213 protein-coding genes and 2 tRNA genes (1 of these 215 cut by a window edge) are annotated in these 230,686 nt (G+C 44.8%); 80 read left to right on the top strand and 135 right to left on the bottom strand.

What is annotated here, in order from left to right; translation table 11 throughout:
• The first annotated feature begins 239 nt into the window (after positions 1 to 239).
• A complete protein-coding gene (mutS, locus tag ACFOEK_RS05330; RefSeq protein WP_386717239.1) occupies positions 240 to 2,879 on the top strand; it encodes a DNA mismatch repair protein MutS in 2,640 nt (879 codons plus the stop codon).
• 254 nt (positions 2,880 to 3,133) lie between these two features.
• On the top strand, positions 3,134 to 3,457 hold the full coding sequence (fdxA, locus tag ACFOEK_RS05335; RefSeq protein WP_386717241.1) for a ferredoxin FdxA: 324 nt from the start codon (positions 3,134 to 3,136) through the stop codon (positions 3,455 to 3,457).
• 114 nt (positions 3,458 to 3,571) lie between these two features.
• Here the strand turns inward: fdxA and rpoS are convergent, their stop codons facing one another.
• The 30 genes from rpoS to rpsB form a co-directional block, all read right to left on the bottom strand.
• Positions 3,572 to 4,540, bottom strand: a complete 969-nt coding sequence (rpoS, locus tag ACFOEK_RS05340) for an RNA polymerase sigma factor RpoS (protein ID WP_386717244.1) — start codon at positions 4,538 to 4,540, stop codon at positions 3,572 to 3,574.
• A 103-nt stretch (positions 4,541 to 4,643) separates the two neighbouring features.
• Positions 4,644 to 5,441, bottom strand: a complete 798-nt coding sequence (locus tag ACFOEK_RS05345; RefSeq protein WP_386717247.1) for a peptidoglycan DD-metalloendopeptidase family protein — start codon at positions 5,439 to 5,441, stop codon at positions 4,644 to 4,646.
• A 135-nt stretch (positions 5,442 to 5,576) separates the two neighbouring features.
• Positions 5,577 to 6,518: a DUF368 domain-containing protein gene (locus ACFOEK_RS05350; RefSeq protein WP_386717249.1), complete on the bottom strand. Its 942-nt coding sequence runs from the start codon at positions 6,516 to 6,518 to the stop codon at positions 5,577 to 5,579.
• Between the two features lie 78 nt (positions 6,519 to 6,596).
• A complete protein-coding gene (locus ACFOEK_RS05355; RefSeq protein WP_386718558.1) occupies positions 6,597 to 7,226 on the bottom strand; it encodes a protein-L-isoaspartate(D-aspartate) O-methyltransferase in 630 nt (209 codons plus the stop codon).
• Between the two features lie 39 nt (positions 7,227 to 7,265).
• Positions 7,266 to 8,021: a 5'/3'-nucleotidase SurE gene (gene surE / locus ACFOEK_RS05360; protein ID WP_386718561.1), complete on the bottom strand. Its 756-nt coding sequence runs from the start codon at positions 8,019 to 8,021 to the stop codon at positions 7,266 to 7,268.
• Positions 8,022 to 8,043: 22 nt separating this feature from the next.
• Positions 8,044 to 9,060 (bottom strand): tRNA pseudouridine(13) synthase TruD, encoded by a 1,017-nt coding sequence (truD, locus tag ACFOEK_RS05365; RefSeq protein ID WP_386717252.1) that lies wholly within the window; start codon positions 9,058 to 9,060, stop codon positions 8,044 to 8,046.
• A complete protein-coding gene (gene ispF, locus ACFOEK_RS05370; RefSeq protein WP_386718564.1) occupies positions 9,053 to 9,526 on the bottom strand; it encodes a 2-C-methyl-D-erythritol 2,4-cyclodiphosphate synthase in 474 nt (157 codons plus the stop codon). The genes truD and ispF overlap by 8 nt, the downstream gene beginning before the upstream one ends.
• Positions 9,527 to 9,570: 44 nt before the next feature.
• A complete protein-coding gene (gene ispD / locus ACFOEK_RS05375; protein WP_386717255.1) occupies positions 9,571 to 10,302 on the bottom strand; it encodes a 2-C-methyl-D-erythritol 4-phosphate cytidylyltransferase in 732 nt (243 codons plus the stop codon).
• A gap of 6 nt (positions 10,303 to 10,308) precedes the next feature.
• Positions 10,309 to 10,593, bottom strand: coding sequence for a cell division protein FtsB (gene ftsB, locus ACFOEK_RS05380; RefSeq protein WP_386717257.1), 285 nt, complete (start codon positions 10,591 to 10,593; stop codon positions 10,309 to 10,311).
• A 136-nt stretch (positions 10,594 to 10,729) separates the two neighbouring features.
• Positions 10,730 to 12,025, bottom strand: a complete 1,296-nt coding sequence (gene eno / locus ACFOEK_RS05385) for a phosphopyruvate hydratase (protein ID WP_386717260.1) — start codon at positions 12,023 to 12,025, stop codon at positions 10,730 to 10,732.
• An 81-nt stretch (positions 12,026 to 12,106) separates the two neighbouring features.
• Entirely contained in the window at positions 12,107 to 12,952 is an 846-nt protein-coding gene (kdsA, locus tag ACFOEK_RS05390) for a 3-deoxy-8-phosphooctulonate synthase (protein WP_386717263.1), read from the bottom strand.
• Between the two features lie 15 nt (positions 12,953 to 12,967).
• Entirely contained in the window at positions 12,968 to 14,593 is a 1,626-nt protein-coding gene (locus ACFOEK_RS05395; RefSeq protein WP_386718567.1) for a CTP synthase, read from the bottom strand.
• 193 nt (positions 14,594 to 14,786) lie between these two features.
• Positions 14,787 to 16,136: a tRNA lysidine(34) synthetase TilS gene (gene tilS, locus ACFOEK_RS05400; protein ID WP_386717266.1), complete on the bottom strand. Its 1,350-nt coding sequence runs from the start codon at positions 16,134 to 16,136 to the stop codon at positions 14,787 to 14,789.
• 59 nt (positions 16,137 to 16,195) lie between these two features.
• Positions 16,196 to 17,146: an acetyl-CoA carboxylase carboxyltransferase subunit alpha gene (locus ACFOEK_RS05405; protein WP_386717269.1), complete on the bottom strand. Its 951-nt coding sequence runs from the start codon at positions 17,144 to 17,146 to the stop codon at positions 16,196 to 16,198.
• Between the two features lie 187 nt (positions 17,147 to 17,333).
• Positions 17,334 to 20,840 (bottom strand): DNA polymerase III subunit alpha, encoded by a 3,507-nt coding sequence (gene dnaE, locus ACFOEK_RS05410; RefSeq protein ID WP_386717272.1) that lies wholly within the window; start codon positions 20,838 to 20,840, stop codon positions 17,334 to 17,336.
• A gap of 111 nt (positions 20,841 to 20,951) precedes the next feature.
• Positions 20,952 to 21,578: a ribonuclease HII gene (rnhB, locus tag ACFOEK_RS05415; protein ID WP_386717275.1), complete on the bottom strand. Its 627-nt coding sequence runs from the start codon at positions 21,576 to 21,578 to the stop codon at positions 20,952 to 20,954.
• Between the two features lie 8 nt (positions 21,579 to 21,586).
• Positions 21,587 to 22,735: a lipid-A-disaccharide synthase gene (gene lpxB / locus ACFOEK_RS05420; RefSeq protein ID WP_386717278.1), complete on the bottom strand. Its 1,149-nt coding sequence runs from the start codon at positions 22,733 to 22,735 to the stop codon at positions 21,587 to 21,589.
• 104 nt (positions 22,736 to 22,839) lie between these two features.
• The gene (gene lpxA / locus ACFOEK_RS05425) at positions 22,840 to 23,610 is read right to left on the bottom strand and encodes an acyl-ACP--UDP-N-acetylglucosamine O-acyltransferase (RefSeq protein WP_386717281.1); all 771 of its coding nucleotides are present in this window, start codon (positions 23,608 to 23,610) and stop codon (positions 22,840 to 22,842) included.
• Positions 23,603 to 24,049, bottom strand: coding sequence for a 3-hydroxyacyl-ACP dehydratase FabZ (gene fabZ, locus ACFOEK_RS05430; protein ID WP_386717284.1), 447 nt, complete (start codon positions 24,047 to 24,049; stop codon positions 23,603 to 23,605). Before fabZ ends, lpxA begins: the two co-directional genes overlap by 8 nt.
• A 25-nt stretch (positions 24,050 to 24,074) precedes the next feature.
• On the bottom strand, positions 24,075 to 25,106 hold the full coding sequence (lpxD, locus tag ACFOEK_RS05435) for a UDP-3-O-(3-hydroxymyristoyl)glucosamine N-acyltransferase (RefSeq protein ID WP_386717287.1): 1,032 nt from the start codon (positions 25,104 to 25,106) through the stop codon (positions 24,075 to 24,077).
• Between the two features lie 97 nt (positions 25,107 to 25,203).
• Positions 25,204 to 25,716: an OmpH family outer membrane protein gene (locus ACFOEK_RS05440; RefSeq protein ID WP_386717290.1), complete on the bottom strand. Its 513-nt coding sequence runs from the start codon at positions 25,714 to 25,716 to the stop codon at positions 25,204 to 25,206.
• A gap of 74 nt (positions 25,717 to 25,790) precedes the next feature.
• A complete protein-coding gene (bamA, locus tag ACFOEK_RS05445) occupies positions 25,791 to 28,376 on the bottom strand; it encodes an outer membrane protein assembly factor BamA (protein ID WP_386717293.1) in 2,586 nt (861 codons plus the stop codon).
• 26 nt (positions 28,377 to 28,402) lie between these two features.
• Entirely contained in the window at positions 28,403 to 29,761 is a 1,359-nt protein-coding gene (rseP, locus tag ACFOEK_RS05450) for a sigma E protease regulator RseP (RefSeq protein ID WP_386717296.1), read from the bottom strand.
• A 5-nt stretch (positions 29,762 to 29,766) separates the two neighbouring features.
• Entirely contained in the window at positions 29,767 to 30,951 is a 1,185-nt protein-coding gene (gene ispC, locus ACFOEK_RS05455) for a 1-deoxy-D-xylulose-5-phosphate reductoisomerase (protein ID WP_386717299.1), read from the bottom strand.
• 3 nt (positions 30,952 to 30,954) lie between these two features.
• On the bottom strand, positions 30,955 to 31,761 hold the full coding sequence (locus ACFOEK_RS05460; protein ID WP_386717302.1) for a phosphatidate cytidylyltransferase: 807 nt from the start codon (positions 31,759 to 31,761) through the stop codon (positions 30,955 to 30,957).
• A 24-nt stretch (positions 31,762 to 31,785) separates the two neighbouring features.
• Complete coding sequence (locus tag ACFOEK_RS05465) at positions 31,786 to 32,541, bottom strand: isoprenyl transferase (protein WP_386717305.1); 756 nt, start codon at positions 32,539 to 32,541, stop codon at positions 31,786 to 31,788.
• Positions 32,542 to 32,714: 173 nt separating this feature from the next.
• A complete protein-coding gene (gene frr, locus ACFOEK_RS05470) occupies positions 32,715 to 33,272 on the bottom strand; it encodes a ribosome recycling factor (RefSeq protein ID WP_386717308.1) in 558 nt (185 codons plus the stop codon).
• A gap of 87 nt (positions 33,273 to 33,359) precedes the next feature.
• Complete coding sequence (gene pyrH / locus ACFOEK_RS05475) at positions 33,360 to 34,091, bottom strand: UMP kinase (RefSeq protein WP_386717311.1); 732 nt, start codon at positions 34,089 to 34,091, stop codon at positions 33,360 to 33,362.
• A 94-nt stretch (positions 34,092 to 34,185) separates the two neighbouring features.
• Complete coding sequence (tsf, locus tag ACFOEK_RS05480) at positions 34,186 to 35,046, bottom strand: translation elongation factor Ts (RefSeq protein WP_386717314.1); 861 nt, start codon at positions 35,044 to 35,046, stop codon at positions 34,186 to 34,188.
• A 91-nt stretch (positions 35,047 to 35,137) separates the two neighbouring features.
• Entirely contained in the window at positions 35,138 to 35,869 is a 732-nt protein-coding gene (gene rpsB, locus ACFOEK_RS05485; protein ID WP_386717317.1) for a 30S ribosomal protein S2, read from the bottom strand.
• Positions 35,870 to 36,150: 281 nt separating this feature from the next.
• Between rpsB and map the strand changes: the two genes are divergently transcribed.
• The 8 genes from map to ACFOEK_RS05525 all read left to right on the top strand — a co-directional run bounded on the left by map (position 36,151) and on the right by ACFOEK_RS05525 (position 47,855).
• On the top strand, positions 36,151 to 36,921 hold the full coding sequence (map, locus tag ACFOEK_RS05490; protein WP_386717320.1) for a type I methionyl aminopeptidase: 771 nt from the start codon (positions 36,151 to 36,153) through the stop codon (positions 36,919 to 36,921).
• Positions 36,922 to 36,985: 64 nt separating this feature from the next.
• Positions 36,986 to 39,667 carry a [protein-PII] uridylyltransferase gene (locus ACFOEK_RS05495; RefSeq protein ID WP_386717323.1) on the top strand — a complete coding sequence of 894 codons (2,682 nt, stop codon included), beginning with the start codon at positions 36,986 to 36,988 and terminating at the stop codon, positions 39,665 to 39,667.
• Between the two features lie 106 nt (positions 39,668 to 39,773).
• A complete protein-coding gene (gene dapC, locus ACFOEK_RS05500; RefSeq protein WP_386717326.1) occupies positions 39,774 to 40,979 on the top strand; it encodes a succinyldiaminopimelate transaminase in 1,206 nt (401 codons plus the stop codon).
• A 56-nt stretch (positions 40,980 to 41,035) separates the two neighbouring features.
• Positions 41,036 to 41,386 carry an ArsC family reductase gene (locus tag ACFOEK_RS05505; protein ID WP_386717329.1) on the top strand — a complete coding sequence of 117 codons (351 nt, stop codon included), beginning with the start codon at positions 41,036 to 41,038 and terminating at the stop codon, positions 41,384 to 41,386.
• Positions 41,387 to 41,457: 71 nt separating this feature from the next.
• Positions 41,458 to 42,486, top strand: coding sequence for a 2,3,4,5-tetrahydropyridine-2,6-dicarboxylate N-succinyltransferase (dapD, locus tag ACFOEK_RS05510; RefSeq protein WP_386717332.1), 1,029 nt, complete (start codon positions 41,458 to 41,460; stop codon positions 42,484 to 42,486).
• Positions 42,487 to 42,723: 237 nt separating this feature from the next.
• Complete coding sequence (locus tag ACFOEK_RS05515; protein ID WP_386717335.1) at positions 42,724 to 45,930, top strand: beta strand repeat-containing protein; 3,207 nt, start codon at positions 42,724 to 42,726, stop codon at positions 45,928 to 45,930.
• A 112-nt stretch (positions 45,931 to 46,042) separates the two neighbouring features.
• Positions 46,043 to 47,194, top strand: coding sequence for a succinyl-diaminopimelate desuccinylase (dapE, locus tag ACFOEK_RS05520; RefSeq protein ID WP_386717338.1), 1,152 nt, complete (start codon positions 46,043 to 46,045; stop codon positions 47,192 to 47,194).
• Between the two features lie 283 nt (positions 47,195 to 47,477).
• Positions 47,478 to 47,855, top strand: a complete 378-nt coding sequence (locus tag ACFOEK_RS05525) for a hypothetical protein (RefSeq protein ID WP_386717341.1) — start codon at positions 47,478 to 47,480, stop codon at positions 47,853 to 47,855.
• Positions 47,856 to 47,899: 44 nt separating this feature from the next.
• Here ACFOEK_RS05525 and ACFOEK_RS05530 read toward each other — a convergent pair whose 3' ends face one another.
• From ACFOEK_RS05530 to adk, 4 genes are all read right to left on the bottom strand, one after another.
• Positions 47,900 to 48,772, bottom strand: a complete 873-nt coding sequence (locus ACFOEK_RS05530; RefSeq protein ID WP_386717344.1) for a class I SAM-dependent methyltransferase — start codon at positions 48,770 to 48,772, stop codon at positions 47,900 to 47,902.
• Between the two features lie 31 nt (positions 48,773 to 48,803).
• On the bottom strand, positions 48,804 to 49,619 hold the full coding sequence (locus ACFOEK_RS05535; RefSeq protein WP_386717347.1) for an undecaprenyl-diphosphate phosphatase: 816 nt from the start codon (positions 49,617 to 49,619) through the stop codon (positions 48,804 to 48,806).
• Positions 49,620 to 49,672: 53 nt separating this feature from the next.
• Positions 49,673 to 50,371 carry a tRNA (adenosine(37)-N6)-threonylcarbamoyltransferase complex dimerization subunit type 1 TsaB gene (gene tsaB / locus ACFOEK_RS05540; protein WP_386717349.1) on the bottom strand — a complete coding sequence of 233 codons (699 nt, stop codon included), beginning with the start codon at positions 50,369 to 50,371 and terminating at the stop codon, positions 49,673 to 49,675.
• Positions 50,372 to 50,481: 110 nt separating this feature from the next.
• Positions 50,482 to 51,138 (bottom strand): adenylate kinase, encoded by a 657-nt coding sequence (adk, locus tag ACFOEK_RS05545; RefSeq protein WP_386717352.1) that lies wholly within the window; start codon positions 51,136 to 51,138, stop codon positions 50,482 to 50,484.
• A gap of 331 nt (positions 51,139 to 51,469) precedes the next feature.
• On the opposite strand from adk, the gene ACFOEK_RS05550 reads away from it, so the two are divergent.
• The gene (locus ACFOEK_RS05550; protein WP_386717355.1) at positions 51,470 to 51,817 is read left to right on the top strand and encodes a type 1 pili tip component; all 348 of its coding nucleotides are present in this window, start codon (positions 51,470 to 51,472) and stop codon (positions 51,815 to 51,817) included.
• A 151-nt stretch (positions 51,818 to 51,968) separates the two neighbouring features.
• On the opposite strand, the gene mazG is transcribed toward ACFOEK_RS05550, so the two are convergent.
• The 4 genes from mazG to cysM form a co-directional block, all read right to left on the bottom strand.
• Positions 51,969 to 52,829, bottom strand: coding sequence for a nucleoside triphosphate pyrophosphohydrolase (gene mazG / locus ACFOEK_RS05555; protein WP_386717357.1), 861 nt, complete (start codon positions 52,827 to 52,829; stop codon positions 51,969 to 51,971).
• Positions 52,822 to 55,053, bottom strand: a complete 2,232-nt coding sequence (gene relA / locus ACFOEK_RS05560; RefSeq protein WP_386717360.1) for a GTP diphosphokinase — start codon at positions 55,051 to 55,053, stop codon at positions 52,822 to 52,824. The genes mazG and relA overlap by 8 nt, the downstream gene beginning before the upstream one ends.
• A gap of 195 nt (positions 55,054 to 55,248) precedes the next feature.
• Positions 55,249 to 56,670 carry a 23S rRNA (uracil(1939)-C(5))-methyltransferase RlmD gene (gene rlmD / locus ACFOEK_RS05565; RefSeq protein ID WP_386717363.1) on the bottom strand — a complete coding sequence of 474 codons (1,422 nt, stop codon included), beginning with the start codon at positions 56,668 to 56,670 and terminating at the stop codon, positions 55,249 to 55,251.
• A gap of 160 nt (positions 56,671 to 56,830) precedes the next feature.
• The gene (cysM, locus tag ACFOEK_RS05570) at positions 56,831 to 57,727 is read right to left on the bottom strand and encodes a cysteine synthase CysM (RefSeq protein ID WP_386717365.1); all 897 of its coding nucleotides are present in this window, start codon (positions 57,725 to 57,727) and stop codon (positions 56,831 to 56,833) included.
• A gap of 230 nt (positions 57,728 to 57,957) precedes the next feature.
• On the opposite strand from cysM, the gene ACFOEK_RS05575 reads away from it, so the two are divergent.
• On the top strand, positions 57,958 to 60,846 hold the full coding sequence (locus ACFOEK_RS05575; RefSeq protein WP_386717368.1) for a response regulator: 2,889 nt from the start codon (positions 57,958 to 57,960) through the stop codon (positions 60,844 to 60,846).
• 44 nt (positions 60,847 to 60,890) lie between these two features.
• On the opposite strand, the gene acpS is transcribed toward ACFOEK_RS05575, so the two are convergent.
• The 8 genes from acpS to lepA are packed head-to-tail and all read right to left on the bottom strand — an operon-like array spanning position 60,891 to position 67,612.
• Positions 60,891 to 61,277 (bottom strand): holo-ACP synthase, encoded by a 387-nt coding sequence (acpS, locus tag ACFOEK_RS05580; RefSeq protein ID WP_386717371.1) that lies wholly within the window; start codon positions 61,275 to 61,277, stop codon positions 60,891 to 60,893.
• Positions 61,274 to 62,008: a pyridoxine 5'-phosphate synthase gene (pdxJ, locus tag ACFOEK_RS05585; protein ID WP_386717374.1), complete on the bottom strand. Its 735-nt coding sequence runs from the start codon at positions 62,006 to 62,008 to the stop codon at positions 61,274 to 61,276. Before pdxJ ends, acpS begins: the two co-directional genes overlap by 4 nt.
• Before the next feature lie 56 nt (positions 62,009 to 62,064).
• Positions 62,065 to 62,826, bottom strand: coding sequence for a DNA repair protein RecO (gene recO, locus ACFOEK_RS05590; protein WP_386717377.1), 762 nt, complete (start codon positions 62,824 to 62,826; stop codon positions 62,065 to 62,067).
• Between the two features lie 39 nt (positions 62,827 to 62,865).
• Positions 62,866 to 63,795 (bottom strand): GTPase Era, encoded by a 930-nt coding sequence (gene era, locus ACFOEK_RS05595; protein ID WP_386717380.1) that lies wholly within the window; start codon positions 63,793 to 63,795, stop codon positions 62,866 to 62,868.
• Between the two features lie 11 nt (positions 63,796 to 63,806).
• Positions 63,807 to 64,508: a ribonuclease III gene (gene rnc, locus ACFOEK_RS05600; RefSeq protein WP_386717383.1), complete on the bottom strand. Its 702-nt coding sequence runs from the start codon at positions 64,506 to 64,508 to the stop codon at positions 63,807 to 63,809.
• A gap of 49 nt (positions 64,509 to 64,557) precedes the next feature.
• On the bottom strand, positions 64,558 to 64,929 hold the full coding sequence (locus ACFOEK_RS05605) for a DUF4845 domain-containing protein (protein WP_386717386.1): 372 nt from the start codon (positions 64,927 to 64,929) through the stop codon (positions 64,558 to 64,560).
• A 51-nt stretch (positions 64,930 to 64,980) separates the two neighbouring features.
• A complete protein-coding gene (gene lepB / locus ACFOEK_RS05610) occupies positions 64,981 to 65,805 on the bottom strand; it encodes a signal peptidase I (RefSeq protein WP_386718570.1) in 825 nt (274 codons plus the stop codon).
• A gap of 7 nt (positions 65,806 to 65,812) precedes the next feature.
• Positions 65,813 to 67,612, bottom strand: coding sequence for a translation elongation factor 4 (gene lepA / locus ACFOEK_RS05615; protein ID WP_386717388.1), 1,800 nt, complete (start codon positions 67,610 to 67,612; stop codon positions 65,813 to 65,815).
• A 332-nt stretch (positions 67,613 to 67,944) separates the two neighbouring features.
• Here lepA and ACFOEK_RS05620 point away from each other — a divergent pair, with 332 nt between their 5' ends.
• Together ACFOEK_RS05620 and ACFOEK_RS05625 are read left to right on the top strand one after the other, a co-directional pair.
• Positions 67,945 to 68,514 (top strand): YfiR family protein, encoded by a 570-nt coding sequence (locus ACFOEK_RS05620; protein ID WP_386718573.1) that lies wholly within the window; start codon positions 67,945 to 67,947, stop codon positions 68,512 to 68,514.
• On the top strand, positions 68,511 to 70,133 hold the full coding sequence (locus ACFOEK_RS05625) for an ATP-binding protein (protein WP_386717391.1): 1,623 nt from the start codon (positions 68,511 to 68,513) through the stop codon (positions 70,131 to 70,133). Before ACFOEK_RS05620 ends, ACFOEK_RS05625 begins: the two co-directional genes overlap by 4 nt.
• A gap of 270 nt (positions 70,134 to 70,403) precedes the next feature.
• Here ACFOEK_RS05625 and ACFOEK_RS05630 read toward each other — a convergent pair whose 3' ends face one another.
• Positions 70,404 to 70,784: a DUF4112 domain-containing protein gene (locus tag ACFOEK_RS05630; protein WP_386717394.1), complete on the bottom strand. Its 381-nt coding sequence runs from the start codon at positions 70,782 to 70,784 to the stop codon at positions 70,404 to 70,406.
• 245 nt (positions 70,785 to 71,029) lie between these two features.
• Here ACFOEK_RS05630 and ACFOEK_RS05635 point away from each other — a divergent pair, with 245 nt between their 5' ends.
• Entirely contained in the window at positions 71,030 to 71,596 is a 567-nt protein-coding gene (locus ACFOEK_RS05635) for a hypothetical protein (RefSeq protein ID WP_386717396.1), read from the top strand.
• Positions 71,597 to 71,752: 156 nt separating this feature from the next.
• Here ACFOEK_RS05635 and ACFOEK_RS05640 read toward each other — a convergent pair whose 3' ends face one another.
• Entirely contained in the window at positions 71,753 to 72,217 is a 465-nt protein-coding gene (locus tag ACFOEK_RS05640) for a cold-shock protein (RefSeq protein ID WP_386717399.1), read from the bottom strand.
• A 274-nt stretch (positions 72,218 to 72,491) separates the two neighbouring features.
• Between ACFOEK_RS05640 and ACFOEK_RS05645 the strand changes: the two genes are divergently transcribed.
• Positions 72,492 to 72,692: a SlyX family protein gene (locus tag ACFOEK_RS05645; protein WP_386717402.1), complete on the top strand. Its 201-nt coding sequence runs from the start codon at positions 72,492 to 72,494 to the stop codon at positions 72,690 to 72,692.
• Between the two features lie 139 nt (positions 72,693 to 72,831).
• Here ACFOEK_RS05645 and ACFOEK_RS05650 read toward each other — a convergent pair whose 3' ends face one another.
• Genes ACFOEK_RS05650 through ACFOEK_RS05660 form a run of 3 tightly spaced genes read right to left on the bottom strand, consistent with a single transcriptional unit; the run spans position 72,832 to position 76,422 of the window.
• The gene (locus ACFOEK_RS05650; protein ID WP_386717405.1) at positions 72,832 to 74,760 is read right to left on the bottom strand and encodes a GldG family protein; all 1,929 of its coding nucleotides are present in this window, start codon (positions 74,758 to 74,760) and stop codon (positions 72,832 to 72,834) included.
• A 14-nt stretch (positions 74,761 to 74,774) separates the two neighbouring features.
• Entirely contained in the window at positions 74,775 to 75,503 is a 729-nt protein-coding gene (locus ACFOEK_RS05655; protein WP_386717408.1) for an ABC transporter permease, read from the bottom strand.
• Between the two features lies 1 nt (position 75,504).
• Positions 75,505 to 76,422 (bottom strand): ABC transporter ATP-binding protein, encoded by a 918-nt coding sequence (locus tag ACFOEK_RS05660; protein WP_386717411.1) that lies wholly within the window; start codon positions 76,420 to 76,422, stop codon positions 75,505 to 75,507.
• 377 nt (positions 76,423 to 76,799) lie between these two features.
• Here ACFOEK_RS05660 and plsB point away from each other — a divergent pair, with 377 nt between their 5' ends.
• On the top strand, positions 76,800 to 79,316 hold the full coding sequence (plsB, locus tag ACFOEK_RS05665) for a glycerol-3-phosphate 1-O-acyltransferase PlsB (protein ID WP_386717415.1): 2,517 nt from the start codon (positions 76,800 to 76,802) through the stop codon (positions 79,314 to 79,316).
• A gap of 63 nt (positions 79,317 to 79,379) precedes the next feature.
• Here the strand turns inward: plsB and ACFOEK_RS05670 are convergent, their stop codons facing one another.
• The 3 genes from ACFOEK_RS05670 to ACFOEK_RS05680 are packed head-to-tail and all read right to left on the bottom strand — an operon-like array spanning position 79,380 to position 82,216.
• A complete protein-coding gene (locus ACFOEK_RS05670; RefSeq protein WP_386718576.1) occupies positions 79,380 to 80,006 on the bottom strand; it encodes a nucleoside 2-deoxyribosyltransferase in 627 nt (208 codons plus the stop codon).
• Positions 80,007 to 80,018: 12 nt separating this feature from the next.
• A complete protein-coding gene (locus ACFOEK_RS05675; protein ID WP_386717418.1) occupies positions 80,019 to 81,695 on the bottom strand; it encodes a TIGR03545 family protein in 1,677 nt (558 codons plus the stop codon).
• Between the two features lie 11 nt (positions 81,696 to 81,706).
• Positions 81,707 to 82,216 carry a TIGR03546 family protein gene (locus ACFOEK_RS05680; RefSeq protein ID WP_386717420.1) on the bottom strand — a complete coding sequence of 170 codons (510 nt, stop codon included), beginning with the start codon at positions 82,214 to 82,216 and terminating at the stop codon, positions 81,707 to 81,709.
• 327 nt (positions 82,217 to 82,543) lie between these two features.
• Between ACFOEK_RS05680 and ACFOEK_RS05685 the strand changes: the two genes are divergently transcribed.
• Together ACFOEK_RS05685 and ACFOEK_RS05690 are read left to right on the top strand one after the other, a co-directional pair.
• Positions 82,544 to 83,356, top strand: a complete 813-nt coding sequence (locus ACFOEK_RS05685; protein ID WP_386717423.1) for a crotonase/enoyl-CoA hydratase family protein — start codon at positions 82,544 to 82,546, stop codon at positions 83,354 to 83,356.
• 160 nt (positions 83,357 to 83,516) lie between these two features.
• The gene (locus ACFOEK_RS05690; RefSeq protein WP_386717426.1) at positions 83,517 to 84,332 is read left to right on the top strand and encodes a DUF1338 domain-containing protein; all 816 of its coding nucleotides are present in this window, start codon (positions 83,517 to 83,519) and stop codon (positions 84,330 to 84,332) included.
• 77 nt (positions 84,333 to 84,409) lie between these two features.
• Here the strand turns inward: ACFOEK_RS05690 and ACFOEK_RS05695 are convergent, their stop codons facing one another.
• Positions 84,410 to 85,513, bottom strand: a complete 1,104-nt coding sequence (locus ACFOEK_RS05695; RefSeq protein ID WP_386717429.1) for a phosphoribosylaminoimidazolesuccinocarboxamide synthase — start codon at positions 85,511 to 85,513, stop codon at positions 84,410 to 84,412.
• 147 nt (positions 85,514 to 85,660) lie between these two features.
• On the opposite strand from ACFOEK_RS05695, the gene ACFOEK_RS05700 reads away from it, so the two are divergent.
• The gene (locus tag ACFOEK_RS05700) at positions 85,661 to 86,413 is read left to right on the top strand and encodes a tRNA-uridine aminocarboxypropyltransferase (protein ID WP_386717432.1); all 753 of its coding nucleotides are present in this window, start codon (positions 85,661 to 85,663) and stop codon (positions 86,411 to 86,413) included.
• A 20-nt stretch (positions 86,414 to 86,433) separates the two neighbouring features.
• Here the strand turns inward: ACFOEK_RS05700 and ACFOEK_RS05705 are convergent, their stop codons facing one another.
• Complete coding sequence (locus ACFOEK_RS05705) at positions 86,434 to 86,673, bottom strand: CDGSH iron-sulfur domain-containing protein (protein WP_386717435.1); 240 nt, start codon at positions 86,671 to 86,673, stop codon at positions 86,434 to 86,436.
• A gap of 150 nt (positions 86,674 to 86,823) precedes the next feature.
• Between ACFOEK_RS05705 and ACFOEK_RS05710 the strand changes: the two genes are divergently transcribed.
• Entirely contained in the window at positions 86,824 to 88,311 is a 1,488-nt protein-coding gene (locus tag ACFOEK_RS05710; RefSeq protein WP_386717438.1) for a 3-oxoacyl-ACP reductase, read from the top strand.
• 171 nt (positions 88,312 to 88,482) lie between these two features.
• On the opposite strand, the gene ACFOEK_RS05715 is transcribed toward ACFOEK_RS05710, so the two are convergent.
• A complete protein-coding gene (locus ACFOEK_RS05715) occupies positions 88,483 to 89,394 on the bottom strand; it encodes a hypothetical protein (RefSeq protein WP_386717441.1) in 912 nt (303 codons plus the stop codon).
• Positions 89,395 to 89,680: 286 nt separating this feature from the next.
• Between ACFOEK_RS05715 and ACFOEK_RS05720 the strand changes: the two genes are divergently transcribed.
• Positions 89,681 to 90,283: a YigZ family protein gene (locus ACFOEK_RS05720; protein ID WP_386717444.1), complete on the top strand. Its 603-nt coding sequence runs from the start codon at positions 89,681 to 89,683 to the stop codon at positions 90,281 to 90,283.
• 92 nt (positions 90,284 to 90,375) lie between these two features.
• Entirely contained in the window at positions 90,376 to 92,784 is a 2,409-nt protein-coding gene (locus ACFOEK_RS05725; RefSeq protein ID WP_386717447.1) for a Lon protease family protein, read from the top strand.
• A gap of 65 nt (positions 92,785 to 92,849) precedes the next feature.
• On the opposite strand, the gene ACFOEK_RS05730 is transcribed toward ACFOEK_RS05725, so the two are convergent.
• The 3 genes from ACFOEK_RS05730 to dapA all read right to left on the bottom strand — a co-directional run bounded on the left by ACFOEK_RS05730 (position 92,850) and on the right by dapA (position 95,763).
• Complete coding sequence (locus ACFOEK_RS05730; protein ID WP_386717450.1) at positions 92,850 to 93,620, bottom strand: MBL fold metallo-hydrolase; 771 nt, start codon at positions 93,618 to 93,620, stop codon at positions 92,850 to 92,852.
• Positions 93,621 to 93,719: 99 nt separating this feature from the next.
• The gene (bamC, locus tag ACFOEK_RS05735) at positions 93,720 to 94,835 is read right to left on the bottom strand and encodes an outer membrane protein assembly factor BamC (RefSeq protein WP_386717452.1); all 1,116 of its coding nucleotides are present in this window, start codon (positions 94,833 to 94,835) and stop codon (positions 93,720 to 93,722) included.
• A gap of 49 nt (positions 94,836 to 94,884) precedes the next feature.
• Positions 94,885 to 95,763: a 4-hydroxy-tetrahydrodipicolinate synthase gene (dapA, locus tag ACFOEK_RS05740; RefSeq protein ID WP_386717455.1), complete on the bottom strand. Its 879-nt coding sequence runs from the start codon at positions 95,761 to 95,763 to the stop codon at positions 94,885 to 94,887.
• 222 nt (positions 95,764 to 95,985) lie between these two features.
• Here dapA and ACFOEK_RS05745 point away from each other — a divergent pair, with 222 nt between their 5' ends.
• A complete protein-coding gene (locus ACFOEK_RS05745; RefSeq protein WP_386717458.1) occupies positions 95,986 to 96,516 on the top strand; it encodes a glycine cleavage system protein R in 531 nt (176 codons plus the stop codon).
• 117 nt (positions 96,517 to 96,633) lie between these two features.
• Positions 96,634 to 97,101 (top strand): peroxiredoxin, encoded by a 468-nt coding sequence (locus tag ACFOEK_RS05750; RefSeq protein WP_386717461.1) that lies wholly within the window; start codon positions 96,634 to 96,636, stop codon positions 97,099 to 97,101.
• Between the two features lie 44 nt (positions 97,102 to 97,145).
• Here ACFOEK_RS05750 and ACFOEK_RS05755 read toward each other — a convergent pair whose 3' ends face one another.
• Both ACFOEK_RS05755 and ACFOEK_RS05760 read right to left on the bottom strand, forming a co-directional pair.
• On the bottom strand, positions 97,146 to 98,225 hold the full coding sequence (locus tag ACFOEK_RS05755; protein WP_386717464.1) for an AI-2E family transporter: 1,080 nt from the start codon (positions 98,223 to 98,225) through the stop codon (positions 97,146 to 97,148).
• Positions 98,225 to 98,509, bottom strand: coding sequence for a sulfurtransferase TusA family protein (locus ACFOEK_RS05760; RefSeq protein ID WP_386717467.1), 285 nt, complete (start codon positions 98,507 to 98,509; stop codon positions 98,225 to 98,227). Before ACFOEK_RS05760 ends, ACFOEK_RS05755 begins: the two co-directional genes overlap by 1 nt.
• A 143-nt stretch (positions 98,510 to 98,652) precedes the next feature.
• Here ACFOEK_RS05760 and ACFOEK_RS05765 point away from each other — a divergent pair, with 143 nt between their 5' ends.
• The gene (locus tag ACFOEK_RS05765) at positions 98,653 to 100,098 is read left to right on the top strand and encodes a M48 family metalloprotease (RefSeq protein ID WP_386717470.1); all 1,446 of its coding nucleotides are present in this window, start codon (positions 98,653 to 98,655) and stop codon (positions 100,096 to 100,098) included.
• A 100-nt stretch (positions 100,099 to 100,198) separates the two neighbouring features.
• On the opposite strand, the gene nadA is transcribed toward ACFOEK_RS05765, so the two are convergent.
• The 19 genes from nadA to ACFOEK_RS05860 all read right to left on the bottom strand — a co-directional run bounded on the left by nadA (position 100,199) and on the right by ACFOEK_RS05860 (position 116,754).
• Positions 100,199 to 101,245, bottom strand: coding sequence for a quinolinate synthase NadA (gene nadA, locus ACFOEK_RS05770; RefSeq protein WP_386717474.1), 1,047 nt, complete (start codon positions 101,243 to 101,245; stop codon positions 100,199 to 100,201).
• 150 nt (positions 101,246 to 101,395) lie between these two features.
• Positions 101,396 to 101,471 (bottom strand) — tRNA-Lys (locus tag ACFOEK_RS05775).
• Positions 101,472 to 101,521: 50 nt separating this feature from the next.
• Positions 101,522 to 101,597: transfer RNA gene (locus ACFOEK_RS05780), tRNA-Lys, on the bottom strand.
• 141 nt (positions 101,598 to 101,738) lie between these two features.
• A complete protein-coding gene (gene queC, locus ACFOEK_RS05785; RefSeq protein ID WP_386717477.1) occupies positions 101,739 to 102,410 on the bottom strand; it encodes a 7-cyano-7-deazaguanine synthase QueC in 672 nt (223 codons plus the stop codon).
• Positions 102,411 to 102,470: 60 nt separating this feature from the next.
• Positions 102,471 to 103,154 (bottom strand): 7-carboxy-7-deazaguanine synthase QueE, encoded by a 684-nt coding sequence (gene queE, locus ACFOEK_RS05790; RefSeq protein WP_386717480.1) that lies wholly within the window; start codon positions 103,152 to 103,154, stop codon positions 102,471 to 102,473.
• Positions 103,155 to 103,308: 154 nt separating this feature from the next.
• Positions 103,309 to 104,244, bottom strand: a complete 936-nt coding sequence (locus ACFOEK_RS05795; protein WP_386717483.1) for a tetratricopeptide repeat protein — start codon at positions 104,242 to 104,244, stop codon at positions 103,309 to 103,311.
• A gap of 150 nt (positions 104,245 to 104,394) precedes the next feature.
• On the bottom strand, positions 104,395 to 104,982 hold the full coding sequence (locus tag ACFOEK_RS05800; RefSeq protein WP_386717486.1) for an OmpA family protein: 588 nt from the start codon (positions 104,980 to 104,982) through the stop codon (positions 104,395 to 104,397).
• Between the two features lie 79 nt (positions 104,983 to 105,061).
• Positions 105,062 to 106,396, bottom strand: a complete 1,335-nt coding sequence (gene tolB / locus ACFOEK_RS05805) for a Tol-Pal system beta propeller repeat protein TolB (protein WP_386717489.1) — start codon at positions 106,394 to 106,396, stop codon at positions 105,062 to 105,064.
• A 5-nt stretch (positions 106,397 to 106,401) separates the two neighbouring features.
• A complete protein-coding gene (tolA, locus tag ACFOEK_RS05810) occupies positions 106,402 to 107,361 on the bottom strand; it encodes a cell envelope integrity protein TolA (RefSeq protein WP_386717492.1) in 960 nt (319 codons plus the stop codon).
• 8 nt (positions 107,362 to 107,369) lie between these two features.
• Positions 107,370 to 107,816: a protein TolR gene (gene tolR / locus ACFOEK_RS05815; protein WP_386717495.1), complete on the bottom strand. Its 447-nt coding sequence runs from the start codon at positions 107,814 to 107,816 to the stop codon at positions 107,370 to 107,372.
• A gap of 47 nt (positions 107,817 to 107,863) precedes the next feature.
• Positions 107,864 to 108,547, bottom strand: coding sequence for a protein TolQ (tolQ, locus tag ACFOEK_RS05820; RefSeq protein ID WP_386717498.1), 684 nt, complete (start codon positions 108,545 to 108,547; stop codon positions 107,864 to 107,866).
• Positions 108,548 to 108,758: 211 nt separating this feature from the next.
• Positions 108,759 to 109,772, bottom strand: coding sequence for a Holliday junction branch migration DNA helicase RuvB (gene ruvB, locus ACFOEK_RS05825; protein ID WP_386717500.1), 1,014 nt, complete (start codon positions 109,770 to 109,772; stop codon positions 108,759 to 108,761).
• Between the two features lie 36 nt (positions 109,773 to 109,808).
• Positions 109,809 to 110,423, bottom strand: a complete 615-nt coding sequence (ruvA, locus tag ACFOEK_RS05830) for a Holliday junction branch migration protein RuvA (protein WP_386717503.1) — start codon at positions 110,421 to 110,423, stop codon at positions 109,809 to 109,811.
• A gap of 25 nt (positions 110,424 to 110,448) precedes the next feature.
• A complete protein-coding gene (ruvC, locus tag ACFOEK_RS05835; RefSeq protein ID WP_386717506.1) occupies positions 110,449 to 110,973 on the bottom strand; it encodes a crossover junction endodeoxyribonuclease RuvC in 525 nt (174 codons plus the stop codon).
• Between the two features lie 114 nt (positions 110,974 to 111,087).
• Positions 111,088 to 112,863, bottom strand: a complete 1,776-nt coding sequence (gene aspS, locus ACFOEK_RS05840) for an aspartate--tRNA ligase (protein WP_386717509.1) — start codon at positions 112,861 to 112,863, stop codon at positions 111,088 to 111,090.
• Between the two features lie 223 nt (positions 112,864 to 113,086).
• On the bottom strand, positions 113,087 to 113,491 hold the full coding sequence (locus tag ACFOEK_RS05845; protein ID WP_386717512.1) for a hypothetical protein: 405 nt from the start codon (positions 113,489 to 113,491) through the stop codon (positions 113,087 to 113,089).
• 59 nt (positions 113,492 to 113,550) lie between these two features.
• Positions 113,551 to 114,723 carry a transglycosylase SLT domain-containing protein gene (locus ACFOEK_RS05850; RefSeq protein WP_386717515.1) on the bottom strand — a complete coding sequence of 391 codons (1,173 nt, stop codon included), beginning with the start codon at positions 114,721 to 114,723 and terminating at the stop codon, positions 113,551 to 113,553.
• A gap of 94 nt (positions 114,724 to 114,817) precedes the next feature.
• Entirely contained in the window at positions 114,818 to 115,279 is a 462-nt protein-coding gene (locus tag ACFOEK_RS05855; RefSeq protein ID WP_386717518.1) for an HIT domain-containing protein, read from the bottom strand.
• A gap of 152 nt (positions 115,280 to 115,431) precedes the next feature.
• The gene (locus ACFOEK_RS05860) at positions 115,432 to 116,754 is read right to left on the bottom strand and encodes a DUF1329 domain-containing protein (RefSeq protein ID WP_386717521.1); all 1,323 of its coding nucleotides are present in this window, start codon (positions 116,752 to 116,754) and stop codon (positions 115,432 to 115,434) included.
• Between the two features lie 220 nt (positions 116,755 to 116,974).
• Between ACFOEK_RS05860 and ACFOEK_RS05865 the strand changes: the two genes are divergently transcribed.
• The 6 genes from ACFOEK_RS05865 to ACFOEK_RS05890 all read left to right on the top strand — a co-directional run bounded on the left by ACFOEK_RS05865 (position 116,975) and on the right by ACFOEK_RS05890 (position 122,669).
• Positions 116,975 to 118,705 (top strand): proline--tRNA ligase, encoded by a 1,731-nt coding sequence (locus ACFOEK_RS05865; RefSeq protein WP_386717524.1) that lies wholly within the window; start codon positions 116,975 to 116,977, stop codon positions 118,703 to 118,705.
• A gap of 40 nt (positions 118,706 to 118,745) precedes the next feature.
• Positions 118,746 to 119,420, top strand: a complete 675-nt coding sequence (locus ACFOEK_RS05870) for a lytic transglycosylase domain-containing protein (RefSeq protein ID WP_386717527.1) — start codon at positions 118,746 to 118,748, stop codon at positions 119,418 to 119,420.
• 205 nt (positions 119,421 to 119,625) lie between these two features.
• A complete protein-coding gene (locus tag ACFOEK_RS05875) occupies positions 119,626 to 121,158 on the top strand; it encodes a hypothetical protein (RefSeq protein ID WP_386717530.1) in 1,533 nt (510 codons plus the stop codon).
• Positions 121,159 to 121,237: 79 nt separating this feature from the next.
• A complete protein-coding gene (gene arsC, locus ACFOEK_RS05880; RefSeq protein WP_386717533.1) occupies positions 121,238 to 121,588 on the top strand; it encodes an arsenate reductase (glutaredoxin) in 351 nt (116 codons plus the stop codon).
• The gene (wrbA, locus tag ACFOEK_RS05885) at positions 121,588 to 122,184 is read left to right on the top strand and encodes an NAD(P)H:quinone oxidoreductase (RefSeq protein WP_386717536.1); all 597 of its coding nucleotides are present in this window, start codon (positions 121,588 to 121,590) and stop codon (positions 122,182 to 122,184) included. The genes arsC and wrbA overlap by 1 nt, the downstream gene beginning before the upstream one ends.
• A gap of 119 nt (positions 122,185 to 122,303) precedes the next feature.
• A complete protein-coding gene (locus ACFOEK_RS05890) occupies positions 122,304 to 122,669 on the top strand; it encodes a DUF2069 domain-containing protein (protein WP_386717537.1) in 366 nt (121 codons plus the stop codon).
• 117 nt (positions 122,670 to 122,786) lie between these two features.
• Here the strand turns inward: ACFOEK_RS05890 and fldB are convergent, their stop codons facing one another.
• The gene (fldB, locus tag ACFOEK_RS05895; RefSeq protein ID WP_386717540.1) at positions 122,787 to 123,302 is read right to left on the bottom strand and encodes a flavodoxin FldB; all 516 of its coding nucleotides are present in this window, start codon (positions 123,300 to 123,302) and stop codon (positions 122,787 to 122,789) included.
• Positions 123,303 to 123,492: 190 nt separating this feature from the next.
• Between fldB and ACFOEK_RS05900 the strand changes: the two genes are divergently transcribed.
• Complete coding sequence (locus tag ACFOEK_RS05900; protein ID WP_386717543.1) at positions 123,493 to 124,335, top strand: hypothetical protein; 843 nt, start codon at positions 123,493 to 123,495, stop codon at positions 124,333 to 124,335.
• A 424-nt stretch (positions 124,336 to 124,759) separates the two neighbouring features.
• On the opposite strand, the gene ACFOEK_RS05905 is transcribed toward ACFOEK_RS05900, so the two are convergent.
• Together ACFOEK_RS05905 and ACFOEK_RS05910 are read right to left on the bottom strand one after the other, a co-directional pair.
• On the bottom strand, positions 124,760 to 125,278 hold the full coding sequence (locus tag ACFOEK_RS05905; protein ID WP_386717546.1) for a SixA phosphatase family protein: 519 nt from the start codon (positions 125,276 to 125,278) through the stop codon (positions 124,760 to 124,762).
• 236 nt (positions 125,279 to 125,514) lie between these two features.
• Complete coding sequence (locus ACFOEK_RS05910; protein WP_386717548.1) at positions 125,515 to 126,678, bottom strand: serine hydrolase domain-containing protein; 1,164 nt, start codon at positions 126,676 to 126,678, stop codon at positions 125,515 to 125,517.
• A gap of 340 nt (positions 126,679 to 127,018) precedes the next feature.
• On the opposite strand from ACFOEK_RS05910, the gene ACFOEK_RS05915 reads away from it, so the two are divergent.
• Together ACFOEK_RS05915 and ACFOEK_RS05920 are read left to right on the top strand one after the other, a co-directional pair.
• On the top strand, positions 127,019 to 127,867 hold the full coding sequence (locus ACFOEK_RS05915) for an HDOD domain-containing protein (RefSeq protein WP_386717551.1): 849 nt from the start codon (positions 127,019 to 127,021) through the stop codon (positions 127,865 to 127,867).
• 40 nt (positions 127,868 to 127,907) lie between these two features.
• Positions 127,908 to 128,453 (top strand): adenylyltransferase/cytidyltransferase family protein, encoded by a 546-nt coding sequence (locus ACFOEK_RS05920; protein ID WP_386717554.1) that lies wholly within the window; start codon positions 127,908 to 127,910, stop codon positions 128,451 to 128,453.
• Between the two features lie 59 nt (positions 128,454 to 128,512).
• Here the strand turns inward: ACFOEK_RS05920 and ACFOEK_RS05925 are convergent, their stop codons facing one another.
• Positions 128,513 to 129,736, bottom strand: a complete 1,224-nt coding sequence (locus tag ACFOEK_RS05925) for a saccharopine dehydrogenase family protein (RefSeq protein ID WP_386717557.1) — start codon at positions 129,734 to 129,736, stop codon at positions 128,513 to 128,515.
• Positions 129,737 to 129,863: 127 nt separating this feature from the next.
• Between ACFOEK_RS05925 and bioA the strand changes: the two genes are divergently transcribed.
• Together bioA and ACFOEK_RS05935 are read left to right on the top strand one after the other, a co-directional pair.
• On the top strand, positions 129,864 to 131,231 hold the full coding sequence (gene bioA, locus ACFOEK_RS05930; RefSeq protein ID WP_386717560.1) for an adenosylmethionine--8-amino-7-oxononanoate transaminase: 1,368 nt from the start codon (positions 129,864 to 129,866) through the stop codon (positions 131,229 to 131,231).
• A gap of 269 nt (positions 131,232 to 131,500) precedes the next feature.
• Positions 131,501 to 132,880: a class II fumarate hydratase gene (locus ACFOEK_RS05935; protein WP_386718579.1), complete on the top strand. Its 1,380-nt coding sequence runs from the start codon at positions 131,501 to 131,503 to the stop codon at positions 132,878 to 132,880.
• Between the two features lie 106 nt (positions 132,881 to 132,986).
• Here ACFOEK_RS05935 and ACFOEK_RS05940 read toward each other — a convergent pair whose 3' ends face one another.
• Entirely contained in the window at positions 132,987 to 133,775 is a 789-nt protein-coding gene (locus tag ACFOEK_RS05940; protein WP_386717563.1) for an NAD(P)H-flavin reductase, read from the bottom strand.
• Positions 133,776 to 134,150: 375 nt separating this feature from the next.
• Between ACFOEK_RS05940 and ACFOEK_RS05945 the strand changes: the two genes are divergently transcribed.
• From ACFOEK_RS05945 to ACFOEK_RS05960, 4 genes are all read left to right on the top strand, one after another.
• A complete protein-coding gene (locus tag ACFOEK_RS05945; RefSeq protein ID WP_386717566.1) occupies positions 134,151 to 135,125 on the top strand; it encodes a DUF1852 domain-containing protein in 975 nt (324 codons plus the stop codon).
• Between the two features lie 22 nt (positions 135,126 to 135,147).
• Positions 135,148 to 136,254, top strand: a complete 1,107-nt coding sequence (locus ACFOEK_RS05950) for a methionine synthase (RefSeq protein ID WP_386717569.1) — start codon at positions 135,148 to 135,150, stop codon at positions 136,252 to 136,254.
• Between the two features lie 52 nt (positions 136,255 to 136,306).
• Positions 136,307 to 137,137, top strand: a complete 831-nt coding sequence (locus ACFOEK_RS05955) for a sulfite exporter TauE/SafE family protein (RefSeq protein ID WP_386717572.1) — start codon at positions 136,307 to 136,309, stop codon at positions 137,135 to 137,137.
• 118 nt (positions 137,138 to 137,255) lie between these two features.
• Positions 137,256 to 138,173, top strand: a complete 918-nt coding sequence (locus tag ACFOEK_RS05960; protein WP_386717575.1) for a LysR family transcriptional regulator — start codon at positions 137,256 to 137,258, stop codon at positions 138,171 to 138,173.
• 95 nt (positions 138,174 to 138,268) lie between these two features.
• On the opposite strand, the gene ACFOEK_RS05965 is transcribed toward ACFOEK_RS05960, so the two are convergent.
• From ACFOEK_RS05965 to ACFOEK_RS05995, 7 genes are all read right to left on the bottom strand, one after another.
• Complete coding sequence (locus ACFOEK_RS05965; protein ID WP_386717578.1) at positions 138,269 to 138,445, bottom strand: hypothetical protein; 177 nt, start codon at positions 138,443 to 138,445, stop codon at positions 138,269 to 138,271.
• Between the two features lie 128 nt (positions 138,446 to 138,573).
• Positions 138,574 to 139,245, bottom strand: coding sequence for a 2OG-Fe(II) oxygenase (locus ACFOEK_RS05970; protein ID WP_386717581.1), 672 nt, complete (start codon positions 139,243 to 139,245; stop codon positions 138,574 to 138,576).
• A gap of 342 nt (positions 139,246 to 139,587) precedes the next feature.
• Complete coding sequence (locus ACFOEK_RS05975; RefSeq protein ID WP_386717584.1) at positions 139,588 to 140,757, bottom strand: flavohemoglobin expression-modulating QEGLA motif protein; 1,170 nt, start codon at positions 140,755 to 140,757, stop codon at positions 139,588 to 139,590.
• A 93-nt stretch (positions 140,758 to 140,850) separates the two neighbouring features.
• Positions 140,851 to 141,519: a CDP-alcohol phosphatidyltransferase family protein gene (locus ACFOEK_RS05980; protein ID WP_386717587.1), complete on the bottom strand. Its 669-nt coding sequence runs from the start codon at positions 141,517 to 141,519 to the stop codon at positions 140,851 to 140,853.
• 48 nt (positions 141,520 to 141,567) lie between these two features.
• Positions 141,568 to 142,407, bottom strand: a complete 840-nt coding sequence (locus tag ACFOEK_RS05985) for a class I SAM-dependent methyltransferase (RefSeq protein WP_386717590.1) — start codon at positions 142,405 to 142,407, stop codon at positions 141,568 to 141,570.
• 24 nt (positions 142,408 to 142,431) lie between these two features.
• Complete coding sequence (locus ACFOEK_RS05990) at positions 142,432 to 143,220, bottom strand: phosphocholine cytidylyltransferase family protein (RefSeq protein WP_386717593.1); 789 nt, start codon at positions 143,218 to 143,220, stop codon at positions 142,432 to 142,434.
• 392 nt (positions 143,221 to 143,612) lie between these two features.
• Entirely contained in the window at positions 143,613 to 144,392 is a 780-nt protein-coding gene (locus ACFOEK_RS05995; protein WP_386717596.1) for a substrate-binding periplasmic protein, read from the bottom strand.
• Positions 144,393 to 144,613: 221 nt separating this feature from the next.
• On the opposite strand from ACFOEK_RS05995, the gene ACFOEK_RS06000 reads away from it, so the two are divergent.
• Positions 144,614 to 145,384: a substrate-binding periplasmic protein gene (locus ACFOEK_RS06000; RefSeq protein WP_386717599.1), complete on the top strand. Its 771-nt coding sequence runs from the start codon at positions 144,614 to 144,616 to the stop codon at positions 145,382 to 145,384.
• Positions 145,385 to 145,539: 155 nt separating this feature from the next.
• On the opposite strand, the gene ACFOEK_RS06005 is transcribed toward ACFOEK_RS06000, so the two are convergent.
• The gene (locus ACFOEK_RS06005) at positions 145,540 to 147,441 is read right to left on the bottom strand and encodes a PhoX family protein (protein ID WP_386717602.1); all 1,902 of its coding nucleotides are present in this window, start codon (positions 147,439 to 147,441) and stop codon (positions 145,540 to 145,542) included.
• A gap of 425 nt (positions 147,442 to 147,866) precedes the next feature.
• Here ACFOEK_RS06005 and ACFOEK_RS06010 point away from each other — a divergent pair, with 425 nt between their 5' ends.
• The 8 genes from ACFOEK_RS06010 to ACFOEK_RS06045 all read left to right on the top strand — a co-directional run bounded on the left by ACFOEK_RS06010 (position 147,867) and on the right by ACFOEK_RS06045 (position 159,647).
• Positions 147,867 to 149,075 (top strand): EAL domain-containing response regulator, encoded by a 1,209-nt coding sequence (locus ACFOEK_RS06010; RefSeq protein ID WP_386717605.1) that lies wholly within the window; start codon positions 147,867 to 147,869, stop codon positions 149,073 to 149,075.
• A 182-nt stretch (positions 149,076 to 149,257) separates the two neighbouring features.
• Positions 149,258 to 149,899, top strand: coding sequence for a methylamine utilization protein (locus ACFOEK_RS06015; RefSeq protein WP_386717608.1), 642 nt, complete (start codon positions 149,258 to 149,260; stop codon positions 149,897 to 149,899).
• Positions 149,892 to 152,282: a putative bifunctional diguanylate cyclase/phosphodiesterase gene (locus ACFOEK_RS06020; RefSeq protein WP_386717611.1), complete on the top strand. Its 2,391-nt coding sequence runs from the start codon at positions 149,892 to 149,894 to the stop codon at positions 152,280 to 152,282. The genes ACFOEK_RS06015 and ACFOEK_RS06020 overlap by 8 nt, the downstream gene beginning before the upstream one ends.
• A gap of 48 nt (positions 152,283 to 152,330) precedes the next feature.
• The gene (locus ACFOEK_RS06025) at positions 152,331 to 153,635 is read left to right on the top strand and encodes a hypothetical protein (RefSeq protein WP_386717613.1); all 1,305 of its coding nucleotides are present in this window, start codon (positions 152,331 to 152,333) and stop codon (positions 153,633 to 153,635) included.
• A 316-nt stretch (positions 153,636 to 153,951) separates the two neighbouring features.
• Positions 153,952 to 155,718: an alkaline phosphatase D family protein gene (locus tag ACFOEK_RS06030; RefSeq protein ID WP_386717616.1), complete on the top strand. Its 1,767-nt coding sequence runs from the start codon at positions 153,952 to 153,954 to the stop codon at positions 155,716 to 155,718.
• A 139-nt stretch (positions 155,719 to 155,857) separates the two neighbouring features.
• A complete protein-coding gene (locus ACFOEK_RS06035) occupies positions 155,858 to 156,229 on the top strand; it encodes a DUF2750 domain-containing protein (protein WP_386717618.1) in 372 nt (123 codons plus the stop codon).
• Between the two features lie 159 nt (positions 156,230 to 156,388).
• A complete protein-coding gene (locus tag ACFOEK_RS06040) occupies positions 156,389 to 156,613 on the top strand; it encodes a DUF1272 domain-containing protein (RefSeq protein ID WP_386717621.1) in 225 nt (74 codons plus the stop codon).
• 709 nt (positions 156,614 to 157,322) lie between these two features.
• The gene (locus ACFOEK_RS06045; RefSeq protein WP_386717624.1) at positions 157,323 to 159,647 is read left to right on the top strand and encodes an alkaline phosphatase D family protein; all 2,325 of its coding nucleotides are present in this window, start codon (positions 157,323 to 157,325) and stop codon (positions 159,645 to 159,647) included.
• A 106-nt stretch (positions 159,648 to 159,753) separates the two neighbouring features.
• Here the strand turns inward: ACFOEK_RS06045 and ACFOEK_RS06050 are convergent, their stop codons facing one another.
• The 3 genes from ACFOEK_RS06050 to ACFOEK_RS06060 all read right to left on the bottom strand — a co-directional run bounded on the left by ACFOEK_RS06050 (position 159,754) and on the right by ACFOEK_RS06060 (position 162,407).
• Positions 159,754 to 160,512 (bottom strand): dienelactone hydrolase family protein, encoded by a 759-nt coding sequence (locus tag ACFOEK_RS06050; RefSeq protein WP_386717627.1) that lies wholly within the window; start codon positions 160,510 to 160,512, stop codon positions 159,754 to 159,756.
• A gap of 108 nt (positions 160,513 to 160,620) precedes the next feature.
• Positions 160,621 to 161,157 carry a DUF411 domain-containing protein gene (locus ACFOEK_RS06055; protein ID WP_386717630.1) on the bottom strand — a complete coding sequence of 179 codons (537 nt, stop codon included), beginning with the start codon at positions 161,155 to 161,157 and terminating at the stop codon, positions 160,621 to 160,623.
• A gap of 89 nt (positions 161,158 to 161,246) precedes the next feature.
• The gene (locus ACFOEK_RS06060; protein ID WP_386717634.1) at positions 161,247 to 162,407 is read right to left on the bottom strand and encodes an EAL domain-containing protein; all 1,161 of its coding nucleotides are present in this window, start codon (positions 162,405 to 162,407) and stop codon (positions 161,247 to 161,249) included.
• Positions 162,408 to 162,750: 343 nt separating this feature from the next.
• Between ACFOEK_RS06060 and ACFOEK_RS06065 the strand changes: the two genes are divergently transcribed.
• From ACFOEK_RS06065 to ACFOEK_RS06090, 6 genes are all read left to right on the top strand, one after another.
• The gene (locus ACFOEK_RS06065; protein WP_386717637.1) at positions 162,751 to 163,206 is read left to right on the top strand and encodes an HvfA family oxazolone/thioamide-modified RiPP metallophore; all 456 of its coding nucleotides are present in this window, start codon (positions 162,751 to 162,753) and stop codon (positions 163,204 to 163,206) included.
• 57 nt (positions 163,207 to 163,263) lie between these two features.
• Positions 163,264 to 164,163 carry an HvfB family MNIO-type RiPP peptide maturase gene (locus ACFOEK_RS06070; RefSeq protein WP_386717640.1) on the top strand — a complete coding sequence of 300 codons (900 nt, stop codon included), beginning with the start codon at positions 163,264 to 163,266 and terminating at the stop codon, positions 164,161 to 164,163.
• On the top strand, positions 164,156 to 165,001 hold the full coding sequence (locus tag ACFOEK_RS06075) for an HvfC family RiPP maturation protein (protein WP_386717643.1): 846 nt from the start codon (positions 164,156 to 164,158) through the stop codon (positions 164,999 to 165,001). The genes ACFOEK_RS06070 and ACFOEK_RS06075 overlap by 8 nt, the downstream gene beginning before the upstream one ends.
• Positions 165,002 to 165,085: 84 nt before the next feature.
• The gene (locus tag ACFOEK_RS06080; RefSeq protein WP_386717646.1) at positions 165,086 to 165,727 is read left to right on the top strand and encodes an HvfX family Cu-binding RiPP maturation protein; all 642 of its coding nucleotides are present in this window, start codon (positions 165,086 to 165,088) and stop codon (positions 165,725 to 165,727) included.
• Between the two features lie 93 nt (positions 165,728 to 165,820).
• Positions 165,821 to 167,092 carry an ATP-binding protein gene (locus ACFOEK_RS06085; RefSeq protein WP_386717649.1) on the top strand — a complete coding sequence of 424 codons (1,272 nt, stop codon included), beginning with the start codon at positions 165,821 to 165,823 and terminating at the stop codon, positions 167,090 to 167,092.
• A gap of 40 nt (positions 167,093 to 167,132) precedes the next feature.
• Positions 167,133 to 168,530: a sigma-54-dependent transcriptional regulator gene (locus tag ACFOEK_RS06090; protein ID WP_386717652.1), complete on the top strand. Its 1,398-nt coding sequence runs from the start codon at positions 167,133 to 167,135 to the stop codon at positions 168,528 to 168,530.
• Positions 168,531 to 168,587: 57 nt separating this feature from the next.
• Here ACFOEK_RS06090 and ACFOEK_RS06095 read toward each other — a convergent pair whose 3' ends face one another.
• Positions 168,588 to 169,520 carry a haloalkane dehalogenase gene (locus ACFOEK_RS06095; protein WP_386717655.1) on the bottom strand — a complete coding sequence of 311 codons (933 nt, stop codon included), beginning with the start codon at positions 169,518 to 169,520 and terminating at the stop codon, positions 168,588 to 168,590.
• Between the two features lie 269 nt (positions 169,521 to 169,789).
• Here ACFOEK_RS06095 and ACFOEK_RS06100 point away from each other — a divergent pair, with 269 nt between their 5' ends.
• Positions 169,790 to 171,907, top strand: a complete 2,118-nt coding sequence (locus ACFOEK_RS06100) for a dehydrogenase (RefSeq protein ID WP_386717658.1) — start codon at positions 169,790 to 169,792, stop codon at positions 171,905 to 171,907.
• 467 nt (positions 171,908 to 172,374) lie between these two features.
• On the opposite strand, the gene ACFOEK_RS06105 is transcribed toward ACFOEK_RS06100, so the two are convergent.
• A complete protein-coding gene (locus ACFOEK_RS06105; RefSeq protein WP_386717661.1) occupies positions 172,375 to 173,700 on the bottom strand; it encodes an ATP-binding protein in 1,326 nt (441 codons plus the stop codon).
• Between the two features lie 241 nt (positions 173,701 to 173,941).
• Positions 173,942 to 175,930 carry an acetate--CoA ligase gene (gene acs / locus ACFOEK_RS06110; protein ID WP_386717663.1) on the bottom strand — a complete coding sequence of 663 codons (1,989 nt, stop codon included), beginning with the start codon at positions 175,928 to 175,930 and terminating at the stop codon, positions 173,942 to 173,944.
• 230 nt (positions 175,931 to 176,160) lie between these two features.
• Here acs and rhuM point away from each other — a divergent pair, with 230 nt between their 5' ends.
• Positions 176,161 to 177,141, top strand: a complete 981-nt coding sequence (rhuM, locus tag ACFOEK_RS06115) for a RhuM family protein (protein ID WP_386717666.1) — start codon at positions 176,161 to 176,163, stop codon at positions 177,139 to 177,141.
• A 299-nt stretch (positions 177,142 to 177,440) separates the two neighbouring features.
• The gene (locus tag ACFOEK_RS06120) at positions 177,441 to 178,520 is read left to right on the top strand and encodes a DUF6694 family lipoprotein (RefSeq protein ID WP_386717669.1); all 1,080 of its coding nucleotides are present in this window, start codon (positions 177,441 to 177,443) and stop codon (positions 178,518 to 178,520) included.
• Between the two features lie 63 nt (positions 178,521 to 178,583).
• Here ACFOEK_RS06120 and ACFOEK_RS06125 read toward each other — a convergent pair whose 3' ends face one another.
• Positions 178,584 to 179,042, bottom strand: a complete 459-nt coding sequence (locus ACFOEK_RS06125; protein ID WP_386717672.1) for a WapI family immunity protein — start codon at positions 179,040 to 179,042, stop codon at positions 178,584 to 178,586.
• A 266-nt stretch (positions 179,043 to 179,308) separates the two neighbouring features.
• Here ACFOEK_RS06125 and ACFOEK_RS06130 point away from each other — a divergent pair, with 266 nt between their 5' ends.
• Entirely contained in the window at positions 179,309 to 179,806 is a 498-nt protein-coding gene (locus ACFOEK_RS06130; protein ID WP_386717675.1) for a DUF2938 domain-containing protein, read from the top strand.
• Between the two features lie 91 nt (positions 179,807 to 179,897).
• On the opposite strand, the gene ACFOEK_RS06135 is transcribed toward ACFOEK_RS06130, so the two are convergent.
• From ACFOEK_RS06135 to ACFOEK_RS06195, 13 genes are all read right to left on the bottom strand, one after another.
• Positions 179,898 to 180,323 carry an MAPEG family protein gene (locus tag ACFOEK_RS06135; RefSeq protein WP_386717679.1) on the bottom strand — a complete coding sequence of 142 codons (426 nt, stop codon included), beginning with the start codon at positions 180,321 to 180,323 and terminating at the stop codon, positions 179,898 to 179,900.
• A 320-nt stretch (positions 180,324 to 180,643) separates the two neighbouring features.
• Positions 180,644 to 181,051: a hypothetical protein gene (locus ACFOEK_RS06140; RefSeq protein WP_386717682.1), complete on the bottom strand. Its 408-nt coding sequence runs from the start codon at positions 181,049 to 181,051 to the stop codon at positions 180,644 to 180,646.
• A 281-nt stretch (positions 181,052 to 181,332) separates the two neighbouring features.
• Complete coding sequence (locus ACFOEK_RS06145) at positions 181,333 to 181,842, bottom strand: type VI secretion system amidase effector protein Tae4 (protein ID WP_386717685.1); 510 nt, start codon at positions 181,840 to 181,842, stop codon at positions 181,333 to 181,335.
• Positions 181,843 to 182,033: 191 nt separating this feature from the next.
• Positions 182,034 to 182,903 (bottom strand): hypothetical protein, encoded by an 870-nt coding sequence (locus ACFOEK_RS06150; RefSeq protein WP_386717688.1) that lies wholly within the window; start codon positions 182,901 to 182,903, stop codon positions 182,034 to 182,036.
• Positions 182,900 to 186,085, bottom strand: coding sequence for an efflux RND transporter permease subunit (locus ACFOEK_RS06155; protein WP_386717691.1), 3,186 nt, complete (start codon positions 186,083 to 186,085; stop codon positions 182,900 to 182,902). The genes ACFOEK_RS06150 and ACFOEK_RS06155 overlap by 4 nt, the downstream gene beginning before the upstream one ends.
• A 2-nt stretch (positions 186,086 to 186,087) precedes the next feature.
• Positions 186,088 to 187,341 (bottom strand): efflux RND transporter periplasmic adaptor subunit, encoded by a 1,254-nt coding sequence (locus tag ACFOEK_RS06160; RefSeq protein WP_386717694.1) that lies wholly within the window; start codon positions 187,339 to 187,341, stop codon positions 186,088 to 186,090.
• Positions 187,342 to 187,545: 204 nt separating this feature from the next.
• Complete coding sequence (locus ACFOEK_RS06165; RefSeq protein ID WP_386717697.1) at positions 187,546 to 188,880, bottom strand: sensor histidine kinase; 1,335 nt, start codon at positions 188,878 to 188,880, stop codon at positions 187,546 to 187,548.
• Between the two features lie 7 nt (positions 188,881 to 188,887).
• Complete coding sequence (locus tag ACFOEK_RS06170) at positions 188,888 to 189,553, bottom strand: response regulator transcription factor (protein WP_386717699.1); 666 nt, start codon at positions 189,551 to 189,553, stop codon at positions 188,888 to 188,890.
• Between the two features lie 368 nt (positions 189,554 to 189,921).
• Entirely contained in the window at positions 189,922 to 190,134 is a 213-nt protein-coding gene (locus ACFOEK_RS06175; protein WP_386717702.1) for an addiction module protein, read from the bottom strand.
• 78 nt (positions 190,135 to 190,212) lie between these two features.
• Entirely contained in the window at positions 190,213 to 190,812 is a 600-nt protein-coding gene (locus tag ACFOEK_RS06180; protein ID WP_386717705.1) for an exonuclease domain-containing protein, read from the bottom strand.
• 39 nt (positions 190,813 to 190,851) lie between these two features.
• A complete protein-coding gene (locus ACFOEK_RS06185; RefSeq protein ID WP_386717708.1) occupies positions 190,852 to 192,822 on the bottom strand; it encodes a putative nucleotidyltransferase substrate binding domain-containing protein in 1,971 nt (656 codons plus the stop codon).
• 404 nt (positions 192,823 to 193,226) lie between these two features.
• On the bottom strand, positions 193,227 to 194,918 hold the full coding sequence (locus ACFOEK_RS06190) for a cation acetate symporter (protein WP_386717711.1): 1,692 nt from the start codon (positions 194,916 to 194,918) through the stop codon (positions 193,227 to 193,229).
• The gene (locus tag ACFOEK_RS06195) at positions 194,915 to 195,226 is read right to left on the bottom strand and encodes a DUF485 domain-containing protein (protein ID WP_386717713.1); all 312 of its coding nucleotides are present in this window, start codon (positions 195,224 to 195,226) and stop codon (positions 194,915 to 194,917) included. Before ACFOEK_RS06195 ends, ACFOEK_RS06190 begins: the two co-directional genes overlap by 4 nt.
• A 405-nt stretch (positions 195,227 to 195,631) precedes the next feature.
• Here ACFOEK_RS06195 and ACFOEK_RS06200 point away from each other — a divergent pair, with 405 nt between their 5' ends.
• From ACFOEK_RS06200 to ACFOEK_RS06215, 4 genes are all read left to right on the top strand, one after another.
• The gene (locus tag ACFOEK_RS06200; protein ID WP_386717716.1) at positions 195,632 to 196,207 is read left to right on the top strand and encodes a hypothetical protein; all 576 of its coding nucleotides are present in this window, start codon (positions 195,632 to 195,634) and stop codon (positions 196,205 to 196,207) included.
• 66 nt (positions 196,208 to 196,273) lie between these two features.
• Positions 196,274 to 196,678, top strand: a complete 405-nt coding sequence (locus ACFOEK_RS06205) for a DUF4259 domain-containing protein (RefSeq protein WP_386717718.1) — start codon at positions 196,274 to 196,276, stop codon at positions 196,676 to 196,678.
• 91 nt (positions 196,679 to 196,769) lie between these two features.
• Positions 196,770 to 197,141, top strand: a complete 372-nt coding sequence (locus ACFOEK_RS06210; protein WP_386717721.1) for a hypothetical protein — start codon at positions 196,770 to 196,772, stop codon at positions 197,139 to 197,141.
• A 99-nt stretch (positions 197,142 to 197,240) separates the two neighbouring features.
• Positions 197,241 to 197,708: a hypothetical protein gene (locus ACFOEK_RS06215; RefSeq protein ID WP_386717724.1), complete on the top strand. Its 468-nt coding sequence runs from the start codon at positions 197,241 to 197,243 to the stop codon at positions 197,706 to 197,708.
• Positions 197,709 to 197,790: 82 nt separating this feature from the next.
• On the opposite strand, the gene ACFOEK_RS06220 is transcribed toward ACFOEK_RS06215, so the two are convergent.
• Positions 197,791 to 198,189, bottom strand: coding sequence for a DUF2195 family protein (locus tag ACFOEK_RS06220; RefSeq protein WP_386717727.1), 399 nt, complete (start codon positions 198,187 to 198,189; stop codon positions 197,791 to 197,793).
• Between the two features lie 84 nt (positions 198,190 to 198,273).
• Positions 198,274 to 198,756, bottom strand: coding sequence for a hypothetical protein (locus tag ACFOEK_RS06225; protein WP_386717730.1), 483 nt, complete (start codon positions 198,754 to 198,756; stop codon positions 198,274 to 198,276).
• A gap of 179 nt (positions 198,757 to 198,935) precedes the next feature.
• Between ACFOEK_RS06225 and ACFOEK_RS06230 the strand changes: the two genes are divergently transcribed.
• The 4 genes from ACFOEK_RS06230 to ACFOEK_RS06245 all read left to right on the top strand — a co-directional run bounded on the left by ACFOEK_RS06230 (position 198,936) and on the right by ACFOEK_RS06245 (position 200,742).
• Entirely contained in the window at positions 198,936 to 199,403 is a 468-nt protein-coding gene (locus tag ACFOEK_RS06230; RefSeq protein ID WP_386717733.1) for a GNAT family N-acetyltransferase, read from the top strand.
• A gap of 34 nt (positions 199,404 to 199,437) precedes the next feature.
• Positions 199,438 to 199,848 (top strand): VOC family protein, encoded by a 411-nt coding sequence (locus ACFOEK_RS06235; RefSeq protein ID WP_386717736.1) that lies wholly within the window; start codon positions 199,438 to 199,440, stop codon positions 199,846 to 199,848.
• Positions 199,849 to 199,863: 15 nt separating this feature from the next.
• Positions 199,864 to 200,058 (top strand): hypothetical protein, encoded by a 195-nt coding sequence (locus tag ACFOEK_RS06240; protein ID WP_284377461.1) that lies wholly within the window; start codon positions 199,864 to 199,866, stop codon positions 200,056 to 200,058.
• A gap of 87 nt (positions 200,059 to 200,145) precedes the next feature.
• The gene (locus ACFOEK_RS06245; protein ID WP_386717741.1) at positions 200,146 to 200,742 is read left to right on the top strand and encodes a class I SAM-dependent methyltransferase; all 597 of its coding nucleotides are present in this window, start codon (positions 200,146 to 200,148) and stop codon (positions 200,740 to 200,742) included.
• 93 nt (positions 200,743 to 200,835) lie between these two features.
• Here the strand turns inward: ACFOEK_RS06245 and ACFOEK_RS06250 are convergent, their stop codons facing one another.
• Entirely contained in the window at positions 200,836 to 201,579 is a 744-nt protein-coding gene (locus ACFOEK_RS06250; protein WP_386717744.1) for a pseudouridine synthase, read from the bottom strand.
• A gap of 180 nt (positions 201,580 to 201,759) precedes the next feature.
• Between ACFOEK_RS06250 and ACFOEK_RS06255 the strand changes: the two genes are divergently transcribed.
• The 3 genes from ACFOEK_RS06255 to ACFOEK_RS06265 all read left to right on the top strand — a co-directional run bounded on the left by ACFOEK_RS06255 (position 201,760) and on the right by ACFOEK_RS06265 (position 203,165).
• Entirely contained in the window at positions 201,760 to 202,137 is a 378-nt protein-coding gene (locus ACFOEK_RS06255) for a hypothetical protein (RefSeq protein ID WP_386717747.1), read from the top strand.
• 24 nt (positions 202,138 to 202,161) lie between these two features.
• Positions 202,162 to 202,662, top strand: a complete 501-nt coding sequence (locus ACFOEK_RS06260) for a hypothetical protein (RefSeq protein WP_386717750.1) — start codon at positions 202,162 to 202,164, stop codon at positions 202,660 to 202,662.
• Positions 202,663 to 202,835: 173 nt separating this feature from the next.
• The gene (locus ACFOEK_RS06265; protein WP_386717753.1) at positions 202,836 to 203,165 is read left to right on the top strand and encodes a YceK/YidQ family lipoprotein; all 330 of its coding nucleotides are present in this window, start codon (positions 202,836 to 202,838) and stop codon (positions 203,163 to 203,165) included.
• Between the two features lie 253 nt (positions 203,166 to 203,418).
• Here the strand turns inward: ACFOEK_RS06265 and ACFOEK_RS06270 are convergent, their stop codons facing one another.
• On the bottom strand, positions 203,419 to 204,009 hold the full coding sequence (locus ACFOEK_RS06270; protein WP_386717756.1) for an SMI1/KNR4 family protein: 591 nt from the start codon (positions 204,007 to 204,009) through the stop codon (positions 203,419 to 203,421).
• A 374-nt stretch (positions 204,010 to 204,383) separates the two neighbouring features.
• Positions 204,384 to 205,172: a 3'(2'),5'-bisphosphate nucleotidase CysQ gene (cysQ, locus tag ACFOEK_RS06275; RefSeq protein WP_386717759.1), complete on the bottom strand. Its 789-nt coding sequence runs from the start codon at positions 205,170 to 205,172 to the stop codon at positions 204,384 to 204,386.
• A 293-nt stretch (positions 205,173 to 205,465) separates the two neighbouring features.
• On the opposite strand from cysQ, the gene ACFOEK_RS06280 reads away from it, so the two are divergent.
• Positions 205,466 to 206,230 (top strand): type 1 glutamine amidotransferase domain-containing protein, encoded by a 765-nt coding sequence (locus ACFOEK_RS06280; protein ID WP_386717762.1) that lies wholly within the window; start codon positions 205,466 to 205,468, stop codon positions 206,228 to 206,230.
• A 96-nt stretch (positions 206,231 to 206,326) separates the two neighbouring features.
• On the opposite strand, the gene ACFOEK_RS06285 is transcribed toward ACFOEK_RS06280, so the two are convergent.
• Positions 206,327 to 207,121 carry a hypothetical protein gene (locus tag ACFOEK_RS06285; protein ID WP_386717765.1) on the bottom strand — a complete coding sequence of 265 codons (795 nt, stop codon included), beginning with the start codon at positions 207,119 to 207,121 and terminating at the stop codon, positions 206,327 to 206,329.
• Positions 207,122 to 207,260: 139 nt separating this feature from the next.
• Between ACFOEK_RS06285 and ACFOEK_RS06290 the strand changes: the two genes are divergently transcribed.
• Positions 207,261 to 207,401, top strand: a complete 141-nt coding sequence (locus tag ACFOEK_RS06290; RefSeq protein ID WP_386717768.1) for a DUF2459 domain-containing protein — start codon at positions 207,261 to 207,263, stop codon at positions 207,399 to 207,401.
• A 96-nt stretch (positions 207,402 to 207,497) separates the two neighbouring features.
• On the opposite strand, the gene ACFOEK_RS06295 is transcribed toward ACFOEK_RS06290, so the two are convergent.
• Positions 207,498 to 208,289, bottom strand: coding sequence for a hypothetical protein (locus ACFOEK_RS06295; RefSeq protein WP_386717771.1), 792 nt, complete (start codon positions 208,287 to 208,289; stop codon positions 207,498 to 207,500).
• Positions 208,290 to 208,529: 240 nt separating this feature from the next.
• On the opposite strand from ACFOEK_RS06295, the gene ACFOEK_RS06300 reads away from it, so the two are divergent.
• On the top strand, positions 208,530 to 209,204 hold the full coding sequence (locus ACFOEK_RS06300) for a TIGR02117 family protein (RefSeq protein WP_386717774.1): 675 nt from the start codon (positions 208,530 to 208,532) through the stop codon (positions 209,202 to 209,204).
• 60 nt (positions 209,205 to 209,264) lie between these two features.
• On the opposite strand, the gene ACFOEK_RS06305 is transcribed toward ACFOEK_RS06300, so the two are convergent.
• Complete coding sequence (locus tag ACFOEK_RS06305) at positions 209,265 to 210,014, bottom strand: hypothetical protein (protein ID WP_386717777.1); 750 nt, start codon at positions 210,012 to 210,014, stop codon at positions 209,265 to 209,267.
• Entirely contained in the window at positions 210,007 to 211,074 is a 1,068-nt protein-coding gene (gene dctP / locus ACFOEK_RS06310) for a TRAP transporter substrate-binding protein DctP (protein ID WP_386717780.1), read from the bottom strand. The genes ACFOEK_RS06305 and dctP overlap by 8 nt, the downstream gene beginning before the upstream one ends.
• Positions 211,075 to 211,242: 168 nt before the next feature.
• Between dctP and ACFOEK_RS06315 the strand changes: the two genes are divergently transcribed.
• Positions 211,243 to 211,926 carry a penicillin-insensitive murein endopeptidase gene (locus tag ACFOEK_RS06315; protein WP_386717783.1) on the top strand — a complete coding sequence of 228 codons (684 nt, stop codon included), beginning with the start codon at positions 211,243 to 211,245 and terminating at the stop codon, positions 211,924 to 211,926.
• On the opposite strand, the gene ACFOEK_RS06320 is transcribed toward ACFOEK_RS06315, so the two are convergent.
• Entirely contained in the window at positions 211,923 to 212,273 is a 351-nt protein-coding gene (locus ACFOEK_RS06320; RefSeq protein ID WP_386717785.1) for a winged helix-turn-helix transcriptional regulator, read from the bottom strand. The two genes, ACFOEK_RS06315 and ACFOEK_RS06320, sit on opposite strands and share 4 nt — an antisense overlap.
• Before the next feature lie 113 nt (positions 212,274 to 212,386).
• On the opposite strand from ACFOEK_RS06320, the gene ACFOEK_RS06325 reads away from it, so the two are divergent.
• Both ACFOEK_RS06325 and ACFOEK_RS06330 read left to right on the top strand, forming a co-directional pair.
• On the top strand, positions 212,387 to 212,983 hold the full coding sequence (locus tag ACFOEK_RS06325; protein WP_386717788.1) for an NAD(P)H-dependent oxidoreductase: 597 nt from the start codon (positions 212,387 to 212,389) through the stop codon (positions 212,981 to 212,983).
• Positions 212,984 to 213,144: 161 nt separating this feature from the next.
• Positions 213,145 to 213,468: a low molecular weight protein tyrosine phosphatase family protein gene (locus tag ACFOEK_RS06330; protein ID WP_386717791.1), complete on the top strand. Its 324-nt coding sequence runs from the start codon at positions 213,145 to 213,147 to the stop codon at positions 213,466 to 213,468.
• Between the two features lie 25 nt (positions 213,469 to 213,493).
• Here the strand turns inward: ACFOEK_RS06330 and ACFOEK_RS06335 are convergent, their stop codons facing one another.
• The 4 genes from ACFOEK_RS06335 to ACFOEK_RS06350 all read right to left on the bottom strand — a co-directional run bounded on the left by ACFOEK_RS06335 (position 213,494) and on the right by ACFOEK_RS06350 (position 216,894).
• On the bottom strand, positions 213,494 to 213,952 hold the full coding sequence (locus ACFOEK_RS06335; protein WP_386717794.1) for a hypothetical protein: 459 nt from the start codon (positions 213,950 to 213,952) through the stop codon (positions 213,494 to 213,496).
• A gap of 366 nt (positions 213,953 to 214,318) precedes the next feature.
• Entirely contained in the window at positions 214,319 to 215,170 is an 852-nt protein-coding gene (locus tag ACFOEK_RS06340) for an alpha/beta fold hydrolase (protein WP_386717797.1), read from the bottom strand.
• Between the two features lie 206 nt (positions 215,171 to 215,376).
• A complete protein-coding gene (locus tag ACFOEK_RS06345) occupies positions 215,377 to 216,402 on the bottom strand; it encodes a 2-dehydropantoate 2-reductase (RefSeq protein WP_386717800.1) in 1,026 nt (341 codons plus the stop codon).
• A 15-nt stretch (positions 216,403 to 216,417) separates the two neighbouring features.
• Entirely contained in the window at positions 216,418 to 216,894 is a 477-nt protein-coding gene (locus tag ACFOEK_RS06350; RefSeq protein ID WP_386717803.1) for an Mpo1 family 2-hydroxy fatty acid dioxygenase, read from the bottom strand.
• Positions 216,895 to 217,120: 226 nt separating this feature from the next.
• On the opposite strand from ACFOEK_RS06350, the gene ACFOEK_RS06355 reads away from it, so the two are divergent.
• The gene (locus ACFOEK_RS06355) at positions 217,121 to 218,134 is read left to right on the top strand and encodes an AraC family transcriptional regulator (protein WP_386717806.1); all 1,014 of its coding nucleotides are present in this window, start codon (positions 217,121 to 217,123) and stop codon (positions 218,132 to 218,134) included.
• 15 nt (positions 218,135 to 218,149) lie between these two features.
• Here ACFOEK_RS06355 and ACFOEK_RS06360 read toward each other — a convergent pair whose 3' ends face one another.
• Genes ACFOEK_RS06360 through ACFOEK_RS06370 form a run of 3 tightly spaced genes read right to left on the bottom strand, consistent with a single transcriptional unit; the run spans position 218,150 to position 220,152 of the window.
• Positions 218,150 to 218,566 carry a hypothetical protein gene (locus ACFOEK_RS06360; RefSeq protein ID WP_386717809.1) on the bottom strand — a complete coding sequence of 139 codons (417 nt, stop codon included), beginning with the start codon at positions 218,564 to 218,566 and terminating at the stop codon, positions 218,150 to 218,152.
• Positions 218,567 to 218,603: 37 nt separating this feature from the next.
• The gene (locus tag ACFOEK_RS06365; protein WP_386717812.1) at positions 218,604 to 218,999 is read right to left on the bottom strand and encodes a hypothetical protein; all 396 of its coding nucleotides are present in this window, start codon (positions 218,997 to 218,999) and stop codon (positions 218,604 to 218,606) included.
• A 43-nt stretch (positions 219,000 to 219,042) separates the two neighbouring features.
• Positions 219,043 to 220,152, bottom strand: coding sequence for a DUF3080 family protein (locus ACFOEK_RS06370; protein WP_386717815.1), 1,110 nt, complete (start codon positions 220,150 to 220,152; stop codon positions 219,043 to 219,045).
• A 134-nt stretch (positions 220,153 to 220,286) separates the two neighbouring features.
• Between ACFOEK_RS06370 and ACFOEK_RS06375 the strand changes: the two genes are divergently transcribed.
• Together ACFOEK_RS06375 and ACFOEK_RS06380 are read left to right on the top strand one after the other, a co-directional pair.
• Positions 220,287 to 221,258: a glucosaminidase domain-containing protein gene (locus ACFOEK_RS06375; protein WP_386717818.1), complete on the top strand. Its 972-nt coding sequence runs from the start codon at positions 220,287 to 220,289 to the stop codon at positions 221,256 to 221,258.
• A gap of 234 nt (positions 221,259 to 221,492) precedes the next feature.
• Entirely contained in the window at positions 221,493 to 222,296 is an 804-nt protein-coding gene (locus ACFOEK_RS06380) for a hypothetical protein (protein WP_386717821.1), read from the top strand.
• A 63-nt stretch (positions 222,297 to 222,359) separates the two neighbouring features.
• Here the strand turns inward: ACFOEK_RS06380 and ACFOEK_RS06385 are convergent, their stop codons facing one another.
• From ACFOEK_RS06385 to ACFOEK_RS06400, 4 genes are all read right to left on the bottom strand, one after another.
• On the bottom strand, positions 222,360 to 225,071 hold the full coding sequence (locus ACFOEK_RS06385; protein ID WP_386717824.1) for a LuxR C-terminal-related transcriptional regulator: 2,712 nt from the start codon (positions 225,069 to 225,071) through the stop codon (positions 222,360 to 222,362).
• 220 nt (positions 225,072 to 225,291) lie between these two features.
• Entirely contained in the window at positions 225,292 to 226,665 is a 1,374-nt protein-coding gene (locus ACFOEK_RS06390; protein ID WP_386717827.1) for a DUF1329 domain-containing protein, read from the bottom strand.
• 111 nt (positions 226,666 to 226,776) lie between these two features.
• Positions 226,777 to 228,675 carry a DUF1302 domain-containing protein gene (locus ACFOEK_RS06395; RefSeq protein WP_386717830.1) on the bottom strand — a complete coding sequence of 633 codons (1,899 nt, stop codon included), beginning with the start codon at positions 228,673 to 228,675 and terminating at the stop codon, positions 226,777 to 226,779.
• A gap of 74 nt (positions 228,676 to 228,749) precedes the next feature.
• Positions 228,750 to 230,686, bottom strand: partial view of a hypothetical protein gene (locus tag ACFOEK_RS06400; protein WP_386717833.1) — the 3' portion only. 1,699 nt of this gene lie beyond the right edge of the window; only the last 1,937 of its 3,636 coding nucleotides appear in the window; the start codon falls outside the window, past its right edge; the stop codon is at positions 228,750 to 228,752.

A 230,686-nucleotide genomic window follows, 5' to 3' on the forward strand; every position in this document is an offset into this window, starting at 1 on the left:
AAACATTGCTTGCGTATAAGCAAACACTGACCCACCTGTTGTGACAGTTCACTGACACGCGTTTGCTGTTCTGTAGATAGAGACATATTCCAGCCTACTCTAAATGTTTATTGCCACCATCAAACTCGATAACTCAGTCAGAAACAAGTTTAGAAGCGCTGAAATTCACGGATGATTATCATAGAATGACTCCCCCGGTTTATTCACCCAAGTTTATTTTTAGCACTTCAGGATAATTCATGGCTAAGCAAAGCACGGACAAGTCATCTCAACATACCCCAATGATGCAGCAGTACTTCAAGATCAAACAAGAGCATCCGAACGAGTTGGTTTTCTACCGTATGGGTGACTTCTATGAATTATTCTATGACGATGCAAAGCTGGCTGCAGAGCTGTTGGACATTACTCTAACCGCACGAGGTAAGTCCGGAGGCCAACCAATCCCGATGGCAGGTATTCCCTATCATGCCGCCGAAGGCTATGTGGCTCGTTTAGTAAAGTTCGGCCGCTCGGTAGCAATCTGTGAGCAAGTAGGCGATCCAGCTACTTCAAAAGGCCCCGTTGAACGAAAAGTCGTTCGAGTGGTAACACCAGGAACATTAACTGACGAAGCCTTCCTGGAAGAGCGCCGCGATAACTTGCTTTGTGCTGTATACAGTCAAGATCAGATGTTTGGAATTGCCACGATGGAGCTTTCCAGTGGCAGATTTAACGTTCTTGAGGCTCCAGACCAAGAGAGCCTGCTCGGAGAAATCGAGCGCTTATCACCGGCTGAATTATTAGTATCTGAAGATTCTCTCTTGGTTGATCTATTCTCTGAACGCAGTGGCGTAAGAAAGCTACCGCCTTGGAATTTTGACTCAGAAACATCACAGCGTTTGTTGACCAAGCAGTTTAAAACCCAATCACTGCAGGGCTTTGGCTGTGATGACATGCCCATTGCCATCATTGCCGCAGGCGCACTGCTCAATTACGCCCGTGAAACTCAGCGCTCAGAGTTACCTCACATTACGTCTATTTCACCAGAGATACGTGATGAATCTTTGCTGATGGATGCTGCCACCCGAAAGAACCTTGAGATTGATACCAACCTCATGGGTGGACACCAGTTTACGCTTGCCGCATTGATGGATAAGTGCGGAACCGCCATGGGCAGCCGCCTATTAAGACGCTGGTTAAACCGTCCTATTCGAGATCACGTTCAACTGCAGGCGCGCCAACAAGCCATTGCCACACTTTCCGATAATTACTTATTTGAAGATCTGCTTGCCGTGCTTAAACAAATCGGTGATGTCGAGCGTATTCTTGCCCGTGTTGCCTTAGGCTCTGCACGACCTAGAGATCTAGCTCGTTTAAGAGATACCTTTAATTTGTTACCAGAACTGCAGCAGGCATTATCTGAACAAGACTCAAGCCTACTCGCTAAGCTCAAAGAACAAATCAGTGAATTCCCCGAATTAGCTGATTTATTAGCCCGTGCCATTATTGAAAACCCACCGGTCGTCATTCGTGATGGTGGAGTCATTGCCGAAGGCTATGATGCAGAATTAGATGAGTTACGCGGACTGAGTGAAAATGCAGGTCAGTTCCTCGTCGATCTCGAAACCCGAGAAAAAGAACGCACAGGATTAAGCACACTTAAAGTCGGTTATAACCGAGTACACGGCTATTTCATTGAGCTAAGTAAGCAACAGAGTGATCAAGCACCGACGGAATACATTCGTCGTCAGACACTGAAAAATACCGAACGCTTTATCACCCCTGAATTAAAAGAATTTGAAGATAAAGCACTCAGCAGTAAGAGCCGTGCATTATCGCGTGAAAAAGCCCTTTATGAGGAATTGGTTTCTCGTTTAGGGGATCAGCTCGCTGAACTAAAAGCCAGTGCGAACGCGATCTCTGAACTGGATGTATTAGTAAGTTTTTCAGAACGCGCTGTCACATTGAATTTCACTCAACCTCAGCTATCCGAAGAAACGGGGATTCTTATCAGTGCCGGTCGCCATCCTGTGGTGGAAGATTTACTGGACGACCCTTTCGTTCCAAACAGCGCAGAATTAACCAAGCTGAATACAATGATGATCATTACCGGCCCGAACATGGGCGGTAAATCCACCTACATGCGCCAAATCGCTTTAATATCATTACTTGCTCACATAGGCAGTTTTGTTCCTGCTGAAGCTGTAACCATAGGCCCGCTAGATAGAATCTTCACACGTATGGGTTCGTCCGATGATGTCGCCGGTGGACGCTCTACCTTTATGGTGGAAATGACCGAAACCGCCAATATTCTAAATAACGCCACAGAACAAAGCTTAGTAATCATGGATGAAGTCGGTCGAGGCACCAGCACCTTTGATGGGTTATCCCTCGCTTGGGCCAGTGCCGAGCATCTTGCAAAGCTAGGAAGTTTAACCCTGTTTGCAACACACTACTTTGAGATGACCGAACTGCCTGAACTGCATGCAAACACAAGTAATGTTCATCTCACTGCAACCGAGCATGATGATCACATTATTTTTATGCACTCGGTGCAAAAAGGGCCAGCCAGCAAGAGTTACGGTTTGCAGGTAGGCCAATTAGCTGGTGTTCCACCCTCTGTTATACAAAGTGCTAAACAAAAACTATCCGAGCTGGAAGCTGGGAAAGTAACTCTGAGCTCAACCACATCCAACACAGCATCACCGAAATCTTCAAGTGATCAAGTACCAGAGACTACGCCCCATCAAAACGACAAGGACTCGCCTTTCCAAGCGGATATGTTTATATCCCCAGTAAACGATAAAGTGCTCACATTGTTAGAGAAGCTTTCACCGGATGACTTGACCCCCCGAGAAGCCCTGGAAGCGCTTTATAACCTAAAGGAAGCTTCCGAATAAGGTGAATGATTCTTATTCACTTACCTTTTAGTATCCTTAGAAACTCAGCCCATATCCATTATCGGTAAAACTAGGGCTTTGGGCTGAGTCATTCCCTTGCGCTAACTTCCTCCAAATCTTAGAATACGTGAAATTTTTGGCGTAGCTGTTAATTTGGGGCTAGTGTGTTTGGCCCGATAAGCAGTCTGAAGAGACGGTTTCTCAACACTTCATCACCGACAGTGCGACCAAAATATGATGAGGAGAATAACTAGATGACCTTTGTTGTAACTGAGAACTGTATTAACTGTAAATACACAGACTGTGTTGAAGTTTGTCCTGTAGATTGTTTTTACGAAGGACCAAATTTCTTGGTAATTCACCCAGACGAGTGTATTGACTGTGCGCTGTGTGAACCAGAGTGCCCTGCAGAAGCGATCTTTAGTGAAGATGACCTACCGGCAGGCCAAGAAAAATTTATTGAAATTAACGCTGAGCTAGCGGAAGAATGGCCAAACATCACTGAGATGAAAGGCGCTATGGACGATGCGGCTGAGTGGGACGGTAAAGAAGGTAAAGCAGATCTTCTTCAGCGTTAATCACTGAATCTTTTCTTTCTATATAAATCAGCTTATTGAAAGAAAAGAATTCAGATATAAAAAAGGCCAGTTTTTAACTGGCCTTTTTAGTGTCTCAGATTAATTGCAATCTGCTTAGCTAAATAAGGAACCGCAATTAAGGCCTTGGCTTTCAAGGATACCTCTTAAACGCTTCAAAGCTTCCACTTGAATTTGGCGCACGCGCTCACGGGTAAGACCAATTTCACGACCAACTTCTTCTAAAGTACTCATTTCATAGCCGCGAAGTCCGAAACGACGCGCTAACACTTCACGCTGTTTCTCGCTTAATTGATCCAGCCAATGATCAAGGCTACCTCGAATATCATCGTCTTGTGCTACTTCCGCAGGGTCTGAAACTTTCTGATCGGAGATGGTATCAAGAAGTGATTTATCACTATGAGGACCAATAGGGGTATCAACAGACGTAACACGTTCATTCAAGCCTAACATCTTTTTAACATCGCTAACCGGCTTGTCGAGTAATTCTGCGATTTCTTCCGGAGTCGGCTCATGATCGAGCTTCTGAGTTAATTCACGTGCTGCACGAAGATAAACATTGAGTTCTTTTACTACATGAATCGGCAAACGAATCGTTCGGGTCTGATTCATGATTGCACGTTCTATGGTTTGACGAATCCACCAGGTTGCATAAGTCGAGAATCGAAAACCTCGTTCAGGATCAAACTTCTCAACCGCACGAATTAACCCTAGATTCCCCTCCTCAATCAAATCAAGAAGTGTTAATCCACGATTAATGTAACGTCGTGCAATTTTTACAACCAAACGCAGATTACTCTCAATCATACGTTTACGACCCGCCTCTACACCTTTCTGAGCAAGGCGAGCATAATAAACCTCTTCTTCAGGTGATAATAACGGTGAGAAACCTATTTCATTCAGATAAAGTTGTGTTGCATCAAGATTCTTAGCTTGACTGCCAGCCGCCAGTTTTACAGATTCATCACTCTCTTCAGCTTCATCAATGTTTTCGTCAAAGTCATCTGCAACCGCTACTACGTCATCTTCAAGTTCGATACGATGATTCTCTGCTTGTAGTGCCATGATGGTTATCCTTCTTATAGTTCACCATTGTTAACCTGACCCCTTAATCAGGCCTACATTCGAACAGTACAGTCTGGCTCTGTTCAATCACCTAACGCTAAAATTAGCGTTTCGGTAAATATCGCAGCGGGTCAACCGGCTTTCCGTCTTTCCGAATCTCAAAATGAAGCTTCGGACGATTAGTTCCTGTGGAACCAATTTCGGCGATTTTTTGACCGGCTTTAATCACCTGATTTTCTTTAACTAGTAGCTTGTTGTTATGAGCATAGGCGCTGAGGTATTTGTCATCATGATGAATAATCACCAACTTTCCATAACCCCTTAAACCGCTACCAGCAAAGACCACCCTTCCCTTCGCTGCCGAATAAACAGGCTCACCTAATTTACCCGCTATATCAATACCTTTGTTAAAACGGGCGTTTGAAGAAAAGGTTCCAATGACCTTTCCGCGTGTAGGCCATTGCCAGTTGATCTTTCCTACTGATCTCTGCTGATTTGAATGTCGAACTATTGGCGTTTTTTTAACCTTTGGCTTACTCCTTTCTACAACTTTGTTTTTATTAGATTTCTTGGGCTTACTTACCCCTTTATTCCTTGTGGATTTAAGATTAATTTTTTGCCCTGGATAGATAGTATACGGATGTTTAATGCCATTAATCGACGCTAAGTGCTTGAAGTTTTTGCCATAATTCCAAGCAATGGAATACAGTGTTTCACCACGACTTACCACATGATGACTAGCTGACTTCTCACGAGGGGATAACGTCTTACTTTTCGAATAGTCAATAGATGTAACTGGCGCGTAACCAGATTTTCCCGCACAACCACTAACAAGCAGAACCGATACGGCCATGCACATCAGAATAATTTGGCGGAATAAACTAGGCATACGTGTAGACATTAAAAACGATCTGTTTGCTTTTAATGAAAATGTACTTGTTTTTGAATGAATTAGCCAAAAATCTCTCGAAAAAAACATCAATCGACCTATGACTAAAGAAAGCGCCTCACATGACTTACTGTCTGTTAACAGCAATTATTTAGTATGAAGCTGAGTGTTGTCCGGGGCGTTACGGGCAATAAGAGAAACTAATATAAAGCCAACAACAAATGTAGTGAAGCAAAGCCCTAACTGAGGAGAAAGCCCCGTTAAGTCCGTATAAGCCGCAGGCATCACATTAGTCTGAACCAGCGGCATTTGAGACCCATCAGAACTCAAACGATACACGATGGTCATCTTCCAAGGCCACACTTTGTAGAGAGCACCAATCAAAAAACCCGTTAATATCGCTAGCGTTTGGCTGGTGTATTTATCCAGCATGTGACTTAGGAACTTAGAAAAAGACATCAAACCGACGATACAGCCAGCGGCAAAGATCGTTAGAATCGAAAAGTTAAACTGATGTACAGCTTCCAATATATAAGTGTACATGCCAAGGAGAAGGAGAATAAAACTCCCTGAAACACCAGGAAGAATCATGGCACAAATTGCAATGGCACCAGAGAGAAAAATCATCCACTGGTTCTTATCCAGCTCAACAGGAACAGCCGCTGAAATCAAATAAGCTAACAAAATCCCGAGTAACATTAATAACTTTTCAAGAAAACGCCACTGTTCTACTTCTTTTAACACAAACCAAGAAGAGGCCAGAATCAAACCAGCAAAGAAGGACCATAACGGCTCAGGATAATGAAGCAAAGTCCAAGTAACTACCTTAGCTAAGCTTAAGATACTGATCAGGATACCCGACCCTAGGATCAACAGAAAACCGGCATCTACATGACGCAACAACTCAGAGAACTTAGCTGACTTTAATAATTTTAATGCAGTCAGATCGAATCGATTGATCGCAGCCAGTAAACGACCGTAAATACCTGTAATGAATGCAATCGTACCCCCAGAGACACCAGGTACTACATCAGCAGCCCCCATTGCTAGGCCTTTCAAAAACAATTGAATTTTCTGAGGAGTATCCATCACGATTGCCTAATTATTCCTTTAAAGCTTATGTAAAACGTTCTTTATCAATGCTGGTAGATAAAGGGGTAATTTCTGTTATCGTATTCCAGCCAATAAAGGCACGAAACGAGCGGGTTCAACTCGTTCAATCTCTATACCTGCGGATGTTTTATCCACAATGGTTAAGTACTGCTTATCGTCACCAACGGGAATGACCATTCGACCACCCACTGCAAGTTGATCGACTAAAGCGGTTGGAATCTTATCCGGTGCAGCCGTTACCATAATAGCATCGAAAGGACCTTTCTCCGGCCACCCCATACCACCGTCGGTATGAAGAAACGATACATTAGATAGCTCTAACAATTTCATACGGCTCTTGGCCTTTTCCTGAAGAGGCCCAATACGTTCCACGGTATATACTTTATTAACTAATTGAGCCAGCACCGCAGTCTGATAACCAGAACCCGAGCCGACTTCCAAAACATTTCTTGGTGCGCCCGGTTGTAATAATAATTCCGTCATACGAGCAACGGTATATGGTTGAGATAGCGTTTGGTTAAAACCAATAGGAAGGGCAGTATCTTCGTAAGCTCGATGAGCGAGCGCTTCATCAACGAAAATATGTCGAGGGGTTGTTCGAATGACATTCAATACTATTTCATCGGATACACCCTCTTCTCTTAGACGTTGAACTAACCGTTCACGCGTCCGCAACGAGGTCATACCCACACCAACCAGGTCCACTGCCTTCACTGAAATTTCCTACAAATTGTTATTATCCAACCACTGACTAAGGTTTTCCCTTACACTGTGTTCACACATATCGAAGTGCACCGGTGTAACGGACACATAGCCTTTTTTTATTGCATCAAAATCGGTACCGGGAGAATCATCTGCCACACTGCCAACCGCCGAGACCCAGTATCGAGTCTTACCTCTGGGATCTATGACCTTTTCAGGCTTAGACGAGCGCTGCCGATGCCCTAAACGTGTCACCTGGAAGCCATTGATTTGCTCCCAAGGTAAATCAGGGACATTAACATTCAATACCGTGTAAGGAGGCATCGGAATCTCAGGTAAGCGTTCCGCTAGTATTTGGGCCACTCTTTGAGCCGACTCCAAATAACGTAAATGGCGATCTACATAGGAAATCGCAACTGCGGGTAAGGGCAAGCTTCGACCTTCCAACGCTGCAGCAACAGTGCCGGAATATAATACATCATCCCCAAGATTTGCACCCGAGTTTATTCCCGAAAAAACGCAATCAGGCTCTATTCCTGCAATGCCATTCATACCCAAATACACAGAGTCGGCTGGCGTACCATCCACCGAAAACCAACCCGCGTTAATTTCCGTTGCCATCAGGGGACGCGTTAATGTTAATGAATTACTGGCACCACTGTGATCACGATCTGGCGCACAGACAGCTACGTCAGCCAAGTCTTGTAAGGCGTCATGCAATGCTCGAATACCGGGTGCATTCACACCATCGTCGTTCGAAATCAGTATCTTCATAATGGATTCTCAATCTTAGAACGGCTTAACTTCTATCGTCGCGATTTGGTTCAATCAGTTCGCACACTTCTTTTAAACAACTGGTGGCATAACTGCCTTTTGGCAACTCAAAGGTCAACTCAACAGACTCAGCATCCAATGTTTGCCAGCTGAAATTTCTCGGAATGACTCGTAAGGCGCGTTGTTCAGGAGAAAAGCGTTTCTTTTTGAATTGCTCAAACCAACGCTCACCTTCAAGCTCAGCAAGAGGTTCAGGTAGAACAGATCGATTATCAAACAGGTTAATTGCCGGATGAATCTCGCCCTCGGCGCATCGTGGGTCTTGTTCGTCCTCAACAACGAAACCAGATTTACTCCAATCAAACTGACCTATTTCACCTTGTGTCAGTTGATTCCAGCGTCCTGCTTGAATACGTTCTGACAAGGTAATATTAAAAATATACGAACGCATTGCCGACAAATACATGCCTTCCAGAAAACGCTGTCGAGGTCGTTTGCCGCTGGTCAGCCACTCTTGTGCTTGATCTAAGTTTCCACGATCAAAGCCAAAACGCTGAGAACCAAAATAATTCGGAAAGCCATCCGTTTTAACTCGTTCAAGATTCTTCACCAACGAATCCATATCCGAGACGGATCGCAAAGTAATGATAAAACGATTGCCTTCGTGCACTCCGGTTTTTAATTTCTTGTTATGACGAGTACGAGAAAGAAACTCAACGTTTCTAAAGACAGGCAATGACGGCTCAGACTTTCCTGGTAAATGCACAGAAAACCACTGTCGAGTGACCGCATTTTTATCTTTCAAACCACTGTATGTAACAGCGTGTTTTTCCACATTAAAGTGTCGAGATAAATCCCTGGCTAAATCCTGAGTATTCTTTTCACGTTTCTCAACTTCAAGCCAAAGATGCTCACCTTCACCGCTAGGCTCAAAGCCCATCAATTCAATGACACGAAAATCTTCAGGCGCTTCTTTGAATCCTACGGTGGATAATGTCTCAGTATTTACATTAACGAAAGGAAGGGAAAATAGTTTATTCATTTGCAATCAATACCACCGCATGGGCTTCCACCCCTTCTTTACGCCCTACAAAACCAAGCTTTTCTGTCGTCGTCGCTTTCACATTTACTTCAGATTGAGTAATGGCTAAATCTGACGCTAATAACACTCGCATTTGATCAATATGAGGCGCCAGCTTAGGGGCTTGGGCTACAATCGTACAATCCACATTCACTACCCAATAACCGCGTTGCTTTAACAACTCCATCACATGACGTAATAACTTGCGGCTGTCGATATTCTCAAATTCTGCATCAGTATCTGGAAAATGCTGTCCAATATCACCCAGAGCCGCTGCACCTAACAACGCATCGCACAATGCATGGATCAATACATCTCCATCAGAATGCGCCACAAAACCATGAATGTGTGAAATCTTGACGCCACCCAGAGTAATGAGCTCACCCGGGCCAAAAGCGTGAACGTCATAGCCGTGACCTATACGGATTCCCATGCGCTTTCCTTAATTAGTAAAACAGACTCAAAATGAGTTTAGTTAGATACTTGTTTCGTTAAATACCACTCAGCCAAGCTTAAATCTTGAGGGTGAGTGATCTTAATATTATCTGAAGCACCTTCCACCATAATTGGTTCAAAACCAGCCATCTCCATCGCACTGGCATCATCCGTAATCATACTTTGCTTCTCAATCGACTGTTCGATCGCGTGACGTAACTGTCCCAGACGGAACATTTGCGGTGTATAGGCTAACCAAATCTTAGAGCGATCAACCGTACTGTTAACCCGATGAAGCCCATCTTGTGATTGCCCAGTATTTACTTGTTTAACGGTATCTTTCGCAGGAATGCCCAACAAACCACCATCGGCTTGAGTCGCAGAGCCAATCAAATTCTCAATATCAGACACTCGCACACAAGGTCGAGCCGCATCATGAACCATGATCCATGCTTGGTCTGACGCCAGCGATTGTAATGCTTTTAATCCATTAAGCACGGAATGGAAGCGTTCACCCCCTCCAACCGCCGTATGAATTTTAGGGTGACTGGCAAACTGCGACAGAGACCAATAGTCATCATCTTCCGATAGCACCAACATAATCCCATAAAGGCCAGGCACTGCCAGTAATCGCGTAAGCGTTAAATCCAGTACTGTACGATTATTAATGGTTAAATATTGTTTCGGTCGATCAGACTGCATCCGGCTTCCGATGCCACTGGCCGGCACCAAAGCCCATAACTCTTTATTCGAAGCTACTTCCGACATAGGCTGCTACTTCTTTTTGTCATCGACTAGAAGATAAAAGGTTTCACCTTCTTTGATCATACCAAGTTCGCTGCGTGCTCGTTCTTCAATGGACTCCAGGCCACTTTTGAGATCAATCACTTCGGCTTCTAACACTTGGTTTCGATCTTTTAAGCGATCATTTTCAAAGACTTGCTCATCAATCTGATCCTGCAATTGCCAAATATAAGTAATACTGCCTTCGCCAAACCACAGACGGGCTTGCAGCATTAAAACAATGACGACCAGAACACCACAAATCAGTTGATACATGAAAACTCAATCAGCAAAAGAAAAGACCGCAAGCGCATATTACCTAAACTTACCAATTCTCATAAAAGAAAGGGGAAACTCACAGTTTCCCCTTTCCGAAAGATCCGAGCTTATTGCTCTAAAAACTAATGCAATATTAGCCTTGACCTTTGATCTCTTTCAAGCCGTTGTATGGCGCTTTTGCACCCAACTGCTCTTCAATGCGTAGAAGACGGTTGTACTTAGCAACACGGTCAGAACGACATAGAGAGCCCGTCTTGATTTGACCAGCACACGTACCTACCGCCAAGTCAGCAATAGTAGTGTCTTCAGTTTCGCCAGAACGGTGAGAAATCACAGCCGTGTAACCCGCATCTTTTGCCATCTTGATTGCATCAAGTGTCTCAGAAAGAGAACCGATTTGGTTGAACTTGATCAAGATAGAGTTAGCGATGTTTTTGTCGATACCTTCTTTCAGGATCTTAGTGTTAGTTACGAACAAGTCGTCACCCACTAGCTGAACTTTATCGCCAAGTACTTTTGTTTGGTACGCCCAACCGTCCCAGTCAGATTCGTCCTGACCGTCTTCGATAGACACAATTGGGTACTGCTCACAAAGCTCTGCAAGGTAATCACTGAAGCCTTCAGCAGAGAAGACTTTACCTTCACCGCTTAAGTCATACTTACCATCTTTGTAGAATTCTGAAGATGCACAATCCAACGCAAGGGTAATGTCTTTGGTTAGCTCGTAACCTGCATTTGCAGTCGCTTCTTTGATCACTGCAAGTGCATCAGCGTTAGACGCCAAGTTTGGAGCAAAACCACCTTCATCACCTACAGCAGTATTCAAACCTTTAGCGCTTAGAACTTTCTTAAGTGCGTGGAAGATTTCAGCACCAGCACGTAGCGCTTCGGCAAAGGTAGGGGCAGAAACAGGCTGAACCATGAACTCTTGGATATCAACGTTGTTATCCGCGTGCTCACCACCGTTCAGAATGTTCATCATTGGAACAGGCATGCTGTACTGACCAGAGGTACCGTTGATGTCTGCGATGTGCTCATACAACTCAACGCCTTTTGCTTGAGCAGCTGCTTTTGCTGCAGCCAAAGACACAGCAAGAATAGCGTTTGCACCCAACTTAGCCTTGTTGTCAGTACCGTCCAGTTCAAGCATCTTGTTATCAAGTGCACGCTGATCGGTTACATCCATACCAACAAGAGCAGGTTTGATTTCAGTGTTAACGCCTTCAACTGCTTTAAGAACGCCTTTACCAAGATAACGAGACTTATCACCGTCACGAAGCTCTAACGCTTCACGTGAACCAGTAGACGCACCAGATGGTGCACACGCTGAAGCAACAATGCCGTTCTCAAGAATGACATCCGCTTCTACAGTAGGGTTACCGCGTGAATCCAGGACTTCGCGAGCCTTGATGTCTGCGATCTTAGCCATGCTATTACTCTCCAATGTTTATAAATAAAATAACTAAATTCTTTATCGAAACGTTTCTAACGAACGCTTCCAAATATAGGCTTAGCCCGTAACAACCGGCTCAAACCCTTTAATCAAATCATCTAACTGTTTCAACTGGCTCAAGAAAGGCTCCAGCTTGTCCAATGGCAATGCACACGGACCGTCACATTTTGCTTCATCAGGATTTGGATGCGCTTCCAGGAACAAACCGGCCAACCCTTGTGACAAACCAGCTTTCGCAAGATCCGTCACTTGCGCACGACGACCACCTGCAGAATCAGCACGACCACCCGGCATCTGCAACGCATGAGTTACATCAAAGAAAATTGGGTATTCAAACTGCTTCATAACACCAAAGCCCAACATATCAACCACTAGGTTGTTATACCCAAACGAACTGCCACGCTCACACAAAATCAGATTTTCGTTACCCGCTTCTTCACACTTGCGAAGAATGTGTTTCATTTCCTGAGGCGCAAGGAACTGGGCTTTTTTGATGTTAATCACGGCGTCAGTTTTCGCCATCGCAACCACAAGGTCTGTCTGACGAGATAAGAAGGCTGGTAGCTGAATGATGTCACATACTTCAGCCACCGGCGCCGCTTGGTACGGCTCGTGGACATCAGTAATCACTGGCACATCAAAGGTTTTCTTAACTTCTTCAAAAATTTTCAATCCTTCGTCCATACCCGGGCCACGGAATGAAGTAATTGAAGAACGGTTTGCCTTATCGAATGACGCTTTAAAAACGTAAGGAATCCCTAACTTGTCTGTAACTGTCTTGTATTCTTCAGCAATACGCATTGCTAAGTCACGACTTTCCAAAACATTCATGCCACCGAAAAGCACCATTGGCTTATCGTTAGCAATTTCAATGTCACGGACTTTGATTGTTTTCTGAGTCATCAGAATGTCCCTATCTTATTTTTTCGACTGTTCTAATGCAGCGTTTACAAAACCACTGAACAAGCCATGACCTGCACGAGGGGTCGAGGTAAATTCCGGGTGGAACTGACACGCAACAAACCAAGGATGATCCGGTGCTTCCACAACTTCTACCAGATTCTGATCCACAGAAACACCGGTAATGTTCAGGCCGGCTTCTTTTAAACGATCAACGTAGGTGTTGTTCACTTCGAAACGATGACGATGACGCTCAACCACGTTCGCCTTGCCATACGCTTCACGAACCGTCGAACCTTCTTCCAGATGACATTCCTGTGAACCAAGACGCATAGTGCCGCCCAGGTCAGAAGCATCAGTACGTTGTTCAACATTACCTTCGCCATCCACCCACTCGGTGATCAAAGCAATCACTGGATGTTCGCACGACTGATCAAATTCAGTCGAACTTGCGCCAGCCAAACCAGCAACGTTACGCGCGTATTCAATAACCGCCACCTGCATACCCAAGCAAATGCCAAGGTAAGGAATCTTGTTTTCACGAGCAAATTGAACCGTTTTGATCTTACCTTCTACACCACGAGTTCCGAAACCGCCTGGTACAAGAATTGCGTCTTTTCCTTCCAAGCAAGACGTACCTTCTTGCTCGATTCGCTCGGAATCAATGAAATCAAACTTGATCTTAGTGGACGCCTTAAAACCTGCGTGCTTAACCGCTTCAATCAACGACTTATAGGCATCCAACAACTCCATGTATTTACCCACCATGGCGATGTTTACTACGTGTTCTGGATTCAATTCGGCTTCTGCAACTGCCGCCCACTCAGACAGGTCTGGAGAGTCAGTTTTAAGATTGAATTTATCACAAATGATTTGATCCAAACCTTGCTCATGCAGCATGGCAGGAATCTTATAAATAGAATCCGCATCAGGAAGAGAAACAACCGCACGTTCTTCCACGTTAGTGAACATAGCGATCTTACGACGAGAATCTGATGGGATAGATTGTTCAGAACGGCACACCAAAATATCAGGCTGAATACCGATAGAACGCATTTCTTTTACAGAATGCTGTGTTGGCTTGGTCTTGGTTTCACCCGCTGTTGCAATGTAAGGTACAAGCGTTAGGTGCATAAACAACGCACGGTTGCTGCCTAACTCAACTTTCATTTGACGAACAGCTTCTAGGAAAGGTTGTGATTCAATATCACCTACCGTACCACCGATTTCTACTAATGCTACGTCAGCACCTTCAGCACCGGCAATAACACGACGCTTGATTTCATCAGTGATGTGAGGAATAACCTGAACCGTACCACCAAGGTAATCACCACGACGCTCTTTACGAATCACTTCTTCATAAACACGACCCGAAGTGAAGTTGTTGCGCTTGGTCATTTTGGTGTGGATAAAACGCTCGTAGTGGCCAAGATCCAAATCGGTCTCAGCACCATCTTCCGTGACAAACACTTCCCCGTGTTGATAAGGACTCATAGTACCCGGATCCACGTTAATATATGGATCAAGCTTCATCATAGTAACTTTAAGTCCACGTGCTTCCAGAATTGCAGCAAGGGAGGCGGAGGCAATGCCTTTTCCTAAAGAAGAAACAACGCCACCAGTAACGAAAATATATCGCGTCATACAGAACCCATCTTGGTTAAAAATGCGGTGAGAAACAGGAAGAATGCCCTGATCAAGATGGGGCGCCAGAATACCAGAATCACCGCGCATGAACAAATCAAAATCCATCAAAGAGCGTAATTTTTTAGACCCTTTGGTTCATTTTTGTAAACACCACCGACCGATGGCAAAATTTAATCTCTTATTGAGTATTTTATCGCTGCCAAATGACTTTCCATCCCATTTGCCCGGATTGGCAAAGGAAAGCTTGATCAACAGCCAAATCAGCCACAGCAACCAATTGCTGATTGCAGTATAGCAATGGAATTTGGGAGCGCAGCCAAGGTGCAACACCTTGTGCCTGTAACCATTTTTTCAATTCCCGAGTATGATGATCACCAACCGGTTTAAAGCGCTCCCCGCCTTGACGATAACCTATAAGACATCGGTTCTCAGGAAACACAACCCCTTGATCATCAGGCTCCAAACGTAAACAACTGCCATCAGGCAGTCTTTCTATATGAACCTGCCCAGGCTGCAAAGTAATTTCTTGCGACCAAGCCCCATCAAACTCGGTGTCTGTTATTGAAAGTGCATAAAGTGCTTGCTGATAACGACGAAACTCAAACGCCCCAACACGTAACACGGCCTGAGCATCTTGCTGAGACATCACTACATCATTCAATAGCGAAGTCAGTTGATCATAGGACATTGAATGGCCTGCCCTTTTTCGCACCCAATAAGACAGCAATCCGAGTTGCTCCGTTCTGGGTAACTCACCAAGCGCCGCAAGATTTAATTCCGTCAAACTGCGATTAACAACCAACCACTGATCACGATAAAAGCTCAGACTTTCTGAATCTTGTCGAGCGACAGATAAAGATCGAGCAATGGAGGTGAATGCACTGGGCCAACGACTCAAAAAACTGGGAGCTATCTTATGACGAATGTAATTACGATCGTAATCCAGGCTGTCGTTACTCTCATCTTCTACCCAGGACAGTTCGCGCTCCTGAGCATATTTCAGCAGGCTGGCTCTTGGAACCTCAAGCAAGGGCCGAAGCAATTGCCCCTTGCCCAACGGCCGAGATTTTGGCATTCCAGCCAAACCGGACAGCCCGGCACCACGGACTAAGCGCTGAAAAAAAGTTTCAACCTGATCGTTCAAATGATGCCCCATCAGAAGAACTTCATTTTCACCTAAGAGATCTTCAAATACTTGATAGCGAGCTTGCCGAGCCTTTTCCTCAAATGAACCGGAAGAGTCAACAGCTACACGCTTAGAAATAAACTCAATATCAGCATCGTAAGCCACCACAGTGTCACGACAAAAATTTTCCCAATCATCAGCAAAATCACTTATGCCATGATGAATATGAATAACTCGAACAGGAAGAGAGGTGGATGTAATTAATAGATGAAGCAACACCCGAGAATCAAGCCCGCCACTGAACGCAACGCACCAAGCTTTTATGGTTTGCTGCTTTTGAAGCGGTTCGTTCTGAAACACATTCAACAGGGAGGAAAAATGAGATAAGAGATCGGTATCAGAATAAGAAGACATCCCAACCTCACAAACAAACGTTCAAAGAAAAGAGCAGAAAGCCTTCAAATACAGTCTGACTAATTAACACCATAAGCCATTAAGCGCTCATAGCGACGATCCAACACCTGATCGATGGGCAACTGCTCAAGCTTTTCAAGCTGCTTAATCAACACCTGTTTCAAGTGCCCCGCCATTTGCTCAGGGTCTCGATGAGCTCCGCCTAGAGGTTCGTCCAACACCTGATCTACCAAGCCTAAGCTCAATAAACGATCTGCGGTTACCCCCATAGATTCCGCCGCCTCGGGAGCTTTCTCTGCACTTTTCCATAGGATAGATGCACAGCCTTCTGGTGATATTACAGAATAGATAGAGTATTTGAGCATGATTAGATGGTCGCAGACTCCAATCCCCAGCGCACCACCGGAACCACCTTCACCGATCACACAAGAAATCACAGGAACGTTAAGATGCGACATTACAGCCAAGTTATGTGCAATGGCCTGACTTTGACCTCGCTCTTCAGCGTCGATTCCCGGATAAGCTCCTGGCGTATCAATAAAGGTTAGGATTGGCATCTTAAAGCGTTCAGCCATTTCCATGATGCGACACGCTTTTCGATAACCTTCCGGCTTCGGCATACCAAAATTACGTCGCACTTTTTCTTTAACGTTGCGTCCTTTTTGATGACCGATCACAACAACAGGGCGCCCTTCTAATCGAGCAATACCACAAACAATAGCTGGGTCATCTGAGAAAGTACGGTCGCCATGCAGCTCATCAAACTCATCAAACACGTGTTTAATATAATCTAGAGTGTAAGGACGAAGAGGATGACGAGAAACCTGAGTCACCTGCCACGGTGTCAGTTCTGAAAAGATCGCTTCGGTTAACGCAGTACTTTTGTTTTGAAGTCGTTGAATTTCTTCTTGAATGTTGAGTTCATTATCATTACCAACGAGGCGCAACTCTTCAATCTTATCCTGAAGCTCGGCAATGGGTTGTTCGAAATCAAGAAATTGTGAATTCATTCACTACTCGCCTAAACGGGCCTACCGTTAATTTTGACTCTCCCAGACCATAAGATGACACGTCTGAAGGCTGAGTCCTAACCACAAATTTAAAGACTTAGATAAAACCAAAACACTCACTGAGCGGAAGAATAATGGCCGACTCAAATATAAAGTGAGAATTATTGGTATTCTATCCTAAATTCTGTCATATGTCAGAATTTCGATACAATATGTCGACATGTTCGTAACCAAGTTCAGACCGTAATGCACTTACATTGGTATCATCCGGAGCCAGTTTCCAGTCATCGCCCAATCGAACACGACCCCGTGCATCAGGTCGTTGATAATCAATCAACAAGGGAACTCCATCCTCAGAGAAGCTTAAACTGCCGTCATTCAAGAACTTATTAAACTGTAGAGTATCTTTGTCGTTTAACAGTTTTACACGCACGTATTTCGCGTACTTACTTCTGGCCCGCTCTACGTCGATTAACGACTTCACTCGACAGCGAATCCCGCCTGAATAGTTGTCATAGCTGACTTCTGTTTCAGCCACCACAAGCACATCTGGTTTCAGCCAATCTTTATTGTACGTGTATAGCTCACCAAACAACCCCACTTCAATTCGAGCGGTACGATCGTCAAGGGCTAAAAATGCGATGGTATCGCCTTTTTTGCTTTGCATCGTACGGACATCCATCACCAAACCTGCAATCAAGTAGGTTTTGTTACGATCCGGTTCCAAATCCTTCAGACGACAAGTCACAATCGACTTAACTTCCGTTTCATACTCTTCAATTGGGTGGCCGGTTAAGAACAAGCCTAAGGTGTCTTTCTCTTTCGACAGCTTCTCTTTCGGCGACCACTCTTTGAGTTCTCGATAATCTTCATAGACATCACGCTCGGTGTCTTCAGCCATCAGCTCACCAAACATATCGACCATTCCTGCGTCTTCATTTTTCGCAGACTGATCAGCCGCCTTCACCGCACTCGGAATCGCCGCAATCAATGCCGCACGATTAGGACCGATCTTATCGAATGCACCAGAACATACTAAGGATTCCAACGTACGCTTATTTACTTTCTGAGCACCAACACGCTCACAGAAGTCGAACAAATCTTTAAACGGGCCATCTTTACGAGCAGTCAGAATCGCTTCAGCTGGGCCTTCCCCCACACCTTTTACCGCGCCTAATCCGTAAACCACCTGATCCTGATCATTCACGGTAAATTTGAATTCCGCCTGATTGATATCGGGAAGTACCAGATCAAGTTTCATCTCCCGACATTCTTCAATGGAGATCACCACCTTGTCGGTTTTATCCATATCGGCAGAAAGCACTGCCGCCATGAAGGCCGCAGGGTAATGAGTTTTTAACCAAAGCGTTTGATAGGAAACGATTGCATAAGCAGCCGAGTGAGATTTGTTAAAGCCGTAACCCGCGAATTTCTCTACCAAGTCAAAGATGTTCATCGCCAAATCAGGATCGACATTTTGAGAAATAGCACCTTCACGGAAAGTATCACGCTGTTTGGCCATTTCTTCTGGCTTTTTCTTACCCATCGCACGACGAAGCATGTCCGCACCACCCAGGGTATAACCGGCCAGGGTCTGAGCAATCTGCATTACCTGTTCCTGATAAACAATTACCCCATAAGTCGGTTCAAGAATTTCTTTCAGACTTTCATGCTGAAAGTCCGGGTGAGGATAAGCCACTTCGGCTCGGCCGTGTTTACGGTCAATAAAGTCTTGTACCATGCCTGATTCCAGCGGCCCCGGACGGAATAGGGCTACTAGTGCGATCATGTCTTCAATATTATCCGGCTGAAGACGGCGAATCAGGTCTTTCATACCACGGGATTCCAGCTGGAACACCGCTGTGGTTTCAGCACGCTTCAGCAAATCAAAAGACGGCTGATCGTCTAAAGGAATCAGATCGATATTAACCGGCTCCAAACCTTCTTTCTGGCGCTTAGCATTAATGGTTTGAAGCGCCCAATCCACGATGGTTAACGTTCGAAGTCCCAAGAAATCAAACTTAACCAAACCAGCTTCTTCTACGTCGCCCTTATCGAACTGGGTGACCACACCGGTACCATCCGGATCGCAGTTTACTGGCGAGAAATCGGTTAGCTTGGTTGGGGCGATAACCACGCCCCCGGCGTGCTTACCGGTACCACGGGTAATCCCCTCAAGCTTGAGCGCCATTTCCCAGATTTCCTGAGCATCATCATCCGTTTCAATCAGCTCTTTTAGTTCAGCAACTTCTTCAATGGCGTCCTTCAGTTTCATGCCTGGGGTTGGCGGGATTAACTTGGATAGACGATCCGCCAATCCATAGGATTTGCCTTGTACACGCGCCACATCACGAACTACCGCCTTAGCCGCCATGGTGCCAAAGGTCACGATCTGGGAAACGGCTTCTTTACCATAGTTCTCAGATACGTACTTAATCACCTTATCTCGGTTATCCATACAGAAGTCGATATCGAAGTCAGGCATGGAAACCCGTTCCGGGTTTAGAAATCGTTCGAACAGCAGATCGTATTCCAGCGGATCAAGATCGGTAATTTTTTGTGCGTAAGCCACCAGAGAACCCGCACCTGAACCACGACCCGGCCCTACCGGAATATCATGGTCTTTCGCCCACTGAATGAAGTCCATTACGATCAGGAAGTAACCTGGGAACCCCATTTGCAAGATAATATCGAGTTCGAAATCCAGACGATCAAAATAGGCTTTGCGGCGCTCTTTGTACTCTTCAGAGTCTTTATCCACATCTCGTAAAATAATTTCAAGACGCTCTTCCAGCCCTTCCGCAGAAAACTCACGGAAAAACTGATCCATCGTTTTACCTTCTGGAATCGGATATTCAGGCAGAAAATAAGTACCCAGCTTTACTTCCAGACTGCAGCGTTTGGCAATCTCCAGGGTATTTTGAAGTGCACTTGGAATATCAGAGAACAACTCCGCCATTTCTTCAGGCGTTTTTAGGTATTGCTCTTCTGTGTAATTTTTTGGACGGCGAGGGTCAGCTAGAGTAAAACCCTGATTAATACAGACTCGCGCTTCGTGGGCCTCAAAGTCAGATTGTTTAATGAAGCGAACATCATTGGTAGCCACTACAGGTAAACCCAGCTGCTGAGCCAGTTTCACTGAACCGTGTAGATTCTCTTCATCACCTGCCCGACCACAACGATGCAATTCAAGATAGAAACGCCCCTCAAACAGTGATGACCAATATTCCGTACGCTGTTGAGCAAGGGCTTCCTTACCTTTAATCAAGGCAGAACCAATATCGCCATCCTTACCACCCGACAGCATAATCAAGCCTTCACTTTTTTCTTCAATCCAGGCTTTCTTAGCGATAGGAACTTCATCACGCTGACCAATCAAATAAGCGTCAGAAATAATCTCAGTCAGGTTACGGTAACCTTTTTCATTGATGCTTAACAGACAAATTCTAAACGGTTCATCCGGCTCGTCTTCGTTTTCCAGCCAAACATCCGAGCCCATGATCGGCTTAATACCACTGCCCTGAGCACCTTTGTAAAATTTTACCAGACCAAACATGTTCCCCTGATCGGTCAAGGCCACCGCAGGTACTTTTTGTTCAACAGAAGACGACAGTAAAGGCTTTAATTTTACAATGCCGTCAATCAGCGAATATTCAGAATGAACACGCAAATGAACAAAAGGAGCTGATGACATTTAAGTTCTCCGAAGAAAATAAACAAAGGTCTAATACCGCAATTCAAGAAGAGAAAACGGCAGAAATTGAAATAACGAAAATAGGCGAAGAGGATAGCATAGCCACCCTAATCAGAATAGAGAGAGGTTCTTCTGAACAGGACCGAAACTCTTACGATGAAACTTAGTAACACCGTGCTGCTCAATCGCGTCCATATGAGCTTTGGTTGGGTAACCTTTATGCTTGGCGAAACCATACTCAGGATATTCTGCATCCAAAGCAACCATTTCCCTATCCCGAGTCACTTTAGCCAGAATAGAGGCAGCGGCAATGGCAGGATGACGAGCATCACCCTTCACCACGGCTTCAGCAGAACAAGGTAAATCAGACGGTATTCGATTTCCATCAATCAGGGCATATTCTGCTGCGACCGTAAGGTCATCAATGGCACGTTTCATCGCTAGCATGGAAGCATGGAGAATATTGATGGTATCGATTTCTTCGACAGAGCCACGAGCAATTGCAAACGCTAACGCTTTCTCTTTGATTTCATCAAACAAAGCACCACGCTTTTTCTCAGATAACTTCTTTGAATCATCCAGGCCTGCAATAGGATTGTCAGGATCAAGAATCACAGCCGCCGCGACGACGTCACCCGCTAAAGGCCCACGTCCAGCCTCATCAGCACCCGCTAATAGAATTCCTTGATAAGAAGGAATAAAGGGCTCAAGTTCTTTTTTTGCTCTTGTTTTAGTCATCGTCCAGCTTACTTAACGCCTATCAATTCAAACACTGCCGCTGCGGCTTTCTGATTACCACCCTGTTGCAACAAGGTATGGATCTGATAAAACTCCTTCACCACAGATTCATAACGATCAGGATGATTAAGACGATTCAGGACTTCCTCAGCAATTCGCTCAGGTGTTGCTTCCTCTTGAATCAACTCAGGAACCAGAGGTTTATTAGCCAGCAAATTGGGCAGAGATATGTATTCCACATTGATGATACGCTTGCCAATGGCATAAGTTAGCGGCGCCATTTTATACACTACCACCATAGGCCGTTTATGCAGAGCGGCCTCCAGTGTCGCGGTTCCCGAGGCCAAAGTGATCACATTAGATGCTGCCATTACGGTTCGGCTTTGGCCATCCACAATCTTGATGCTTTTGCCAATGCCGTGCATTTCGCGTAAGGCTTCAAGTTGGGTTTTACGAATATCATTAGCAGCTGGAAGTACTAGCTGAGCATCAGGCAATTGTTGCTGAATCAAGTCAGCTGCCTGCAGCATAGTCGCACCAATATACTTAATTTCACCACCACGGCTGCCTGGAAGAATACCAACGACAGGGCGATTCACATCTAAACCAAGCTTTATACAGGCATCATCACGCGAAGGCTCCATTTCAATATCATCCGCCAATGGATGACCAACAAAGCACTCTTTCATATTATGAGCTTGGTAAAACTGACTTTCGAAAGGCAGCAAGGTAAGCATTAAATCCGTACTTTCTTTGATCTTAAAGATGCGTTTTTTCCGCCACGCCCACACCGATGGGCTTACATAATGAACCGTAGGAACACCGAGTTTTTTTAACTTCCGCTCCATACGAAGTGTAAAATCCGGGGCATCAATACCAATAAACACATCAGGAGGGTTCTGCTTAAAGTACTTATACATCTTCCGATGAATACCAATCAGCTCTCTCAGCCTACCGAGAACTTCCACCAACCCCATGACAGACAGGCGTTCCATTGGAAAATGCGTATGAAAGCCTTGCTCAATCATCAAAGGGCCACCAATGCCTTCAATAACTGCATCCGGGTATCTTTCTCTGATTGCTTTGATTAAGCCTGAACCTAAAATATCGCCGGACGCTTCCCCAGCTATTATGCCTATCCGTAGTGGTTTGCTCATACAATGATCGTTATGAATTGATTTTGAGTGAAATAAATACTAAAAAGCCGCCTAACTAGACGGCTTGAAGCAATGTATTTGAAACAAGAATTGCCGATAGTTAATTATCTAACAATGCCTCGAGTTGACGCCAAGATCGAATCGTAAAACACTTTAACGGCTTCTGAAGCAGCGGCCATCGGCTCAATTTCTTTAAGCGCTTCTTCAAGGCGCAAGCCTTGACGATATACAAGTTTATAACAGTTACGTAACTGCTTAATATCTTCCTTCTCGAAGCCGCGACGCTTTAAACCTTCCATATTGATGGCAGCAGGCTTCATAGGATTACCATTACCAATCACATAGGCTGGTACATCTTGGTTAACAGCAGATCCACCACCAATCATGGCATGCGCACCAATTTTAGAAAACTGATGAACACCGGTACCACCACCTAAAATTGCAAAGTCGCCCACGTGAACATGCCCTGCAACCATTGCATTATTGGCCATAATACAGTTATTACCAATAATCACATCATGAGCGATGTGGGCATTACACATAATCAGGTTACCAGAACCAACGACAGTGATACCTTCATCTTGAACTGTACCACGATGAATGGTCACACCTTCTCGAATGATATTGTTATCACCAATGGTCAGCTTAGTAGGCTCACCCGCATACTTTTTATCCTGACAATCTTCACCCACACTCGAAAACTGGAAAATACGATTGTTCTTACCAATCACAGTAGGGCCTTTAATCACTACGTGAGAACTGATTACCGTTCCCTCACCAATGACTACATCCGGCCCCACTATTGTCCAAGGTCCAATTTCCACGCCATCTGCAATTTCAGCGCTTGGGTCAATTATTGCTCTAGGGTCAATCAAGGGTTACCTGCCTTTCTACACACATAATATCCGCCACACAGGCGACTTTTTCATTCACAATGGTTCGACACTTAAACTTTAGCAGATGATGACGCTCTTCAATGAACTCTGCTTCATGTTCCAATCGATCACCAGGAAAGACTGGTTGTTTGAATCGAACCTTATCGGCACCGGCAAAATAATACAAAAAGCCTTCCGATGCCTTTTTATTTTGTAACTGATACGCCAAAACCCCTGCTACTTGAGCCATCGATTCAAGGATCAACACCCCAGGCATGATGTTATGTCCTGGGAAATGCCCTTCAAAGAAGGGTTCATTCACCGTAACATTTTTATACCCTTTAATAATGTTATTCTGGCGATCAATATCGGTAATACGGTCGACTAACAAAAAAGGGTATCTATGGGGGAGGTATTGTTTAATCTCTTCGATATCCATATCGCTTACCACTCCTTCAACAGCGTTACTCTGAACCTTTTAACTCAGCCAGCTCTCTCTCGAGTGCTTTGATCGAACGAGCCATATCATCCAGTTGACGATAGCGTACAACGCTCTTACGCCACTGCTTCGTTTCTTGATAACCCGTACCAGAAGAATAAACACCTGCTTCTTTGATGTTGCCAGTAATCGCCGCCATACCTGTCATTTGTACACCATCAGCAATCTTTAAATGCCCGGAAATACAAGAGCCACCGCCAATGACACAATACTTGCCAACTTCGGTACTGCCTGCAATACCAGAGCATGCTGCCATTGCAGAGCCATAGCCAATTTTGACGTTATGAGCAATCTGAATCTGGTTATCAAGAATTACGTTATCTTCGATGATGGTGTCATCAATCGCACCTCGATCAATGGTGGTATTGGCACCAATCTCAACTCGGTTGCCAATTTTTACACCACCGATCTGAGCAATTTTATGCCATTCGCCTTTGTCATTAGCAAAACCAAAACCGTCACTACCAATGATGGCACCGGACTGAATCGTCACCTGATTGCCCATTTCTACACCGTGATACACAGTCACACGAGGGAACAAACGGCACTGTTCACCCAATTTACTGTTCGCGCCAACCACCACATGCGCCATAAGCTGCGAATGAGCTCCAATTTCAGCACCCTCATCCACAACCACATAAGGGCCAATATGAACGCCTTCACCTAACTTTGCAGAATCAGCGATTACTGCGGTCGGATGGATGTTTGTATCAAGAACAGGCGCAGGATCAAACAAATGAGAAAGTTTAGAAAACGCTAAGTATGGATTATCTAAAACTAAAACAGCGCCATCAAACTGGTCTGCCAACTTTTCGGGTAAGATAACAGCGGTTGCCTGGCACTCAGCTAATTTTGAAAGGTACTTATTATCCGATAAAAAAGTAATTTCGCCAGCCTGGGCCTTATCCAAAGGAGCCAACCCCCGTACCTCAAGGCTAGCATCACCTCGTAAGTCTGCTCCTAGAAAGTCTGAAATTTGCTGGAGGGTTTTACTCATAATCTTTCTCTATATTAGTAATACAATTTCCACAATCACTAAACGCACAAACGCACCTAGCAAAGCTAAGTGCGTTCATGGACTAAGTTAATGGAGATTACTTAGTTTTATTGGCGTTCAATTTCTCAAGCAATTTTAGAGTGATGTCCATGCTAGGGCTCACCCATAGGGTTGCTTCACGTGTTAAAAGAAGATCAATTTTAAGCTCATCAACCAACTCTTTTAAAGCCGCATCAATCGTACCTTTATTCTGCGCCAAGAATTCTTTTTCACGCTTGGTCTGCATTTTTCTTACTTTCTGAATAATATGCTTTGCATCTGACTGCTTGCTTTGAATTTCTTCAAATAAACGACGCTTATCTTCGTCAGTCATTAACATACCATCTTTCTGACCTTTCTCTTGAAGCGCCTTAATTTCCTGCTCCAATTGGGTCAATTGATCCTGCTCTGCTTTAAACTCATTTTGTAATTCAGCTACCGCCACTTTCGCAGCTTCAGAAGACATCAATGCTCTGTAAATATCTACAACTGCGATCTTTGACTCCGCAGCAACAATTCCAGGAATAGTAGTCAATAAGGTTAAAACAAGAGCCGATACAATTTTTTTCACAATAACATCCTTACTGTATTTATCGTTTTTTGATTCTAATTATCAGGCAGTACATCTTACCTGTGGTTATCTAACTAAAAAGGTCGACCAAGTGCAAATTCAAAAATTTGCGTATCGTCGTCATCTTTCGCATTCAAGGCTTTAGCTAAGCTGAAAGATAATGGCCCAATAGGCGTAATCCATGAAAGTGACACACCAGCAGCCGCTCGAATTTCATCCGCAGCAAACTCATACTCTTCACGATTGGTATCATAGACCTGACCAGCATCGAAGAAGAGAGCCGTTCTAAAGGAGCTTTGATCTTCAACAAACGGTAACGGGAAAATTAACTCTGCAGACCCTTCTACTAATAAGTTACCGCCAAATGGGTCGTCGTCACTTTCCAAAGCAGTTATGTAATTTCCATTTTCATCAATTACGTAGGCTGGGTATTGCTCACAGGAACTAGGGCAGGTAGTGTCCTTAGCTGCAGTAGTCACATACCGTTCTGCAGGAGTCGTTCTTGGACCAAGAGAGTTAGACGCATACCCTCTCACAGAACCAATTCCTCCAGAATAGTAATGTTCCCAAAAAGGCATAGCACTGGCATTGTAGGAATCACCGTACCCAAACTCAGTACGCAATCTAAAGACATAATCTTGGGACTTAGTTAATGGCTTAAACATCTGTCCTTTATAAGTCACTTTATAAAAAGGTACATCACTGATAGGTGTTGAAAGCTCAAGAGATAAGGACTGAGATGAACCATTGGTAGGCATCAGCCCTCTATTTAACGTTGAACGAGTCCAAGAAGTTGTAATCGTAAAGTCATTAAAAGTATCACCTTCTTCATCCACAAAGCCCTGAGCCTCTTCAGACGGTGGCTCTAAATTCCCTAGATCACTACAGCTAGGACTAAACTCATCGAATTCACAGGTTATTGAGTTTTCAATATCTGTAGAAGAGGTATTCGAAGACTCAATATTATATTTATCATTGACGTAATGATTTACACCATCTATCGGATCTGGTGTTCCAGAAATCTCTTGAGCAGGCTCATCACCTAGGGTCAACTTAGTACGGGAAACGCCAAAGTCGATACCGATACGCTCAATATTACTGATCGGGTAACCAAAGTTAATGCCCCCACCAAATCGGTCAGTCTGATAGCTGGAAATGTCAGCTTCACTATAATCGGTTTCTTGATAGAACATACTGAAACCACGACTGATACCATCTACCGTAAAATACGGGTTGGTATAAGAGAAATTCACACTTGAACGGAAATCACTGCGAGATACTCCGAAAGAAACACGATTACCTGTGCCCATCCAATTATTTTGGCTGATAGCAGCACTCAAGATTAGGCCGCTAGTCTGAGAAAAACCAACGCTGGCGGTCAAACTGCCAGAAGACTGTTCCTCTACGGTATAAACCACGTCAATTTGGTCAGTTGTTTCAGGAACAGGAGGCGTTTCCACATTAACAGTCTTGAAATAACCTAAACGCTCTAAACGCGTCTTGGATTGCTCAATTTTATCTGTAGACGCCCAGCCACCTTCAATCTGACGCATTTCCCGACGAATCACTTCATCTTTGGTCTTGTCATTTCCTTTAAAGGAAATTCTACGAACGTAGGCACGTTTCTGGGGATCAACAAAGAAAGTCACATCCACTTTCTTCTCATCACCCACTTTCTGCGGGATACCATTGACGTTTGCAAACGTATAGCCCTCATTACCCAAACGTTTGGTAATAAAATCTGAGCTTAAAGTAACTAACTGACGGGAAAATGTTTGATCTTTCTCTACTAAAATCAAGCGACGAATTTCTTCTTCGGTAACAACAATATCACCGGCTAAGTTAACTTCATTAACCGTATATTCTTCGCCTTCAAAAACATTAATTGTGATGAAAATTTGAGACTTGTCAGGGCTTATTGAAACTTGAGTGGACTCAATACTGAAATCAATGTAACCACGATCCATATACCAGGACTTCAGTTTTTCCAGATCACCAGACAATTGCTCTCGGGAATAATTACCAGACCCAGTTGCCCAAGATAGCCAACCCTTCACAGATAAATCAAACTGATTCAGAAGTTTCTCATCTTCAAACTTCTCATTACCCACAATATTAATGTGAGTAACAGCTGCCATCGTACCTTCATTGATATCAATTTTCAGAGCAACACGGTTTCGAGCTAACTCTTCTACATTGACCTTTACATCCGCATCGTAACGCCCCTGACCAATGTACTGGCGTTCTAGCTCTTGTTCAATGAGTTCAATGGTCATTCTCTTAAACAAGCGCCCTTCAGCTAAGCCCGCTTGCTCTAAACCTTTACTTAATTCTTCATCAGGAATAGAAGAGTTACCATCAAACTCGATACCAGAAATAAAAGGGCGCTCTTTCACTTCAATGATTAAGACAGAGCCTTCTCGACTTAGCTTAATGTCATCAAAGGAACCCGTTTTGTAGAGCAACTTAGTTGCTTTCGATAAACGAACTGAATCGACAGTGTCGCCAACGGATATAGGGAAAGACGCGAACACACTACCAGCGGTGACACGCTGTAGGCCATCTACACGAATATCAGTAACCGTAAAAGAAGATGCAAAAGAAATAACTGGCAGTAATAAAAAGACAAAAGTAAGGCAACGTAAACTATTTTTCAGCACGCAAACAACTTCCCTGATAACTAGGGTTAACTTCCAATAAACCAGCGGCTTATATCATTAAAAACGGCAAAGATCATGAGACTACCGATAAGAGCAACCCCCAATCTCAAACCAAGCTCTTGAACACTTTGAGAAAGCGGCTTACCGCGAGCCAACTCTATTAGGTAATACACTAAATGTCCACCATCAAGTACAGGGATAGGTAATAAATTTAGAACCCCTAAACTCACACTTACATAGGCCAAAAAAGATAAGAAAGGGATCAAGCCATAACTAACGGATTCACCCGCAACTTTAGCAATAGTGATTGGACCGCTAATGTTCTCAACCGAAATCAATCCGCCAATCATTTTCCATATGGATTCTAGCGTTAAGACCGACATATCCCAGGTTTTTTCAGCGCCTTTCAAGATAGAGCCAAAGAACCCATATTCCAATGTCACCAAATATTCGTCAGGCCAAGAAACTGGTTTAGGCATCACCCCCATAAAACCAATTAACTGACCTTGGCCATTCTCTTTAGATCTTGGAGTTAAACTTATTGAAAGACGTTGACCTTGTCGTTCAACCAACAATTCCAGTTCTTTCTCAGGACTCGCTTGAACACGCTCAACCAAATCTCGCCAATCTTCAATGGGTTGCCCATCAATTTCCAGGATAGAATCATCCGTTTTCAAGCCTGCATCAGATGCAGCACTGCCATCTTCAACCCGCTCGATTACTGCAGGTATAGGCAATCTAAGCGGATGAATACCTAACGAGCCAAATGGGTCAGGATCTCGAACACCTTCCTGCCAACGATCGATAACCAAAGAATGATCGGTAGACCACCCCTCACCTGTCTCAGCAGACACCTTAATTTCACCACTCTCTCCAATTCTACGAACTAAAGACAGTTGAACTTGCGTCCAATTTTGAACCTCTTTTCCATCGACCTTAGTGATAATTTGCTGAGGTTGTAATCCTGCCTGCTCAGCAATAGAACCAGATGCAATTTCACCAATCACAGGTTTCACTGACGTAGAGCCCAGACCAAAAACCAAAGAATAAAGAACAACTGCTAAAATGAAGTTAGCTAACGGACCAGCAGCAACCACAGCAATTCTTTGAAGAACAGGCTTTCGATTGAAGGCTTGAGAAAGCTCCTCAGGTGCAACATCGCCCTCTCGCTCATCGAGCATTTTGACATAGCCACCCAAAGGAATCATTGCAACGGCGTATTCAGTACCTTGCTTATCTTTCCATTTAATCAGAGGTTTACCGAAACCGATGGAAAAACGGAGTACCTTTACACCACATTTACGAGCGACCCAAAAGTGCCCGAATTCATGAAAAGTAATTAACAGACCTAAAGTAACTAAGGTCGCTAACAGCATTTGAAACATAATAATTATTTTCCATTCATCCGCTGTATCAAAGACGATGCATAATCTCGCGCTTTTTTATCTGCGTACAAAATATTCTCGAGAGATTCAGAACTATGATTCTCTACTCCGTTGAGAGTTCCCTCAACCACCTGTGAAATACCAAGAAATGAGAGCTTATCCGTTAGAAAAGCAGCTACCGCGATTTCGTTAGCCGCATTAAGAATGGCAGGCGCACAACCACCGTCTTTAAAGGATTGCTTTGCCAAAGCCAAACAAGGAAAGCGAGTCGTATCCGGTTTTTCAAAATTAAGCTGCGCAACTTCGAATAGATCTAAAGGTTTAACGCCTGAAGCCAAACGATCAGGCCACGCCAGACCATAAGCAATCGGAGTTCTCATATCCGGATTTCCCATTTGGGCCAACACAGAGCCGTCCACATAAGACACCATTGAATGAATAACACTTTCCGGGTGTACCACCACTTCAACCTGATCAGCATCACAGTTAAATAGCCAACACGCTTCGATGAACTCCAGCCCTTTATTCATTAACGACGCAGAATCTACCGATATTTTTTGCCCCATCGACCAATTAGGATGTGCCACCGCCTGAGCAGGCGTTACATTATGTAGAGATTCAAGAGAGAAGTTTCTAAAAGGTCCACCTGATGCAGTCAATAGAACTTTATCAACACCAAGCTCAGAAGACATCTGGCCATTTGGCAAACACTGATAAATAGCATTGTGCTCACTGTCTATCGGCAATAACGTTGCACCACTGTCCTCAATCGTGTTCATGAACAGTTGACCGGACATCACAAGCGACTCTTTATTAGCCAACAACACTTTTTTACCGGCTTTAGCTGCCGCAAGATTAGGCAACAGACCCGCAGCACCAACAATAGCTGCCATGACAATATCAACATCCTGATGACTAGCGATCATTTCCAATGCTGAAGAACCGCTTAGAATTTCAGTGTTTAAGCCACCTAAAAGCGCTTTCAATACCTCTTCATGTCGAGGCTCCGAAATGACCACATATTCAGGTTGGAACTCACGACACTGCTGAGCTAATAGCTCAACTTGAGAATGACCGGTTAAAGCAAAGACGTTGTATCGCTCAGGGTGCCTACGAATCACATCCAGCGTATTAACACCGATACTCCCCGTAGAACCAAGAATTGAAACAGATTGGATTCGATCAGACATGGCCTAGAAATTAATACCAAACAGCAATAACAATAATGCAAACACTGGCACAGCAGCAGTTAAACTATCAATACGATCTAATACGCCCCCATGACCAGGAAGCAACTGACTACTATCTTTAATTCCTCGAAAACGTTTAAACATACTTTCCGTCAGATCACCAAGCACTGAAACCGCCACAGTCACAGCACTCACTAACATTAGAAGCGCCAATTGTTCCGCAGGCATGGAAATCCATAGACCAACACCCAGACCAATGATCAAAGCACTTGCCATTCCACCCCAAAAACCAGCCCAAGATTTACCTGGGCTCACTCTCGGTGCCAACTTGCTGACACCCCACTTTCTTCCGGCGAAATAAGCACCAATATCCGCACCCCACACCATCAAACAGATATACAGCAATACGATTTCACTGTTGGGTTGCTGCTTCAAGAACAACAGTCCTTTCCAGCAGGGAATTAAAATCAAGAAGCCAATTGCAAGACGCGCCCACTTAGAAGCCCACAGCTTTGATAAGCCCGGATACGCTAAAACAAGCATCAAAGCCAAAACCCACCAACCTAAACCAATTGACAGAATATTCAGTTCAGGAAGTTGATATAGCCCATACATACAGCCCCCCATCAAAGCCGAATAAACGACTCGCAACCCTTGCTTCTCAAACCCCGCCAAATTAGCCCATTCCCAGGCACCTAACATAACGACCCCGGCCACAAACAAAGCAAAATATTCGAACGGCAAAAAGAAAATCCCGACGATTGCTAAAGGTGCCAACCATAAAGCCGTAATAACACGCTGCTTCAACATAAAATTACCTTGTAGTCCCTACCACTATTCCTCTGAGCTCAGGCCATCCACCTGCTCACATGTCATTCCGTACCGACGTTGACGACGACCAAAATCTGCCATCGCAGCCAACAACGCTTCTTCTTTAAAATCAGGCCAATATAGATCACTAAAATACAATTCAGAGTACGCAGCTTGCCAAAGCATAAAATTACTTACTCGAGTTTCACCACCTGTTCGAATATATAGATCAGGCGCTGGAACACCTGGCAACCCAATATATTGCTCAAAGTAGTCTCTTGAAATCTGGCCGGATTCGATCTTTCCAGACTTTACATCTTCAGCGCATTGCTTAGCGGCATTAACAATATCCCATTCACCGCCATAATTTGCAGCAATCACTAACGTCATTGCTGTATTTTCTTTTGTTTTCTCTTCTGCCTCATGAATATGAGCCTGCAAGGTCTCACTGAAACGCGTCTTGTCACCCATAACTCTAAGACGAATATTATTCTTATGAAGCTTTCGAACTTCATTCTTTAACGCCATCAAAAACAAAGACATCAACCCCTTTACTTCATCCTCAGGTCGATTCCAGTTTTCGCTACTAAACGCGAATAGCGTTAAATAGCTGACGTTTTGATTCAAGCATGTTTCTACAACATTTCGTACTGCGTCAAGCCCCGCCTTATGTCCCGCTAATTTGGGGAGATAGCGCTGTTTGGCCCATCGATTGTTACCATCCATGATGATAGCTATGTGCTTTGGCGTTGGAGCCGAGTTAGCTATGTCTGAAGTCATGGTCTGAAACACACCCTATCTTATTACTACCTATTTAATGCGATGTATCTAAAACCAACCGCACTATGCTGCTAAACAATTTGAACGAGATTTAGATACAAAAGTGCAGGTGAGAACCAGTCAATTAAGAAACCAATCTTCACCTGCAGCTTTCAATCTGGACTCAATGGAAACTAGATTTCCATCAAATCCTTCTCTTTTTTAGCCAAGTCAGCATCCACTTGAGCAATGAATTTATCCGTAATCTTTTGAATATCATCTTCTGCACGACGCGCATCGTCTTCAGTAATTTCTTTTTCTTTTAAAAGATCTTTGATATCAGAGTTTGCATCACGACGGATATTACGTACGGATACTCGTCCCGTTTCCGCTTCACCACGAGCTTGCTTGATATAGTTCTTACGAGTTTCTTCCGTTAAAGGCGGCATAGGCACTCGAATAACTTCTCCTGATGTCGTTGGGTTAAGCCCTAGATCAGCCTTCATAATGGCTTTTTCAATATCCGGAACCATTGGCTTTTCCCAAGGAACAACAGCCAAGGTTCTTGCGTCTTCAACGTTAACGTTAGCAACCTGACGTAACGGAGTATCTGTTCCGTAATACGACACCATTACTGAATCCAAAATACTTGGATGAGCACGACCCGTACGAATTTTTGCAAAAGCATGAGACAAAGCTTCCAGAGACTTAGTCATGCGAGCTTCAGCGTCCTGCTTAATTTCATTAATCATATCAACCTCTTTAATTCAGTCTCATTCAATTCAAACGCCATCAAAAATTTTAATTATCTATCGACTTTTTAGATAACCAATAAGTATTTAAGCCTTTACAATAATGGTGCCTTCGTCACCACCGGTAACCGCATTTAACAAGGCACCAGGCTTGTTCATATCAAGCACTCTAATTGGCATACTGTGCTCATCACACAAACAAATAGCGGTTAAATCCATAACACCCAGTTTGCGCTCTAATACATCGTCAAAAGATAAACGATCAAACTTGGTTGCATCAGGATTTTTCACCGGGTCATCGGTATACACACCGTCTACTTTGGTGGCCTTCACGACAACATCTGCTTCGATTTCAATACCGCGTAAACAGGCAGCAGAGTCCGTTGTAAAGAAAGGATTACCTGTACCAGCTGAGAAGATCACCACATCGCCCATGCTTAAGTAGCGCATAGCTTTACGACGGTCATAGTGCTCAACCACTCCACTCATTGGAATAGCAGACATCACATGCGATGAGATATTTGAACGTTCCAATGCATCGCGCATTGCAAGGCCATTCATAACAGTAGCAAGCATCCCCATGTGATCACCAGTGACTCGATCCAAACCAGCTTCACTCAAGGCTGCACCTCGGTAAATATTACCACCGCCGATCACCAAACCGACCTGAACACCAATTCCAACTAACTGCCCGACAACAAGGGCCATATTATCCAGGACTTTAGGATCGATACCAAAGTCCCCATCCCCCATCAGGGCTTCACCACTCAACTTAAGAAGAATACGCTTGTATTTCGCTTGACTATCTTTGACTGGCATAAACCTAATTCTCGTAGTTTTAAAATCACGCGCAAGTATACACGATTTCAAAAAAAAAGCGCCAAAAGGCGCTTTTTTCAAACAGCTTTAGTAATTACTTACCAGCTAGCTGCTCTGCAACTTCTTGTGCGAAGTCTTTCTTCTCAACTTCGATACCTTCACCCACTTCGAAACGAGTGAAAGACACAACTTCAGCACCCGCCTGTTGAGCCAGTTTACCAACCGTCAACTCAGGGTTTTTAACAAAAGGCTGTTCAACAAGACTGTTCTCTTTCAAGAACTTGTTAATACGACCAACCATCATTTTTTCAACGATTTCAGCTGGCTTGCCTTCCATATCAGGCTGAGCCTTAATGATTTCTTTCTCTTTCTCAACCGCTTCAGCAGACATATCTTCGCCTTTAACAACACGAGGATTTACTGCAGTAACATGCATAGCGATATCTTTAGCCAACTCAGCTTCGCCTGCAGTCAAAGCAACAACAGAAGCAATACGGTTATTAGAGTGTACATAACCATCAACCAAAGCACCTTCAACGATAACCGCACGACGAACCGTCATGTTTTCACCGATTTTCTGAACCAACGCCTGACGAGCTTCTTCTAGCTCACCCGCCATGATCACTTCAATATCAGTTGTCTTTTCAGCAAACGCTTTATCAAGAACACTGTTAGTCAACGCCAAGAACGCTTCATCACGAGCAACGAAGTCAGTCTCACAGTTAACTTCAAGGATAACCGCGTAAGAATTGTCGTCCGCAACTTTAACCGCAACAACACCATCAGCCGCAGTACGATCTGCTTTTTTGGCCGCTTTCAAACCTGAGTTCTTACGAAGATTTTCGATCGCTAGATCGATGTCACCATCTGTTTCTTTGAGTGCTTTTTTACACTCAAGCATACCCAAACCAGTACGCTCACGTAATTCTTTTACCTGTGCAGCTGAAATCGCCATGTCTATCAACCTCAAAAATTTAAACGATAAATCAGAAATAGGGGGCCAAGCCCCCTATTCTGAGAAAAAGATATGAAACTACAGTGACAACTTACTCTGCCGCTGCTGCTTCTTCTTTAACTTCAACAAACTCATCAGCAGATGCTTCCGTTGCTTCAAGAACAGTATCAGCTACTGTTTTTGCATAAAGCTGAATTGCACGGATCGCATCATCGTTACCAGGGATAACGAAATCAACACCGTCTGGATCACTGTTAGTATCAACGATACCTACAACAGGAATACCAAGCTTGTTCGCTTCATTTACAGCAATACGCTCATGATCAACGTCAACAACAAAAAGGATATCTGGAAGACCACCCATATCCTTAATACCGCCGATGCTTAGCTCTAGCTTAGCCATCTCACGCTGACGCAAAAGAGCTTCTTTTTTAGTCAACTGATCAAAAGTACCGTCTTGAGCTTGCTGTTCAAGTTCACGCAAACGACGAATAGACTGACGAATTGTCTTATAGTTAGTCAGCATACCACCTAACCAACGATGGTTAACGTATGGCATACCACTACGCTGAGCTTCTTCTTTAATGATCTTGCCGGCTTGACGCTTAGTACCTACAAAAAGAACCTTGTTCTTATTGCTTGCAGCCTTCTTGATTGCTTCAAGAGCTTCATTAAACGCAGGAACAGTGTGCTCCAAGTTAATGATATGAATCTTGTTACGAGCACCAAAAATGAATTTACCCATTTTTGGATTCCAGAAACGAGTCTGGTGACCGAAGTGTACGCCTGCTTTAAGCAGATCACGCATAGAAACTTGAGACATTTTAAATACCTTAATATTTTGGGTTATACCTCCGCACAACCTTCAAATCCAACCAAAAGGCACCCGGACTTGAACTTTTGATGTGCGTGTGTAATTTACCGCAACTTTGCGGGCGGCACTTTATACCACATCTTAACATTCAATTAAAGCACAAGCTGGTATTCATAATATGTCACCCTGAGGATAATTATGACCTTTCAGATAGTCTGTCATTTAATGCCTTCCTTCGCTAAAATATCCGACCAAACCAAACAGGATTAACCTAGGAATTCCAAAATCTCATGTCAGTTACCATCAAAACACCAGACGAAATTGAAAAAATGCGTGTTGCAGGCCGCCTAGCAGCCGAAGTTCTAGAGATGATCGAAGAGCATGTAAAACCTGGTGTAACGACAGGTCAGCTCGACCAAATCTGTCACGATTACATCGTAAACGTACAAAATGCGATTCCTGCTCCGCTCAACTATAAAGGTTTCCCTAAATCCATTTGTACCTCAGTAAACCACGTAATCTGTCACGGTATTCCTAGCGATAAAAAAGTACTGAAGAGCGGTGATGTTGTTAACATCGACGTTACAGTCATCAAAGATGGCTACCATGGCGACACAAGTAAGATGTTTTTCGTCGGGAAATCTACCGTACAAGCGGAACGCCTGACACGCATTACTCAAGAATGCCTATATATAGGTATCGACATGGTGAAACCTGGCGTGCGGTTAGGTGACATCGGCCATGCAATCCAAAAACACGCCGAGTCCAATTATTACTCAGTTGTTAGAGAGTATTGCGGTCACGGTATCGGCAAAGTCTTCCATGAAGACCCACAAGTCATGCACTATGGCAAGCCGGGTACAGGCATGGAATTACAAGAAGGCATGACCTTTACCATTGAACCCATGATCAACGCAGGCAAGCGCCACACCAAACTACTTCCTGATGGCTGGACTGTAGTCACCAAAGATCACAAATTATCAGCCCAGTGGGAACATACACTTGCGGTCACGTCCGACGGCGTAGAAGTGCTTACTAAGCGCAAAGAAGAAAGCTTTTAGTAGATAACGAAGCTCACCCAAGCGAAGCGAGTTGTAATCAAATAAACATCAAAAGAGAGAAAACATGAGTACCTATACACCGGATCAAAGTCTGTTCAGCAAAGACTTCCTTGATAACTCACTCTCTTTTGGTAATTCCATTATCAATACCTTGAAACAGGTCATTGATGATGGCGACAACAAACTGAACTCCCGTTTTGAATCCAGTGATGATATCCATCACTTGATTTACGACCGAGCCTGGCTCATCGATCAAGTCTTGGTCCAAGCTTGGCAGCACAGCGGGCTCAATGAAGTGGAAAGCTGCGCTCTTATTGCTGTAGGTGGTTATGGCCGAGGTGAGCTTCATCCTAAATCAGACATTGATGTCCTTATTCTGTTCGACGCAGAACAACCTGAAACACATCAACAAGCCATCGAACAGTTCTTAACCTTACTATGGGATCTTAATCTTAATATTGGTCACAGCGTTCGAACCATCACTGAGTGCCAGGAAGAAGCGCAGAAAGACATCACAGTTACCACAAACTTGATGGAAGCCAGAACCATCTCAGGTAACGAGCACATTCTCCATAAGATGGCATCCCTGACTGGCCCTTCCTTCATCTGGGACAGTAAAGCCTTCTTCAAAGCTAAATGGGAAGAACAGCAGCAACGCCATCGCAAGTTCAATAATATTGAATATAACTTAGAACCTAACCTAAAGGCTTCCCCAGGTGGTTTAAGAGACATTCAAACCATCATGTGGATCACTAAGCGTCAATACGGCGCCAACTCCATGGATGAACTGGTTCGACTGAGTGTTCTAAATGACGAAGAACTCGATATGCTACAGCGAGGACAAGAATTCCTGTGGCGTATCCGATATGCACTGCATATGATCGCAGGCCGCCCGGAAGACCGTTTGCTCTTCGACCACCAGCGAAAGATAGCTGAACTCTTCGGCTACCAGGACAACGGTGGGCGCTTAGCTGTAGAACAGCTTATGCAGAAATACTATCGAACGGTTCTGCAACTGGGTGAATTAAACGACGTTATTATCCAGCACTTCAATGAAACAATTCTAATGGCCGACGAGCCTGATGAAATTGTCGACTTAAACGAACGCTTTCATATCAGAAACAGCTTCATTGAAGTTAAACACCCCAAAGTATTTGCAGAACAACCATCCGCCATGCTGGAAATATTCCTCCTCATGGCGCGAACCAATGGCGTAAAAGGCGCACGAGCAACCACCATCCGCGACCTGAGAAACCATCGCCATTTAATCGACGATAACTTCAGAGCCGACCCAATCAATACCAGTATTTTTATGGCTCTGATGCGCACACCCACCCGCTTAGTAACGCAACTTTGGCGTATGCGTAAATGGGGTATCCTGGGTCGCTACCTACCTGAATTCGCTGGCATCACAGGGCAAATGCAACACGACTTATTCCACATTTACACCGTAGATGCACACACCTTACAAGTCGTTCGTAACATGCGTCGCTTCCGGTTTGCAGACAACAAAGATCAATACCCGATGGCAAGTCGTCTGATTCATGAAATACCAAAAGTTGAGCTTTGCTATATCGCCGGACTCTATCACGACATCGCTAAAGGCCGCGGCGGCGATCATTCTGAACTGGGCGCAGTAGATGCCCGCAAATTCTGTGAGCGTCATGAACTAAACAAGTGGGAAACAGACTTGGTCAGCTGGCTCGTTGAAAACCACCTATTAATGTCAATGACCGCTCAACGCAAAGATATCAGTGACCCTGACGTTATTATGGAGTTTGCCCAAAAGGTTCAAGATAAAAACCACTTGGATTATCTTTTCCTTTTAACAGTTGCGGATATTAACGCCACTAATCCAACTTTATGGAATAGCTGGCGCGCCTCACTAATGCGCCAGCTTTATACTGAAACCTGGCGCGCACTTCGTCGAGGTCTTGAGAACCCAATCAATCCCCAAGAATACCTTAAAGATCGTGAGGACTCGGTACTTGAGCTCATGCTCGATATGCCATACACCGAAGCCCAGATAAGAGAATTACTCGGACAACTAGGGCAAGACTATGTATTTAGAAACACTCCCACTGAAATTAGCTGGCATGTTTCTTCTATTCTTGCTCATAAGAATCCAGCTCAACCGCTGATTGAGCTCAGAGAAACGACTGATCGAGAGCATGAAGGCGGAACAGAAATCTTCGTTTACACTCGAGATGAACCACATCTGTTTGCAGTCACCGCCTCCGTTATGGAAAACCTGAACCTTAACATTCAGGACGCCCAGATCATCATTTCCGACAACGGCTTCACTCTTAACAGCTTTATTGTATTAGACGATTCCGGCTCCCCTATCGGTGAACACAGCCTGCGCATCGAAGAAATTAAAGCTAGCCTGATCGTAGCGCTTCAAGACCCAAGCAATTACCTTGAGCTCATCAGTAAACGCACACCTCGTCAATTGAAACAATTTAAAATGCCAACTGAGGTCATCATTCACAATGATGCGATCAAACAAGTTACTGTAGTTGAAGTTACTGCACCAGATCGACCAGGTGTACTTGCAATGATAGGACGAGTCTTTGTTGACTTTGACGTTCGCTTACAGAACGCCAAGATTGCAACGCTAGGTGAAAAAATCGACGATATCTTCTATCTCACCGATGAAGACAACAACCCTATCAGCGACCCGGACATTTGCATTCAATTACAACAAACGCTGTGTACTACGCTGGATGAACATTCGCAAAATTGATCATGAGTATTCACTCTCAAGTACAAACTAAAAAATAACGTATAAACGCTGTTTTCAAGCATACAAAAGCAGTTACACAAGAACAGAAAACAGCCAAGGACTCGACATGAACCCGGATTTAGACAAGCTCCAACCTTACCCTTTTGAAAAACTTGCAAAACTAAAGGAAGGAATTACACCACCTCAAGATAAGAAGCATATTGCCTTATCAATAGGTGAACCCAAACATCCTGCCCCACAGTTTGTGCTTGAAACACTGACCAACGCTCTGCCAGAAATGGAACGCTACCCAAGCACAAAAGGCCTACCGGAGCTTCGCCAAGCTATCTCCGAGTGGTTGATCAATCGTTTTAACCTAACATCGTGCGATGCCGAAAAGCATGTATTGCCAGTAAACGGAACTCGTGAAGCCATTTTTTCCTTCACACAAGCTGCCGTTGATCGCACTCAGGAAAACCCGCTAATTATAAGCCCTAACCCTTTCTATCAAATTTACGAAGGGGCAGCTTATTTGAGTGGTGCAACTCCTCATTTTTTGCCTTGCTTGAGCGAAAACAACTTCATCCCTGATTTTTCTCAGGTCGATAAGCAAACCTGGAAGGACTGCCAAATCTTATTCCTGTGCTCACCAGGCAACCCAACAGGTGCAGTGATTCCAAAGCACACGCTTAAAACGCTGATTGAGCTTTCCGATACCTACAACTTCATCATCGCCTCAGATGAGTGTTATTCGGAAATTTATACAGATGAAACCAACAAACCTGTTGGATTGTTAGAAGTCTGCTCAGAAATTGGCCGGAACGATTACAAAAACTGCGTCGTTTTCCACTCTTTATCTAAGCGCTCTAACCTACCGGGCTTAAGATCTGGTTTTATTGCAGGTGATGCAGACATTCTCAATAAGTTTTTGCTCTACCGAACCTATCACGGCTGCTCAATGGGCATTCACACCCAATTAGCTTCGATTGCAGCCTGGCAAGATGAAGCTCACGTGCTTGAGAATCGCAAACAGTACAAACAAAAATTCGAGCAAGTACTGGAAGTCCTTAAACCCGTTATGGACATTCAACAAACAGACGCCAGCTTCTATTTATGGCCTAAAACACCAATTAATGAAGAAGAGTTCGCTCAACGCCTCTTCGCGGAAGAAAATATAACCGTATTACCTGGCAGCTACTTGTCTAGAACAGTGAACGGAATCAACCCCGGCGAAGGTAGAATTCGCATGGCCTTAGTTGCGGAAGTTGAAGAATGCTTAGAAGCAGCACATCGAATTAGAAGCCTGATCGAGCGACTGCCTGAATTGAGATAATAAGCTCAGCACAGGTCAACAACTACCAATTATAGATTGAACATTCAGAGAGCAAAATGACCACAAGAATCTACGGAATTAAAAACTGCGATACCATGAAGAAAGCGTTCAAATGGCTTGATGCACAAGGTATCAACTACGAATTTCAAGACTATAAAAAAGAAGCACCAAGTGAAGAACAAGCCAATGTCTGGGTAAAACAACTTGGCTGGGAAAATGTCATCAATAAAAGAGGCACCACTTGGCGCAAACTGGATGACGAAATCAAAGAAAGCATGAATGATCAACACGCGGTCAAAGTCATGCTTGAGAACCCATCTATTATTAAACGCCCTTTACTCGAACATAACGGGCAAACGCTTCTGGGTTTCAAAGAAGCAGACTACCAAACTCTGTTTAATAGCTGATACAAATAACAGCTAATACGACACATAGTTATTAACAATCTAAGATTTAGCACTTTTTCAAAGGAGTAATCATGGCTTTTTCATTTGCAATTGGTATCGGTACAAAAAATTCAAACGGTGAGTGGTTAGAAACCTTCTTCCAAGCACCTGTGCTGAATCCGTCTGACGCGATCATCACAGCAGCAAAATCTACCCTTGGCTATTCGGAAGGGAATCAAACGATTGAAGCAACCTCAGAGCAACTATCTGCTTTTGCTGCCGAACTTGAAAATGCTGGTGAAGCTACCCAGGCAACAATCGCAAAAACAGCTGCACAATCAAAAGCTCCAACCGCTATCGTTGTTTTAGAATCTGATGATCAAGCAGCTTCAACACCAGAAGTTTATTTAAAGCTTCACCTACTATCTCATCGCCTTGTAAAACCACACGGCGTTAACTTGGCTGGCATCTTTGGCCTACTTCCAAATGTGGCATGGACAAACATTGGTGCTATCGACTTGTCTGAATTGGCCCAGAAACAACTGGAAGCCCGTGCAAATGGTGAGCTAATTCAAGTTCAATCCGTAGACAAGTTCCCTAAAATGACCGATTACGTTGTTCCTACCGGTGTTCGTATTGCCGATACTTCTCGTGTACGCCTCGGCGCTTATATCGGCGAAGGCACAACCATCATGCACGAAGGCTTTGTGAACTTTAATGCAGGCACAGAAGGTACTTCCATGGTGGAAGGGCGTATCTCTGCAGGCGTTATGGTTGGTGAAGGCAGTGACCTAGGCGGTGGTTGTTCAACCATGGGTACACTTTCTGGCGGCGGTAACATCATTATCGCAGTTGGTAAAAACAGTTTGATTGGTGCAAACGCAGGTATTGGTATCCCGCTAGGCGATCGCTGCACTGTTGAAGCCGGCCTATATATTACTGCAGGCACTAAAGTCATCATGCTAGACGACCAAAACCAAGCAGTTGAAACAGTAAAAGCACGCGACCTGGCAAATAAAAACGACCTATTGTTCCGTCGTAACTCTCAAACAGGTGCTGTAGAGTGTAAAACCAACAAAACAGCGATTGAACTGAACGAAGAACTGCATGCAAACAACTAAGTAAACTCGGTTCACTTCTCGCTAAAAATAAATCCTCGGTAAATGCCGGGGATTTTTTTATCCTGTCAGAAAGACCATTCAGCAGTTCACACTTAACACTTCACTCTATATTTTCATACCAACCGTCTGAATTTTCATGTTTTTTGCATTGCGTCTCAAAAATGAATTAAGTAGCATCTGATAAATTGAACTATCATTATGTGCTAGTCCCATATTAAAGCCTGCGCAGGGAAAACCATGGAGAATAAAAGAATGTTAAGGTGTGGTTACCAAAGTTTATTTTATATATTGTTTGCTTGGATATTAGCAGCCTGCGGCGGTGGCGGCGGAGGTGGAGTCGATGCCAGTGACGGGAATATTAGTACAGGTGAAACATTAGATGTAACACCAATAATTTCAGGTAGTGCACCGTATACTATTGATGCAAATAACTCACTATCAGTATCTGTGCTTGTTACTGACAGTTCAGGTGATCCGGTATCAAATGCCCGAGTATCTTTTTCTGCATCAGTTGGTTTAACAAATGTAGGCTCAACACTAACAGGAGCAGACGGTATTACTGTGACAGACGCTACTATATTTGCTGGAGCGACTGGAACTGTTACAGCCGGAACACTCTCAATCACAGCTATTTCTGGCTCATCCGTTGGAGTCAACTCTGTTAGCTATGAATCGGCAGAAGATGGAGATAACTCTTCAACAACACCAACCCCTTCAGATACAACCTTAGAATTAAGCTTTTTAGATAGCAACGGGACAGAATACCCATCACAACAATCGATCCCATTTGGAGACACAGTCACCATTCGTGCAACATTAACACCCAAACCGGCAACGAATGTATCTATCCAAATATCCGCGACTCAGACTGAAAATGATATTACAACCACTTTTGGAACTCTAAGTAACTCGACACTTACTATTGTACCTAACACTGATCCCGATATAGACAATGGTCTAGGTGAAGTAACATTAGCCACAGGGTCAGGTAGTGGGACTGTCAGCATTTCAGCTACACTATCGGATGATGTTTCAGATACTGAAAATATTTCAATTATCTCCCCATCACTACTTATCGGTTATGCACGCTCTGACAATACAATTCAAACCAATACGATTAAAATCGACAATGACGAAAGTTTAAATTCCATTACCTTGGCAGATAATGGTACGACTTTACTTCAAGCCGAACTCTTCATCGAAAGCGCAACAGGTACTTTCACTAGCAACAGCTCTACATATAATCGATACACTCAATCTGCTAAAATTGACTACACGTCCAACTGTGCTATCACTCAAGATTCTCAGGATACCTCAACAACTAAATCTACAATTAGTTATTCTAATGCAACAACTAACACCATAAATGGTATTACAGTTGCTACATACAAAACGATTAGTTGTACCTCTACCGATACTGTCGCAGCAACTACCACTATCGATGGTAGATTACTTACAGCAACTACCGCTATTGAATTTGAAGACCAAGTTGCAGATACACTTGAGTTTATCGACGTTAAAGATTCCAGTGGTAATGAAATCAGTAATATTGCACTCCAAGGTTCACCTTCTAACATTCCAAAATCTGCTCGAGTAACGTTCAAAGTAACTGATAATGGTAATCCAGTTCAGGGCACTAAAGTTTTCTTTGAACTAACCAATACCATTGGTGGCGTTTCACTTTCAACTGATGATGCAGACACAGTAACCTATCCAGATGGTAGACCGCTATCTACCGATGCTGACGGCGAAGTAACGGTTACAGTTAATTCAGGTAACCTACCAACTGACGTAGCAATCAAAGCAACCATCGAAGATTCATCCGATGCAGCAAACGACACCACTAATACTGAAATTGATTCAGGAAGAATCGTTACAGCCACATCAACAGCACTTACATTAAGTACTGGCTTGCCTCATCAAGGCGCATTCACAATGGGTGCAGATACTCCTGTGCCAAATGCGTTTGACTATCAAGGTGTTCCAGTACAACTGACTGTTCGAGCATCAGATTTAAGCCAACAAGCGGCGCCCGATGGAACATCTATCAATTTCAAAGCTGAAAATGGTGGTGGTCAGTTAGTAAATGAAGATCTTGTTGATACTACGAGCTGTCAGTTATCTAATGGATCGTGCAGCATAACCTGGCGCTCACAGAGCTTTACAAATAAACCCGATGTCAGTAGATCCATTGACAACTTCCTGGATACAACAAACCCAATCAACAATCAAAATATTGAAGATGTTGAGCTACTTCTAGGAACGCTACCTAGTGGCAACACTATCTACCAAACATTGGTTTCATACGCAGATACACAAGTTGCAGATAATAATGACACTGTAACTGTCGCATCAGTAACAGGCGACCTTACTGCACTGGGAATTACAGCAGCAGATATTTTAGCTGCGGCAACTGATAATGAAACATCTGTTGGAAGCGATTTATCTACAACTGTCGATATTACTTCAATTATCGCGGCAACAGATATAGCAGGCGTTATTGATGGTACAAATTTCACTTACGCAGATGCAGGCATATCTACCAGTAACCTTCAAAATGTAAACATTGCCACATTACCGTTCAGTTCATATAACTCGAACCCAAATGATCGTTATGGTCTAATTCAGGTATTAGCTTGGGCCACAGGTGAAGAAACGTTCACGGACAACAACAGTGATGGTTTATTTAATGGCGATATGACTGCGGAAGAAGCTGACGATTTAGCTGAGGCCTTTACTGACAACAACCAAAATAACCAACGAGACAATGAACCAGGTATTAACATTGAAGAATTTGAAGATGTTAATAATAACAACACCTATGACTCTGCAAATGGAATATATAACGGCTTCCGATGTGATGACACAGCTATTGGACTAGGACACTGCCCATCTACAAACAAATTAATTGATGTACGAGATGATATAACAATTATTGCAGCAACTAATTCAGTAGATATTGCAACTATTGCTCCTAACACTGTCACAACCTATGCAGACTTCAGAGATAATTCTTCTACAGCTTTTAGGCCATTGGGAAGCAAGCGAGCACAATACGAAGGGATGCTACGCCCAGTTCTTTTTGGTGTAAGCTACGATACTATTGGCAATGTCACTAATGTAAACATCGATGATGTCGGCGGCGCATACAGCTTTACTGTCATGGTGTACGATGAAAATGGCAACCCTCCTCCTGCTGGAACAACCATTGAAGTCGATGCACCATCAAGTGCAAAACTGGCTAGCCCGCTATCTCAGCTTACAATACCAAATCAAAGCGTTCCCTTTACTTTTACTGTAAGCGTTATCAGGGATGAGGACAGTGATGATAATTCAGGAACATTAGGAATTACTGTAACTACACCAGCAGTTACTATTGGCAATACTTCCTATCCTGAATTGGAAGAGCTCTTCACTGTTGGAATTCAAAACAACAACCCTTAAAAAATATATAGAATGCCCTGAAAATACTTCAGGGCATTCTCTTATGTTTTCCTTATCCCCCCAACTTCCTGTAAAATCTCGCTCCAAATCCTACTAAGTCTGCGAGAAAACCATGTCTTCATCCGATCTTTCCCCTACCCTTGAATTAGCCTTTGATTTAATCAGTCGTGATTCGGTCACTCCTGACGATAAGGGTTGCCAAGACGTTATGATTGAACGTCTCGAAACGTTAGGTTTTAAGATCGAGAAGCTTCGCTTTGGTGAAGTAGACAATTTCTGGGCACGCCGTGGTGAAGGTGAGCCAGTGTTAGCCTTTGCAGGCCATACCGATGTTGTACCTACCGGCCCATTAGAAAAGTGGGATACCGACCCATTCAAGCCAGAAATCAAAGAAGACGGCATGCTCTATGGTCGTGGCGCGGCAGACATGAAAGGGTCGTTGGCAGCCATGATCGTTGCAGTTGAGCGCTTTATTGAACAACACCCTAATCATGTCGGCTCTATTGCTTTTCTGATTACCAGCGATGAAGAAGGCCCGGCGAAAAACGGAACCGTTAAAGTCGTAGAACATCTTCAAGCTCGTGGTGAACACATTGATTGGTGCATTGTTGGCGAACCATCCAGCACCAATCAGGTGGGTGATGTTGTAAAGAATGGTCGTCGTGGTTCTCTGAACGGAATTCTGTCCGTTAAAGGTCAACAAGGTCACGTGGCCTACCCGCACTTGGCAGAGAATCCTATTCACACGCTTTCTAATGCATTGGCAGAATTAACCAATCATGTTTGGGATAACGGTAATGAGTTCTTCCCTGCTACTAGTTTCCAAGTTACCAACATTAACTGCGGCACAGGCGCAACCAATGTTATTCCTGGCGAACTAGAAATGGTTTTTAACTTCCGCTATTGCACGGAAGTGACTGCCGAACAATTAATGGAAATCACCGACGCTATTTTAGAAAAACATGGCGTGACCTATGAAATTAAATGGATGCTGTCTGGCCGTCCATTCCTGACTTCTGGCGGTTCTTTAATTGATGCAGTTAAACACAGTGTGAAAACAGTTACCGGCTATGAGCCAGAACTTTCAACCTCTGGTGGAACATCAGACGGCCGTTTCATCGCTCCAACCGGAACGCACGTCGTTGAGCTAGGCCCATCCAATGCTACTATTCATAAGATTAATGAATGCGTAAATGCAGAAGATCTAAACCTATTGACGGATGTTTACCAACAAATCCTCAGTGATTTGCTGGCTGAAGCATAATTCCAGAGATAATCCAATCCAGATGGCAACACGACAACGGTTACTCAGACTCCTTAGCGCAAGAAACTTACCCGACCAAGTAATTTTTCAGCGCTTTGTTTGTGCAATCTTTGTCTTTGCCTGTGGTGCTCTTCTGATTTTCTATGCAGAGTCAAATATTACACCGTCACTACGGCAAGAGATCGTTGCACTGATCGGCCTGATTCTGGCCTGCTTAGGCGGCTCATACGCCTTTATTCATTACCTAGCCCTGCTATTCTCACGCCTAAAGGGAAAATAAGTCATGTACCCGGACATTGAAGTTTACGTTAAAAACAAATCCGAAGAAGAAATCGTTCAGTGGTTAGAGAAAGCTCTCGGCACAACAGAATATCAAGGCAAGCTGCAAGGCGGCCTCCAGCACTACCAAGTAAACCATCAAGGCAAAGGCCTACCAGTGATGATTATGTCTGCCGTCGTAGGAAAAGCCTGGAACAGCGTGTGGTTTGATACGCCTGATACTCCCTGGGAAGATGACATCAGCTGCGCCAAGCAAATGGCTAAAGAACTGGATACGGAAATTCGTTGTATTCGCAGTGGTTGGGATGAGGATCAAGACCCTGATGAATGGATGAAGGTATTTCCAGACGGAAGCAGTGAAGACATTCTTTGGAAAAAATAGCGTCGTTTTTTAAGTAACCTGACGGCTAAAACAACATCTCTATGTTAGAACGCTTTCTTGGTATAAATATCAAAGCGACCTGATTTGCCTTTCAATTGAAGCGATGGCGTTTTACCCGCCAAGAACGGCGCGGCTTTTGGTCGCTTGACTACTACACGATGTTTGGCCAGTCGATAGGCTGGTTCAAACAAAGCGTCCGCATCTTCATCACCACCTATCAATTGCTTAAATACGCGCATCTCTTTCTTAACCAATGCGGATTTGGAACGATCAGGGAACATCGGGTCCAGATAAACTACATCATAAGACTCGCTTTCCAGTGAATCACCCACGGTAATAAAGTCTTCACCGTTTAAACTCATGCGAGATGTAACGTCTGCAACATCAGATACGAGAGAAGCTCGCTCTAAACCATCTTTAAGTAGCTCACGAACAACTGGGTTTCTCTCATACAGATCTAACTTACAACCGAGAGCTGCGAGAATTAAAGCATCTCGCCCTAAGCCTGCCGTAGCATCTAAAACAGTTAGCTGCCGATCCTGAGGAACCTTACCCAAACCAACAGCCTTAGCAACTTGTTCCCCTTTTCCGCCACCATGTTTGAGTCGGTGAATCATCGCGTTGCCTTCAAAGGCCACTGAGACAGGCCCAGGAGGTTTAGGGCCTACCGCTTGAAGATAGACTTCCTCATCGAACACCAAGGCTATATGAGCGTCTGAATCCAGAGAGGTTAAATCAAGCTTTTGCTTGGGACGAATAACGAAGGACTGAGCATTTGTTTTCTCAGAGCATTGATCACCTAGTTGCTCACAAAAGTGTTCGACAAACGCTTTTGCTTGCGTTTCTCGATGAGGAGCATAGAGCACTATCAGAGCCGCCTGAACCTGTTCTTGCTTTAGTTTAAACGCATTCGACATGACAGACTCAACTCCCCAGGAATCTATAAGCCTACGCTGTAACAGGTATTACATACGCAATCAGAAGAAGTAATACACCTAACGCACAACGATAAATTACAAACGGTAAAACACCAATACGATTAATAAAAGCCAGGAACAACTTGATACAAATATAAGCGCTGATTGCAGCCAATAACGCACCAACACCAGCAACCACTAGAGACGCATCATTCCCCTGTTCAACCAACTCTTTTCCCTTGAATAACCCAGCACCAAGAATCACAGGAATAGAAAGCAAGAAGGAAAATTTCGCTGCACTCTCACGGGTTTGCCCTAAGAACAAGGAAGCCGTCATAGTCACGCCAGAGCGAGAGGTGCCAGGAATTAAAGCAAAGATTTGAGCCAAGCCAACCATCAAAGCCCCTTTTATTCCCAGCAGTTCCATGGGCTGCGTTCTTGTTCCTATCTTATCTGCCCATAGCAAGATCAAGCCGAAAAAAATGGACGCCGCGGCTATCACGACAATTGAACGCAAATACGTTTCAATAAAATCATTTAATGTTGCACCACAAAGTACAACAGGAATGGTAGCAATGATAATCCACCAGCCCATTCTGGCTTCGGTTGTCACCCCTTTACCAGCGAAGCTCCCAAACCACGCCATAGCGATTTTAAAAACTTCCTCACGAAAATAGATCAATACAGCCAATAAGGTACCAACGTGTACCGCTACATCAAAAGTCAACCCTTGATCCTGCCACCCCAACAACTGAGCAGGAAGAATTAAATGCGCCGAACTGGAAATAGGTAAGAACTCAGTTAGCCCCTGAACAACAGCCAGTAAAACAACCTGAAACCACGCCACTTAAACGCTCCCTGTACTAAGTATTTTTATCATAGATTGATTGAATTGGATGATTACTTTTGTTGTTCCGCTTTCTTTTTGGCCACATCATTGCGAACATACAAAGGCTCGACTTGATCTGCTGATTGCCAACTAACCTGCTCCGGATAAGCTTGAATATAACGCAACATATCTTCTGCTCTCGGGCGTTCTTCAGAAAATAACGCAGTCTCTTCAGTGATCCCCAACATCTGATCCTGATAGACTAATCCTGTACCAATAACAGCTTTGGCGTCAGATAAATCGATAGAAGCAGGGCCTGACACTTTAGGAGACTCGAGCATTTGAAGACTCCCCTCAGAACAACGATAGCGAGCCCAATAGGTCTCATTCATCCTTGCATCTACCGTTGCGATCACATCGCCGTCTTTTTGCAGTTGTTCCGTTGAAAGTAGCAGCTTGGCTCGCGCAGCCAGTGCCGTGAGTGTCGAAATAGCTGCCACAGGTTTTTCTACCGCAAATGCAAACCCCTGAACAACGCCAAAGGCAATGCGAAGCCCGGTAAAAGAGCCTGGCCCAGCGCCGACAACCAATCCATCTACATCAACCATTGCGACTGAATTATTTGAGAGAATCGCTTCAACCATGGGCAAAATATTCTGCGTATGCTCTCTTGGTAAAAGTTGATGATCAGAGAAAATTTCACCGTTGTGCAGTAATGCAACAGAGCAAGCGTCAGTGGAAGTATCAATTGCAAGAAGAGTAGATTTCATAGGCGTATCAAAGTCATTAAGCCAAGAAGCTAGAAAAATTAGTTTAATCTCAGGAACAAAAAAGGCCTAAAAGCAACGGCTTTTAGACCTTTTGGTCAGATCATGATCGATTAGCCTTTAAGCGCTGACATAACTCGATCACGGATCTCAGCAACTTCACCCACACCAGTAACTTTGTGGATCTGCGGCGCATTAGCTTCACCAGAAGCAGCCCAATCAGAGTAATAAGTTACTAAAGGTTTGGTTTGGTCGTGATAAATCGCAAGGCGCTTACGTACTGTTGCTTCTTGGTCATCGTCACGTTGCATCAGAGGTTCACCCGTTTCATCATCCTTGCCTTCTTCTTTAGGCGGATTATAAATCGTGTGATAAACACGGCCAGAAGCCTCATGAATACGACGACCGCTCATACGCTTCACAATTTCTTCGTCGTCAACATCAATCTCCAATACGTGATCAATGCTTACGCCTGCTTGCTTCATTGCTTCAGCTTGAGGAATTGTGCGAGGGAAACCATCGAACAAGAAACCGTTTTTACAATCTTCTTGTTGAATACGCTCTTCCACTAGAGCGATGATGATGTCATCAGATACCAGACCACCAGTTTCCATGACTTCTTTTACTTTAAGGCCTAATGGTGTTCCAGCTTTAACCGCTGCACGCAACATATCACCGGTAGAAATCTGAGGAATACCAAACTCTTTAGTAATATTTTGCGCCTGAGTTCCTTTACCCGCGCCTGGTGCGCCTAACAAAATGACTCGCATAGAGTTCCCCTAGTTAGATATAAAATTGGCAGGAATTATAGGTCTTTATAACCCTAGAAGCTAGTCGGCCAACCCCATTAGCTTGTTTTACATGAGCTGACTCAATCTTTGATAATTTAAGGATTCGCCACTTTCGGTAAAGAGGCACCTTCAATTTGCTACTTTTCGCTTACAAATCCCAACGATTGTTACCAATCTATACATTTTAAGCATCAATTTTGATTTCCGGATCCGGACTTTGAACTAAACTTTTTATTGAAGAGCAGCGAATCATAGAGTTCGATCTCTTACATCTCGAAAAGGAAGGAATCACGATAAGGTAGGTGTATTTATGAAAAGACTACAATCTCTGCTACAGGAATGGCAGAACCATGCCTCTCAGCAAATGGACGATAAAGAATACTCAGTAAAATTATCCAGGCAAGACGCTGCTCGTATAAATGCTTTAGCAGATCTTTATCCTAAGCTGGATTCTGAAGACATCATCCGAGAATTATTGCATATTGCACTGGACGAAGTAGAAGCGTCTCTCCCTTACGTAGCAGGTAAGAAAGTGGTGGCGACGGATGAAGAAGGTGACCCCATTTATGAAGACAGCGGCCTGACACCGCGTTACCTACAACTCACCCGAGAACATATTAAACGTCTAAAGCAAGCTGCAAACTGTCCTGGAGCCTAAGCAGCAATTACCAATCGCTTAGACTTAGGATCAAATCTTAATTATGTAGAACCGAATGAAAGAGTTAGACCGATGAGAGCCTTCTAGTATGTGCCAACTGGAAGGTTTCTCTCATCACCTTTTCCTTGCTACTTCCTCACTACTCCAACCACTACTTCTCACGCTCTTGCTGCTTTACATCCTGCCAAAGCAAATCTTTCTCTTGTAAGCCGAGTACAGAAAACTCTTGATTTCTTTCACTGGCTAATCGCTCCATTGAACGAAAGCGCTGCTCGAACTTCAAATTCGCTTTAATTAAAGCAGTTTCTGGGTGAACACCATGATGTCTAGCCAAATTAACGCAGCAAAATAGCAGATCACCAATTTCCTCTTCGATGTGATCAGGATCAGTCGCCTCTTCTACTTCTTTCAGCTCTGAAATTAACTGTGCTTTAACGCCTACTAAATCATCCCAATCAAAGCCAACTTTGGCGGCTTTCTTTTGCAACTTCCAAGCTTTAATCAACCCAGGTAAGCCATCCGTAATATTATCCATGGCGCTTGGTGCTGAGGTTTGATCCTTAGAACCAGTCTCACGTTCTTGGGCTTTGATTGCATCCCATTGTTGATGCAGCACTTCATCCGTTAGCTGGTTGTCTGAGGCCTGCTCTTCTCCGTGATCAGAGTCACCGGAGACAGAATGTAGCTTGCCATTAGGAAACACATGGGGATGGCGACGAAGCATTTTCGTCACAAGCCCATCAATGACATCATGGAAATCAAACCACCCTTTTTCATCAGCGAGCTTGCTGTAAAAAATCGCCTGAAAAATAAAATCCCCAAGCTCTTTCTTTAATTCATCCCAATCTTGATTAGCGATGGCTTCAGCCACTTCATAGGCTTCTTCCAACGTATGAGGCACGATGGTGTCAAAGGTCTGTTTTATATCCCAAGGGCACCCTGTTTCCGGATCCCTTAAGCGGTCCATTAACTGAATTAAATCATCTAAGTTGTAGGCTGGCTTATCAGTCACTGTGTCTGTGCGCCTCAATAATATTTGGTAATTGATCAATCTTGGTAATCACCCGGCTTAAATCAGAGAGATCGCTAATTTCAGCCGTAATAATCATAGTTGCAATGCTGTTAGATTTATCAGATTGGGTATGCATGGCCGTCAGGTTAATGCCTTCATTTGCCAAGATTTGAGTAATATCGCGCAACAATGCCGGGCGATCATAAGCCGAAATCTTAATATCCACCGGATAGGTATCGGTAGGCTCATGCCCCCAATCCACAGAAATCATGCGCTCATCATCGGTCTTCTGAAGATAAAGCACATTTGGACAATCCTGACGGTGAATGCTTACGCCTTTACCGCGAGTAATGTAACCAACAATCGGATCTCCTGGAACAGGCTTACAACACGCCGCTAAAGATGACATCAGGCTACCAACACCCAAGACCTGAACATCTTCATTACCCCGAGCTTTTGGTTGAGTCAGTTCAACGGTTTTCTTCTCTTTCTGCTCAGGTTTGAGGAAGGATTGAGCCGCATGAATCACTTGCCCCAAGCGCAAATCCCCGGCACCGATGCGCGCATACAACTCTTCTTCGGAACTAATATTCAGCTGTTCAGCTAATCGAGTTAGGTCGATTTTCTGCAAAGAGACTTTCTTTAACTCAGGGATCAGCAATTCACGTCCATCAATAATGTTTTGATCTCGCGCCTGCTCTTTAAACCAATGCTGAACCTTGGCCCGAGCACGTCCGGAGTTTAAATAACCAATGTCTGAGTTCAACCAATCTCGACTTGGTTTGGCCTCTTTTGCTGTAAGAATTTCAATCTGCTCGCCGGTTTTAACCTTGTAGTTCAAAGGAACAATCTTTCCGTTGACCTTAGCCCCACGGCAGGCATGGCCTACTTCGGTATGAACTTTATAGGCAAAATCCAACGGCGTAGAACCTGCTGGCAAATCCACCACATGGCCATTGGGAGTAAACACGTAGACACGATCTTGTGTCACCCCAAGATCCAGTTCATCGCCCAAGCCATCCAGCGACCCCATGTCGTCTTGCCACTCAAGCACCTGACGAAGCCACATGATTTTTTCTTCGTAAGAATCCTTTTTGGACTTGGTATCCGTTCCCTTGTACAACCAATGCGCACAAACGCCCAGTTCCGCATCTTCATGCATATCGAAAGTACGAATCTGAATTTCTACCGTTCGGCCGCTTGGACCGATCACAGCGGTATGCAATGACTGATAGCCATTCGGTTTTGGCGATGCTATGTAGTCATCAAATTCTTGCGGAATGTGCTTCCACAACGAATGAACAACCCCGAGAATGGCATAACAATCACGAACGTCTTTCACCAGAATTCGAACGGCCCGAATGTCGTAAACCTGATCAAATGGTATCTTTTTACGCTGCATCTTCCGCCAGATGCTATAGATATGCTTCACCCGACCTGAAATTTCAGCGTCGATGTTCATACGCTCCAACGATTGCTGAAGTACTTCGATAACATCTTCTATGTACTTCTGGCGATCCAAGCGTTTCTCTTCAAGAAGTTTGGCAATTCGCTTATAGGAGAGAGGTTCAAGGTAACGAAAAGATAAGTCTTCCAGTTCCCACTTGATATGACCAATACCAAGCCGATGCGCCAATGGCGCGTAGACGTGAAAAACTTCACGAGCCACTCGCATTTTACGTTCACGCCCTGCATTTTTTACCGCACGAATGGCACAGGTACGTTCAGCTAGTTTGATGAGAGCAACCCGGACGTCATCAATCATGGCCACCAACATCTTACGGATGTTATCCATTTGGCCTTGTTGTTGCCCGAGCACAATATGATTGGTAGGACTGACCAGCGTGCCGATGGCGGCCATCTTAAGCACACCTTCAATAAGATTTGCGACAGTCTCACCTATTTCACGACGCACGCGTTCAATGGAAACCCGCTCTTCACGCACCGCTCGATAAATAAGTGCAGCCACCAAGGTATCTTGATCTAGCTGCAGATCTGCAAGAATTTCAGCCATTTCAAGGCCAACGTTCATGCAACCATAACCTTCCGGCCAGGTATTTTCACCGAACTTCGAATTAAACTGCGCTACTTCCGCCACATGACAGGCATATCGGATTTGAGCTATGTCCTGAATCTCAACTTTGTCTGAAAGTAGCTGGAGCCATTGATCGGCATCCAGATGACCATTTTCGGTTAAGGGTTGATCTTTTCGAACTGTAACCATAATCCTTCACATCCTTATGGCGTGAGCCAAAACTTCCCAGTCGACTTACACCTTTTCCCAACCACTCAAGTGTGTTCATCTCATACAAAGCCAGCTGCTTCATCTAGGATAACCCTGTATTGAGTATCGTGGGCTTTTAAAATTTCGCCAGTCTACCAAACTTTCTCAACATGAATTTGGGACTGGATCAAAACATCAGCATTTAGAAAATATGACCAAGGTTTCTATATGCGATGTTTGTGGGAACATATCCAACAACGTTGCACTCTCTAGTTGATACCCTTGTTCCAAAATCCACTTTGTATCTCGAACTAACGCTTGAGGATTGCATGACACATAGGCAATTTTGGTCGCGTTGGTACGACCAATATTCTGTGCTATGAGTTCCGCACCCGCCCTGGGAGGGTCCAGAATAATTTTATCCGCCCCCTGATCCAACCAGCTTAATGCCTCTTCATTAAACAAATCCTGAACAGACGCCGAAAAGTTATCAATTCCATTTAATCGCGCATTTTCCAGAGACTTTTCCACCATCTCATCGATGCCTTCCACAGCGAGAACATCTTTCGCTAAGTACGCAGCCGGAAGCGAGAAGTTCCCCAAACCACTGAATAAATCTAAAACACGATCGTCTATTGAAATATCCAATTGCTGCAGAACGCTAGCGACCATCGCTTCATTCACTTGAGCATTAACCTGTAAAAAATCCTCTGGTGTATAGGCAATCTTTACGCCATTTTTCAAATCAAGATTCGTCGTTGAAAGATTACCTTGATAACGCTCTAACGGCTTATCAGCAATCCTGAGCCATAGACTCACGCCTTGAGATTGAGCCCAGTTTTCAAGAAGAGTCATAACACCCGTTGGCAGTGGCTTTAGCAAACGAAAGCACACCGATTGACCATCTTGATCTGCAACGCACTCTATATGCGCAAATTCTCGTAATAACTTGGGTTGATCTAACTGCTCATGCAAGTCACCCATCAACTGATAGAGTGCTTGCACCAAAGATTTCAACTGCGGTGTCATCACCTGACACTCGGATACTGCAACGATCTTTTTACTTTTAGCTGCTCGAAAGCCTATATTGAGTTGATTATTCGACGGATCGTAATAGCAGGCTAAGCGAATTTTACGACGATAATCATAGCCCGCATCCGAAGTGATAATAGGGTCAAGCCAGCGTAAATCGTCAACACAGGCATTTCGACAAAGCAACTGTTCAACAATACTCTGTTTATGCTGAATTTGCTGGTTGTGAGAAAGGTGCTGTAAATCGCACCCGCCACATTGCTCATAAACCGAGCACTTTGGTTTGACTCGCTCAGGAGATGGCTCCAACACCTTTATCAGTTTAGCTTCCACCCGCTTGTTATTTGCGGCACTGATCTGAGCCTTCACTTTTTCGCCTGACAAACTGCCTTCCACGAAGCAAGCTCGACCATTCAAACGACCAATCCCTTTACCGTCATAAGATAAGGAATCAATGTCTAATTCGATAATCGGTGTGTGTTCTAAAGAACTGTCAGAGCGTCTCTGCCCCATCGCAAGGTTATTGGAAGGTTTACGATAGCCTGAACGTCGCTTGTTGTTGGATCGGTGATTTGATTTCGCCATGAGATAAATTCGCTGGATAAGAAAAAGCCTGATCACTAAATCAGGCCAAATACTTAAAATTCAAGGGTAACTAAAGTTTAGACAATACAGAGGTCGATTAAGAAGTGAATAAACGTACTTAAACAAGCGCTGTTTGTGGAGTACTTTTTCTAAGGAAAGGTTATGGATTAAACACACCCGTCGACAAATATCGATCGCCACGATCACAGATGATGGCAACAATGGTCGCATTATTCACTCGCTCAGAAAGATCTAAGGCAGCAGCTACAGCGCCACCAGAAGAGACGCCACAAAAAATACCTTCTTTAGTTGCCAAGTCTTTCATTACCTGCTCAGCCTGATCTTGAGACATATCGACTTTTTCATCGACACGAAAGTCTTCATAAATGGTTGGCAGGTATTCTTCAGGCCATCGTCGAATCCCTGGGATCGCAGCCCCTTCCTGCGGCTGAAGGCCGATAATCTGCACCTCAGGGTTCATTTCTTTTAGGTATCTCGATGTCCCCATAATGGTACCTGTTGTACCCATTGAGCTGACAAAGTGAGTGATTCTGCCTTGTGTTTGCTGCCACAGTTCCGGGCCAGTCCCCTCATAGTGAGCCAATGGATTATCGGCATTCCCGAACTGATTTAAGACCAAGCCTTTGCCCTCTTCCTGCATTTTCAATGCAAGATCACGAGCAGCTTCCATCCCCTCTTCCTTTGACACGGTAATCAATTCAGCACCGTAAGCGGACATCGCCAGTTTTCGCTCTTCGCTCATGTTATCCGGCATGATCAATACCATACGATAACCTTTGATCGCAGCTGCCATCGCTAAAGCGATGCCTGTATTGCCACTGGTCGCTTCAATCAAACAATCGCCTGGTTTGATATCACCACGCAGTTCAGCATGCTGAATCATCGACAGCGCTGGACGATCTTTTACCGAGCCGGCAGGGTTATTACCTTCTAATTTAACCAGAACCACATTGCTTGGGTTGGGATTAAGACGCTGTAAACGAACTAATGGCGTATTGCCGACGCACTGCTCAATCGTTGGGTAATCCTGGCTCATTCTTTCAATCCTATCTGCCGAGATGAAGCTTGGTTCTTGCTTTCTGGGTATACATTTCCAGCTAACGCAAAAAGTAAATGCCTAACAACATTCATTAAATGTCATGAGTACGTTAGAGTTATCATAATTTTCTATCGCACATAATACGTTGTTTTGTTACTGACTAATAAGAATATAAAGCACTATTTTTATTCAAGAAGATTATAAATTCTTTAATTATGAGTATTCACATGAAAAATTGGGGTCTACAGTCTCGTATTTTGTTAATCACTTTGTTACCCCTGATTGCCATTTCCTGCGTTCTGGGCGGCTATTTTATTAAAGTCAGATTGGATGATCTCGATACGCTGGTAGAACAACGAGGCCTGGCCACCATTCGCCAATTAGCCCCAGCCTGTGAATACGGTCTCGTCAGTGGTAACAAAGAAGTTCTTCAAAAAGTTGCCAACAGCACACTGAATGAATTGGATGTACGATCAGCAAAGATTTACGATCGCTTCCAAAGTGAACTGGTACATTCCGGCCCAGATATGAAGGCTCTGGATGAACGAGAAGAGCTTCCCAATGAAATTCAAATTCTCCACTTTGAAAACTCCATTCGATTAATTACGCCTATCTTTGCTCAGAACCTCGCAAGTTACGAGCACTTGGGCGTTTCCTCCATTGGGCGAAATCAGGATGAGCTATTTTCCGAAAAAATTGGCTGGGCTGAGCTGGAGTTATCATTAACCAATACCGAATTAAAGAAATATCAGGCACTACTGACCTCATGCTTTTTCCTGTTCAGCGGCATCCTCGTCTGTACCATCATCACCATCCGCTTCAGTCGTGAAATTACTACGCCACTAATTAAGCTAACCCAGGCCGTTGAAAGCATTAAGCAAGGGAACCTGGAAGTGCGCATCAATTCAGAGTCTGGTGGTGAACTGCGCATTCTCGAAAGCGGTATTAACTCCATGGCGTCGTCCTTGAAAACCGCCTATGACGAAATGCAGCAAAGTATTGATCAAGCCACCGAAGACTATCGACAAACCCTTGAACAGATTGAAATCCAAAACGTTGAACTTAACTTAACTCGACGAGAAGCCTTAAAAGCCAGCCAGATTAAGTCAGAATTCTTAGCCAACATGAGCCATGAAATTCGCACTCCGCTCAATGGCATCATTGGCTTCACTAATCTGATCCTGAAAACTCAGTTAACGGCTCGACAACTGGACTATATCAACACCATCAAGAAATCGTCGGAAGGCTTACTCGCGATCATTAATGACGTACTGGATTTCTCAAAAATCGAAGCCGGGAAGCTGGTACTGGATAAAACACCAATGAACCTCCGTGACCTGGTGGAAGATGTCTTAACTATGATGGCCCCTGCCGGTCAAGACAAAGGCTTGGAACTGGTGTCATTGGTCTACAGCGATGTTCCTGCCGACCTGATCGGTGATCCGCTTCGTCTCAAGCAAATCATCACTAACTTAGTAAACAATGCCATTAAGTTCACCAACAAAGGCAGCGTGATTGTACGAACCATGTTGGAAGAACAAAAACAAAACACCGTCACTCTGAAGATCTCTGTTACTGACACAGGGATCGGAATGACCGAAGATCAACAACAGGAATTATTCCGAGCCTTTACTCAAGCGGATACCTCAACCACACGCCAGTACGGCGGTACCGGATTAGGGTTGGTTATCTCCAAGAAATTAGTTGAACACATGGGTGGCGACATTGGTGTCGAAAGCTCGCTTAATCAAGGCTCTACTTTCTGGTTTACCGTTAAAATTCAAAAATCCGATGACACCGATACCATCCATGAAATAAATCGCTTAATGGAGAAAAAAGCACTGATCTTCGATACTCATCCAACCGCTCGCTTAGCCCTCTCCCACTGCATACAGCAATGGGAAATGGAAGCCGATGAAGTAGATGATCTACAAATTCTGGAAGAGCTGGCCTTGCAAGCAGATGAAAGTCATGCACCATTTGATATTGTGATTCTTGGAGTCGGTCAAGAGCAGCTTGAAAGCCAATACATACTGGAAACCATCCGCAAACTTCAGGATCAATTAAGCCTTCCAGTGATCGTATTAATTAATACTACAGACCAACAAGCTGTTCAGCGCTTTCAGCTACTCAATGTGTCCTGTCTGACAAAACCGATTATTTCAGCCAAACTCCATGAAACTCTAATTAATCAATTCTATTACCCGGAAAATATCAACAAACACAACCTTCAACAACAGACCAAACAATTGACCACGATTCCACAACAGGCAATAGAAATACTGGCCGTTGATGATAACGAAGCCAACCTGAAATTACTTCGAACCTTATTGGAAGGATTAGGACACAAGGTAATAGAAGCCAGCAATGGTGCGGAAGCCGTGAAAAAGATTCAACAAACACTTCCCGATCTGGTTTTTATGGACATTCAAATGCCAGTGATGGACGGGGTGGAAGCGACAAAGACCATTCGAAGCCTGGACGAACGTCGATTTTTACAAGTACCAATCATCGCATTGACCGCACATGCACTCTCGGGAGAAAAGGAAGCCTTGATTCAGGCAGGCCTCAACGATTACCTCACCAAACCTGTGTCAGAAGAACAGCTTTCGGCCACCATTGCCAAGTGGGTAGATAAAGGCTCACCTAACTCACCGTCAGAGCGTTTAATCCATTTACCTCAAGAATCTGAGGGCTCAGAAAGAGCAACCTCTGAAACTGAAAACAATGATCACGCAGCCAAAAATTCTGCTCTAGAGGATTCAAATCAGCTTGAAACCGTCTGTATTGACGAGTGTCTCAAGCTTGCTGCCAATAAAGAAGATTTAGCCAAAGACATGCTTTCGATGCTACTTTCCAGCTTTGATCGCGACATCCCTCCCATCACAGAAGCATTGACCTCTGGCGCTCGAAATGATTTGCTGAATAGCGTTCATAAAGTCCATGGTGGTACCCGCTACACGGGCGTACCTAAATTACGCAACATCTGTCACGCCTTTGAAAGCGCCATTAAAGAGGACGCGTCGGATGAGCTCATTGCTGAATTCTATAATGCGTTTACTAAAGAAGTCGATGCGATCAAAGCATGGTCAGAGAGCTCGGATTGGCTCTCGTAAGTAAGTGGTTAGATCTGATAATAAAACGGAAAGAGAGTAATCACTTACACAGCCAGGTTACTTTCCAATACCACAAACGCAACCGCATAGGATTGCTCATCGCTGATTGAAAGGTGCATAGAGGTCACCTGCTTTTCTTCTGCTATGACTAAGGCTTGCCCTGAGAAAGCTAAAATCGGCTGCCCTGAATCCAAATGAGAAATTTCTATGTCTTGCCAACGAATTCCATTGGCAAGCCCAGTGCCTAACGCTTTCAAAGCCGCTTCCTTGGCCGCAAACCGACTGGCCACAAAGGCCGCCGGTCGCTTACGTTGTTTAAACTGTGCTATTTCTTGCTCTGTTAACACACGCTCCACAAAACGATCTTGCCGCTGAATCGTCTTCTCGATGCGAGAAATGTCACAAATGTCAGTGCCAATCCCAACAATCATTGAGCAGCTTCACGCATAAGACGCTTCATCTCTCGAACAGCTTCCGGTAAACCAGTAAACACTGCACGAGCAATAATAGCATGACCTATGTTTAATTCGTTGATACCAGGAATCGCCGCAATTGGCTCAACATTATGATAATGTAGACCGTGCCCCGCATTAACGATCAAACCTTTAGACAACCCAAATTCAACCGCGTGTTTAACACGAGCCAGTTCAGCCAATTCAACCTCATGTGTTTCAGCTTCCGCATAAGCCCCCGTATGTAATTCTACGACTGGCGCTCCACAACGAATTGCTGCTTCCAGTTGCTGAGGTTCTGGATCAATAAACAACGAGACTTCAATTCCTGAAGCAGACAAACGCTTTACCGCCTCTGTAACTTGAGCTTCATTACCCACAACGTCAAGGCCGCCTTCAGTGGTTAGCTCCTCACGCTTTTCAGGCACGAGACAACAATGCGCTGGCTTCACGTCTTCGGCAATGGAAATCATTTCATCAGTAATCGCCATCTCCAGATTCATACGTGTGGAAAGTGTATCTTTTAACACATAAATATCACGATCCTGGATGTGTCTTCTGTCTTCACGTAAATGTACGGTAATGCCATCGGCACCCGCTTCTTCAACCAAAGCCGCCGCATAAACAGGGTCTGGATACTTGGTTCCTCGGGCCTGACGCAAGGTCGCAATATGATCAATATTTATCCCAAGTAGAATCTTTTGTTTCATGATAGTGATAACCCTGTAGTGATGAGTAATGCATTCAGTAATGACGCAACAAAGAGCTATTGTTTCAGTTTATAGCTTTTGAATAAAGATCTGCTTTTAAATGGTTTCCCATCCATCAAGTATAAAATAATGTGCCGCATTAAGCGTTTTACATCAGATAAAGTAGTTGGATCAGACACGTCATTATTATTAAAGGCAATTAAGTGTTTCCCTAAAATCAACACGTCGCCATATCGTTGAGCAGTAGGGTGTTCACCCACTTGAAAAGAATGAAATTCAGATATTCCCAATCCATAATGAGGATGTTTTAACAGACAATAATGAAGTTCCGGCTGAATGGTCTGCCCCGACAGAGCATCCACAGACAAATCACTTAGATGTCCCGTCGTAATGAGCAACTGCCGTTCAAAAATTCGCAACACCGGCTCAATAAAAACACGTTTCGCCAAAGAATCAAGCATCCAAAGGTAATCGTTATAAAGCGCTGGGTTGTCCGCATGTGTCGGTAAGAACTTCATACAAAGTTCGTTGATGTAGAAGGCGGTAAATAGAAACTCCGAACAAAAGGAAGATTTGATTACATCTGGATATGCGGGATCTAACTCGACCTTTTGCAGCCGAGCATTATCATTTTTTGATCGCCATGAGATCAACAGAGGTTTGAAAAGGGGAATAGCACCTGGGTTACTAAGTACACCAGTTACCCATAAAGAGAGTCGGCCATAACGCCGAGTAAAGAAGGTAACTATCGCATCCTGCTCTCCAACGACTCGATGATGAAGCAGGCAAGCGGACTCAAAGTCAACTTGCTCGTGCATGGTCTTCCTCAGTGTACTTTTGAAGCTAAGCGAATGGAGCTATTCCATTTGATCAAAATAACCCAGACTTTGAAGTGCGCGCTCATCATCAGACCATCCGCTCTTGACCTTAACCCAAAGCTTTAGGACGACCTGATTATCAAACAATCGTTCCATATCCTGGCGTGCATCTATGCCTATTTGCTTGATTCGACTACCTTTATTGCCAATCAGAATCAACTTCTGACCTTGTTTTTCAACATAGATCACAGCATCAATATGAATTCGGCCTTTGATAACCTTAAAGCGCTCCACCATTACCGTCATTTGATACGGTACTTCTTCCCCCATAGAACGCATTACTTTTTCGCGAACAATTTCTGCCGCCAAGAAACGAGAGCTACGATCCGTCAGCTGGTCTTCAGGGTAAAAGTGGATATTCTCTGGAAGAAGAGATTCTACTTTTTGTTCCAACACATCGACCTGTCGGCCGGTTTTTGCAGAAAGTGGAATCATTTCAACAAAATCATGTTTTTGACTGATCTCTTGCAAGAAAGGCAGCAAAGATTCTTTATCTTCAAGCCAATCCACTTTATTAATAACCAAGATCGTCGGAATACCTGAGCGCTTAATCTTTTCTAGAACAAAGTCCTCTTCTTCAGTCCAAGCCGTTCGGTCAATGATGAAGACAACGACATCGACACCTTCCAATACAGAAGAAGCCGCTTTATTCATAAAGCGGTTAAGTGCTTTTTCCTTATTCAGATGTAATCCAGGCGTATCAACATACACTGTCTGCACATTATCTTCCGTCTTGACACCCACAATTTGATGGCGAGTTGTCTGAGGCTTACGACAGGTAATACTGATTTTCTGACCCAGAATTTTATTAAGAAGTGTAGACTTACCTACATTTGGACGGCCAACAATTGCAACATAGCCACAACGCTGTTCAGATTCGTTTTCGAAATTTTGATCATCAGATGTCATAGCACCTACTCCTACTTATCTTCTTCTCGGGTATCCACGCCCAAAAGAATAAGTGCCTCGCCTGCAGCTACCTGCTCAGCAATTCTTCGACTGGTGCCTTTTCCGTTGGCAACCTCATTAATACTTTCAACTCGACACTCAACATAAAAAGTTTGCTGATGCGCCTGCCCCTTCACATTAACTACTTCATATTGAGGAAGAGGCTGCTGTCGAGATTGTAAATGTTCTTGCAATCGTGTTTTGGGATCTTTAAGAGTGTCTTTGATCGAGAGTTTTTCCAAACGCGATTGATACCAGCTAAGAATGACTTTCTTGCATACAGCCATGTCGCCATCATTTTCTAAATGAATGGCACCAATAATCGCTTCAACAGCATCAGCCAAAATAGACTCTCTACGATAGCCGCCACTTTTTAATTCACCCGACCCCATTTTCATGTATTCACTGAGGCCAAATTCTCGACCAAGCTCAGCTAATGTCGCGCCTTTAACCATACGTGCACGCAAGCGACTGAGCTGACCTTCTTGAGCATCTGAGAAACGGTGATAAAGATCTTCACCTATGACATAGTTAAGAATTGAGTCACCAAGAAACTCTAACCGCTCATTGTTTTTTCCACCCACACTCCGGTGGCTCAGAGCGAGCTCCAAAAGAGCTTCATTTTCGAATTGGTATCCAAGTTGGTTACAAAGTAATTTGTACTGTTTTGTCATTAAAGAACTTTATTAAATATAATGTAACGAGCCTAAGGCTCTTAATAGATTAGTTACTAGGTAAATTAACGTGATTTTTAAAAGTCACAATAAGATCGATATTTGAAACCATCTTAATTCGTTTCTCATAATCGATACGAACTTGTGTGTAATTATCTTCTTCAACAAACTCTATATCTTCGTCTTTAACCCAACGAACATTATTGATGTTCATTCTTTTTAAAATGACTTCAACAACCTCATCATAAGAAGCATCCGATAGGGAACGATCCTGAGACAAAGGTTTGATGACTGATCGAATAGTGCCATTATCTAAATACAGCGGGACAATTTTTAGCCCTAACCAGGCAATAGAACCAACAATGGCCAAAGAAAACGCCAACGACCACATTGTCCAACCTTGTTGTTTTCGGCTATTCATCCTTTCACCTCATAGTTCATCTATCAATACTCACAAATAACGGAGTCAGAATCATTGAATCCAACGATTTTCACCAAAGCTAGGCGCACTGAAAATACTCTCCCAATGCATCCACACAGCAAACGCCTGACCTACGACTAACTCATCTGGCACAAAGCCCCAAAAGCGACTGTCATTACTGTTATCGCGGTTATCCCCCATAACAAAATAATGTCCTTCAGGCACTACCCAAGTTTTATTTACTCTAGGAGCTGAATTTGCCTTATAAATTTGGTGAGTTACTTCTCCTAATTTTTCAGTATAGCGTCCCATACGATTTTGCAAGCTTGGAGCCTGGGTAAGCTCCGCTTCTACTAACTGATTATTAACATATAGCTGTTTATTCTGATAACGAATTCGGTCACCCGGCACACCAACAACTCGTTTAATGAAATTGATCTTAGGGTTCTTAGGGAACTTAAAGACCATGACATCACCTCGAGCCGGATCTTTGTATGGAATTACTTTGGTTCCCACCACTGGCAATCGGACGCCGTAGGCATACTTATTAACTAAAATAAAATCATCGACCTTCAGAGTCGGTAACATAGAACCGGAAGGGATTTGAAATGGCTCAATCAGAAATGAGCGAACCACTAAAACAACAAAGAAGACAGGAAAAAACGACTTACTTAACTCAATTAGGTATGGCTCTTTTGCTACCTTATCAAGCACGCCTTGCTGTTCATCTGAGACCGCTTGTTCGTTGGTAATTCCCATGTCAGTACGAGCTTGCAACAATTTAGCTTTTCGAGGTTTCTGTAAAACAACTAAATCAATAAGCCATCCTAGCCCACACGCAAACGTTAAAACCACTAACACCAGTGGAAAGTCGATATCCATATCAGTCATCTACCCTTAATACTGCTAAAAATGCTTCCTGTGGCACTTCTACGTTGCCTACCTGTTTCATTCGTTTCTTACCTTCTTTCTGCTTCTGCAAAAGCTTCTTCTTACGACTCACATCACCGCCATAACATTTAGCTGTTACATTCTTACGAAGCGCTTTCACATTGGTTCGAGCAATTACTTGATTACCAATCGCCGCCTGGATAGCAACATCGTACATTTGGCGAGGAATCAACTCTTTCATTTTCTCCACCAATGCACGACCTTTGCTCTGACTAATAGCACGGTGAACAATCACAGCCAATGCATCGACTCGGTCACCGTTAATCATGACATCTAAGCGAACCATATCAGAAGGTTCGAAACGTTCAAAAGTAAAATCTAGCGAAGCAAAACCACGACTCACCGACTTCAAACGATCAAAGAAATCCATCACCACTTCACTCATCGGGATTTCGTAAGTCAATGACACTTGGCCACCAACAAACTGCATGTCTTTTTGCATCCCGCGCTTTTCTACGCATAAAGTGATTACATTCCCCAAATAATCCTGAGGAACCAGAATATTTACGCGAACGATTGGTTCACGCATTTCATCAATAGAACCGGTAGGAGGCAGTTTAGAAGGGTTATCAACTAGAACCGTCTCGCCTTTGGTTGTAACGACTTCATAAACTACCGTTGGCGCAGTAGTAATCAGATCAAGATTGTACTCACGCTCCAAGCGCTCCTGGATAATCTCCATATGAAGCATACCCAAGAAGCCACAACGGAAACCAAAGCCCAAAGCATCTGAAGATTCTGGCTCATAAAACAACGACGCATCATTAAGCGTCAACTTTGCCAATGCTTCTCGGAAGTCTTCATAGTCATCAGAACTTACAGGGAAAAGACCGGCATAAACTTGCGGTTTAACTTTTTGGAAACCAGGCAGACTAGGAACATCCGGTGTTTTACTGAGTGTAATAGTATCACCCACAGGCGCACCATGAATGTCCTTAATGCTGGCACAGATAAAACCTACTTCACCGGCTTTCAGAATTCCTGTGTCGGTACGTTTAGGAGTGAAAATACCAATGCGATCCACCGAGTGAGATTGGCCCGTAGACTTGATGGTAATCTTGTCGCCTTTCTTTAGAGTACCGTTTTTAACTCGAACTAACGAAACAACGCCAAGATAATTATCGAACCAGGAATCAATGATCAATGCCTGTAAGTCACCGTCAACATTGCCTTCTGGAGCAGGGATTTTAGCAACCAAAGTTTCGAGAACTTCTTCTATTCCCATCCCGCTTTTAGCACTGCATGGCACAGCATCGTGCGCTTCAATCCCGATAATATCTTCAATTTCAGATTGAACCCGCTCTGGTTCTGCTTGAGGCAAATCCATTTTATTAAGAACAGGAACCACTTCCAGACCTTGTTCAATCGCGGTATAGCAATTGGCTACCGATTGCGCTTCAACCCCTTGAGCGGCATCTACAACCAACAAAGCCCCTTCACATGCTGCTAATGAACGCGAGACTTCATATGAGAAGTCAACGTGTCCCGGCGTATCAATAAAGTTCAGTTGATAAGTATTCCCGTCTTTACTCTTAAAATTCAGGGTAACACTCTGAGCCTTAATGGTAATACCACGCTCTCGCTCTAGATCCATTGAATCCAAAACCTGCGCGGCCATCTCACGATCACTCAAACCGCCACACATCTGGATAAAACGATCAGCAATCGTAGACTTACCATGATCAATATGAGCAATAATAGAAAAGTTACGAATATGATCCAAAGAACTCACAAAACCCTCGCCGTACTTCGACTTCAAAATAAATAGCGCTGCATTTTAAACTAAAATGCTTATCCTCTCACCAGAAAAGACAAAATAATCAGAAAAAAGGTCAGTTTTATTTTTCTTGCAAGAAGAAACGATTCCCTCTCACACTGACTAAAAATGAAGAGTTAACAGTTCGGGGAAAATGTGCTAGAAATCAGCTATCGCTCAACTATACTTGAGAAATTAAAGCCTCAGAAAAACAACAAATTGCGATGAATGGAGACGTGGTCATAGATTGGGCCAAACTCAGACATTAAGTATTATGATCAAACTCAATCTCTTAACTACACACTATGATGAGCTTGTTTTTCTCTAAATCATCGCCGCTCAAGTTACTTTTTACTTGGATTGCCTGCTTATGGATTTTACATCCAATACCCTCTCACGCTGAGACCATTGATAAAAAGAAGTTATTAAAGATTGAAGCGGCCTACCTGTATAAATTTACAAAATTCATCAAATGGCCCGATAGACTATTCAACCAAAGCAGCAACCTAAACATATGCCTTGTAGGTAGTAATTTAGATGCGCTCAATCGGCTTTTAACCAAAGGTGTCTCAGGTAAACAATCCAACGGACGGACGCTTAGAATCTATTACTACCAAACTGATCACCCATCAACGAACGAGCATAATTGTCACTTAATTTATCTAGATCAACATGCAAGCAACAGCCTAACCACCAATCTGGATTTCCCCTCTACACTGCTAATAAGTGCTCCAAACCATAAACATAAGAAAGACAGCCTGATCTACTTAGAAATACTGAATGGTAAGCTGGTCTTTTTTATCAACCAGAACCACCTAGACACATCGGAATTGGAAATCAATGCAGCATTACTGTCACTTGCGAGGAAAAGACTATGAGCAAGTGGTTTAGTCGACTCACATTCCAACGAAAAGTGCTGTATGTAATTATTGCTGTAAGTATTCTCGCCGTTGTAATCAGCGTCACGCCGCAACAGATCAATACTATCAGCCAACAGAAAGACAACTTAATTACACAATCGCGCCTGCAAGCCAAACTTATCGGTCAAATATCTGCCGCGGGGATCAGCTTCGAACAGAGAGAATCGGTCAATGAACTGCTTGCATCCCTCAAGGTCTCCCCTAACATTATAGCTGCGACCATACTTAAGCGTGATGAGTTCAGCCAAGATCTCAGTGTTTTCGCCACGTTTGGAGAAGCGATTTCAGTAGAGTTCTTCAACAGTATTATTGATCAAAGAGACATCAACTTAGGGCAAGAACAAACCTACATCTTCGAGCCTATTTCACTGGATGGTAGCGTGATTGGGTACACCATACTCACCGTAGACCTGAAGAACCTTCAGAACCAAGTATTCAATAGCATATTCCTAACTCTGATCGCTGTTGTCTCCGCTCTAGCCATCGCGTTCTACATCTCCAATATCGCTCAAAAAGCATTAACAAAACCGGTTGAAATGCTGACTGAAACCACATCAAAAGTCGCAAACAAACAAGACTACAGCCTCCGTGCAGACATATTCAGCGATGATGAACTCGGCACATTAAGCCGCTCATTCAATCGTATGTTAGATGAACTGGAACGTTACGATTTACAGCGAAAAGAACAAGAAGACGAAATCATTCGACTCAACCAAAGCCTAGAAAAAAAAGTAGAAATGCGAACCGATGAATTAAAGAAAGCCAACCTGAAACTAACTGAAAGCCTCTACCAGCTCCAAAACACTCAAAAACAGATGGTTGAACAAGAGAAGATGGCTTCACTGGGGAGTCTAGTGGCAGGGGTAGCACACGAGATCAATACACCTATCGGCATTGGCATTACCGCCATATCCCACCTTGAACACATCATTACTGAACTAGAAGTACCTTTTCAACAAGGGAAACTAAGTAAAACCAACTTCGAAAATGCACTAAGAAACCTTAAAGAGTGTCATACGCTGGTTTTCTCAAACCTTGAACGAGCAGCTCAACTAGTCAAAAGTTTCAAAATGGTCGCAGTAGATCAGTCTAGTGAAGAAAAACGTTTGTTTAACCTTAGAAGTTATCTAAATGACGTCATCACCTCACTTCGTCCAGAGCTTCGTAAAACCAACCTAAAATTAAAATTGGTAATAGATGAAAATCTGTTCCTTAACAGTTTCCCTGGTGCATTTTCCCAAATATTCACCAATTTAATTATGAATTCTATCATCCACGGATTTAACGACAGCGATGAAGGTACAATCGATATCAACGCACAGCTAAAAGAAGAAACTCTCATCATTAATTACCGTGACAACGGCAAAGGAATAGGAAAAGAAATCGCCGCAAAGATCTTTGAACCTTTCTTCACCACCAACAGAGATACAGGCGGTAGCGGCTTAGGAACCCACATTATCTACAACTTAGTCACTCAAGCCCTACATGGAAGCATCGAGTTAGATCAGACATCAGATACCGGCGCCCATTTCGTTATATTGATACCTTGGAACAAGGTAAAAGCAGATAAAGCCTAATCCATTGTTATCAATCATCAAAATACTTTACTATACGCTTTTCCATTCATAGAGCCTTTAGTAGATGTCCGTAAAAGAAAACGTATTCGTCAGCATGTTTTCAGTCGCAACCTTACTTGTCGCTGTTCTCACGATTAAAGCCTTTTATCCCATCGACTCACAGCAAAACTTTATTTGGCTCATCGCTATTGTTCTTGTGCTATCCACACTCTCTCGAAGCCTAGCTAGAAAAGTCTATAAGCGCCTATTCGAGCACCCGGAAAGCTAAAACTACGACCTCTTTTGACCAAAGACCTCTGACTTTTCAAGGTAGCGTAGTATCAATCTAAGATTTCGTCGGTTTGCCCTGTAATACAAATCAAAAATATCTCCCACTATCGGCACAGACCCTATCACCATATCGATAACAACGTTAATCAACATCCTGAAATAAACAGACTTAGGCAGGTTGAACTTTAACGATTCCTTAACCAGCCATAAACTCAAAGCACCAGTCAGAAAGTCACCAATAATAGGTATAAGCCCGACCAAGAAATCCACACCAAACCGAATCTTCGTAAACGGAATACGCCACTTGCCTTCCATAACTTCCGAAAACAATTTTAATCGCTCAATACACCGTTCTTTTTCCAAATCTTTACTGTCGGTCATTTCATTCGCCCCCCATTGAACAAATTTCACACACAAAGACTGAATATCATTCCTTAGTAGGAACATTCTAATTTTTACAATTATATTAATCCCATAGTCAGAGCCTGGAAATCGTTACTTAGGTGTCGAGTAATCGGCAAGCAATGTCTCTTAACGCTTTGCATTCCGCTTGAACGAACACCGTCTATATAAGCTTCATTACCTCTTCCAGGCCACTCTAAGCAAACGATGTGAGTAAAATAGTTATGAGTATACAAAAGACATTGAATAGCCAACTTGAACAAGCAAAAGCTGCACAGTCAAAAATCCAAACCGTACTAAACGAACAGTTTGAAAAAGCAGGCGTTGAGGTACGAAAAATCCTTAAGGATTTAGGCGTCAATGTTGAAGGCGAATCACCGATCACACTAAAGAATGCGTTGAACGGCATTAAACAAAACAACCAATCTTTACGTGAATTGGTAAACAACATCGATATCGCGACCTACGATGTTCGTAATCGCTTTTCTTGGAATGCTCACATGCTAAGTGCTCTTGCAGAACTTAAAGCAGCTAAAGCAGTAGAACAAGCGGTTGAATCTGCAAAACCAAAAGTTGCAGCTTATAAAGAACAAGTAAATGAAACGGTTAATCCATACATCGAGCAAGCCAACGACTACACACAAAAAGTGCTTTCTCAGGTTAACGGTTACCGTAACCAAGTTGAAACGGCTGTTGCGCCTTATCGTGAAAAAGTAAATGCTCAGCTTGAGCAACTAACAGCTCAGGCAAACTCTTTGAAAGAGCAAGTGAATAGTAAGCTAGGTCGTTAATCGATCAGCTTCTCGAATTACCTTCCCTTCTAGTCGGTAATTTCCCTTGTTTTGCTGGCCTATATGGCCAGCTTTTTTATGCCTATGATTTGATACAAACTCAACACAAAGACATAAAAAAAGCCTCATAAGAGGCTTAATTTGTATGCGAGCAAATTATTGTTGCTTCAAGATAGCAACATCATCAGCTTGTAAGCCTTTATCGCCTTTAATCACATCAAACTTCACTTTCTGGCCTTCTTTTAAGAAGCGATGACCACGTCCTCGAATTGAACGAAAGTGAACAAAAATGTCTTCACCTTGATCCCGAGTGATAAAGCCAAAACCTTTAGAAACATTAAACCATTTAACAGTACCTGTTTCTCTCACGTCTTCTTGTTCAGTAACATAACGACTCTTACCACGATCTTCAGAACTAGAAGAGGACAACACTGCATCCATTACAAATTGAACTACTAGAACAGAAAGAACCAAGACACCATAACCAACACCCAGCGTCTCAACTGTCGTTGCTTCAGGAAGCATTCCCAATGCAAAAAGAACAGCACCGCCAACCAAGGGTGCGATAACAGCAGTGACGATCGTCGTTATTATATTTTTAGAAGAATCACTATTACTCATACTAACTACCATCTCATTTCACTAACAAACTAAAGAATCGAACATATCAGAGGACACAAGCACCTCCATGCCCAATTGATTATAATAAGTACTGCCTGGATTATAATTCCGGCGTACATCCCTAATAGAGGTTTAGTAACCACTTAATGCATTGTCGTGTTGAAACCAATATGATCAACCACATTAAGCAGGTTAGGACTATAGCACTATCTGATTGTAAAAAAATCTTTTACAAAACAAAATATTGCAGTTTGCCATTTATAGCAGGTAATTTATGAGTAACAAAGTAGAAGATCTAGAATCTCGCTTAGCTTTTCAAGAAGATACCCTTGAAACTTTAAACAAAGTCATCATCGAACAGCAAAAAGAAATCGAAAAGCTGAATACCTACGTTAGGATTCTAAAAGACAAAATTTCTTCGGTAGAGAATTCCATTACCACTCCGGACAACGAAGCCCCTCCTCCGCATTATTAGTACCCAGAGAACGTCTGAAGAAACCACTTATTACTAATCCTGCTCTCTTCCTCGAACGGTTATCAGCCGGTTCCCAAAAAGCCCTTATTGAAAATCAACAAGGGCTTTAAAGTGAGAGCGATTCTATTATCAATAGTTGTTAGCGACGCGCACGACTTTTCCGTCTCGCCAAAGCAACAAAAAACGCAACTACCGTTAACAGCACCGGTACTAATAGAATATTAATCAACTTTAACTGAGTACCTAACTGCTCAATGTCTTGATCCAAGTTCAACCGAACCTCTCTCAGACGCTTACGAATATCGAGCTTTTCTTGGATAAAGTTTTCAAGAGTCGCTTGTTGTTCCGGCGTAAGTTGAACCTCTTCACCAGCACCTGCAGGTTGCAGTTCACTTAATCTCTGTTCTGTTTCCTGTAACTGAAGTTCCAGTTGCTCTTCTTCTGCACGGAACGTTTCCTCAGCCTCACGCTTCAGAGCATCGACTACTTCGAAAGGACGGGTGTATCGGCCTCGACTACGAATATCAATCAAGTCGACACTTCCGGCCAAATTATCCAAAGCATTAATCACGAAACCCGCATTGTCTGCCCAAGGTGTTGGAATTTTCTGACCAAAGAAGTTTTGAACCTGTACCCACAAACGATCCGATAAGATATCGGTATCACCTACAAGAATGACATTAATCGATTCACTCTCAGTTACCTTAGGCATAACAGTTTCAGTCTTAGGTTCAACATTTTCATCTGTTTCCCCTTCAGATTCACTAGAGCTTACAGTCTCAATCCCTTCTGGAAAGGCCGTAATGGCAGGGCCTGTCACACGTGCCGCTAACACATATTCGGTATTTGTTGGCTCAAAACCACTATACAGGTCAGTAGGATCAGTTAATGTGGCCAATTGATTTGCATCCATTAACATCGCTTGCGCCGAAGACTTCAACAAGGGTGTGAACGTGGTCTGAGCATCCTCCAATGGAGACAAAGCAAGTGCCGATGAGAAGGTCACACTTTCTAAATCAGCGGTTGTAATATCGTCAGGAGCTATCACATCCGATTGTCCGTCATTAACCAAATTTAATAGCGCTAAATGCCTTACAGGCCGCTGTGACTGAGCTAAATTAACCGCCATAGAATATTGGGCATCCGCCACAAATTGACCGCTGCTAGGCTCAACTCCCCAACTCTCAAACAACAATTTGAAGTCAGAACCATCGGCTGAGTCCATTGGTGATAACGGTTGTTCTTGCTCCGCCTTAGGATCAACAAACACCATCAGTTTTCCACCCTTTAGAACGTACTGATCGATGGCTAGCAGAGTCTCATCACTTAACTCTTTAGGATGAACCAAAATAAGAACATCAATATCTTCAGGAATTTCGGCAACCGAATCTTCCAGCTCTTTTAATGAGAAAAGCTGTTTAATTTGCTCGAACAACATCCAAGGTTCTTTCTGCTGACGAGTCATGAAGTCGAAACCGCCATTGACATCCAAAGTAGATAACAAGCCAATAACAGGCAGTTCTGGATTTGCGGCAGTGTAAATCAACTTGCTCATGTCATATTCCAGATACTCTTCCTGATCTAACTGAATAAATGGAATAACCTGAGCATTGTTCAACTCTTTCGTACCGTCCTCAGCACTTGATTGAATGGCAGCAACCAAACCAAAGTACAAATTAGCACCGCCTGCATTCAGCGGAACCCCCTGTAAACCATAGGTAGTTGCTTCGTCTTCATCTTCGGAAAAAGCAATCGGATCGATCACTTCCAGTGAAAGCTTGCCATCTGAAACAGCAACGTACTCTTCCAACAACTCTTGTACCCGCTTGGCATAATCACGCACAGCCGGAAGACCTTCGGTTTCCTTGCGTGAGAAATAAAATTTCAACACCACAGGTTGATCAAGCTTTGACATGATGTTCTGAGTGCCTTCCGAAATGGTGTAAAGGCGATTCTCAGTCAGATCAACACGAGCATTTGAAAATAACCATTGGATACTGATCACCAACAACATGAAAACAGCAGCGAGTACCAGTAATCCTGTACGAGAAAATAACTTACTATTCATACTATTAAACTCCCTTACTCTGCTTTCTTCATATCAATAACGATGGCGGTGGCAATCAACCACACAGAAATCACCAAAGCAAAATAAAGAACATCTCTAAGATCAAGTACACCACGGGAAATAGCATTGAAGTGGGTTAGGAAACTCAGAGAGGATACGGCATCAATCAACCACGCCGGTGCCCAGCTTTGGAATATATCCAATACCATCGGGAAACCACTGACGATAAAGATAAAGCACACCACCACGCTCAGAATGAAGGCAATCACCTGATTATTAGTCGTTGCCGATAAACAACAGCCAATGGCTAAGAAACCGCCAGCCATAAACCAACTACCTAAATAACTTGCCAAAATCACTCCGTTGTCAGGCTGGCCGAGGTAATTTACCGTAATCCAAATCGGGAACGTCAGTACCAGAGCCACGCCAATGAACAACCAAGATGCTAAGAACTTCCCTAAGATCAGATCTCGCATCGGAATCGGTAACGTCATAATCAATTCAATGGTGCCGGTCTTGCGCTCTTCGGACCATAAACGCATCGCCAAAGCAGGCACAAGAAATAGATATAACCAAGGATGGAAACTAAAGAAGGAGAATAAATCCGCCTGACCGCGTTCGTAAAAATTGCCTAAATAGAAGGTAAATACGCCATTCAAGACCAGAAAAATAACCGTGAAAATAAACGCAAGCGGCGTTGCTAAATAGCTGGAAAGCTCACGTTTAATAACTACACCTAACATATTAATTCGCTCCTTCCCTTGTCACTGAACGGAATACATCATCCAGACGACCACGTTCTACAAAAATTTCTTCTGCATGCAGCCCTTTTGCAGTCAAGGCTTCATTGACCTTATCCAGTAGTCCAGATGAGGCTTCTGGAATTAATGTCACCCAATCGCCTTCGTGCAACACCTCTTTCACCCCCTGAATATCAGCCAAAACGTCCTCGGCCACTGTCTGAGCAAAGCGTACTGAAATAGCGTTGTGGTACTTAGACATAGACTGAAGTTCAGCCGGAGTACCGTCAGCAACGATAGAACCATTAGCGATGATCATCGCACGCGAACACACCGCACTGACTTCTTCGAGAATATGCGTGGAAATAATGACGATCTTGTCTTTTGATAGGTTTTGGATCAACTCACGTACGTGTTGCTTTTGATTTGGATCCAAACCATCAGTTGGTTCATCCAGAATAAGAATTTTCGGATCATGCAAGATCGCTTGTGCTAAGCCAACACGACGTTTAAAGCCCTTGGAAAGATTTTCGATCGGTTGATTTCGTACCGATCCGAGCTCTACTTCCGAAATCACTTTTTCGATACGTCCTGCCGCATCGTTACCTGTATAGCCACGTACTTCCGCAATAAAGGATAGAAAAGACTCCACCGTCATTTCACCGTAGCTAGGTGCACCTTCCGGTAAGTAACCGATTAACTTTTGTGCAGCAATGGTATCTTTAGAAATGTCATGACCATCTACTGTTACTGCTCCCGCCGTAGAAGCAAGAAAGCCAGTAATCATCTTCATAGTAGTGGACTTTCCAGCACCATTAGGACCTAGAAAACCTAAAACTTCACCCGGTTGCACTTCAAAAGAAAGATTATTAACCGCGGTGAATGAGCCAAATGTTTTCGTCAACTGTTTGACCGTTATCATTGACCTCTCCGTGACTTCGTTATTATTTCTATCTATGGTTGTTCAGTAATCTGAATTCGCTGAGTAACTCCTACCGGAGTCTGAATATAGCGCCTAAAGTGCGCATTATCATTGGGGTAAACGCTTATTTTTTCAAGGTTATTCCACATAATACGTCTACCTTTAGCCAATAATTCGTTTTCCAGCCACTCTTATACTTTTATTTGCTCGTCATACTGCTGCCAGACAATAGTCAGACTATAAAAAGCAGCGATAGACTATCAGTTATTACTGACCGTTTTATTAAAAGATGGTTTCGAGCATTGGGATTCCCCCACATTCGAGGTAAACTTGGCCGGATTATCGCTTTATCATGGACTGGGGTATAAAACCGAATCATGAAAAATTTCAACTTTGCCGAACTGATTTTCCGCTTTTTTAGAGCCATTCTGGCAAAATGGATGAAGACCACCGTACAAGGTGGAAGCCCAAAGGAATTGGAGTTAGACCCAAATCAACCTGTCATGTATGCCATCCGAGGTCCTTCCCTCAGTGCGCAGTTAATCATTGATCAGGAATGTACGACACGTGGTCTGCCCTCTATTAGGTCTGCCATGCCAGAAGCCTTTGGAGAGAAGCGTAGCTACATCACGCTTAATAAGCGCCAAGGCAGCATTTTCAGTAAACGCTGGGTACCAGTAACCTCAGTACGATTGCTAAACAGCATTGAAACACTGCAGAACAATGCTGATTATGACGTTCAGATTATTCCGGTTACGGTAATTTGGGGCCGAAATCCTGACAAAGAAAAATCGTTATTTAGATCTCTATTCTCAGATAACTGGTCTTCTGCTGGTAAATTACAGCAGTTCTTCACCGTTTTAATTCACGGTCGCGACACCCTGGTTCAGTTCAGCAAGCCTATTTCTCTGCGTTCTGTGATGAAACCAGATGAACCGGCGGAACGTACCGCCAAGAAAATCCAACGCATTTTACGTGTTCACCAACGCCGCTCCCGTGAAGCGATTGTTGGGCCGGATTTGTCTCACCGTCGTACTCTAATGCGTTCTTTGCTACACAGTAATGTGATGCGTCAGGCCATTCAAAAAGAAGCCGAAGAACACAACATTACCATCGAAAAGGCTGAGAAACGCGCATTAAAATACGCCGATGAACTGGCATCAAATATGTCCTATTCCACCATTCGTTTCTTAGAGGTGGTATTGAGTTGGGTTTGGAATAAAATCTATGACGGCATCGAGATTAACCATCTGGAGAATCTTGAAAAGGTCGCACGCGCCAACACCATTGTTTATGTTCCCTGTCACCGTAGCCATACCGACTACCTGTTGCTGTCTTACATTCTTTATCAGAACGGCTATCAGCCACCGCACATTGCCGCCGGAATCAACCTGAACATTCCTATTGTTGGTAGTATTTTACGTCGCGGCGGTGCCTTCTTCATGCGTCGTTCATTCAAAGGCAATCCACTGTATTCAAGCCTATTTAATGAATACATGCACACCATGTTCACTCGTGGCTTCTCAGTTGAATACTTTGTGGAAGGTGGCCGAAGCCGTACCGGTCGCCAACTTACACCGAAGGCTGGTATGTTGGCTATGACGGTTCGCAGCTTCCTTCGCGATTCTAAGAAGCCGATTAAGTTCATGCCAATCTATGTCGGTTACGAGAAAATTTTAGAGGGTAACACCTACCTCGGTGAGCTACGTGGCGCCAATAAAGAAAAAGAATCGGTAGGTGGTTTGTTCAAAGCCTTGAAGCACCTTCGAAACTCCTTTGGTAAAGTGCGCATGAACTTTGGTGACGCCATTGACCTAAAAACAGAGTTAGATAACTTCCGTCCAGGCTGGCGCGATGAAGATTACGGCGATGATTACCGACCAGAATGGCTAAACAGTTTTGTTGATTTGTTATCAACCAAAGTGGCCACCAGCATTAATAGCAGTGTTTCTGTTAACCCAGTCAATATGATTGGTGCGGTATTACTGGCAACGCCAAAACAAGCACTGAGCGAGCACGTTCTAATCGATCAGTTGGATCGTCTGAAAAAGCTATTATCTTTGGCGCCGTACAGTGAGCTAATCACCTTACCGGAAGGTTCTGGTAAAGATTGGGTCAAATATGCGGAAGACATGAAAGCCATCGACCGCAAAGAACACAGCTTGGGCGACATCATCTTAATGGATGAAACTCAAGCAGTATTACTGACCTACTATCGCAACAATATCCTGCATTTGTTAGCGATCCCGTCGTTGATTTGTCTATTGAGTTCTAACAACCGTAGTCTTGAACGTGGTTATGTTGTTCGCTTCAGTAAATGGATTTATCCATACCTACAGAACGAGCTTTTCCTTCACTGGGGCGAGGATGAAATCGAAGACAACATCAACCAATGGATAGACGCACTTGTTGATGAAGGTTTGATCCAAATAGACGGTAATTGCCTGATGAGCCCAGAACCGGGTGGTTCGGACTTCGTCACATTGCAGTTGATGGGCCAACCGATTCTTGCAACGTTGGAGCGCTACTACATTGCCATTGAATTGTTACGCATTCGAGGTCAAGAAGCGCTGACGGCAGAAGAACTAGAGAAACAAGCGACAGCCATGGCAGAACGCTTATCTATTCTTCATGGCCTAAATGCACCTGAATTCTTCGATAAAGCTTTGTTCCGAGACTTAGTATCCATACTTCTTGAACGAGGAGTGGTGACTAAAGCAGATGACGACAAGCTTGTTTTCGATCAGCAAATTGAAACCATCGCAGAAGATGCGCGCTTAATTCTCAACTCACAAGTTCGACACAGTATTCTTCAAATCACCCGCGACCAAGGTGGGGATGAGAAAGACGATAATGCGAATCTAAAAGAAGAAACGGAGACAAAGTCAGACTAACTGACTTCTCCCATCGCAAAAAAGCCCTGTTTGTAACAGGGCTTTTTTGTAGGGTAAGAAATGTTAAACAAGACCTTTTGATTTTTTATCCTGAATAATCTCTTGTAACTGTTCAACACTAAAATGATCGGCCATCCCCAAGCGAACTAAGGTTTGTTGATAGTAGTTAAGCGTTTGATCATCCGTCATGGCAACTAGCGGCTGAATCGCCACCACTTGCTCCAATTTCTCCACCAAAAGATCGGCCATGTGCTGAAAATACTCCGTCAGCCCGCTCGCTTGGTGATACAAAGCCATGGCATTCACGGCCAATGACTCGGTTCTTGGAAAATGTGAGAGCATTAAATTCCAGGCATCTCCTCCCGTTTCCTGATCCCCGGATTTACGAAAATCAGAACGAAACAAAACCGTTGGAATATCAAGCTGCTTGGCCAACATAAATTCCGCCACTGTGCCGGAATCCAGCTCAGTGCCATCGAACTGTGCGATCAGTAAATCACTGCTGATTACAGCCGCATAGTCGGTATTACGAATGTCCTTAGCTCGCTCCGATGGCATTTCCAGCGATTGGGGCAATAAAGCGCGAAAGCGATTCTGGGAAACCTCCGCAATGGCATCCCCCAACATGTGATTACCGGCTAATGCCTTATAACTGAACAAGTCGCCAGCCAAATAGAATTGATAGCGCATCAAGATAACTCTCTATAGATCATCTAACAGACCATCTAAAACACCTTCAGTGCCAGCTATCTCATCTGAAAGGGACAAATAATCCGTTTGCATACCATCGACGTTTTTCATCTCTTTTTGCAGCATATCGTTCAAACGCTCTGTGAGCTCTTCTTTGTAGACGGCAATTTGTCCTTCTAAGGCTTTATTCAACACCTTACTCAGTACCTTATCCAGATTTGACGTTATTGTTACATCTGGTTGATCTAAAGAGCCAGCAAGTTTGGCATCAGCAGTTAAGCTTTTAACGGACGTCAGCGCTTCTTTTGCAGACGGATACGTCTCAAACAACTCCCCAGTGCTGGTTAAGTCAACATCCGACATCGCCATATTGATGTCACCAGAAAGCTGATTATCTTTAACCTGAATCGCAGCCGTGACATCTGCCAACGCTTTTTTAAGATTAAAGTCACCTGACAAGGCTTTATCCGCTACTTGATAACCCTTGATCTGAGAATCAATGCTGATCTTCTGAGCATTACGTGTATCAAGAATTACACCCAGTTTTGCCGAATCCACTTGATCATTTAAAAGATCTAATGCAACCGCCGTTGGTTTGTTCGTTAACACTTGGTCATCAGTAAGGTGAGTCGCTTCACCTTTGAATCTAAAAGGAACTCCCAAGCCATTAAAGTCACCACTGATCTGAGCCAGCTTGAACCATACCAAAGGCAGCTTTTGCTCTTCTGCAAAAGAAACAAAGATCCCCTTGCCTCGTTCTGGTGTAGGGATCTCAGCAACTTTTTCTTTTGCACTATCGTCACTGGCAGTAAATTCTTTCAACTGCTGAAGGTAGCCTTTCAATTCTGGTCCGAATAACACATCGGCTACCTGTTGCGTGCCACCCTCAACCCCCACTTTAGACAACAAATGATCGGCCTCTTGCTGCGGTGATTTCTTCAACTCTTCAACTCGACGTTTAATCTCAGCTACTGACCGTCTGAAGTCTTTTTTGATACGTTTGATTTCTTTCAAATCTTTATCGATGTCTTTCTTCAGTTCTTTCGCTTGGGAAACCGCTTGAAGCTTGCCCATAAAGCCCTTGGCCTTTTTGATTTCCTTAAAGCGAGCTTTGTAGTCCTCAATTTTCTTTTCGTCTTTTAAGGCCTCAATACGCTGTTTGAAAGAGGCCTTATTGGCATCAATGTATTCTCTGAGTGCTTGATATCTCTGATAGGTTAAGGAGTTTTCCTTAGACACCAACTCATCCATATCTGGTAAATCCAGTCCTGGCAAAGACAATGACTTCGACGCTGAAGAGACTTTTTCATCAACGTTTCCTAAGGTCACAATATCGTCTACTGCACCAGACGTCGTTCGAGCGGTATTGAATCGAATACCATTTAACCGAGCCAGATCTGACACCAAATGTCCTGACAGGGCATCCAAGGCATTAATCTGAAGGGCGATCACATCCACTTCCAATTGATTGCGCATCGGCTGGTCTTTATCAGCGATTTCCAGACCTCTCAGTGATAAAGAACTGTCTGACCACCCTACGTTTACAGAATCCAATGTCACCTTAGTTGAAAGCGTTCGGGTTCCTGCCTGCTCAATCACCAGCTTCAACAAAGGCTCTAATAGAAAAAACGCCAGCACAACAAAAACAGCCGCGATACCAATTCCAGACCAACGAATCATTCCTTTCATGTTATCGCTCCTTATTCGCTCGCCAATGATTGATAGACTTTATAGAACTTACTGCCCTTAACCAGCTGAGTAATTTTAAACTTCTCAACATAGGTCTTGATCTTATTCCGATAAGATTTCACCAACCAATAACTCAGCAAATACATCGGAACCCACAGAACCAGAATCGACACCAAAGCGCCCATCACCAAAGAATTATTAAAGGCGGTAAGTTTCCAAAAACTGGATTGAATAAGGCCAGCCCATAGAGAATGCAAACCGTCGGATGTTAGCAAGGCATAACCCAATTGATGGAGCACAGGGTCGAATACATAGGCAACCCCTTCGAACAAACCCCAAATCAGAAAGAATAACGTTAAGTTCGCTTTAAAAATGCAGATAAGAACAATCAGAATCAGCAGGAACGCAGAAAAACCTGGCATCAACCCCATGGCGAGACCAAAACAAACAGCCAATGCCAGATGACCTGGATTTTGATCCGAATTTAATAGTTTCAGTAACTTTGCAAAAATAGTCAGCATATTCACTCCCTCGAAAGCCCAGCTTTTCTTATTCTGGATAATTGTAGGCTATAGATACCTCAATTAGTTCAAACAATTCAGAAACCAGCCCAAAATCTCTAATATATTTATCTTATTGAAATTCTTCAGGAAAACAATTTCGTGATAGAACGAACGTATCAATGAAAGCACAGCATAAATCTTTACACTGGAATTTTTAATGAAATTCTGAAATGATTCGGCAAGCTATTTTCAAACAACCGTTTGATTTGTTTCAGCTTCCTTTCCGGCAGAGTATGCTTCAAGAAGGGTGAAACGGAACCGAACCGAAAAGCAGGAATCATTACGATGGCAAAAGCAGATATGTCACGAGTCAATTTCGACGTCAAAGATAACATTGCCTATGTGTCTTTGAACCGCCCTGAAAAACACAATGGGCTCGACCTCTTAATGTTCAAAGAGCTTATTGATACAGCCAAAAAAATTACTCGCGACAAAAGCATTCGTGCAGTTATTTTAACCGGTGAAGGGGACTCCTTCTGTGCCGGTCTGGACTTCAAAGCCGTCAGTAAAAAACCTAGCATGGTTCCACAACTGTTCCTGAAATTTCCATGGTCAAAGTGGAACGATTTCCAAAAAGTTGCTTTGATCTGGCGTAACATTCCTGTGCCGGTCATTACCGCAATTAAAGGCAATTGCTTCGGTGGCGGTTTGCAGATCGCACTAGGCAGCGATTATCGAATTGCTCGCCCAGACGCCAGCCTATCCGTGATGGAGATTAAGTGGGGACTGATTCCTGACATGAGCGGTACCGTGACATTGACGACACTTACTCGCTATGACATCGCCCAAGAACTGACAATGACAGGCCGTAAATTCTCAGGTAAAGACGCCTATGAATACGGCATTGTTAGTAAACTGAGTGACAACCCAATGGAAGACGCCATTGCATTAGCAACAACCATTGCAGAAAAATCACCGGACGCCATCTCAGCCACCAAGTTTTTATTCCGCAAAACCTGGAAGGCCAACCCGGTCACCGCGCTTCTTTGGGAACGCTGGACACAAATGCGTTTATTGGGTCGTAAGAACCAGCGTATTGCGATGAAAAACGGTCTGTCAGGCAAAAACGAACCTTTCGTCGATCGCTCTTCATTCTAACCTGGATCAAGCCTTAAGCCTTTTCTAAAAGCCGGAATGTCTCTCATTCCGGCTTTTTTACAATTTCACTACACTTTTCTCAAAAGCGTAACGAGCGAATTCCTTAAGACCTACTATACTCTGCTCTTTCACTTTATTGTCCGAGTGGTCAGAGGTAGTTATGTCTTTCGGAAATGCCCCAGAAGTACTCTTCTCAAATCTATGGAATCAATACGTTAATCTCAATCCTGCCGTTGCCAAAATTCATGCTTTATTTTCTGAGCGTGAAACAGAAGTGATCAACGATCATATTGCATTGCGAACTTTCCAACACCCCAAAGTAGGATTAGATAAAGTCGCAAAAGCCTTTGAAGAGGCAGGCTATCAACGTTGTGGTCAGTACACCTTCGTTGAAAAGAAATTAAATGCAATTCATTTGGTACACAAAGACGATCCAAGCCAACCGAAAGTCTTTATCAGTGAGCTAAAACTGAACGAATGTTCCGATGCACTGAATGCCATCGTGGAGCAAGAAATCATTTCAAAAATTGACGATGCGCTTCCAGACAGTGACAGCTTCTATTGCTCTGGCCGCACATGGGGCGACATCAGCTTTGAAACCTATGAAGCTCTTCGACAAGAATCAGAATACGCAGCCTGGATGTACGTTTACGGGTATATGGCGAATCACTTCACAGTGAAGGTCAATGCACTGTCCAGCTTTGATTCCTTAGAAGCTGTGAATGCGTTTCTTGAATCACAAGGCTTCCAGCTCAATGATGTGGGCGGAAAAATCAAAGGGACGCCTGAGCTCTATTTGGAGCAATCCTCAACTTTGGCTGAAAAACAGCCTATTAATTTTGTTGAAGGCACTAAAGAAATCCCAAGCTGCTTCTATGAGTTTGCGCGACGTTACAACTTAGAAGACGGCTCAGAGTTTTCAGGTTTCATTGAAGGAAACGCTGATAAGATTTTCGAAAGTACGAATATGAAATAACGCTACTTCAAAATTTATCTATCAAACGAAAAAGGGAGCTAATTCAAAGCTCCCTTTTTCGTCAAATAATCTAACGATTAATCAATCAAACCATAATCGTCTTTCAACACCTGAATAATTTCCGCTTTCGGGTTATCAGAAACCGTCAATGCTCCACCAATGACTTTTTCAGCAATCCCGACATAAGTTTCAGAGACTTTCATCAAAACCTCTAACGGTAACTCATTATCTTCCGCCAAAGCTTTACGCTCATCCATACGGTCTTTATTAAGCAAGATGTCTGGATCAGGGAAGTGAGTAAGCAATAACTGACGGAAGCTTTCTTTAGAATTTTCAACCACCTTACCATCACGGAACTGAGGACCATCCCAGATACGAGAAGAATCCGGCGTACCTACCTCATCCATGTAGATCAATTTTTCTTGACCTGCAGCATCAGTGACATAACCAAACTCAAACTTGGTATCGACAAAGATTTGATCCAAATCGGCCAACGCCTGACAGATCACACCAAAACCATCTTTCAACAGCTTTTCGTATAGATCAATGTCGGATGCCTTCGTGAAATTGAACGCTTCGAAATTATTAGCAATGTCATCGCGCGTGATGTTCACATCATCGACTTCCGGTACACCAGGAATGCCTTTTAAAATACCCTTAGTCGACGGGGTAATAAGAATCTCATCCAGCTTCTGATCTTTTTTCAAACCATCCGGCAGTTGAATACCACAGAACTCACGTTCCCCTTTTTCATAGGCACGCCACATAGACCCCGTGATGTACTGACGACAAATGGCTTCAATCATCACCGGACGCGCTTTCTGAACAATCCACACCAACGGGTGAGGAATATCGAGAATGTGACTGTCGGCCAGCCCTTGCTCTTTAAACAATCCGAACCAATGATTAGACACCGCATTCAATGCAGCGCCTTTACCAGGAACACCTTTCATGCCGCCTTCGCCTTTCCAAATGCAATCAAACGCCGAAATTCGGTCGCTGATCACCATAATGGCTAACGGTGCATCTTCCGCCACATCGTAACCTTTCTCTTGGATCAGGCGTTTGCTGTCTGCTTCGGTAAGCCAATACACTGAGCGAACTTTGCCACTGTGGACAGGCTTATCAGTGCGAATTGGTAGATCATCGTTGACGGCTAAAACTTTATCAGCAAGGCTCATGTGGGGTTCCTGTTAAAAAATTAAGCTGAAACGGGCTTAGTTTAAACAATAATAGAGTTAGCAAAAGCGGTTCAGAAACGGCTAAACTCTCGCGCTCCAGAAAAACGCGAATCATAGCAGACTTTATTGAACACAACACGAATTCAAATGACTCAAATAACGTCCCAAACCGATACCCCTAATGCGTTTCAAAAGCTCAAGATGCAGCGTTTGGAAGATGGCACCAAGCCGTTCCTCGCACGAGGCGCTTCAGTGATTCGATGCCAACGTTGCCAATTGAGTAATGAAGCCTGTTTATGTACTTGGCGTCGTTCAATGAAAAGCGACATCGATATCGTACTGCTGATGCACGATCAGGAAATTTTAAAACCAACCAATACTGGACGCTTAATTGCCGATTGCTTTCCAGAAAATTGCCATGCCTTTCAATGGTCACGGACAGAACCAGATATCGAACTGATGAGCTTAATAAATGATCCCTCTCGACAGTGCTTTATCTTGTTTCCTGGAGAATTCAGAGCAGAACGGCAAGTCTATCGCGCCCCTTCTTCGGACACCTTAAACACTCTTTGTGATGGAAAAACACCAACCATCCTTTTGCTGGATGGCACATGGAAGCAAGCTCGTAAGATGTACCTAAGTAAGTGGTTACACGCCCTACCAACCCTCTCCCTTGAGCCAGGCAGCCTTGCGCGCTACCAATTACGTCAAGCACCGAAAGAACATCAACTGTCAACCGCCGAAGCAGGCATGATGGTTTTAAACGCGTTTGGACAAACTCGCCAAGCTAATCTGTTGGCTCGGTATTTTGATTTATTCAATCACCACTATCAGGCAGTACGAGATACGAAAACACCGGACATAAACCACCTTCATCAAGCGATGAAATCCATTGAATAGCCAATAGCGATTCCGCAGATTCAAGACTTATTATGGGAGCCATCGCACAACGGCGGATTATTAGTGGATTTGCATCCACAGAAGAAAACTCTCGTTGTTTCATCGGCGATGTATTTAACGGGCGTAAACTCGCTACCTTTATGGGAGCCATCGCAAAAAGGCTGAGTTTGGCTTCGCCCACAGGCACACCAAAAATACCGTTCACCTTCCGTGACGTCTATTCCGTAAGGGACATCTGATGCTCTGACTGGGTCACTCATGACTGCCTCTCGTTAATAAAGCCTGTTATTAACCATAGCTCAGGTACTCATAATTTCGAACCAATGCTAAACTTCCCTGCACTGCACGAGTAATCACCACAACTCGCAATAACTACCACTGAATACCAGAACGATCTAAGGGAACCACCTATGCCGAAGGGACAAGTACAAAAAGCAATACACAACTTTTCTCAATTTCAAAAAAGCGCAACACAAGGCGATGTTTATCAAAATGTTGTTAATCACCCTTGGGCTCAACCCTTAGTCAAAGCCTTAAATCTGCCGGTTCCCGTCAAACTTAGACGTCAACAACAGGCCAGCGAAGAATTCCTTCGAGGCAAAGCATTATTTGGCGCGGCTCCGAACGGGACCAAGACTGAAAGCAATGTATCCAATGCCATCCTGACGGTTCTGTCCAAGAGCTCCGCAAAGCTGTTCTTCTCTAAAGGAAATAAACAACAGCAAGATTTGATGAGTGCCAGTAAGCAATTTCCGCTTAGAGTGCTGTCGGAAACCACACACAAGCATTCAGCCCTTGTTTACGACGCCACCAATATCGAAACACCAGAGCAACTGAGCTCTTTATACAATTTTTATCACAATGCGATTTCCCGTATTGCTGAACATTCACGAGTCATCGTCGTCGGCTTAACGCCTGAAAGTTGCAAATCACCAGCTCAAGCGTCAGTCATGCGTTCGCTAGAAGGTTTTATTCGCAGCTGCGCTAAAGAAATTGGTGGGAAAGCAGCCACAGCCAATTTATTACTGCTAGAACCTGATGCGGAAGCGTTATTAGAAGCACCTCTTCGTTATTTGCTTTCTGCTCGTGGTGCATTTGTGACAGGCCAAACATTGCACATCACCAAAGTCAGCCCAACCAAAGAAGCCATCAACTGGCGCCAACCTCTTCTGGACAAAACTGCACTGATTACCGGTGCCTCCCGCGGGATTGGTAAAGCCATTGCAGAAACTCTGGCTCGGGATGGAGCAAAAGTTATTCTGCTGGACATCGAACCATGTAAGGATGATTTGGAATCACTTGCTCGCCGCCTTGGCGGTCATGCAGTCATTGCTGATGTCAGCGATAAGAAAGCCCTGAACAAACTTATTAAAGACGTTCAAAAAGGTTCTGAGACCATCGATATTCTGGTTAACAATGCGGGAATTACTCGAGATAAAACGTTGGCTCGCATGGATGACAAACGCTGGAACAGCGTCATCGACATCAACCTGGCAGCCATTCAACGTATTACCGAAGCGTTAGTCGATAACAAGGTACTGAACGTCGGTGGGCGCGTAGTGTGCATTTCCTCCATTAACGGCATCGCCGGTTGCTTTGGACAAACCAACTACTCAACCTCCAAAGCCGGAGTGATCGGCTATGTTGAGGCGATGGATAAACCGTTGGCACGTCGCCGAATCACCATTAATGCCATCGCGCCCGGTTTTATCGAAACCCAAATGACGCAAGCAATTCCTTTCCTAAGCCGTGAAATTGGCCGAAGAATTAGCTCACTGTCCCAAGGTGGGCAACCAGAAGACGTAGCAGAAGCAGTAGCGATGTTTGCTAATCCAGCAGCCTCTGGATTACGAGCGAATACTTTACGAGTCTGTGGTCAAAACTTGGTTGGAGCATAATTTGCTCTCTTCCAAGATTTGAACTCTTCCAAAAAGAGTTAGGGGCCGCCTTGGCGACCCCACGTGAGCCTTTGTAAAGGCCCGTTCCAAGCGGCTCAAAGCAAAGAGCCTGGTCTTAATCTTAATGTCCAAACACCATATTTAACGAAGCACCTCCTCTGGGTTATGAGGTTAATGTATCGACTTTCGGTCTAAGTACAGTCCCTCCCAAAACAAGAGAACCGTATCTAACAGATCATCCGCAGCATTCATAAAATGCTCTTCGTTCACGACATGATTAAAATAGAAGTGCTCTAATTTCTTCATGCGTGCCGCTTTGTAGTGGTCATGGTGCTGACCATTCCAGGTAAAGACGGCGACAGGGAAATCTGAAATACCCTTCATGTGCTTATATCGAATAAGCCCTGCGAGAATATGATCCCAGAACCCTTGCTCCATCCAATATTCCATCGCAAACGCAGAGGCGTAAGACACTTCCGGGTCAGGATGGCTGTATAACTTAACTAATTCACGACAGACAAAGTCTGTACTCTCAGTGGCAAGTTCTTTTTGTCCTAAAAGTTCAAATGGCATTCCTAAATGCTCTGCCACTTTAGCAATCAAGCTGTAATGAGGCGTCATATAACGTAACAAGCCCCCTTCCACCTGATGTTGTTTCAACTCAGAGTAGGTAGTATCGCCATTCAAGTTAAGACTTAACTGACCAAATAAGTTGTTATTACCATCGTTAGTAAAGCTGTCTGCGATCATGTCCTGAATCGCCGCTTGTTGCGCAGTATCGATGGACTGCATCTGGCTGAACTGGGCATGCGCAAGGCTTTCAGCAAAAATGGCAAACTGAATCAAAAAGTGCTGAACATCGTAATCCGTTAATTCGGATTCACTGAACCAATTAATAAAGTGGTTCTCAGTAAACACTGGATGTTGAGCTAACTCTTGAGTGATACGGCTTTTAAATCTTAGAAAGCTTTTTAATTCTACTGGAGTAAATTTACCGTCCAAATAGGACATCAAGGTACTGTCACTAAGGCTTTCCAAGCCGTTTAAATCAAATTGTTGTATCGCTAAAATTGGTGACTTCATTCAGACCTCGACTGACTCATGACTGCTTTTGCGAGGTAATAGGCAAGAATGCCGCACTACGAGCAACCGATTGTTTTTGTTAGAGCTTATATCTCCATGTTCCTGTCTTTCAGAGTAGATCTGCTTTGTAACTGCCGCAAATTTGCAAATCTAAAAACAGACAAACGGGTTCACATTTTACGCATAAAGTTTCATATATGTGAGAAATCAACCTAATGGTTTGAAACAAAGTGCCGAAGGGCTAGAATTGGGTTTCTGACCGCCCTAAAAGTAGTACTTTAATCTAATGTCCATTTACCGAACTCCGGCCCAACCCATCGTTCATGAGTATGAAGAAAAGAAGAGCCGATTCGTCGCTTACCTCGCCAGAATTAACAACACACAAGATTTCAAAAACTGGCTGTCGAGCATTCAAGCTGAACACCCTAAAGCCAGCCATCATTGTTGGGCGTATATTCTACGAATGCCCAAGGACGTTCACGGTTGGAACCAAAGTGACGATGGCGAACCTAAAGGTACAGCGGGTAAGCCCATGCTCAATGTCCTGACTCATGCGGATGTAGGCGAATGCGCTGTGGTGATTGCACGCTACTTTGGCGGCATCAAGTTAGGTGCTGGCGGTTTAGTCCGAGCTTACTCTACCGCCACCAAACAAGTACTGGATCATGCGCAGTGGCTACCATTAGAGAACAAAACAAGTGTACAACTCACCACCAACTATCAAGAAATCAACCTCATTCAACGATGGCTGGATAAACACCAAATACAACCCGATTCCCATAATTTTGGAGAGCACGCGGAATTAATGCTCTCCATCAACGAATCCCTATTTGACGAATTCTCTACTTTCGTTGAGGATTTAAGAAATACACATATAAAAAGTACTTAGCCGGACTTACTCCCTGATCAGTTTGACCTAATATCACACTGACACGGTCTACTCAGTATTTTCGCCTTAGGCATTTGAAGTAAGGATGAAACATGGAAAGACACCCAAAACGCCTTAAGCCAGCCGAGTTAAGCGCAGCTACCGCCACCTTAGAAGCGTCCTTTAGCGCCACCAGTGAGGTCGATCCTTTTGACGGTATTCTCGGCCAGGAAAGAGCAGTAAACGCGATCGAATTTGGCGTTGCTATGGATCGCCCCGGCTATAACATTTATCTGATGGGTGAAAACGGCACAGGCCGCTCTTCATACGTTCAGGACTATCTGGCTAACGTTGCCACCGATCAAGAATCACCGAGCGACTGGGTTTACGTTAATCACTTTGAGAACCCAAAAGAACCCATGGCCATTGAGTTGCCTGCGGGCTTAGCGAACAACTTCAAACACGATTTAGAACGCTTTGTTGATAACTTGATGAGCACCTTTCCTTCGGTGTTCGAGCATCCAACCTATCAGCACAACAAAAACCAAATCGACCGCGCTTTTAACCAGTTATACGACAAAGCGCTGGATAACGTCGAGCGAGAAGCATTACGTGCCAATATCGCAGTTTTTAAAGAAGCAGGCACCATTACCTTTACCCCCATTCGTGAAGGTAAAGCACTGGACGAGACCGAATTCGCACAGCTGCCCGACGAAGATCGGGAAGAGATTCATCAAGCAATCAGCTATCTGGAAGACATGCTTAACAATGAGTTAATCAACCTTCCGCAGTGGCGCCGGGAAAGCAACGAACAACTTCGCAACCTCAACCAAGAAACGATTGATGAAGCCATTCAGCCACTCATAAAACCGCTGAAAAAAACCTACGGTAAATACAATGGTGTTAAGCTGTTCCTCGAACGTACTCGTGAGCACCTTCTAAAAACGGTCATCGACCAATTGGTTGAAGAGCGCATTCTAGAGAAAGTCGAAGACTCTCAAAAACGCGCTATTTTGCTGGATCAATACGAACCGAACATCATGGTGTCTCGTTCAAAAAACAGCGGTGCTCCGGTCATTTACGAGAGCCACCCCAGCTATCGGAACCTCTTCGGCCGCATTGAATACACACCCGACCAAGGTACGCTAACCACCAACTATCGTCAGATTGTGCCAGGTGCTTTGCATAAAGCGAACGGTGGTTATCTCGTAATTGAAGCCGACAAAATACTGTCCGAGCCTTTCGTCTGGGATGCTCTGAAACGTGCCATTAAGTCCCGTAAATTAACCATGGAATCCCCGTATTCCGACATGGGGCTGTTAAGTCCGGCAACACTGTCACCAGACAGCTTACCGTTGCACGTAAAAATCATCCTAATCGGCTCGCGTGAGGTTTATTATCTTCTGCAAGATTACGACGAAGAATTCAGGGAACTCTTCCGCGTGCTAGTGGATTTTGATGAACGTCTGCCAAGAACACCGACGGCCCTGACCTTCTTCACGCAACTGCTTAAAAGTCGCGTGGATGAAAAAGGTTATCGCGATCTATCTGCTGAAGGCGTCGCTCGTATGGTCGAATACAGCTCACGACTCGCGGATAATCAACGTCATTTATCGGCACGCATCGGAGATATCTTTGAGCTACTGGGCGAAGCCGAGATGGTACGCAAGCTCTCTCGTGATACCCGGATTGATCGCAAGCACATTGATAGAGCCCTATATGCCAAACAGAATCGCACCGGACGCATCGCCGATCGAATTCTCGAAGAAATGCTTGATGGCACGGTGCTGATTGATACCGAAGGCGAAGCCATTGGTAAGATCAATGGTCTCACCGTCCTAGAGATCGGAGATTCCACATTTGGTACACCTGCTCGTATTACAGCAGCTGTCTATCCTGGCTCACGAGGCATTCTCGACATTGAGCGGGAAGCCAACTTGGGTCAAAACATTCACTCTAAAGGCGTGATGATCATGAGTGGTTACATGGGTGGTCGCTACACAACCGACTTCCCACTTGCCATTTCGGCCAGCCTGGCGATGGAACAAAGCTACGGCTATATCGATGGCGACAGTGCGTCACTGGCAGAGCTTTGCTGTTTGCTATCCGCACTGACCAAGATTCCAATTAAACAATCCATGGCCATGACGGGATCAATGAACCAGCACGGTGAAGTTCAAGCCATTGGTGGTGTGAATGAAAAGATTGAAGGTTTCTTCCGTCTTTGTGAAGCCAGAGGCCTCACTGGAGAACAAGGCGTTATCATTCCGAAATCCAACGTTCGCAATTTGATGCTGGATCGTAAAATCATTCAAGCGGTAGAGGATGGTACTTTCCATGTGTATGCAGTTGGTCATGCCGATGAAGCGCTAGAAATTTTGACAGGTGCTGAACCGGGAACTGAAGACAAAGACGGCGTTTTCCCAGAAAACACCTTCAACCGTAAAGTCGTTGATCGTCTAAAAGAACTGGCGGAAATCGAAGAAGGTGAAGAAGAGGAAGACGAAGAAGAAGCCAGTTAATTAGGGGTTACTTCAACTACCAGAAAGGTCTCGAAAGAGGCCTTTTTATGTTTTGCATTAAGACATCAATTGATAGCCAGCCAAGAAAAACCTTCATCCTGCTTGGCAACTTTAATCCAATCCCGGCCTTTCGCACAGACTTGCACCAACTCATCCAATGCCAGCTCCACCTGATTATTCTGCTCACTGACATGAGAGACTACGAGATGTTGTAAGCGATCCTGATCCACCTGCCGTAAGAAATCTGCCGCTTGTTGATTATTCAAGTGACCGTAGTTACCCGCCACTCGATGCTTCAAAGACGGCGGATAAGGGCCGTTTCGCAGCATGGTGAGATCATGATTGCACTCAAGCAATAAAGCATCACACTGCTTGTAATGATTAACGACGTAAGGCGTGTAGCTGCCTAAATCAGTCAACACGCCCAAACGTTTGTTGTGATACTGAACGACAAACTGAACCGGTTCTTGCGCGTCGTGCGGCACAATCACAGGCTGGATGCTGAGAGCGCCCACCTTAAAAGGTTCATGACTGCAAATCAAAGCAAGCTGCTGATGAGCTTCCAAGGATTTAGCACGCGCTGTTCCATAAGTCATATAGACAGGAATTTTATAGCGACGAGCAAAGGGCGCTGCACCTTTGATGTGATCGCCATGTTCATGGGTCACCAATACAGCAGAAACCTGAGACGCTTCTAGACCTAACGCAGCTAACCGAATCTCCGTCTCTTTTACCGTAAAACCGCAATCAATCATGATGATGGTGTCTTCGGCTTTAACCAGCGTAGCATTGCCTTTACTACCACTGCCTAATGACGCAAATTCAATAATGCTCATAGTCAAATCAAACGTTAGAAAGGATATTTAATAGAAGAGATACACCGCAGTGTAAAGAAGTGCGAACGGTACATACCGTCCGCACTTTATATCTGGAATTTAGAACAGTCGATCTTGAACAAACTCAAGAACTTTAAGCGCTTGAGCAGCGTCCATGTTATTTCCGTCTTTGTCAGTCACTAAGACTTGAACACGATATTCATCCAAAGACACCACATGAATCAGTAATTCCTGATCGCTGTCTGAGATTTCATCCGCTCCGAATAGACGTGCAAAGAAACCTGGCTCTTCTTGTTTAGCCCGATGATTGTAAGTCACAAACATCTTGCCTTCAGAACGATTTCGATCCGTTACTTTCAGTACTAAATCATCCGCAGAGTTTACGACCGATGCCCAAGCGCGATCGAATCTCGCATCCAATTGTAATATCGGATAATCCTCATCATCACGAATCAAAGCAACTCGGGAATCCCCAACAATTCCTTCAGCAAGGAAAGAGGAGCTTTGGCCCGATACGGTTTGTTTCGCCAAGAAGGTAATCAATTCATCAATGACCGCAGCAGAAAGCGCCAAGTTTTCAGATTGCTTCGGCCACGCCTCATTCGGTTCGTATGAACTTGGCGCAGATGCACTTTCATACAAGCCAACTGAACGCTGCACCAGATGTACTTCGGTTAAACCACGACGGATGCCCTGCTCTACCGATACTCGGTATTTATCTAATAGATCATCACCCAGGAACACACGCCCTTTTACTCGAGACATCAGAGATTGGCGTTCATCATTACGTTTGATCCAACGCGTTTCAAGAACACCTTCTCTAGGCTGTTCATATACCACAGCGATACGGTGAAGATCCCAAAACTGACGAACCAAAGGCCAAACCTGGTTAGGTGGCTGGGCGACTACAATCCAACGTTGATCATCCAACTTCCTTAGCTGTACGCCATCTTTATCGTCGGTCAACGACAGAGGTTCGGGACGAGGAACGTCTGCTATCAGCTCGCCCGGTGCTAATGTGTCCTTTTCCGGAATTGGATAAAGATCGATAAACTCTACGTTTTCACCTGCCAACCCTTTGGTAGGAGCCGTTTCCTGAACGTTTTTATATTCCTCGTCCAGATCGGAAAATAGTGAACACGAAGACAAAGAAAATGCAGCAACGATCACCGTTGCTGCATTCCATTTCTTGAACTGATTCAAAAAGATAGCCATACGTCCTTTCTTATTTTTAGCGCCTGTTACGTTATTTAGTACCCGAGGCCTATTTAATAGCACCAGCAGCTTTCAGCGCTTCATGTACCTGTGCATGGTACTTTGAATCCAATACGGTTAATGGCAAACGAATACCTTCACCCATAAGTCCCATGTCCGCCAACGCCCACTTTACCGGAATGGGGTTACTCTCAACGAACATCGCATTGTGTACAGGCATGATTTCATCATTTAGCGCTTTCGCTTCGTCCGCTTTGCCATCTAGAGCTAGCTTACAAAGGCGAGACATTTGTGCCGGCAGCACATTTGCAGTCACAGAAATATTACCGTGACCACCCAAAAGAATAAGATCAAAGGCTGTTGCATCATCACCTGAGTAAACTGCAAAACCTTCTGGTACAGCATCAATCACTTGTTTTGCACGAACCAGATCACCTGTGGCTTCTTTGATACCCACAACGTTTTTAAGTTCAGCAATTCGCGCAACCGTTTCCGGAAGCATGTCACAAGCTGTACGACCAGGCACATTGTATAGAATCTGAGGAATATCTACGGCGTCTGAAATGGCTTTGTGATGCTGAAACAAACCTTCTTGGGTTGGCTTGTTGTAATATGGCGTCACCAGCAAACACGCATCAGCACCGGACTGATGAGCAGTCTCAGTAAGTTCAATCGCTTCCGATGTACTGTTTGCACCAGTACCCGCGATTACAGGAATACGACCCGCCACACGATTAACCACGTGTTTGATTACCAAGCAGTGCTCCTTCACATCCAGAGTCGCCGACTCTCCTGTGGTACCAACCGCAACAATAGAATCAGTGCCATTGTCGATATGAAAATCGATTAAGCGATCAAGAGCTCCCCAATCAACTTTGCCGTTATCAAGCATTGGGGTGACAAGTGCAACAATACTGCCAGTAATCATTAGGCCTCTCCGTTGGAATTCCAAGCCGGTCATTTTAGAGCTCTGATACCAATGACACAAGGGCAATACCCCGCTTTCTGGGAGCTCTGAAGGATTTTTTTACGGATCAGTTTAATAACCCTTAGGCATCGCCTATTATTTGTCTCAACTAACAACCAATAACCTTGTCCTAAAGTTGTCGAGATACAAACGGAATGGGTTATATTGATTAATGGAATTTATATGTCTCAAACAAATTTAGTTATTACTGCACTGGGCTCTGATCGTTCAGGCATCGTTAAAGATCTGTCCAGTTTAATTGCGAACCACGGTGCTAACATTCAAGACAGCCGCATGACCGTTCTTGGTGGCGAATTTGCGATTATCATGATGGTATCCGGCCCTGAAGAAAACATTCAAGAATTAGAGAAAAAACTTCCAAGCGAAGTAGAAGCGCTGAACCTTACGACCATCATCAAACGTACCAGTGGTCGTGAAACCTGTCATGACACCATTGCCTATGTCACTGAAATCATCGCTATTGATAACCCTGGTATCGTATCCGACATTACCGGTTTCTTTTCCAATCGCAGCATTAACATCGATGACTTGACCACAGGCACCTATGCAGCACCGCACACAGGAACTCAGATGTTTAATCTAACCATGCGTGTAAACATCCCAAGCTCTCAGAGCATTGCTCAGCTGAAAGATGACTTCATCCAATTTTGTGATGATCGCAATCTCGACGCTATTATCGAACCTCTTCGATAATTCTCTTTTGCCAGAGCATCCTTCAGATGCTCTGGCAATCCAATGTTTACATTCATTCGTATAAAATCTCGAAATAATATCTAGACTATTCACACTTTGAATCAAAGGAACTTCTCTATGTCAGAACTTGCCGTTGGCCAGCCTGTCCCAGACTTCACTTCGGAAGCAACTAATGACACTACGATTACCCTATCCAACCTAAAAGGCAAAAATGTTGTCATTTACTTTTATCCTAAAGACAGCACCCCGGGTTGCACGACTGAAGGCCAGAACTTCCGAGATCTTTACAGTGAGTTTCAATCGAACAACACAGAAATCTTCGGCGTATCGAAAGATTCAATGAAGCGCCATGATAACTTCAAAGCAAAACAAGAGTTTCCATTCGAGCTTATTTCAGATCCTGAAGAAGCGCTGTGTAAGCACTTTGATGTGATCAAGTTAAAGAAACTCTATGGTAAAGAATATATGGGTATCGAACGCAGCACCTTCCTGATTGATGCCAACGGCGTCCTCCGTAACGAATGGCGCAAAGTCAAAGTGAAAGGTCATGTGGATGAGGTGTTAGAAGCCGTAAAGGCCTTGTAAGATCACACATTAAAAAGGGAGCATGAATTAGCTCCCTTTTATTCTTATTCAGCAGCTTCTACTGCTTCATGATGACTCGCCACCTTAGGCCAAGCCGTCATTATGGCTTTAATCAAAGTTGCCAGCGGAATCGCAAAGAAGATCCCCCAGAATCCCCAAAGCCCACCAAAGAACAGTACAGCCACAATAATAACGACCGGGTGGAGATTAACCGCTTCTGAGAAGAGTAATGGCACCAGAATATTGCCATCCAACGCCTGAATCACCAGATAGACGATCATCAAGGTCGCGAACTCAGAACCAAAGCCCCATTGGATAATCCCTACGGCCGCAACAGGTACCGTAACCACTGTAGCACCCACATAAGGAATCAATACAGACAAACCGACCAACAAAGCCAACAACACAGAATATTGCAGACCTAAGATGGCAAAGCCAATGTAAGTTGCGACGCCCACAATGACGATCTCAATCACTTTACCTCGAATGTAGTTGGCAATTTGTTCATTCATTTCCTCACCAACTTCATCAAGCATACGACGTTTTTTCGGCAACAGAGATTGCAGTACAGATAAGAAATAATCCTTATCTTTCAAAAAGAAAAACACCATCAAAGGCACGACTACAAAGTAAATCAAAATTGTGATCACACCAGGAATACTCGACACACTCAACGACACTAGGAACTGACCTAACTGACCAATCTCACCTTTCGCTAAGGAAAACCATTCATCCAGCTGTTCAGAACTAAGCTGCCCTGGATACCTATGACTAAGTTCAATTAGGTAACTCTGAAACTCAGTGCTGTATCTGGGAACTTCAGTAAAGAATGATGTGAGCTGGGACCATACCAGGGGCAGTAACACCAACATCAGAGCGAGCGACACGCCCATAAAGAAAACCACAGCTAAGGATACCGCGAGCAACTTTGGCGCGCCCCACGATGTTAATATGTTCACAAGCCCTTGCAGCATATAGGCAATAATTATCGCCGCAATCACCGGCGTTAGAATATCACCAAATAACCATAAGCCAGCCGCAGTAAAGAAAAGCAACAGAAGAAACACCACCGGCTCTTCTTCAGAAAAATACTGCCCAGCCCAACGTTTTAAAATATTGATCATTAACGATTTCCTTTCTTTATCCAGTAGCAGTAATGCCCTTGGTCTTGCTCGGCGTGTAAGAGTTCATTAACTGAATTATCAACGAATACCTGAATATCTCGCCATGAGCCCGCATCCGTTGCTATGACCTTCAACACATCACCCACATTCAACTTGTTCAAGGATTGCTTGGTTTTCAACAATGGGAGCGGGCAACTTAAACCACTGGCATCCAGTAAGTCATCAAAAGCTAACTTATCAAACGTTACTTCATCATTTTTTTCTGGAACTGACGGATTACTCATCTTGTCTTTACTATCTTTAAAGATAACTGGCTCGTATAGAGGTTGGGTTTAGTGTCTGATATAGATTACCAGAACATGGCTAATATACATGTTTCAACAGTTGGTATAGTCTAAGTAAAAAACAGCGGGTACTGCTAGCACCAATGAATAAAACCTATCGTTTCTTTGCACTTTTTTGCGCTTTTCTGATCAGCTTTCAGTCAATCGCCTATGCTTCCAACCAATTACCCAGCCTTGGAGACTCCACCTCTGGATTCATATCCCTGGAACAAGAGCACAAACTTGGCCGAGGTTGGTTACGAGCGTTAAGAAATCAAACCAAAATTCTCGAAGATCCTCTTCTTAATGACTACCTCGAATTTACGATTTATCGTTTGGTAGAAAACAGCCAACTTACTGACCGTCGATTGGAAACCATCATTATCGATAACAACACCCTTAATGCCTTTGCTGTGCCCGGAGGAGTTATTGGCGTTAATACCGGTTTGTTTTTGTTTTCTAGCACTGAAGGACAATTTTCTTCGGTACTAAGCCATGAATTAGCCCACATCAGTCAACGCCATTTTGCTCGACGCGTTCAAGACGCCGAGAAGCGTCGACCTCTAACCATGGTTGGCTTACTCGCCTCCGTTCTTCTCGCGGTGACAACAGGCGGAACAGCCGCCATTGCAGCAGGCTCTACGACTTATGCTGCCAGCGCTCAAGCTGAACTCGCCTTTAGTCGAGACATGGAGCAAGAAGCTGACCGTATCGGCATGGATACTTTATACAAATCCGGTTACAACCCGAATGACATGACCAACATGTTCAAGAACATGAATGAAGCCAAACGCTTCTGGGGTACAAACCCTCCTGAATATCTATTAACTCACCCTCTGACAGAATCGCGCATCTCAGACAGTGCAAACCGTGCCAACCAATATTCCAACGTTAAAGGCAGAACCAGCTTTGAGTTTCAGTTAATGAAGCGCAGGGCTGAAATTCATGCCATGACTTCGTCTAAAGAATGCATCAAGAAATATGAGGACAAAGCTGCCAACAGCACTGGCGTTCAACAAAAAAGCGCGTTCTACGCACTTTCTATCTGTCAGATGGAAGATGAACAATACGCTGCGGCCCTTGAAACGCTTACTAAGCTTCAAAAACTTCACCCAATGAGCATCACGTTAAATGTGCTGGAAGCGGAAATTCTTTCCAAGCAAGAGAAGCTGGATGACGCAGAACAAAAACTTAAAAACCTTCTTGCTGATAATCCAGAGAATTATGTGATTACCTTATATCTGGCTAATACCTACAATAAAAATGATAACGCTCGAAAAGCTGCATTTCTTTTGCAAGACCTAAGCTTTCAACGTCCGAATGATCCACATGTGTGGACGAAACTTGCAGAAGCCCAGCGTTTGAACAACAACCAGATTGGCTATTACAAAGCGGCCGCAGAGTATTATCAATTAAACGGTGACTTTACTAACGCCCAACGTCAATTAATGCGCGCAGTTAAGCTAGCCGAGTTTGATTTCCATGAAAAATCGATTATTGAAGAACGTATTAAGTTTATCGAATCCCTGAAAACGGAATTTAATCAGTAATTTTTCTTACCCATAACAAAAAGCAACAAAATTAAAAAAGCCTCTCGATGAGAGGCTTTTTGCTTTTCTTTATGTCTGTCAGACATATCTAACCGAATATTTATTTGGGCGCATTGAAGTCCAACATTCTCTGCAACGGCTTCATTGCCTTTTGACGAATATCTTCATCAACAAAGATTTCTTCGCCACCGTTTCTTAGCACATTCTCAATGCGCTCAAGCGAGTTCATTGCCATCCAAGGACAATTAGCACAACTTCGGCATGTTGCACCTTCACCGGCGGTTGGCGCTGCAATCAACTCTTTATCTGGAGCCGCTTGCTGCATCTTATAAAAGATGCCACGGTCTGTTGCCACGATGCATTGCTTATTAGGTAGTTCGGTAGCCGCCTTAATCAACTGTGACGTTGATCCAACAACATCAGCAAGCTCAACAACCGCTTGTGGTGACTCAGGATGAACCAAAATAGCTGCATCAGGATAAACCTTTTTCAGATCCGCCAATGCCTTACCTTTAAACTCATCATGAACGATACATTCACCGTCCCAAAGAATCATATCGGCACCCGACATACGCTGAACATAACTGCCTAAGTGCTTATCCGGCGCCCAAATGACCTTTTCACCTTTCTCAGCCAAGTGCTCAGCTACTTGTAATGCAATACTCGAAGTCACTACCCAATCGGCCCTGGCCTTCACAGCCGCTGACGTATTGGCATAAACAACAACCGTACGATCAGGGTGCTGATCACAAAACTCGGAAAACTCTTTGATAGGACAACCCAGATCCAAGGAACAGGTCGCATCTAGCGTTGGCATATAGACCGTTTTCTCAGGGCTGAGAATCTTGGCCGTCTCCCCCATGAACTTAACCCCAGCAACCAACAAAGTCTCAGCAGGGTGATTTTTACCAAAGCGAGCCATTTCAAGCGAATCAGCAACACAGCCACCCGTCTCTTCTGCCAAAGCCTGTACATGCTCGTCACAGTAGTAATGGGCAACCAGAGCCGCATTACGCTCTTTTAACAAAGCACCAATGCGATCTTTGTAAGCTTTAACTTCTTCCTCGGAAAGGACTTTTGGAGCCGACTCAAAGTGTTGTTGAACAAACAGCCGATCCAGATCAATTTCAATGCGTGGTTGACTCATAAAGCTTTATCTACTTCTTAACACGGAGGGAATTCTTAGCTGGGATTTTAGCACAAGATGCAAAACGAACGAACCAATGACTGGCATTGGTTATTTTACAAATCATTTATTTCAGGCAAGAAAAAAGGGAGCATAAGCTCCCCTGAATAATGGTGGGTCGTACAGGATTCGAACCTGTGACCAATTGGTTAAAAGCCAACTGCTCTACCAGCTGAGCTAACGACCCATTATCTGGTTTCAAAATCAAAGCTGACGCTGTCAACTTCTTAAAATTCGTGGTGGGTCGTACAGGATTCGAACCTGTGACCAATTGGTTAAAAGCCAACTGCTCTACCAGCTGAGCTAACGACCCGAAGTGGCTGCGTATATTAACGTCAAAAATTTCAAATGCAAGACTTTTTTAAAAAATTCCTAATTAACTTTTGAAAAAAGTTCAGATGGTGAAAAAACACTCAAATAAAGCAACCAAAGTCAGCAACAAATACTAACTAAACTATTGATAAGGCGTCGGATCAGCGAGTTCAGCCTGTTCAAATCCTGCTTGTCTTAAACGGCAAGCATCACAGCGTCCACATGCGCGACCGTCATTATCCGCCTGATAACAAGAAACTGTCAGACCATAATCCACACCTAACTTAGTTCCTTCCGTCACTATGTCCGCTTTCGATAATTTCATTAACGGCGTATTGATATTAATCTGTTGCCCTTCAACCCCCATTTTGGTGGCTAAGTTTGCAGTACGCTCAAAGGCTTCAATGAATTCAGGCCGACAATCAGGATAACCGGAGTAATCCACTGCATTCACACCAATAAAAATATCCTGAGCTTCAAGAACTTCCGCCCAACCCAAAGCAATGGAAAGGAAAACCGTGTTTCGTGCCGGTACATAGGTCACAGGAATGCCATCACTTTCTTCTTCAGGAACGTCGATAGACTCGTCTGTTAGCGCCGAGCCACCAATGTCATCAAGATTAAGAGTAACCACCTTATGTTCTTTCACGCCCATCTGAGTAGCTACACGCTGCGCAGCCTGCAGCTCAGAGGTATGACGCTGACCATAGTTAAAACTTAGCGCATAGCACTCAAACCCTTGAGCCTTTGCCATAGCCAGAACCGTTGCCGAGTCCAATCCTCCTGACACCAACACAATGGCTTTTTTTGTCATTTCCACACCTATCTTATAAATCTAATTCACAAACACTTTAATCTTACGATGGCCAAAAAATTAACGCCCCGGCTCATCATTCCATAGTAGTTTATGGAGTTGTAACTGCATCCTAACCTGAATACCATCCGCAACAATCCAATCTGCCAAATCTGTTGCTGATACCTGATGGAAGCTTGGTGAAAATAGCACGTCATCAACACGATCAAGCAGTGCCAACTGATCTACCTGCATCTTCGACCAGTCATAATCCTGACGACTACAGATCACAAATTTAACCTGATCTTGTTTATTTAAGTACGCGATATTGTCGTAAAGATTTCGATGACACTCTTCTGAATCAGGCGTCTTAAGATCAAGGATCTTAACAACCCGAGGATCAACCTTAGACACATCAAGCGCACCACTGGTTTCCAACGATACGTCATACCCCTGATCACACAAGCGTTCTAATAAAGGTAAACAATTTGGCTGCGCTAATGGCTCACCACCGGAGACGGTAATATGCTTTGCGGAATATTTAGATACTTCCGCCATTATCTCATCCAACGTCTTCCACTCACCACCACTGAACGCATATTCAGTATCACAATACTGACAGCGCAGCGGGCACCCGGTTAATCGAATAAATACCGTAGGAAGGCCAACTGTTCGCGTTTCACCTTGCAAAGAATAAAAAATTTCAGTAATTCGCAGTTTCGAAGATTCCGACGCTACCACGTCAGAAGAGGCAGATTGAGACATAGATTAATATTTCACCAACAAAAACTGAGGCGCGATATTAACCGAAGAGGCGTTCAGATGAAACCGGCGAACACTAAGGATTTACGATATTCCCAGTATTCGTCGGTTTTATCCGATTAAATGAGGCCAAATTAGGAACCTATAAATAAGTTCCTTAAGGATTTAACTTGGATTTAGCTTTAATCGCTTCAGCAGAGTTCGGGTACTCCGCAACCAACTTATTCAGCAGTTGATTGGCTTTAGCATTTTGACCTTGCGAAGCTTTCATGGAAGCGAGTGAATATAGGCTAGACGCCGCCTTGATACTCTTCGGATACTCTTCCAGTACTCGATTGTAATAGCCTTCCGCCTTATCGTTCTCACCGCCACGCTTATAAATCTGTGCCAACCAATAATAAACATTCGGCTTCAGAGGTGTTTCCGGATGTGCTTTCAACAAGCGCAAAAATGCAATCGCAGCTTCAGTATCGCGCCCACCTTCGTCAAGCAGCGCTTTTGCCTTCTGGTATCGTGTTTGATCCGTTTCACCATCAGACGATGAACCAACATCAGAGGTTGCAATAGAGTCTGTCGTTGATGCCTCACTTCCTGAAGAGTCAACAACAGGAGCCTTCTCTATCTCAACCAGCTTTTCAGCCAACTTTTGCAAACGACGATCAAGGTCCTCATACAGAACTTTACTCTTTTGCTTTAACTCAGAGATTTGACGCTCTTGCTCTTCAACCTTGGCTCTCAAGGTCTGTAACTCTTGAACCAATAGCGTTCGGTCATCCGCCAACGGATTTGCTGGCTCAATAGAATCAGTAACAATACCAAAATCTTCAACCTCATCCGCAGTATCTTCAGCAGCAACTGTTTGAGACGCAGAACTCTGACTATAGGTGTTCTGATTACCAACGTTGCCCTGAGCTAAAGACACTGGCTTAGCTTGAGCTGTAGGCTCTGGTGTTGGTTTTGGTGAGGACGAAACACGCTCAGAAGGCGCAACATAGGTTGGCGAAGATTCTGTTACCTGAACAGCCCACGCCGAAGTTAAGTAAGACGCTAACAACACGCCCATGACGGGTCTTAAACTAATGGTAGGTTTCACAATAACGAAGACTTTTGAAAGTTATGGATTTACGAATAAAAAAGGGCTTCGCAAAGCGAGCCCTTTTTAGATTATTCACTAATCTGCTATTCATATTAAGCCAATGCCAGATAGACAAAGCCTAATTGAATAATGTTACTAAATAGGTACTTAGTAACTTAGCTCAACACGACGGTTTTTAGCGTGGTTTGAGAAATCAGCAGGCTTCTCTTCACCGTAACTAATAACTTCGATCTGAGATGAAGCAACACCTTCAGACATCAAAACCTGAGCAATAGCCTTACCACGACGCTCACCCAAAGCTAAGTTGTACTCGCGAGTACCACGCTCATCAGCATGACCGGCAAGGTTTACTTTAGCGCCTGAGTCCACCTTCAAATAAGCAGCGTGCGCTTTCAACGCGTCTAATGCAGGACCTTTCACTTCAGACTTATCGAAGTCAAAGTAGAACACAGTCAACGCAGTCATTGCCGCATCTTTCGCTGCAGATGCTTCAGACATCGCGTTCTCAGCCATAGAGTCAGTAGACTGACCTGTCATAGCCTGACCGTTCACGCCAGAAGACTCACCAGTACCAGCAGTAGTTGCAGAAGAACCAGCGGTTTCAGAAGCCGTTGAAGAACCTGCAGTTGATGCCGAAGACGAAGTCTCTTCTTGAGTTGGGTTTGAGCCACACGCTGTAAGTACAGCAGCAGACAAAGATACTAGTGCAAATTTCTTGAATGGCGTTAAGTCCATAATCTTTCCCATGATCCAGTTAGGTTTATCAGTTTCAATTCAATATTCTTTTCGATCTAAACTGCCAGTGTCTGAAGAGCTACCGTCTTAGATAAGGTGACCACGCAGGTTCACGTACATCTCCTTTACTTGATGGTAAGCGCATACTTACCTCACCATCAATGGATACTACCGACAACACTCCTTGATCTCTATATTTAGTAGCATAGATCACCATTCCACCATTAGGTGCAACACTCGGTGATTCATCGAGATCACTTTCAGTTAAGACTTTAATTCGTCCTGTTTGCAAGTCTTGTCTTGCAATATGGAAAATTCCCTCACTGCGATGCACCATAACTAAATAACGACCATCCCGTGTCATCTGTGCTCGCGCATTATAGTCTCCATGGTATGTTAAGCGCTCAACCTTATTAGTTGCAAGACTCAACCTATAAATCTGTGGGTTTCCAATTCGATTAGAGGTAAAAATAATGCCTTTTCCATCCGGTGTCCAACTTGGCTCTGTATCGATTGCGTAATGTCGAGTTTTTCGAGACAACTTTTTCGTCTGAAGGTCCAGAACATAAATTTCCGGATTACCGTCTCGAGACAACACAAAAGCCAACTTTTGATCATCAGGCGACCAGCTAGGTGCACCATTTAAACCCTCAAAAGAAGAAACCCGCACTCTTTTGCCCGTTTCTTTATATTGAATATAGATCGCTGGGCGTCCTAACTTTTGCCCCTTACGACGTTCAAATGAAACATAGGCCAGTTTTTTACCATCATTCGACCAGCTTGGTGAAATAATCGGCTCATCAGATCTAAGCACATAACGTGCCCGACCACCATCCGCATCAGCAATATTCAACTGAAACATCGGATTACTTTTTACATTCTCAACCGTGACATAAGCAATTTCAGTAGAAAAGGCACCTGGCTTGCCCGTTATCTTTTCATAGACCTTATCACTTATGTAATGAGCTATGTCACGTAGTTGGGTTTCTTTTCCAGGAACAACTTCCGCAAGCACACTTTGCCCCAGGAAAATATCAAACAACTCATAACGAACTTGATATTCACGCTTAACCGCATCAAAGCCAATTTGTCCGATCAATACGAAATCCTGATTGGTTCGCTCCCAATCGGCATAGATAAAATCTTCAGACTTGTGCGGAAGGCTTAACATGTTGCCAACTGGCAACAAATCAAAATAACCGCTTCGATATAAGTCGCTGGAAACTATCCCCGAAACATCTTCTGGCAGAGCATTATTGCCCTGCCAAGCAAAGGGAACAACAGCCACAGGAATAGCACTTTCAACGCCTTTGGTGATTAAAATACTAATTCTTGGACCATCTTCACTTGCAAGAGCACCTGAAGACGCCCCCCAAAGAGCCAATAACACTGTTAGTATCAATTTAGTTCTCATAAATATCACTTACTCGGCGGAACAAAAGTAAACACATAGCCTTTATTTAGCTTCTTAAAGTCATCAGAAGATAAATCTCTGATTTCAGGAATATTCCCCATACTCCATGCTGCCTTCTCAACACTTCGATCTAAAGCAGTATTTCCAGAAGATTTAACCACCTTAACATCCCTTAAATCACCATCCGGTAGAAAATACAGCCACGCTAAAATCACCTGATTCGGCTCTGCTCCTGGCGGAAGAGTCCAATTGGCTATAACAGACTCCTGAACAATAGCTACCACCTGATCTAGAGGTTTGTTATTACTCTTTTGATTCTTGTCCGACTGTTTTTTAGAGTCTTGTTTCTCAAGCTCGGCCAGCTCTTTTTCAAGCGCTTCTAATTCTTTCTGTTCTTGCGCTTTCCGCTTGCGCTCTTCTTCCTGTCTGGCAAGCTCTGCTTCTTGCTTCTCTAATTCTGCTTTTGCGAGTCGCTCAGCTTCTTGTTTCGCTTTAAGCTGTTCTGCTTTTTTCTTTTCTTCCGCTAAACGTTTTTGCTCAGCTTCTTTTTTCTTACGCGCCTCTTCTTTCTTCTTAAGCGCTAACGCTTCTTGCTTTTTCTTCTCTTCCGCAGCTTTTCGTTTGGCAGCTTCTTTGCGCTTCTGTTCCGCTAACTTACGTTTTTTTTCTGCGTCTTTTTGTTTCTTATCCGCAATGCGTTTCTTCTCAGCAGCAACACGCTTACGTTCCAGCTCAGCCTGACGCTTACGCTCAGCTTCCCATTTCTTACGCTTTTCAGCTAAATCTTTTTGTTTCTGCTGTTTGAAAGGGTCTTCACTGACCAGAGAGGCCTTTACATGAGGGACTTCTACGACCTTGGTTTGATCGTGCTCAAAGCCCCAGTCCACCAACAGAAACAGCACAAAAGCAAGATGCACTGCCAGCGAGATCAACAAAGGTTTTTTGAAGCTTTTCAGTTCTTCCATGCGGACACTTAGCTCTCTGCTGGTTCAGTTATTAAACCAACATTTTCAATACCAGCTTGTTGTAGCTGCGCCATCAAAGTAACAACTTTGCCATAAGCCACTTGCTGATCTCCTCGAATCAATACCGCCACATCAGGTGTTTGAGATCGAGCAGCCTTAACCCTAATGATCAGCTTATCAAGAGCAATGGATTTTTTTTCGCTGGCACTGATCGACAAATAAAATTCACCCGACTTATTGATGGAAATCACCAACGGATCAGCCTGTTTGGTTTCATCGATCAATTCAGAATCAACTTTGGGCAACTCAACACTGACACCTTGGGTCAATAAAGGTGCAGTTGCCATAAAGATCACCAACAACACCAACATCACATCAATGTAGGGAACTACATTAATTTCAGACATTGGGCGGTGCTTTTTGTTACTTCCTCGAATGGGTTGAGGAGATGCCATAATTCTTACCTCTTAACCTGAACACGCATAATGATTTATCAGCTCAATCAGTGCTGGGATACGTGAACTTTACGGTGAAGAATGGCCGAAAATTCATCAGCAAAGGTTTCATAACCACCAACAATATCATCAGCTACAGCCGAAAAACGGTTGTAACCAATAACGGCAGGAATGGCAGCAAACAAACCGATTGCGGTCGCGATCAAGGCCTCAGAAATACCAGGAGCAACAACGGCTAACGTAGCCTGTTTCATAGTCGCTAAGCCTCGGAAGGAGTTCATAATCCCCCAAACGGTTCCGAAAAGACCAATATACGGACTGGTTGAACCAACGGTTGCCAGGAATGGAAGCGTTTCTTCAAGCTTTTCAGCTTCTTTTGAACAAGCTACACGCATCGCTCGCTGTGTTCCTTCCATGATGGCATCTGGATCAACACCTGCTTGCTGGCGCAAACGACTAAATTCCTTAAACCCTGCACGAAAAATATTTTGCAGACCGCTGTCAGGATCAGGATTGGTTGATACTTCTCGGTACAATTGTGCGAGATCCATTCCCGACCAAAAGCGCTCTTCAAACTCATTTGCAGAACGCTTAGCCGCCGAAAGAATACGTGTTCTTTGAACGATAATGGCCCAGGAAATAACTGAAGCCAAAACCAGAATTAGCATAACTAATTGAACAAGAAGTGATGCATCACTCACCAGTTGCCAAACTGATAATTGCTCTTGCATTGTTTAATCCTTTTCGACGAAATGATGGCTGTTCTTTTTTGTGACAACTTACTTAAAGTGAAATCTGAGCTCTTCCAGTTAAGAACCTAGATTCATTGATTAGTTCAAAGGTTGGCTCAACAATATACACGATTTGCGTAAAACTTCATCCACAGAGCCTTTAAAAAGAAGGAAAACTTCGCAAGTGGACAGGCTTTACCAAGAAACTCAATTAATCAGAATCAGGAAGATCCAAACCGAAATGGAGGTAAGCGCTATTTGTGACTACACGACCACGAGGCGTGCGCATAATAAAACCTTGCTGGATCAGATAAGGCTCCAATACATCCTCAATGGTGTCTCGTTCTTCACTGATGGCTGCGGCTAAACTGTCCACACCAACCGGGCCACCATCGAACTTTTCAATCATCGCCAATAGTAAACGTCGATCCATGTGATCCAGACCATGCTGATCCACATGCAACATATTAAGTGCTTTATCTGCTGCGTCCTGATCAACCACACCATTGCACTTCACTTCCGCATAATCACGAACACGACGAAGCAAACGGTTAGCAATACGTGGGGTTCCGCGTGAACGACGGGCAACGACCGCTGCCCCCTCTTCATCAATGGTCATGCCTAACTTTTCAGCCGAACGACGAACGATATAGGTGAGATCTTTTACTGAATAGAATTCCAAGCGCTGAACAATACCAAAGCGATCACGCAACGGCGACGTTAACAAACCTGCTCGAGTTGTAGCCCCGACTAACGTGAACGGCGGTAAATCTAACTTAATGGAACGAGCCGCCGGCCCCTCACCGATCATGATATCGAGCTGATAATCTTCCATCGCCGGATAAAGCACTTCTTCAATAGCAGGACTCAGACGATGAATTTCATCAATAAAGAGAACGTCATGCGGTTCAAGGTTCGTCAGCATAGCCGCCAAATCACCCGCCTTTTCTAAAACAGGCCCGGAGGTGGTTTTAATGTCCACCCCCATTTCATTGGCAATAATGTTTGCCAGTGTGGTTTTACCCAAACCAGGTGGACCAAAAATAAGCGTGTGATCTAACGCTTCCTCTCGTTTTCTGGCAGCCTCAATGAAGATCGACATTTGATCCCGGACTTCAGGTTGCCCCACATAATCAGCCAACTGCTTAGGACGTAACGCACGATCCTGATTCGATTCATTGTTGGTTACGGGTTGAGCTGAAATCAAACGATCCGGTTCTAACATCTTCTATATTCCAAACATCGGGTACATAACCCGGAATTATTTTCTCGAAAGGCTTTTTAATGCTAAGCGAATCAATTCTTCACTGGTATTCGCCTGACCTTTAACGGCATTAACCAACTTACTCGCCTCGGTTGGTTTATAGCCCAGTGCAATCAAAGCACTTTCCGCTTCAAGATCAGCATTGGCATTGATTTCAGGTTCCAAGCCTGCAGCAGCTTCTAATGGTAATGCAGTCGACACACCGCTCCAATCTTTTAAACGATCTTTCATTTCAATAATGAGTCGCTCAGCGGTTTTCTTACCGATCCCCGGAAGTTTCACTAACGAAGAGGCATCTTCTGCATGAATGCACCCAACAAACTGATCGGCATCCAAACTCGACAAAATTGCCAACGCCATTTTTGGCCCGACGCCATTCACCTTAATTAATTCTTTAAAGAGAGTACGATCTTCCTTCGAAATAAAGCCGTACAGTAAGTGAGCATCTTCTCTTACGGTTAAATGCGTGTAGAGCAATACAGCCTTGCCCACGTCACCAACTTGATAAATCGTGGTCATCGGCGCTTCGATTTCATAGCCCACACCGTTTACATCCACCAATAATTGAGGGGGATTTTTTTCTTCAAGAGTCCCTTTAATTCGACCTATCACCAGACACTACCTTTATTAAGAATAATTAAACTGTTCGAACCCGGCCGCGACGAACCGCATTCGCGCCACCCATGCGAACCATACTTACTTTGGAATTTGCATGACACAGAGCAATGGCTAAGGCATCGGCAGCATCCGCCTGAGGCATTCCAGGCAATTTAAGCAAGGTCATCACCATGTGCTGGACTTGTGTCTTATCAGCGCTGCCCTTACCAACCACGGATTGCTTTACTCGTCGAGCTGCATACTCATAAACCTCAAGTGACTGAGTGGTCGCAGCCACTATCGCGGCACCACGAGCTTGTCCCAGTTTTAATGCAGAGTCCGCATTCTTGGACATAAAGACTTGTTCAATGGCCATTTCTTGAGGGATATATGTATCGATGACCTGATTCACGCCATCAAAAATGTACTTTAACTTTTCTGGCAAAGATTCCCCTTTAACACGAATACAGCCACTGGCAATGTACTCATGCTTTGCTCCCAATGTATTAATTACGCCGTAACCCGTAATTCTGGAGCCTGGGTCTATTCCTAGAATAATGGCCATTCAAAAACCTGCTTTATAAGCTCACCAAACCATACTGTATTAAAATACAGTTATTATTTCCACCCGGAAATAAAAAAGGCTCCATTTAGGAGCCTTTTCTGACAAATGAACGAATTACTTCTCTTCAGTTGCCGACTTTCTTAGCTTGATGTTCAACTCACGAAGCTGCTTGTTAGAAACTTCTCCAGGAGCATCAGTCATCATACAACTTGCACTCTGAGTTTTCGGGAAGGCAATTACTTCACGGATTGAATCAGAACCTGTCATTAACATCACAAGACGATCCAAGCCGAACGCCAAACCACCGTGCGGTGGAGCACCGAATTTCAATGCATCCAATAGGAAGCCAAACTTCTCCGCTTGTTCTTCTTCAGAGATACCAAGAATTTCGAATACCGCTTGTTGCATTTCTTGGTCATGGATACGAATAGAACCACCACCTAGCTCACAACCATTTAGAACCATGTCATACGCTCGAGACAAAGCGGTAGCAGGATTTGCTTTCAGCTCTTCCGGTGAACAAGAAGGCGCGGTGAATGGGTGGTGAATAGCCGTCAAACCGCCATCCGATGTCTCTTCAAACATTGGGAAGTCCACAACCCAAAGCGGAGACCAAGCACAAGTGTAAAGGTCCATGTCTTCACCCAGCTTACAACGTAATGCACCCAAGGCTTCTGTTACAACTTTCGCTGAATCTGCACCGAAGAAAATGATGTCGCCATTTTCAGCACCAGTACGCTCAAGAACCGCTTTACGTACTTCAATCGGTAGGAACTTAACGATTGGCGCCTGCAAGCCTTCTTCCAAATCGTCTTTGTTGTTCACTTTGATGTAAGCCAGACCTTTCGCACCATAAATACCAACGTACTTGGTGTATTCGTCAATCTGCTTACGAGTCAGTTCAGCACCTTTAGGAAGACGAAGTGCAGTTACACGACCTTTCGGATCGTTTGCCGGGCCACTGAATACTTTGAAGTCCACGTCAGTCATCAGATCAGCAACATCCACCAACTCTAGCGGAATACGCATATCTGGCTTATCACTGCCGTATTTTTCCATCGCTTCAGAGTAAGGCATTCTTGGAAAAGCACCCAAATCCACACCTAAGGTGTTCTTGAACAAGTCACGGATCATGTTCTCAGTGATCGACATAATGTCTTCTTCAGAAACGAAAGACGCCTCGATATCGATCTGTGTAAATTCTGGCTGACGATCTGCACGCAAATCTTCGTCACGGAAACATTTAGCAATCTGGTAGTAACGATCCATACCAGAGACCATCAACAACTGTTTGAACAGCTGAGGGGACTGAGGTAACGCAAAGAAGTTACCTTCATGTGTACGACTTGGTACCAAGTAGTCACGTGCACCTTCAGGCGTAGCACGAGTCAAAATTGGCGTTTCAATATCAAGGAAACCTTCACCATCCAAGTGGTTACGGATCGCCGTAGTAATTTTTGAACGAAGACGTAACTTGTTCAACATCTCAGGACGACGTAGATCGACATAACGATATTTCAGACGAATATCTTCGCCCACACTCTGATGCTCGTCCAACTGGAACGGAGGCGTATCTGCTTTATTCAGGATCGTTAATGAGTGACCTAAAACTTCAATTTCACCCGTAGGCATTTCAGCATTTACAGTCCCTTCCGGGCGATCACGTACAATACCTGTTAATTGAATTACATACTCACTGCGAACCCGATCCGCAGTAGCAAAACTTTCTTCACGATCAGGGTCGAAAACTACCTGGGTAATACCATCGCGGTCTCGTACGTCCAGGAAGATAACACCGCCGTGATCACGACGACGATGAACCCAACCGCACAGAGTAATCTCTTGTCCTACATGTTCTTTTCTTAAAGCACCGCAATAGTGGCTGCGCATAATCTTGTCCTAGTAAATTCTTTCTTATAAGTGACTTTCAAACATTCTTTCGATTCAGACCAATCCCCTGACCTGAACCGCAGGCAGAAATCGGAAAAAAGAGGCTATTATAGGGAACAAAAAAAAGTCCGGCTAGGCCTTGAAGGCTTCTAAGCCAGACTTTTCAGATATATCTCAGGTTTCTGATCCCTGACACGGGAACGTGCCTAAAATCTGCTAAAAATTAATTCACAGGCACAACCAAAACAAACACTTCTCGTGTTACCGGATTCACCCACTTCTCGACGACTTTTGCTTTCACCGTTTTCGTTGAAACTTCTTCCGTTCCAACTCGTTTAACTTTGGTGTTGGCTGTTTCATTGGTCACGGTTTCTGAAGACATCTGTACATACTCAACATCAACGCCTTGGCGAGCAGCTAACTGCTGACGAGCACGAGAAATAGCTAACTGCTCCTGAAAGTGACGGCCTTTCACATGCGTCACCGAAGAGCCCACCACACCATTTCCAGGATTATGGATCCAGACTGGTGTTTGAGGAGTGGTAGGTTGCTGAGCCACTGGTTGCGTTTGACAGCCAGTCAAAATAACAAACAGACATGCACTTAAGATTAATGCGATGTTTTTCATATAGTTCCTTAAGCCCAAAGGGCGTATCTCTCAATCCAATACAGTTTTGGTTATTATGATTAATTAATATACAACTGGTACCGACCAACTACCTTTTTCAAGTAATCTCGGGTTTCTCTGTAAGGCAAACGGGTTGCCAAAATATCGTATACCTCACTCGGCTCTAACTGATTAATACGAGCGTAGGCTTTTTGCATGCTCTTTTGATCTATAAAGGCAGAAGCAACATTCGCAGTTCCGGTATTGTAAGCCGCAATCATACAGTACAAACGACTTTCAGGATTATGAATGCCCTTCAAATAACGATAATTTAGAACATGTAAATATGCCGCCCCCACACGAATATTATTATTCGGATCAAATAGGTACTTGGCTTTAAGGGTTTTACTCTTGCCATAGATAGCTCGTGCCGCATCTCGGCCAGCCGTTCGAGGAACAATCTGCATCAGACCATAAGCAGGAATGCGAGATCGAGCAAGCGGGTTAAAACTGCTTTCCGTATGGATAATCGCCATCACCAATGCTGGCTCCAGCTTCCACTCTTTGGCGTACTTCGCAGTGGATTTCCAATAACGATCCGCTTTATGCATGCCGTATTCTTCCGGCAAACTAATCACCACGGTCAAACGACGCGACACAGGCAAATAGCTAACGCTCGCTTTTTCACCACTGACCAGCTCCTCAGCGATTGCCATGGAATTCGTATTTTTACTGGCCACTGAGGTCGGCAACATGGCTTCTTCTGCGGTCTCAGCTTCAACTTCAACAGTCATCCCCGAGGCTTCTGAAGCGGCTGTCAGCACAGGATCATGATGTAAGGCAGTTTGAATGTTGGTTTGAAAGGTGTCGCCCAACTGAACAGAAACGTCTTGATATGAAATTTCTCGGGCATCGACATCAATGTACTCAATCACTACCGAGTCGTTTTGGTAATCGACAATGGTGCGCTGTTTAAGATCTGTGCTGTACTCTACCCACTGATGAGCACTGGTGAATTGAGTGTCACCCCAGACTTCTTGAATTTCACCAATGTAGGACTGATAAGCCTCATTCAATGCGTCCTCAAACGCCTGAAACTCAGCTTCGGTGGCATCCTGATATTGCTGAAACTCTGTCATTACCTCCAGATATTCGTCCTGCGCTGACACCTTAAACGACATATTTAAAGATGCTGCGACACAGACACACTGAAGGACACTCAGCGTACGTTTCGAAAGACTCAACGTCTTCATGCTTTTTCTCTTTATCCAACCGATTAGTGCTTTTATTGCTGATTGACTCGGATCGAGCCATCAGCTTTTAGTTATATTCGTACTAATAAAAAACTTATTTTGCCAAAATATCGCTTAAGAATTGCGTTGGTGTGAATAATTCACCCTTTAACAAGCTCAACCGAGACAAGCGCTCTTTCAATACCTCATCGGTATAAGGCACCGCTTCACCAAAGCCCCAAACAGGCCCTGGCCAGGCTTCGTCATTACGGTAACGCACCACGTGATGGATATGTAATTGAGGTACAACATTCCCCAATGTAGCGACATTCAGTTTGTGACCAGAGTAGGCATCCATGATTTTTTGAGACAAGAACGACGTCTCTTGAATATAGTGGACACGATCTTCAGCCGTTAAATGATACAGCTCCGTTAACTGCCCCTTGGTTGGCACCAGAATAAACCAAGGGAAACGCTGATCATTCATTAACAGCACTCGACAGAGTGGAAAATCACCAATATGGAAGGTATCTGCTTCGAGTCGTTCATGCAGTTCAAAATTAACCGGGCCGTCCATTCTCGCTCCTTAAATAAAATTCAGCGAAGTATCTTCTAAGTTATTAGCAGTCATTGTCCATTTCGCCAGTAGATAAGCAAGAGGCATTGAAGACAAGGCGTGTCCAAAATCCAAGGTTAAAAAAAGACGCCTCAGCGCCTTTTCTCTGTAGTCTATCGTCGACCTTCACGTCGCATTGCAGACGCACTGTAGTCTCGTTTGCGCAGCTTCTTGTTAAAGACGTGAGCAGAATCCTCATTCGTAATTAACCACTCCGCATAATAACCACCATCTTTTACATCATAGGTGATATTTCCGGCAGTCCATACCAGAGGGACATCATAAAAGTTTACTGAATGTGCTTCACTGAAACGCCACACATCGCCTTCGACTTCAGCGTACTCTTCAGCTAATGCGATCTGCCATGAGTCTTCATCGATATAGAAGACGCGTTTCGTGTATTGATGCTGAATACCGGCACGCAACGTCGCTTCGATATGCCACACGCGATGTAACTCATAACGAGTGAAATTCTGATTCAAAGTTTTTTCACCCAGCAATGCGTCTGAAGACACATCTTCACCCATCATGCGATACGAGTTGTATGGAATGTATTTCTTGGTTTTACCAACCACTTTCCACTCATATAAATCAGGCGCGCCATTGAACAGATCCACCTGATCTACCGTTTTGTAGCCATCACTATTGAACAATTCATCAGCGTACTCCAAATCCGGAGTACGACGAACACGGCGTTGACCCGGCGCGTAATACCAGGCTTTACGAGGTGCTAGGACCTGATCCAAGGTCTCATGAACCAAGGTAATCTGACCCGCAATTGAAGGGGGATAAAGGTTATTTGTCTTTCTCAGAAAAATCTTGTTTTTACGCTTTTTGGCCGGAATTTCAGGGTTAAAATAGACCCCGTACACAGAAATTTCTTTGCGCATAACTTTTTTAGCGCCAGTGTCATACACCACAGCATCGGATAAGGTTGCCACAGACGTTTCACCACGATAACGAAGAATGTGGTTCCAGATCATCTCTTCGGCGGTTTCAGCGTTCGGAAACGGGCTGGTAAGGTCGGATTGCTTCACCCCGGTTCCACGAGGCAGTAGCTCAGCTGTTTTATCGTTTGCCGCTAACGCATCGTAAACTTCTTGTGGGTAGGCCGTTGTTCGACGAGAGGTATAGACAGGAATTTTATACGACGGATATTTTCTGAACATGGCTTTCTGGCCTTCACTCAAAAACTCCGAGTAATCGTTTACGTTGGTGCGATCAATGGTAAATAGTGCAATATCATCTTTAAATGGATCGATGTAATCACCGTCAAATCCTTCCGGTGGTTGCGTCAAACCGCCATCCCAGCGCGGAATATCTTTTCCATCACCTTCCACCGGGCTACCCATTGGCGTCTTCTGAGCCCACGCCACAGAAGCTAATAAACCTAAGGAAACAGCAGCAAACCATTTACGAGAAATCACAGTCATCATTTATTACACCTAATTTTTATTGCCGACCAGTTGCTCATCCATAACCAAGCGTCTGGATTCTATCGGGTTTTAATCGCCCTTATGTTTAATTTTTGTAACAAGGCTTGGAAATTCCCACTCCTTTTTAGACTTTAGGGCTATACCAATAGCCTGAGTCTTTTTACAATAGCTGATTGTCTATCGTTGAACCTTTAAATTTGTTAATTTCTCAGGAAAACCAATGCGTACAAGCCAATATCTGATTCCTACTGTTAAAGAAACGCCATCCGATGCTGTGGTAGTTAGCCATCAATTAATGCTACGTGCCGGGATGATCAGAAAAATTGCAGCCGGTTTGTACACCTGGTTACCCTTGGGTTTAAAGACTCTTCAAAAAGTTGAAACCATTGTTCGTCAAGAAATGAACAAAGCCGGCGCTCTGGAAGTGCTGATGCCTGCTGCTCAACCTGCTGAACTTTGGCAAGAAAGTGGTCGTTGGGAACAGTACGGTCCGGAACTGCTTCGTTTTAAAGACCGTCACCAACGTGACTTCTGCGTAGGCCCGACGCACGAAGAAGTAATTACCGACTTAGCTCGTAATGAATTAACCAGCTATAAACAGCTGCCAATGAACATGTATCAAATTCAAACCAAATTCCGTGACGAAATTCGTCCGCGCTTTGGTTTGATGCGTGGTCGTGAGTTCTTAATGAAAGATGCCTACTCATTCCATGTCACTCAGGAGTGTTTACAATCCACTTACGACAAAATGCATGAAACCTACTGCAACATCTTCAACCGTTTAGGTTTGGACTTCCGCCCTGTAGAAGCGGACAGCGGCAGCATTGGGGGTTCAAGCTCTCATGAATTCCACGTTTTGGCGGATTCCGGTGAAGACGACATCGTCTTCAGTACAGACAGTAGCTACGCAGCTAACATTGAGAAAGCTGAAGCCGTTGCACCAGCGACGGAGCGCCAAGCACCGACTCAAGACAAGGCAGAAGTAGCAACACCGGATCAAAAAACCATTGAAGAAGTGACGGCCTTCTTGAACATTAACGCCAATCAAGTGGTAAAAACATTGATCGTTGAAGGCGCAGTAGCTGAAGATCACCAAGGCCCAGCACCATTAGTTGCTCTAGTTGTTCGTGGTGATCATGAGCTAAATGAGATTAAGGCCGAGCATATTGCAGCCGTTGCGGAACCACTGACGTTTGCAAGTGACGAGCGCATCAAAGACGCCTTGGGCTGCTCTGCCGGTTCTATTGGCCCAGCAGGTCTGGATATCCCTGTATACGTGGACCGCTCGGCTGCGGTTATGTCCGACTTCGTTTCTGGCGCCAACAAAGACGGCTTCCACCTAACGGGTGTCAACTGGGATCGTGATGCTCAAATCACAGAAGTTGCTGACCTTCGTAATGTAGTAGAAGGCGATCAAGCGCCTGATGGCAACGGCACCTTGACCATCAAACGCGGCATCGAAGTGGGTCACATCTTCCAACTAGGTACAAAATACAGCGAAGCGCTCGGCGCAAAAGTACTGGACCAAAACGGTAAAGCGCAAACCATGATCATGGGCTGTTATGGCATTGGTGTTTCCCGTGTGGTTGCTGCAACCATCGAACAAAACAATGATGACCGTGGCATGATTTGGCCTGATGCGATTGCTCCGTTCCAGATTGGAATGGTGCCTATGGGTAAATCTGACGAAGTAAAAGAGCTGACAGAAAGCATTTATAACCAGTTAACCGCAATGGGTTATGACGTTCTTCTGGATGATCGCGATAAGAAAACCAGCCCTGGCGTGAAGTTCGCTGATATGGATTTGATTGGTATCCCTCATCGCATCGTGATCAGTGATCGTGGTCTGAACAACGGGACTATTGAATACAAAAATCGACGTGAAGCCGATGCTCAAGACATTGCAAAAGATGACATCGTTAGCTTCTTGACGAATACAGTAAAGCATTAAACACTTACGATAATGCTGTCGTAATCTTCTCATTACCATTATGAAAGAAGCCGTTTACTGCATCCGATCTGCTGCCCTGAGCCACCAAGGGCAGCAATCCATCCAACCTTTTACCGCAGCTTATTTACCTGCGGTGAAAGTTGTTGCAACGGTGATAGCCACAATACTGGCCTTCCTCTGTACAGTTTTCTTACCCTCCCAGTCATTTGCCAGCCAACAACCCGATCCGGAATTAAAACAACGTCTGTTATCTGCCGTGAACACCCATCATGGTTTCAAAGACAGATTCGATGCTGATGTCTGGTTAACCGACATGTCAGGCCGCTTAAAGCGTTACATCAAAGACGATGAAACCCGGATGAAACTTCTCATCAACATCCATAAAGAAGCCAGCATTGCAGATCTAAACCCTCAACTGGTGATTGCCGTTATTCATGTGGAAAGTGGTTTTGATCGCTTCGCCTTATCCCGAGTCGGGGCTCAAGGCTACATGCAGGTGATGCCTTTCTGGAAAAAAGAGCTGGGCCGGACGAACGACAATCTAATGAATGAAGCTACCAATCTTCGGTATGGCTGCACCATTCTCAAATACTACATCGATAAAGAAAAAGGCGATTGGCAACGAGGCTTAGCTCGATATAACGGTAGCCTTGGGCGAACCAAGTACCCGGAAAAAGTTTTTAAATTTATGGATAAGTATTGGCAAGTAAATTAAGGAACCTCTGACCAACAAACACTTCGATGCGCTGCTAATCGTGTCACGATATACCTACCGCTAGTAAATCTCTTACAAACCACTCATCCGTTTTCCTACTCCATCTAAGTAATTTCAGTCTAGTCTCATTTAAATGAGTTCTAGACAATTAAAAAGTTGTAATCACGCAAATACAAAGCCGTATGCTGCGGGATAAGGAGATCGAATGCAGCAGCCGTTACGACTGACAGTTCCAAAAATACACGAATTAGATCGGGGATCACTCTACTCTGATCCGCACGAGCTCGGCCAAATTTTACGAAACCTTCCATTCGCCGATATGCCGTCGGCAGTGATGAAATCCGTTAACATTCTTTCCGTCATCAATCGCAGTCAGATTTCTTACCAGCTACGTCTCAAGCTAATGCATGCTTTTGACGTTCCCTACGGCGTTTGTCATTTGTTTTACACCCCTCAATGCCCTGAACAACTTGGCATCATTCGATCACGCTCATTACAGGAACAAGATGCTTTCAGAGAATTCACTCAAGAAATGAGTTATGGCTATAAACAGGTATTAATGGATGCTCTGACCCATAACGACAAAAAGCGCGCCTTTATTTCACTCTTCGCATCCTTCTATTACATGTCGTCGCTGCTGATGTTGTTTTACAGCGTACATCAGGTACAGCCATTGAATATCTGGGGTGAACTGCATCGTCTATACAAGCTTGCAGAGGAAATGGAGTGGACGCGTATGCCACAAAAATACATTGCACTCGCCAAAGGCATGACCTTAGAGTGGATGTATAAGAAGTCCCTGTTGATGTTTACCGCCGATCCCTACCATATGGAAACCGCTCAGAACTGGCTACTGAACCACTATTTAAGCAAATGGAGCTATTGCGCAGAGCTCTTACCCTATCGCCAACAAATCGACGTTCCGCATTTTAATATCGACCTCAGTCGGAATTATGCCATCAGTGGTGATTTCAACGGTGCCAAAGACAATGAATATCTCCGAACACTGACAACCAATGGCTTAGTCACCACGGCCACCAAACACATAGATCAACTGCATCACGGGATTGATACCCATTCTCTCGGCTTTATCCTCAACCCTAATCGCAGCGAGGCCGAGCAGGTATTGGAGAATGCAGTAGACCACTGGGCACAAAAATTTAAACGAAGTGAAACTCGTAGCCGGTGTGCCATCCCTGCCACCATGACGATGGGCTTGTACCATTGCCACAAAGACCTTTCCAAATCGACGATAAACAGCGACAAATCGTTAATGGAAATCAAACTGATAGATTCAAGCCCTCATGGATGCTGTGTGAGAGTTTCAGGCAACACACATCAAGAAATCATTATTGGTCAATTGGTCGTTATCCACCTCAGCCGAGCGTCGCAGAATCAAGGACTAGAAACCTTTGCAGGCATTATTCGTTGGGTGGCACAGGACAAATATAAGGGCTCAAAAATCGGCGTTAAGTTCCTGCCTGGCTTGATAAAAACGGGCTTTGTTCGTAGCTTATCTGGCTCAGAAGTCGCTCAAAAAACCCATCCAGCCATCATTATTGTGGACAAACAAAGCGACAGAGACTTTTCTATCATCACCAGCCCTAGCCTGTATCTCTGTGGAAGAACCTATGAACTTAACACCATTCAACCGCAACGCCGCTATCTGATCAAAGCCAGTACTTTATTAAATCACACTCGTTCTATGGATCATTTCAAAATTCATGCTGCCCATTAAGCACCATTGATGTCCTCAGACGTTTCTCACCTTCGAAGAATTCAGTAGAATACCCCAAATATTTTTTTCGAGGTTTGACATGTCTTCAGTAACTATTTACCACAATCCACGCTGCTCTAAATCTCGCCAAACACTTCAACTGCTTGAAGAACAAGGCATCACACCTGAAGTTCGTCTTTATCTGCAAGACGCCCCCAGCGCTCAAGAACTTCAAGAGGTATTACACAAGCTAGGTATCAGTGCACGTGAATTACTTCGCACCAAAGAACAAGAGTACAAAGATCTGGAATTGAAAGACGCGGCCAAATCAGACGACGACATCATTAACGCAATGATTTCACACCCTAAATTGATCGAGCGCCCTATCGTCATCAAAGGTGAACAAGCGCGTATTGGCCGTCCACCAGAACAAGTGCTGGAGATCCTTTAATGCAACCCTATGTGCTGGTTTTATATTACAGTCGTAGCGGCCATGTCGCTGCGATGGCGGATCAAATTGCCCGAGGCATCGAGGCCGTTTCAGGCATCGAAGCCCGTTTAAGAACGGTTCCAGCCGTCTCCGCCAATTCAGAGCAAACAGAACCAGCCATTCCTGAAGACGGTGCCATTTTTGCCACCTTGGATGACTTACGTGAATGCAGTGGTTTGATCATGGGCAGCCCCACCCGTTTCGGCAATATGGCAGCGCCGATGAAGTTCTTCCTGGATTCGACCTCATCCGTATGGCTATCGGGTGATTTAGAAGGCAAGCCGGCTTCCGTTTTTACATCTACAGGCAGCCTGCATGGCGGACAGGAAACAACGCTGTTAACTATGATGTTGCCTTTATTGCACCATGGCATGGTTATCTCAGGCATTCCTTATTCCAACAGCGAACTGTCTTCAACCGCCACGGGTGGAACCCCCTACGGCAGCTCACATCTTGCAGGTAGCCAAGGTGAACACAGCTTGAGTGAAGACGAAAAAACCTTGTGTTATGCCCAAGGAAAACGCTTGGCCGAGATCGCTTTGAAACTGGCGCGCTGAAACTTACACTCTGAATGTTACGAATCAAAAGCTACGGCACTAAAACGAAAGAATGGGTGAAGCGGGCATTTAATTCCCTAAGCTTCACCTAAGAATGACACACTTAAATAAGGCTACGCATGACGTCTTTTTATAAAAAAACACAGGCCGCTTTCTGGTTACTTTTTGTCGGCCTACTCGGAATTTTTATCTACAACAAACTGGTAATGCCTGAGCAAGTTGAGAAAATCCAATGGATTCTGTTGGCCTTCCAAACTGTGCCTTTATTACTGTTTGTTCCGTTTTTACTGAAACCAACGTCAAGAACCTTTCAGTGGTTCTGCTTTATGTTGCTGCTCTACTTCTTAATCGCCGTATTAAATATCTTCTACCCAGGCATGTATTACATTGGCTTAGCAGAAAGCATCGTGGTGGGGCTGTTGTTCACGGCATCCATGATGCTAGGGCGCTGGAAAATGCGAGGGATGGACACCGAGTCCAACTAGCATAGAAAATTCAATACTAACTTAATAAATTCAAAACCAGCTTAGAAAATCCAATACTGCAATAAGTCGGTATTGGAATGAGATGAGAACCTCGATCGAGGTTCTCAATCAGATGGCTTAGAAATCAAACTCATCTTCGACTTGAGCTACCCACTGAGCCACTCGCTCATCCGTTAACTCGGGTTGCTGATCTTCATCAATAGCCAATCCAACAAACTCTTTGCCATCTTCTGTTAACGCTTTTGAAGCTTCAAACTCATAACCATCAACAGGCCAATACCCCATCACAGCACCGCCTTGATCAATCACCACATCGTGAAGCATGCCCATTGCATCCAGGAAGTAATCGGCATAACCAAACTGATCGCCAAGCCCAAACAGAGCCACCAGCTTACCGGAAAAATCAACAGTACCCAGTTCCTGCCAGAACTCATCCCAATCGCTTTGAATTTGGCCGTAATCCCAGGTTGGAATCCCCAGAATCAGATAATCGTATTCGCTGAAGCTGTCTTTCGTAACGGCGGCAATATCGTGCATTTCTACCGTATGCTCATCCAAAAGATCTCGAATCTTTTCAGCAACGGTTTCTGTATTACCTAGACTCGAACCATAAAACAATCCAATCGTAGCCAAAAAACACCTCATCGAAACGTAGAGAAGAGAGTTTGGAAATCTCCGAACAAACTCACCTTAGAAATTTTGCCGACATTCTACCGCAATCTTTTTTCTTAAACACGCCAGAATGACCATTGTCTTCGATCCGTCATATTTAGAAGCCACAATGAATATGAATTAAGGCTAAGACTGCTCAAGGATGCGCATCATGAAAGATCTTGCTGAATTAGAAGAAAGCATTGCCAAAAAGTTTCGTCCTTGGTTTATCAAAGACATACAACTGCACCCTTCCTCCGATTGCCTTGAAAGCGTGATCAACAAACACACTAACCTATTGTGCATCATGAATCACGGCGGCTTTTACGGCCCTTGGGCCGCGGCACTGGCCTACCATTATTTGTTCTTGAATCACGGCGGCCATGCACGAAAACCAACCGGGGTGGCTTGGCGAGGATTCTATAACTTACCTATTTACAAGCAAGTCACGCGCTATCTAACTCAGCTGGAACACCCTCTGGATTACCCCGGTTGCCAAGCCATTCTCACCAACAAAACCTTCAATGATTTGATCATTCTTCCGGAAGGCACCAACTGCCATTACTTTAATGGCCGAGAGCTGCAACCCTTTATTAGCCCACGCTTTATTGAACTCAGTATCGAAACTCAAACACCGCTGCTCTTGTTTGTACATCAGGGCAGCGAACACTGGAGCGTTCCCGTCAAGATGCCAGAACGGATGATGCCACTGACTCGATTGCTCCCCAAGCGCTATCGAGAAGGCCTCGAACGCAGCCGCTTGATCAATATTCCACACATGTTGAGCGGCAGTATTCCTCAACTCAACGTGCTCTGTAAGCTCTACCACCCCAGCATTCACCCTTCCGTGTTGCGAGATAGAGCATTCGCCAAGGACATCATTACTCAAGAGGCGTTAAAGATTCGACGCATGATGCAGAACCATTACGACTGCTTAATCGAATCACAGTTAAGCCGGCAGGCAGACAGTGAATTAGAAATGTCTATCACGCATCCCTGTGCAGAAGTTGCCTAAGGATCGCGTAAGAGTTGGGTAGTGAAAAGACAGATCTCTGTCTGCGAAAGAATCACAGACAGGGAATGGAAGGATAAAAGACGTCGGTTGGTGAAAGGCCATCAAAGAGCAACAAGATCCTCCAAGTAAATACTCAAAGCCTGGCAATTTAGTTGTTCTTCTCTCGAATGTGCAACAAAGACTTTCCACTGCGTATCGTACTGCATGACTCTACTCCTAAGTGCCAGGGTCTTTTGTTGCTGTAAAAGCACACAACGCCCCTGTGTTTTGTTATTTAGATTAAGGCAAGCTCTGAATACAAAGCCGAATACCCCGAATCACTGATTAAAAAGTAGACAACAAACAGAAATTAGATTGTGACCCAGATCACAGGCGTACATTTATTAACCAAAGAATTACATTAAGCAGACGATGGCAAATCAGCTTAGGAAAGACTAGATATCGCTGATTGCTTATATTTTTTTGGGTATTCCAAACGGGTAAGCGTCCCAACATCGCACTTCAAATCTTTCCAATCCTCGATATCTAATTCGAGAAAGGCCATTCCGCAAGTAGGAAGGTTTTCCAGATCTTCTCCGGTAATGGTAAAAATCAGATCCGTTAAGCCAGGGTTGTGACCAAACACCACCACGTTCTGCCACTTGTTTTTTATCTGACGTAATTCAGTTAACAGATGGTGGTAATTGGCATCATAAAGCTGCTCATTAAGTTTCAGGCTACTGAGTGAACGATTACAATATTGACCAAATATTTCTGCCGTTCGGACAGCACGCGTTGCCGGACTGGACAACCAGAGGTCGCTCTTTTCAAGCGCTTTAGACGTGTGCAGGGCCATCATAGGAGCATCTTGAGTGCCGCGTTTATTTAACGGGCGGTCTTTATCAGCAAGCCCTTCATACTTCCAACTGGACTTTGCGTGACGAACTAATATCAATTGCTTCATGATCTACATCCTGCCGTTTCATGCTGATAAAAGAAAAAAAGGGGTAAAGAAAAAGTAGTTCTTTTTCTTGCCCCCAAACAATTATCTCACATCAACAAGGAAACCGAGTCAAAGCGTGATCCTTTCAATAATCACGAATCCGGCTCAGTTATATGACCAAAGCCAAGGAGTTCAGGACTAAGCTCATATTGGTGACGAATGCTAACAAGGTGATATGTCTGTTTCATGACAATCATTTAAGAAGTTAAACACTCATAGGTGGCATTGATTAATTTTTCCGCTCTTGGGTCCACTAAAATATACGGCCCCATATAGTTGTGAATGTAGCCAAACCCAAGCTGTTGATCTGGGTCGGCGAAACCGATGCTACCGCCCGCTCCAGGATGCCCAAAGCTTCTTGAACCACCAAACTCAGCCAAGCGACTGCGTTGAGACATCATAAAACCATTACTGAATCGAGTATCCGTATGCAATACCGGATCATACCCTTTGGCGGTTTCGGTCCAACATAACGGTAAAGTTTCCGGCTTAAGTAAGCGGTAACCATTTAATGAACCACCATTCGCCAGAGCACCATACAGTTTCGCCAGAGCACGGCCATTGGTATGCCCATTAGCTGACGGTAACTCCATGGTTCGCCAAGCTTTGGAGTTGGTTCCCCGCTGTGCGGACGGTGGGTTAGCAAAGGCTTTCGAAGACACACCTGTTGGATTTTTCATAATTTCTTTGAATAAGGAATCAACCATCGGATCCCCTTTTACAGGGCGACCACGTTCGATCTTAGCACATCGACTAAACTCACTTTCAGGCGTACCAATAAAGCAATCTAAGCCCATCGGCTGAACAATTTCTTCTTGCAGATACTGTCCCATGGTCATGCCTGTCGCTTTACGGAACACCTCACCAATCATCCATCCGAAAGTCAAAGGGCAATAACCGTGTTGGCCATAAGGCCACCAAGACGCTTGTTCAGCCACGGCGTGACACATGTAATCCCAGTCATACAAGTGCTCTGCCTGCACCATCGCATCAATGGCAGAGACACCGGTTTTATGAGACAAAATATCTGAGATTTTCAGATGAGATTTCCCTTCCTGAGCAAACTCCGGCCAGTAATCCACAATGCGATCATTGAGGCTGAAACGCCCTTGCTCGACGGCACGTAACACACAAATTGCAGCAATACCTTTGGTACAGGAAAAGGCATTAGCAATGGTTTCCTGTTGCCACCCTTGCTGTTCATCCGCATCCGCAATCCCACCCCAAAGATCAACTACCAGCTCACCTTTATGCACTATGGCAAGCGACGCACCTCTACTGTCGTCACTCATCAATAGCTGTTCAAAGGCTTCTCTGACCAAATAAAACTCGGGTACTACAAATCCATTTACCATCGACATAGCGTTACAACACCTAACATTTCGTTTCAGATTTTGTGTTCTTCCACATAACAGTTTAAGACACACTTCTGGGGGAACTACTCATAAGCACACTCATCATAAGCACGCTAAAAACGCTTGTAGTTCCTTATATAAGTTCAATAACTTCATGCTCCATGAAGCATTTATTCAATTTTCTTCTATGCTGATTAATGCTCAGAGTAAAAGTATGAAGTATTTGTCCTGACTTGCCACTGTTCACAAATGCCTCATCAATGATTTGAACTAAAATGACAAATATATTGCCACGAAGTCCCCCTCTTTTCCTGGCAATTCATGCAGTAAGGAAGAGATTTAATTTATGAGCGCTGCAAGCATTCCGTCAAAACAAGAAATGGAGTCCGCCTACGAGGTCATTAGAAAATTAAGAATGCCCTCGGTGCCAGATATTATTACCGAAGTTCAAAAACTCCTGCAGGAACCCAACCTGCGCATAGACGACATCACCAACCTCATTAGCCAAGACGCAACCCTAACCGGTGAAGTGCTAAAAGCAGCGCGTTCTCCGCTCTATGGTTTATCCGAAGACGTTACAACCATCTTTCATGCAGTTAAAGTATTGGGCGTCAAGCGTCTCAATGAAATTACCATAGCCGTAGCGCTGAAAGCCTCTTTACACCCGATGAACGCGTTTCACGCCAAACTTTGGGAAGAAAGTATGTTGGTAGCAGCCGGTTGCGCATGGTTGGCCAGCGCGTCTGGTCATGTGGATCGAGATGAAGCTTACCTGGCAGGTCTTTTCTCAAATATTGGCTGCATGCTGTTATCCCAAGGCAACAAAAAGTATGAAATTCTCTATGAAAAGGCCAGAGCGTATCCGCTTACCACACACGAACTAGAGGTACGACTGATGAACACCAATCATTCCGTGGTTGGGTTTATCGTGGCTGAACTGTGGAGTTTGCCAAGTCGCGTGTGTAAATCCATTTATCATATGCACGATGCCAGCATCACCCCCGAACATGTCGATGATTTAGGTACACTGATCAGCGTCATTCGTATTGCAACCGGCTATATGGAACGAGTCCGCTTAGTAGACGTTCCTGAAACCATGGAATTCTTGAAATTCCACGATGCCGCGCGAGAAGAAATCATGATGGAAGAGGCCACCTATGAAGAATTCTCCGAATATATGGAAAGCTTAATCTAATCTCAGTAGAGTAGCTGCTTGTTCAATAGGATAAGCAGCTATGATTGGTATTTTTGGTTCTGCCTTTAACCCACCCACACTTGGTCATAAAGACGCCATCCTTCAAGCGGCTCAAGACTGCAATAAGATTCTTTTGGTGCCTTCCGCCAGTCACGCCTTCGGGAAAACCATGCTGCCTTACGAATTACGATATCGTATGTTGATGGGCTTTATTCAGGACATTCAACCCGACGTGAGTTGCGAACTTGAAGTCTGCGACATTGAACACCAGATGCTTAACGAAGGAATGACGCCCATATACACCTTTGATGTTATGGATCGATTAGAAAGTGAATTAAACACAACAAAACTGGCCTTTATCATGGGGCCAGATAACGCCAACCCAACGACTTGGCAAAAGTTTTACAAACACCAGGAGATTGATGCTCGCTGGAAGAAAATCATCTGTGACGAACAAGCGCCCATTCGAAGTACCCTATTGAGAGACAAGATAGCAGACAGAGCCTCTGACCAAGAGCTACTGACCTTCACTACACCATCTGTCGTAAATCTTATTCGTGCTGAACGTCTGTATCAGAAGAACTGAATATACGATCACGTTCAGCCAGCTCTGTTGGATTTAGCACTCAGCCAGCTCGGTTAGATTTAACACTCATCCAACAGCGTAAACTGAATGCCGTTTTCAATCAGTCGATCCAGCAATAACTCACCAAAGGCCGAGGCCGGTGTTAATACGCCATAGACAGGCTCCAGATGATCCCGATCCTGAATTAACGTTAACGCCGCCTGAGTAATGATTTTCGCCGTTTCACCATAGCCCGGATCACCACCACGAACCGTTGCCACCACTTGATGCGAACCAGATCGGGCATCGACCGTGACTTTAAACCAGGCGCGTTCTCTATCCCCATCGGTTGGCCCGTCACCATCAGGAAATAATTCCAACAGTTTCTCCCGAGTCCAGGACAATTGAGCTAAACCAATCGCCGCGGTAACGCCACCCAACGCCACCATCAACTTAGGCAGCGATTTGATTTGCAGATAATGGCCATAGGTAAAGTTGCGCCCATACTGCTCAAATAATTCGGCAGATCGCCGCACCACTTGGCTATCGATACTTGGCAGAGGCACAACCCAACTGCGCAATTTAGGCGAAAAATGAAGCTTAGGCCGAGCAATCTTAATTCGACGCCCATCCACAGATTTACCATAAGAGAAAGCTTGCCACAGGCTTTTCAAATTCAATGAGTATCTGAGCCGAGACATAATAGAAATCAGCGAACGCCAAGTGCCACTGGACACTTTACCGCCCAGATTAACGTAGGTGTTTACAACCACATCTTTTCGCATCAAGTCGTCACATTGTTCACTTAACTGTTGAACCGCGAACAGTACGCCCAGATCATGGGGTACACTGTCAAAACCGCAGGCATGGATGAGACGACACTTTGTTGACCGAGCCACCATATCGTATTTCGGATACATACGATCAACAAATTCATTCTCACCGGTGAGATCAAGATAATCCGTCCCATTCTCTGCACACGCTTTGATAACTAACTCGCCAAAAGACATATAAGGGCCAACGGCAGAAATCATGACTCGACTCTGTTCTGCCAACACCATCAAAGCAGGCTCATCAAAGCAATCGGCCACTTCTATCGATAAGGCTTCATTCGCACGATCTACTGCAACCATTTCCTGTTTAAGCAGCTGCAGCTTTTTATGATCTCGTCCGGCAATGGCAATGGACAACAAGGGTTGTTGTTTATGACTTTCCAATAAAGCTTGGCATAAATTAATCAGAATCAGACGCCCTGTGTAGCCCGTTGCGCCATACAGAGTGATGTCATATTTTCGGGGTGTCATAGGTTCCCTCTAATATTGTAAGATCCGTTCAAGAAACCTCTAAATCAGTGTCTTGCACAAAATGATATACTAGGTTCATTTTTTCGAAGATTGACACACACACATCAATTGCGAGCCCGTCCTAACCATGCATACGTCTGATACTAATCATAGTCAAGATCCGCACGCTCTAAACAAGAATCATCCAGAAAAAAGTTCTCAACAATCCAGTCAGCCAGTACTGCAGAATCCAAGCAGTAATACGCTATGGTATCCCTACGCGCAAATGCAAAACCTGGAATTAAATCTGGAAGTGGTGGAAGCCAATGGCGTCTATCTCACCATGAAAGACGGTAAGCAACTCGTGGATGGCATTTCATCCTGGTGGTGTGTGACTCATGGCTATAATCACCCGGAATTGAACCAGGCTATGTTTGAACAAGCCCAAAAGTTCAGTCATGTCATGCTGGGTGGTTTGAAGAACCAAGTGACCGAAAGCTTCGCCCAGAAGTTAGTCGAGATTACACCCGACGGTTTGAATCACGTGTTTTTCTCCGACAGTGGTTCCGTTGGTGTCGAAGTAGCGATCAAGATGGCACTGCAATACTTCTTTAATCAAGGCAACCAAAATAAAACACGCATTGTGGCACTGGAACGCGCCTATCACGGAGATACCACGGCCTGCATGTCAGTTTGTGACCCCGCAGAAGGCATGCACAAGATGTTTCATGGCATTACGCCAGAACAATTCTTCTTACCAGCACCGACCAGCGGCTTTGCGCCATCAGAAGACGCATTAGAGAAAGAAATAGCTCACGCGAAGACATTATTCGAAGAGCACGGTGATACCATTGCAGCCGTTATTGTAGAGCCGCTGCTACAAGGGGCTGGCGGCTTTAATATCTATTCACCAGAATACCTCAATCGACTAAAAGCCTTGTGTGAAGAACACAATATTCTGTTGATCTTCGATGAAGTGGCCACTGGTTTTGGTCGTACCGGTAAACTCTTTGCTGCCGATCACACCAATATCTCACCGGATATAATGGTGCTCGCCAAAGGTCTGACCGCAGGTTATGTCGGCCATGCAGCCACTATTGCCAGCACCCAAGTATTCAATGCCTTCCTGTCGGACAGCCCATCCAAAGCCTTCATGCACGGCCCAACCTTCATGGGTAATCCATTAGCGTGCGCCATAGGTCTTAAAGCCATAGAGATTTTTGAGCGCGACAACTATCTGGAAAAAATTGCCACGATTGAGTCTATTCTCAAAGAAGAGCTACTAGGCTTCGAGCACGATGAAATCGTAGAAACCCGAGTACTGGGCGCAACCGGTGCCATTGAAGTCAAAGAAGCCAGATTTCATCATGGCATCCAGGAATTTGCAGCGGAACGAGGGGTTTGGATTCGCCCGTTCGAACGCTACATTTACACCATGCCACCATACGTGATCACGCCAGAAGAGCTAAGAAAGATCACCCAAGTGATGAAAGACTGGTTCCAACGAGAGCGTTAGTAGCTCCAACTTAACATATCCATTTCTAAAAAAGCCGCCTGAACTTAAACAAACTCAGGCGGCTTTTTTGTCATATCCAGACGTTACATCTTACGAACGTAAAGAATCAAGCTATGATCAATCAATTCAAAGCTATGCTCTTCAGCAATTTGATGCTGTAGCAGTTCAATATCTTGGTTACAAAAACACCATAGCCCAGCTTTTCTCCGCCTTATTGAGTCAGTATCCACTATATTAACCAACACCCCTCAACTCAATCGCAAGGATTCATTATGACCACACGTATTGAACGCGACAGCATGGGTGAATTGGAAGTCGCCGAACATGCTCTGTACGCGGCACAAACCCAGCGGGCGATCAACAACTTCCCGGTCAGTGGCCAAAGTATGCCACAGCCATTCATTCGCGCTCTGCTGCTGGCCAAGAAAGCGGCCGCTCAAGCAAACACTAAACTGGGTCTGTTGAATGAGGAAACCGGTACTGCCATCTGTAAAGCGGTGGATAACGTCCTGAGTGAAGAGAACTATATGCAGCACTTCCCTGTTGACGTGTTCCAGACCGGTTCCGGCACCAGCTCCAACATGAACGCCAACGAAGTACTGGCAACCCTGGCCAGCCGTACTGCAAGCACTACAGTGTCACCCAACGACCACGTAAATTACGGCCAAAGCAGTAACGACATCATCCCATCCAGCATTCACATCAGTGCTGCATTGGAGATTAACGAAAAACTGATCCCGGCACTGACTTACCTGGCTAACGCCATCAAGGCCAAAGCTGAAACGGTGAAAGATCAGATCAAGACGGGCCGAACTCACCTGATGGATGCAATGCCGGTTCGTATGGAGCAAAGCCTACTGAGCTGGGCAACCCAGATTGACCAGAACATCGTGGCCATCAAGAACACCCTGCCAATGATACAAAGCTTGGCACAAGGCGGGACAGCCGTCGGCACAGGTATTAACGCGCATGAAGATTTCGCTGAACAGTTCAATCAAGAACTCACCGACCTAACCGGAGTGACATTCACTAGGGCCGAAAATCTATTCACCCATATCGGTACTCAGGACATTGCCGTATCCGTTTCGGGCCAACTGAAGATGACAGCGGTGTCTCTGATGAAAATCGCCAACGACCTGCGTTGGATGAACTCTGGTCCGCTGGCAGGTCTGAGCGAAATCGAACTGGAAGCTCTGCAGCCAGGCTCTTCCATCATGCCAGGTAAAGTGAACCCGGTTATCCCAGAAGCAACGGCGATGGTGGCCGCTCAGGTCATGGGCAACGACACCACCATTACAGTGGCTGGTCAGTCTGGTAACTTCGAATTAAACGTCATGCTACCACTGGTTGCTCGCAACCTATTGGAAAGCATCGAACTGATTGCTAACGTTTCTCGCCTCCTGGCAGACAAAGCCATTACCAGTTTCAAAGTGAACGAGGACAGTCTGAAACAAGCGCTGTCACGCAATCCGATTCTGGTAACGGCTCTGAACCCGATTATCGGTTACTTGAAAGCGGCTGAAATTGCCAAGCAGGCGTACAAAGAAGGTCGCCCGGTGATTGAGGTGGCGTTGGAAAACACCGATTTATCGCGTGAAGAATTAGAGCGCCTGCTCGATCCAGCTAAGTTGACGTTGGGCGGCCTGTAATTAAGCTTGGAGCAGGAAGCCATGTAACATGCTTCCTGTTTCTGGGCATTTCTCAACCCATCCAACACTAATCGCTTCTTCTCTGCGACGAATTATTCGTACCGGTTCAAATCGCTATTTTTTGATCTCTGGGCGCATACTCAAACACATCCGAGTAACACGCTGCTTCCTTTAGGCCCCGAGATTTAAGCTGATCGATGGTGCCGTATACCATTTGCGGCGAACCACATAGATACGCCTGAACCCCTTTAAGATCATCAAAGTCTTCTTTAATCACTTGATAAATGTAGCCCGAACGTCCCGGCCAATCAGCACTGGCCGATTCCAAGATGGCAGTGAAATTAAGGTGTTTATACTGAGTTACCCAACGTTGAAACTCGTCGAGCAAGTAAAAGTCACCGACGTTTTTGTTCGACCAGTAAATATTTACATCGGCATCCGGTTGTTGTTCTAAAATTTCTTCCGTTAAACATTTAATCTTAGAAATGCCTGAGCCAGCGGCAATTAACACATGAATCAGACCAAGATCAGTTTGTAGAAACGCCCGTCCCATTGGCAATGTGACGGCGATATTCACATTAGTTTCTTTGAGTTCAGCAAGACGCGTTAAAACCTTCTCTGCAAAGTCACTGCTGTTTTGAATAAACAACTGTAAACGACGAGGTTGCTCTGGATTAAAGCGATTCGCAATGGAATAAGACAATGAATGAAACGCTCCATCACGATTTACATCCAGTTCAAGCTGAAGATATTGACCTGCCTGGTAATTCAGCGTTGTGCCATCAGGCGACACCAGCTCAACCTGAAAAGTGTCTTTACTTAAGGGGGTTATGCTCGTTACCTGACACGCATAGGTATTGATTGGGTTTTCTGTGACAGTGGCAGCTTTACTCATATGCAGACCCATAATTAAGAGTTCAATGATCAATTGCCAGAAAGCTTAGAGCACCTAGAAAATGAATAAAAATGGTATATTTTCACACATCGATTAGTTTTCCTCATAGTTAAAATCCACAGCTAACTCCACACCTCTTAACGTTATTGGTATTCACAACAGATGCTGACAACCATGAATAAACATCATGAATCTATGAGATAAAATCAATTTTTTTCATGCAAAGATCCAAGTATAACGTGTCCATTACCTCTTAGCGCTCGACAGTAAGACGACTGATTCAGAGTTAGACAGTCAGGGAAATCAGAACAGACGTTGATCGCCCATTCGAGCAATAACAGAACTCAGATTGGAAGAAACAGGATACCGATTACTATGAACACAGGTTTTACATACACCATTAAAAAAATCTGCTTTGATGAAAACTATCAACCATCGGACAACACCCGGATCACCACCAACTTCGCTAATCTAGCGAGAGGTGAAAGTCGCCAGGAAAACCTACGTAATGCCTTAAGAATGGTGGACAGCCGCTTTAATGCCTTGGCCAACTGGGATAACCCCAAAGGAGACCGCTACTCAGTTGATCTCGAAATCATCTCAGTGGATATGGATATTGAAGGCAATGGTCAACGCTTCCCTTCCATTGAAATGCTGAAGACCTACATCATTGATCATAAAACCAATAAGCGGGTAGAAGGCATTGTAGGAAATAATTTCTCTTCCTACGTTCGGGATTATGATTTCAGTGTGTTATTGCTGGATCACAATAAAGACCGATCAGGCTTTAGCATTCCAGACAACTTTGGCGATCTGCACGGAAAACTGTTTAAAGATTTTATCTGCTCAGACACGTACAAAGAGAATTTTAATAAGCCACCTGTGATCTGCCTGAGTGTGTCGGATAACAAAACCTATCACCGCACCGAAAACCAACACCCGGTATTGGGCGTTGAATACCTGCCAAATGAATCCTCATTAACAGAGCAGTACTTTAAGAAGATGGGCTTTGAGGTGCGCTATTTCATGCCGCCAAACAGTGTCGCGCCGTTGGCTTTTTATTTTGTGGGCGACTTACTCAGTGACTACACCAATCTTGAGTTGATCGGCACCATTAGCACGATGGAGACCTTTCAAAAGATCTATCGGCCAGAGATCTATAACGCCAATTCGGTGGCAGGCAATCACTACCAACCGAACTTGAAACATTCTGATCATTCATTGACTCAAATTGTTTATGACCGTGAAGAACGTAGCCAGTTAGCCATCAAGCAAGGCAAGTTTGCTGAAGAGAACTTCATCAAACCGTATCAATCTGTGCTTGAACAATGGTCTCAAAACTACGCGTAAGCCTCAGCTGAAGGAAGCCAACATGAACACTTCATTACCTAAAAAACCATTGCCTTCAAAAACATTGGTTTCGAAAACACTGCTACCTACCTCCACAGCGGGCAGCTTACCTAAACCGTCGTGGTTAGCTGAGCCAGAAACGCTTTGGTCGCCGTGGAAATTACAAGGTGAAGAATTAACGAGCGGGCAGCAAGATGCTCTGCGTATTACGCTGCAAGAACAACAAAATGCGGGCATTGATATCGTCAGCGATGGTGAACAAACTCGTCAGCACTTTGTTACCACCTTCATCGAAAACTTGAGCGGCGTTGACTTTGAAAATAAGAAAACGGTTCGAATTCGAGATCGTTACGACGCCAGTGTGCCGGGCGTCGTTGGCCCTATCAGTCGACGTAAATCGGTGTTTGTGGAAGACGCTAAGTTTCTGCGTCAACAAACCGATCAACCGATCAAATGGGCATTACCCGGTCCAATGACCATGGCCGACACCCTGTATGATGACTATTACCAAGACCGCGAGAAATTAGCGTGGGAATTTGCCAAAGCATTAAACGAAGAAGCTAAGGAATTGGAAGCGGCGGGGGTGGATATTATCCAGTTTGATGAGCCAGCATTTAATGTCTTCCTCGATGAAGTGAACGACTGGGGCATTGCCGCTCTGGAGAGAGCCATCGAAGGGCTTACATGCGAAACCGCAGTTCATATTTGTTATGGCTACGGCATCAAAGCCAATACCGATTGGAAAAAAACCTTGGGTGCCGAATGGCGACACTACGAGCAAACCTTCCCAGCCATCCAGAAATCCAATATCGACATTATTTCGTTGGAATGCCACAACGGTCGCGTTCCCTTTGAAGTGTTAGAAATGATTCGTGGCAAGAAAGTGATGGTGGGTGCTATTGATGTCGCTACCGATACCATTGAAACCCCGGAAGAAGTAGCCACCACCTTACGGGAAGCACTCAAATATGTGGATGCAGACAAACTCTACCCGTGCACCAACTGTGGCATGGCACCGCTATCACGAGAAGTGGCACGAGGTAAATTGAGAGCATTAAGCGCTGGTGCTGAGCTTGTTCGAGAAGAGCTGGTTCGAACAAAGAAAGAACAAGAAGATCATGCCGCTTAACAAGTAGCTTGGGAACCGCTGAAAAAACCATCAATAACAGAAGTAATCATTAATGAGCATCATCGAATTCATCACCAGTAATATCCCTACCTTTTTAGCACTGCTTGCGACCGGCGTCTTCGCCGGTATCCTGGCAGGCTTGCTAGGCGTCGGGGGCGGTATCGTCATCGTGCCTGTGCTGTTTTTCTTATTCCAAAGTTTTGGTGTCTCGCCGGAATCGGCCATGGTGGTTGCTACAGCAACCTCGTTAGCCACCATCGTCCCCACGTCTATTAGCTCCATTCGCTCTCATAACCAAAAAGGCAACGTGGATTTTGACCTGTTAAAGCGCTGGTCGGGATTCATTCTTATCGGTGTATTAGCGGGCAGCTGGTTAGTCACCCGTGTAGACGGTACCTGGTTAACCGCGTTGTTTGGTGTCATCGCAACACTTTCTGCGCTCAATATGCTGTTCAGAACCGGAAAGTCGGCGTTATTCCAGCAATTGCCTGGCACAGCAGGGCAAACGACCATGGGAACCTCGATTGGTTTTTTCAGTTCTATGGTCGGTATTGGCGGCGGTACTATTTCTGTGCCCTTGCTAACACTCTACAACTACCCTGCTCACAAAGCCGTGGGGACAGCGGCTGCAATCGGGCTAATCATTTCGTTACCGGGGGCGTTGACCATGCTAGCTATGGGCAGTACACCAAACGATGCACCTGCTGGAACCTTCGGTTTGGTCAATCTCATTGGCTTTATTTGTATTGTGCCGCTCACCGTATTGTTTGCCCCTGTCGGCGCATCACTGGCGGCTAAATTAGATGCTGCAAAGCTGAAGAAAATCTTTGCCATTGTGTTGCTGATCACCGGCTTGCGGATGTTGGCTCAACTTTTCCTGTAAGCCTTTTTCAGACGTTAGGCGTGTGAAACCGTCCTAACGTCTAACTAGTGTGGCTCACCATTTAAATGAATAAAAATGATACACTTATATAAATTCATTAATTTCATTCATACACATCATGATCGAACATATTCATCTAAAGATCGTACAAACCGTTGATCAGCACGGTTCACTCACTGCAGCCGCAAAAGAACTCTGCGTCACCCAGTCAGCTCTGAGCCACGCCGTACGTAAACTGGAACAAAATCTTGGTACTGACATATGGTTGCGTGAAGGACGTAGCTTGCGCCCGACCCAAGCCGGAAAATATCTTCTTCATATCGCCAACCGTGTACTGCCACTGCTGGATCATGCGGAGAGCAAACTCAAACAAATCGCTCAAGGCGAACGCGGTACCTTGCGCATTGGAATGGAGTGTCACCCTTGCTATCAGTGGTTACTGAAAGTGGTGTCGCCTTTCCTGGACGCCTGGCCAGATGTAGACGTAGACGTAAAACAAAAATTCCAATTCGGTGGCGTGGGTGCGCTGCTGGATTACGAAATTGACTTACTGGTGACACCAGACCCCTTCTACAAAAGCGGCCTGTGTTTTAATCCTGTCTTTGATTACGAGCAAGTCTTGGTTGTGCCTAAGCACCACGCCTTAACCACTCTGCAATACGCTCAGGCAGAAGACCTGCGCGATCAGACATTACTGACGTATCCGGTGTCCACAGATCGACTGGATATTTACACCCAGTTTCTTAATCCGGCAGGCGTGGTGCCCAAGCGTCACAAAACCAGTGAAACTACCGACATTATGTTGCAGATGGTGGCAAACAACCGTGGTGTTGCCGCACTGCCACGTTGGTTAGCGGAAGAATATTGCGCCAAGTTACCACTAGCGGTGGTGCGCTTGGGCAAAGAAGGGATCGCCAAACAAATCTACCTCGGTACCCGCGAAAACGACCATAACATCGAATATTTAAGCGCATTCATTGAGTTGGCGCGTAATTACAAACATCCCCCGGAAGCCAATAGATCCTCAGGGAGCTGAACCAAAAAAGGGTTGGACCATAGAAAAGGGCTACCCAATAAGAGCAGCCCTTTAGAATTTACAAGAATGTCAGACTTGGTCTGAACTTATACCATTTAGAGTTTGTTTTCCACAGAGGCCAGTTTTTCCTCAATGGCTTCCACTTGTGCCAGACGTTGTTGGCTTTCTTGCTGATGACGAATTTCTTCAGCCGCGAAAACAGACGCTGCAGACAAGCTACCTACGGCCATAACCAACCCTGCTAGAAAATTACGAATGCCTTGTATGTTCATCGTCTTTCCCTCTTGTTGAGTATTTTTGGAGCCTTTCTTTAGGCTTTTCTGAAGGCTCACTAAGTAAGACTGACACCCTACCAAGAGGTTCTGCAAAGATGTGTTAAGAACGTGAGCAATTGTAAGTATTAAACCGGCGGATCAATCTTATTCCCCAGAGACGTATTCACCCGATACCAACCCGCAATCGAATAACGATCTCGACTTGCTGGCAATACTTCATGCGGAAATTCCTCGCTCAAAAACACCACCACTGTACCGTTTAACGGCGTTACTTTAGTGCCTTCTCGATCCTGTTCATCTTGATACAGCACCAGTTCACCACCGTCGTCCAAAGACCAACCCGAGTTAAGATAAACCACCAAAGACAATACGCGGTTGGCTTCGCCTTTGAAGGCATCCAAATGACGTTTGTAGTAATCCCCAACGCGATAATGCGCAAAGTGGCTCTCGAAAGAAAACAGGCCTAAGAACAAGCGCCTGTTGAGGTATTGTTGCAGCCCGCCAGACCACTCCAGCCAGAGTTTCCCTGCACTTGATTCACCGGTGATCCAACAAATCTCGTCGGTACGCACAAACTCACTTTGCACATAATCTTCACCCCGACCAATACCAGCATCGGAGAATTTCTGGGCGTCGATACTCCGCACCTGTTCCAGCAGTGCTTCGTTTAAGAACGGCGGTAACGCCACCGGATTAATGCTGTAGCCACGCTGTTCAATATCGTCTGCTATACGAGCAAACAAGGTTTCATTCGTTGAGTTGTCGTCACTCAACAGTGCACGTTTAGTGATGCCCACTGTTTTCTGCCTATACAAAGGTCAACTGACCAAATAGAGGAATTTCGGCTCTGAAAGTAATAGATTCAGTTCCGAGCAAATATATAACCTGACTTTTTACGCAGCATCGAGCACTCACGAACCAAAAGTTCAAGAGCACATCAACAAGCTAATTTAGCGGTTACGTTAAATAGTCAATCCACGGTGGGGTGATGCTTAGGCACATCAAGGACTGACGGTTTGGGCTTCCCACATGAGTATTGGGTTCCCTGACTATTTATACTGATTTGAGTGCAGAGGCAAGACTTTTTATCGTCTTGCACTGTTAAGACCGCGGTGCATCACACAGAAAGCAGACAAAGCCTACTTAATGGCATGAGCGATAAACTTATGAACGTCATCAATCGGTTCCGGACGCGCAATGGCCGGACTGATAAAACCGGGCGCGGTTAAAAACCCTTTTTCAATCAAACGACGAACAATCGGCAGATGGGCCATAGACACTTTACCTGCCAACAAATGCGTAAAGTCCGTCTGAGTTTCAGAGGCGTGCAACATTTGGTGGAAGCCCTGCAAGTAGAGATAATCCTTAGTGAATCCACCTCCGCGATAGACACGCGCGGTAATGGTGAAGGCCAATTCATCCGCCACACCATATCCGTTTCTCAACAGGGAAAAAGTCCGTTTGAAGTCTTTTTCCTGAATCATGGATTGCACAGCCACCACGCGCAGCGCAAGAATTTTCAGCCGTGGCAAGGTCAAACAACCGGAGAGATATTCACACAAAATCGCCAACCCTTCCTGAGTGGTGGTGTTCACTGGCGACCCCAACGACAAGACCTGCAAAGGCTGGTTACGAGCATTCAACGTCGTCACCAGATGCACTCCCAGCTCATGATGCGCCAGCGCTTTGGTTTCCACCGCAGAGGCCAGAGCACCTGTATTGATTTTGACCGTCAAACCCGACACCAAGGCATTAGCAATCATGGAATCGTCGAGCTTGATTTGATACTGATACCCTTCCTGTATGGCAAAGGCTTCAAGACGACGCTGAATTTCCTCAGCGTTCAATAACTCCTCCGCCCTTGGGTCGAGATCATCCGGAAGATGCAGAATAAACCGCGCATTACCGATGTCTTTTTCAGAAGGTTCACCGTAATAGCGCAACGCATCGTAAAGAAACTCCGGCGTCCCTATCGACTTATATTGGTCAAGCTTATCCACATAGGATTCAATAACGGAGCTGTACAGACTGATCAAGTCATCGTCTTTTAATTGTTCAACCGGCAAATTAAACAAGGCGCGTTTTCGCTGAAATAAATCCAAGCTGTGATCTGCATAGGCAAACTGAGGGTTTACCGAAAAGTTTGAAGCAAAAAAAGCATCCCGCTCTTGTCGGTAATTTAATGGTGCGACCGCATCAAGAATGTTGATACCTCGCACTGCCGAGAATAAATCCTGATCTAATTGTTTAACAGCAGCACTGATATTGGCAGCAGTTTCAACACCCTTTTTATCAACGTTAGAGCTCACGAGTCACCCCTCCTATAGGCCCAAGGGCTGGAGTGTACGCACTTATCAAGCCCTGGCATATAAGTATTTATCAATGTAAGAGCATCTATGAAATCAAGCGTTCACAGCATCGTCTTTCTTTTCATAAAAACCACGATATACCCCATAACCATAGGTCAGGATAAAGGCCAGCGCGATAGGTAAGGTCAACCAGGAGAACAGCCACGCCACCACCAAAGCCAAATTCACCCAAACCACTTTTGTGGCGGTATTGGCACGGCTACGAATCATCCCCGGTATTGCACGTGACGACACCATAGTCACACTGTGACACAGGAACACCAGAATCAACCAGACTTCAGCTTCAAAAGAAAAGAGCGACGATAACAACAGGACAAAAAGCAGATGACGCATGAGTTCATTAGTCGGCGATCCTTGTATCTTAGATGCGGGATCAAGCCGCGCCGTTGAACGGAGAATAGCAGCCCCAGCCGCTAGCAATGACATCACCAAGACTGCACCACCAAAGTGAACACCTACGGCTAATGCGATCATGCCATGCGCCACCGCATCACAGACGTTATCCAGATGTGCGCCAAACTGGCTTCGGATATTCATCTTCGCTGCCAGAATGCCATCGAGGTCATCCATGATGTTGTTGTAAATGATCAGAGGAATCAGATACTGGAACCCGCCGTCCATAAACAACAAACACAAAGGCAGAACCCCCAACACGGACACGATATTGGCGGCATTACGATATAAAAAGTGCTGTTCAGTCATAACCCTTTATCTTGGATAAATGTGTTCAAAATGAGCGTCGAGTAGCCACTACTCTGCTGGTTCCAACAAGAAAAAGTGATTCTCTAATTCAGGGAATGCAACGTCTAAGGCTTTAGGTATTTTAGTGATCCAAGGGTTGGTCAGTCTTAACCCCAAATAGGTCGCACGCCCGACCAAAGACAGCATCTGAGCTTTCTCTGGCACATGCTTTTTCCATTTCTTAATCAACTCACAACCGGTCTGCATCAAAATGTAAGGGTCATTTGGCTGTACAGTTTTAACGTGATAACCACACTCTTGAAACAGTTTTTGATAGTGCTCCACCGAGCGATAGATCACCGAATATTCACCTTGCTTGGTGATGGATTGACCCCGTACCGTCGATTCCCGACACAGTACTTTTCCGGCGCCCGAAACATTCGCTCTGAAGCTTTGAGTACGTCTCAAATTGTTAAGCAAGCTCACCACATCTGTGTCATTCAGATACATTAATAACCCGCCCAAGAACGCCACATCAAAGGGCTCTGAAGGCTGGTAATTAAGTACATCAGCATGATGAGTTTGAACGTTTGATAACCCGGAACAGCGACTGAGCAGCTCTTGATACAAGCTTTCGCTGCCTTCCACCGCTTCTACACGGGTAAAACGTTGAGCGAAAGCCTCCGCCCAAAAACCTACGCCACTGCCTAAATCCAACGCCATATGCTGGCTATCGAGATCAGCCAATAACTGATCCACAATCTTAAGCTCTTCTTTGAAGCGATAATCCCCTGCGGTTTGGGGAAAGCCAAAGCCATCCATCATATATGGCCCCATAATGGAGGGCTGTACTGAATTGAAATAACGAGTTACTGCGGCTGGATCAATATTTTCCGTCTGACTTGTCACAAAGAATCCTTCCTGAAATTGAGATTAACGACTTGCGGTGATATGACGCACTAGCGGTTCATCCGTATCATAGCCATACAAATGGTTCGCCGCGTCTAAGTCTTCCAAGGTGTCGATTTCATACCAGGCGTTCTTACGAAACTCGACCACTTCAAAATCCAGCCGGCCTTCTGCCACCAAATCCGCAAACACCACTTCGTAATACCCGTTAAGCTCATTATTTGCCACATAGGATTCAAGACGTTCGAGAATTTTCTGCCATGAAATGTAGGATAAACTGCAGATATTGACGGTCTTGAAGAAACGATTGGTAGAGAGGTTTTTACCCAAATAAAACCGCTTGGCATGGCACTGCTCATCAATTTCCAGCATGGTGCCATTCATCCAGGGCAAAGGGCTGGACACCGCGATTCGATCTGGCTTGAGCATGTCTTTCAACATCGCCGTTTCGAACACCAAGTCGCTCTCTAATAACATGAAGTCTTCTTGGATTTTTTGCTTAGCCAACCACAGAGAGTAAATATTGTTGGTGGAGTCGTATTGGTGATTCACAACAAACTCCAACTCAAAATCTGACGCGTGTTGCTCTAAATACGCTCGTACTTGTTCACCTTTATAGCCAATCACCACCACTAACCGTTTGATGCCATGCAACCGCAAATGTTGAACAAGACGATACAAGATCGTCTCACCCGCTACAGGCGTAAGGCATTTAGGCGCATCAAGAGTTAATGGTTGGAGTCGGGTACCACAGCCAGCGGCAAGTAATACAGCAGAGGAGATAGTATTTGAATCAAGTTTAGTGTCATGCATAGTGCTTCCCTTCTATAAACAACAATTCTACAAAGGAAGATAGAATCGAGAAGATAGATTGAGCTTATACACATAACATCAACAAAAGTGACATTAACAAACGTGAGAAGCGCCCAATCCGTCGGACAATTTACTTCACCAGAACTTCCTAAATCTGATGAACATCACTGTACTCGTTACACTCTGAGTTCTTGGTATTCGCTGGATACTAAAAAAGAGAGCTATAACAGTACGCTTAGATAAAGATGAGCGTGATCCTATTTATGGAATCCCACACCCATCTCTCGGTCGGAGAAACACCCGCTGGCGTTGCAAAACTTGTTCTATCGCCCACAACCGGAAGGGTCGCAGGATGCTCTTAAGTTGAATGTGTGATGTGAGAATTATCATTATTATTGAACCGCATACTTACTAACAATTTTAGCGAAGGTGCCGTTGCTTTTTATCGCATCCAGTGCTTTCTGGAAACGATTCACAACGTCATCCGACGTGTTCTTATTAAAACCGTAGTAGTATTCTAGTCCACTATTCAATAATAGCGACTTTTCAACTTTTGCTGGATCGAACCCGGCTTTCTGCAAACCATAAATGGTAGTGAATTCCAGACCATAGATAAAATCGACACGCTTTTTGTATAGCAGCAGATAATTGCGCGTTTGCTTATCCACTTGATGGATGTTCTTCTTCAGATCGAACCCTAGATCCAACAACTGCTGTTCACCTGCTTCGCCACGCACAGTACCGATCATGTAATTTTTAGCATCGTCGAAGTTTTTGACTTTGATGTCGTCACGCGACTTTAACTTCCATAAGTAAATTTCACGGGGGGCAATTGGTCCAACCCACTTGAACTGATCTTCCCGTTTTTTACTGCGAGCCATCGTGAACACCGCCGTGTTCTCTTCCTCTTGAGCCAACTTATAAGAACGATTCCAAGGAAAGATTTTAATATCGGGCTCTTCGCCCAAATGCGCATACATGGCCTTAAGAATATCGATTGAATAACCAGTCAAACTGCCATCTGGTTTGGTATATTCAAATGGAGGCCACTCGGAAGCCAAAAAACGAACTGGCTTATCAACAACAGCGGCAGAAGCCTCATTAGCAGCAAGCGCTACATTGGAAACAATGCATGAGATGAACAAACTTACGAAAAGAGCCAGTGTTTTCATGGATTCGTTTTCTCTTTAGATTGGTAATTTAGTACGAGAAAGAATAGGTGGTGGGCATACTATGGTCAAAGAAAAATCGAATCAACTGTAAAAAATTAAATCTCAGGGTCTAAAAGGCGTCTCTAGGAAAGACTCGGACTTTGCAGTCATTCTATCCCTGTCTATGGTTATAAAGGACCCCTGATGGTCACCCGTGCTCACAAACTGTACGAGGCAAAATCATGATGCATTTGATTAATAAGACCCTGTTGACCCTAGTTAGCGCCCTACTCTTAGTCTCTCACGCTCATTCAGATACCATCACCATTCGCTCCGATGTGTGGTTTCCGATGAATGGTGAGCCTGGCTCTGCTCAGCCTGGCTATATGATTGAATTAGCTCAAACCATCCTCTCAAAACATGGGCACACCGTTGATTATCGTTTGATGCCATGGGAACGGGCGCTCAACGAAGTACGACTTGGCACCGAAGACTGTGTGGTGGGTGCCTATAAAGAAGACGCTCCCGACTTTATCTTTCCGGAAGAGCATTGGGGAATGGATAACTCTGCCTTCTATATCAAAAAAGGCGGCCCTTGGCGTTACACCGGCCTCGACTCATTAGATACAATCAAGCTGGGAGTCATCGGAGGATACGCTTATGGCGATGAATTCGATGAGTACGTCAAACAAAACAAGCATGACAACATTCAAACCGTAAAAGGCGACAACGCACTTGAGAAAAACATCAAGAAAGTCATCGCTGGTCGTCTGACCACCTTTATTGATTCGCCATTGGTGGTTGCCGCAAAGCTCAAAGAAATGGGCATGGAGGGTAATATTGATGAAGCCGGAACACTCGGTGACCCCAGCCCCATGTACATTGCGTGTTCACCGGTGAAACCCAATAGCAAAGACTATATAAAGCTCATCGACGACGGCACCAAAGCTCTAAGAGCCTCAGGCGAGCTTGATGCCATCATGGCGAAGTACGGCTTGAAAGACTGGAAATAAACTTAGGGAACCTCTGAACAAGTCCCTCGTTTCAAAACAATAAAGCCCGGCTGGCAACCTCAACCGGGCTTTATTGTTTGGTTCTTAATAACTGCTAGTAATAATCACTATTAAGAATCGCAATTAATAACCGCTTTTCTTAAGAACCACTTACCTTAAGAACCAATCACACCACCGTTCTTACGAGTGATCACGAACGTACAATCACGCGGTACGGTTACACCATCTTGAGGTGCCGGGAAGTTCGTCACCGATGGATCACCGTTACCAGGGTGCTGAGTATTAATGAACAAGGTGCGACGATCCGGAGTGATTGCCAAACCGGTGATTTCATCGCCCGTCACACCCGTGAACAAACGACGGATTTCCTTGGTATTGGTATCAACAACCAACAACTGGTTATTCAGACCATCTTTCTGACCACCATCGGTTTGAACAAACAAACGCCCATCTGGATCAGCCCATAAGCCATCCGGATCACTGAAAGACTCTTCCGTACCATGGGTATCTTGAGCAATCAGGAAGATATCCCAAGCGAAGTTCGTACCTGTGTGCTCTTCAGTGTCTCTCCAACGAATGATGTGACCATCGGCATTGGGCGCCATTGGGTTAGCAGCATCCGCTTCAGTACGACGACTGTTATTGGTCAATGTACAATACACGTCGGAGTTTGGCGCAACAGTTACCCACTCAGGACGATCCATAGGCGTTGCACCTAAGATATCAGCGGCGATACGAGTGAAGGTTAATAGCTCCGCCTGATCCGCAAAACGAGCCGCCAAAGCCGGATTGTCGATGGTCAACGGCAACCATTCACCAGTCCCGTCTTCATTGAATTTAGCCACGTACAGAGTGCCTTCGTCCAAAGGATCAACCCCGTTGGCACGCATTTCAACCCAATCACCTGCAGAGACAAACTTATAGATGTAATCGAAGCGTTGATCATCGCCCATGTACACCACAACACGGTTATCTTTACCAACCGTTACCGTTGCACCTTCGTGTTTAATACGACCGAGCGCGGTACGTTTCACCGGCACTTGCGTACCATCGAACGGATCAATCTCTACCACCCAACCAAAGCGATTTTCTTCGTTTTTATAATCAGGATCAGACAAGTCAAAACGGCGGTCAAAAACGTGCCAGCCATATCCAAAACCGTTTTCACTGAAACCGTAACGCTCATGCTCTTCTGTGGCAGTCCAGGTGGCTTTGTTGTGAGTTGCACCGAAGTAGCCGTTGAAGTTTTCTTCACACGTTAGGTAAGTACCCCAAGGCGTATGACCGTTAGAACAGTTATTCACTGTACCTAGCGGAATATTACCGTTTGGCGTTTTCAACAATTCACTGCTTGCAGCCGGCCCACTGAATCGAACCGGCGTGTTCACATGAATACGGCGCGCATTTTCACTTTCGACCTGTTGCCACTCACCATTGCGCTGCTTTTTAATCTCAACGACAGCCACACCGTGAGCGTGTTGTGACGTGCGAACATCATCCAAGCTTTCAGGGAAATCTTTACCCAGTACCGTTGAGTTACGACCAAACTCATGATTAATCGCCAACATACCGTGGCGGTTACCTTGTCCCCAATGCTTACGGAATAAGCGGTCCGAATAGTCACCTTCCTGCATACGACGATCAATCGGGAAGAAGGTCATGCCATCATGACCAATACCAATTTGTTGGCGCTGATCTTCTGCAGTTGGTGGCCAGCTGTATGCTGGGCCGCCCGGCTCAAGTGGTTCACCCCAAGGGATCAACACTTGATACTCATAATCAGGCGAGATACTAGGCGTTGGACCATTGCCTTCCGCCAACGTCACCGGTGTGAAATTTACCAATGAACGACCTCGGCGTGATTTCAACCCTGACCAACCAAAGGCATTGGCCGTTGAAGAGCCTGCAACAAAGCTTGTTGCAGCTACCGCCAAAGAGCCACGCATTACACTGCGACGGCTAAGGTTTGCGTTTAATACTTCCTCAAATGGACGATTGTTACTCGAGTTGGTAACCGTATCATCACTGTCATCGAATTTCTGGATCTCATCAGTCATAGCTTTACCCTCAGTATTGTTATTATCTGGGAGAAGTGATTTATGGAGCGCTTCCCTGATGTCCGACCCTAAAAATGAAGCATGTCAGTCCGGTGATTTTTTTATGACTAAATGATGGCAAAACGATGACTAATGACTTCGCACCAGAAGAGCTAACCTTCTGACTTTATTGATAAAAACATTACTTAAAAATCTCCATTTGTAGGTAATTACAGGCTGACCGTGTAAGGAAAAGAGTAAGTGTTTGCACTCAGCCTCAAACCTAAGTACCAGATATAACACCGCACGTTCTCACAACTTTTTACCCTACGCGATTCATGATCAGCACACGTCTGAGCTTGTCTTGACAGCCAATCATTAACTGCCATAGTAAAAAAACCTTTTGATTAAAAATTCACCACAACTCAACAAATTAATGAGGCCTCATGAAGCCCAATTACGACTTCACATGGATGCGATGTCTAATCATTGATGACAGCCACTCAGTGTCTGATTACCTAGCAACATTACTTAGAGAATCACTTCAGTTAAAAGAAGTCTTTGTGGCATATAACGCGATAGAAGCCTTAAACATCATAGAATCTCATCCAGACATCCATGTGGTGTTGTGCGATCTGAATATGGAGAAGGTCGATGGTTTAGAAATGATTCGGCTATTACGAGAAAAACGCTTTAGAGGCTATTTCGGTATCATCAGTTCCATGGCAGCAAAAGTCATTAATTCCGCGGAACAGCTGGCCCGAGTCCATGACATCAACCTATTAGGCAGTCTTGCCAAACCCATTTCTGAAGATGCAATTATAAAGTTGCTTAGTAGCATTGGGGAGAAACCTAAACACAAATCCGCACTCTCAGAAGGATCACTTAAAATTTATGAATTAATTCGCGGCATAGAAAAAGAACAATTCGAAGTCTTTTATCAGCCAAAAATTAATTGCGTAAATCGTTCAGTGTTTGGTATCGAAGCATTAACCCGCTTGAATCATCCCAGGCTTGGCTTAATCTTTCCTGATCGCTTTATTGAGGCGATGGAACGAACCGCCTTAATCAATGAATTAACCAAGTACGTGTTAGAGAAATCGTTAAGCCAGTGGCGTCACTGGCAAGCTAAAGGACATCTACTCAATATCGCGGTCAATATTTCCCCAAAAGAAATATGCAACCTCGATTTCCCTGAATATGTGCTCAATCTTCTCAAAGAAAATTCTGTACCTCCCGAATACCTAACATTGGAAATTACAGAATCTGCATTAGAATTGGATGAAACCGACTCCCTGGAGGTATTAAACAGGCTTTCAATGCATGGCGTTAAATTATCTATTGATGACTTCGGAACTGGCCACTCTTCTTTAGAACGCTTAAGGATTTACCCTTTCGATGAGCTCAAAGTCGACAAGAGCTTCATGTTGCACGCTCGTGAAAATGACAATGATCGTGCAATTGTCGAATCAAGCGTAATGTTAGCCAAGCGACTGGGTTTAAAAGTGGTGTTTGAAGGTATTGAAAATTCCGAACTCTATAACATGTCGGATCATCTCGGCGGCGATGTCATTCAGGGATACTATATGTCGCGGCCCATGCAAGAAGATGACTTAATCGGCTGGATAGAAGACTGGATAAGCCGCAACAGTTAACACAAGCATTTCATGAATTAAATGCATCTTCACTCAATCACACATCCCCTTTACTCGTTATAGCCTTAATAAATGCATAGCAAGATTACTGTGATTAAACACATTATGAGCTAACCCTTTCCCTTCTCGCATAGAGAACCTAAGCTTTAGAAACCTCTGCCAAAAAGATAATGGAGTATCACTTGAACATCATGCTTTACCTTAGACAACTACTTATTCTTTGGGTGAGCGTTATGGTGCCTTGCGCCTTTGCTCTTGAGATTAAAGTGGTTGATCAAAATGGAGCACCAGTAAAAGATGCCGTCATTGCCATTCCTGAAGGCAGCATCACGGCGATTTCCCCGGAACCTGCGATTATGGATCAGATTGACGTCGCCTTTGTGCCTCACGTACTCGCGATTGAACAAGGCCGGGAAGTGATCTTTCCCAACAGTGACGACATCCGACACCACGTCTATTCTTTTTCAGAACCGAAACGTTTTGAGATTAAATTGTACAAAGGTGTACCCAAGACGCCGATTACCTTTGACCAATCAGGGTTAGTGGCTTTAGGCTGCAACATTCACGATTCGATGCTGGGTTATATTTTTGTCTCTCCGTGGCCAGAATTTAAAATCACCGACACATCGGGATTGGTGACCTTATCCAAAGCCGTAAACACAGTTGCAGTTTGGCACCCATGGATACCTAACCTGACCGAGCCAATGATGGTGGAACTTACTGCTCAGGAAGACGTTAACTTGTTTCAGATCACACTAAACCTGAATCAACCTCAGCCCGTTAAACGCTACAAGAAGAAGTACAAGAAACGCTACAATGATTGATATTAGCCTGCGCAACAAAATCCTGATTCTCTTTCTCAGCTTGATTGTGATTTCATCCATCACAACCATTGTCTCGGTTTTGTTCGCCACAAATAACAGCGTTGAACGACAAGCGCAGGATAAATTAAAAGTCGGTTTGAAAGTCTTTGAGCAGTTAATGGACATTCGAGCCAACCAACTCTTTGAATCGGCAGAAGTTCTCACTGCCGATTTTGGTTTTAAAGCGGCGGTGCTCGATAAAGATGAGCAAACCCTAATCTCGGTATTAGAAAATCACGGTGCTCGCATTGATGCGGATCTCATGATGCTGGCCTCACTGGACGGTGAATTGCTGGCCAGTACCGACGCCATTACTCAAGCCGAAAATCGCTTCCCATTTTCCGACCTTTTGAGTGACGCTGAAAAAGAAGGCGGCTTGATGAAAACCGTGATGCTTAACGGAAATGCCTACCAAATGTTGATGCTGCAGGTTAATGCTCCGGTGCCAGTGGCCTGGGCTGTGGTGGGCTATCTGATTGATCACAACCTGGCCAACCAATTAAAAGAATTGACCACCTTGGAAGTAAGCTTCTCTGGGGTTTACCGACAAGAACAAACACTGAACATCAGCACCTTGGATGACGTTGTTCACACGACATCCATGGCCCAAACCATGACCCAAGATCCATGGCAGCGCGTTACCTGGAATGATCAACAGTTTTTGGCACTCCTCACCCCTCTGGTTGATGCGGGCTACTATCAGGTAGACGCCATTCTGAGTACCTCTCTGGACGATGCCTTTGCCAGCTTCTCTCCGCTGAAGGTACAAATTCTGACCATATCCGGGGTCGCTCTTCTAGTCTCGGTTCTGATGGGGTTCATTATTGCCCGCAATATTACCCGTCCGGTAAATTCATTGGTCAATGCAGCACAGCGTATCAGTAGCGGTAATTATTCAGAGAGCATTGCCACTCATGATGCCCAACGTGATTTTAAGCGCAATGAAATAGGCAAACTGGCGGCGAGCTTTGATCACATGCAACGGGAAATTGCCGACCGCGAAGAGAAGATTCTTTATCAGGTCTATCATGACACTTTGACAGGCCTTGCCAATCGCATGGCAGCTCAACAACAAATTGAAGGCCTGATACATCATTATGATCAGACGGATCGCAAGTTCGCCCTGCTTTCCATCAACCTGCAAAAGTTTAAATTGATCAATGACACCTTCGGTTATCAAACCGGTGATTTGTTACTTCAAGCCTTTGCAGAGTCTTTATATCCCCTGACATCCGATGAGTTAAAACCGGCGCGTTTAGGTGCCGATGAGTTCCTATTAATCTTACCGGACATCGTTGAATCAGAACTGTACGAAAAGCTCAACGACATTCAATCTGAACTCAACACCAGCTATTCCATCTCCAGTCTGAATATTCCGGTCACCACTTATATTGGCGTGGCTCTTTATCCAACTCACGGCACGCGTACTGATCAACTTTTACGCCGGACCGATATCGCGCTCAATCAAGCCAAAGCCAAGAGCCAAGACATCGGTGTTTACGAAACCGGCAGTGATGAAAAACATCTGAAACAGATTCGCTTGGTAAATGATCTCAAGATTGCCCTCACCGAAGATCAGCTCACCATGTTCTATCAGCCAAAAGTGGATCTTCACGAAAAACGTGTGACTCAAGTAGAAGCCTTAATTCGTTGGTTCCATCCAGAACTGGGGTTTATACCACCAGATGAATTTATTGGGTTGGCAGAACAGTCAGGCTTGATGCCAACGTTAAGTCGCTGGGTGATTCGGCGTGTATTGAACGACGCCGTACAATGGCAATCGGAAGGAGTAGATCTCATCATGGCCGTTAATATTTCGGCCTACGACCTTGCACACGATGATCTTCCTGATTATGTCATGAGACTGTTAAAAGATCTGAAGCTTTCTAGTAGACACCTGATTTTAGAAATGACCGAAAGCGCGGTCATGCAAGATTCCAATCAAGCGTTATCTATTCTGAATCGGTTCAACAGTGAAGGCATAAAACTGGCGATTGACGACTATGGCACAGGCTATTCATCTCTAAGTCAAATGAAGTCATTGCCGGTGGATGAATTAAAGATCGACATGTCCTTTGTCCTTAACTTGGATGAAAGCAAAGAAGATCAAGCCATCGTTCAATCCACCATTGAAATGGGTCATAACCTGGGGCTGACGGTTGTCGCAGAAGGGGTCGAAAACCGTAAATCATGGTCTTTGCTGGAGCGCTATGGCTGCGACAAACTGCAAGGCTACTACATCAGCAAGCCTCAAAACTCCCAGAACTTCCTTCAGTGGTTTAAAGAATACGATGTTAACAACGAGTACGCTTCCGAATCACATTCTGATAGTCTATCCGGTTAAGGAAACCTCTAAATAATTAAACACAGAAAAGGGAAAGGTCTAGTCAGCATGAAGCGCCATACCGTGTTCGCCGCTTTGATTATCCCAACCGCCCTTTTCTCACCTAGTGTTTTAGCCGAGTCCTCTCAAACCGATTCGCTTCCGTTTGTTTTTACATCGCTGTTTTCCCAAACGGAAAACTCACCTCATAGCCTTCATGCAGAAGTGAATGTGGTTGCAAACTATAACAACGACAACGAAACCTGGCTGTCCGATGGCTTAGGTCGTTATAACTCAGGCAGTGATGGCGATTCGGTATCCGGCCTCGGCGAGTTTCACCTTGGCTACAGTTTTAAAGTTAGCCCAGCCCTGAGACTCTCGACGCATATTCAAGCCCGAGAGAGTTCAACAAAAGATTCAGCAAGAACCCTAGGTTTGGTAGAACTGAAAGGCCGTTACCGCACCGATCTGGATTTTAACCAAAGTGTCCAATTCACCTTCGGCCAATTCTTCCTCCCCATTTCAATGGAGAATACCGACCGCTTTTGGGATTCACCTTACACTCTCTCCTTCTCGTCACTGAACAGCTGGATTGGTGAAGAATTTCGCCCTATAGGGCTCGAAGCCTCGTATCTGTACCATTTCGATCACGGCTTGGAATGGGAATTCGCAGCCAGCTTGTTTGGCGGAAATGATTCGATGGGCGCCATTCTGGCTTACCGGGGCTGGAGTTACGGTCGACACCGTACCGTATTCGGTGATGTTCTGGCCGTACCTGAACTGACCAGTCTCGAAGATGGCGGTAATTTTGAAGGTCAAAGAGACGACGGCAGCAAACCTTTTGGTCGCGAATTGGACGACAGACCGGGTTATATTCTAAGAACCTCCGTCACTGGAGACGCCTACCTTCTGAGTCTCGCCTGGATAGACAATATGGGGGATACCAAACTGCATCACGGTGAATACGCCTGGCGTACCAAGTTTGCCGTACTTGGCGGCTCTTGGTTAATCACGGATGAACTGGAACTGCTCTCCGAAGCCACCCTCGGCAACACCACCATGGGCGCCGCACCCGGTGTCGATGCCGACTTCTACTCGGCCTACCTAATGGCCTCTTATCTTCGAGACGCATTCAGATATTCCCTTCGTTATGATCTCTTCGGGATGGATGACCTTGATGACATGGATGATGACAACAACGACTTTGGTCGCAGCATGACCCTCGCAGTGATGTGGCAACCGGAGGATAACCCTCTCAGCCTTGGTACTGAATTTCTCTACCTCAACAGTAAACGTTCCAAAGCGGCCACTGCAGGACAATTCGACGACTCAGACAGCCTAAGTGTGAGCTTCCTGTTGAAATATCGTTTTTGATTTGATCATCGAATACCCCACTGACACTGCGCTCCCATATACAACCTCCCCCAAATACAATCATCTCAAGTTCAGTCACCTCAAGTTCAATCACATTAAATGCAACTCAGCTCAAAGATTGAACCCGTTCCCACTTTTCTACACTGTCATAATTTTTTCGTAGCCCTGTAACAGCGCCTCGTTCTAATGCGCCCTAGCGAACCCTTTTACCAAAATAAGCGGTTCTAAAAACAGTCTCTATAACAACCACCTAATAAAAACAAAAACGAAAGCAAGAGACTCACCAACGACAAACAAGCACTGAGGGATAACAAAAATGACGATTAAAATGAATCGCCGCAAGTTTCTGGGCGCATCAGCAGCCGCACTGGCCACGCCTTATGCGTTAAAAACCACACAAGCTCAAGCCGGTTTCTTCGACTTTGGCGCCAGCAAGAACATTGCGGCTTTACCAGACAACAGCCAGATCAACCAAGAACAGGCACGACGAGTATTTGATTTGTCGGTTACATCAGGGGATCCAACGTCAACAGGCGTGATGCTATGGACTCACATTAATCCTGAAGAATACGACAGCAACGAAACTCTGACCTTCCAAATTAGCCAAGATCCAGCTTGTGAGTACGTCCTGTTAGAAGGCACTGTGGATGCGTGGGACATTTCAGCCAATAACGACTATACCGTTAAAATCGATCTTGACGGTCAGCTCAATCCGAACGAAACCTATTACTATCGCTTCATTTACAAGGACGTCAGCTCACGCATCGGTCGTTGTAAAACCTTACCTTTGGAAGACAGTTACTTAAAAAGCCTGAAGCTGGCTGTACTGACTTGTCAGGACTACACCAACGGTTACTACGGCGCATTAAACTATGTGGCAAACGATCTCAACATTGACTTCGTTATTCATTTAGGGGACTTCATTTATGAAACCGCAGGCGACCCACGTTTCCAAAGTCTGCCATTTGACGATCGCACTATTATCCTTCCGAGTGATGGTGTCGTTGCTTTAGGTGTGGATGATTATCGTCACCTCTACAAAACCTACCGCAGTGACTTGAATCTACAATTGGCAATGGAGGTGCACACCTGGATTTTGACCACTGACGATCATGAAACCGCTAATGACTGTTATTGGGATTACGAAAGAGACACGCTCGGCGCCCCTGATCATCCATTCGTAACCGAAGAAGGCAATGACGCAGGCGCGCTTCGTCAGTTAAAACTCGATAGCCAACGTGCTTGGGTCGAATACACCCCGACTCGGGTGACTGTAAACGAGTACGCAACCCATCCTCATGATTTCACACAGATTTATCGTAACTTTAAGTTCGGTGATCTCTTTGAGCTTTTCATGCTGGATACCCGTACTTATCGTACTGCTCACCCGTGTGGCGAGAACGACATTTTCTCCCGCTACCTTCCACTGAATTGCCACAACATGAACAACGAAAGTCAGAGTATGATGGGCGAAGTGCAATTCAATTGGTTGAAGCAAGGCCTTCAAGACAGCACGGCAAAATGGACGGTATTAGGCAACCAAACTTACATGGGGCGTATGGCAGCGTCTCTACTAGGACAACCATTGGCCTACATTAACGTCGATGCCTGGGATGGCTATCAATACGAACGCGACCGTTTGATGGAAGCAGTACGCGACGCCAATCTCGAAAATTTCGTGGTACTCACAGGGGATTTGCATACCTACATCAGCTCCTATGTGAAGTACGACTACGGCCATTTAACCAACCTGTGGTGGCGCAACATTGCAGGCGTTGAGTTCATGACGCCATCCGTCACCTCATCCAATTTGTTTGAGATGATCTCCAATCAAGCGCAATCTTTAGAGCAAAAACAGCAACTACTGCAAGCCTTAAGTGAAGGGGCGATTCGCATCAACAATCCACACATTTGTTACTTCAACTCGACCCAGAATGGTTACAGCACCTTGGAATTCAATCGCGATTACTGCGAATGGACTGCCTATAGCGTAGATAAAAACACCAACTCAGACACTCCGAGTCGAACCATGGTAAAACGTCAACGTAAACATGCTGGTTGGGCGTGGTTGGATAACGCCTAACTTATCGTTCACACATCAGTAGCGACACACAACGCCCTAAGGAAGATTAATCCAAGGGGCGTTTCATTTGATCAAGCGCCAACTGTTAACCCCTTGTATGAATCGCTATAATGCAGCCGATTATCACGAGGAACTTCCTATGTCAGCCATTCAAGATCAAGACGCTGCACTTGCCAATGCAGAAACCTTTCTCTCAGAGTCCGTTGAAAACAAACAAGTGTGGGCGTTAAAACACGACGAAGGTGGCTGGGCATCCTGCGAATCGAAAGATTACGAAGACACCGCGATCTTTTTATTCTGGTCGACTGAAGATAACGCGGTTCAATACGGCCAGGGTGAGTGGAAAGATTTTAAGCCCACCGCCATCGATTTAGAGGCGTTCATTGAAACCTGGCTTAAAGGGTTAGATCAGGAAGACCACATGATTGGAATGAACTGGGAAGCCGGTTTATTTGGGCTAGAAGTAGAGCCGTTGGAAATTGCCAAGAAACTGCGCTCGGGTGATATTTAATCCTTTCAACTAACGATCCAAACAGGGTGTCGTTTTATCTTCTTGTTTAAGAATCTTGAAAAACACCCTGTTTGTCTAAAATGACTCTGCATGCCGTTTCAGGTGTTCCATACTATCGAGAGACGTTTTGATATTAGGAACAACCAGGAAACCACTACCATGCTCAAAATGAAAAAAGCCTGCGAAAAATGCAGCGCACCATTAGGACTGACCGATCGAGCCTTCATCTGTTCTTATGAGTGCACCTTCTGCCACGACTGTACCACCAGTATGAATCACATTTGCCCTAACTGCGAAGGTGAATTAGTCCAACGTCCTACCCGAGTAAAAGGGGTCGCTCAAGTCGCAGCCAGCCAGATTAAACAAAAGCTTTTCGGCAAATAAGAGCTAAAAAACCTCTGAATAAGCCACCCTTACTTCGTCCTCTACCGATCACGCCCAAAAAACAACCTCTCATCAACTAAGACAAAAGTGTGACAAAAAGGTCACCTTTTTGTCTCGATCCGTCATACCCGTTTATTGAATGAACATGCAAAATCCCACTATTGGACAAATCGTAGGCCCAAATCGACGCCATTAGACAGGAAAAATGTCCCTCAAAGCACCTGAATGTCTGTGTAGTTTTGATGACCATTTATCACTTTATGGCCGAAACCTTGACTCAATTTGGCCTTATTTGTCCCCTTGTCACATAAAAGTAATGATTTTTTATGAAGGAACCTCTGAACAAGTCCGCTCTAGCTCAGCGGGCGCTAGAAAAATGTTAGAACAAGGCGAGCTTCGTAGAGAATGTCTAGACCTTTTCAAGAAGTTCAACGACGTTATAACGTTTTTAAAGCCCCGCCCTTCGGGGCCTTAAGAGAAATGCCTCTTTTTTGTTGCGGCTTTTTGACGTAACCCGTTATGCCTTCAAAACCGCGCCTCAAAGAGACATTTCTCTTATAGGCCTGAGCAGAGAGGGACTTATTCAGAGGTTCCTTTAATAGACATTCAACAAACTATAACGACAAAAAAACAGAACTCTTATGAATGTCTGAACCAGTCCGTTCTAGTTCAGACATTCCTTAACCAAGCAATTCAAGGTGTTTAGACGATGGGATTGAAAACGAACATTTCACGCCGCCGCTTTATTAAAACAGCGGTAGCAGCAAGTGGTGCAGCAGCGCTGCCTTTATCTGGTTTAACAGGCTGTTCAAACAGTGACTCCAACTCTTCTTCCTCTGCTCCAAACTATTTTCCACAGTCACTCATGTCGGGAGATCCTCGTGAGAACAGTGTGATTCTTTGGACTCGCGTTAATGATTCATCCGCGAGCGGTGATATCACACTGGCGTTGGAAGTGGCAACAGCCTCTGATTTCAACGAAGCCAGCTTAGTATTGGCCCAAGAGTTTGCCGCTGAAGCCGATCACGACCACTGCCTGAAAGTTCGTGTGATCAATCTGGATGCGGCAACGCAATATTACTATCGCTTCACCTATGTGAAGAATGGCAAAGCCAACCGTACTAACACAGGTCGTACTAAAACGGCACCAGAAGCAGGCTCGGATACCGATCTAAAATTTGCTTATGTAAGCTGTCAGGACTACAACGGCCGTTACTACAACACTTACTTACCATTGCTGGAAGAAGATCTGGATTTTGTTGTACACATGGGTGACTACATCTATGAAACAACCGGTGCCAGCTTCCAATCAAGCGAAGGCCGCAGCATTCAATTTGATGACCTTGACGGTGCAATCAATTTGGGTGACGACGGTTATGCAGCGCAAAGCCTGAGCAACTACCGCCAGCTGTATAAAGAATACCGTAGCGACTCCGTACTTCAGCAGTTGCATGAGCGCTTCCCATTGATTGCGATCTGGGATGATCACGAGTACTCAGATGACAGCTGGAAAAACAACGGTACTTACTTTGATGCCGGTAAATCCGAAGCAAGCACCTTCAGAAAGCACAACTCTGAACAAGCTTGGTTTGAATTCATGCCAATCGACCATGAAGCTGCGATTGATGACACCGCATTGAACGCAGGTGGCGCTCTGGATGTAACTGAAGATCAGCTATATCCAAACACACGCATCTACCGTGACTTCCAATTCGGTGCCAACCTGAGTTTGTTCCTAACAGACTTCCGTACTAACCGCCCGGATCACATCATTGCGGAAGATGCCTTCCCGGGTGCATTGGCGATGACTCAGGCACAGATTATTGCAACGTTAGATGTAACTACAGGCGGTAATGGCGCAGCGACTCATGCTGCACTTTTTGGCTCCAACACGTTTGCTTACATCAACATTGATGACGCAGCTTACAGCACCACTCGCGCTTATTTGCGTTTGATCATGGGCTCTCAGTATCGCGATACCTTTGAAGCTCGTGGCATCAGTGCTGAAGATGCAGGTAAGAACTACGCACAATTAGCAAATGAAGCCGTTACCGGTAACTTGTCTGCGTTCTACATCAACGCAGCGCTAACAACGGCTCGCGACTCGGGTGCATTGGCGGTGCCTGATTCAGCCTTCATCAGCGACGCTGATATGACCGCCGCCGAAAAAGGCATTGCCTTCGTTCACTTCGGCAAACAAGGCCTGATCAGTGATCTAGGTTCTCGTTACTTCGTCAACAAAGACTTGTTTGATCTTTACGCAGGCTTCCTTGCAGCCGCTGACGGTGGTGCAAGCCAAAACGCTTACGGCGACACCCAAAATACTTGGTTGGGTACGCAACTGGCCACCAATGGCGGCACCTGGAATGTGATGGGCAGCTCGGTATCTTTCTCACCTCTACTATTGGATTTGAGAAACAGTGCTGCAAACCCTAATTTCACGACACTAAATGCTCTAAGTGCCTTTGACGCAATCCCGAGCTTACTTCAAAGCCGTTTCTACTTGAACGCGGATCACTGGGATGGTTTCCCGAACGCTAAGCAAAACCTGATCAACAATGTGTTCGCAGGAAGTAATGTCATCAGCATCGCAGGAGACATTCACTCTACTTACGTGACTGATCACGGCAATGGTTCATTTGACATCACCACCTCTTCAGCGACTTCAGGTACCTTCGGCTCGTACCTGGACGAAGCAGCAACAGGCTTGATTGAAGGTTTGGGCGGCAGCGCTGAAGACCTTGCACCACTGATGGCCGCATTGGATCAGCTTCTTCCTAATGCCACCAGCGCTGCGGATGTAGCATCAACGCTTTCTTTCGCCCGTTTGAGAGAACACGGTGTGGCGATTGTTGATGTCACTGCGGATAACTTCCAGGTGACGATGCACAACGTTCCAACCTCAGAAAATGGCAACGAGTACATTTCTGAGTCTTGGTATGAGCGTTCTGCGGATTTCATTGCGAACTTGCGTACTCACGTCATCAACATTGACGAAGCGACTCGCACCTTGAACGTAACGCCTGCGAGCTAGGCTCTTAATTAGCTAGTTTCTAAAGTAGCTAAAGCGTTATAGAAAAAGGCCCGACTGAGAATGCTCAGTCGGGCCTTTTTTGTTCAGGATCATCTGTAAATAAAACTTATTCTTTTAACTCACTCTCCAGAAACCCGGTAAACCGCGCCCAGGATTTTTTATCCGCATCTTTGCGATATCGCGATGAACCAAACACAGTAAAGGCATGCGGCGCACCACTGTAGGTTATCATCTCATGATTGATCCCTGCTGCTTCCAACTCATTGGTTAATGCCGCAAATTGATCCATGGTAATGGCAGTATCTGCCGAGCCGTGCATCACCAAGATTTTTCCTTGGGTATCTTGATAACTTTGCCCCTCAGGAGTAGCTAACCCGCCGTGAAAGGTGGCAAAGCCTTTTAACGCATCACCTGTTCTAGCCCATTCCAATACCGCCGCACCACCAAAACAATAGCCCATCGCTACTGCATTATTGGTATTGCCACCCAAGGATTGCGCTTGCTTTAACGCAGCTCTCAATAATCGACGCATTTTCACTCGATCTTTATAAAGCTCACCCGTGTGCTGACGTTTATCTTTCACTTCGGTGGGGCGAACGCCCTTACCAAACAAATCGGCAGCAAAGACACTGTAACCGAGTGCTTTGAGCATGTTAGCGCGCTCTATTTCATAGTCGGTTAAGCCATCCCAATCGTGAATCAAGATAACCAGAGGCGCATCACTACCGGCACTGATGAAATACCCTTCATACTTTTGGTCGCCAGAGCTGTAGTCAACAGTTCGCCCTTGAGCAAAGGCCGCAGAGCTAAAACTCAAGCCCATCAATATCAGCAAAAAATAAAAACGACTTAGAATAAGCGACATATAATCTCCCTGATTTCCTGAGAAAACTGAGCCATCAATCGCTTAACTATAGAACAGCTTGAGCAACACCAAGCGCATTAATCACTGTAATAGTGAAATCCCTTGACGTTAATGATTACCTTGAACGGTGGCATAGACTTCCGCACTGCCATCAAGATTAATCTTCAGGACTTGGTAGGTATCGATGCGATCACCCATTTCCATCCCAGGGCTGCCCACTGGCATACCAGGAACCGACAGGCCTAACGCACCTTCTGGCTGCTCCTTCAAAAATTGCTGTACGTACTCCACCGGCACATGACCTTCAAAGATATAACCTTCTCGAGAAACGGCGGTATGACAGGAACGATACTCAGACTTCAAGCCTTTTTCGGCCTTCATTTGAGTTAAGTTATCCACATTGTGACTCTTAACGTTCAAACCACCCGCTTGCACATGATCGACCCAAGCACCACAACAACCGCACGTTGGGCTCTTATACACATTCAAATCAAGATTGGAGGACTGCGGTGCCGCCAAGCTACTGACAGAAGGCTCATCATTAGCGTTGTTCGAGTTGGAACACGCCGCCATTGTCGCCACCAGAAACACTCCGGCTATAACAACAGCTAAGCCTCGAACCTTCACAAGGTATCTATTTTTCATAATGTCCTCTCACCATTAAACGTATGTCAGCAGTATATAACTAGGACACATAATCCCCTTGATTTACTTCAATAGTGGGAAACAGAAAATCAATCAACATCGTAAAGGTAATCCACCAGCAACACGCGTCGATCATCAAGATTTATTCCTATGGTTTGAAACAGCTCTCTGGAAGCTCGATCCCGATAAGGACGGGATGTCACTTCAGTGCGGGACAAAATATCTGAAATCGCCAACACCTGATGAAAATACGGGCGACCCGACCAGTTATAACCAATATAAGCAGTTTCCTGATGCCATTGCTGATCGTAGTATTCGTAGTTCGGGGATAACTGATCGCCATTCTTGGCACAGATATAAAAGCGAATAAAGCCTTCCGGCATGTGCGGTAATGAATCAATGGAAGGCACACTCTTGGTGCCTAACCAGAGGTCTGTCAAAAAGTGCACATTACTCATAATGTCTTTAAAGTAATTGGTGCGCGCTTTCTCTTCTTCAAGCTTTAATTCCAAGAACGACTGACGTAATGCGGTTGTCTGCGCTTGTGATGCGTTAGGCGGGATAAATGATGCTTTGGCTGGGTAAAACAAAAAGCCCTGAATCAGCGTCGCACCGCACGCTACTGCAAAGTTAAACTCCTGTTCTGTTTCCACCCCTTCACACAACACATCACAGCCGATGCGTTCTGCCATAAAGCCTATAGCCTGGATCGCGTCGTTGGCTATACCGCCTTCAATCGCTGATTTAAAAAAGCGCATATCGAGCTTAATTAAATCCGGTTCCAAAGCGATCATTCGATTCAATTCCGAATACCCTGCACCAAAATCATCCACTGCTATGCGCATTCCTAGTGCACGATACTCTTCAACCAGTCGCTGCAAAGATTCCAGCTCGCCTTCATTTTCTGTAATTTCAATGATGATCCGATGAGGATCAATACCCGACGACAACACCATATCGATAGTAGGAATCGCATCCTGATGTTTTAGCATTTGAATCCATTCTGGCGAAATATTCAGGGTCAAAAAAGTACCTTCAGGCATGTTATTAATTTGCTCAATGGCCTGTTTCCGTACGCTCCTATCCACCTCCAGCAGCATTTCTTTTGATACTGACGGATCACAAAACAGCGGTCCAGCGGAGCAAACCTTACCTTGATTATCCAAGGTACGAGCCAAAGCTTCATAGCCGACAATGCGTCCACTTGGAATATCAATAATGGGCTGGAAATACGGAAAATATGCTGACATCAGAACCTCTAAATCTGTATCTCTGAATATGAACCAAACACCAAATCACGGTGAAGAGGTTTCCATGTATGCAATTTCCTGACCCAATTTATAGGATATGAAACAAGGTTTAGCCAAAACGTTACACGTCTTTTTCCTTTCCTTAAAACGTAACGATTCATTACATCCCTTCTCTCTTTTAATTGAACGACTCATTACAAAAAAAACACCAAAATAAAAATAAGTCCTTATATTTCAATAAGTTAAAAACTGGCACAGCCTTCGCTATGTATAAAGTGATTTTAAATCGTAATGAATTAAATCATTCACACAATCAACTGATGATGACTAAGAGAGACACATTATGAGCAACGTTAAAACTAAAACACTTCTATCTACAACGATCGGTACTTTGATGGCATCTGCATTGTCTGTGTCTGTAGCACAAGCTGATGTTAATCCGTTCGGAGCCACTGAACTAACCAGCGGTTACATGGTGGTTGCCGAAGGTTCATGCGGTGAAGGCAAATGCGGTGGTGACGCAAAGAATCACAAGAGCACCGAAGGTTCATGTGGTGAAGGCAAATGTGGTGGTGACGCAAAGAATCACAAGACTTCAGAAGGTTCATGCGGTGAAGGCAAGTGCGGCGCCGACAAAAAACACGCTGACAAAAACGCTGAAGGGGCTTGTGGTGGTAATAAGCATGTCAACAAGAGCACTGAAGGTTCATGCGGTGAAGGCAAATGCGGTGCCGACAAACGTGCCAATAAAAGCACCGAAGGCGCTTGCGGTGAAGGCAAATGTGGTGGTCAAGGGTAATTCCTTGATTCACTCATTCCCCTTTTAACTGACTCCAAAGAGACACAGGATTCCCCCATGACCACGATCAACCAAGCAACCCAAACCATTGCAGGTGCCGGCCTCGGACTAAGACGATCACTGCTGTCGTCATTGACAGGCAACGACATCGTCGAAGCCGCAGCCAATGCCATCGACTTCTTTGAAGTGGCGCCTGAGAACTGGATAGGCATTGGTGGTCGTTTGGGTCGCCAACTGAGAGAAATCAGTGAACGTACGCCAGTGATTGCTCATGGGTTATCCCTCTCTATTGGAGGCAGTACCCCCCTTAATACGCAACTGGTCAAAGACATCAAACAGTTTCTGGACCAGCACCAAATGCCAATTTACAGCGAGCATTTGAGTTACTGTGCCGACGATGGTCAGCTGTATGACTTACTGCCGCTGCCCTTCACCGAAGAAGCAGTGAAGCACGCAGCCTCGCGTATTCGTCAGGTACAAGATATTCTGGAACGTCGTATCGCCATCGAGAACATTTCCTATTATTTAGTGCCTGAACAAACTATGAGTGAAGTCGAGTTCATCAACGCTGTGGTGAAAGAAGCCGACTGCGACTTACTGTTAGACGTCAACAACGTCTATGTGAACAGCCAGAACCACAATTATCAGCCGGAAGACTACATCAACCAGTTGGAAGCAGAGCATGTTTCCTACATCCATGTGGCAGGTCATTATCGCGAAGACGACGGTCTCATTATTGATACCCACGGTGCCGATGTGATTGACCCGGTGTGGTCATTACTGGATCAAGCGTATCAGCGTTTTGGCCAGCTCCCGACCCTGCTTGAACGCGATTTCAATCTGCCATCACTGACAGATCTTAAGCAAGAATTGGACGTTATTAAGCGAATTCAAGCACGCACTCAGACAACAAATCGTCAGACTCAACACAAAGCCGTGGGAGGTCATCATGCATAAGGCTCAAATCGACACTCAAAGGCAAACTTCGCTGGCTCAACATCAGGAAGCTATGACCACCTATCTAAGAGACCCGGAGCAGGTAGCGGCACCCCAACAATTAGATGCGCGTCGCGTTGGCGTCTATCGTGATCTGGTGTTTAACAATGTGGAATCACAACTGTCTACCTCGTTTCCTGTGATTCACAGTATCCTGACCGAAGAACAGTGGTACGCCTTGGTACGTGAATTCTTACGAGACTACCGAGCACAAACGCCCTATTTTTCTCAGTTGTCTGCGGAATTTGTCGATTTCCTCAGCCACCGGGCTGCTCATCCAGAACAGGAAAGTCACGCAGAGCAGGAAAGCCATGCAGAACAGAAAAGTGTAGCGTTTCATGCTCCCGAGTTTCTTCTGGAACTGGCGCACTATGAACGCGTGGAACTAGATCTGTTTATGCTCGATCGAGCGCCTTCCTCTCATTTGCCTGAATTAGATACGGAAGAAGGTTTACTAACCAGCGCCATCACACTATGCAACGTTGCCTTACCATTGGTGTATCAATATCCGGTACATCAAATCAGCCCAGATTTTCAGCCCAGTGAACCACCCGCCCAGCCCACCTGCCTACTGTTATTCCAAGACGACCAAGAAGAAGTCCGTTTCTTCGAGTTGCAACCCTTGGCGTATCACTTGGTGATCAAACTGGCCGAAAACCAACACAGTACGGGTTATGACTTGCTCACCGAGCTTGCCGAACAGCTGCAGCTTCCGACAACTGAACAGTTTTATGAGCAAGGTGCCGGGTTACTGAAACAGTTACACGCACTGGGCGTACTCATATCAACCAGTCATTAGCCAATCAGTAGCCAACCATTAACAAAGACACCTTTGTAAACGCAGAACTCATTACTGGCTTAAGTGCAATTTAGGATTAAAACCATGCTGACACTCATTCATAAAGCACAACGATTACTCAATCACACCAAGCATTTCGACTTCATCGCACCGTTACTGTTACGCCTCTATCTAGTGCCCATTTTTTGGATGGCAGGCACTCAAAAGCTCAGCCATTTTGACAACACCGTTCAATGGTTCGGTAATGAAGACTGGGGGCTGGGCTTGCCACTGCCGTGGTTAATGACGGTACTGGCGATCGCCGCTGAATTAGGTGGTGCAATTTTGCTGGCGTTGGGCTTATTTACTCGTTGGATTTCGATCCCGATGATGTTCACCATGTTCGTGGCCGCTGTAAGTGTGCACTGGAAAAACGGTTGGTTAGCCATTGCCAGTGGTGATGGTCTATTTGCGACAGATCGAACCATGGCCGCCATTGACCGTTTGGATCGAGTTAAAGACATTCTGCAACAGCACGGCAACTACCAATGGCTGACCGAGAAAGGCTCGGTGGTGATTCTGAATAACGGCATCGAGTTCGCAGCCACCTACTTCATCATGCTGTTGGTGTTACTCTTCATCGGTGGTGGTAAGTTTGTGAGCACCGATTATTGGTTGGCGCGTAGATTCTTAAAGACGAATCAAACTTCAATTCAATTACAGAACAGCGCACAACTGAATCGCTGAGAGCAATAATTAAGAATGAGATCTACAAACTCGCCTCGCCTTCGCTTTAGCCAGTATAATCTCTCGGGAGAACTCATCCACGAGGATTACATCATGGCCGATTCAGGCACGTCTCCTGAAACTCCAACGCTGTCAAACCGTTCGCTTAACACCCTACAGGAAAAAGCCATTGCGTCTCTGGCGACCCTCAGTTATCGAACGGGAGAACTGCAGGTTTATCTCAATCAGATCTGTAAAGCGGTGTTGGATGTACTAGGCGACGGTGCGGCGGCGGTAACCTTGTATCGTAATGGCAAGAAAAACGTCATTGCTCGTGAACCGCACAGCCCGAAGGTCGGTGTACCGCTCGACATTCACGGTCAACTGTCCACCTTCGTAGTCAACAGTGGCGAGATTCTAAGAGTTGAAGATGCGCTGGCAACGCCTCAATACGGCAAGCCACCCGCAGGCTATTGTTCCTATCTTGGCATTCCATTGAAGCTGCCCAACGGTGAAGTCGTTGGCACCCTCTGCTACTTCGATGAAAACACCCGCAACTACAGTGAAGACGATGCCCAAGTGGCCAGCTTATTCGCCGAACGCATTGCCATCGCGTTGGATAATTATGAGCTCTACCTTCAGCTCAAAGAACATTCAGAAAATCTCGAAGATCTGGTAGAACAGCGTTCCAAAGAATTATTGGCCGCTCGTGATGAATTGGCGCAGAAAGAAAAGCTCGCTGCCATCGGTGAATTTGCCACCAGCTTAACGCACGAGATTCGTAACCCACTGGCGACCATTCGCCTGGCGTTAGAGTATTTTGATCGCCAAGGCGATGACCGCTCCAGTAAACGCGCACATCTGGCCAGCAATGAAGTTTCACGCTTAGAACGCATGCTGAATGAAGTGCTGGTGTATGCACGACCGGCTAACCTTGAAACACAATCGGTTGAGCTAAAAGCTTTTGTGGAGCATTTCTTATCCACTCATCACTGTCTGGTTGAGCCAAAACAACAAGCCTTCAATCTTCAGGCGAAAGAAGCCATTAACGTACAAGCGGACCCGGACAAGCTCACTCAAATCCTGTTAAATCTGGCGTCCAATGCCTGCGATGCAGCCCTTGAACAAGAAACCATCGAATGGTCAATTGATCAGCAAGACGACTATGCGGTGTTACAAGTCACCAACCAAGGCGCGGTGATTCCATCGGAAAAACTGGCGACCATTACTGATGCTTTTGTCAGTGGTAAACCCAATGGCACAGGCTTGGGTTTGGCCATTGTAAAATCTTTAGTGGATGCCCATCGAGGCGAGTTGTCGATCACCTCTTCGGAGCAAACCGGCACCTGCATCCAAGTGACGCTTCCTATTACAACAACACTATAACTAACCTAATAAGAATCGATTTTTCCAAAGGCCTTGTGATATGAACTCCCGCATCCTCATCGTTGAAGACGAAACTGCTCTCGCTCAAATGTTGACCATGCATTTTGAGGATGAAGGCCATGAAGTCTTTCATGCCAGTTGTTTACGGGAAGCACGAGAGCTGGTGCCCTTACATCAGCCCGATCTCATTCTGATGGATCAGGGTCTGCCCGATGGAAAGGGCTACGATTTACTGCGGGAACTGCAAGAACACGACACGCCTGCCACCATGGTAATGATGACGGCGGAACACGATCTCGAACTCGCCATCGCTGCCATTAAAGCCGGCGCCTTTGATTTTGTTCACAAGCCAATCAAAACCGATGAACTGAACCACACCGTCAATCGAGCATTAGAACATCAGAAATTAGCGCGCCAGGTTGAAGTGCTGTCGTCGGTTAGTGAGGAAGCGCTAAACGAACCGCGTCTGCTCGGTAAAAGCCAAGCCATGCTCGACGTCAGTAAAGAAATTGCTTTGGTGGCAGGCAGTAACGCTCGCGTACTGATCACTGGCGAAAGCGGGACGGGGAAAGAGTTGGTGGCCCGAGCGATTCATCATCACAGTCACCGCCCTGGCCCCTTCATGGCAATTAACTGCGCTGCGTTGGTGGATAACTTACTCGAAAGCGAACTGTTCGGTCATGAACGTGGCGCCTTTACCGGAGCGACTGACCGTAAACCCGGTAAATTTGAACTGGCTGAAAACGGCACTTTGTTTCTGGATGAAATTGGTGAAATGGCACTGCCACTTCAAGCCAAATTACTCCGTGTCCTTCAGGAAGGCACCTTTGAACGCCTTGGTGGCAGCCAGCAACTCCGAAGCAACGCGCGTGTGATTGCAGCGACCAATCGTAATCTGCCCAATGAAATTGATGCCGGAAATTTTAGGGAAGATTTGTATTACCGCTTGAACGCGATGCAGATTCAACTTCCGCCCCTGAGAGAACGCTCGGAAGACATTCCCACCTTGGTGGAAGGTTTGTTGGAACGTATTTGTCGTTCCGAAGGCAAACCAAATCTCAGTACCACGCCGGAAGCCATGGCCTTACTCAAGCACTATCACTGGCCGGGCAATATTCGTGAATTACAAAACGTGCTCACTCAAGCGGTGATCCGCGCCAGAAGTAATTTCATCGGCGACCAAGAATTATGTATCAGCAAAGATGCGCAATATGCTGTTCAATCAAATAACGGCTCTACGCACTCAGACAAGGCTTCCACAAACTCAAGTAATAACGCTAATGAAGCGTTGTCGACCTTGGCAGATTTGGAAGCCAAGCACATTCAATACGTGTTGGATTATACCGGGGGGCACAAAGGCAAAAGTGCTAAGATTCTCGACATTTCCCGACCCGCGTTGGATCGGAAAATCGAGAAATACGGGCTAACGGTCAAGTAATTCTTAATCACGCTCTTAGTCGTTCCCTTGCTCGTACTCTTGCTCTTCTTCTTGGCTTCAATCTGTTTCCGCCATTGATGACAATAAGTCGTTAATGGCGATGGCAAATTCCTGCGGTGAATCTTCCTGTAAGAAATGCCCACCGATCAGGGTTTGATGCTTCATACCTTTACTGCCAGGAATGCGCTCCTGCATGTAGGTATCACCACCCCGCGTGATCGGATCACCATTACTGAAAGTGGTTAAGAAGGGTTTATCCCAGGCATCCAACACCTTCCATGCCGCACGATTGGCTTCGGTAGCCGGGTTATCTGGCGTCACAGGCACCAATTTAGGAAAGGCTCTCGTACCTGCCTTGTAATCTTCCGACGGGAACGGAGCATCGTATGCTAAGGCTTCCGCTTTGGATAACTTTTTAAAGGTACCGGACTCAACAATTTTACTGATTGGAAACCACGGGCTGTAGGACGCAAAGGTTTTCCACAAATGAAACGCCATCGGCACTTTTTGATCACCGGTTGGTAACATGCCATTGCCAACAACAATGGCTTTAAAGCGATCGGCATTTTCAGCGGCCAATCTAAGACCAATCAACGAGCCCCAATCCTGACATACCAGCGTGATGTTGGTTAATTCCAGTTCATTGATAAAGCGCTGCATCCAGTTCATGTGACTTTGATAGCTGTAGCTGTCTATGCCGACAGGCTTGTCTGACTTACCGAAACCAATCAGATCCGGCGCGATCACCCGATGTCCGGCTGCCGCACAGATGGGAATCATATAACGATAGAGATACGACCAGCTTGGCTCACCATGCAACATTAGAATGGGGTCGGCATCCTTTGGGCCTTCATCCACATAATGCATGCGAAGCGCTTCCGTTTCTTTGGTGGTTTGATTAGTGCCCTCGGCTACATCCACATAGTTATCTGTAAACGGGTAACCAATGAGGCGTTCAAAGCGTTCATCTGGGGTGCGTAGAAATTCCATCTCAATGTCCTTATCCGAGTATGTGATTCACTCATTCAAACGAACGATTTATATGAGCAAATAAATAGTGGTTTAAGATTAGACGGATTCACCAGTTATCGGCAACCATCCTTTACTAACTTCAGAAGTGTTCATTAATTGATCTAGGCTAATGTATTCACAAATTATTCGTGCCTATATAAAGTAAGAAAAAACGTCGGATAGATGTCATGAATAAACACATCACATCGACTTCCATAACCTCTCAGTCGAGTAATCCCGGAGGGATCATGAAAACGGTAGTAAGCATCAGTTTGGGAAGCGATGCACTTGACTACGACTTCACCACAGAATTTCTCGGACAGAAATTCCGCGTCGTACGCATCGGCACCAATAAAAATATTAAGAAAGCAGAAGCGCTGATTAAAAAATGGCAGAACGAAGCCGACGTATTAGGGCTTGGTCGTGTGCGTGAACACTACCACGTTGGAACCAAACTATTCGTACAAAAGACCACGAAACACCTGGAAGACCTGGTTACAGAGATCCCGGTGACGACAGGTTCACAGCTGCGCAATATTCTTCATGAATGGGCTATTCGTCATACCCAGATTTCACAAGGTAATTTCTTCAACAACTCGCGCGTGATGTTCTTCAACGGCATTGCCAATTACCGCGCAGCCTCGGTCATGAACGAATACACCGACAATCTATTTTTTGCTGATCCGGTCATTCAACTGGGCATGCCCAAATTACTGACCTCGTTAAACGCGTTGGAACTCTATGCCACCGGCACGCACCCGTTAAACAAATGGTCACCACCTCATGTATTGTCGCCAAGTGTCGCGCCGATCAAAGAGTGGAATAAATACATCCTGCGTAAAGCCGCTCAAAAAGCGGATGTGATTGCCGCAGGCTATGAAGAAATTGAGCAGTTCACCCTCGAAGAGATGGGTGGCAAAACCTTATTATCCTCCACCATCACCGATGAACGTTTAGCCAGATTACGCGAGAAAGGCGTCAACATGGTGGTGGACATCTGCCCTAAGATTTTCGACATCACCGTCGGTATTAACGTTATCGAAGCCTTGATTTTAGCGGCGCTCAATAAACAGCAAGGCGAACTGAATCAAGACGACTTCCTAGAGATTATGGAAACGCTGGACGTTGAACCACAGATCCTCTTTCCTTCCGGTTACAAACGCACCAACCGCTTTGCTTTTGTGATTCATCCGTTGTCACAACAATATTTTAAGAACGCCAAACCGTTAGACATGGTGGCTAAATACTCGCCGCCAGTGGTGATGGATACCGTCGAGAAAGTCATGGCCTATGCGCCGCCGTTTGTGTATTCCCATGTCAAAGGCATCAAATCTCCGACCGGTGTTGAAGCCGAAGGTTGGTTGATTACCGTAGGCGGAACACCGAAAGAAATCATGGCCCACAGTCCTGAGTTTACCTATCGTCGTCTACTGGCTGCAGCCAAACTGGCAAAACGCATGGGTGCTCAGATCATGGGCTTAGGTGCATTCACCAAGGTTGTTGGCGATGCTGGCATTACCGTCGCGAAACGCGCGCCGTTACCTATTACCACCGGCAACAGCTACAGTGCCTCGGGCGCATTATGGGCCGCAGCCGATGCAACACGCCGTTTAGGTCTGGTGGACATTAACAAAACCGGACGCGTCCATGGTAAAGCCATGGTTGTCGGAGCCACCGGTGCCATTGGTTCAGTCTGTGCTCGTCTTTTAGCCAAAGCCGTGGACGAGGTGTACATGGTCGCGCCAGAAACGGCCAAGCTTTTAGCGATGAAAGAAACCATCCTCAAAGAAACACCGGAAGCCACAGTGCATTTATCGACTCATGCCGACAAAGACCTCAGTGAAATGGACATGGTTGTCACCGCCACCTCTGGTGCCGGTAAAAAGATCCTCGACATCATGAAGGTTAAACCTGGCTGTGTGATCACTGACGTTGCGCGTCCGCTGGATATTCCCGCCAGTGACGTTGCCAAACGTCCGGATGTGTTAGTCATTGAATCCGGTGAAATTGAATTGCCGGGTAACGTTGAGATGAAGAACATCGGTCTTCCAGACAATGTGGCTTACGCCTGTTTGGCCGAAACCATCGTCCTTGCTCTTGAAGGTCGCTTTGAAAACTTTACGCTCGGTCGCAACATCGAGTGGGAAAAAGTCAAAGAGATTTATCAAATGGGCTTAAAACACGGTATGAAGCTGGCCGCGATTTCCGGCGTCAACGGTGTGTACACGGATGAAGACATCAAGCGCATTCGCGACTTTGCCATCAAGAAACGCGCGGAACTCAACATCGATCAGCCGAAAGTGGTTCCGTTAAAAAGACGAAGAAATACCACCAAGAAAGCCAATTCCAAGACGGCCATCAAATAGCCTTTTTGAACGTTAGCTAGTTCAAATCCAATCTGACCAAAGTCAGCCAGGCTAAACAAGGACAGCCATCACACAGTTCTTGTTTAGCCTAGTTTTCAGACCCAAAGTGTTACTTTTCTACCACCCCGGTAACACAACACACCGTCCAAACTATGGAACATAGGTAACAACTCAGTGTTCCGATCAAGCAACAAAAACACTAACCCATTAAATATTAAAGACTTTTTAAAAGTGGCACGCGGTTAGCAATCTATTTATTAAGAACAACAAAAACACATCGGTTCGGTTTCACCAATAAAAATAAAAATAGAAACTCAGGACTGACGCTCAACAATAAAAATAAAAAGCGAGCAAAGAAAACCATTATGAGCCCGAAAGGGCTCTCCACCTTCTCTTTTATTTACTCTTCCGCTTTTCAATCCAGATTTACTTAAACCGCAATCGTTTTCTCTCAGTTATCCAACGCTTCAGTTGCTTTTCAAATATTCACTCACTACAAACTCAGAGTAATAGAGAGGCACTACGATATTGGTCGTCCCCAGAGGTTTTGAACCTTGTGTTCCTGTAAGCTTAATGGTTTTAATCGGCTGACACTTTGTGATGTAAGACTGAAGTGACTTAGCTCGTGTTCGCTTACCACTTTTCACTTCAATTGGGATAACATTACCGTCTTCATCAGCGGCGATAAATTCGATCTCTGCTCGTGCATCCCCCCAGGAAAAGGTGGGATCGAGGCCTTGCCCGACAAATTCTTGCTGAACAAAATTTTCAGCCACGAAGCCCTTATATTCATACCCTTGTTGCTTAATCTCTTTATAGCTGATCCCCAGCATATGGTTGAGTAAACCAATATCCAGTAAAAATAGTTTCACTCGATTATCTTTACGGTAAGCAGCTAAAGGACTACGAGGAGTACCTTCAATGGGATAATTAACTAACACTAAGCGGCACTTCTCTAGCCATAAAATGGCATTTTCGAAATCACTATAACGAGATTTACGTTGATGTACCCCCTTAAACTTAAATCGCTTAACCGACTCATCCATAACTGATGAAAGTTGTGATGGGACATTACGAAATACCGCCTCAATAACTCCAGCATCCACTTTTCCAGAATATTTCCCAAAGTCTCGTAGATAGCCAGAAACCAAGTCACGGTGAATACTTGATACAGTTTCAATGCGTTCAATAATGCTGCGATCCGACATATTAAACCAAGAGTGAACCGCTTCAGGCATACCACCCGTAAAGTAATAATCCGTGAGCTTTTCAAACAGTTTCGTATGAGCTGCCGAAGTGTTCATTTGAGTTTCATAGGCTTTTATTAACGCGATTTCTTCCGATGCAAGAAGGAATTCTCGAAATGTTAGGGGACGTAAAATATGTTGTTCCACTTTCCCCACAGGAAAAGCATCCAATAAACCAATGTTTGAACCACTTGCTGCTACAAACATATCGGGCGCTTTCTCTGCAAAAAACTTTAGCGAGGTCACTGCTCTCTGGCACTCTCCGATTTCATCCAGTATGAGTAAATCCTCTGCAACATTAAAAGCCTTGCCTGTAAGCAACTCTATATTGGTAATGACATCCTCTGGATCTAGGGAACCCGAGAAAGCTTCCGCCATGTCTGGATTTTCCAGGAAATCAATACGAAGCACGCTTCCAAACGTTTCCCCTAGTAAAGTCTCAAGAAGATAAGTTTTACCCGTCTGGCGAGCACCATCAATTAACAGAGGTTTACGCTGTTCTTTTGATTTCCAAGCTAGAAGCTTTTCCAATAACACTCTTTTCATCGACCCTCTCCTAATCCTAAATCACAGAACCTATGTAACTAAATCAAATATCTGGATTGTCATTCGAGTAAAAACCTATAAGCCCATAATAAGAAAAAAAAATATTACATTTTTATGCGCATAAAAGAATAATAATATACATTATTACGCGCATAAAAATGTAATAAAATAGCTTTAACACAAAAAAACCGGAGACGAAGCTCCGGTTTTTAGTTTCAGTCTGTGACTTTACATCCCAGGATCACGCCGCTGAAATGCCTTTGTGTTCCTCGATCAGATCATCCACCACCGATGGGTCGGCCAAGGTTGAAGTATCACCCAAACCATCGTATTCCGCTGCGGCAATCTTGCGAAGAATACGACGCATGATTTTACCGGAACGGGTTTTCGGTAAGCCCGGCGCCCACTGAATGACATCCGGTGAAGCAATCGGACCAATGGTTTTACGCACCCACTTTTTCAGTTCCATGCGCAGCTCTTCTGAGGCTTCTGCACCTTGATTCAAGGTCACATAGACATAGATGCCCTGGCCTTTTACATCGTGTGGGAAACCAACCACAGCAGCTTCGGCGACCTCTTTATGTGCCACCATCGCACTCTCGATTTCAGCCGTGCCCATGCGGTGACCAGAGACATTCAGCACGTCGTCCACTCGACCGGTAATCCAGTAATAACCGTCCTCATCACGTCGCGCACCATCGCCTGTGCAATACATGCCTTTGAAGGTTTTGAAGTAGGTTTGAATGAATCGGTGGTGATCGCCGTACACGGTTCGGCTTTGTGCTGGCCAACTATCGATAATCACTAAGTTACCATCGGCAGCACCGTCGATCAGGTTCCCCGAGTTATCCACCAGCGCCGTGTTCACACCAAAGAACGGACGGGTCGCTGAGCCCGGTTTTAAATCCGTCGCGCCTGGTAATGGCGTGATCATGATGCCGCCAGTTTCCGTCTGCCACCAGGTATCAACAATCGGGCAACGTTCTTCACCGATGGTTTGGTAATACCAATTCCACGCTTCAGGGTTGATCGGCTCACCCACTGTTCCTAATAAACGCAGAGAGCTACGATCCGTACCTGCTACCGGCGCATCGCCTTCCGCCATCAAGGCGCGAATGGCGGTCGGCGCAGTGTACAGAATGTTCACCTGATGTTTATCCACAATCTGAGACACACGCGTTGAGTCCGGGTAATTCGGTACGCCTTCACACATCAAAGAAATCGCACCGTTGGCTAACGGGCCATACACCAAATAACTGTGTCCGGTAATCCAACCAATGTCGGCAGTACACCAATAGACTTCGTTGTCTTTGTAGTCGAATACGTATTCATGGGTCATCGAGGCATACACCAAGTAGCCCCCCGTAGAGTGCACCACGCCTTTCGGTTTCCCCGTCGAACCCGAGGTGTAGAGAATAAACAACGGATCTTCCGCGTTCATTTCTTCCGCCGGACAATGCTCCGACGCCGTTTTCATCAGATCATCCCAACGCACATCACGATGGGTATGCCACGCCACCGCTTTATTGCCCGTGCGTTCAAACACAATGACACGTTCTACTGAACGAATGTCCGGGTGCGTCAGCGCTTCATCCACATTGGCTTTCAATGGAACGGTTTTACCACCCCGGACACCTTCGTCAGCAGTAATAATCAGTTTCGAATCACAATCGAGAATACGGCCTGCCAAGGCTTCCGGTGAGAAACCACCAAATACCACTGCGTGAATTGCACCGATACGGGCACAGGCCAACATAGCGACGACAGACTCAACCACCATCGGCATGTAAATGGTCACCACATCGCCTTTACGAACGCCCTGACTCTTCAAGGCATTGGCAAACTTACAGACTTCGCGATGCAGTTCTTTGTAAGTGACGGTGCGATCCTGATCCGGCTCATCGCCTTCCCAGATGATCGCCGTTTGATTACCTCGGGTTTCGAGATGACGATCCAAACAGTTCGAGGACGCATTCAAGGTGCCATCTTCAAACCAACGAATATCCACATTATGGTCATCGAAGGAAGTATTTTTCACCTTAGTATAAGGCGTCATCCAATCAATGCGCTGACCGTGCTCACGCCAAAAACCATCCGGATTAATAATCGACTGTTGATACATTTCCTTGTACTTGGCCTCATCAATCCAGGCACTTTTCGCAAACTCAGGCTTAACCGGAACCACTTGCTCTTCAGATTTAAAGGCTTGCTCAGAACTTACAGCACTCATCACTCTTCTCCCAAAGTCGGCCCAGTCGATTCGATGGCTGAGCAAATATTAGACAAATCAAGGTATGAGTTAAGTGTTGCGCGGGAAGGGAAAGTTAACCATTAGACCTTAGTCTAGGGGGATTCGAGATTCAGTCTGAAGAAGGATACAAGTCAGCGCTAACAATTGGCAACAGGCACTAATAATGCGACTCTTCATATAACTTAATCGTTCATCACAGGGAGCGTGGTATGAGTAATGAAATACTTATCTATGAAAGTGAAAATAACCTCATAGAGGTGCAGCTGGATACTGAGCTGGAAACCTTATGGCTAAACTTGCGGCAGATCTCTGATTTGTTTGAGCGTGATAAGTCGGTAATTTCTCGCCATTTAAGAAATATATTTAAAGACAACGAGCTAGAGAAAGCTGCAGTTGTTGCAAAAAATGCAACAACTGCAGCAGACGGCAAAATATATCAGGTAGATTATTACAACCTTGATGCAATCATTTCCGTAGGTTATCGAGTCAATTCCAAAAAGGGTACGCAATTTCGACAATGGGCAACCGCTCGTATTAAAGAGCATTTAATTCAAGGCTACACCCTGAACGAGCAACGACTGTGTCAACATCAACAGCAGTTAAAACAATTAGAACAGACGCTGAGCCTGTTTCAGCAAAATGTCATTGATCAGGCAAACCTTCCTGAAGCTCAGGGCTTGGTAAAAGTGATTGCTGATTACGCACATACATTTGTGCTTCTGAATCAATACGATAGCGAAAAACTGCCTACCACCGATTTTGATGAAGATATCCGCTATCAAATCAACTATGAAGAAGCCCGTGACGCCATCGCCCTGTTGGTAAAAGACTTAATTGCCAAAGGCGAGGCCACCGAACTTGTTGGTAACGAAAAAGACGACAGCTTTGCCGGTGTACTGGGTAGTGTGGTACAGAGCTTTGGTGGTGAATATTTGTACCCCAGTATTGAAGCGCAGGCAGCTCACCTTCTGTATTTCATTATCAAAAATCACCCATTCAATGATGGCAATAAACGCATTGGCGCGTTTATGTTTATCTGGTTTTTACAACGTAACAAGCATCACCTGAAGAAGTCAGGCGAATTAAAGATTAATGATAATGCCTTGGCGGCCATCGCTTTATTGGTAGCACAGAGCGACCCGGCACAAAAAGAGTTAATGATTCATCTGATTATGAATCTGATCCGTTAGGAAATACGAGAACATTCATATAAAAGCTAGAATCTGACTGAGCAAATAACAGACAATTTAACGTATGAGTTAAGTGTTGCGCGGGAAGGGAAAGTTAACCATTAGACCTTAGTCTAGGGTAGGTTTGAGACTCATTGCGTAGAGCAATATCAGTCAGTATTTACAACGCTAAGAATTGATTAAATTAAGCTTTTACAATAAGTTACTCAATAATCAACAGAATGGACCTACAACAAAACACTCTTACTAGTCGTACTGTAGGGATCATTTTACTTAAATAACAAGGATGTTAAGTAAACATGAAATTTATAAAGTATGTTGGAATTCTTTTAATAACTTCAGTACTAACTGGATGTTATGAACCGACCATTGATGCCTCATCTAAAGAAACGATCAAAACTTCTACTCAAGCTATTCGAGATACCCTTTCCGACACCGAACGAGAAGAGTTCGATGCTGCATTACTGCTAATCAGCTTCAGTCAAGTTGAGATGAAGGATCTATTCTCGGCCGGAACATCCGGTGCCGGGGAAATTAACCTAGAAAATAAGGTTAAAGATGTACTGCATGGTAAAACCGCTAGTGAAGTCATTTCTGAAGCTGCTCGTATAAAAGAAGAACGAGAAAAAAAAGCTAAGCAACAAGCATTAAACGAAATTCAAGAGTTAGAAACCAAGCTCGCAAAATCAAAAAATGCGCAAACAGCTCTCAACAACTTTAAAGTACTTCGTTCGCGATTCTACAAAGAGAAACAACGATTTGGGCCAGATAAACCCTTCATCGAATTATCAGTAAGAAATTTAACGACTCACGCTGTATCTCGTGCTTACTTCAAAGGCACTATTTCCAGTTCAGGCCGTAGTGTTCCCTGGCATGAGGACACATTCAACTACACTATCCCTGGTGGTTTAGAACCAGGAGAATCACAAAACTGGCACCTTGCCCCAAATATGTTTTCTGACTGGGACAAGGTTACGGCTCCAGAAAATGCTGTTTTTACTGTCGTCGTTGAAAAACTGGATGGCGCTGATGGCGAAGCACTTTATTCATCAACATTCACCAATCGAGATAGACAACGGCTGAATGAACTAAAAGAAACATATGCGTCTGTCGAACAGAATTTCGTTCAAGCCGAAGAGGAGCAACCAGAGGAAATTACCGCTGCTCAAGAGGAAGATTGGGCAGAAGCAAGGCGTAAAAGAAACCTAGCCTTCTTTAACAAAAATCAGGAACGTATATTACGTATCGCCCAGCAAGCTTTGGATGATAAGCGCTACAATCGCACACTAAATCTAACAGACGATTATAAAACGTCCGATAACCCTGAACTTCAGCGTATCCGCAAAGAAGCTATATATGCGATAGATAGAGGTTGGTAAAGAATAGTTTTTCAAGGGGCTTTCAGGTTTTGAATCTGAATGCCCTTGGTAATCAATTGAATGTTAGCATCCACGGATTGGATACTGATCCAGTGTCTTTTTAATACCACTACAGATACTTTTGAGTTGCTCTTCTTCTAGATCGAAAGCAATAGACCATTCGTTTTCCTCATATCCAAATTGCTTCATTGGGAAATCGGGCTTTAACTCGTGACTTAGATTTATGGAAATTCTAACAACGCCCTCTTTGAATGCTAAAAATTCAAAGCTAATACATGGCTCTGTAAACATAAGGTGAGCATACTCAGGTAAACGCCCCTCAGCTAAAGATGAAAACCAACGTAAAAGTTGAACGAGTTCGGTCGTTTCAATAGCAGGATCAATCAACTCAATATTGTCACTATCTTGTTGAATCCGAAGTCTTAAGAAACACCAGTCGTCATCTTCAATTTCGGGAAATTGATAACCTACGACTTCAATTTCTAAATCTATTCTTTCTTCAATATTTTTGAGTGTGATCATAGTAAATAAGTACTTTGAGTTAAGGAATTATTAATAACGAACCTGCTGTTTCTTCTCATATTATTAGAACATTCTTCAAAAAACATTGATGTCCCAACACTCTGTTACTTCCAACACCACGATGGAAAACCAAAGTACCATATGAGTCCACTTAGATAAATTTAGAAAGCCTCTTGACCTAAAGTCGACTTGAAGTTGTATCGTATTAATCAACAACAATAGCAACAGCAAAAACACGCTAATACGATCACTTCAGGAGACGTCTTATGTCAGAGCTTTCTCAACTCTCAACCGCTCTTTACCAGATTCTAGTCATAGGCATCGGGGCAACATTGGTGATGGATGTTTGGGCGATAGTGCTCAAGCGATTATTCAATATCCCTTCGCTGGATTATGCCTTGGTTGGTCGTTGGCTTGGTCACATGCCTAAAGGCACCTTTGCCCATCAAAGCATTTTCAATGCAGCACCCGCTCGTTTTGAAAAAGCCATCGGTTGGTTCAGCCATTATCTGATTGGAGTTCTCTTTGCCGGAGGCTTGGTCGCTGTTGTCGGTTCAGAATGGCTAACGGCTCCGACACTATTTCCTGCTCTCTTGTTTGGTGTCGCGACCGTTATTTTTCCGTTTTTCCTGATGCAACCTTGCCTGGGATTAGGCATCGCCGCATCAAGAACACCCAAGCCTATGAACGCTCGAAGCAAGAGCTTACTGACTCATGCAGTATTTGGGCTGGGGATGTATCTGACGGCTGTCATTATTCTATAGAAAGGAATCACTGGCTAAGCTCTTCAACGCTTAGCACACGTCTCAAACATTCCCGACCTTGACTAAGGTCGGGATACTTCATGCAGAAGAATCACAGTAGAGTCAGAAAGGATGTGACCCACAATCCAGTCAAGCAAATAAGCCCTAAGCCAAAGGCTAGAAAACGATAAGTCACATTGTTGATCGTTAAATGAATTGCCGAATGAATTAGTCGTGTGATGACAAACGCCCAGGCAAAGGCAATGGCTGTGTCAGAAACCGAATGGGTTACATAGGCAAAAAGAACACCGATATAAAACAAAGGCGGAATTTCAAAATGGTTACGCACATGCCTTGAAAGCAGGTGCAGATATTCCGGTTCCTCACCTTTGTTATAGGTTCGGTAAAAACTGATTTTTACTTTGCCCGTTCTAACTGAGATCAGTCGAGCAATCCCCAGTGAAAGCAAACACAGCATAGTCAGTACAAACATCGCAAACGCCGGATAAAAGATGCTGGTGGATGTCGTTAGTATCATAAACGCTCCCTGTTAACCCGATTCCTTTAAGTTCATTTTTTGTGCGGTTAGTAATACCACAGGGAGATCAAACTAAACATGTCCAACATGCCTTTTAGAGCACTTTTTATTCAGTTTTTACAATACCTTAGGTGAATGTTTGAGCAAGTCACAACATTGGCTATTTTTAACACTAAAGTCTGAAACTCAGTTAAAACGGGCGTTTGAATCACTTCCACATAGGTTATTCAACAAGTTATCCACAAAGAATGTGAACAACTCATGTCAGAACAGAAAAATGGGTTGATTTGGAGATTTACTGAACAACAAATGAAGGGAATTTAATCAATGGAAATAATCTCATCCTTGTCCTGGTCATATTGATCAAACATTTCAAGCCATGCTCGGGCATAGCCACCAGAAATGACAATCTCTGATGCAGGTTCATTACTTTCACGAACCATGTATTGCTCAAACGCATATACTTTGTGATAAAACTCTGTGACTACCTGCTCTAGGCTGACGCTGATCCCGTCTGGCGAATCGTAATCTTCCCATTTTTGTTCTATATGAAGCGCTAATGCCGTTAAGGAATTCCATAATTGATATTCATTCAGAACCTCACCTCCTACCCCTAAAATACGCACGGTATTTTGTGTGAGTTCAATAGTTTTAGGATGGTTAGAATTGCCATTTGCATCAATGGTCCAGACATGCCCTTCGCTATCAACAAAGCACCGAATTTTCATAAGTAGACTCCATGTAGGTGGTTCCCTAGAAAAAATTAACTCGTTACTCGTTAGGGCCGGATTTCATTAAGAACAAAAACAACACAAAGGTGATGAGAGACACTAAAACGAATCCGGGCATCACGTAAATGAAGATGAAGGGCGCATTATCTACTCTTTGCTCCTCATGTAAAAAAGGAAACACCAGTTGCCTGTATGCCAGCACAAATATTGCGATATTTAAAACCGAGCTGACAACCATCCAGAGAAAGAAACTAACCAGAGGTTTGGTTTTCATCGCGCTATTTGACCTCCCAAAACCAAACATCACGGCTGTCGTTAAGATCAGAGACCATTCCAAAAAATTCGTAGATAGAGCGAACAAACATACTGTTGCCCGTAATCTCATCCTTATTCCACAAATCAATGTGATCGCCGCTTCGGTTCTCGTGGGACTCGCTGCCTCGTTGCCAATAATCCTTAAAAAAGATGATGCCGGTTCGGTCACTTAAATCATCCTGAAAGGTCTCGGGGTTAACTTTTTCTACTGAACCTAAACCGGCAATGCCAGATCCATTTAGCCAATGCGCTAATTCTTCCGCCAATAAGACATGTTTCATGCCTGAATGCGACCAACACTTTTTAACCTTGGCACCCTCAGTAGACACGCCCGATTTAATCAGGGCTTCACTCAACAGGATCGCGCAGTAATTACCAAAGGGTTTGGAGCCATCGGCTTGCTTATTCTGACATTGTTCTTTCATTTCAGATTTATCAGGAAAGTTATTCCAGAGTGTTTCGAAAACTAACATATCAATTCCTTTGATTTGAATTCCTTTGATTAGGTTACTCCTAAGAAACCTAAACATTAGACAACTTTTCCCAAGCCTTACAGCCTTTGTTGATATCTTCCTACCTGAAATGTGATGACATCGACCAGAATCAGTCTTAGTCCATATGAATTACACTGCGAGGGAATCCCTGAATTCCAAATAAACGAATATCAAAAGCCACTCAATTTCAACACAACACTCTCCTCGCCACTCTGATCATGCAGCGTCACCAAACGAGATTGCTCACCACCGACATCGTATTGGTAGACCGACCGGCCACCGCCTTCGTAATCTACCTCAATCTGTTGAAGCTCTTTAGCAGGTATCGTCTGAGCAGTCACTTGATAGAAAGGCACATCATGATCGCTCTCTGGATCAAACAATCGGAAGGATCGTTTTTGGTCGTCCGGCAGCAGTTTCGGCAGTCGTAAATTAAACGCCGTTAGGGTCATGTCGAAGTCGTTAGGATCAAGAAACGTGGAGTAGGTTTCGGTGGTTTTCAGCGTTGGTATTTTAGTTTTCATCCATGTACTGATCTGGCCATCAACAACCGGTGAGTCGATGTTTGAGATCGATAATTGCGTCCACGATGCTCTCACTTGTTCTGATTGATCAGAACTTAACTCAAACCACAATAAGTGATATTTCAATAAGCCACGGTGTGCAGGGGTAATGTCCACCAGCATCAGGTAATCGTTATAGAGGGTTAAATAACTTGCCTGAGCCAGTGCATACACATTCCCATTAGCGTTGTTCCCATACCGTTCTTGTTTATAGCTGTGGATCTTGGTGTCACCCCAGATGGAAGGAATAAACAGTTCCGAAGTTTCGGTGACTTGCTGGCCGGACGACAGCGCATGAACCTTAGTTTTCATGTGCCCAATGTCTTCGCCATCCATGGTCACAGAATACACCCAATCATTCGAGAATGCGGGATGCGCGCAAGACAAAATACCTCCCAAAACCCCTGCCAAAGTCGCGACGATTAAAAACAAGCATCGAATACCTGGTATTAACGTTTTAACCCGATTTAATCTCATAAGGTTTCTCCTTCTAACGAATTCAGTTGTGACGTTTTTTCTACCTTTGGCCCAGCGACTAGTCGTTTCATGTCATGACCAATGGCAATCAAGATAGGAATCAATAACAAGGTAATAGCGGTAGCGAAGATCTCACCGAACGCCAACGAAATAGCCGCAGGAATCAGATATTGCGCTTGCTCCGAGGTTTCCAGCATCAGAGGTGTTAACCCTGCGACTGTGGTGGTTGTGGTGAGAAAAATGGCTTTGAAGCGTCCGATTCCGGCATCGATCAAGGCGTCTTTGAAGGTCAGCCCCTCCTCTCTTCCTTGGTTGTATCGGGTGAGCATTACCAGCGAATCGTTCACCACCACACCCGCCAACGCCAACATCCCAAAGAAGGACAACAGGCTAAGCGGCACATCCATGATCAGATGCCCGATGGCTGCGCCGACAAAGCCGAAAGGAATCACCGACATGATCACGAACGGCTGAACGTAAGACTTCAACGGCACCGCCAACAGCACATAAATCAGCACACAGGTGAACAACAGCGCCTTAATCAGATTGCCTTTAATGGTAAAGATTTCTTCCAGCTCGCCCGCCTGTTTGATCTCCACCTCCGGGTATTGATCGGCCAGTTTTGGCACCAGACCGTCGAAGATCTCAGCGCCCAATTCCGATGGCGAAAGATGCGATTTATCCAAAGATGCCGAGATAGTATTTACCCGTTTGCCATCGCGACGCGCCACATAATCGGTGACGTAGGAGGATTCAATCTGAGCAACGGTGGAGATCGGAAACCATCGGCCTTGATCATTCATCACCCGAAGATCAAACAAGTCCGCCAGGGAATCGCGTGCGTGCTTGCCATCTTCCACCATCACCTTCACTTCGTCGGAACCACGCTGTACACGTTGCGCTTCAATGCCACCGAAACGCCCACCAATCTGTGCGGCTAAGGATTCATCGGTGAAGCCCAAATAGCGCGCTTCCGGTTTCAGTCGAAAGCGTAATTCCGGCTGACCAGGCTTTAAGTCTTGCCGGACATTACTCGTACCGTCGATGGCGCGGATATGCTCGATCAATAAGTCACTGACTTCCCGCAACGCTTGATCATTCTTGCTGAACACCTGTAACGCAAAGCCACCTCCGGTTTCTTCGGTCGCACTAAAACTCAGCTCTGTCGCGCCTTCCAATTGGCCTACGGTTTGTTGCCATTGGGAAACGATCTCTTGCGCTGGTAAATCAGGTCGGTCTTGCGGTTTGGTTAATTCAGCATAAAGCTCCACAGAAGATGCGTCCATCACCACAGTCAGTACATGTTTAATCGGTAACTGCTCTAATCCGTAGGTTTGTTGCCATTGATGATTAAGCTGGTTCAGTGCCTGCTCTATGGCATCCGCATTCGACACCGTTAAGCGATGAGGCGAGCGCGGATCCATTTCCATCTGCACATTAATCAGCTGACCAGGAATGTCAGGGAAGAAGACAGTTCGAATGCTGCCGTTGGCTATCAACCCCAGACCCAATACCGCCATAGAGAAAAACAGAATCAAAGCCGCATAACGTTGCTCCAATGTCCAACGTAATAAGGGCTGATAACAGCGCAACTTCACCCAATCCAGACTCGCTTGAGCCCAGCCTTGAACCTTTCTTCCCAGCCCGAAAATAATCCCCCAAATTGAGCGATGAGCTTTCGGTTCAATGGAAATGGCTGCCAGGTGGGAAGGCAAAATAAACTTACTCTCAAACAACGAGAACAGCAGCGTCAGAATCACCACACCGGCAAAGCTCGCCAGAATCTTGCCCATGGCATTATCAATCAACAGCATCGGGAAGAAGGCTGCAACCGTGGTCAGCACACCATAGATGGTTGCAGTGGCGACTTTTTTCACACCGGCTTCTGTTCCGGTTATCGGGTCAGTATTTATGGGGTCTCGATCATTAGATTTGTGATGATTGGTTCGAGTCTCAAAGACACTTTCACCCACCACTACAGCATCATCCACCAAAATCCCCAGCGCGATGATCAAACCAAACGTAGTGATGTCGTTGAGTGAAAAACCCACCCAATCAGAACCCATCACAGCTAAGGCACCAGCAATAGAAATGGGAATCCCCATCGCCACCCAAAAGGCCAGCTTGATATTGAGGAACAACGCCAGCAACACAAACACCAACAACAAGCCTTGAATGGCGTTGTCTTTCAACAGTGTCAGTCGTTCAGAGATATAACCGCTGCTGTCTGCCCACGAATCAATAAATACGCCGTCCGGCAACAGTTTTCGTTGTGCGGCCAAAGAGACTTTCACCGCCTCGGCGATGTCCAGTAGATTCTCTTTCCGGCCAATAAGGATTTCCATGCCGATCCCTGGCACGCCATCAAACCGCACCACCGACTGATCGTCTTCATAGTCATCAACCACCTCGGCAATGTCTTTCAGTGTCAGTTCCTGACCGTTGCTTAATGACTTAATGTGGACTTGCTCGAAATCCAAACGACGCAAGCGTTCATGGTCTGCACGCAGGGAGATATTGCCGTCGCGGGTTTTCAGAATTCCGGCTTGAAACGATAACGAAGACTGACGAATTTGCCGCACCACATCGTCGGCACTCAACTGATAGGCGAGTAACTTTTCAGGTTTCAATTCCACCCGAATCTCTGGTGGTCGCTTGCCCCAACTCTTAATTTTAGAAACCTCGGGCAAGGCCAGTAAGGTTTCTCGTACATCTGCAGCGACCGTTTGTAACGTTGTAGTATCAACATCGCCATACAGCTGAACGATCATCGCCGCGAGGTCAAAATCATTGCGCGTTACCACCGGCTTTTCAGCTGCAGCAGGCAAGCCATCGATGGCATCCAGCTGAGTGCGAAGATCTTCCGACAAGCGTTGTAAGGAATAGCCTTCCTGCTTCATCACCTGTACTTCGGACACCCCTTCACTGGAAAACGCCGTGACTCGTTTTATTCCGGCAATGCCTTCAAAGGCTTTTTCAATTTTCCGAGTGACTTGTTGATCCACCTGATTCACATGTGCACTTGAGAACTCGGTCGTCACAATCAAGGTATCGGCCGGAAGTTTAGGGAAGCCTTCCACTCGAATGGAAGAGACTGTCAGCCAACCCGCAATCACGATCAATAACATCATCAGATTGGCGGCGACCGGATTACGAATAAACCAACTGGTTAATGCGTGCATGATTAATTCCCCAACTGAGCGACAGACAAGTCATCCGCCACGGGCTGAACCGCTAAGCCAGAAAGATAGAAGGCCAGCGGTGTAGTAGCGACACGTACGATGCTGTTTTTCAGGCCATCCAAGCCCGTCGGAGGAGAAACGATGACGTGATCACCGTCGAACAACACATCCGTCGGCGTATAAGAGCGCAAGGTATTTTCAGGCGTGATGATCCACACCAGGCCTTCCCGCGTTATTGCACCTTGGGGGAGTCGTAAACTGCCAGGCTTGGCTTTGCCCGGTAACTTAGCTCGCACAAATTTCCCAGGAATCAGTCCTAACTCTTTCACGTTCTCCTGCACGTTTTCTTGCACGTTTTCCTGAGAGAGCTCATGCGAGTGTCCCTGAGAAAATCCTTGCTTGCTCGCTGGAACTGTTTGAGCCGTCACTTCCAAATAGAGCGGGTATTGTCGAGTTTCCTGATCCACCCTGTGCCCGCCTCGTACCGCCTTACCATACCCTAATAACTGATCGTGAGTGCTGAATAAGGGCACCGGCTTTTCTTGCCAATCCTCCACAAGATTCATCCACTGTTCTTCATTCAGAGAGACTTTCAATAACAGGTGTTGATGATCCATCACCCGCACAATCGGATCGCCTTCAAACACCAACTGCCCTAAGCCCACATAGCGCTCAGTAATCACACCAGAAAAAGGCGCCTTCACCTGCGTGTAAGAAAGGTTGCGTTGCGCCGACAACAAAAGTCGCTCAGCCGCTTTTACGTTATGTTTTGAGAGAGATAATTGAGGCAGAAATAACGCCAAATCACTGGGCTTCTTTTTGAAACCAGAACGAGTCCAATCCTTCCTAGCCAATTCGGTTTTTTCTTTGGCCTGCCACAGTGCCAATTCAGCCTGAGCCAAATTCAATTCCGCGTTGGTTAACTCCGCCTGATAACGGGTGTCGTCAATGTCCACCAAAATCGAGCCCTGAGAAATCAAGGCACCGGCTTCGAAGATTGGCGCAATGGCCGTCACTTCACCATTCACCTGCGCTTTGATGGTGACATCCCAACGAGGCACCAACTCACCATAGAGAGCCATCTGACTGGAGTGATGATCGGGCTTCACCTCGATATAGCTCACCAAGGGTGGCAGAGCTTTAGTTTGAGTTGTATCTGAAGACGTCGCCACCGGCTCATCAATGACGATCAACGCCAAAAACAAAAAGCCAATAGCCAGCAGTAAATAAAAACCGCGAAGAAGAAACTGTCGCATAACCGTGTTCGCCTGAGTTAATCATTCAAGCGAACACAATATCTATAAGGAGATTAAGAAAGGCTTAAGGTATGAGATGCGCTGCTTTAAACGCTTTATAACTTCGTTGAACTTCTTGAAAAGGTTCGCGACATTCCCTGCGAAGCTCGCCTTGTTCTAAAGCGTTTCTAGCATCCGCCCAAATGTGTTGTCCTGAAGAAGAACCTACCAGAACACTATAACTTCAACACCATCGACTTGCTGTTGAAAATGAAACTTCCAATCAAGTTTCTGACAAATACGCTCCACCAATTGCAGCCCTAACCCGAAGCTTCGAAACTCTGAAGAACGATGATCCGCGTCCACATCAATGGGGTTTTCGATGCTAAAGCCGTCTTGATTAAGGTGGATTCGAATCGCCCCTTCCATCGTAAACTGACAGGCGTTTCTGAGCAGATTGGCAAACACAATCACCAGTAAGTCTTCTTCGATGTGTATTGAAATCTCTTCAACAAACGGCTCGATGGTCACGTCGCGGTTGGCGATGAGATACTGATGATCCGAGATCTGTTTTTCGCAAAAGCTCTGCAAATTCACCGGGCTTTTCTCGATGGGTACTTCCGATTCCCGCGCCAACCACAACAAGGCGGAAGACAAACGGCTCATGTCCAAACTGGCTTTTAACGCGCGCTGCACTGTGGTTTGCTCTGCACCACTCAATTTGAAATCCAAGGTATCGAGGCAGGCTTGAATGGTCGCCAACGGTGTGCGTAATTCATGACTGGCATGCTTGAGAAATTGCTGTTCCCTAAGGTTGTATTCGGTGATGCGATCCACCCCGGATTTAAGCTGTTTAGCCAGATCGTTCAACTCGGCAATAGGGAAGGTCTGTTGGCTCAATTGATCATCGTGTTTCAATCGTTCTGCCCAGGCGCTTAATAACACCATCGGCTCGTTGGCTCGTTTCAACAACCAGAACACAAACAAAAACAAACCGATGAAAATCAACAGCAATAACCAGGCGGAATTAACTATCAGCGTCCAGATCACGCCGGAGATCATGCCTTCCGTTTGTTCTGCCCCGTATTGCCACAACAAATAAATGGAGTGGCCCTGATCGTCGTACCGAAACAGCGACAGGTAATCACCATCGTCGTTGGGCGACATCAATTCACCTTCGTAAATTTCAAAGGGCTCGATCTCGTTTGGAAACACCGAGCGCAACTCAGCCGACATCTCATCCAAGCTTAAATAGACCTTATAGACATCGCTGTTGGGGGCAGACTGCAAAGTGCGTTTAGGACTTTGATCTTCACTTGGTTGCGTCTGTATTTCTAATTGCGGTTCTGCTTGTTTTTCTACTTTTCTCTCTAAATAGTTCTGCAAAATATTTTGGGCATCCAGAATAAACATTTCATTGGCAGCAAATTGCAACGAACGCCAATTGATGTAAAAAATGGAAACAATAACGGCAATAGAAAATGCAACGGCCGCCCAAATCACCTGCCGACGAAGTTGCTGCGACAGGGTTTTAGGCGCTACCGTATTTTTTGTCGGCACTGGCTTATTATTCTGCACTGATACTCAACCCCAAGCCGGTGACAGTTTTAATTAACGGGAACTCAAAAGGCTTATCGACGGCTTTTCTCAGCGCATGTAAATGCACATTTAAACGGCCTTTATCCGGCTCTTCATCCGGCCACACCCACTGCTCGATATGAGAACGAGACACCACCTTCGGGCTGTACCGCAACAGGATTTCCAGGATTTTCCACTCAGTGGGCGTCAACGTAATATCGACCCCGTCACGCTGCAATCGACGGGATTCAATATCCACCGTCAACGGCCCTAATGTATGCAGCGCCTGTTGATTAAGCGAACGTCGATACAAGGCATTGAGCCTCGCCCACAGCAAAGGCATCGGACACGGCTTCACCACATAATCATCGACACCCGCACGAAAGCCGGACAACTGATCTTCCGTCGTGCCCATCGCCGTTAACATTAAAATCGGCGTGGTATTTCCCTGCTTCCTAAGTGCTTGGCAGACATCCATGCCATCCAGCTTAGGCAACATCAAATCCAAAATAATGACATCGAAAGATTCCTGTGTCGCCAGCTCAACACCGGCCAAACCGTTGTAAGAAAAATCACACTCGGCACCTTGCAGTTCCAGAAACTCTGCAATCGACGTTGCCAACGCCACATCATCTTCGACAATCAGTATTTTCATAAAAAATAACCGCTTACGACCTATATCCTAAAAAATGGATTACATCATGGGAACTTAGAAGACTATAACAAAGGATCTTAAGATTGCCTTAAGACTATGCGGAATATCCCATTCTGAGCGCTATTTGTTCTGATCATATTTCGCTCTGGTCATAAAAAGCACGAAGCCATACAGCCCTTTTAAAACGGGCGTTTGAATGACTTCCGCATAGCTTGTTCAACAGGTTATCCACAGATAATGTGAACAAAATGTTTCAGAGGTAAAAAAACCAGTAAAGGAAACGACAAAAAGTGATGGAGTTTTATGTAAATAATCGTTTGTGCCAATAGGAAGTCTTCACCTAAGCCTTCCGCTTGATGCTCATACCATTAGTAAGAGCTTTTGATGTCTTCCCAGCTAACTGCATCTTGTTCACCGGATTCCAATTCTTTCAGGCGTTGATTGGCAACATCCAGCCAAGCTTGCTCAACATTGTCATCCTGTCCTTCTTCAAGCGAATTCAATAAGGAATGAACTAACTCCGCCCGCTCTTTTTTGGACAGTTTTTTCGCATCCTGAAGTGCTTGTTGTAAAGTCATCATTCATCACTCACGATCTAAGTCTGGGGCAGTTAAGGTCATATACGTTAATTATGGCGCGTTCCATGCTCAATGAGAAATTTATCGTAATTTCAAATACACCATTGCCGTGGTCATGGCATCACCCAAGGCGCTGTGACGAGCAAAGACAGGCACATTCAGTGTTTCACAGATATGATCAAAACTGAGGTCAATATGCCCACCGGGGGCAGAACTCATTCGGCGTCGTGTTTCCCGTTTTAAGAATTGGTCAGACACTTCGATGAAGTCATTCTTCAACGACGTGCCCAAGTGTTTCTCCAACACTTTTCGGTCAAAGTCGATGTTGTAACCAGTGATGGGCGCATGGCCGATAAACAGCCGTAAGGACGATAAGGCGTGTTCCAAAGGAATCCCCTGTTGGGAGTCTTGCGGCAGAATTCGGTGGATGGGGATGGCGGTGTGTTCGTCGTGATCAGTTGCGTCTGAGTCATCCCGCTTCACCAGCACATCAAACTTTTCTTCCCCTTGAATCACGCCATTACGAATTCGCACGGCACCGATGCTGAGCAGTTGCGCGTCGTTCACGTTCAAGGAAGTGGTTTCGGTATCGAGGCAGACCAAGGTATCCGGCAAGGGCTTCGACGTGAATAGTGAAAAGGTTGGCGCTAGTTTTGAGAACGCGTGTCGAAGCCAGCTCATGATCTTTTCTCCGCCCTGCTTTTCCTGGTTCAAATGTTTTTATCGCATTTCCAGATGGAAATGATGTATCAAACGTTGCTTGAACTTCTTCACGGTGTGCAAACTCTGACGCAATAAATCCCGTTCAGCACGATTCAATTCGCTCGGTTTGAGTTGATTATTGCTATTAGTACAGTCCGTATTTTCATCCTGAAGATGATCAAGCTGTTGCTGTAAACGAAAGCGAATTAACAAACAAAAGCCATGCTTTAACTTTCGCGCCAAAGACGCTTCAAGTAATCGACGTCGCTCTAGTTCATCAATACGATCCATCGTCGATAAGGCTTTCACACCATGTTTAAGCGCAAAGGCACGAACGCCATGTACGATCGGGAATAACCCGCCCTGCTTGATATCGATTTGATCGTGATCAGATTTTAAGTTTCCCCAAAAGGTTAACGGCGTTTCAAACTTCAGCGCCGTCGCGGCATATTCGGCCAACACCGAATCCGAAAAGGCCACACCACCCGACAAATCACTTTTAAATTCATCGAATAGGTGGGGATCTCCTGCGATATAACGCGCATCTTGCAGAATAGCCAACTCCATCAAACGATCGTTATTCGGCACTAAGGTCAACGCGCGAATTCGATGTAACCAAACCTGTTGATAGGCCACCCAATGCGGGTTATTGACCATCACCCGACCTTTGCATTTGGGATAGCCCAGCTCTTCCAAGGTGTAAGAAAAGGCATCGAGCTTTTCCGATAAGCCTTCGTAGTGAAAACCGTCCCGAATGATCAAGGCATTGTCCTGATCCGTTTTGAGGATTTGCTCACCCCGCCCTTCACTGCCCATCACCATTAACGCGGTATTTTGTTGAACCTCTTTTGGCATGATGATCTGAAACGCCTTGGCAATGATCATCTCGTTTAAGGTGCTGACGAGGCTCATCAGAAACTGAACCTTAATACCGTTGCTGAACAAGGTGGCGACCATAGCATCGAGCTTTTCTGACGCCTCTTTCAACTGGCTCAGTGTGTTGGCTCTGGCGATACGCAAACTCAACACATGGCTGTGAGTGGAGAACAAACTCAGTAGTTGCGTTTGGTAGAGCACGCCAATAATGGCGTTATCATCCGTCACCAGCACACGTTCCACACCGTGTTTGGTCATCAGCAGCATGGCGTTAAACAAATACTCCCCCAAGGCGACGGACACCAACGGCTTTTGCTTAATGAGTTCACTGCAACTGAGGGGTAAGGTCATGATGTCGGGAAGCGGGTCATCGAGCTTCGAGAGCCTATCAATCTCCCGCAGCATGTCGGTCTTGGTGATGATCACCTGAAACTCATTGGTGCTCTCTACCTGTTCCTTCACTTGTCCAATAGCAGAACCTATACCTTCCACCAATACACAGCCACTGGGCTCATCCAACAAATGTTCTAAGACAAAGCCCAAATGGGCGTTGGGGTTCACTCGAAGGATGGGTTCACACACCTGCTCATCAATACGCGTTAAAATAAATTCCGCGAGATTCTGATGATGCTCCGGCTTGCTGAGATCCAACTTCTGATCAATATCGCCGTGCAAATACGCCAACATTTGCGGCACTTGTTCGACGTATTCCAACCACAAACCGTTAGGAATTTCATAAGCTAGAGAATCCTCCACCGCCTTAAACTCATGCTTGGCTGCAACCAGATGCCCCGCCCGATCAACCGATGACACATCCAACAAATCATCCTGATGATAGTGAGTGAACACGTTCACCTCATCCTGTTCAGACAAAGCCTGTCGCTCTTCGACTACGCCCTTCATCAAGAGAAACAACCCGGTCGGGCGCTCCCCCTGCTCGATGATTGTCGTGCCTTTGGGGAAGTAATGAATGTTCATCCGCCCAGCCAATTGAACACGCTGACGCTCACTCAACACATCAAACGGCGGCAAGGTCAAAGACGTTGGAATGTCTTGCGAATAGTTTGGAGAAAAGGACGCACCAGGCATGACTGAAGAATTAGATGAAGACATACCGCCTCCGCATCACATTTAAAAAGAAAAAAGCTGGCTTCAAACTGAAGCCAGCGAATACACCCAGGGAAGGTGTTTTGCATTCAGTGCAGCATTTGCCGGGAAACTCATGCCGCACGATTAATTTCCACAAGGGAAATCAAAAGAGGAGTTCAAAGGTTAGGCGATCTGGCCATCTGCCACTGGGCGGTAGCAAAAATGAGAACACATGGTTTTGTTAACTCAGCCTGACCACCCCGACCTTTGAACTGCCATTCCTTTGGTGCTATTCAACACCATCAAAATACTAAAACGTTACGAGCGAAGATTAGGCTAGGCAAAGTTCAGTGAGAAAGCGGAGTTTATTTTTTATAAATGAGCATTTCGAACTGAACTTTAACAACGCCTAATCGAGCGTAGTAGTTTTAGTGGGCACTCGCGCCCGCAGCACCTAACCCCGTCTGCGAACGAATATACTGCCCACGGAACAAGCCTTTCTCATGCGTCGCCGCTACCGAGCTATCGGTTACAGAGAAGAACCAGATGCCCACGAAGGCTGCAACCATAGAGAACAACGCAGGGTATTTGTACGGGAAGATCGCCGTTTCAAAGCCCAGGATTTGCACCCACACGATTGGCCCAAGAATCACCAACGCCACTGCGGTTAACAAACCAATCCAGCCACCAATCATCGCGCCGCGAGTGGTTAAGCCTTTCCAATACATAGAGAGGAACAACACCGGGAAGTTCGCACTGGCTGCAATCGCGAAGGCCAAGCCTACCATGAAGGCGATGTTTTGTTGCTCGAACAGAATCCCCAACAGAATGGCCACGATACCCAGCGCCACCGTTGTCATCTTAGACACACGAATCTCTTGCTCTTCAGTACACTGACCTTTACGGAACACACTCGCGTACAAGTCATGACTCACCGCTGACGCACCCGCCAAGGTTAAACCAGACACCACCGCCAGAATCGTTGCGAACGCCACTGCTGAAATGAAACCAAGGAAGACATCACCACCCACGGCTTTCGACAAGTGAATCGCCGCCATGTTGTTACCACCGATCAAGGCACCTGCGGCATCGCGGAACTCAGGATTAGTCGATACCAACACGATCGCACCGAAGCCAATGATGAACGTCAGAATGTAGAAGTAACCGATGAAACCCGTCGCATAGAACACGGATTTACGGGCTTCTTTCGCATCACTTACGGTGAAGAAACGCATCAGGATATGAGGCAGACCCGCCGTACCAAACATCAATGCCAAGCCCAAAGAAATCGCAGAGATAGGGTCTGACACCAAACCACCCGGCGCCATGATGGACTCCCCTTTCGGGTGCACTTCCACCGCTTTCTGGAACAACATAGAGAAATCAAACCCCGTCGCCTTCATTACCATAACGGCCATGAAGGTCGCGCCGGAAAGCAACAACACCGCTTTAATGATCTGCACCCAAGTGGTCGCCAACATGCCGCCAAAGGTCACGTACATCACCATCAAGATGCCCACCAGAATCACTGCGTACTCATACGGCAAACCGAACAACAACTCGATCAATTTACCAGAGCCCACCATCTGCGCGATCAGGTACAAAGACACCACACACAGCGAACCTACCGCCGACAACACACGTACTTCTTTTTGACCCAAACGGTACGACGCCACATCCGCAAAGGTGTATTTACCCAAGTTACGTAAACGCTCGGCAATCATGAACAAGATGATCGGCCAGCCCACCAGGAAGCCGATGGAATAGATCAAGCCATCATAGCCAGACAAATACACCAAGCCGGAAATACCCAGGAAGGACGCCGCACTCATGTAATCTCCCGCAATGGCCAAGCCATTTTGGAAGCCAGTAATACCGCCGCCCGCCGCGTAATAATCCGACGCCGAACGGGTACGACGAGACGCCCAATAAGTGATCCCCAAAGTACCGATCACGAAAATCATAAACATGCTAATGGCTGGCATGTTCAGCGGTTGCTGCTCACCTGCAACCTCGATGGCATCCGCCACTGCCGAGTTAGAAAACAACACCAGCAAGCTGGCAACAAAGACACTGCTTAATTGCAGCGCACGACGAGAAAGATTGATTAAGGCACTCATTTGCTTGCCTCCTTCACAATGATGGCATTCAAGTCATCAAACTCGCTGTTGGCGCGATGCACATAAATACCCGTTAATACAAAGGCCGACAGAATGATCGCTACACCCGCTGGAATCCCCACCGTTGTAATCGCATCCGCCGATACTGGGATCGCCAGCAACTCCGGCTTAAACGCAATCACCATGATGAAGGTGTAATAAATCGCCAGCATCACCAATGACAATGTCCAGGCAAACTTCTGACGACGCTTGACCAGCTGCTGAAAGCGCGGATCATTTTCAATTTTTTTATAGATCTCGTCGTGCATGATTCTTCTCCCACTGAGGTTGTGTGGATCAGAAGGCAATCCATTGATTAACGAACGCTCGATCAACAAACAATCGTCAAGCAATGGACTGCTTTCTGCCATTACTAACGAATGTAGGGGAACTGGCAAAAAAGGGTATTAGACTTAGGTCGAATGCCGCGTATGAGAGGGAAAGCCGGGATTTTTAGGTTAGGAAATTCAATGGGTTAGGTTATGGGGATGGACGGTATTAGACATTGGTAGGGTGTTTTTTTTATGAGCAACCCCGCTCGACCAGGTCACTGTACGCATGAGTATACGAGTCCATTGATTCTCGTAGAGCTTTGTGGATAAATGGTTTGTTATAAAAAATGAATACACGGCTGGATGATGTTGGATTAATAGCACCTTTATTAAGGATATATAGTGGAAGCTAACTATTGGCAGTACTACCTTTCATTTGAAGAAGATATTGATCGTCTTTTTCGCTATATCGAACCCTCTGAACACAACTTTTCCGTTTATTCAGTTGAACTGACACGACTGTACTTGGCAATTTGTTCAGAAATAGACGTCCTTTTAAAAGCCTACTGCACCCTTCTCGATGCTGACTCTAATCCCTCAAAAATCAACGAATATGCTGAAGTAATCATTTTGTCAAAGAGAACGCTTTTTTCGGAAACTGTTAATCTACAGAGATTCGGGATCTCAATGACTCCATTTGCGAAATGGGAACAGCGATCCACACCAATTTGGTGGAAAAAACATAATGGTGTAAAGCACAACAGAGACATAAACTTCAAAGATGCCAATCTAGGCAACGTGCTAAATTCTTTTGCAGCATTGTATGTGCTAAATCTTTACTACTATCACGAACTCAACTCGATTGAACTGCGTAAGCAAGGTTTTTTCGAGACTCTAGAAGAAACGGCTGTTTCACTAAAGTCTCGCTTAGATGTCCTTAGAATAGACAGTGCTTGGCTCGGCATTCTAGGCAGCTAACGAACTCAACCTCACATGCTATAGACATTAATAAACATAAGTACTCAGGAACAAAAGGAGAATGATATGGGTGCATGGGGATTTAAAACATTTGAAAATGATGATTCTAGTGACTGGCTATATGAGCTGGAAGAATCATCCGATTTGACTGTAATAGAATCAGCAATAAGTGAAGCTAATGAAGATTATATTGAAGCGCCAGAAGGCTGTAATATTTTAGCTGCTGCAGAGATCATATTAGCGTTACATGGTAAAGCTAAAGAGAGCCTACCTGATAATGCAGAACAGTGGGTCTCAAAAAACAAATCCTTAGATACATCCGGTCTAAGGGACAAAGCTATTCAAGCTATCGACAAACTCTTATCTGATAGCTCAGAGTTAAAAGAATTATGGCAAGAAACTGATGACTTCGAATTTTGGGTTAAAGATGTTACATCTATAAAATCAGCATTATCAGAAATCAATCACTAAATAAGAAATTAATGGTACTCCCCATAGCGTGGTTCGCTTTGCTCGCAATACCACGCTTAGATCCGCGCAGTTATTGTGACGTTAGGTGAATATGAGAATAGATGAAATTAATTCTCGAATAGAGGATATAGAGAAAAGGTTCTTTTCGAACGATGAAAGATTGATTATACAATCTTCAATGGATGAGGTGCCTCTCGTAGCTGCCAATGTGTCAAATTCTACTGACAGTTTTACCGAAAGACAGATTCTATATATTTATGGTGGCTATTGGAGTATGGCTGAGACATTGAAAGTTGTGGGTCGTTATCGGCGAAAGAACAGACTTATAAAAGGTTCTATTCGTATTAAAAATCTTACTAATTTTCGCCCCAAAATTGTTTATGACCCTCGTGTTATTTCAAAACTACAAGGTGAGGTTATAACACTAAGTAGCATATTGGGTTGTTCGGCGTTTGATTTATAGTTAGAGCCCGAAATCAATAGTCAAAGTAAATAGAAACACACTGAGCGCTCCTTCTCCTCCCCATATACTCATTGATTGCAATTATTAGGCTGTATCAAAATGAATGAAACTGAACTAATCCAAGAACTGGAAAGAAACAACTGGAATTTGACCAATGTAATCTCTGAAACTCTGGCTTATGAACCTGTTACAACAGATCGCAACGAAGTTGTATGTAAAAATTCACATCTAAGGTTTAAGTTGCTAGAAAAAATTTGGTCGACTGAAGGAGACGTTAAATACCGCTCTATAAACAGATTCATTTTGCAACAAGAAATCTTACACACTAAGGGTGGCTGTTGGGGATTTCCCGGAGCTATGTCATGGGCTGTAGAAAACTTGTACTCCATTGGTCATCCTGAAGATCTAATTCTCCTTTATGAAGCAAAGTACATAAATTGGGATACAGAAATGGGGGTGTTATCACAGTATTTTCTTGGAGGTGATACACAAGAAGCCATCAACTACTTAAAAAATAAAGGTACAAAAGAGGCATTGGAGGTAGCAGACTTTATCGATGGAATGTAAGTCTAACAAGTAAAGAATTCAATGGGGTCAGCAGAATTCAATGGGGTCAGAGTCAATAGAACGACTTCTTGCCCCCATTAACTCAATTACCACATGAGAGCCTAACGTTAACACCAGACACTTCTGAATCTCTCAGAATGTCATTAGAGATAACAAAAGACATCCGTCTTGAATCTTTCAAAATAAACATTTCGTGCCGAATCAACTCTTCATCATCGACCACGGCATAACTTGCTACAGCAGATTTACAGCCACAATACCCAATGCTTTGAAGCAAGGTTAGATCCGTCTCTGCCAATAGAAGATTATTTCTCTCAGACAGAGTTATAGCTCCAGCCTTTACACATTTTTCCAGACCATTCTCAAGTAGGACTTGTTGCTCATTAGCCGTAACTAGACTGCTAAAAATCAAACCACAACTCAGAAAAAATGCTCTAAGGTTTGCGAACATAGGTACCGCCATTTGTTTTTCTTTAACCAATGGAATCGCCCCCCTAAACTTTCCCTCACTGCCCGATCATGCTCCATTGATTGACGCAGAAACCAAGCCTTATAAATCGAGAGATTAGATAGCGTGAAGATACGCTTCGTTTATCATCAGAACATCATCCGCAGCCCTGTGCTGTTGGAAACGTCCAGACTTTGCTAAAAGCGCTTTATGAGAATCAAAAATATGTTTTCGATCAGCGCCAATGAGTTCGTAGATTGATTCAATATGAAAGAACCGTTCGATTTTTGCTGCGAAGTATAGAGTAGATATCCAATCATCATCCCAGTATTGGGCATCGCTATACAATATGGTGCCTGACTCTGACAAAAAGTCATTAAGCTGTTGAGCAACGTCTAAGGCTGGTAAACCTTCGTCTTCCAGGAGAGCGCGCGAAATTCCGTGTAAACTCTCAGCAGTTTCGCACCAGTGTTGCCAGTTAGGTTCTGGTTTTATGAGCCAGGATTTACATTCGCCGCCCGCTAAAACGGCGACTTCAATCGGGTATGAGTCAAAGTGTAAACCGCTTGCTTCAATATCAATAATGGCAATTTCTTTCATAGGAAAAGCTTAAGCTCTCTGAGCGCAAAGATATTACGTTTCCTAAATGTATCATTCCCAGATTTTCCCTTCCTATGAAGATTGATCCTCCGGCTTAATAACAGAGAACATGTTACGCTCTTGAGCAGGCTTCACACTTTTCTATGCACCACCTCACCAACACAAGGACGTTACGCCCCATGAAGATTCGAGCTTTCAGCGCAGAAGACTACCCCAGAATCTTAGAGATTTATTCCCGTTCCAAGTTGGACGAACTTCGCTTTGAGAAACAGACGTTTCAGTTTCTGCCTCTCGAAGATGATGAGAAGAGATTGTCTGCACTGAAGGAGTCAACGATTTACGTCTTTGATGATGGCGAGATTCTTGGGTACGGAGCGGTATTTGAGTCAGAGATTCGAGCGCTGTTTGTCTGCCCTAGCGCGAGAGGGCAAGGCATCGGAAAGCAGATGTTAGAATTTCTCTTGTCACAGATTCACGGTAATGCCAATCTGTTTGTCGCTGAATCAAATGCGCCAGCTAAAGCGCTTTATGAGGCGTACGGATTTAAAGTGTCTGATCAGTTTCTCACGGAATACAACGGCCAGCCCGTGTATGCTAATGAAATGGTTCGTAATTCCGGAGCAGTACGAACAACACCGAGAAGCTAAGAGCATTGTCTAAAAAATACAGGGAAGCTAACACATGGAACAAATAACAAGGATTAATCATCTTGGGCTGCGAGTAAAAGCGCTAGACGTTTCGAGAGCGTTTTACGAAAAGCTAGGATTTATCTTTCTCGCTGGCCCCGTTGGCCCGGAACCAGTGGCCATTATGGAACACCCTTCAGGAATCAATATCAATTTTATCCTCAATGCAGACGCCAAGTGCGCTAGCAATGTTCTCATGGACGTACCTCAAAAACATACCGGCTACACTCATGTAGCGTTGGAGATATCGGATTACCAATCAGCCATAACGTTCGTAAAAGGATTGGGGATTAAGATTACCGGTGAAGTTGAGTACGAAGGCGCTCGGTTTTTCTTTATTCGAGACCCTGATGACAACGTCATCGAGTTTCATCAACCCGCAAGCAAATCATCAAGCAAGTCATAAAGTTAAGGAAAACGTATGAACACAGAACAAGCCATTGAAACTGCCTACACAAACCACATCGGCGCACTGTACAAAGCCTTATCTCAAGCGATATTGCTGGCAAAGGGCGATGAAGCGGAAGTCACGGTCGCCGAAACAAGATTCAGAAAAGGGTTAGCACACGCGGCAGACATTCGAGCAAGAGCCAGACGTTTGGCTAACTTGGATTAAATCCACTTATTGCGGCTAATTTATTTAGTAGTCGCAACCTCCGGCAGTTGATATCAACACAATTACTCAAGGAAACATCAAAAGTTTATGGATGAAAATACTGCGATATTGCGCAGCTACTACGAAAAGACCCTGTCTAAACCTCACGCCAAACGTACTGAATTGGTGATCAAACTGAATGAGTCCAACACCAAGGTCGCGGTTGACTGCGGCTGCGGAACCGGCAGTGACATCGAGTATCTGGCACAACAAGGTTATCGAGTCCACGGCTTTGACAACAGTTCAGATTCCATTGCGCTTTGTCGTGATCGTTTTGCCTCACAGCCATTAGTAAATATAACTGAATCCTCTTTTGAGTCTTTCGACTATCCAAAAGCCGGTGTCGTGATCGCAAACTCTAGTTTGTTCTTTGCTGACCCAACCCTGTTCGATGCAACCTGGGACAAGATTACATCATCCATTGAAATCGGTGGCGTCTTCGCAGGAGATTTCATGGGAGAGAAAGACAGTTGGGCTTCAAATTATCGCAGCCCTACCACCCCATTATCCAAGTCAAACGTTAGGACGCTGTTCTCAGATTTTGAAATCATCCGATTCTTTGAGCGTGACGAACAAGCCAAGACAGCGTTGGGCAGATTAAAACACTGGCATACCTATTCAGTAGTTGCGGTCAAACGTAGATAAAGGCATTACTGGTCAGGTCATGAGAGCATTGGGGGGCTTGATTGGCAGGCGATGCCACAACGTCGATGTGAAATCTATCGAACAGTAAAGCAACTAACCGAACTTATTGCAGTTGATTGAGTTATGAGTGGTTGCTTTCAGCTCGGCGAGTTCTTCCTCTGAAAGCGCTCGCCATTCTCCGGCGGGTAAATCCGCCAATTCAATATTCATAATTCGTAAGCGCTGAAGCCGTTGTACTTTATACCCTAACGCAGAACTCATTCGTCGAATCTGGCGATTCAATCCTTGGTGCAGAATGATCCGAAACTGTTGAGGGGTAACTAAGCTAACTTCGCAAGGTTTAGTGATGGTGTCCAAAATCTCAACACCAGAAGCCATTTTCTCAAGGAAGTCCTCGGTAATGGGTTTATCCACATCCACCAAATATTCTTTATCGTGGGCGTTCTCTGCACGAAGAATTTTATTCACGATGTCGCCATCACTGGTCATCAAGAGTAAGCCTTCAGAGGCTTTATCCAGACGGCCAATCGGAAAGATACGCTGTTCATGGGTGATGGCATCAACGATGTTGTTTTTAACGGTCGGCGCCGCAGTGCAGGTGACACCAACCGGCTTGTGATAGGCCAGATAGACATGCTGACGATCAGTGTAGTCTTTGTGATCCAAGATCTGATCTTGAACGATGACCACATCCCCCGCTTCTACCAAGGTTCCGAGTCGACAATCCTCACCGTTGTGCGTGACCTGTTTTGCCTTAATCAGCCGATCGGCTTCTTTGCGTGGGCAATATCCGGTTGCACTGATGAACTTGTTGATACGAACAGGATACTGAGACACAAAACGTCCTTTGGGCTATGAATTACTAACAATAAATGACTGACCACGGAGTGGATAATAGCTAACTAGCTGGATTGCACTTTGGTTGTGCGGGTGAGTTATTATACTGCAAGAATTCGCTGGACGGACTATAGGATCATCTTACAATGGGGCACATTGCTCTATGCTTCTAGAAAAATCATGAAATTTCTACCTTACCTCCTTCTTCTTATCACACTGGGTTGCAGCTCTGTCTACAACTATGAAGAGGTGTCGTTGTATCAAGACATGACTATGTACTTGGTTGAAGTTAAAGGACAACGTCGGCTCATGGCGCATGATCCGATCTCTGCAATTAAGGGTGCAACCTACGAAGAAACTAAGCACTTCAAGATTCCGAGAAGCTCTGGCCGTATTGAAGGTTATGAAATTGAAGTGCCAAAAGGCTATTACAAATATGTTGGCTTCATCGATATTCAAACAGATCGAATTACTATTGACCTTAAATATAACGACACTGATCAGGGAAGACAGATAGATACAGGATGGTCAGGAGAGTACAAATTAGTACGCAAATAAAACATTATTGAATAAGGACATCACATGAAGAACGTTGAGCAATTTAAGTCATCATTGCAAAAGGAACTTGCGGATTATCTAGCCAAGCAACAGTCTTTCTTCGCGGAGTATGAGATTCGAATCCTTGATCTCGATTTCTTCCCCTGGCCCTGGGATCACGGACAGCTCATCATCAGCTACTTGGTCGTGGGGGAAGATCATTGGGAAGAAAAAGCCCAAAAAAACAGCGAATACTACACCCCGGACTGGAAATTCAATGAATTTAATAACATGTTCGATGGACATGAGGGCCATGCTCTGGAAGAACTTTTTGCTGAATATTGGGAGGACTTTGAGTATTGGGATAACTGGGATGAAAATGCAGAAGGCGCAATCACCAGAGAAGAAATGTTTCGTCATTTCTCCAGCGTGGTGAAATCAGAGCAGGTTATGTCGGCAATCAAAGGCTACAACCTGTCGAAGGATTTTAAGATCAGAGTCTCTGACCCTAGGTATGATTTTGATGAAGAGTTTGACGTGATCTGAACAGCGTAGCGAAGTTAATGTTAGCAGTACTAAGTAATTCTCTTAATTAGCATCAATTCTGTAGAAGTTGTTGGCTCTGTTTGGAGAGCCCCCTAATTTCACTTAATTATATTATTGCTTGGGAATCATTATGACTAAAGAATGTCAGAGACAATCTATCAAGGAGATGTAGTATGGAACGATATGTAATTCTAGTTATGATTGGACTCTTTCTTACTGGATGCGGAACAGTAAAAACATTAAACCCAGTAGATAATAAAGTTACGATCACCTATCAAGGTAAGAAAAGTAAATGTAAAACGATTCCTCGTATTTATAGTGGTGTTGCATATAATTTCTGCCTACTACACGGTGAGCCTTCTCAAACAAGTAATCTAGGCACCTCCATTAATGGCTTTCCAATAGAGTTTTATGATTTTGCTTTTTCTTTTGTAGGAGATACAGCATTGTTGCCTTATACCGTTTATGCACAAGCAAATGATGGTCCAATTAAAGTTGAATAAAATCGGTACATAAGAATCACAAAGCAACCCGGCAGTTTTTGGTCTACATGAACATTGCAGAAAGTCATATCGAACATAGTCCGGCGAACTTTCTGTATTAAGACTGCGTTTATATGAACCCCGAGTATCTGGACTGCGAAAGACTATATTTAGCGGTGCTAAAGGATATTAGCAAAGCTAGACTCTGAACGCATGTTGGCGCTCTTTGAAGAGCTGATTGTGGAGTCTGCTTCTGAAGTTTTGCCTAGGAAAGCTAATAATCCAAGGCCAACAACAACTGTTCGAAGCTGCTGAACGCAAAGTAAACACCAACACCGTCATAGGTTATATAAACAATTTCAGGCCCACCCTCTGCGTTATAATCCAGGCACAACACATCACCATTGTCGCTTGCGAATGGGATAAGCTTTTTCCAGTCGCGGCCATTAAGCGCGTCTTCATAATCACCCAAACCAAAGCACCTTTTAAGAATATCAGTCTCGTGGTGATAGCCTCCACTTCCAGGCAAATCAAATCCTTCAAATAAGGTGAAAGTAACACGTCTTGTCCGGTCATCATCAACAACGTTGAAACTCAGTTTCAGGGACTTCGTCATATCGTCAAACGCGCAGGGATAGCTGTGGTTGATGTCTGCGTAAAACCCGCCGCATTGGCTAATGAATTCTAGAAAGAGCTGAGGAAGCTTTATATTTGATTCCGCTTCCAACGACTGAAGAAAGCTTTGGTCAGGCTTCTCCTCACTTTGGACAAACCACATGTCTGCCAGTTTTGGGTTTTGTTCGGGAATGCTTACAGCTTCGCCGTAAAAAATGGCCTTATGAGACTGGTTTTCAACGATCATCATGCGTATCCATGCAATTAATGTTATTTATTTCATACAGTTACAGATGCTAAGCATTAGTCTACAACCCAAACAACACTTTCCGTAAACCATTTTTTGTAGCGTTTCGTTGCATGGGAGACGTTGGATTTTAACCACCACAAGTCAGTTGAAAGCGGATACCAGACTCTTCTGGCTACACCTTAATGTCTCATGGCTGCATTTCCGAAGAATTCTTCGGCCTTGAATTCAAGGATGAATAGACGCAAGGCTAAAAGAGTTTAGAAGTGAATTCCCTAATTATTTTCTATTCAAGACCGGGCAGTATTTAAGCCCTAAAGAAAGCAAGAAGTGCTCCCTTTAGAGTTTATATACTTTAGGAACCTCTGAATAAGTCCCTAAAGCTTGGGAATTTCTATATCAGCGCTATGAACGAAGAACCAGGGATTTAAAATATTTTCTTTATTGTATTGAAGCGGCTTCCCTTCCTGGTCATTTACAACACCACCTGCTGCTACCACTACTGCATGTGCAGCAGCAGTATCCCATTCGGAGGTTGGGCCTAAACGAGGATACAAATCTGCAACACCTTCGGCCACCATGCAGAGCTTTAAAGAGCTCCCCTTGGAGATAAACTCATAATTACTAAATGACTTTAAGTAATTATCCATGTGCTCACCACGATGTGAACGACTCCCCACCAAGGCCCATGAATCATCCGGTGCTGTTTTTACTGCAATATCTGAAACTTGATCATCAACTATTTTTATTGCACCTAAACCTTGTGCACCAGCATAAACGGTATCAAGCGCAGGGGCATAGACTACCCCCAACACAGGAGCACCGTTAACAATTAATGCAATATTAACTGTGAATTCATCATTCTTTTTAATAAATTCTTTAGTTCCGTCTAATGGATCTACCAACCAAAAAACATCCCAGCCTTTCCTATCTTCATAGCTAACAGTAACTGATTCCTCAGACAAAATAGGTAAATCAGGAAACGCTTTAGCCAGTCCCTCACAAATAATTTTATGGGCTGCAAGATCTGCCTCAGTTAGCGGACTTTCATCACTTTTTTCATAGACAGAGAAGTCTTTATGATAAATTCCCATAATCGTATCGCCTGCTTGCTTGGCAATGGCAGTTACGATGTCTAACGTTTCCTTTGTAATAACATCATTCATCTAGCTAGCGTTCCTAAATTTTTTTTAAAAAAAGCGGCCTGAGCCACTCTCTAAATTAAACGTTAAATCCCGATGCAGTGTAAAGAATTCAATTTCCGAAAGCATAGTTGTTTCAACTAAAAGGACTGAAGAATCACTTAAGCCACCTCGTATCCTCACATTTAATTAATGAGTTTCTCTCAACAATATTATTCCTATAGACCGGATTATCACCAAATAAGAAACGAGATAAAGTTTCTCCCAACATCGACCTGGATTACCCAGGCTTATTTTCTTAATAAAAGGAGCAAACCATGAAGAACATGATGACGATTGCATTGCTATTTGTAGCCTTGCTTACCACTCAGTTAACCCATGCAAAGAACACTGCCAGCAACACGGATAAGATTCTCATCGTACTGACCAGTCATACCGAACTGGGGAACACGGGTAAAAAAACAGGCTTTTGGCTGCCTGAACTGACCCACCCATATTATGAGTTTACGGAAGCCGGTTACACAGTGGATGTCGCCAGCATCAGTGGTGGAATGGCGCCCGTCGACAGCAAAGCCTTTAAGGAAGAAGATGAATACCACGAGGTGTTCTTAAACGATGCAGTGCTTATGGCGAAGGTCATCCGTAGCATTCCACTGGCAGAAGTTAACCCTGAAGACTATCGCGCCATTATGTTCGCGGGCGGTTCCGGGCCGATGTGGGATTTCCCGAACAATCCAGACATCAGCCGTATTTCTGCTGCGATCTATGATAACCAAGGCATCGTGTCTGCGGTATGTCATGGTAACGCAGCGCTGGTGAATTTGACGCTATCCAATGGAGAATTATTAGTGAAAGGCAAACGCGTCTCTGCATTCACGAATGAAGAAGAAGCGTCGCTGGGTACAACCGAGATCGTTCCTTTTCTGTTACAAGATAAGCTGGTTGAGCGCGGGGCGATTCATGTTCCCGGTAAGGCTTGGGCAGAGAACGTCGTGGTTGATGGCCGCTTAGTCACGGGCCAGAACCCGGCATCAGCAAAAGAAGCGGCACAGCGTATTATTGCGATGATGAAGAATAGTTAGTTAAGAACAGCTAGATCGTGAAGAGTGGGGAAACTTCGTATATTAACAAGGGAACGTATCGAACGTTCCCTTAACCCAACAATTCCTTAACTTCTATCAGTCAAAATCAACGCTGCTGAAATAGCACTCTGCATTTTGTTCCTGTTCACTCAACCAATCGTCACGCTCATCCTCATCAGCAATGAAATCTCCAAGAAAGCGAATCGGTGCAAACCACAGCTCTGATCCCATGTGCTGATCGAAAACGGATTTAACCCCGGTTTCCAAAAACAAAGCTCGATGCTCCGGATGCGCTGAAAAATAGTCCAGCAGCAAAGGTTGGTGCTCTTCGACCTGATTCATTCCCCACTGTCCACATGCGCCACCCACTCGATGAGCCAGCAGCGTCAGCATAGGTTTACAAATGCCGTGTTTTTCGATCAGGGCTTCGATGTGGTCATTCTGGTACACCTCATGATTCAGATCGTTCTGCAGTAATAGCTCAACATATAGCGGGATGTATTTCAGATCCTGCATACACAAAACATAAGCAGCATTCTCTGCCAGCGGATTCTCATCATCCTGCCAGATTCTGTCATCACCATGCGCCCGACACCACATATTTACGTTGCTGATAAAGTTAGCCGCTTTAGATTCCAGCGTTGAGTTACCAACAAACTTAGAAAAGATCGCCTCCTCATCTACCCTGCCCTCAGGGGTCGTGACATCAATGGAATAGAAGAGTGTACTGTATTCAACACTTACATCATGATCAGAGAGATTCTCATCAATCTGATAACTCAAATCGAGATACACATCGGCCAGCGCATTTAAACGGTCGAAAGAATCGAGGTCATCAACCTCAATGTTAAAGATGATTTCAGAGCGGGTTGTTTCGATGGTTGTCTTCAATATTAATTCTCCGCTAAAAACATAAAACTCTATATGTATCATAGAGATACAATTACTAGTCATTTAGAGCAAACATTAAATCACAAAACGTACTATTTTGTCTTTTTAGGCTAGTCTCTGATTTATAAAAGTCTCTGTATTGAAAGACAGATATAGAAACAGCCAGTTTTATAAAGGTGTTGATGATTATTATGGAATGAACACGTGCAACAAATGGACGGCAAACGCGATTGAAGAGTATGGGAATGGACATGTCACCGATGTTCAAATTGACTGCTGAAAGCATTATGGGCTTTCTGAGGATGAATCAGATTCGAAATCATCCACAGAAAGAAACATACCAAGTAGAGAATTTGGGTGTGGTGGTTAGCACCAATCAATCAAAATCAATGCTACCGAAATAGACTTCTGCGTGTTCCTGTTGATCATTTAGCCAGTCAGCTCGTTCTTTCTCATCCTGAATGACGTTTGCCAAAACGCGAATGGGCTCAAACCACAACTGGTATCCCATGTATTGATCAAACACGGATTTAACACCTGTCGCCAAAAACAAGGAGCGATGCTCTGGATGTTCTTCAAAATATTCCAGCAACTGTTCCTGATATTGGCCGACTTGATCCATTCCCCACTGACCACAGGCGCCACCGACTCGATGAGCTAGCAGAGTGACAATGTTTCTACAGATACCATGTTTTGCAATCAACGCTGCGATGTGATCATTCTGGTACACCTCATGATCCAAATCGTTCTGCAGTAATAGCTCGATGTATAAAGGGATGTATTTGAGATCCTGCAAACACAAAACATAAGCGGCACTCTCTGCCAGAGGGTTCTCGTCATCCTGCCAAAGATTGGCTTCGTTCGCCCGACACCACATATTTACGTTGCTGATAAAATTAACCGCTTTAGCTTCCAAGGTTGAGTTACCAACAAACTTCGAGAAGATCGTTTCCTCATCCACTAATCCTTCAGGAGTAATGACATCAATGGAATACGTCAACGTGCCGTATTCAACTTTCACATTGTGTTTAGAGAGATTCTCATCAATCTGATGAGTCAAATCGAGATACACATCAGCCAAGGCATTTAAACGTTCGAAAGAATTAAGGTCATCAACTTCAATGTTGAAGATGATTTCAGAATGGGATGTTTTGATGGTTGTCTTCAATGTTGGTTCTCTTCTTAAAGATATGAAGCCGTAAAAGCATCACTTGATATAGATGGAATTCAAATAACTTGGGCATTAAAACATACAGCATACTATTTTGTCTTTTTAAGACATCCCCTGACATGCGGGCGCTTCTGTATTGAACACAAAAACCGTTGGAGGATACTATTCAATGAAGACCAATCATCTCCACCCACAAGTCATCAACCAATAAGTTTCACTATGCATAGATTCCTAGCCGTGCTCCTGTTATTTCTGGTAACCGGATGCTCTTCACAGCCTTGGGCTGTAGATCATTCAGAAGCGTACTCCTCCACAGGCCAACATCAAATCTACGTTGTGAGTCATGGCTGGCACACTGGCTTTGTCATTCCTTCAAAGGATGTCTATAAAGCCATTCCAGCACTGAAAACGCGATTTAAAGGCAGCCCAAACATTGAATTTGGCTGGGGAGATAAAGGCTTCTATCAAGCCGAAGAAATCACCTCTGGCCTAACGCTCAGAGCCATATTCTGGCCAACGGAATCAGTCATTCATGCCGTTGCAGTGCCTGAGGATGTCCCCCAATACTTCAACAACAGCGACGTGCAATCACTGTGCTTAAACCAAGCTGAATTGGATTCGCTTGTCGCCTTTATTGCTGGCAGTTTTTACCGCGACAAAGACAAACACATCCTTCCCCAGAAAAACGGCATCTACGGAAACAGTCAGTTTTATAAAGGCGTTGGAGATTACTATTTACTGAATACCTGTAACTCGTGGACAGCAAAAGGGCTAAAGAGCGTAGGCATGGATATTTCACCTATATTCAAGCTGACCTCTGGTAGTATTATGGATTTTCTTGATGATCAGTCGAGCCGCAGCTCAGACACTGAAAGAACCTCGCCGGTTACAGGGGGTGAGTGTGGTGGTTGATGCCAATATCTTCAATTCACCAGTTCCAATGCAGTAAATATTAATCCTTGATGTCTCCCCCTAGTGCATTTCCCCATTATGCGTCACTTCTTTAATAGCTTCGTTTAGTATGTTCATCACAGGTGTACTGGTTGCCTTGGTACACAGAAAATAGTGCTTTTCACCAGGCGGAAGATCAGCAGGTTTGATTTTCTTAAACTGTTCGAGTGGCCGATTTGATAAATGAGCGAGATAGGCACCTTCACTTTCCGAAAGGAATACATAGTCTCCACGCCCTTCTTCGAGTGCAATCAAAGCAAACTCAGCGTCGCCACGAATAGATATGAACGGAGGGTTAAGCTTACCTATCAGTCGTAATAAGCTGTCTTGATAGGGATATTGGGTTATTTGAATGAGTTTTCGTTGTTGGTTGGAAAAAACGTCTTTCAGGGAGAGCTCTTGAGTGAAAAATTCGTCATCGCTGCGAGCAAACAAGTAGTAATCTTTTTCTTGATAAATAGGCAGTGTATATACACCCAGGCTATCCCAGTTTTCTGTCTTACTTACACCCAAAACGCAGGTATTGGTCGGGTTTTCTTTAAGCGTATGCACTTGCCGAGGAACCGAATTTTTTTCCCAAAGAAACTCTAATGGCGTCTTGATTGAGATATTCCGGGCAACATCCCCTATCAAGCCATACGGGCCCCAGCTGCCGTGGATAATATAAGGGGATTGTTCATTATAAATAATGGTGATTTTCTCGGACGCATTCACGGAACCGAATAATGTAATCAAAACAAATAGCGTTATCTTTGTACGTTGATTAGTCATAGGCACCAAAAGTTTTGTAGTAATCGTCGTATTCAGATTTATAGCGCATTTTGCTTTCAAAAATTTTATTAAAGGTAGCACTATCATCCCGATAACGTTTGTAAATCTTATCGGAGGCTTTCTTCCATGCCGCTAAATCATCCTCACTCCAGGTAGCCACTTCATGACCTTCGTTAACAAAATTTCGAAAAGCTGAAATGTCTAAGTTCTTACTCCTTAGCGTGGTAGTTAAGGTGTAATCCTTCATCGCGGATTCTAAAATGGCTTGCAGATCAGCAGGCAGCACATCATAGGCGTCTTTGTTAATCAAAAAATCAGCAAGTACGGATGGTTGCCAAACGGCAGGAGCAATCAAATAGGGAAAAGATTTGGCAAATCCCATGTTCAAGGTGGCTCCGGGGACTGTCCACTCGACACCATCCAACAAGCCGCTGTCAGCAAGAGGAATAATCTCTTCTAGTGTTATAGGAGTAGCAAACGCACCTGCCGCTTCAATCAGGGTATCTGCCGGAATACCAGGACCTATTCTGATTTTCTTTGCATGCAAGTCTTTCAACCCTTCAATTTTAGTGTTGGAAAGAATGCCAAGCTCCATTCCCGCCCACCAGGCAGGTCGCCAGATTACCCCTTGAGGCAGTGATAGCTCATTCGCCAGCCGGGTTCCTTCACCTTCGAAGAAATACAACATAGAGCCATCAAGATTCATAAAATCATACGGCCCGGATTGGATTGCGGCCCACCCTTTATTTTCTTTAAGCCACCAATTTGGCCACCCCAAGGCCATTTCAGTCGTACCATTTTTCACACCAGTAAACAGACCCGCACCTTGGGTAATTTCCCCTTCGGAATAGGGAGTTATCATCAGGCGACCTTGGCTCATTACGTTTACTTTCTCGGTAAATTCAACCAAGGTTTGGTAGTCAGGACTTTGCTTGGGCGCTTGAGACTGAATCTTCCACTCAAAGATAAGCGGCACGTCAGGTACAGTTTGATCGTCACCAAGAAAATAACCAAAGAGCATAGCACCGAAAAGCAACACGGCTACCAGAGAGTTCTTCATATTCCATTCCTAAAGATAACAAACTTGGGGTTGTGCTATTGAGTGTAGCCCTAAGGAACGGGATTCACCTGACAATTAAATCTCTAACCATTGCTAAACACACAAGCACAAACATGATCTAATGCCTTTCGTGTAAAGAACCAGACGTAACCCCAAGGAAGATCATTCATGACGAAGCCATTTTTATTCGTATTACTCTGGCTACCAACCATCGCCTCAGCAACTACCAGCACCTGCTTTGGTACAACGTCCCATGGCCACTTGGAAAACGGAGTTGAGCTACCTGCAGAAGGAAATAACTTTATCGGATATAGCACGATTGCGAGATTAGCCGGGCGAACCTATGTACATTCAGACGTTCGAGACATCATCGTTGCTTCGTACCAAGATCTTGAAACAGAGCTGCCAAATAACGTCTTTAAGTATGCAGAAACCGGCTTTGAAGACGGCGGCCAATTTAAACCTCATAAGACTCACCAAAATGGTCTATCCGTGGATTTCATGACGCCAGTGATTAACGAGGAGGGAGCATCTGTTCACCTGCCCACACATCCGCTCAACAAGTTTGGCTACAACATCGAGTTTAATACCGATGACCAATTCGATGGAATGCGTATTGACTACGAAGCCATTGCAGCGCACATCGTCACTCTGCATAAGCAAGCGCAAAAACGCGGGTATGATTTATGGCGAGTGATCTTCGACCCGAAACTTCAACCCAATCTGTTTAAAACGAAATATGCGAGTTACTTAAAAGCACACATTCAATTTTCGAAAAAGCCTTCCTGGGTACGACATGATGAGCACTATCATGTGGATTTCGCGATACCGTGTAAAAGAATCACCGACTAGCCCTCGGACGCGTCAGCGTCTAATCCTTCTAAATGCCGAATGCCCCACTCTCTCAGCGCATTAATTACCGGCACTAAGGTCTTGCCATAGTCTGACATCGAGTATTCCACTTTGGGCGGAATTTCAGGGTAAACCGTTCGAATAATTAGGTTATCCGCTTCCAGTTCGCGCAGTTGCTTGGTCAACATGCGTTGAGTCACGTCCGGCATCAGCCGACGGAGTTCATTAAACCGATGTGTTCTAACCAGCAAATGATACAAAATCACCCCTTTCCACTTCCCTCCAATGGTGTTGAGCGTGGCTTCCACAGGGCAACCTAAGTTGCAGTCATAATCGGAATGCTTCATGAAGAACTCTTAGACGGTATACAAAAGGGTACTATATACCAAAATTGTGCGTACTTATATTTATGGAAGATATCAACTATCTTGATCGTACAATCAATAGCCAAGGTGAATTTATGAAAACACTCGTTATCTTTGCACACTCCGATGTTAAACATTCCTCTATTTCGAACCGCTTGATTATCAGCAAGTTAAAAACCGTCGATGGCCTAGAGATCAGAGATCTATATCAACTCTACCCAGACTTCAAAATTGATATCGAAGCCGAACAACAAGCGATGAGTGATGCCGATGTCATCCTGTTTCAATACCCTTTTCACTGGTACAGCGTGCCTGGCCTGCTCAAAGAATGGATGGATCGGGTGTTTGTACGCGGGTTCGCATACGGCCCTGGCAGAAAACTCGAAGGTAAAGATTTACTGATTTCCACCACCATTGGCGGGCCAGAAGAAAGCTATCAGGAAGGCGGACATAACATGTTCACCGTCCAAGACTTCTTAAAACCTATGGTACAAGCGGCTAACTTCACTGGCATGAAATATAATGAGCCCGTTATCTCGCACAGCATGGTGTTTATTCCGGGCGGGGAAAACTCACGAGAAGACATCGAGCAAAGGGCGCTGGATCATGCCGAACAGTTAATTCAACGGTTACGTAATTTCTCTACCAAATATGAGTCACAAGACATTCCAGAAGCAATCGAATTGGCGTAGATTAACTCACCACAAACGGGTCAGAGTCGGTAGAACTTACACTCAGGGAATATCTCTCTGACCTACCACTCCATGCTATTCTTTATCGCTCCACGGATGAAATAAGATGATAAAAACATCTCTTAGCAACCTTGTACTTACGTTAAACATCGGGCTTATTGATGACGAAAATCTTATTTCTCTGCAGTAAAAACAAACTCAGGAGCCCAACAGCCGAAGCCATTTTCTGCAATGTAGAAGGTTGGCAGGTAACTTCTGCTGGCATAAGCAAAGACGCGGAAGTCCCGGTTAGCCTGGAAGACATCGAATGGGCGGATTACATCTTTGTGATGGAAAACATTCACAAGAAAAAATTAGCCAATAAGTTTGCTCATGCACTCAACAAGCAGGTGGTGATTTCCTTGGGTATCCCGGATGACTATGATTATATGGATGAAGAACTGATCAGGATTCTCAAGAGTAAAGTACCGGGCTTAGTGCGTTAAATATTAGCGTCCTTAGCGACACATCCTATCTCAATTGAATCTGAACAGATTGATCCACCTGTAAGCCATGTACTGTAGTACTGCCAAAAGTATCCGGTGAGTCAGTGATACGAATGTTATTAAATTCAATGGTGTCGATGGTAATGCGGCTGGCTTGCAGTAATTCATTCAGACCCACTACAACTTCGCTAGCATCTGTCGTTTCGCCTTTGATAACAACTTCGCGACCATCCAGTTCCAAGCCTTCCACTTCAATGTCAGCTTCAACCGGAATGGCTTCCTTAATGGTATTTGCAGCAGATAATAAAACGCTGGTAGCCAGCAGTTGCTCCACTTGTTCCTCTTCTAAGGCTTTCCCATTCTGAGCAGATGTAGCACTCATTTCCTCTTCCGAAAGAGGTTCCAAAGCAAGGATTGGCGCAGAACAAAGTGCCCATCCTATCACCACTAATCCGACGGCCCCTGATGTTAGTTGGTAGTTCATAGCAACGCTCCTGATATCAGTATCCCAGCAAAACAATATGAGTAAAAACTCACAATAAGTACTGTATCAGGTTTTTATTACAGTTCTTTATGGTTAGACGCCATTTACTAAGGAACCTATTGAAAAGGTCTAGACATTCTCTACGAAGCTCGCCTTGTTCTGACGTTTTCGGGCTGACAAGGCTTCTAGCGCCCGCTGAGCTAGAGCGAACTTGTTCATAGGTTCCTTAAGTTTATGCCTGACACACAGAGAATGCCTGCTTCACTTCAACCGCTTATCATGTTCTTAAGCTTTAGGGCGTTTTCGGCATTTAGGCCACCCCATTGACGCCTCTAACTTTGCTTTGATCCTATCAGTGACTACGGCCTACTCAATAAACTTCCGAATTTTATACGCCGTTGTAAACGGCCTGGTTTCTGGAAGGAAATGCCCGGCCAAATGAACAACCTCTAATTCAGCATCAGGAATGGCTTCGACAATGGCTTCGGTATGATCAAACCGGATGATCTCATTCTTGCCCACCAGCACAAGGGTTTGAGCGTTAATGCTTTCTAAAGGCTCCAGACAATACTCCGGGTTGGTCGGTAAATAGCACTCGGTATTCCACAGGTCATAGAGCTTGTCTCTAAACACCGGCCAATGATCAGGCTGAGGATTCGTCAGTTTGTATTTAATGCCAAAAGTGGTATCTGCAAAGACTTTAAACACAGGTTCACTGCCCAATACCGTGGAGAACGCAGGAACATAGGTGTCACCACCAAACGCAGCACCAATCAGTACCAACTTGTTCACTCGTTCGGGGTGATAAGCTGCAATTTGAGCCGCAACAACCGCACCATCACTCCACCCGGCAAAATGCGCATTATTAATCTCTAACTGATCGAGTAACTTCAGCGTATCGTCCGCCATAAGTTCATAGCTGATGGCATCTTCACCATCGGTTGAACGACCATGTCCACGACTGTCGATTTCGATGACTTGAAAGGATTGAGACAAGATAAGCGTTTCAATGGTCCACATATCGGAGTCTACATAGCCACCATGCAGCAACACCAAAGGAGTGCCTTCGCCATGAACTTCATAGTAGATATTAATGCCATTCACTTCGGCGATATCGGCCTTGGCAAAACAGCTAATGAGTAAGGCAAGAGATAACACGAACGCGTGTCGGAAGGTATTCATTAGGATGTCCTTATCGGTTGTTTTATTCTTATCCATTTGACGGATTTATTCTTATCCATTTAATGGATCTATTGTTGGTTCAACGATACCGATTCCATGATGGAAGACTGTGAATAAGTTAGCTTTCTGAGAAATAATCATCGTGCGATTTGATGAATGATTTCAGGCAAAAAAAAAGCAATGCACCAGAAAATCTGAGCATTGCCATAATACTGAAAGGCTTCAGCAAAAGTGTTCAAACATTAACGAGTTAACGCGTACGTTTGTTCCAGTCGTTTTATCTGTGCGATGACCGCCTCATTGAACGGTGCTTGCATGCCTAAACTACGCGCATAACGCACCACTTCTCCGTTGATGTAATCAATCTCTGTTGGACGTTTTAATTGAATGTCTTCCTGCATGGACGATCTTGCCAACGGGTCCATTTGTAGCATTTGCTTCGCGAGTAACTTAAACAGAAAAGTCGGGAGTCTCAAAATCCTTGGGATCCAAGTGGCCGGAACAGCGGCTTGGATCTTCGGTTGAATGCCTAATTCATCCAAAATCCCCAGCGTTTCTTCCATGCAATCGGCCAATTGACAGCGCCACTTTCGATCACTCAACTCTTCTACTAAAGGCATACCTGAAATGGCATTCAATGGGTTGTTGAGGTTCAACAAGAGTTTCCCCCAAAGCACTTCGTGCATGTCTTCCGCTGTGTCGATGTCCAGTTTGGCTGCACGAATTGTCTTGGCTAAATCACTCAAGCCTTGATCAATCACCAAACGACCTTGGGTTCCGCAGTGGTATCGCCCCTTTTCCATTGGCAACACATTGTAAGGAACCATCATTGAGCCCACCTGATGATCAGGGAGAATATTGCTTAACGCAGACGCGTTATTGATCCCGTTTTGAGCACTAATGATACGCGCACCCGGCTTAATGTGCCGTGATATCTGCTCAGCAATGGCAAAGGTATCTTTGCTCTTAACTGCGACAACAATGACATCAGCGTCCGCGAGACACGCTTCGTTCTCTGTCATCACAATTTGATCTGCAGGTAAGGATAAAGACGTGCCCGTCCAGCTGGTAAGCTGAATACCGTGTTCCTGAACCTTATTAATAATTCTAGGCCGCGCAAGAAAGGTGACCTTTTTTCCAGCAGACGCTAGATGAGCACCAATCCATATCCCGATGGATCCTGCGCCTGCGATGACCCAATGCGGCCCTTCTGAGCGAGTTTGCTCAGAAGAGGCTGGGTTTCCATCCTCGTTTTTATCAGTTGTCATAGCGTCATCTACCGCTCAGTATTTAATACCGAGACTACGGTAAATGAAGCCCATCAACCAGGCAGGGCCAACCAATAAGAACTGAAGGTCTTTGAAGAAAGAGGGTTTCTTGCCCTCAATCTTGTGACCGACAAATTGAAAAATCCAAGCGACGACAAAAATCCCCAAACTGATTTGCCATAGAGGCATCGACACATTCATCGACAACCAGAAAGAAAGATAAAAACACGCGGCGGTAAACAACGCCATGCCCAACATAATTGAGAGCGACATTCTGAAATAGAAAATCATGGCTGGCACCATGGCCAGCGTTGCCCAGTTCATCCACACTGAATCACCCATCCACGCCATCCGCGGGGCATCCCAAAGCAAACCAACCACCGTGAAGAAAATGGCCGGAACCATAATCCAATGAATAATCTTATTGATTTTGTTTTGATGACTTTCGCCGTACTCATCAAACCACTGATCAGCGCTTTTATTCGCAAACATAATAACCTCTCCTAATCGCCCATTCGCCAGTCACATTGGTGAGCTTGGTTTTTGGGTCAGTTTTATAATTAGTATAGGAATCTACTTTACTGAAAGAGAGAAGAGTGGACACTGGCCCGTCGATAAACTTAATATGTCCTAGCGAGCCAAAATGTGAATAACTGGCATATAACAAGAATAAACATTGATCGTAAGACACCCTACGACGAACTCACAAGGCGCACACATGTTTGAACAAACCGTCTCTGGCTTCTGGTTAAAAGGCATTCTTGCCAGTGCCCAAGCACAAGGCATCGATCAGGAAAGCGTGATGGCAAAAGCAGGGGTGGTGTCGTTGCCACAGTCGGCCAATGAACGCGTGCCGTTGGATGCCACCGTTAACATCTGGAATGCAGCCATTGAGTTGACTCAAGATCCCCTCTTCGGCTTTCACATGGGCCGTCAATTTCGCCCTAACTGGTTTCATTTGATTCATCATTTATGGGCAAACAGCCCAACCGTTCAGCAAGCCATTGAGACCACATTAAAGTACCAAGCATTAATCAGTGATGGCGGTGATTTATCACTTCAACATCAAGACAATTCAATGTCGAACAAGGCCGTGATTGAGTATCAACCCAGAGCGGCAAAACTGGCCTTTAGTTACCATCAAATTGATGCTGTCTTGGCGATCTTAGTATCGCTTATCCGTTGGTCAGTGGATGATGGCTTTACCCCGACAAAGATCAGCGTTCCTCATCAACAACCTGAAGTAGTCGAAGAGTTGGAATCCTTTTTTAACTGCCCTATTGAATTCAATAGCCCACAAACTTTGATTGAATTTGATGCTGTCTGGCTCGACTTTCCCTTGATTGGTGCCGATTCGGACTTACTCAATATGCACTTGCAGTTAGCCGATCAAAAGCTGGCGGAACTCGGGCGAGTTAACCTCAGTGCGCAAGTCATCAGCAAATTAAGTGTGTTGGGGCAGTTCCAGAACTTATCCAAAGAAGCGGTCGCTGAACAACTGCAAACCAGCGCCAGAACACTGCAACGTAAGCTTCAGCAAGAAGGGACAAGTTTTAAAGAATTATCAGACTCATTGCGGAAATCGCTGGCGGATCAGTACATCGCACAAAATCGCTCCACCTCTGACTTAGTCGAGTTATTGGATTTCAGCGAGATCAGCAGCTTACACAAAGCATGCAAACGCTGGTTTGGAATGAGCCTGCAGGAAAAGCGGAAAAGGAAAGAGAACTAAGCCCTTTTATTTACATTAAGGTTTCTTTTTATTATCGGGTGTTCGGAGTTTCGACAAATCCCCCACCAAGCGGTTAATGCGTCGAATCGAACCGTACACTTCTTTGGTCGTCATGTTATGGGCCTTTCGGATTACCTGAGCCGGTTTTTCCACCGGCTTCACGGTTTCAATCAAATCGAATGAGGTATCCGCAATCGAGCGGTGGATTTTCTCGATCGAACTGGCACTGAGATCCACCGCTTCAGTGAGACCTTTGATGTCCAACTCTTTTCGTTTTAGCGAGACTTGTAACTCTTCAACTCGCTGACGATGCGCCAATTCAATCTGAGTTAACGACTGATCGAGCGTATTTGAAGAGTGCCAAACCCGCCAGAGCATCCACCCTGCCGAAAGCAAACAAAGTGTTCCAAAAGCAAAAATCACTGCGTCCATATTCTTTCCTCAGGGCGCGGTTGAAAAAGATTCACTATTAACGCTCAATCACTTGATCATCCGGCGTCGATTTGGTGTTCTTTGATGCACCGCCGCGCATTCCCACCAACTCAATCGACACATCGATATCCCGTTCATTAAGTGCCAGTTCCAATTCTGTGGCCACCTGTTTGTATACCCGGTACTTGATGTATTCCGGTGAAACAGCACTGACGGCTTTGGCTAATTTTGACTCTCGTTGTGCCACAATGTGAGGCTCATGAATCACCAACCTCAAATGCGGTAAGAACTCAGAAACCACCTCTTGGGAGAGGCTTTTTTCTAACTCATTCACTCGGGTTTGAATTTGATTAAATCGCCAAAACAACAGGGCAATGCCTGCAACCAAAGACAAAATAACAAACCCCATAAATACTACTGCGAAGGAAGACATCTTTTCCTTTACCTCTATTCACTGCTTTTTACTAAACCTATATTCAACCGCCGCCGGGCATTAAACCGCACTCACCGAGTATCTGTTGCCATGCCAACGTATGGCTCTTAACCGCTTGTTGATAACCCGCCCAAAGACTGTCTGAACTGGTTAATGCCAGCTTTTGTTGAAACTCATCAAACGCGTCTGGCACGTCCAAGCTAAAACCGTTCAGTAAATTATGTTGCTGATCAAACCACGGCGCTGTTTGCTGATGAACAAACGCCATATAAGGCTGTACCTTTCCAATGTAAAACTTTAAAAAGACGGTATGAAGAATCTTTGCATTCGGCGTGATCTTTCCCGTTGGGCATATGCGCCCTTTCGAACGCTGAAGCATCTTTGTTCCCTGAGTTAACAAGGTCGTAAGATCCGATACGGTTGCCAGCACTTTACCACCCATATTCGACTGCCCTAAACGCGCTAACGTTAATTCAAACGGCTCTCGATATTGGCCGACATCCAATGCCGTAGATTCCCGATCACGCTTAATCTGTTGAGTAAACTCAATCAAAGTTAACAGTAAGCGATAATCGTCTTCCGCTAACGATATAGCCTCATCTTGTGAAAGCCATTGTTGTGTGACGCCATAATAGTGCCGCATCTCAGGGCCACCCCAGACGGCTAACCAGGCATATCTATCCAGTTCCTCACGTTTTACAGCGACCACCTGTTGCAGTTGGGCATAGAGCGCAGGGTCTTCCGTTTCAAGATGATCGAGGCATTCGCGACTGTCATTTAAGAACTGCCATTGGTACAAAAACGTCTGACTCGACATCATCACTCGACCTAAGCCACTGTTCTTCTGAGCCGCGGTAATCTGAAGCTTGCACCCGGTCATGGACAAAAAGTCCAACAGATCAATGGAGTGAGTAGATAAGGATAACCCCATATCGCGTTTTTCCGGGTAGGAATGAAGATGAATCCCTGGTGACTCAAATTCCTGATCCAAGACATTGGCAAGGCGCCATAAATAATCTTCCACCACCTCTCGCTCCGGTGGAGTTTGAGAGCAGCCTGCACAGAAACACAAGATAGAAATAATCAGCACCACTCGTGAAAAGCGACGAAAGAGCTGGCCAGTATTTGCAGTAAGGAAAGGCAAATAGTTCATTGAAATCAGATAGATTACTCCTTGATCAAAGGGTGTTAGAATGCGCCGTTTATATCGAAGGGACGTATTTTAGAGGTTCCCTAACGCAACATCATTGCACGATATCTTTCAGTTTAGGAGTTCTCGGGTTGTTAATGTCATTTATGTCACGTCGTACCGTTAAAACACTATTGCTAGTTGGTATCACTACTACACTTGCCAGCTGCTGCCTATGCCCGGAGCCTGAAAAGAAAGAAGAGCCGCTGCAGGACATTGAACTTAATGACATTTCGCGCCTGTACCGCAGCCAGGATTCCGCCGAACTGCCTGAGTTTGCCTGTATTCAGGATGTACAAACCAAGAAACAAATCTTCTTTGGTTATACTCTAAACCTCGTCCGAGAGCATAACGACATGATTCTTGAGACTCGACAAACGGTGCTGGCTCTGCGCGACAAGTTTGCTTTGTCTCAAACAACCTCCGACAAAATAGAAGCCAGCAGCGGTGTAGCACACGCCAGTACAACACAAAACGATGCCAATACAGCCCTTACTCAAGACTCGCCCCCCCAAATCTTTACCGAAGAAGAACGTCTATGGCTGAAAAAGTTAGCACGAACTCACCGTATTAATACCAAAACACAGGATGCTCGATTCTTTGATCAATTGCTGTTTGCACTCGATGTCATTCCTGCGTCCATGGCACTGGCACAAGCGGCCAATGAATCGGCCTGGGGTACCTCCCGTTTTGCAATTGAAGCCAACAATCTGTTCGGCCAGTGGTGCTTCAAAGAAGGTTGCGGTCTAGTGCCACAACTCCGACCTGAAGGCGCGACCTATGAAGTGAAGGTGTTCTCTACGCCTTCAGAATCGGTAGGCCAGTACATGCTCAACATCAACCGCAACAGCTCCTACCAGAAAGTCAGAAACATCCGTCATTCATATCGGGCTCAAGGTCAAGAAATTCCAGGAAGCTCGGTGGTCGGAGGATTAAAAAGTTACTCCGCTCGTGGTGATGCCTATATTGAAGAACTTCGTCACATGATTGGCTACAACGAGCTGGCGCAGTGGGACGATCACACGGCCGAATACCCGGATATTTCTCAGCTAGAAGTCCCTAATTGCTAGGGAATTGATTACCAAGGCCTTTCATACTGATACGCGTCAACGCGCAGCACATCAAATACAACGAGAAGCGAAGAAACTTTCGGAAATTTGAACTGGCCCCGTTCCAGTCTAAGAGCGGCTGTGTCATTATCTTTCGCTGGATGTAGCAGAACCCGCATCCAGCCGATGCCAGACCATCGAAACAATAATTAAAAATAACACCTTGTTTTAGCCTATCTCCGAAAAGACCTGATAATGAAAGCCAAACTGCCTCTGCTTCAATCCCTTGTTTTCATCACGCTGATCGTTTTCAGCTCACTCTCCAGCGCCAAGCAATTGAAATATTTAGGACAGCCCTTTCCCGACATCAAGAAAAGCTGGAATGCGGACGATTATGAATTAGCTCTGGACAGCTTAATTACCATTCAAAAGTCCGAACCTGACTTATTACCCAAGCGCCGCGGTGAATTCACCGGCGCGGTGTATGATCGCTTTATTTCTGAAGACAACTTCCGCTATCAGCTGGACATCAAACAACCCATTGAAGAACGCCGTGAAGAGTCGGTCAGAGTGTCGGTGGTATTGAAAGAAATGATGCGCACCTATTTTGACTTTAAAGCCAAAAAACAATCTTACGGTGCCGAAGCGCTTGGCATCGTCAGTTATTCGTTGAGGCAGCAAGCCATCTTCTTCACCTTAACCGTGGAATATTGGTTAGGTCTTCCACAGATTGAAACCAAAACACCGACTCGCTTGGCTGAACTGGCTGAGTATAAAAACGGGGCCGCATCGCTTCTTTCTTCGGCGTTCAAATATCTGGCACTAGTGAGCTTTTTCAAACGCGAGGACTTGGAAGTCTATGGCTGGGAACTGGCGCATATTACGCCTGAGCTGTTTGTTCATCTGCCCCTTGCGAAACAACAGAGCATTCTGATTCAAGTAGAAAACCTGCGTGATAGTCACGACTATCCGCAAGTCCAGGAAGCCATGACAAAGCTGCACTCAAACCTTGTAGAGTTGATCGAACAGCATAAAAAAACCATTGAGCAAAACGGTTAAGTAACAGCGTCGAAAAAGGGGCATTCATCAGCCCCTTCTCACATTTCACATTTCACATTTCAATTAGAGCAACCCAAGTTCTCTTGCCTTCGCAATCGCTTGGGTTCGGTTTTTCACACCCAGTTTGTTATTGATCTTACGCGCATGGGTTTTCACCGTATTCAACGAGATGAAGAGCTTGTCTGCCACCGCCTGATTCGAATGGCCTTCTGCAATCAAGGCCAACACCCCTTGCTCACGATCACTTAACGGCACGCATACATCACGACCAATACTCAAGTGCTCTCGCAAGCCTTCGAGATGCTGCAAGTGATAAATGAATTCCCCCAAATCACCGCGTTCATTCAGCTTCGCCAACATAGGAGCAACTTGTCCGCCCAACTCCATAAACGGTGCTATGTAGTTGCAACTCATGGACTCTTGCAATGCTCGTTTCAACACTTTACTGGCTTGCTTTGAGTCGCCCATGACTTCATAACAGGTGGCCTGAAGTACCATCACAGGAATGTACATCACCGAACGCGACTCTGAAGACAATTTTCGGTTTAACTGATCACACGCCTCAAGTGCTTCTGTCCAACGCGCCTGAGCCGTTAACAACCGAATGCCTAACACATCCAAATAATAAGAAACGTGAGGTAACCACTCCAACAACGCAGGATGCCAAAAATCACGAACTTTCAGGTCATCAAATAACGACTGAGCAATACTGACTTGGCCTTCATCCAGCTTCAAATAGGCTTTCACCAAGGAAACCAATGGCTGATAAAAATCATCGGGCACATTCCAGCAATGCATTAAACGTTCAAGCTCGAAAATCCCGCGATGCGCTTTTCGATAAGAACGCTTCCCTCGATACAATAAAGCCTTCACAGAAAACCCTAATACAATCATTGGGTCTTCATTATGTAAGGCGGTTTTTACACCGCGATCACACACTTCTTCGGCATTCAGCCAATCGCCCTGAATCCACAAAATGTAGGCTTTCAGCATCATCATTCGCCCATAAAAAGGCGATTGAGTACCTAACGTTTGCTGGTGCAATAACGAGATGCCTTTGTCGATAGCGGCCAAGGCAGAGTGCCAATCCCCTCGCTGCTGATGATAACGACACAGGTCAATCAGCACCGCCGACTCCAAACGACCGTCAGACCAATTTCTGGCTTTCCGCAAGGAATCATTGATCTGCTGTTCACCCAAGGTCATATCGCCGGTCGCTAGAGAAATCCGAGCGGATAAAATCAACGACATAGCTTCGGTTAATTCGTTCGAATCAGGTTGATCACGGTAGTGTTGCAATAAGCCACGGGCCTGATCGTAATCCCCCAAATAACGAACACACCAAGCACGAATCAACTGAACCAAAGTAGTCAGCTGATGCGCTTCGGCATCTTCGTCAGAAATGCTGTTCAACCAAGTCAACGCGGTTGAGAAATCCATCGAGTACGCCCAGGCCCACGCAATGGAAGCTCTTAGTTTAGGGCTGGAATCGATAACCTCTTGAGTTAACAGCGTCTCTAATTTCTTTAACTGGTGATAGCCGTGTTGCTGAAGCAGGAAGTCACAAGATTGCTCAGCCACCGACAAAATCACATCAGCCTTGCCCAAGTACGTACAGAGGTTAATGGCTTCTGAAAAGGCCTGGTGTTGTACGAACCATTCGGCAGACTTAACAATCCAAGGTTCAAGTTCTTCTTTTGAGAGCGCCTTTAAATGGGTTTCGACCAACCAACTACGGTGAACCGGATTAAATAAGAAATAGTTGGTACTCGCCCCCTCTGGTGGCGATTGAAGAATAAGTTGTTCTTTAATCACGCCAAAACAGAGCTCACCTTCTCGGCCAAAGACATCACGACAAAACTGTTCCGAAACCCGTTCCACCAAAGACAAGACCGCCAACACATGAGCAGTTTGTTGAAGTTCCGGCAGGTTAAATTGCTCTGCTAAAAAGGAGCTCAATCTTGAAAGTAAGATAGGTTCATCCAAGCCACTGGACGGATCACTGGTTAAAACATCTTTGACCATCACCTCAACGGCCAAGGGCCAGCCAAGGGTTTTTTGCATGATGTAGTTGGCTCTGTCTTCTGCATCTACCACATCAAACTGCTGAAGTCTGGCTACCACATCGCTGTAACCCATGGAAAAATCCATGTATTGCATCAACTGAGGTTGAATGTTGATCATAACCGGGCTGTTAACCAAGGTCTCGTCCAACTTGGATGAGACGATCAGAATCTTAAGCTCTGCCGGTGTAAAACGAATCAAGGTTTCGAGAATGTATCGCTGATCAGGAGAGGAATTCACGCCATCCCAGCCATTGATGACCAGCAGCTTGGTTCTGTCGCTTGGCTTTTCTGAGTCGGATAACGAGTGACGATTGATGCTCAACAAAAAAACTTCCAGAGCATCTCGCCAACCGTATTGAATTTCTTTCTGAAGATCGACGATGGACGGCTCAGGTAATTCTAGTAAGGTTTTGGCGGCATCCAATAAATAACATAGGAAGCCTTCAACATCTTCTCCCTCACGAGAAAGCTCAACCCACTCAGCCATGCCGCCATGCGCAACTACAGAACGTGCGTAGGCACTCACCGCCAGAGTCTTTCCGTACCCTTTCGGCGCACAAGCAAATAATAAACGTGAACGTTCAAGCCCTCGTTCAACTGCTTCTTTCACTTTTTGACGTACCGTAATACTGCCTTTGGCAGGAATCAGTCGTCTCGAAGAATGCAGTTTCAAGCTGGCAGGAACAGATCTGGTTTGCGTCGTTTCCATAGCAGAATAGGCCTTTCCATTCACTTCAGTAAATTAGAATTTTTATTCTAATATCGACGCATCATACTAAAGAGTGATAGGAAAATACAAAAATATCACCCTTATGGTCACTCTGAGCTTTTCTCCAGACATAAAAAAACGCCCATATCGGGCGTTTTTCGTAGAAAGCGAACTCTCTTCTTATCAGATTTATAACAGCTGTATTAACTAAACAACCGTATTAACGACGACCTGAACGACGCAACGCTGCTGGCGTATAGTCTTTCTCAGAACGTTCGAAGTTAAACTCATAAGATTTGTCTTCTTCGTTGTCCAAACCTAGAACTAGGTAACGACCCGCAAGAAGATCATAAAGAGATTCTACGGCATACCATGGAATAACAGAATCGTAGAACTGCATTGCATGGGCTTCAGCCACACGCCATAGCTCACCACGACCGTCATAGTGATCAATTACAGACGCTGACCAGCTATCTTCATCGATGTAGAAAGTACGCTTCGCATAAATGTGACGCTGACCTTCTTTAATCGTCGCTTCCACTTTCCACACACGGTGCAACTCATAACGAGTGTGCTCAGGGTTCAAGTGACCAGGGCGAATGATGTCATCATATTTCAATGACTTAGAGTTCAACTGGTAAGAGTTGTATGGAATGTACATCTCTTGTTTACCAACCAATTTCCAGTCATAACGATCTGGGGCACCATTGTACATGTCGAAGTTATCAGAGGTACGAAGACCATCTGCTGCAGTACCTGGGCCGTCGTAAGAAACCTGAGGCGCACGACGTACACGACGCTGACCTGCGTTATACAACCATGCCAAACGAGGCTCTTTTACCTGATCCAGTGTTTCGTGAACAAGCAATACGTTACCTGCCAAACGCGCTGGTGCCAGTACTTGCTGCTTGAAGTAGAACAAGATGTTAGACGGTTGGCTCAAGTCCACACCTTTCAGGTTTGAACGGAACGTAAATTCGTCCTGGAACTTAACCAAAGTGTAAGAACCATTTACCTGAGGCGTTGCCTGGTTGATGGTACGCATTACCGAACCACCACGATAACGCACGATATGGTTCCAGATCACTTTCAAACCGGCATCAGGATCGTTCTGATCAATGATCGGGAATGGTACCGCTTTAATGTAATTTCTAAGACCGTTACCACCATCAACTAATTCAGTCTTGGTTGCATTGTCTTTGATCACATCATAAATCTCAGCTGGGTAAGCTGCCGAACGATGCGTAGGATACACAGGAATGTTGTACGTATCGTACTTAGTCAACATTGCCTTTTGACCTTCAGACAGCTTATCAGCGTACTGCGCCATATTGCCTGCATTAATGGTGAACTTAGCCGTTTCTCCAGCGTATGGAGAAATGTAATTAGAACCATCAAAACCAGCAGGTGGTGCTGAAATACCACCGTCCCAAGCAGGAATATCGCCACCGTTACCGGCTTTTTCTGCACCAATTGGTGTCAGGTCAGCACCCAGACGCGCTGCCTCTGCTTCAGAAACCTTTGCCCATGCACTTGAAGCGGCTACTGAGAAAGCCAGTGCACCACTCAACACTAATGTGTTTTTCAGTTTCATATCGAACCCTTTATTTAATTTCCACCCTACAAGGTGGGGCAAATATCAAAAACTCTATTTGCCCATCCTTGGCCACTACTCATTCCATTGATGTTATTCGTTATTTTCAGCTTAGAATGAATAGCTCAAACTTGCATACGCGTTATCACGGTCATCCAAGTCGTTGTAATCCGCATTGTTGAAGAATGCGGTGTAACCAACAGACGCTTTCCAAGCATTCAAGTAAAGTGCATTTACACCAACGTTCAATGCCATACGATCTTCGATGAACTGACTGCCAGGCTCAGGACCATAGCCATCAACATCATGAGACCATGCAAAGAATGGCTCCAGGTTTACACCAGCAAAGGCGTTGTTGTACTCCAACTTACCACGGATACGATAACCCCAAGATAGCTCAGTTACATAACCATCCTGTGTACAGTAATCAGATTGATCATTAGCTAATGGACCAGAAGCACATGTACCTGGCGTTGGCGTATCGTTATAACCTGGATGTACAGGACCGAAAGCACCAATACCATAAGCACCTGAACGACCATAACGAGCTTTAGATTGATCTGGTAAATCTTCGACATAGGTAGCACCTACTTCACCAGCCAGTGTCAAACGGCTTGCACCTAGTACCTGATCAAAGAATTTAATTGCTGTCATCTGAGCTTGCCAGATATCAAACAAGTCATAACCTTTAAAGTCATCAGCACCGTAGAACTCAGTAATATCTGAAGCACCAGCTTCTTCCATTCTCTGCTGAAGAATCAGACTTGAAGGCTGTGCAATTACACCATGAACCAATTCAAATGCGTTATGTTGAACCGGAACATCTTGTTTGTAGCTAATTTCACCAGACAGAGAAATACCTGATTCTGTACTGGTATTAAAGCTAATCCCCAACAACTTGATATTCTCAGGGAAAGACATTTCAAAGAAACCATAATCATTGTATGTACCATCAAGATTACGATCTGCAACTTGTCCAGTAATTACAGGCAACTTACTGTGATACTGCATGTAGTAGAAACCAAATTCAGTATCATTCAGCTCTTCTGCATAATAGCGGAACGCAATACCAAACTGATCGCTATCATCAGGTTCTTTGTCTGCTCTGTGTTGTACTTGAGGTAACCCAGGTAATACATCTGTTCCTAGATATTCCTTATCATCAATCAAGCCATCACCATCTTGATCGTAAGGGGTAGCCGTTGGCGTCGACGTTGTATCAACTGTAGAAAGCAATACGTTGCCACAATCAACATTAGTAGCAAAATCAATCGTGGAATAGAAAGTACCACATGGGTCAACCTGTGTTTTTCTCCACTTCAATTGATAATAAGCTTCCATCGATAACGCTTCTGTTAAACCAACAGATGCATAAAGCATTTCAACAGGTAGAAGAATATCTTTAACTTCAGCACCAGGCGTACGAGCAGCTGTTGCATCTACAGGGTTAGTCGAGTTAATACCACCTTGAATGAAAGTTGATTCACCCCACGAAATTACCTGTTTACCAGCACGTAAACTTACTGGCATCTCATCTTCACCTACATAGGTGTTCCACCAAACAAACGCGTCCAGTAAATCAATATCAGAGCCTGCATCATCACGAGCAGAAGCACTTAATTCTTTGTGAGATCGCGACTCATCTTGCAGTTCGAAATCATAGAAAGATTTAACACGAGCAAATGCACCAAAATCACCATGAGAGAATTCGATGTCATTGGTCATAGAGATTTTTTTAGTATACGTCTCACCCTTCTCAAAATTTAACGTACCGTCATCATAGTTATAGGTTGATCCACGCCCAGGGTTACCATCGTGATCTCTATTCGTACGAGCTACACGGTCTAAATTAGGGTCTTCGGTACGCCATGCTGCAGACGCTGTAATTTGTGTATCAATTTGTAGAGAACCTTCATCACCCACATCAAACTGAAGTGCGTGAACCGAGCTTACCATTGAAGCTGAAATAGCAACGGTCAAGGGAAGCTTTTTAAAATCTTTTAATTTCATGGAATCTCTCCAGATTCGGAATTTCTCTTGCGTACCCTCATTGAGGATACGCATTCAATTTATTTTTATTGGTATTACAAGCACTGAGGATTAGCAGCATCCGCAGAAGGGTCACAATCACTTAGCAATGTAGAATCATTGACAAGAACCGCACGCCCTGATGTTGCAAAGAAGGTTGCAATTTGGCCTACCATTTCACCAAATACAGAAGCGTTATCAACACTTACGATGGTCCCATGTGAACCAGCATTGAAGCGTGAAGCAACACTGATTGACTGACTTGTCGCACCAGCATCAGCAGCTAGGGCAGCACCTGCAGCCTGGAAACCTGCAACCGTGTCATAAACCCCTTCATTACCTTCAGCACCTAAGCCTGCCAAAGGCAAATCGCTTGGTAGAGCAGCATTAGAAGTTGACTCACGTAATAGAGGTTCAGTACCTGAAAGCGGAGCAGATTCAGCCACGCCAAAACCTAGTGAACTCAAATCTAAAGGAGGTAAAGGACGGTTATCAGCGTCATTTGGAATTGTTTGGTCAGGAGCAGTCGTGTAGGTACCGTTTACATCCCATGCACCAGAAATCTCAAAGAACAAGCTTCCTGGAGTCGCCGTAGAGAGAGCACCCTGCTGGAAGTTATCCATATAGTTAACAGGATCAGTAGAATCCAACGTAGCCTGGAAGACATTCAAGAACTTCTCATAGTTTGCAGTTCCACGCTCGATACCAGCATTAGATAAGCCAGTTAAAATGACTGGTGCACCAAAACTAGTACTTGCAGAGTTTTCCAACAATTTAGGAATACCACCACCCGTCATAGCGAAGTTAGCCCCTAGAACAGGGTTGATATTTGGTAAGTATCGAGCAGGGTTACCACCAGCCGTTGCAACTGCTCCAGCTTGAAGTGCTGCGCCACCAAATGACTTATTGTTAGATGCTACAAACGGAATACCATTCACACCACCAAGTGAGTGGCCAACAAAGTGAGTAGTTACTCGATCCGTACCACCTAGCGCAGCTAGTGGTGATGTATAGGTCAAGAAACCTTCAGTCGATGCATCATAAGTCTGTAATTCAGCATCAATTGCAGTTAATGAAGCATTCAAAGTTGAAAGATCCAAAATCTGTTGACGCAAATTGTCACGGCTGTTTTGGAAGTTCAACAAATTAATGAATAGTGACCCTGAAGCAACCGCACCATTTGGTGACTGACCTGCTGCCTGAGTTGTCGCATCAAGAATGGTATACCCAAAATGACGCTCACGAAGTTCAGCAGGAACAGTGTTTGGCAAAGCATTAGCAGCCGAAGCAAAGTCCACATTTGTTAGGCCAGAGATCTCAGTCGCTGAGCCTGTAGGAACGCCAGTTTCATCATAAGTAACTGAAGCCCCATGCAATGGCTGATCGATTGAAACAGTTACATAACAAGGAACACCCGTGATGCTAAAGAGTCCAGTTGTTGCATCTGCGGAATAACAAGCAGCACCCAGCTGGTTACCTAGTGGTAAACTATTACTTCTGTCATTAGTAATGCCATGGTTATAAATAACAGTTGGGTAAGGACCATCAACTGCAGCGCCAAGTAAACCAGTAGCATCGCCTGCAATTAAAGCATTCTTAACATCAAGTTGCGAAGGATCTGCAGCTTCAGCGGTTAAATAGCTAGTCAATGCAGCAGGTAGATTGGTATCACCAGAAATTGCAGTATAGGCAGAAGCCAGGATTGCCTGTTCAAGCGTAGCACCAGAGCCCGCATCAACTACTGAAGACATACCTGGGTAACTAACAACAACAGGTACAGTTTCATCAGTCTGCTTAGCAGCAAACGGGAAGTTATAAGTCACATTATATTCGCCGTCTGCATCTGCAGGAGGAAGTGCTCCAGAAGCGGCTCCAGTCAATGCGGTTTCAAGCGCACCACCTAAGGTTTGATCTGCAACCCATTGAGAACCTTTAATACCTTCTACTCCAGCATCAGAAGATTCTGTTCCATCTGGCGCATAGCCGTAGTAAG

It is taken from the genome of Litoribrevibacter euphylliae, from assembly GCF_042646085.1.
Taxonomy (GTDB): Bacteria; Pseudomonadota; Gammaproteobacteria; order Pseudomonadales; family Litoribrevibacteraceae; genus Litoribrevibacter; species Litoribrevibacter euphylliae.

What these genes read in the sequence shown, in the direction of transcription:
- ACFOEK_RS05860 (WP_386717521.1), bottom strand. Translation starts at nt 116,754, where the DNA reads ATGATGACTGTGATTTCTCGTAAATGGTTTGCTGCTGTTTCCTTAGGT.
- ACFOEK_RS05640 (WP_386717399.1), bottom strand. Translation starts at nt 72,217, where the DNA reads ATGAGTAATAGTGATTCTTCTAAAAATATAATAACGACGATCGTCACT.
- ftsB (WP_386717257.1), bottom strand. Translation starts at nt 10,593, where the DNA reads ATGTATCAACTGATTTGTGGTGTTCTGGTCGTCATTGTTTTAATGCTG.
- recO (WP_386717377.1), bottom strand. Translation starts at nt 62,826, where the DNA reads ATGCACGAGCAAGTTGACTTTGAGTCCGCTTGCCTGCTTCATCATCGA.
- rnc (WP_386717383.1), bottom strand. Translation starts at nt 64,508, where the DNA reads ATGACAAAACAGTACAAATTACTTTGTAACCAACTTGGATACCAATTC.
- ACFOEK_RS06170 (WP_386717699.1), bottom strand. Translation starts at nt 189,553, where the DNA reads ATGAAAATACTGATTGTCGAAGATGATGTGGCGTTGGCAACGTCGATT.
- ACFOEK_RS06095 (WP_386717655.1), bottom strand. Translation starts at nt 169,520, where the DNA reads ATGGAATTTCTACGCACCCCAGATGAACGCTTTGAACGCCTCATTGGT.
- ACFOEK_RS06235 (WP_386717736.1), top strand. Translation starts at nt 199,438, where the DNA reads ATGGAACAAATAACAAGGATTAATCATCTTGGGCTGCGAGTAAAAGCG.
- ACFOEK_RS06010 (WP_386717605.1), top strand. Translation starts at nt 147,867, where the DNA reads ATGAAGCCCAATTACGACTTCACATGGATGCGATGTCTAATCATTGAT.
- ACFOEK_RS05755 (WP_386717464.1), bottom strand. Translation starts at nt 98,225, where the DNA reads ATGATCAATATTTTAAAACGTTGGGCTGGGCAGTATTTTTCTGAAGAA.
- ACFOEK_RS06335 (WP_386717794.1), bottom strand. Translation starts at nt 213,952, where the DNA reads ATGAACTACCAACTAACATCAGGGGCCGTCGGATTAGTGGTGATAGGA.
- nadA (WP_386717474.1), bottom strand. Translation starts at nt 101,245, where the DNA reads ATGAGTCAACCACGCATTGAAATTGATCTGGATCGGCTGTTTGTTCAA.
- ACFOEK_RS05950 (WP_386717569.1), top strand. Translation starts at nt 135,148, where the DNA reads ATGAACACTTCATTACCTAAAAAACCATTGCCTTCAAAAACATTGGTT.
- ACFOEK_RS05850 (WP_386717515.1), bottom strand. Translation starts at nt 114,723, where the DNA reads ATGAAGACGTTGAGTCTTTCGAAACGTACGCTGAGTGTCCTTCAGTGT.
- ACFOEK_RS06040 (WP_386717621.1), top strand. Translation starts at nt 156,389, where the DNA reads ATGCTCAAAATGAAAAAAGCCTGCGAAAAATGCAGCGCACCATTAGGA.
- ACFOEK_RS05980 (WP_386717587.1), bottom strand. Translation starts at nt 141,519, where the DNA reads ATGACTGAACAGCACTTTTTATATCGTAATGCCGCCAATATCGTGTCC.
- ACFOEK_RS05720 (WP_386717444.1), top strand. Translation starts at nt 89,681, where the DNA reads ATGTCCATTTACCGAACTCCGGCCCAACCCATCGTTCATGAGTATGAA.
- dapE (WP_386717338.1), top strand. Translation starts at nt 46,043, where the DNA reads ATGTCTTCATCCGATCTTTCCCCTACCCTTGAATTAGCCTTTGATTTA.
- ispC (WP_386717299.1), bottom strand. Translation starts at nt 30,951, where the DNA reads ATGTCTGATCGAATCCAATCTGTTTCAATTCTTGGTTCTACGGGGAGT.
- ACFOEK_RS06205 (WP_386717718.1), top strand. Translation starts at nt 196,274, where the DNA reads ATGGGTGCATGGGGATTTAAAACATTTGAAAATGATGATTCTAGTGAC.
- ACFOEK_RS05690 (WP_386717426.1), top strand. Translation starts at nt 83,517, where the DNA reads ATGTCTTTCGGAAATGCCCCAGAAGTACTCTTCTCAAATCTATGGAAT.
- ruvB (WP_386717500.1), bottom strand. Translation starts at nt 109,772, where the DNA reads ATGTTAGAACCGGATCGTTTGATTTCAGCTCAACCCGTAACCAACAAT.
- ACFOEK_RS06265 (WP_386717753.1), top strand. Translation starts at nt 202,836, where the DNA reads ATGGAACGATATGTAATTCTAGTTATGATTGGACTCTTTCTTACTGGA.
- ACFOEK_RS05925 (WP_386717557.1), bottom strand. Translation starts at nt 129,736, where the DNA reads ATGACACCCCGAAAATATGACATCACTCTGTATGGCGCAACGGGCTAC.
- ACFOEK_RS06130 (WP_386717675.1), top strand. Translation starts at nt 179,309, where the DNA reads ATGTCAGAGCTTTCTCAACTCTCAACCGCTCTTTACCAGATTCTAGTC.
- ACFOEK_RS05350 (WP_386717249.1), bottom strand. Translation starts at nt 6,518, where the DNA reads ATGGATACTCCTCAGAAAATTCAATTGTTTTTGAAAGGCCTAGCAATG.
- ACFOEK_RS05940 (WP_386717563.1), bottom strand. Translation starts at nt 133,775, where the DNA reads ATGAGTAAAGCTGCCACTGTCACAGAAAACCCAATCAATACCTATGCG.
- map (WP_386717320.1), top strand. Translation starts at nt 36,151, where the DNA reads ATGTCAGTTACCATCAAAACACCAGACGAAATTGAAAAAATGCGTGTT.
- ACFOEK_RS05670 (WP_386718576.1), bottom strand. Translation starts at nt 80,006, where the DNA reads ATGCGCTATCAATTCTATTTGGCTGGCGACTTGTTCAGTTATAAGGCA.
- ACFOEK_RS05945 (WP_386717566.1), top strand. Translation starts at nt 134,151, where the DNA reads ATGAACACAGGTTTTACATACACCATTAAAAAAATCTGCTTTGATGAA.
- ACFOEK_RS06390 (WP_386717827.1), bottom strand. Translation starts at nt 226,665, where the DNA reads ATGAAACTGAAAAACACATTAGTGTTGAGTGGTGCACTGGCTTTCTCA.
- ACFOEK_RS06350 (WP_386717803.1), bottom strand. Translation starts at nt 216,894, where the DNA reads ATGTTTGCGAATAAAAGCGCTGATCAGTGGTTTGATGAGTACGGCGAA.
- ACFOEK_RS05405 (WP_386717269.1), bottom strand. Translation starts at nt 17,146, where the DNA reads ATGAATTCACAATTTCTTGATTTCGAACAACCCATTGCCGAGCTTCAG.
- ACFOEK_RS05870 (WP_386717527.1), top strand. Translation starts at nt 118,746, where the DNA reads ATGAAAGAAGCCGTTTACTGCATCCGATCTGCTGCCCTGAGCCACCAA.
- ACFOEK_RS05505 (WP_386717329.1), top strand. Translation starts at nt 41,036, where the DNA reads ATGACCACAAGAATCTACGGAATTAAAAACTGCGATACCATGAAGAAA.
- ACFOEK_RS06085 (WP_386717649.1), top strand. Translation starts at nt 165,821, where the DNA reads ATGGCCGATTCAGGCACGTCTCCTGAAACTCCAACGCTGTCAAACCGT.
- ACFOEK_RS05750 (WP_386717461.1), top strand. Translation starts at nt 96,634, where the DNA reads ATGTCAGAACTTGCCGTTGGCCAGCCTGTCCCAGACTTCACTTCGGAA.
- ACFOEK_RS06190 (WP_386717711.1), bottom strand. Translation starts at nt 194,918, where the DNA reads ATGAGTGCCTTAATCAATCTTTCTCGTCGTGCGCTGCAATTAAGCAGT.
- ACFOEK_RS05460 (WP_386717302.1), bottom strand. Translation starts at nt 31,761, where the DNA reads ATGTTGAAGCAGCGTGTTATTACGGCTTTATGGTTGGCACCTTTAGCA.
- ACFOEK_RS05620 (WP_386718573.1), top strand. Translation starts at nt 67,945, where the DNA reads ATGAGCTTGTTTTTCTCTAAATCATCGCCGCTCAAGTTACTTTTTACT.
- ACFOEK_RS06035 (WP_386717618.1), top strand. Translation starts at nt 155,858, where the DNA reads ATGTCAGCCATTCAAGATCAAGACGCTGCACTTGCCAATGCAGAAACC.
- ACFOEK_RS05955 (WP_386717572.1), top strand. Translation starts at nt 136,307, where the DNA reads ATGAGCATCATCGAATTCATCACCAGTAATATCCCTACCTTTTTAGCA.
- cysQ (WP_386717759.1), bottom strand. Translation starts at nt 205,172, where the DNA reads ATGAATGATGTTATTACAAAGGAAACGTTAGACATCGTAACTGCCATT.
- ACFOEK_RS06380 (WP_386717821.1), top strand. Translation starts at nt 221,493, where the DNA reads ATGAAAGCCAAACTGCCTCTGCTTCAATCCCTTGTTTTCATCACGCTG.
- rpsB (WP_386717317.1), bottom strand. Translation starts at nt 35,869, where the DNA reads ATGTCTCAAGTTTCTATGCGTGATCTGCTTAAAGCAGGCGTACACTTC.
- ACFOEK_RS06135 (WP_386717679.1), bottom strand. Translation starts at nt 180,323, where the DNA reads ATGATACTAACGACATCCACCAGCATCTTTTATCCGGCGTTTGCGATG.
- ACFOEK_RS05395 (WP_386718567.1), bottom strand. Translation starts at nt 14,593, where the DNA reads ATGACGCGATATATTTTCGTTACTGGTGGCGTTGTTTCTTCTTTAGGA.
- ACFOEK_RS06070 (WP_386717640.1), top strand. Translation starts at nt 163,264, where the DNA reads ATGACCACGATCAACCAAGCAACCCAAACCATTGCAGGTGCCGGCCTC.
- rlmD (WP_386717363.1), bottom strand. Translation starts at nt 56,670, where the DNA reads ATGGCGAAATCAAATCACCGATCCAACAACAAGCGACGTTCAGGCTAT.
- ACFOEK_RS05465 (WP_386717305.1), bottom strand. Translation starts at nt 32,541, where the DNA reads ATGACTTCAGACATAGCTAACTCGGCTCCAACGCCAAAGCACATAGCT.
- ACFOEK_RS06090 (WP_386717652.1), top strand. Translation starts at nt 167,133, where the DNA reads ATGAACTCCCGCATCCTCATCGTTGAAGACGAAACTGCTCTCGCTCAA.
- tsaB (WP_386717349.1), bottom strand. Translation starts at nt 50,371, where the DNA reads ATGAAATCTACTCTTCTTGCAATTGATACTTCCACTGACGCTTGCTCT.
- ACFOEK_RS06345 (WP_386717800.1), bottom strand. Translation starts at nt 216,402, where the DNA reads ATGACAACTGATAAAAACGAGGATGGAAACCCAGCCTCTTCTGAGCAA.
- ACFOEK_RS05700 (WP_386717432.1), top strand. Translation starts at nt 85,661, where the DNA reads ATGACTCAAATAACGTCCCAAACCGATACCCCTAATGCGTTTCAAAAG.
- plsB (WP_386717415.1), top strand. Translation starts at nt 76,800, where the DNA reads ATGAAAAATTTCAACTTTGCCGAACTGATTTTCCGCTTTTTTAGAGCC.
- wrbA (WP_386717536.1), top strand. Translation starts at nt 121,588, where the DNA reads ATGCAACCCTATGTGCTGGTTTTATATTACAGTCGTAGCGGCCATGTC.
- ACFOEK_RS06225 (WP_386717730.1), bottom strand. Translation starts at nt 198,756, where the DNA reads ATGAAAGAAATTGCCATTATTGATATTGAAGCAAGCGGTTTACACTTT.
- tolA (WP_386717492.1), bottom strand. Translation starts at nt 107,361, where the DNA reads ATGGAAGAACTGAAAAGCTTCAAAAAACCTTTGTTGATCTCGCTGGCA.
- ACFOEK_RS06375 (WP_386717818.1), top strand. Translation starts at nt 220,287, where the DNA reads ATGTCATTTATGTCACGTCGTACCGTTAAAACACTATTGCTAGTTGGT.
- dnaE (WP_386717272.1), bottom strand. Translation starts at nt 20,840, where the DNA reads ATGTCATCAGCTCCTTTTGTTCATTTGCGTGTTCATTCTGAATATTCG.
- pdxJ (WP_386717374.1), bottom strand. Translation starts at nt 62,008, where the DNA reads ATGAAACAAAAGATTCTACTTGGGATAAATATTGATCATATTGCGACC.
- ACFOEK_RS05990 (WP_386717593.1), bottom strand. Translation starts at nt 143,220, where the DNA reads ATGCATGACACTAAACTTGATTCAAATACTATCTCCTCTGCTGTATTA.
- ACFOEK_RS05605 (WP_386717386.1), bottom strand. Translation starts at nt 64,929, where the DNA reads ATGAATAGCCGAAAACAACAAGGTTGGACAATGTGGTCGTTGGCGTTT.
- ACFOEK_RS05900 (WP_386717543.1), top strand. Translation starts at nt 123,493, where the DNA reads ATGAAAGATCTTGCTGAATTAGAAGAAAGCATTGCCAAAAAGTTTCGT.
- tolB (WP_386717489.1), bottom strand. Translation starts at nt 106,396, where the DNA reads ATGAGAACTAAATTGATACTAACAGTGTTATTGGCTCTTTGGGGGGCG.
- ACFOEK_RS06325 (WP_386717788.1), top strand. Translation starts at nt 212,387, where the DNA reads ATGAAAACACTCGTTATCTTTGCACACTCCGATGTTAAACATTCCTCT.
- pyrH (WP_386717311.1), bottom strand. Translation starts at nt 34,091, where the DNA reads ATGCCAGTCAAAGATAGTCAAGCGAAATACAAGCGTATTCTTCTTAAG.
- ACFOEK_RS05525 (WP_386717341.1), top strand. Translation starts at nt 47,478, where the DNA reads ATGTACCCGGACATTGAAGTTTACGTTAAAAACAAATCCGAAGAAGAA.
- ACFOEK_RS05855 (WP_386717518.1), bottom strand. Translation starts at nt 115,279, where the DNA reads ATGGACGGCCCGGTTAATTTTGAACTGCATGAACGACTCGAAGCAGAT.
- bioA (WP_386717560.1), top strand. Translation starts at nt 129,864, where the DNA reads ATGCATACGTCTGATACTAATCATAGTCAAGATCCGCACGCTCTAAAC.
- ACFOEK_RS05915 (WP_386717551.1), top strand. Translation starts at nt 127,019, where the DNA reads ATGAGCGCTGCAAGCATTCCGTCAAAACAAGAAATGGAGTCCGCCTAC.
- ACFOEK_RS05910 (WP_386717548.1), bottom strand. Translation starts at nt 126,678, where the DNA reads ATGTCGATGGTAAATGGATTTGTAGTACCCGAGTTTTATTTGGTCAGA.
- ACFOEK_RS06020 (WP_386717611.1), top strand. Translation starts at nt 149,892, where the DNA reads ATGATTGATATTAGCCTGCGCAACAAAATCCTGATTCTCTTTCTCAGC.
- ACFOEK_RS05695 (WP_386717429.1), bottom strand. Translation starts at nt 85,513, where the DNA reads ATGAGCCTTGCTGATAAAGTTTTAGCCGTCAACGATGATCTACCAATT.
- ACFOEK_RS06025 (WP_386717613.1), top strand. Translation starts at nt 152,331, where the DNA reads ATGAAGCGCCATACCGTGTTCGCCGCTTTGATTATCCCAACCGCCCTT.
- ACFOEK_RS06360 (WP_386717809.1), bottom strand. Translation starts at nt 218,566, where the DNA reads ATGGACGCAGTGATTTTTGCTTTTGGAACACTTTGTTTGCTTTCGGCA.
- ACFOEK_RS06210 (WP_386717721.1), top strand. Translation starts at nt 196,770, where the DNA reads ATGAGAATAGATGAAATTAATTCTCGAATAGAGGATATAGAGAAAAGG.
- ACFOEK_RS05765 (WP_386717470.1), top strand. Translation starts at nt 98,653, where the DNA reads ATGAATAAAACCTATCGTTTCTTTGCACTTTTTTGCGCTTTTCTGATC.
- ACFOEK_RS06280 (WP_386717762.1), top strand. Translation starts at nt 205,466, where the DNA reads ATGAAGAACATGATGACGATTGCATTGCTATTTGTAGCCTTGCTTACC.
- ACFOEK_RS06385 (WP_386717824.1), bottom strand. Translation starts at nt 225,071, where the DNA reads ATGGAAACGACGCAAACCAGATCTGTTCCTGCCAGCTTGAAACTGCAT.
- ACFOEK_RS06150 (WP_386717688.1), bottom strand. Translation starts at nt 182,903, where the DNA reads ATGAGATTAAATCGGGTTAAAACGTTAATACCAGGTATTCGATGCTTG.
- ACFOEK_RS05635 (WP_386717396.1), top strand. Translation starts at nt 71,030, where the DNA reads ATGAGTATACAAAAGACATTGAATAGCCAACTTGAACAAGCAAAAGCT.
- tolR (WP_386717495.1), bottom strand. Translation starts at nt 107,816, where the DNA reads ATGGCATCTCCTCAACCCATTCGAGGAAGTAACAAAAAGCACCGCCCA.
- ACFOEK_RS05920 (WP_386717554.1), top strand. Translation starts at nt 127,908, where the DNA reads ATGATTGGTATTTTTGGTTCTGCCTTTAACCCACCCACACTTGGTCAT.
- lpxB (WP_386717278.1), bottom strand. Translation starts at nt 22,735, where the DNA reads ATGAGCAAACCACTACGGATAGGCATAATAGCTGGGGAAGCGTCCGGC.
- ACFOEK_RS05710 (WP_386717438.1), top strand. Translation starts at nt 86,824, where the DNA reads ATGCCGAAGGGACAAGTACAAAAAGCAATACACAACTTTTCTCAATTT.
- ACFOEK_RS05800 (WP_386717486.1), bottom strand. Translation starts at nt 104,982, where the DNA reads ATGGACTTAACGCCATTCAAGAAATTTGCACTAGTATCTTTGTCTGCT.
- ruvC (WP_386717506.1), bottom strand. Translation starts at nt 110,973, where the DNA reads ATGGCCATTATTCTAGGAATAGACCCAGGCTCCAGAATTACGGGTTAC.
- ACFOEK_RS05960 (WP_386717575.1), top strand. Translation starts at nt 137,256, where the DNA reads ATGATCGAACATATTCATCTAAAGATCGTACAAACCGTTGATCAGCAC.
- aspS (WP_386717509.1), bottom strand. Translation starts at nt 112,863, where the DNA reads ATGCGCAGCCACTATTGCGGTGCTTTAAGAAAAGAACATGTAGGACAA.
- ACFOEK_RS06320 (WP_386717785.1), bottom strand. Translation starts at nt 212,273, where the DNA reads ATGAAGCATTCCGATTATGACTGCAACTTAGGTTGCCCTGTGGAAGCC.
- ACFOEK_RS05725 (WP_386717447.1), top strand. Translation starts at nt 90,376, where the DNA reads ATGGAAAGACACCCAAAACGCCTTAAGCCAGCCGAGTTAAGCGCAGCT.
- ACFOEK_RS05355 (WP_386718558.1), bottom strand. Translation starts at nt 7,226, where the DNA reads ATGACCTCGTTGCGGACGCGTGAACGGTTAGTTCAACGTCTAAGAGAA.
- ACFOEK_RS06195 (WP_386717713.1), bottom strand. Translation starts at nt 195,226, where the DNA reads ATGCACGACGAGATCTATAAAAAAATTGAAAATGATCCGCGCTTTCAG.
- queC (WP_386717477.1), bottom strand. Translation starts at nt 102,410, where the DNA reads ATGACAAAAAAAGCCATTGTGTTGGTGTCAGGAGGATTGGACTCGGCA.
- ACFOEK_RS05655 (WP_386717408.1), bottom strand. Translation starts at nt 75,503, where the DNA reads ATGTTAGGTGTAGTTATTAAACGTGAGCTTTCCAGCTATTTAGCAACG.
- ACFOEK_RS06045 (WP_386717624.1), top strand. Translation starts at nt 157,323, where the DNA reads ATGGGATTGAAAACGAACATTTCACGCCGCCGCTTTATTAAAACAGCG.
- bamC (WP_386717452.1), bottom strand. Translation starts at nt 94,835, where the DNA reads ATGGCTATCTTTTTGAATCAGTTCAAGAAATGGAATGCAGCAACGGTG.
- ACFOEK_RS06260 (WP_386717750.1), top strand. Translation starts at nt 202,162, where the DNA reads ATGAAGAACGTTGAGCAATTTAAGTCATCATTGCAAAAGGAACTTGCG.
- tilS (WP_386717266.1), bottom strand. Translation starts at nt 16,136, where the DNA reads ATGTCTTCTTATTCTGATACCGATCTCTTATCTCATTTTTCCTCCCTG.
- rnhB (WP_386717275.1), bottom strand. Translation starts at nt 21,578, where the DNA reads ATGACTAAAACAAGAGCAAAAAAAGAACTTGAGCCCTTTATTCCTTCT.
- frr (WP_386717308.1), bottom strand. Translation starts at nt 33,272, where the DNA reads ATGATTAATGAAATTAAGCAGGACGCTGAAGCTCGCATGACTAAGTCT.
- ACFOEK_RS06215 (WP_386717724.1), top strand. Translation starts at nt 197,241, where the DNA reads ATGAATGAAACTGAACTAATCCAAGAACTGGAAAGAAACAACTGGAAT.
- ACFOEK_RS05550 (WP_386717355.1), top strand. Translation starts at nt 51,470, where the DNA reads ATGAAAAGACTACAATCTCTGCTACAGGAATGGCAGAACCATGCCTCT.
- ACFOEK_RS05730 (WP_386717450.1), bottom strand. Translation starts at nt 93,620, where the DNA reads ATGAGCATTATTGAATTTGCGTCATTAGGCAGTGGTAGTAAAGGCAAT.
- ACFOEK_RS05715 (WP_386717441.1), bottom strand. Translation starts at nt 89,394, where the DNA reads ATGAAGTCACCAATTTTAGCGATACAACAATTTGATTTAAACGGCTTG.
- ACFOEK_RS05495 (WP_386717323.1), top strand. Translation starts at nt 36,986, where the DNA reads ATGAGTACCTATACACCGGATCAAAGTCTGTTCAGCAAAGACTTCCTT.
- ACFOEK_RS05660 (WP_386717411.1), bottom strand. Translation starts at nt 76,422, where the DNA reads ATGATAACGGTCAAACAGTTGACGAAAACATTTGGCTCATTCACCGCG.
- ACFOEK_RS06365 (WP_386717812.1), bottom strand. Translation starts at nt 218,999, where the DNA reads ATGTCTTCCTTCGCAGTAGTATTTATGGGGTTTGTTATTTTGTCTTTG.
- ACFOEK_RS05705 (WP_386717435.1), bottom strand. Translation starts at nt 86,673, where the DNA reads ATGAGTGACCCAGTCAGAGCATCAGATGTCCCTTACGGAATAGACGTC.
- ACFOEK_RS06145 (WP_386717685.1), bottom strand. Translation starts at nt 181,842, where the DNA reads ATGTTAGTTTTCGAAACACTCTGGAATAACTTTCCTGATAAATCTGAA.
- relA (WP_386717360.1), bottom strand. Translation starts at nt 55,053, where the DNA reads ATGGTTACAGTTCGAAAAGATCAACCCTTAACCGAAAATGGTCATCTG.
- dapA (WP_386717455.1), bottom strand. Translation starts at nt 95,763, where the DNA reads ATGATTACTGGCAGTATTGTTGCACTTGTCACCCCAATGCTTGATAAC.
- ACFOEK_RS05745 (WP_386717458.1), top strand. Translation starts at nt 95,986, where the DNA reads ATGTCTCAAACAAATTTAGTTATTACTGCACTGGGCTCTGATCGTTCA.
- ACFOEK_RS06065 (WP_386717637.1), top strand. Translation starts at nt 162,751, where the DNA reads ATGAGCAACGTTAAAACTAAAACACTTCTATCTACAACGATCGGTACT.
- ACFOEK_RS06355 (WP_386717806.1), top strand. Translation starts at nt 217,121, where the DNA reads ATGTTTGAACAAACCGTCTCTGGCTTCTGGTTAAAAGGCATTCTTGCC.
- ACFOEK_RS05530 (WP_386717344.1), bottom strand. Translation starts at nt 48,772, where the DNA reads ATGTCGAATGCGTTTAAACTAAAGCAAGAACAGGTTCAGGCGGCTCTG.
- ACFOEK_RS06180 (WP_386717705.1), bottom strand. Translation starts at nt 190,812, where the DNA reads ATGAGCTGGCTTCGACACGCGTTCTCAAAACTAGCGCCAACCTTTTCA.
- arsC (WP_386717533.1), top strand. Translation starts at nt 121,238, where the DNA reads ATGTCTTCAGTAACTATTTACCACAATCCACGCTGCTCTAAATCTCGC.
- ACFOEK_RS05575 (WP_386717368.1), top strand. Translation starts at nt 57,958, where the DNA reads ATGAAAAATTGGGGTCTACAGTCTCGTATTTTGTTAATCACTTTGTTA.
- ACFOEK_RS06050 (WP_386717627.1), bottom strand. Translation starts at nt 160,512, where the DNA reads ATGTCGCTTATTCTAAGTCGTTTTTATTTTTTGCTGATATTGATGGGC.
- dapD (WP_386717332.1), top strand. Translation starts at nt 41,458, where the DNA reads ATGGCTTTTTCATTTGCAATTGGTATCGGTACAAAAAATTCAAACGGT.
- ACFOEK_RS06240 (WP_284377461.1), top strand. Translation starts at nt 199,864, where the DNA reads ATGAACACAGAACAAGCCATTGAAACTGCCTACACAAACCACATCGGC.
- ACFOEK_RS06315 (WP_386717783.1), top strand. Translation starts at nt 211,243, where the DNA reads ATGACGAAGCCATTTTTATTCGTATTACTCTGGCTACCAACCATCGCC.
- rseP (WP_386717296.1), bottom strand. Translation starts at nt 29,761, where the DNA reads ATGTTTCAAATGCTGTTAGCGACCTTAGTTACTTTAGGTCTGTTAATT.
- lpxD (WP_386717287.1), bottom strand. Translation starts at nt 25,106, where the DNA reads ATGAGTAAAACCCTCCAGCAAATTTCAGACTTTCTAGGAGCAGACTTA.
- ACFOEK_RS05675 (WP_386717418.1), bottom strand. Translation starts at nt 81,695, where the DNA reads ATGAAAGGAATGATTCGTTGGTCTGGAATTGGTATCGCGGCTGTTTTT.
- queE (WP_386717480.1), bottom strand. Translation starts at nt 103,154, where the DNA reads ATGTCTCAATCTGCCTCTTCTGACGTGGTAGCGTCGGAATCTTCGAAA.
- kdsA (WP_386717263.1), bottom strand. Translation starts at nt 12,952, where the DNA reads ATGACTCAGAAAACAATCAAAGTCCGTGACATTGAAATTGCTAACGAT.
- ACFOEK_RS05845 (WP_386717512.1), bottom strand. Translation starts at nt 113,491, where the DNA reads ATGAAAAACATCGCATTAATCTTAAGTGCATGTCTGTTTGTTATTTTG.
- cysM (WP_386717365.1), bottom strand. Translation starts at nt 57,727, where the DNA reads ATGAGCCAGGATTACCCAACGATTGAGCAGTGCGTCGGCAATACGCCA.
- ACFOEK_RS06140 (WP_386717682.1), bottom strand. Translation starts at nt 181,051, where the DNA reads ATGAAAATTCGGTGCTTTGTTGATAGCGAAGGGCATGTCTGGACCATT.
- ACFOEK_RS06155 (WP_386717691.1), bottom strand. Translation starts at nt 186,085, where the DNA reads ATGCACGCATTAACCAGTTGGTTTATTCGTAATCCGGTCGCCGCCAAT.
- era (WP_386717380.1), bottom strand. Translation starts at nt 63,795, where the DNA reads ATGACATCTGATGATCAAAATTTCGAAAACGAATCTGAACAGCGTTGT.
- ACFOEK_RS06370 (WP_386717815.1), bottom strand. Translation starts at nt 220,152, where the DNA reads ATGAACTATTTGCCTTTCCTTACTGCAAATACTGGCCAGCTCTTTCGT.
- fabZ (WP_386717284.1), bottom strand. Translation starts at nt 24,049, where the DNA reads ATGGATATCGAAGAGATTAAACAATACCTCCCCCATAGATACCCTTTT.
- ACFOEK_RS06125 (WP_386717672.1), bottom strand. Translation starts at nt 179,042, where the DNA reads ATGATCACACTCAAAAATATTGAAGAAAGAATAGATTTAGAAATTGAA.
- ACFOEK_RS06030 (WP_386717616.1), top strand. Translation starts at nt 153,952, where the DNA reads ATGACGATTAAAATGAATCGCCGCAAGTTTCTGGGCGCATCAGCAGCC.
- ACFOEK_RS06230 (WP_386717733.1), top strand. Translation starts at nt 198,936, where the DNA reads ATGAAGATTCGAGCTTTCAGCGCAGAAGACTACCCCAGAATCTTAGAG.
- acpS (WP_386717371.1), bottom strand. Translation starts at nt 61,277, where the DNA reads ATGATTGTTGGGATTGGCACTGACATTTGTGACATTTCTCGCATCGAG.
- ACFOEK_RS05965 (WP_386717578.1), bottom strand. Translation starts at nt 138,445, where the DNA reads ATGAACATACAAGGCATTCGTAATTTTCTAGCAGGGTTGGTTATGGCC.
- ACFOEK_RS06120 (WP_386717669.1), top strand. Translation starts at nt 177,441, where the DNA reads ATGAAATTTATAAAGTATGTTGGAATTCTTTTAATAACTTCAGTACTA.
- ACFOEK_RS06060 (WP_386717634.1), bottom strand. Translation starts at nt 162,407, where the DNA reads ATGTCAGCATATTTTCCGTATTTCCAGCCCATTATTGATATTCCAAGT.
- ACFOEK_RS06340 (WP_386717797.1), bottom strand. Translation starts at nt 215,170, where the DNA reads ATGGATAAGAATAAAACAACCGATAAGGACATCCTAATGAATACCTTC.
- tsf (WP_386717314.1), bottom strand. Translation starts at nt 35,046, where the DNA reads ATGGCGATTTCAGCTGCACAGGTAAAAGAATTACGTGAGCGTACTGGT.
- ACFOEK_RS06305 (WP_386717777.1), bottom strand. Translation starts at nt 210,014, where the DNA reads ATGACTAATCAACGTACAAAGATAACGCTATTTGTTTTGATTACATTA.
- ACFOEK_RS05650 (WP_386717405.1), bottom strand. Translation starts at nt 74,760, where the DNA reads ATGAATAGTAAGTTATTTTCTCGTACAGGATTACTGGTACTCGCTGCT.
- ACFOEK_RS05890 (WP_386717537.1), top strand. Translation starts at nt 122,304, where the DNA reads ATGACGTCTTTTTATAAAAAAACACAGGCCGCTTTCTGGTTACTTTTT.
- ACFOEK_RS06160 (WP_386717694.1), bottom strand. Translation starts at nt 187,341, where the DNA reads ATGCGACAGTTTCTTCTTCGCGGTTTTTATTTACTGCTGGCTATTGGC.
- ACFOEK_RS06005 (WP_386717602.1), bottom strand. Translation starts at nt 147,441, where the DNA reads ATGACTGATGAGATCCAGAAATTCGATGACAGTGATGATACGGTTACC.
- ACFOEK_RS05865 (WP_386717524.1), top strand. Translation starts at nt 116,975, where the DNA reads ATGCGTACAAGCCAATATCTGATTCCTACTGTTAAAGAAACGCCATCC.
- ACFOEK_RS05630 (WP_386717394.1), bottom strand. Translation starts at nt 70,784, where the DNA reads ATGACCGACAGTAAAGATTTGGAAAAAGAACGGTGTATTGAGCGATTA.
- ACFOEK_RS06080 (WP_386717646.1), top strand. Translation starts at nt 165,086, where the DNA reads ATGCTGACACTCATTCATAAAGCACAACGATTACTCAATCACACCAAG.
- ACFOEK_RS06330 (WP_386717791.1), top strand. Translation starts at nt 213,145, where the DNA reads ATGACGAAAATCTTATTTCTCTGCAGTAAAAACAAACTCAGGAGCCCA.
- dctP (WP_386717780.1), bottom strand. Translation starts at nt 211,074, where the DNA reads ATGAAGAACTCTCTGGTAGCCGTGTTGCTTTTCGGTGCTATGCTCTTT.
- fdxA (WP_386717241.1), top strand. Translation starts at nt 3,134, where the DNA reads ATGACCTTTGTTGTAACTGAGAACTGTATTAACTGTAAATACACAGAC.
- ACFOEK_RS05905 (WP_386717546.1), bottom strand. Translation starts at nt 125,278, where the DNA reads ATGAAGCAATTGATATTAGTTCGTCACGCAAAGTCCAGTTGGAAGTAT.
- ACFOEK_RS05680 (WP_386717420.1), bottom strand. Translation starts at nt 82,216, where the DNA reads ATGCTGACTATTTTTGCAAAGTTACTGAAACTATTAAATTCGGATCAA.
- ACFOEK_RS05515 (WP_386717335.1), top strand. Translation starts at nt 42,724, where the DNA reads ATGGAGAATAAAAGAATGTTAAGGTGTGGTTACCAAAGTTTATTTTAT.
- ACFOEK_RS05995 (WP_386717596.1), bottom strand. Translation starts at nt 144,392, where the DNA reads ATGAAAACACTGGCTCTTTTCGTAAGTTTGTTCATCTCATGCATTGTT.
- ACFOEK_RS06255 (WP_386717747.1), top strand. Translation starts at nt 201,760, where the DNA reads ATGAAATTTCTACCTTACCTCCTTCTTCTTATCACACTGGGTTGCAGC.
- ACFOEK_RS05645 (WP_386717402.1), top strand. Translation starts at nt 72,492, where the DNA reads ATGAGTAACAAAGTAGAAGATCTAGAATCTCGCTTAGCTTTTCAAGAA.
- adk (WP_386717352.1), bottom strand. Translation starts at nt 51,138, where the DNA reads ATGCGAGTCATTTTGTTAGGCGCACCAGGCGCGGGTAAAGGAACTCAG.
- ACFOEK_RS06395 (WP_386717830.1), bottom strand. Translation starts at nt 228,675, where the DNA reads ATGAAATTAAAAGATTTTAAAAAGCTTCCCTTGACCGTTGCTATTTCA.
- ACFOEK_RS06100 (WP_386717658.1), top strand. Translation starts at nt 169,790, where the DNA reads ATGAAAACGGTAGTAAGCATCAGTTTGGGAAGCGATGCACTTGACTAC.
- ACFOEK_RS06075 (WP_386717643.1), top strand. Translation starts at nt 164,156, where the DNA reads ATGCATAAGGCTCAAATCGACACTCAAAGGCAAACTTCGCTGGCTCAA.
- ACFOEK_RS05685 (WP_386717423.1), top strand. Translation starts at nt 82,544, where the DNA reads ATGGCAAAAGCAGATATGTCACGAGTCAATTTCGACGTCAAAGATAAC.
- rhuM (WP_386717666.1), top strand. Translation starts at nt 176,161, where the DNA reads ATGAGTAATGAAATACTTATCTATGAAAGTGAAAATAACCTCATAGAG.
- ACFOEK_RS05760 (WP_386717467.1), bottom strand. Translation starts at nt 98,509, where the DNA reads ATGAGTAATCCGTCAGTTCCAGAAAAAAATGATGAAGTAACGTTTGAT.
- ACFOEK_RS05875 (WP_386717530.1), top strand. Translation starts at nt 119,626, where the DNA reads ATGCAGCAGCCGTTACGACTGACAGTTCCAAAAATACACGAATTAGAT.
- eno (WP_386717260.1), bottom strand. Translation starts at nt 12,025, where the DNA reads ATGGCTAAGATCGCAGACATCAAGGCTCGCGAAGTCCTGGATTCACGC.
- ispD (WP_386717255.1), bottom strand. Translation starts at nt 10,302, where the DNA reads ATGTCGGAAGTAGCTTCGAATAAAGAGTTATGGGCTTTGGTGCCGGCC.
- mutS (WP_386717239.1), top strand. Translation starts at nt 240, where the DNA reads ATGGCTAAGCAAAGCACGGACAAGTCATCTCAACATACCCCAATGATG.
- rpoS (WP_386717244.1), bottom strand. Translation starts at nt 4,540, where the DNA reads ATGGCACTACAAGCAGAGAATCATCGTATCGAACTTGAAGATGACGTA.
- ACFOEK_RS06175 (WP_386717702.1), bottom strand. Translation starts at nt 190,134, where the DNA reads ATGATGACTTTACAACAAGCACTTCAGGATGCGAAAAAACTGTCCAAA.
- tolQ (WP_386717498.1), bottom strand. Translation starts at nt 108,547, where the DNA reads ATGCAAGAGCAATTATCAGTTTGGCAACTGGTGAGTGATGCATCACTT.
- ACFOEK_RS06245 (WP_386717741.1), top strand. Translation starts at nt 200,146, where the DNA reads ATGGATGAAAATACTGCGATATTGCGCAGCTACTACGAAAAGACCCTG.
- ACFOEK_RS06055 (WP_386717630.1), bottom strand. Translation starts at nt 161,157, where the DNA reads ATGAAAAATAGATACCTTGTGAAGGTTCGAGGCTTAGCTGTTGTTATA.
- truD (WP_386717252.1), bottom strand. Translation starts at nt 9,060, where the DNA reads ATGAATAAACTATTTTCCCTTCCTTTCGTTAATGTAAATACTGAGACA.
- ACFOEK_RS05345 (WP_386717247.1), bottom strand. Translation starts at nt 5,441, where the DNA reads ATGTCTACACGTATGCCTAGTTTATTCCGCCAAATTATTCTGATGTGC.
- ACFOEK_RS06270 (WP_386717756.1), bottom strand. Translation starts at nt 204,009, where the DNA reads ATGATGATCGTTGAAAACCAGTCTCATAAGGCCATTTTTTACGGCGAA.
- ACFOEK_RS05625 (WP_386717391.1), top strand. Translation starts at nt 68,511, where the DNA reads ATGAGCAAGTGGTTTAGTCGACTCACATTCCAACGAAAAGTGCTGTAT.
- ACFOEK_RS06105 (WP_386717661.1), bottom strand. Translation starts at nt 173,700, where the DNA reads ATGAAAAGAGTGTTATTGGAAAAGCTTCTAGCTTGGAAATCAAAAGAA.
- acs (WP_386717663.1), bottom strand. Translation starts at nt 175,930, where the DNA reads ATGAGTGCTGTAAGTTCTGAGCAAGCCTTTAAATCTGAAGAGCAAGTG.
- ACFOEK_RS06000 (WP_386717599.1), top strand. Translation starts at nt 144,614, where the DNA reads ATGATGCATTTGATTAATAAGACCCTGTTGACCCTAGTTAGCGCCCTA.
- ACFOEK_RS06185 (WP_386717708.1), bottom strand. Translation starts at nt 192,822, where the DNA reads ATGTCTTCATCTAATTCTTCAGTCATGCCTGGTGCGTCCTTTTCTCCA.
- dapC (WP_386717326.1), top strand. Translation starts at nt 39,774, where the DNA reads ATGAACCCGGATTTAGACAAGCTCCAACCTTACCCTTTTGAAAAACTT.